Below are 216,414 nucleotides of genomic sequence, written 5' to 3'. Positions count from 1 at the left end.
CAAGTAACTGTTTTACCAACTCCATAATTATGATAGCTTAAAAGGAAAGGTGTATGTAAATCCATTGTTACCCTCTATCTCAACACCGTGCGCAAGAGATAGCGCATGACAGATGAAATCTTGTAATAGCTTTGAGTGAGCAGAAGCAAACCCCTCACCCGTAGCATCTTCAATTCTTTGAACAGTGACCTGCGCAAAGCGGTTATCTTTGGCTCTGTGCGCCTCTGTAATATGTATGCAAATTCGCTTCATGTCCAATTCAAGTCTGCGCTACCAGAACGAAACACGCCTGGAGCAAGTTCATTTACATTACGTGATCTTATCCATTCAGGGTATACATAGACATACTTACATGTAACACCTCCTTCAAGGCGGTACATACCACCAATATCATTAACATAGATTGATTGCTTATTATTCCCATTTATCACAGTCCATTCCTTACCAGCTTCAAGGTTACTAAAACTATAAGAATAATTTCCATCGCAATTAAAGACAACAACATCTATTGCAACTATAGTATTCTCTACTTCTTTTGGGGCTGGAAAATCTATGGTACCCCAACATAAAGGGATTAAATATGTATCCCTACCATATGCGAGAGGTGATTTTTCCAATTCGATTGGTTCTGTACTACTCCCTCTTGAATAATATACAACCATAGTTCTATTTGTGACAACAGCGACTATTTTTTTGAAATGACTAAAACACCCGAGTGTAACTATATCGTCTGCATATAGGGTGTTTTTAAATCTTCTCGATAATCTTGTTCTTGGTAATTTAAGAAAGATATCACCCTCTATCGATAAGCCGACCTTATCTTTAGCAAAAGTAATTCTACCAGAGGATAACCCATTCTTATTGAAACAGGTCAGAGTTCGGAATGATCCACTTACACCATCAAGGTTACCCTTAAAAACACTATCTCCTTCTACTACGAGATTCCTTATCTTAGCACTTTTAGCGTCAATATCTCCTGCACGTAAGGCATCTGTTAATATTTGCTTAGCATCTATAAAATCAGCATTCAGTTTGCCGTCAGTAGTAAAGAAAGCAACCTTGCCAGTTGTGCTAACAACCTTAAATCGGTCAGCCAAGATATCAAAGGTACTATTTTCTCCATCTATATGAAAACCGACAGTCTCCAATCCTGTACGTAGGTCACGTACTATTGCGGAGATACTCTTACCGCCCACATTAAATTCTGCTTCAAACTGCTTCGTAGTATAGTGTTGCGATGCAGCCCAATCGTCAATGTCAAATTCTTCACCTGTTGCCTTTGAACGTACACAAACAAGTAAATCGTTCTTGTATTTATCTTCATATGTAGCATTCGACCACTGATCACCTTTGTCATAAGGTGGCACAGGCTGCTCATGTACGAACATTCTACGCTTTCCGTCGGCTGTGTCCTGTGCTCTCTGTGCAGCTTCGAGAGACTTCAACACGTCAGCGTCGGTTATTTCTTTCCAAGAATATGTGTTGCTAGGATTCTTCTCAAATGAATACGCTCGACCGCCACCTGTCTCTGCGTAACTTCTATTATAATAGATGTCATGCAAGTGCATCTCCTTTGTCGCTTCGTCCTTCCACTCACTGGCAGGCTCTGTTGAGGCTGTCGGCACAGCATCACCGAACCATATTACGATTTGCTTGTCTGCCTGATCCTGCACAGCGTTAAGTTGTGATTTCAAAGAGGCTATGTACTCCTCCATCGGCATATCGTTGCCGTGTTCGTCAGTAACCATCCACCAAGAGCCTTCAGTCGGACTCATCTGAATCTTTGGTTTAGGCATTGAGAAAGAGTTGATGCCGATATACATACGATAGTAAGGTGAGCCTGTCCCTGCAGCCGCCTGAATAATTGCGTGCTGACGTGCTGGATTAGTCTTATTACCGAGAGTCGATACTTCATCGCCTACCTTAGGCTCATCGCTACCACTTGCGTAATCGTCAGCGTTTGTATTACCACAGATGTCCACATAATCAGTACCGAGCCCGAAGACACGTCGATGCCAATAGTGATTTGACAACTTACCTTGCTGATTAACTAAGTTGAACGTCTCACAATAAGCGTAATCGTCCATTCCCATGGTATTGCTGACCATCCGTCCGTCACCATCCTGCTGGGTGAAGTAACACCTCCAGCCACCGTCTATCTTCTCAATCTTGGAAATGGTGAAGCTGCCAGGAGAGTTGATTACCTTACCATTGATATGTGTCGACTTCATCAGCTGTACCTCTTCTGCCGTCAACTGCTTACGCACATGTAGGTAATCACCTTCAATATGGTAGTTACCTTGCTCATCTGCGTAGATACCTGCGCCTGAAGAACCTTTAACAAAATTACCAATTAGAATCTTAGAGAGTAAAGCAACTCCATTCTCATCAATATGGAACTGTCCGTTGCTTCCAAGACCTATACCCTCAAGGAAGGTTATAAGTTTTGTTGCGACATCTTCAGCTGTCTTAGAAAGAAACTCTTTATGAGTACGACGAGCACTGTAGATATTCGTATCTGCAGGTTTAGTTGTATCTCCACTCTGTATTAAGTCTGGAACATTCAATGCACCAACTAAGGCTCCAGTGTAGTTCCTCACCTCAGTTATAGATTCACTTACCTTTGTCATCACACCTGTAGAGAGTGCATCACTGATTTCAATATTCATCTTTCCTGGCAGATTCAGTTCTCGACTGATACGAGTAATACGACTTTTCCGATAACCAGTCTTAGGAAAATATTCAGAACTCTCTAAGCGGATACGACGTCCAACAAATAAGTCAACATGATTGTCTTCTATCCATACATGATCTGTCGGTGCTTTATAGCGAGATACATCAAGGGCATTCCTCTGATTATACTTCTCTACAGCCTCACGCAACTCCTGCTCTGCCAATGAGTAATACTCGTCTGGCATTCTTAGGTTCCATAGGATATACTTATCACCGATTTTTGGCACCAGCACTCCTCCAGGTAATTGTGTTCCATCATTATATGGCCATATCGTGATAATTTCAAACTCTTTGGTCTCACTATTGAAATTTACCTCAAAATAATGGTCTGCATCAGTTCCTAAGCCTGCAAGTTCACTTCCTTCTTGAAATGAAACACGCTTTACCAAGTTTGCAATTTCATACTTATTAGGGTCGAAATTCAGCTCTGAGTCTTTGAAATAGTAGATGGTAAATGGTTTGCCATCATTGTCTTTTACTTCTTTCTGACGTACACTACTCACTACGCCAACACGACGAGGATAAATATTTGCAAAAGCAGTTTGCTCATAATGATGAATAATACCGTATTTCTCAACATTCACATCGACATACTTTTCACCATTAGGTAACATTAGACGACTATGTCCATACTTTGTACTGTCAATATTGCGTGAACTTCCTATAGGGAATAGTCTTGTATAGAACTTAGCACCATCTGCTATATCACGCTCAAGAGACACAAGTCCTTTATCATAACCTAAGGTAAGTTCCTCACCATGTTCACATCGACATAAGTTCACAGTCTGCCCATCAAACCACCATTCAGTATGTACTGCATCAGCAAGTTCCTTCAGTCCATCATTACAATACTTACCAGTGTATTCTATCGTAATGTTCTCCGTTCCCTCAACAATACCAACCTTAAAATTTGTGAGCCCATCCATACCCTCGTTGATATTCTTAACTATGAGACGCATATGGTCAATCGGTCGAGCCGTCAGGGAGAACACAGCTTCATTCTCGCCATCGGTATTATTGAGGACCAGAAAACGAGTAATAAGGCTCTCTATGCCTTTCATCTGAAAACTATATTCCCACTCCATAGTACTCTTCTGGGATGGGACATATTTTTCAGTAGCCCAATAACGTTCACCTTCATAGTCGAGATAATCATTTACGTCTATGGAGATACACTCATATAATGTAAAGGAAAGTTTCAAAAGATTGTCACCTTGAATTTCCTTATCCTGTGTGCTACTTTCTGATGGTTCGAATGTAGCTTTTACTTGTCTGTTACTATCAAACAGTGTTAGAAGCATATTTAAATAGTGTTAGAATCTTGTTATAAAATTGGATTTGGTTCTCTGAACTTCACCTTGAAACTACTTGCCTGAACACCCTCCTGCCAAAGGTAGGTAAGAGAACGATAGGACGTGCTATCAAGATAGAATACTTTAAGGGTAAGGTTGAGTTCTCGAAATACTATTGTTAGCCAACCATTCTCGCCTGCTTTTAGGAAACAAATGAATGCCATATACTTCTGCAGCCATACCTCACGTGTAGGAGCATATAGTGCAAAATTTAGTGTTATATCACGCTCTGCATTAGCAGGTGTAAGTACTTGAGAATATTTTTTTCCATTATGCTCACGAATATCTACTCCCACATGATCCTTTGCCTTACTTGGGGTAAGAATAGCATTGAGATTCTCTCTGCCACCTCTTTTTTCTTCGGTGAGGAACACGCCATATTCTTTCCATATGTCGGTACCATTAATAAGCACCTGCCCTTCTAATATCTTTGTCATGTTACTTTACTTTTACACCGTCACGAATTATCTTTTTAATATCATCGCCTATTACCTTCAAGGAGGCTGCACTACTGCCAGTATTCTCTTCTATCTTTCGGAGATGTTCCTGTGCTGCATTCATTTTTGCTGCTACATCTTCAACATGATCATCAATGTTTGCCCAATGTATCTGACCACTAACGAATAAGCCTTCAAGCTTTGTTGCCTGATCTTGACTCATAGCCATGAATGCACCATTCTGCCCCTGCTGTGTTGTACCGCCTTTTTCTGTTTCCTTGATTACACCAACTTGTCTGAGTTGTTCAATATCGCTCTGTGCGCTTTTAACATACTCGTCATACTCATGCTTCAAGGTCTCAAGGCGTTGACGATACTCAGCATCTGTCACTTCACCTGTTACACGTGACTTGTTGATTTTAGCAAGGTTCTCATACCACGTTTCAAGATTCTTTTGAAACTTAGAACCAACAATGTTGTTGACAGCCATCTTGTTTACCATGATTTGCCAGTTATCAGCAATCTCATCAAAAACCTTTTCCGAACCGTCGGCAAGAGAGTATAGAGAGTTGAGGAAGTCATCAAAGACTTTGTCCTTGGTCGTGGTGGTCAAGTTTTCATAGAGGGCATCCGTAATCTCCTTCAGCTTGCCTGCCTGCTCGATATACTTGTCCAGTTTCTCGGCCACCCGACCGCCGTAGCCGCCCTTACCGGTATCCTGCAACATCTTCCACATATCCACATTGGAGCGCAGCATCTTCATTTCCTCTGGGCTGAGGTTCCAGATGTCCCCGTTCCACTTCCTGCCCATCTGGGCACTCAGGCGGTCTATCTGTTCCTGACTGTAACCGCGCCAGTAGTAGTTGAAACTGTGGTGCGCGGAATGGTAACCAGCCTGTTCCTGGGCAATGCCCTTGTAGTTGTCGATTGTCTCGCGTTGCAGTTTCTCCGCATCATCAGATATGCGGATGGCGATGGCTCCCCGAGCAGTCTTCATCTCATCGGTCAGGTCTTCGATGGCCTGCTCGAGCAACTCGTTCCGCTTGGTCAGCCGGTCGATGGCCTCCGCGACTTCCTTCTCGTTGGAATTGGTGAACCAGTCGCTCGGTCCCTTGGAACTCAAGATCCCGAAGGACAGGATATTGCCGATACGCCCCAGTACAGTGTCAAGCAGACCGCCTATGCCGTTCACGATAATGCTTTCCAATACCTTGAACAGATTCTCCGGCAGGTCGAAAATGGCATCTATCAGGTTGCCGATGGCGTCCAATATGCCCACCACGAGGTCATCAATCCATCTGAGGGAGATGAATTCCGTAATGGCATCAAGGATGCCCGTCACGAAGTTCTTGATGCCGTGTACCATGTCGAGTATCAGTTTGGGTATCTGGGCCACGATACCGATGATACCGCCAAGCCCGCTTGACAACACGTCCGACAGGCTTCCGCCGATACTCCCCAGCGCACTGCCCATCGTTTCTGACAGCGTGGTGCCTATCGTCTTCGCCATGCCTTCCCCCATCTGCGGAAGTATGGAATCCAGCGTTCCTTTCAGCTGGTCTATCTGCCCCACGGACTGCTGAATGCCGCCAAAACCCTCCACGCCCTGCCAGGCCTTGGCATTGCTTAATGCTGTTGTCAGTCCGCTCGTGAAATTCGCCACCTCATCGGAGGTCTGGTTCAGTGCCGCACCGAAGTCCTCCATACTCTCATGTGCCTGGGCTGTGGCATCGCCCAGTTCCTGCGCCTTGGTCTCAAGTTCCCTGTACTGCTCTTCCGTAATCTCTCCTGAGGCGAGTTTCTTCTTGCCGTCATCCCTTGTCTTCACGGCGGCTTCCTCTGCCTTCACGGCGCGGTCGTAGGCGGCTACGCTGTCCGTGAACTGCTTGATAGCCTCGTCCAGCTTCTGCCATGTCACACTCTGGTCGGTACCGACATACTGGCGCATCTCCTGTATCAGATCCGTTACCTTCTGCTGTGTCTGGGCATCGGCGTTCCTGTATTCCTCCGTCTCGACGTATGCGCGCAGCTGTTCCATCATCGGTGTTATCATCTCCTTGGTCAGGTTGCCCACGCCGCTGAAGAGCGCATTCCAGTCGATACCACGGCTGATTTCCTCGAACGATATGCTAGCCTCGCGTTGCTGCTGTTCCTTGCGGAGTTGGGCTTTCTTCCACTTCTTCGTACTGTCGCTCACTTCGGAAGCGTCCACCTCGGCTATCTTCTGCGCTGTCTCCTTGGCGATAGCCAGCTTCTTCTGCTGGAACGAACCGTATTCCCTCAGATATTCGCTCATCGCCTGCATCTCCTCCCTGCGCTGTTCCAGCTGCTTCTTCGCCTCTTCCCTGGCAATCTCTTTCTCGCCGTCCTTTTTCTTCATAGAGGCAAGGGTACGGGCTGAGGCAAGTGCTTCGGTCTGTTCCCCAGAGAGATGCCCCTTTTGTGCATCGCGCCATTTCTTTTCCTGGGCGGCGAGTTCCTCCATTTCCTTCTTGTAGTTTTCCTGGATTTGTCGGCGTTTCTTTTCCGAGCCTTCCTTGAGCAGGTCTATCTCTGCCTGGCGGTTCTTCTGCTGGAGGGCGAGCAACTCGGAAGCTATGCGTTCTTCCTCTTTCTTGGTGTCTTTTTTCGTTTTTTCTTTTTTAGGCTTGCCTGGTGCAGCATGACCACCGATATTCGCACTCTTGCCAATGGATGCAGCCTGTTTTTCCAAATCGGCAGCCTGTTTGAGATAGCTGTCGCGTTCTGCCTCCAGTTCCTTGGTTCGCTTGTTGTATGCTTCCTTGTTATACCGCTCTACGGCCGCATGACCATCGTACATACCATTGCTCTCTGACTGCATCCAGTAATGTCCCATACGGGCAAACCAGCCCATATCGCTTTCCGCATTGCCTGGTTTGGTCGCCTTGTGCTTGTTTACTTTCTCATCGGCTTCCACGGCCTTGTTCACGAGCGCCTGCGCCTTGGCCTGGAGGAAAAGCATCTGTATGTACTGCTCGGCTTTCTGGGTAAGTACATCGTACCATTGGGCCACGGTGTCATAATAGCCGAAAGCCTCGCCGTACTTGCGGTTCATCTCCTCACACTTCTTCTTCTCCTCTTCCTTGGAACCGGTGAAGTTCTTTAGGCTCTCCCGGGTGGTGTCTATCTCAAAGCGGGTCTTGATCATCTCTGCCCGTCCTTGTGATTCAATCTCGATACGCTCCTGGGTTTTCCGTGCAGCCTCTTCCTGTGCGTCGGACAGCTTGTTCCACGCCACGATAAGTCCGGTAATGACAACGGACAGACCGAGCGTCAGCGTGGCCATAAGTGCCGTTGCCGCGGCATTGGAAATACCCAGTGAAGTGGCAAGGCGGTAGTTGGCAGCCGTCAGCAGGTTTTTGACTTTTGTTACCGTTACAAGCCGAAAAGCGCTGTCCTTGTTCAGGGCATTGAACAGCTGCTGCAGCCCCATGGTGATGGCCATGACGCTCTGTACCCGTGCCTGCACCTTCATCAGGTCTTCATTCTCGGAAGCGAAAAGGGACATCACGCCCGTGGCGGTGGTGAATGCGCCCGACAGACCGTTCACGCCGGAGATGAAGCCCTGAAGGTTCGCATCGTCATTGGCGAGGATACTGGTCTGGGCACGCAGGTCTCCCAGTGTGTCCGAGAGCTGCGCAGCCTTTTCGGCCATCTGCCGGTACTCCTCGGTGTTCTGCTCACCGTTCAGACGCATGCGCGCCATATCGTTCTGCAGTTCGCGCAGCTGGCGCGACAGGCGCTTGTTGCTTTCCTTGTTCTTTTCCTGCTCTGCCGTCAGCTCGGCAAGGATGGTCTTGTCTTCCTCAAGAGCTTTCTTGGCAGCGTTCAGTTCTGCCAGAGCCGCGGACTGCGCATTGCCAGGAGCGGCTTTCTCGTAAGCCTTCTGCAAGGCGCGCACGTCTGTCTCCACCTGCTTCACGACGGCTTTCTGCTCCGTTATCTTATCGGTAAGGCTCTTGTTCGCCGCTGCCGCTTGTTCCTCAGAAATGGTTATCTTGCGGTATTCCTGCTCCAGCTGGGCGACACCCTGTTTGGCCTGCTGGTGTTCCTTCTCTAGTTGCTGCAGTGCGCCTATTTCCTCGGCAAGGACTTTCTTGCATGCACTGATTTCTGCGAGCAGTTCCTGCTGACCAGTTCCCGGCTTCATAGTCTGAAGCTTACGCTGCATCTTGTCCAGGTCGGAGTTCACGCCGTCAATGACCTTGCGCTGGTCATCAATCTTGGTATTGATGACCAGGGAGGCACGGCGGGCTGCGCCCAGCAGCTGCTCGACGCTCAACTTGCTCTTTTCAAGTCCCGCCGTCAGGTTGTCCCGCATCAAAAACTCTATCTCTACTGGTTTCATTCGCTAGTGTTTTAAGTTGCTTTGAAAAAATGCCACTATATCGCTGGCTTCACCTTCAGGACTTTGTGTGCTACCGTTGGCTTGCTTGTCATCTACATAGCGGGGAGCATCGCTCAGCATCATGATTAGTGTCTGGAAGTTCACACCGTTCAGGATATAGTCCACGCTCCATCCTGTAGCACTCGCTATCTGCCATATAAACCCAAAGGGGCTATGGGAGCCTTCCCAACGGCTCTTTAACTCCCCCTCTTTCCTTGGCTCAGTCTCAGCTTCATCGGATTCGTCATCTCTGCTGATCTGATAATAGGTATAAAAGACTGCGTGCCCATCAGCAATACGAATTGGCTGAAGGCTGCCTTCTGGTACTCCCACTTCATCGAGTGCAGCACGAGCCATGACAGCAGCCATACCGGCAGCCACCAGCGTTCCATCGTCAGGGCGATGATACGGCTCAAGGTCTTGCCATGCCGGGCAAGGAACAGCATCTGTTCCTTATAATCCATCGCTTCTAGTTCGGCCGTCGTCGTGTCCATAGACAGGTAAGCATGCGCAATCTTTATCTGTCGGGCCAGCGTCGGGCGCTTCATCGTCAGCCGAAATCGCAGCGGCTCTTTCTTGAAAGGTATCCTTAAATCCTTGAGAGGGAGGGAAACACCCGCATCAAGCAAGGCTTCCGCTCCCTCTCTCTGGATTTTCCTGATTACTTGCTCGTCCATCAGCCTTCACCCAGAGTGTCATTGATTTCGTAAGGAGCACCGCCATTCTCGGGCTTGTTCACCTTCAGCTGGCATTCTACCTTCGAAACTTCGGTCAGCGTCAGCTTGCCGCCGAGGTTGGCCAGAATGGTTCCGTTGGGAATGGTCATCGTCTGACCGCTCACGAAGTCGATGGTCCACTTGTCCCTCAATTCCACAAGGGAGGAAGGAGCCTTCCAGCCTGTAACTTTCTCATTTCCGCTGCCACCAGTCTTCACCAGCTCACCGCCGAGAATGTTCTTCAGATTCTCGTAATCCAACTGGATGAGGTTGAAAGTCGGACTGACCTGTCCGTTCTTTTGGAGCAGGGTCAGCACAGGCGCATCGGGAACCTGTTCGGCTTCCACGTCCACACTCTCCGGCTTAGCGCCGCCCCAGTCCCAGCTACCTTTTTCGATGTAACCTATCAGAGTAGCCCCTTTCTTCACGGCTGCAATGCCGTAGATGAATTTCTTGTTCTTGCTCATTTTCTAAGTTTTATAAAAGTGAATTGTCGTGCAAACGAGGGCAATCAAGCTCGCTTGTTTTGCCGAGTATAGCCGACAAAAAACTTGGTTAATACTATTCCGATTATCCCGGACAGAAGCCCGGCACAAAAATACTTGAGCCGCATGAGGAAGCCGTTACCGGTACTTTCCTTCGCCTCCTCCTTATGCTCAGCCTTGCTGTCGCTCGCAATTTTGAGTTGCCGTTTCAGCGTGCTGATGGTCTTGGCATATCTGGCGCACACCAGTTCCAGGCTGTCGCATCCGGCTTCAATCACTATCCGTTCCGGCTCATCAGCCGTCGGCGCCTTGTGGCTCACCTTCACGCTCGCCTGACCTTTCCTCGCCGTGTAGCCCGCCCCTTGGGGCAACAGGCGAAGACTGTCCAGGTTCAGTGTCAGGCTTACCGTCGACATCGGCACCTTCACGGGCATCTGGCTCGTTTCGGTGATGCTCACCGCCTCGCTGTCCCTTGCCTCGAGAGTGCTTTGCACGACTTGGCTTTCCCTCGTCAGCCTCTTCGTCGAGCGACAGCTCGCCATTGACAGGACAATTAGCGCGATGAGGGCAAACCTGAATAGCCTCGATAGCGCGGGAGAGGCGGTTGAGCGCACGCCGTGTCCGGCTGTTCTCGACTCCCAGAGCCTCAATCTGTTCTTTGGTCTCTTCATATTTCTTCTGTGTTTCAACCAGCAGCGTCGAGATGTCCTCGTACATCGTCTTGTAGGTGTCGTGCACCTCCTTGGCGGTCTTGGCCTCCCGCGCCTTGCGGTTCGCAATCCACGCAATGGCGGCACCGATACCGCCAGACGGGATTGCCCATTGCAGAATCTGTAATATCGTGTCTGCCATTGCTTGTATATTGTGAATTGTAAATTATGAATTATGAACTCCTATCTCGCGCAGCCACTTGCTAACGTCAAACGAAGGGCACGCCTTGCCCGGGTTCAACTCATGGTGTCCCACGATGCGTATCTGGGGGAAGCGGCGGTGAAAGTCCTGCACATAGCGTTTCAAAGCCTCTCGCTGCGCTGCCGTCCGGGTATCCTTCGGCTTTATGGCCTTGTCGCAGCCACCTACATATACGATGTGCCGGCTTATGCTGTTGAAGCCTGCGGCACCGTTGGTAACCTCCCAGGGATCGACGCAGGCGTCTTCGTTGTTGTCCACCAACCGTTCCACGCGACCGTCGAGGTGCACCATATCCGTGTAACCCACCTGCTTCCAGCCACGCCCTCCCTTGCTTACCGGGTTGGTGTGCCAGTGGCGTATCTCCTTGGAACTTACCTCACGGCCTTCAGGCGTGGCGGTGCAGTGGATTACAAGATACTTCATCGGCTTACTCATCGCCTTCCGTTTTGGTGGATACCTCTGGCTCAGTTTCGGGTTCCGGAGTCTGCTTCACCTCCTCCTGTGCCTCTCCGAGGATATAGGCAGGTTCTGTATTGCCCTTGAATTCCTTGCACAGCCCGCGCTCAATGAGCGACTTGGCACGTTCCTTGTCCTTCACTTCCAGAATAATCTCTGGCTCATACACCGTAACATGGTCGTCACGGTCACGAAATACGCTTGTTACTTTCAGCTTCATTTGTATTGCTTTTTTTGGTTATACTTATCCCTCAGGAATGCTTGGATCCTTGTAACCGCTCATCATCACTGCACCGGCATCTGTCTTTTTCGGCATGCAGATGAAGTAGTGGCGGAAGTTGATGAGTGAACGCTGGTTCTGTGGGTCCGTCGATGCCTCACTGTAGTACATCTTCGTAGAACCCGTAGCCTTGAAGACACGAGGTACATAGAAGGCGAAAGAGCACTGGAACTCACCGGTCGCAGCACTGGCACCGACATCCTTTTTCTTGCCGGCAGTGGTGTACAGCGGATTGTTCGCAAACTCATAGATGTCAAAGCCGTACAGCCTGCCTACCGTGCCGTCATTGCGGTTGATGTTGTACTGCTCCTTGAACACCTGGGATACTTCCAGCAGGTCGTTCGCATGATCGCTGCAAAGCACGAGGCGACGTCCCTGGGCAGGATGGAAAAGCCACACTAATTTGACCCACGCTGGCAAGTATTTTAGACCCAGTAAGGTTAAAATAACCAGCCCCACCTTGCCAAAATAAGAATGACCCTTTGAAACGCTAGTTTTTTAGGGTCATTTTGTAGTTTTGTGTTACTGTCCTGGTCGGCATTAAAAACATAAAACTATTATTTATATGACAAAATTAAAGAATTTATTGCGCTGTTACGCATCTGGTATGGGAATAAGAAGTATTTCTAGTACTTTCCATATATCTCGTAACACCCTCCGCAAGTATGTCCGTAAATTCCAAGAAAGTGGCTTGTCTATGGAGCAAATTCTGTCGCTTTCAGATGATAAGCTAGCGGACTTGTTTTCAGATGGGCATTCTCGTAACCGTCCGCCTTCTGCTCGTAAGTTGGAGTTAGAGGCACTTGTTCCTGATTATGTGAAACGGCTTAGCAAGAAGGGTGTTTCTATCTTATCTCTTCACACGGAGTATCTCAAAACTCATCCTAATGGTTACCAGTATTCTACTTTCAAACACGCAATCCATGCCTACAGATGTCAAACACGAGCCGTAGGACATGTAGAGCACCTTGCTGGCGATCAGATGTATATTGATTATGCGGGTGATAAACTAGAGATAGTCGAAGAACAGACGGGTGAGGTGCGGAAGGTAGAGGTTTTTGTGGCTACCCTTCCATGCAGTCATTACACCTATTGCGAGGCAGTGTGGTCGCAGAAGAAGGAAGACCTTATCGTTGCTTGCGAGAATGCTCTTCATTTCTTTGGTGGTGTACCCAAGGCTGTTGTGCCTGACAACTTAAAATCAGCCGTTATCCGCAGTGATCGTAATGAGCCTGTTATCAATGACGACTTCGCTGCTATGGCTGAATTTTATGACATGGCTGTTTATCCAGCTAGGGTGCGCCGTCCCAAGGACAAGGCACTGGTTGAGAATGCTGTAAAGCTAATGTATCGGTCGGTATATGTAGATATTGAAGGGCAAATTTTCCATAATCTAGAATCACTTAATATTGCTATACGCACATCTTTAGAAGCATTTAATAGCCGTAGATTGAGTGGACGTAAGGAATCCCGCCAAGAACTATTTGAGGAAATGGAAAAAGATTTTCTTCGTCCTCTTCCTACCGCTCGCTATCAGATGAAGTCTAGAAAGTCTGCTACTGTCATGGCTAATAGCTTCGTTATGCTAAGAAAGCATAGTTATAGTGTTCCAACAGAGTATATCGGCAAACGTATGGAGCTTATTTACGATAATGACAATGTTCAAATCTACTATGGGTTAAAGTTAGTTACCATCCATCAGCGAGATGATACTCCCTATACCTACTCACAGAAAGATGCACATAATCTTCCTGGTCATCATGGTAGCTTTGAAAAGGATTTGGAGGAAATATATCAACGGGCAGGGCAAATAGACAACATCCTTCTGCTTTATCTCAAGGAAGTCGCTACGCAGATGAAATATCCACCAAAAGCCTTCCGCTCTTGCCGTGGTATCATGTCGCTGGAGAAGAAGTATGGCATGGCTCGTCTAGTAGCAGCTTGTAACTGTGCTTCGGAAGGACGACGCTATGGCTATAATGAGATAAAGGATATACTACAGAAGGGTGATGATGCTTCCTATATATCTATGGATGAAGATAATATGGAGCTATCTCCTGAATATAAATCAAAAACGCATAAGAACATACGAGGCAAGGATTATTTCTCAAAGCAATTATCCAATAATAACAATAATAGCAAACAATTAAAGTAAACAACTATGGAACTAAATAATAATAAGACAGCACCTATTGTGCAAGAAATGGATAAGAATCAGTTATCTCTTGATTTAATGCATAGAATGAGGCTTACGGGTATGGCAACTGCCTTTGAAGAAAGTCTAACAACTACAATTGCAGATACGATGACACCAGATGCCTTTTTATCATGGCTCTTATCTCGAGAATGGGACTATCGTTCCGCAGCTGCTATTGAAAGACTCATAAAATCAGCAGGGTTTAGATATAAAGCCTATCCTGAGCAAATAGATTATAATATCAATCGCAACCCTAGCCAAAACAAAATGGAGAGAATACTCTCACTTGATTTTATCAAGCAAGGACGCAATATATTTATTACTGGTTCATCAGGAACTGGTAAAAGTTTTATCGCTACAGCTATAGGCTATCATGCTTGTAAAAATGGTATTAGAACGATGTATGCTAATATGTCAAAATTACTAGGGATACTTAAAGTCGCCAAGAATAAAGGAACGTTAGAAACAGAGCTAAAGAAGATAGAGCGATGTCGCTTGTTAATCCTCGACGATGCCTTCCTTGTACCTGTAGATGCAAAAGAGCGTCCTATATTACTTGATATTATAGAAGATAGGCATGAAAGGAAGTCGATTATCATATCTTCTCAACTTCCTGTGGACAACTGGTACGATGCAATAGGCGACCCTACCGTGGCAGATGCTGTACTAGATAGAATCGTGCATAGCTCATATCAAATAGAACTAACTGGAGAGAGTCTTAGAAAGATAAAAGCAAAGAATATTGGTAGGTAATAGCGAAATAAAATGACCCACCCGACCAGGGCATTTAGTGGGTCAATAATAAATCGTTTTACTGGGTCTAAAATACTTTGCCAGCGTGGGTCAAATTAGTGTGGCTTTTCCATTGCGCTTGTAGTCGTTTACTTTCTTCCTGAAGCGCAGCGTACTGGCAGGGAGTGTATGCCCCAGTTCCTCGCGCAGGATTTCGATGGTCTTCGCCATCATATCCCAGTTGTATCTGCCACCGAACAGACGTTGGCTGTCCCTTGCACGCTCATAGAGCTTGATACAGCAGTTCAGTACCGAGGCATTGATGATGTACTCGCGTTTCTTTTTCTCGTCAAGGTCGATACCTGTTTTGCTGCGGTCATGGAAAAAGGCGATGGCTGCCTGATCCATTTCGTAATTGGAAAGTACCCACGTCTTGATGCGAACCTCGTCGCCGCCTGGATACTTCTTCTCTACAGCCTCCTTGTATTTTGTCGGTAAACTGTCTATGGCAATCAGAGCACAACAGCCATTCACACCACCTCCATGCCGAACCACCTTTACCTTCTTTCGATAGGTAAGGCTATTGTAGTTCGAGGCAGTCATAATGCCACCATCTACAAGTTCGCCGTATGATATGCAAAGCCTATTGTCGTAATACTCCATATCGCCTCCTTATAAAGCCTTTGCGTATTCCTGCATAGAAGGAATCTCGCTCAGATAAACCTTGCTGTAATCCTTTCTTTTGGAACCCTTGAACAAGATGATCCCCGTGCCAGTTGTCATGTTGGCTTCCAAGACGGCACCATTGCTAAAATACTGGCGCATCAGCCTCATTCCATTTTCGGTAACATCATAGAAGATTTCCTCCTCAGGTACAGAAGCCTCTATCCAACCACCTTTCATTCTGGCCGTATGGCGGATTTTTCGGGCAAGCTCACTGTCGCTGTCAAAGCTCAGTGCCCTGTTAACCATACGTTCTGTTACTCCGAACGCTTTCATAAGCGTCCTTTTCACGTCCATTGTCGTTTGAATCTTACGTGCCATAATCTCACTTACTTTTAAGACTTAATATTTGCTAATCTCGGCTATTTTTCGTATTTTTGACCGCACGTTCCATTGGAACACGTTGCAAAGGTACAGAAATTCTGTAATATACCAAACTTTTATCCAGAAAATTACAAAATAAATTTCAGAAATTATGGAAATATGGGAAAGGATACTATCTAAGGATGAGATTAACACAAGGTTTCATTGGGCTGTTAATGCGATATTATCCAATAATTTAATGCCAAATAAAACAGCGTTGGCAGAATCTTTGGGTGTAAAGCCTTCGAAGTTTTCAGAAATTCTGAATGGGAGAATGAAAGTAGGTATTGATATGGTTGCAATAATGTGTGACTTTTACAATATCTCCCCAGATTGGATATTGATGAGCCGAGGAAATAACATTTTCCGAGCCTCTGAACTCCCTGACTATTGTGTAGATGATGAGAAGTGGATTAAGAAAGTATCTTCAGATGGGCAAAAAAAGAAACTCGAAGACCCAAATGCTTCTATTGCACCTTTTCTGAAACTACTCCATGAGAAAGATACCACGATAAGAGAGCAAGCAGAGGAAATTGGACAACTCAAGGAACAAGTCCGCCAACTAACTATTGAAAAAGAAAGGCTTGCCGCCAATGCCCAATCTTCAGGCACTGCGAACGTCGGATAGACGTCTTTAGAGTTATCAAGGGAGGACGTTGGCACGAGAAAGAATAATGAGAAGATACACCATAACCCTCCAGTCCCATCCCTTTCTCCCCCTTTTCTCTATTCTCCCCCTCTTTAACACCCTTGAAAATAGGAAAGTGCTTGATATAGCGTTATTTAATAAGGTATAGTTTCAAAAACAGGTGGCATTTAGGGGGGGGCTATCGGTGGCATAAATGCGAATATCATTAAAAAAGTAGTATTTTCCACCCCTTGTATCATACCCCATCAAAACCTATTTTTGCATAACCACTTTTACAAAAATGCATAACCACTTTGCATAACCACGTGCATAACCAGCCCTGAAAATTGCCCTCAAATACATGTAAAAAGGGTGATAAAACCACTCCGATTTTACCACCCTCTTAAACGGCGTTTTAATGCCGTTCTAAGTCCCTTTTTCCTCAGTTTTTATACGTTGCTCCAGAACCGCCAGAAATGAGCGTAGATTGCTTTATTATAGCCTGTTTCGTTATGATTGTTCCATTTCCAGAAAGCCCTGCATGGAGCAAATAATTACGTGTAGCACCCACCTGTTCAGGCGTAAATACCGTGTAAACGGCAGAAATGCTGCTGAAATACCAGTCTTTCCGTTTCGTATCCTTTAATCCGTGTATCAAATGTACGTGTATAACCTTTGCCATAATCTATTATTTTACGTTGCAAATATACTAAATAATAATTATATGGAGTAAAATAGCACTTTATTTTTCCTAAGACCGCAATAAAAAGAGCAGATTTACTGCCCTCTTTATTCTCCTCATTGTTCTATGTAAGCCTTCTGTAAAGCAATGTGAGTCTTTCGTCAACTTAATAAGCCTCATCAAGCCTCAAATGTAAACCGAAATTAAAGCAATGCAAACGTTTCGTTTTACAGGCTCATATTCTATCAATACGCATAACTCTTTGAAACATAAAGCAATAAGCCGTTTTTATCTTCAACTCATTTTATACGCTTCGTTCTGTGCCCCATAGATATGTGGCTTTCATATCTTAGGTGAAACTTTTTATCAATTTGATAAAACGAATAAAGCTGCAAACTCTTTCGAGCTTGCAGCTTTATTTGTTGTTTGCGAAAAGCTAAACTTATGCTTCAGCCTCAGCAGCTGATTCCTCTGCAGGAGCAGCCTCTTCTGTTGCAGTTTCTGCAGCCTGAGCTTCAGCAGCAGCTTGTGCAGCCTGTGCTTTCTTCTCAGCTACCTTCTTAGCGATAGCTTCGTTTACCTTCTTCTCTTCTTCTAGGTTCTTTGCAGCAGCAGCCTTCTTTTCATCTGCAGTCTTCTTTTCTACAGCCTCTATAGCAGCAGTCTTAGCTTGCTTCCAAGCATCAAACTTCTTCTCAGCAGTAGCTTCGTCAAAAGCACCCTTCTTAACACCACCGCGCAAGTGTTTCATCATGTAAACACCTTCTCCCTTTAGGATGTTACGTACGGTATCAGTTGGCTGTGCGCCAGTTTCTACCCAATAAAGAGCACGTTCGAAATTCAAATCTACAGTAGCAGGATTGGTGTTAGGATTGTAAGTACCAATCTTTTCAGTAAATTTACCATCACGTGGTGCGCGAACATCAGCGATAACGATGCTGTAGAAAGCATAGCTCTTACGACCGCCGCGTTGCAATCTGATCTTTGTTGCCATTTAATTTTTATTTTTAAAGGTTTGAATTTAATGCCATTATCTCGTAATAGCGACTGCAAAAGTACAACTATTTAGTTGAACTAACAAACTATCAGCGTATTATATTTCTCTGTTTTTGAAATTTGGTATGTTTAGATGTAGCTAAAATCCGGCGTAATTCAAAAAAATATATAGTAGAATAATAAAAACAAGTAGTTGGGGTAGTACATAAGTACTTTAAAATATATATCTTTGCATAAGATAGGCTGCATTCAGCAATATTCAAACAAGTTTGTATTGCATTCATTTGCACTATCTTTGCAACGATAGGCAATCTTCATACACTCTTTTTAAAAAGCCAACCCCTTTAAAACTAACTAAATGGATGATTACGCACGACTAATAAAAAAGGCAGATGCTATAGCAGAACGATTTCATGCAGGGCAAAAAGATAAGGCGGGTGCTGATTATATTTCTCACCCACGCAGAGTAGCTGCGAGGTGCAAGACTAATGCTGCTAAGATTGTAGCTCTTTTGCATGACACGTTAGAGGATACGGAAGTAACTTTATCTTACTTAGAAGAACAAGGCTTTTCTAAGGAAATTACAGATGGTGTTTTATCTGTTACTCGACAAGAAGGAGAAACGTACGATGATTTCATAACCCGTGCTAGTAAAAATGTAATAGGTAAGGAAGTAAAAATTGCAGATTTACAAGACAATATGGATATAACTCGGCTAAGCCATCCATTAAAGGAGCGTGATTTTGAAAGGCTTAATAAATATCTTTTGGCTTATAAGCGGTTAACTTTAGAAATCTAAAAAATATGGCAACATCTTCTAGTAACGTTTTACAACTAGCTATTACTAATATTGGTGATCTTTTGCTACAACATAAGATCACAAACAAAGGTGATAATAAGCCTATTGATAACATAAAGTTATCAATCCCTATCTATCAGCGACCTTATAAGTGGACAGCAAAGAATATAATACAATTGCTTGATGACATAATTAATGCTAAAAATGAAAATAAAGAAGTGTATCGTGTAGGTACTCTGATCTTACATCTTGATAAAGAAGGCAATTATAATATAGTTGATGGGCAGCAAAGAACCATTAGTTTTTCTTTATTGCTTACAGCTCTAGGAGCGCAAAAGATAGATTTTTTATATGAGAAATTGCCTGATAATTATGATACAAGACGTAATATCGTCAATAACTTTAGTGCTTTGGAAAAACGGTTTAGGGCAGTAAAGGAGGATAAAGATAGTAAAGTTATAGATAACAGACAGTTGGTTGATTTAGATTCTTCTCAGAAAATACCAAAAATAAGTGTAGCGTCATTAAAACTTATGATCATGATGCAGGTATGTAAGGATAATATCGCAGATGAGGTTCGGGAAGAAGGTAAAGAATGGTCAGCAGATGATATTGAAAAGCATCAGCAGAAGATGTTGACTATATTGGGTTGCAAATAGTTCTTTACTGCTGCTATTTTAGTATGTCTTTTACCTTGATAGGTGATTGACATCCGAGGGGTTGCATAGCATTGATGAAGTGGAGGTATTGATAGTTGGGTAACTGTTCTATACTTATATCTTTAGCTTGGATTGCGTTTTTGTTTAATAAGCTTTGTCGCATCGTTCCTTTAAGAAGAGGACGAGCAGGAGTGAACAATCCTTTGTCGTTTTCGAGTATGATGTTGGCATAGGCACTATCCGATAGCAAACCATTCTTAACGATGACAATATCATCTGTATTGGCTTTGTGCCACAATTTATTAAGGAGCGTGCGGTCGGCGTATTTATATTGATAATCTATATCATTAGCATACACAAGTTTTACACATTTACGAGGCTTGAGCGTATAAGGTTGGAACGCTACTTCTTGTATCTTTTCATCATAAACGACACGACATTTGTAGATACCTTCACGGTAAGCTGCGGGTATTTCAATGCTGGAAAGCAAAATATTAGTTTTATAATGTGTGGCAAGTGTGCCATTAACACGCTGCTGATGGAGGTCGAGTTGTTGTAAAACACCATCAACAAGGCGAATACTTTCTAGGAATTGTATCATGTTGTTGGAAGATAAATCTTTTCTATTATTTCGTTATATTCTGAAAGACAATTGCTGTTTACGGTAATACCTCCGCCACTGCGAAAGAAGTTTTTGCCATCTATCTCTTCTATATAGCGAATGAGCACACCACTATCCAATGCCTCCCCATCGTAATAACCAAACACACCCGTATAAAAACCGCGTTTCTCGCCTTGCTCTGCCTCGCGAATGAGATTGAGCGTGGCAGCCTTTGGCGCTCCTGACACAGAACCTGCGGGAAGCATTTTAAGAAGAATATCACCAATGTTTGCTTGCCAATTATCACCAAGAGTACCTCTTATCTCACTACTTACTTGAAGGATAGAACGTTGTGGAGTAGCTATTTTTTCAATGTATCTAAACCTTGCAACCTCTACATTATTTGCGTTTAAGCCCAAATCGTTGCGAAGCAAGTCCACCACTGTTACATGTTCTGCTGTTTCTTTGGGATCATTAAGAATAATTTCTTCGGCATTTGACAATGAGGCATCTATTGTTCCTTTCATAGGATAGGTAGAAATGGTGTTGCCTTCGATACGCACGAAGATTTCGGGCGAGAAGCAAACAAAGTGGTTAGGAACAAAGATACAATAAGGGGCTTTCGACATTTCGAATATATCTAGCATCGAAGCATTACAGGATATGGGTGTTTGAACAGTAAGATTAGTGAGAAAGGAATTGCCTCGATGTAAACCTCGGCTTACAATGTCGAAACGTTGTTGGTAGGCTTCAAAGGTTATCGGAGTAGCCGTCAGTTGGGTGTCAATCTGCTTGTTCGTAACTGTCTTATTTCCTCCGAGTGGTGTTCGGAAAAGAATATTGCTCTGTGCAAGTGGATTTTCGATGAAAAGCGCATGTTCAAGTTCAAAGTCGAAGGCAAAAAGGAATGGAGTGTGGCTAGCTCCACACTTATTCATCTGTATAGCTGCATCACGTGGTGAGATTGTTTTCATATAGTATAGAAGTTTTGAAGCATTTGTAATCCGTTGGGTGTCATAAACGACTCAGGATGAAATTGTACGCCAAAGAGGGGATATTTCTTGTGTTGTAGAGCCATGATCATACCGTCATTAGTAGCTGAAACCATCTCAAGTTCGTGGGGTAAGTTCTCTTTCTCCACTGCCCACGAATGATAACGCGCCACTGTTATCTCGCTCTTCATTTGTTTAAAAAGCGGAGAATGCGTATTGATATTTACCTTGGTTGTGCCACCATGAATAGGATGAGACAACTGATAAAGCTTTGCACCGTAAGCTTCGGCAAAAGCTTGGTGTCCAAGACATATACCAAAATATGGCACTTTATTTTCTATCGTATGAAAAATATGGAGCAAGTTACCAGCTTCTGCTGGCACTCCGGGACCCGGAGAAGCCACTATTCGGTGGTATTTTAATAAGGTAGAAGGCGTTATTTCATCGTTCTTCAACACATCAAAACGCTCGTTTTTGGGTGCTGCGGATAGTAAAAGATGATAGAGATTGTAAGTAAACGAATCGTAATTATCAATGATGAGTGTACACATACTTATATATATGCGTGTTAAAAGGTTAATAAAAAGGTTCGCATTGGGATTCCTACTGTAGGCAGGATATTGAGCGGTAAACAGCATTTACCACACTACATAATGCAATATTTATGCTACAAAAGTAATAAAAAAGAAAAAACTCCCCTAGTATATAAGGGAGTTTTTAGTGTTGTTTATAATAATTTTGCTAAGAATTTCTGTGTGTGTCCTTGCTTACTCTTGACAACTTCTTCGGGCGTGCCTTTGGCAAGAATGCGACCACCACCGCGTCCACCTTCTGGGCCCATATCAATAAGATAGTCGGCTAACTTGATCACATCAAGGTTGTGTTCAATGATCAGCACCGTGTTTCCTTTGTCAATAAGCTTTTGTAGCACATTCATCAAAATACGAATATCTTCAAAATGGAGACCTGTTGTTGGCTCGTCAAGGATATAAAGCGTTTTCCCTGTATCACGTTTCGATAGTTCTGTAGCAAGTTTCACGCGCTGACTCTCACCACCTGAAAGAGTAGTAGAACTCTGTCCAAGCTTGATATAACCTAGCCCGACATCTTGTAGTGCCTTTACCTTTGGTAATATCTGTGGTACATTCTCGAAAAACTCTACCGCAGTGTTTACCGTCATATCCAATACATCGGCAATCGACTTACCCTTAAAGCGTACTTCTAACGTCTCACGGTTATAACGTTTGCCGTGGCAAGTCTCGCAAGGAACCATCACATCGGGCAAGAAATTCATCTCAATGGTCTTATACCCATTACCACCACAAGTCTCACAACGTCCACCTTTCACATTAAAAGAGAAGCGTCCTGGTTTGTATCCACGAATTTTAGCCTCAGGAAGTCCAACGAATAGTTGGCGAATATCTGAGAACACTCCCGTGTAAGTGGCAGGGTTTGAGCGTGGAGTTCTGCCTATAGGACTTTGATCAACATCTACCACCTTATCTATATTATCAATGCCCTCTATGCTTTTATAAGCCATTGGCTTCTTCAGCGAACGGTAAAAGTGATGCGAGAGGATAGGTTGAAGGGTTTCGTTGATCAGCGTACTCTTACCCGATCCTGACACTCCGCTCACAACAACAAGTTTGCCTAGTGGTAATTCGAGATCTACATTTTTTAGATTGTTGCCTGTGCAGCCAATAAGTTTGATGGTTTTACCATTTCCTTTTCGGCGTTCTTTTGGTAAAGCAATGCTTTTTTCGCCATTGAGATATTGAGCCGTAAGCGTGTGAGTATTGAGCATTTCTTTAGGTGTGCCTTGGAAAACCACTTCTCCACCTTTGCGCCCAGCCTTTGGACCAATGTCAATAATCCAATCGGCTGCTCGCATCATATCCTCATCATGCTCCACAACAATGACCGTATTACCGAGGTTTCTCAACTCCTTTAGAGAGTTGATCAATCGCTCATTATCGCGCTGGTGCAGACCAATAGAGGGTTCGTCAAGGATGTAAAGAACATTGACAAGTTGTGAGCCTATCTGCGTTGCTAAGCGAATACGCTGACTTTCACCACCCGAAAGCGAACCACTCTGACGATTAAGCGACAAGTAATCGAGTCCCACATCTAAAAGGAAGTTAATGCGTTTGCGTATTTCCTTAATGATTTCTGTGGCAATGCGTTTTTGTTTTTCGTTAAGATGCTCCTCAAGGTGATCAATCCAATCCTTTAAATCGGTAATATCTTTATGTGCTAATTCGGCAATATTATTATCCCAAAGCTTATACGATAAGGCCTCACGGTTCAGTCGTTGTCCATGACATTCAGGACATTCTACCTCAGCAATAAACTGGTCTGCCCATTTCTTGCCAGCCGAAGAATCATCGGCTTCGATCACAGAGCGAAGGTATTTGATAACACCATTAAACTCAATGAAATAGTCGGACGAGGTATGCACCACTTCTTTGGCAATCTTCACCTTTTCGATAGCACCGTTCAAAATCTCATCTAAACATTCTTCAGGCACATCTTTTATAGCTGTTTTTAGCGTACAATCGAATTTCTTCAGAATGGCTTCTATCTGCCAAAATATTATTTGGTTTTTATGTTTGCCAAGCGGGGTGATAGCACCTTCGTAAATACTTAGTTTGCGATCAGGGATAACCTTATTAATATCAATCTCATTGATTATTCCCAGACCCTTACAATGTGGGCATGCCCCTTCAGGCGAATTGAATGAGAATATATTTGGAGCAGGATCTTTATAGGCAATGCCTGTAATCGGATCCATGAGTTTCTTTGAAAAATACTTAGCCTCATTGGTTTCTTTATCAAGGATCATTGTTAAGCCATCGCCTTGCTTCATAGCAACGGAAACGGTCTTAGCTAAGCGTTCGCGAAGCAAGTCGGTAGCCATACTCGTGAGACTCATCTTGTCGATTACTACCTCTATATTATGGTTTTTATATCGATCCACTTTCATACCACGAGTTATTTCAAGCACTTCTCCGTCTACACGGATGTAAAGATACCCCTTGCGACGCATTTGTTCAAACAATTCGCGATAATGACCTTTACGATTGCGAACGAGTGGAGCAAGAATGAAAATCTTTTTATCAGCATAGTGTTGGATAATCATATCCACCACCTTTTCCTCTGTATATTTCACCATCTTCTCACCACTCATATACGAATAAGCCTCACCAGCACGTGCAAAGAGCAATCGAAGATAATCGTATATTTCGGTGGTAGTACCCACTGTGGAGCGTGGATTTTTATTGGTAGTTTTTTGTTCAATAGAGATAACGGGTGATAATCCGCTAATCTTGTCTACATCTGGACGCTCAAGATTGCCAAGAAAATTGCGTGCGTATGCCGAGAATGTCTCGATATAGCGGCGCTGACCTTCTGCAAAAATGGTATCGAAGGCAAGCGAACTCTTGCCCGACCCTGATAATCCTGTAAAAACAGTGAGGGAGTTTCTTGGTATCGTTACATCTACATTCTTCAAGTTATGTACACGAGCACCTAATACTTCTATCTTTTCATTCATTGTTATTCCTAATCTCCTCCTTTAATAATGGCTAAAATACACCATAAATAGCTATAATTAGCACCCTAGCATTTGTATAATTGTGCAAAATTACAAAAAATAGTTCTTCTATAATGTAGGAGCTAAAGAGTTTTTCTTATCTTTGCAAATAGATAATCTAAGAGTTAAGTTTGATTATGAAACATAAAATAAAATATTTATTAGTCGCATTGTTGATGATTGTTTGTACACAAAGTTGGGGACAAACAACAAAATGGTGCGATGTGCATCAGGTGGCTAAACGTGAAACGATCTTTGGTATAGCAAAATCATATAATGTTAGTATTCAGGATTTACTCAATGCCAATCCTGAGATGAAAGTTCCGGGATATGAATTGAAAAAAGGTACATGGATATTTGTTCCTTTTGCTAAAGCTGGTGATCAAAAGGCGGAAATAGCTTATGTAAACAACAGTTCTGCAGTTACTCCTACTGCTTCTCAAGTGGCTAGCAATGTGATCAAAGTAGGCGTGATGTTGCCTTTACATAATAATGATGGTGATGGTAAACGCATGATAGAGTTCTATCGTGGTATGTTGCTTGCCTTTAATGAGCTAAAAAAAGAAGGTTTTACCACTGATGTTCATGCTTGGAATGTGCCTATTGATGGTGATATTAATAAGACTTTACAAGATAGGAATGCTGCTAGTATGAATATGATTTTTGGTCCGTTGTATTCTAATCAAGTAAAAACGTTGTCCGATTTTTGTAAAAATCACGGTATTAAAATGATCGTTCCTTTCTCTATTAATGGTAATGAAATAGCTGAAAATACCAATTTCTTCCAAGTGTATGAAAATAATGACATTCAGTCTACTAAGGCTATTGCAGCTTTCTTGGAGCGTTTTAAGAAGTCTCATCATCCTGTATTCATTGATTGTAACGACGATAAGAGTAAAGTCGGAGCTTTCACAAGTACTTTGAGACGACAGCTTGAACTAGATAAAGTGGCTTACGACTTGACTAATCTAAACTCATCAGATGTCGATTTTGCAAAACATTTCAGCAAGACCGTACCTAATGTAGTTATTCTTAATTCAGAGAAAAGCCCTCAGCTCAATGCTGTTATCACTAAGTTGAACACGCTCACCAAGGCTAACTCTGGTTTGGCTATTTCTTTGTATGGCTATAACCAATGGTTTATGTATCAAGATTATGTCTTAGCATCGTTCTTCAAATATAATGTTTATATCCCTTCTACCTATTATTATAATAAAAATTCGGATAAGACACGAGCTTTTGAAAAGCTTTATACCACTACTTATGGTGAAGCGATGAATAATACTTATATTCCACGTATTGCCATTAATGGTTATGATCAGGTGCAATTCTTTGTGCGTGGCTATAAGAAGCAAGGTGCAAAATTTAAGGGAGTTGCATCGGATGTTGCCTATAAATCGTTACAGAACCGCTTCAATTTTGAGAAGATTGGGCAGGGTGGTTATCGCAATAAGTTTTTCCAATTGATCCATTTTAAGCTTGATCAAACGTTAGAAAGCTTAGTTTACTAAAATCATTCATTAACAACGCGCAAATTGTTTATATGGAGTTTCCAAAAAAAGTATTAATACTTTCCATATTTTCTATGCTTACTTTTGTTGCTGTTCATGCGCAAGTAGGAGAGCATCGTAACGACCTTTCTGTAGGTGTGAATGGTGGTTATGTGCTTTCTAATGTTGGTTTCGAACCAAAAGTAAGTCAGAAAATGCACGGAGGTGTTACGGGTGGACTAAGTGTTAGGTATGTTTGCGAAAAATATTTTAAGACTATCTGCTCTATTTATGGTGAAATCAATTATGCTTCACTAGGTTGGAAAGAAAATATTCAGACTACTACCAATCAGCCTGTTATAAATAGTAACGGTGAGGCAGAGGCATATTCACGCACCATTAATTACATTCAAATCCCTATTATGGCACACTTGGCATGGGGTAAGGAACAGAATGGTATCAACTTTTTCTTTAATGCTGGTCCGCAATTAGGCTTTTATTTGAACGAAGCAACAAAGCAAAACTATACCTCTCCTAACGTAACTACAGATGGAACGGGGCGGTCGAACGCGATTATAGCACAAGAGACTATGCCTGTAGAGAAAAAGTTCGACTATGGTATTGTTGCAGGCATAGGTTTAGAATACAGTAACCGCAAAGTGGGGCACTTCCTACTTGAAGCACGTTATTACTATGGACTTGGCAATATCTATGCTAACTCGAAGAAAGATTATTTCGGAAAATCTAATTTCAGTAATATTGTTATCAAAGCAACTTATTTGTTTGACATAACTAAAACCAAAAAATAAAATTTATGTTTCAAAATCATCCAAAGGGATTAATTCCCGCAGCTTTAAGCAATTTAGGCGAACGTTTTGGCTATTACATTATGAACGCCGTATTATTACTCTTTTTATGTTCTAAGTTTGGCTTGAGCGATGAAACGAGTGGTATTATTTATTCTGTATTCTATGCACTAATTTACGTGCTAAGTTTAGTAGGTGGAGTAATAGCTGACCGTACCCAAAACTATAAAGGTACCATTATGGCTGGTATTTCTATTATGGCAGTGGGCTATATTTTGCTTTCTTTCCCTATTATGTCAACGGCATCGAACATCTCTTGGTTGTTGCCATTTACTTGTGTTGCGCTATTGTTGATTGCATTTGGTAATGGTCTGTTTAAAGGTAACTTGCAGGCTATAGTAGGTCAGATGTACGATAATATGGAAGCTGAGGCTGCAGCAAAAGGACCTGAAGCAATGAAAGCCGTTGAGGGACGACGCGACTCTGGTTTCCAAATTTTCTATGTGTTCATTAATATTGGTGGACTTATAGCTCCATTTATTGCTCCTTATTTACGTGAATGGTGGTTGGGTACTAAAGGTTTGTTGTATAATGCTGAGTTGCCTGCTTTATGTCATAAGTTCCTTGGAAGTGTTAACATGACAGGGGAAGAAACTTCTAACTTGAATAAACTTATGCGTGAAGTAGGTGGTAATGTTAGCGATATGACAGCTGCTTGTAACACTTACCTAGATACTTTTAATACTGGTGTTCACTATTCGTTTATAGCTTCAGTAGCTGCTATGCTATTGTCGTTGGTTATTTTTATCGCTTTTAAAAAGATTTTCCCAACCCCTTCTAAAAAGGTAGCACAAGCTGCAGTAGAATATACCGCAGAAGAGAAACTTGCTATGGGTAAGGAAATAAAGCAGCGTATGTATGCTTTGTTTGCAGTATTGGGTATCGCCATCTTTTTTTGGTTCTCATTCCATCAAAATGGTCAGTCGCTGTCTGTTTTTGCGCGCGACTTTGTTAAGACCGAATCTATTGCTCCTGAAATATGGCAAGCTGTAAATCCATTCTTTGTGATTGTACTTACACCTGTTATCATGTGGGTTTTTGGAATGTTAAATAAAGCAGGAAAAAGTATTTCTACTCCTCGCAAGATAGCTTATGGTATGCTTATCGCAGGTCTTGCTTACCTATTCCTTGCGTTCTACTCTTGGTCGGTAAATTATCCTTCAGGCGAAGAATTTAAGGCTATGGCAGTAAGTTCTAAGGAGGCTATGAAGGCTGGTCCTTGGGTGCTTATTGTTACTTATTTCTTCTTGACTGTTGCCGAGCTGTTTATTTCTCCATTGGGTTTGTCATTTGTATCTAAGGTAGCACCTAAGCACTTGCAAGGTGTATGCCAGGGTTTATGGTTAGGAGCGACAGCAGTTGGTAACCTTCTTATTTGGATAGGTCCTCTTATGTATAACAAGATGCCTTTGTGGCAGTGTTGGAGTGTGTTCCTCATAGTATGTCTCATTTCTATGGGTGTTATGCTTGGTATGGTGAAGTGGCTTGAAAGAGTTACTAAGGCATAAATTAGAAAATTTAAATACAACAAGCGGATGTATCTCTTTGCGAGGTACATCCGTTTTTTCGTTTATCTACCTTGGTATTTTTAATATACTTTGAATACATAATAGCCGACTTTTTATGAAGATCATCTTTATCCTACCAATCTGTATAGGCGATTTAAGGGGATAATTTACTGCACGAATTGATTAGCCTACTTATTTTTGATGCATCTATAACGATTTTTGGAAAAATACGAAATAGCATAATTTTATAAATTTTGGTGAAACTTATGCTATTAAGAAATGCAATAAAGCCGCTATCCAATGCTAGGATAGCGGCTTTATTAATATCTGTTTTCTTGTGTAAAAGCCTACTTCTCGATAGCAGCAACACCAGGAAGTACCTTACCTTCGATAGCTTCTAGCATAGCACCACCACCTGTTGAAACGTAAGATACCTTGTCAGCCAAGCCAAATTTGTTGACAGCAGCAACAGAGTCGCCACCACCTACAAGTGAAAATGCACCATTCTTTTGGGTCGCTTCTGCTACATACTTAGCAATTTCGCCAGTACCATGTGCGAAGTTTTCTAGTTCAAACACACCTACAGGACCGTTCCAAAGGATAGTTTTTGAGTCAAGAATAATATTCTTCCATTCCTCAAGGCTCTGCTCAGCAGCATCCATACCTTCCCATTCATCAGGAATTTCATTGATAGGGAAAGTTTTACGTTCGGTATCGTTAGAAAAATCTTTTCCACAAACAGTATGTGTAGAAAGAGAAAGATTAACACCCTTTTCCTTAGCAGCCTTCATTACTGCTAGTGCTTCAGGCATTAAATCGTCTTCGTGAAGCGACTTTCCTATTTTTCCGCCTTGTGCCTTGATGAAAGTATAACCCATACCGCCACCAATGATTAAGTTGTCCACCTTGTCAAGTAGGTTCTGAATAACAGCAAGCTTAGAGCTAACCTTAGAGCCACCAATGATCGCTGTGAAAGGATGTTGTGCATTTTTCAACACATTATCAATAGCTGTTACTTCCTTCTCCATCAAGAAGCCAAGCATTTTGTGATCAGCATCAAAGTAGTCAGCAATAACAGCAGTAGAAGCGTGCTTGCGGTGAGCTGTACCAAATGCGTCGTTAACATATACATCAGCATAAGAAGCTAGCTTCTTAGCGAAGTCTGCTTGACGAGTCTTCATTTCAGCCTTAGCAGCATCAAACTCAGGAGTACCCTTTTCTACACCTACAGGCTTACCTTCTTCTTCAGCGTAGTAGCGTAGGTTCTCAAGCAACAAAGCCTCACCAGCCTTTAGTGCAGCAGCCTCTGCCTCTGCGTTTCCAGCATCTTTAGCAAATTTTACTTCAACTCCTAGCGTATCGCTTACATTCTTTACGATCTGGCTTAGAGAAAGCTCAGGTTTTACCTTGCCCTTTGGCTTACCCATGTGGCTCATCATAATCAACGCACCACCATCAGCTAGTACTTTCTTCAATGTTGGAAGTGCACCACGGATACGAGTTTCGTCTGTTACATGTCCATTTTCATCCAAAGGCACATTAAAATCTACGCGAACAATCGCCTTGTGTCCGCCGAAGTTGAAATCATTAATCTTCATCTTTGTTTGAATTATATTACTATTATACTTTATAATCTAGCACAAAAATACAAAAATACATCGGATTGATGAAATCATATCTCTCCTTTTTTGTATTTTTGCATAATAAAGCATAAGTATGAAAGATTCAGTTATTATAGTAAGTGGAGGGTTAGATTCTGTAACCCTATTGTATGAAAAAGCAGACGAGATAGCATTAGCTATTTCTTTTGATTATGGTCAGAACCATTCTAAGAACGAATTGCCTTTAGCGGCTTATCATTGCGAGAAGTTGGGTATTCGGCATATTGTTATTCCTTTGAAGTTTATAAATGAGTACTTCAAAAGTTCGTTGTTAGATGGTGGTGAAGCGATACCAGAAGGGCATTATGAAGAAAACAATATGAAGTCGACAGTGGTACCATTTCGTAATGGCATTATGCTTTCTATAGCAACGGGTATTGCGGAAAGTCATGCACTAAAGCGTGTGATGATCGCTAATCATGGTGGCGACCACACGATCTATCCTGATTGCCGTCCAGCATTTATCCAAGCCATGAACGGTGCAACGGCAACTGGTACATATATTAATGTGCAGGTAGAGGCTCCTTACACGAATATAACCAAAGCAGAAATTGTGCATCGTGGAGCTGCTTTAGGTATTGATTATAGCAAGACATGGAGTTGCTATAAGGGGGGAGAGAAGCACTGTGGTAAGTGTGGCACTTGTGTTGAACGTAAAGAGGCTTTTCGAGATGCTGGTGTAGTTGATCCTACTATATATATAGAATAAGTTTTTATTGAAAGTATTTTTAGAGTGAAGATTAGCTACATAGGTTTAAATAAGTCAGTACTGTAAAGTGGATTTTGAAAGTTGTCATACGCTGCTTTTTTGAAGGGTGCTTTATAACAAGTATATTCTTGTCGTTTGTAGAAAACTCTGCTAACTCTTAGAAAATATTTAATAATAAGCTAATACATCATCTTTTCAATTGCAAAAGATGATGTATTGGGGAACAAAAGTTCATCTTCTGCACCCTAAAAGGTGATATTTTGCGATGTAAACGCTTATATATTGTGAAGCGAGTTTGAATATTTTTTATATTATAATATGTTTATGTCGTACATTTGCATTATTTCAACTATGCTTTCACCACTATTTCAGTACCTAAAACGAATGACATTTTTATCAGACACCAATAATTTTGTTTAAATAGATATAAAAGCTTGCTTTCCTAATATTTGAGTTTTGGCTTTGTATAGATTTTTTCTTAATTTTGCATAATTGTAGGAGATAGCCTTACTAGATAATGTATGAATTATAATAAAAAGTAAGACGATTTCAATGGTAAATAGATAATTTTCAATGCTCAATTTTATATCTTTCGGGAGTGGTAGTAGTGGTAATTGTTATCTGCTTTATTCAGATACTGATTGCCTAATGATAGATTGTGGAGTAGGCGTACGTCTTATTAAAAAATATTTCCACATGTATGATCTTCCTTTAAAGATGGTAAGGCATATTATTTTGACCCATGATCATGCTGATCATGTAAAAGCAGTAGGTTCTATTAGTAAAGATTTAGGCATTCCTGTTTATGCCACTAGTTTAGTACATAAAGGAGTAAGTGTAAATTGGGCTGTACATAGAAAGATAGATCAAAGTCTTGCTGTTAATATAGAGAAACAGGAAACGCTACAAATAGGAGAATTTACCGTAACTCCTTTTAATGTTCCACACGATAGTACTGACTGTGTAGGCTATAGCATAGAGTATGGTAATATAACTTTTGTGCTAGTAACTGATTGTGGAGAGACTACTGATGAAATTCGATCCTACATAAGTAAGGCAAACTATCTAGTGTTAGAAGCCAATCATGAACCAGAGAAATTGCTGGCTGGACCTTATCCTCTACATCTAAAGGAACGTATTCTAGGTGCTACTGGGCATCTTAGTAATGAGGACTGTGCTAAAGCTATTGTTAGTGCTGCATCCCCCAATCTTAAACATGTTTGGCTTTGCCATTTAAGTGATGAGAATAATCACCCAGAACTTGCTCGCAAAACGATAGAAAATATTTTGCGTTCTAATGGAATAGTACCGAATGTTGATTTTGCTTTGGATATATTAAAAAGAAAAACTCCTAGCGAAATTCAAAAACTTATGTAATCAACCGAGCTATAGGTAAAAAATAAAGCCTTAATTCCGCCAACGGGTGTTCTCTAGTAAAGTTTTAATAGCTTTTTATTATTTCGTCATGTTTCAAGCGTTCTTTCTTATTGAGTCCTTTGGACTTATTAAAAAGAGAAAATAAGTCAAAGCTAAAACCAGCTTTAGGTGTGTAATAATACTTATTGTCTTGCATAGCCCGTTGTATGTTTAATATAATTCGCTTTCTTTTACCCCAAATAATAACTTCGTCTAGGCTATTAAGTTTCGGTAAAAGTTCTGTTGTATCGTTTATTTCATAGTTGTTGAGTGTAAGACTTACAAAATTGCCTTTTACAAAGGTGGCACTCTTAAAGGTTTGCTTTATTTCGTAATGTCCAGTATAATCGGTTACAGCTACTTGACCATTGTTGGTATATACTTTTACTTCTCTTATAGGCATACCCGTTTCCATAGAGAGGACAATACCTCTTCGTTGTGAAAAAATGGGCAATGCTATAGAGCATAATATTAGTGTGATAAAAAAGTCCTTTACCATATAAATTTATCTAATTTATCAAGCAAAGGTAATAGAATAGCCCAACTAACGCAAAAAGATTATTACGAGTTAAGCGGAATTAAACTTTTTTTTGTAGGACTCTTTCTTTTGAGAATTAAAACGTTAGAGGGAGGGAGAAAGGTACTAATAAAGCTACTTTATAGACCCAGCCTTAATTCTCATTTTTTTCAGGTGCTTGCAAAATAATGCTTGTTGCGCCCAAAGTGAAAAGCGTACCATATTCTATTACGCGCTTTTCTCTATCACCAAGAATGTCGTTGCCTACAAAGGTTCCTGTATAAGAGGGACCATCTTGAAGCACATATTTTAATTTGCCTTTTTTGTCGCGGGAAATAGTGAGCGAGCAATGGGTGAGGTCTACACTAGGATCTACTGTTTCTATAGGACAATTAATAGGGTTTCCCTTTTGGTAACGTCCCAATACGTTTTTACCCATGTGTAGAGGAATAATCTGCTTGTAGTGGAAGTCGTTTTCAATCACTAGGAGCGAACCGTATTTGCTGGTATCTTCGTCAATGTTTGGTGTTTCAGCCTCTTCTTTTTGTGTCTTTCTTAATTTAGAAACACCAATGCGAATGCCAAATTCCTTTCCACATTCAGGGCATTGGAATACTAGTCGTTGTCCCGACGTATATTTAGTTTCATTAAAAGTAATAAAATTATCGCATTTGGGGCATCTAACGCGCTTCATAAAATAAGGGGTATTGTTAAGGATTTTTCCTTAGTTATTTGTTAATTTCAATTACCCAAGCATCCTTAAAATACTTATTGGTCTTTAATGTATTCAAGTGCTTGAATGCTTCTTCTTGACTTTTAAAATTGCCATAAAGCACTTTAATGCTTCCTGTTCCTTCATATACTCTTGCTCCCTCAAAGCCTGCCTCATTAATATCTTTAGCAAAGGCAATGGCATTATTTTCTGTAATATGGCTTGCAAGTACTAACGACCAATAGTGATTGGTGGTAGTTTTGTTAGGAATGGGACTTGCTACTGGCTTAGTTTGTGGTGTGGGTAATGATTTGTTGGAATCGAAAAAATTATAAAGAACCCCACTTTTAACAGGTTCTTCTGTTATCCCCGACTTGTTGTGTAACGGCAAAGCTACTACTAAAGCCGCAGTAAATAGTACAGCAGCAACAGCTACATTGCGGATAGCTTTTAAGCTTACACTCACACGTTTGTTATTAGGATCGTTAACATCCAAATAGATTATTTTACGTGTTTCTAGTGCTTCTGAAACTTTTTCCTTTTCTTCCTGTTTTTCAGATTTTGCTTTGAGCGTAAAATCGAAACTATTAAGTGCATAATAGCGTGGGGTAAGAATACCACTTTCAAGTGGTTCAAACTCAAGTTTATGTTCAGATGTTAGGCGGAGCTTACCAAGATCGTTTAGCTCTATAATGCCTTCATTGTTTAGCGTACGGTGTATAGCTTCAACTTCCTCTTCAATTTGACGCATAGCCTCAGGGAAAGCTATGTCGTAAGCCTCTACAAATGATTGGGCTAAGAGAGAATCGTTCACCTTTAACTGTGGGTTAAAGCCAAGCGTTCTGTATGGAGGTAGAAACAAACATTCTGTCTCATCATATTTTGCTGTAATATGATGAGCTACGAAGCCACCAAGTCCTGGAACAATTACACAATCATTCTCTAGGAGGAGGATCTCTATATGTCTGTCAATTCTGCTCACGTTTGCAAAATTATATAAATTCTTTTGAAGTAGCAAACCGTAAATACTAAATTCTTGTAGATTGTTATTAATTCTTTTCTTTCGTTTATTTTATCATTATTTATTTTTATCTTTGTAGAAGATAGGCTGCACTCGGCAAATAGTAAGCAAGCTTCCTTTGCTCTCGTTTGCGCTATCTTTGTAGAAGATAGGCTGCACTCGGCAAATAGTAAGCAAGCTTTCTTTGCTCTCGTTTGCGCTATCTTTGTAGAAGATAGGCTGCACTCGGCAAATAGTAAGCAAGCTTCCTTTGCTCTCGTTTGCGCTATCTCTGTAGAGGGACATAAAATTAAAAAACTAATATGGAATTTAAAGAAAGTACTATTAAAGGTGTTTGGGTGATTGAACCAAAGATTTTTAAAGATGATAGAGGTTATTTCTTCGAGTCGTTCAGACAGGATGAGTTTGATAGAAATGTGGGTTACCACGTTGAGTTTATCCAAGATAACGAGTCGAAGTCTAGCTATGGAGTACTCCGCGGTTTGCATTATCAGCAAGGTGAGTTCTCACAAGCTAAGCTTGTACGTGTCATCAAGGGCAAAGTAATTGATGTTGCTGTTGACCTTCGTCGATCATCGCTTACCTATGGAAAATATGTTGCTGTAGAGCTATCTGATGAGAATAAACGCCAATTTTTTATTCCACGTGGCTTTGCTCATGGCTTCCTCGTTTTGTCGGATGAAGCCATTTTTACCTATAAGGTTGATAATATTTATGCGCCACAGAGCGAGGCTAGTGTGCGTTGGAACGATGAAACGATAGGTATTGATTGGCCTATTGATCCTAAAGATGTAGTGCTTTCGGAAAAAGATCTTACCAAAGGCTTGAGCCTTGCCGAGGCTTATAGCTTTGAATAAAGAAAAAACTAGTCTAAGCTATACATTGGTAGTGAGCGACTAACAAATTTGAGTGAAGTGGATTTTCTTCTTATTCTCTTTAGCTAAGTATGTGTAAATATTTTCTTTTAATTGTTTTTGTGGTATTAGGCTTTACGGCTTGTCATCGTAATGTGTCTTCTCTTGATGAGCAAGACGTGCAGGCTAAACAGTTATTGCAAGGTGTTTGGGTTGATGATGAAGGAACTAATCCTGTTATATTGGTGTGTGGGGATAGTATCTTCTTTCCCGATTCGGCTAGTATGCCTGTAAAGTTTTGGATAACACGAGATAGTCTTTATTTGCAAGGAAAACATCTTAATAGTTATAAGATTGTTAAACAAACTCCTCATTTCTTTGCTTTCCAAAATCAGAATGGCGATGAACTTTCTGTTTCAAAAAGTGGGGATAAGTCGCTGAAAAAGGCTTTTTCTTATCATGTTTTTGCGATGAATACCTTTGATGAGCAAAATATAGATACGATAGCCAATACTGATTTAGGGTATTACCGTAGTTTGATACATGTAGAAACGACTTCTGATAAGATAATAAAATCGGTATACAATGATAGTGGACTAGAAGTGGATAACCTTTATTTAGATAATGTGGCTTCACTAGTTATAAAATCTAGAGATGTGCCTGTGTATGTTCATGATTTTCGTAAAGCAGAATTTGCCGCTTTCATTCCGAAAACTTTTATAAACGATTGTATTCTCCGAAAATTCTATTTCACCCATGCTGATAAGCATGCACTCTATTACGAAGCTGTAATTGGAGTTCCAGATGCTTATACTACCTATGTGGTAGAGGTGCGAATAATGCCCGATGGAACTGTTACTAAGCGTCTTAAATAGGGGAGGGAGATATTTGTAAGTAGAAGAAAAACAAAGGGTTAAATAATAATAGGTCATCTTTTTTATTGTAAAAGATGACCTATTTTGTTGAAAAAGCTTATGTTTCGTTTATATTTTTAATTTATTTTTTGGATAAAAATAAATTAAACTTGATATAAAAATAAATTATTTTTGTCTTTAATCGTTGATGTTTTGTTGCGTGAAAGATAATCTTTTACCAATAGAAAGGTGATATATAGCAATGTAAAGCAATGTTGTATTCAACTATATCTAAGGATACAGTCTGAAAAAACACTTTTAGAAGCTATATTGAAACCCTACTGAAGCATACTCTTTTATTTGCCAGAAACCGTAATGGTCATCGTGTGCTACACCATCGTCAAAGCGTGGATAAATAAAAAGTTGGGTAGAGATGTATTTATTAAATTTGAAAGAGAAGATATTTTCCCATTCTAATTCTGCACGTGAGTAGGTGGTGTAACCGTATAGACGGGTGCGCCATGACAGCATCTCTAAAAGTTTCCATTCTAGTTGTAAGGTAAATTCTGAACCAAAATCGTGTAAGCTATGCTTTCCTTCTTTGATGCCAAGGCGTGAAGAAAGGTCGAGTAGGCGTGTATACTTCAAATTATATGCTAGCGGAGCAAGATGTATATTGCCTTTTAGCTTATGGTTGAGCCAATCGACAGAGTAGTTCATACCGACCGATAAGTTTAGATTGAATGGTGCTAGGAAGTCGGCATATATCTTTGGATCATTAGCTTTATAAGAGCGAGAAAATTGTGTGTTGGCAATAAGCTGAACCGAATAGTACCAATGCTTGGTTGCTTGCAATCCAAATTTTGAAGTAAGACGGATGAGATCATCTGTCGATTTAAAGCTATGTAAAGAGTCAGAGCGTGAACTTTGAATGCCAAAGCGCATCTCTAGCATATTATCCCACTTTATTTTTTGCTTATTATTATAGTTGGCTTGCATAATAACCGATCCAAGTGCAGCATAATTGCTTTCGCCCCCTTGAAACCAATTGCCTGAGACAAAATTCTGCATCATCTGTAAAGAATAATCGCCTTTAAAAGTCCAAAAGTTTGGCTTTGTTATCATTACTTTTACAGGAGCTGTTGCAGGTTCGGGAGTTTTCTCTTTCACCTTTTTTACTAAGTCAGCATCGTGATGAATAGGAACTTTAATATCTTCTATTTCTGTTATGTCGTTGGCTAGGTCTTTAGAGGAATAGCCTACAAGAGAAGGGTGCTGTAAATAAATATTTAGTAGTGTTTTGTCAAAGCTAGATAGGGTCGTATTTGGTGCGAAAGCATTATGAATAATGTCGTGATAATATGTTGTTGGCATAAAGAGTCGCACTTCCTTATTCTTCTTAGTGTTAGGAGAAAGGGTGAAGCTACTAGTATTGAAGATACTATCTTTTGTTATTCGAAGCGAGTCGAGATAATACTGATAAACATCTTTTGGTGCGCTCTTAGTAGAAATAGGGTGGACTGTTTGCGCAAAACCATTGGCAAACAATAGAATAGAAAATATTAATGCTGTGAGAAAACGCTTCATGAATGCTAGAATTGTTTGATAGAAGTAAGGCTTTAAATAAGCCTTTGTTTGCAAAATTACAATACTTTTTTGAGGTAAACGATAGAAATAGGCGAATAAATTGCAGTTGTTTTTATTTGTGGGCGAATGGAGATAAGTTGGTTTTAAAGATAGCATTACAAAAAATCTCTCTAAATTATCGTTTTTATGGTGTTTTATCCTGCTTTTAATTAAGAAAAATAACGATAGAAAACAATTAATACATAGATTTTTGTATCTTTGCACTTTAGTTTAGGATTATTGTGTCCTTATACTTATAAAACTATAAAAAAAATATCTATCGTGGCTGATACAAAGTACATTTTCGTGACAGGTGGCGTTGTTTCTTCATTAGGAAAAGGAATTATCTCGTCGTCAATTGGTAAGCTTCTTCAAGCAAGAGGTTATAACATTACCATTCAAAAGTTTGATCCATATATTAACATTGACCCAGGAACCCTAAATCCTTACGAGCATGGAGAGTGTTACGTAACTGTTGATGGTATGGAGACCGATCTCGACCTAGGTCACTATGAAAGATTTACTGATATAAAGACTACCAAGGCTAACTCTATGACTACGGGACGTATTTATAAAAGCGTCATAGATAAAGAGCGTCGTGGAGACTATCTAGGTAAGACTATTCAGGTAGTGCCTCACATCACAGATGAAATTAAACGTAATATCAAGATGTTAGGGCAGAAAAATCACTATGACTTTGTTATCACAGAAATAGGTGGTACTATTGGTGATATTGAGTCGGCTCCTTTCTTAGAGGCTATTCGCCAAATGAAATGGGATCTTGGTAAGCGTGCTATTAATCTGCATTTAACATATATTCCTTATCTTAAAGCTGCAGGAGAATTAAAGACTAAACCTACCCAGCATAGTGTGAAAGAATTGCAAAGTGTCGGTATTCAGCCAGACATTCTCATTCTTCGTACAGAGCAACATCTTGAAGACTCACTTCGTAAGAAAGTAGCAGCTTTCTGTAACGTTGACTTTGATTGCGTAGTGCAGAGCGAAGATCTTCCAAGTATTTATGATGTACCTTTGAATATGTTGCAACAGGGGCTTGATGTGGCAATATTGCGTAAGTGTGGTGAGCCTATTGGAGAAACACCAGAACTAGGTCCTTGGAGAGCTTTTGTAGATCGTCGTCGTAAAGCAACGGAAGAGGTACATATAGGCTTAGTAGGTAAATATGATTTACAAGATGCTTATAAGAGTATTCGTGAGGGCTTGTTGCAGGCAGGTACTTATAATGATCATAAAACAGTGCTTACCTTTATCAACTCGGAGGAACTTACGGAAGCTAATGTCGCAGAAAAAATGAAGGGACAAGATGGTATTATTATTTGTCCTGGATTTGGTCAGCGAGGAATAGAAGGTAAGCTCGTAGCAGCCCACTATACACGTACACATGATATTCCAACCTTTGGTATTTGCCTAGGTATGCAAATGATGGTTATAGAGTTTGCTCGCAATGTGTTAGGCTATAAAGATGCCAATTCACGTGAAATGGATGAGAAGACTCCACACAATGTTATTGATATTATGGAGGAACAAAAAACCATTACTAGTATGGGTGGTACAATGCGTCTTGGTGCCTACGAATGTGTTTTGAAACAAGGCTCTCACACCTTTAATATATATAAGCAAGAATACATTCAAGAACGCCACCGCCATCGTTATGAGTTTAATAGCGATTATATCAAGGAATATGAACGTAACGGTATGGCTTGTGTGGGTAAAAACCCTGAAAGTGAATTGATAGAAATCGTGGAAATACCTGGATTGAAATGGTATATAGGAACACAGTTCCACCCAGAATACCAATCAACAGTATTAAATCCACACCCACTATTCGTTGATTTTGTTAAAACTGCAATTGAAAATAAGAAATAAAAATAATGGATAAAAATACGATTACTGGCTTCGTCCTAATGGCATTAGTGCTATTTGGATTTGCTTGGTGGCAACAGCCTTCAAAAGAACAGCTTGCTCAACAAAGAAAACAATTCGTTGCCGATTCTATCGCTGCTGCCAAAAAAGTACAGAATGAGAAAATGGCAAGTTTGAAAGCAGAGCAAGCTAAACAGGCTGCTATTGCAGATACTACTACTCTTTTCTATACAGCTCTTAATGGTCAGGCGCAAGATATTGTATTAAAGAACGACAAGGTAGCTCTTACTCTAAATACAAAGGGTGGTGTAGTAAGAAAAGCTATTATCAATAACTATGTAGGGCATAATATTGCTGTTAAGGATGGATCGAAAGATCAGAAATATGTTACTCTTTTTGATGGCAAGGATCAAAGCCTTAACTTTGCTTTGGCAGCAAAACAGAGTAATATAGAGACAAAGGATCTTTATTTTACTCCTAGCAATCAAACAGATTCTACTGTTACACTTACAGCAAATGCTGGTCAAGGTAAAGCATTAATACTTACTTATACATTGGGTAAGGATTACTTGCTACACCTTAGTGTGCAAGCACAAGGTATGGAAGGTTTGTTTAATCCTACTAACAATCAGTTAGAAGTGGAGTGGGCTGATAAGGTGCGTCAACAGGAGCGTGGCTTTTCTTTTGAAAACCGATATGCTACGCTTACTTATAAAAAGACGGAAGGAAGCACTGATTACCTAAATGAGAGTTCGGAGAAAGAGCAAATTACAGAAGAAGCAACAGATTGGGTTGCTTTCAAAAATCAGTTTTTCTCGGCTGTAATGATCTCAAAGGATAACTTTTCCACAGGTGCAAAGCTAAAGAGTGTACCTCAAGATAAAAATTCTGGTTACTTAAAGCAGTATGAGGCAAATCTAAAGACTAACTTCGATCCTAGTGGTAAGAAGCCTTCTGAATTTGAATTCTTTTTTGGACCTAATGACTTCCGACTTCTCCAAGCTATAGAAAGTCAAAGTACTTTTGGTAAAGACCTTGAGATGCAGCGTTTGGTTTATTTAGGTTGGCCATTGTTCCGCATTATTAACCGTTGGTTTACTATTTATGTATTCGATTGGTTGAGCAAGTTGTTCCCAATGGGTATTGTGCTTATATTGATTACACTATTGCTAAAGGCACTTACTTACCCAATGGTGAAGAAGAGCTATATGAGCTCGGCTAAGATGCGTGTTTTGAAACCAAAACTTGATGAGGCAACTAAGCAATATAATAAGCCTGAGGATCAGATGAAGAAGCAACAGGCTATGATGCAAATGTATTCAGAGTATGGCGTAAGTCCGTTGTCGGGTTGCTTGCCTATGTTAATACAAATGCCTATTTGGATTGCTATGTTCAACTTTGTGCCAAATGCTATACAGTTGCGTGGCGAAAGTTTCTTATGGATGAAGGATTTGAGTACATTCGACCCAATCTTTGAGTGGAATCATAGTCTATGGATGATAGGTGACCATATTTCATTAACATGTATCCTCTTCTGTGCAGCTAACTTGTTGTATTCTTGGTTTACTATGCAGCAGCAAAAAGATCAGATGGTAGGATCACAAGGCGATCAGATGAAGATGATGCAATATATGATGTTAGGTATGCCATTGTTCTTCTTCTTTGTGTTCAATGATTACTCTTCAGGTTTGAACTTCTACTATTTCGTTTCATTGTTCTTCTCGGCTGCCATTATGTGGGGACTCCGTAAAACAACAAATGAAGAGAAATTACTTGCTTACCTAGAGGAAAGAAGAAAAGAAAACAAAAATAATCCTAAGAAAAAAACGAGTGGATTGGCTGCGCGTATGCAAGCTTTACAAGAGCTTCAGGCACAAAAGCAAGAAGAGATAAAGCGCCACCAAGAAGAGCTCAATAGAAAAAAAAGAAACTAATCTAACACTTTTCTATATTATGAACAAAGGACTTGTAATCGCTATGACTGCAGCTTTATTAACAGGAAGCACTGCAGTTGATGCACAAGATGTAAACATTGGAAAGAGTAACATTGTTCTTTCTAGTGACGTTATGACGCCTGAAGCCTTGTGGGCAATGGGCAGAATAGCTAGTGTTAAACCTTCGCCAGATGGCAAGAATATTGTCTATCAGGTGGGATACTATAGCGTTAAGGAGAATAAGGGACACCAAGTTCTTCGAGTTATGGATGCTACAGGTAAGAACGATCGCTTACTTACTACCTCAGCAAAGAGTGAAAGCGATCCTATTTGGTTGGATAATAATACAATAGCTTATCTTAGTGGTGGTCAGTTGTGGACAATGAATGCTAATGGAGGCAATCGTAAGCAACTGACTCATTCTGATTTGGACATCGAAGGTTTCAAATTTTCACCTAATAAAAAGCAGGTGGTGCTAATTAAGAGTATTCCTTATTATGGCACAATTGCAAAAAATCCAGACGATCTTGATAAGACTACGGGGTTGTTAATTAATGATATGAACTATCGCCATTGGGATCATTACGTACAAACGAATACACATCCATTCCTTGCAGAGGTAACTGCTGCTGGTGTAAGCGAAGGGGTTGATATAATGGAAGGTGAACCATTTGAAAGTCCTGTAGCACCATTTGGTGGTATTGAGCAGATTGATTGGAGCAAGGATTCTAAGAAAATCGCCTATACTTCGCGAAAGAAGGAAGGAGTTCAGTATGCTATATCTACAGATACAGACATCTATCTATATGACATAGCTAGTAAAACAACTATCAACCTTTGCAAGCCTGCTGGCTATCAAGAGCCAAAGATAGATGCAACAAAGAGTATGCGTAACCAAGAAGTAAATCATCAAGCTGGTGATATGCAAGTGGGATATGATGTTAATCCTCAATTTTCGCCAGACGGCAAGTATATTGCTTGGCAGAGCATGAAGAACAACGGCTATGAGAGCGATCGTAATCGTCTGTGTGTAATGGATATTGCTACTGGTAAAAAGACTTACGTTACAGAAAAGTTCGACTCTAATGTAGATGGTTTTATATGGGCAGCAAACTCTAAGGATCTATACTTTATAGGTTGTTGGCACGCATGTATTAACATTTATCAGACTAATTTGAAGGGTGATATTAAGCAGTTAACAGAAGGTCAACACGACTATGCAAGCATCGACCTCTTAGGGAGTACAGGAAAGCAATTAGTGGCTCTACGTCATAGCATGTCGGCTCCTAATGATATCTTTATTGTAACCCCTTCAAAGAAAGAGAAGGCTAGCACACAAACACAGATTAGCTTTGAGAATAAACAAATCTTTGATCAGCTCGCACTTGCTAATGTAACCGATCGTTGGGTGAAAACAACCGATGGTAAAGATATGCAAGTTTGGATTATCACTCCTCCTCATTTTGATCCTAATAAGAAGTATCCTACCTTATTATATTGTGAAGGTGGGCCACAGAGTCCTGTTTCACAGTTCTGGAGTTTCCGATGGAATTTCCAAATGATGGCTGCTAACGGCTATGTTATTGTAGCTCCAAACCGTCGTGGTTTACCAGGATATGGTAGTCAATGGAATGAACAAATTAGTAGTGATTGGACGGGTCAATGTATGAATGACTATCTTTCTGCTATTGATGATGCTGTAGCTAATCTGCCATACGTTGATAAAGATCGTCTTGGTGCTGTAGGAGCTTCGTTCGGAGGGTTTTCTGTATATTATCTTGCTGGTCATCACAACAAGCGCTTTAAGTGTTTTATCTCGCATGATGGTGCTTTCAATTTGGAGAGTATGTACACGGATACAGAAGAAGCTTGGTTCAGTAATTGGGAATATGATGACGCATACTGGAATAAGGATCGTACTGCTGCAGCACGAAAAACTTACGAGAATAGTCCTCACCTAAATGTTGATAAATGGGATACTCCTATCCTTTGTATTCATGGTGAGAAGGATTACCGTATTAATGCAACACAAGGTATGGGTGCCTTTAATGCTGCTCGTCTTCGTGGTATTCCTGCTCAGTTGTTACTATTCCCAGATGAAAACCACTGGGTATTGAAGCCACAGAATGGTATTCTATGGCAGCGTACTTTCAAAAACTGGCTTGATCAGTGGCTGAAAAAATAAAAATGGGCATTTAATAATTTAATTCTGAAATTAAAATATAAAAATATGTCAGATCAAATCCAAAAAACAACACTTAGAGATTCTGCTGGTGTACGTTGGACAGCTTTGCTTCTCTTGGCACTTGCTATGTTCTGCGCTTACATTTTTGTCGATATCTTGTCGCCTATTAAAGACCTTATGGAGAGCCAACGTGGTTGGAGTTCTAAGGCTTTTGGAACTATGCAAGGTTCGGAAACCTTCCTAAATGTGTTTGTGTTCTTCCTAATCTTTGCCGGTATTATTCTTGATAAAATGGGTGTACGCTTTACTGCATTGCTCTCTGGTTTAGTAATGCTTTGTGGCGCATGTATTAAGTATTATGCTATTAGCGAAAGTTTTAAAGGTACAGGGCTAGATATTTGGTTTACAAATAATTTGAACCATATTCCCATTTTTGAGCAACTTGGTGTTTCTCCATTCTATGATGGTATGCCATCTTCTGCTAAAGTAGCTTCTATAGGCTTTATGCTTTTTGGTTGTGGTACAGAAATGGCAGGTATTACAGTCTCTCGTGGTATCGTAAAGTGGTTTAAAGGTCGTGAGATGGCATTGGCTATGGGTTCTGAAATGGCACTTGCTCGTCTAGGTGTTGCAACTTGTATGATCTTTTCTCCTTTCTTTGCTAAGTTTGGTGGAAGTATTGATGTTTCTCGCTCGGTTGCATTTGGTGTAGTGCTTATTTGTATTGCTGTAATGATGTTTGTTGTCTATTTCTTTATGGATAAGAAACTAGATAGCCAAACAGGAGAAGCAGAAGAGCAGGACGATCCATTTAAGCTTAGTGATCTTGGTAAGATTTTAAGTTCAATGGGCTTTTGGTTGGTATCATTACTTTGTGTGCTTTATTACTCTGCTATCTTCCCATTCCAAAAGTATGCTGTAAACATGTTGCAGTGTAACTTGACTTTCGAGCCTGTGCCAAGTACTTCTTTTTGGGCTTCGAGTACGGTTACATTTGTGCAATATGGTTTGATGTTGGTAATAGCTGCAACTGCTTTCATGTTCAATTTCATGAAAAATAAGGGCGTTAAGTATGGTGTTTTATGTATTTCTATTTGCTCTTTGTTAGCTTATTGTTACATGGGTTATATGCGCCAGTCTGCTGAAACTATTTTTGCTGTATTCCCACTGCTTGCAGTAGGTATTACTCCTATTCTCGGTAGCTATGTGGATCATAAGGGTAAGGCTGCTTCTATGCTTGTTTTAGGTTCTATTCTTTTGATAGCATGTCATCTCACATTTGCTTTTGTTCTTCCAATGCTCAAAGGTAATGATGTTGGTGGTGTGATGGTTGCTTACCTCACAATCCTTGTTCTAGGCGCATCATTCTCTCTAGTACCAGCATCACTATGGCCATCAGTACCAAAGCTTGTAGATGCTAAGATTATTGGATCAGCATACGCTTTGATCTTTTGGATTCAAAATATCGGCTTATGGTTGTTCCCATTGTTAATTGGTAATGTTCTTGATGCAACCAACCGTGGTATTACTGATCCTACAAAACTCAATTACACAGCACCTCTATTGATGTTAGCAGGTCTTGGTGTGGCAGCTTTGGTTATAGGGTTATTCTTAAAGGTAGTAGATAAGAAAAAGCATCTTGGTCTTGAAGAACCAAATATCAAAGAATAGGGTACATTTCTTATACATTATATAATAAAGGGTATTTCCAAGATAGGAAATACCCTTTATTCATTAATATGTGATAGGTGCATTTTTGCCTGATACTAGATGGGATCTATAGCATATTTCTTAATTCAATATAGTGCTTAAATACCCATGAATGTCCTTCTGCAAATAACTTTGTTAACTCGGCAAAAGCCAATAAGCATACAATAGTTAGAGCAATGAAAGCAAAACTAGCGCCAAAGAATATCCAGAGATCGCCATCTTTATACTTTTCTTGAAATTTAATTAACCGAGAAGACGATTTGGCTACAAATTTACTAGTATAGTTTGTTGCATTCTTTAGGATTGATCCTGTATGTACTGATGTAGAAGGGATATGTTGAGGTGCCTCTAATAGCTTACTACGCATCTCTAAAAGAGCTTCTTTAGATGGTGTATGAAGTAGTTTGCTTTCTACTTGTGGCATATCTTTTATCTGTCGCTTAGTAATGGGCGAAGCCACAGATAAGGGAATGACCTCCCTTGCTGTTGTGTGAAGAGGGGTTGGTTCTTCAAAATTACATAACAAGATAGTGCCACAATATGGACATCGAAACTTGTTCTTGCCATATTTATCGGTTTCTGCAGCAAATGTTTTACCGCAATTTGAACATTTTATTTTATACTTCATTGCAAACACAAAAGTATAAAAAAATATGCAAATCAAGATAAATCAAGAATAAAATATATATTTAGCTAGCGTAGTGTAACCCACACATAGCAATCATATAGATCAAGTTTTAAATTATAAATATGATGAAAAAAGCATTTTATTTCTTTCTTTAAATTATCTTTTAATGTGTAACTTTGTACCACTTTAATATACAATTATGGACTGGTTAATAAATTTATTTACTAATGAAGAAAGCATAGCGCATATCGTATTGCTCTATTCAATTGTTATTGCCGCTGGTATTTATCTCGGAAAGATAAAGGTTGGTGGTATTTCTTTGGGAGTAACCTTTGTATTGTTTGCTGGCATTGTTGCGGGGCATGTTGGTTTTACAGGACCACTTTCCACACTAACATTCCTTCAAGATTTTGGGCTTATCCTCTTTGTCTTTATGATTGGTTTGCAAGTAGGACCAGGTTTTTTTGAGAGTTTTGGTAAAGGTGGTATCAAGTTGAATGCTTTATCAGCAGTAGCTATCTTATTGAACATTCTTGTTATGTTTGGCTGCTACTACATCTTCTTCGATACTAGCAACCCCAATAACCTGCCAATGATGGTGGGTACGCTCTATGGTGCTGTTACTAATACGCCTGGTCTTGGTGCTGCAAAAGAAGCTTTAAGCAGTGTGTTTACCACTACTCACAATTTTGATATTGCCTCAGGTTATGCTTGTGCATATCCTCTTGGTGTAGTAGGTATCATCAGTGCAACCTTGGCAATTAAGTATATATGTAGGGTTGACTTAGATGATGAGAATAAAAAGCTTTTAGCTGAAGAAGGTGAGAGCCCTGATGCAAAGCCTCGTATTATGTATTTGAAGGTATCGAATGCTTATATAGCAGGACGTACTATGGAGGAAATTACCCAATTCCTTAATCGAGATATGGTGTGTACGCGTATTATGCACAATGGTGAAATCACAGTTCCTACACGTAATACTAACTTTGAAGAAGGTGATGAAATTCTTGTTGTTTGTGCCGAAATGGATGCTTCTGCTATTCAAGCCTTTATAGGACCAGAAATAGAAGTAAACTGGCATGAGGAAAAGCAGCAGCAACGTCTCATTAGTAAGCAAATTCTCGTTACTCGTGGGGCTATGAATGGTAAGATGCTAGGTAAAATACCTTTTAATGCAGTTTATGGTGTTAATATTACACGAATTACTCGTCAAGGAATGGAATTATTTGCGTCAAGTAGCCATATCTTTAATGTAGGCGATCGGATTACTGTGGTTGGTACAGAAGAAAATGTAGCACGTGTAGCTGAAATGGTCGGTAATTCTGAAAAAGTACTAAATCATCCAAACCTTGCTACTATCTTCATTGGTATTATGGTGGGCTTGCTTTTTGGTAGTCTTCCACTTGCAATTCCAGGAATGCCTGTACCTTTGAAGCTTGGATTGGCTGGCGGCCCATTGATTATTGCTATTTTTATTGGTCGTTTTGGCTATCGTATGCATTTGGTTACTTATACAACAACATCTGCTAATATGATGCTTCGTGAATTTGGCTTGGCTCTGTTTCTTGCTTCTGTGGGCATTAAAGCTGGTCATGGCTTTTGGGATACAGTAGTACAAGGTGATGGCTTGAAGTATGTTTATACAGGCTTCTTAATCACAATTATTCCAATATTGATTATAGGAACTATTGCACGAAAGAAATACAAGTTCAACTACTTTACCATTATGGGTATGCTAGCAGGTACTTATACAGACCCACCAGCACTTGCTTATGCCAATTCTGTATGTACAGGAGAAGCTCCAGCAATTGGTTATTCTACAGTATATCCTTTGAGTATGTTCCTGCGTATTCTTACAGCACAGTTAGTTGTTTTGTTCTTCTGTGGAGCCTAGCTACTAAGATAAATAAATATTTAATATCATATTTTAGCCCAGTTACATAAAGTAGCTGGGCTTTTTAATAGACTTAATCCAATATTTATTCTATGTATTAAAGCGGTAATACTAAAAAAATATTCATAAATAATAAAATAGTTATGTATTAACATTTTATATTAGTAACTTTGCGGTAACTTTGATTTATAAAACTAATTTGTAGTATGGTTAAAATCACATTTCCTGACGGATCTGTTCGCGAATACGAACAGGGAGTCACTGGTTATCAAATCGCCGAGAGCATATCACCGGCTCTCGCTCGCAACGTTGTATCTTGCGGTGTAAATGGTGTTACAACAGAGTTGAATCGTCCTATTAATGAAGATGCTACAATAGCTCTTTATCGTTTTGAGGACGAAGAAGGTAAGCATAGTTTCTGGCATTCATCTGCTCACTTATTAGCAGAGGCTTTGAAAGAGCTTTATCCTGGCATTCAGTTTGGTTTCGGTCCAGCTATAGAAAATGGATTCTTTTATGATGTTCAGACAGCCGATGGAACTCCAATTTCAGAAAACGATTTTCCAAAGATTGAGGCAAAAATGCTAGAACTAGCAAAGAAAGATAGTCCTATTATTCGCCGAGAGGTGCCAAAAGCTGAAGCTATAAAGGAATTTACTGCTGATGGTCAGACATATAAGGTGGAACATATAGACCAAGACTTGGAAGATGGTACTATCTCTACCTATTCTCAAGGCAACTTCACTGACCTTTGTCGCGGTCCTCACTTGGTTTCAACAGGTATAATTAAAGCTGTAAAATTGACTAGTGTAGCAGGTGCTTTTTGGCGCGGTGATGCTAAGAATGATCAGCTAACACGTATTTATGGTATTACTTTCCCAAAGAAAAAGATGCTTGATGAATACCTCGTTATGTTGGAGGAGGCTAAGAAGCGCGATCACCGTAAAATTGGTAAGGAGATGGAATTGTTTATGTTCTCTGATCGTGTGGGTAAAGGTTTGCCTATTTGGTTACCAAAGGGCACCCAGCTCCGTCTACGTCTTCAAGACTTGTTGCGTAAGCTTTTGAAGCCATATAACTACCAAGAAGTTATTACTCCAGGTATTGGTAGTAAGAACCTTTATGTAACTTCTGGACACTATGCCCACTATGGTAAGGATGCTTTCCAACCTATACAGACTCCTGAGGAAGATGAAGAATATATGTTGAAGCCTATGAACTGTCCTCACCACTGTGAAATTTATGCACACAAACCACGTTCTTACAAGGATCTTCCTTTGCGTATAGCTGAGTTTGGAACAGTATACCGTTATGAAAAGAGCGGTGAGTTGCATGGATTAACACGTGTTCGTAACTTTACTCAGGACGATGCACATATCTTCGTTCGCCCAGATCAGGTAAAAGCAGAATTCGAAAATAATATTGATATCATCTTAAAGGTATTCAAGACTTTTGGTTTCGAAAACTATGAAGCACAGATTTCTTTGCGTGACCCTGAGGATAAGGAGAAATATATTGGTGAGGACGATGTTTGGAATGAAAGTGAGCAAGCTATTAAGGAAGCATGTGCAGAGAAGGGCTTAAAGGCAACTGTTGAGCTTGGCGAAGCTGCATTCTATGGTCCTAAGCTTGATTTCATGGTAAAAGATGCTATCGGACGTCGTTGGCAGTTGGGTACTATACAGGTAGATTACAATCTTCCACAGCGTTTCCACTTAGAATATACAGCAGAAGATAATACCAAGAAAACTCCAGTGATGGTTCATCGTGCACCTTTCGGTTCTATGGAGCGTTTTACAGCTGTATTGATAGAGCATACTGCTGGTCATTTCCCATTGTGGTTGACCCCAGATCAGGTGGCTATTCTTCCTATTTCTGAGAAGTATAACGACTATGCACGTGAAGTAATGCAGAAACTTGACACTGCTGGTGTTCGCGCCTTAATTGATGATCGTAATGAAAAAATTGGGCGTAAGATCCGTGATAACGAGTTAAAGCGTATTCCTTATATGGTTGTTGTAGGTGAGAAAGAAGCTGCTGAAGGTCTTGTTGCTATGCGTAAGCAGGGTGGTGGCGAACAGTCTACTATGACTATTCAGCAATTTATTGATCGTGTCAATGCAGAAGTTGCAGAGCAGTTGAAAGAAATCAATTAATTTTAAACAGGTAGTTGAAACTTGAATGTTTTCAACTTGTTTATATCAAAGAAAGGATTAAGACTAGCGCCTATTAGTCTTAATCCTTTTTTTAGATAAAGGGTAACTTGGCTACCACTCCACTCGTACCCATTTGTTGAACTTTATACAAAGGAAGTATAAGATTTCTGATTTGACATTTTCACAGCTTACTGAGCAATTCATCACTGACTTCCAATAAAATACTTTATAGGTATTTACTTTAAGTTTCGATGTAACTTACGTAGCGCAGTATTGCGAATTTGGCGAATACGCTCTCGTTTTAAACCTAATGTTTCAGCAACTTCTGCCATTGTGAAGTGAACACCATCAAGTCCATATAGTTGGGTAATAACCGCTGTTTCTCGCTCATTTAGGAATTTCATACTTTGTTTGAGCGCAGTATTGAGCATATTGGTAGTTACGTCATCATCAGTGTTTGCAGTATCACCATTTACTATGACATTTTGCAAGGTAAAGTTGTTGTTACTTCCTACAGGTACTGGTTGATCAAGCGAGATTGCTTTTGCACGTTTCTGTTCAAATCTGTTTTTCTCGTTTTTGGGAACCTTATACAAAGCTGTTTGTTCCTTTATAGCATCTTCCATTGCTTTCCGAATGTAAGAAGCAGCAAAGTTGACAAAGCGCACTCCTTTTGTTCCATCAAACTTTTGTGCAGCATACATCATGCCGATGTTACCTTCGCTTATGAGGTCGTTTTCATCTAAGCCTTGCTCTTTATATTGATGCGCAATAGAGACTACAAAGGTAAGATTTGCCTTTGTCAACTTTTCTAAAGCTTTAGCATCGCCTACCTTTATGCGGTCGGCAAGTTGGCGTTCTTCCTCATTGGTAAGTATGGTTTCGCCAATAATATTTTCTATATATTTTTTGTTTACTGCCATTTTTTCTATTGCTTATTTATAGTTTCTGTTTAGAGCTTTCAATAATGATTTACTTAGACTTATTACGCTTGATAAACCATTTTACGGTAACATATAGGATGGCAATGATAGCTAAAGCAAGTATTGCTATCTTGATATATTCTCCATATTCATTGATTTCATCATTCAACTGGTTTTCTGGTACAAAGCTATGAAGATAGTACCCTAATCCTGCCAAGATACTATGCCATGCGGTAGCTCCAATTATTGTGTAGAGCAAAAACTTCCAATAGGACATCTTAGCCAATCCTGCAGGAATAGAAATAAGGTGGCGTATGCCAGGAATCAGTCTGCCAGTGATTGTAGCAACCATACCATGATCGTCGAAATATTTTTCACTCTTTTCTACTTTAGCTTGGTTTAAGAGACAAGCGTGCCCCCATTTACTATTAGCAAACTTATAGATAATAGGTCGACCTAAATAGTACCCTGCAATGTAATTGATGCTAGCTCCAACGGCTGCTCCTAATGTTGAGAACAAGATAACAAGCCAAACGTTAAGGTTGCCACCTGCGGCATGATAGGCTGCCGGTGTTACAACAAGTTCTGACGGCACAGGAATAACGGTACTCTCTAATAACATCAGCAGAAAGATGTACCCATAGTTAAGTTGTGAAAGTAATGAAGATATAAAACCCATAATAATGTTCTGATATTTGTTATTTGATTAAATAAACTCTAAGAGAGGGGTAGTGGGATAATCCTTAGGCTCTGTTCCTTCGGGGAAGAGATCACCTAGCAAATCAGTACTTTCCTCTGGATTACGCTCCACAGCAATGGCAAGATATTTCTTAAATTCATCTTCTTTCATCAGCTCATAGCAGCAGCGTGCCAAATAGCCATAGCCTAGCTTCCATTTTTCTTCGCAATTGCCAATGATCGTTTTGAGAATATCATAAGCATAGCTTGTATATCCATTTTCGAATGTTGAAATAGCAATGTGTATCAGAGTTGTAGGCTTATCCTCTGAAATCATATAGCCATGTTCAAAGTATTCCTTAGCTTTCTCGTCGTCTTCCATTGATAGAAGAATATGTCCAATAGTAATATCTACCGAACTCGTGTCGCCAAAGGGAACGAGTTCCTTATAGCGAAGATAATATTTCAACGCTTCTTCATAATTATTCAGAGCGAAGAGAGCTGTAGCTTTATTGAGAATAGCATCATCATCTTCAGGATTAATGGCGATGGCATATTCGCTAGAAGTTACTGCACCATTATAATCTTTGTGAAGTATTTGACTTTGTGCAAGCTCATTCCAATATTCGCTAGCGTAGGGATTGTTATCAAGCAAGTGATTATATATATCCTCGCTTTCCTCGTATTTGCCCTCCTCTTTTAGTAGTCTTGCATTGGTCTCTTTATAGTAATCGGTGTCTTTTTTCATAACCTTATCTAGCCATCTTTTTGCAAGTTCTGGCTTAGAATAGTCAAGAAAGAAGCTAGCAACCTCTGTGGCATACTCGTCCCTTTCAGCGTTGTCGGAGAGCTGGCTGTAATGTTCGTTGATAAAAGCATTAGCCTCACTAGCTTTGTCTTGATATAAAAGAGTCTCTGCCATGAGGTATATATACTCCATATCGTTAGTATCTTCTACTTCTTCTGCCAAGTTTTGGGCAGCTTTAAGATTGTGATTATGAAAGAGTTCCACCCTTGCTTTTAAAACAATAGGTGCTACAGCACCAGGGAAGATGTTGATAGTATAGTTGAGGGTATCCATCATTTCCTTCATCATCCCTTTGTAATGATAATATTCCGCAATATCGGTAAGCTCCTCTGCATCGAGGAACCCACCGATATTACCTTGTTGCAATTCTTCGTATGTATTCAGAATTGCTTTGAACTTTTCTGTTTGATAGTATTTGTTCAAACTATCTCCTTATTTATTTTAAATCGAAATTGTTATTTATCCTTTAGCTTGCTTAGCCCAAGTATCTTTCAAACCTACGGTCTTATTGAATATAAGATGGTCGGAAGTGGTGTCAGGATCGAGCATAAAGTAGCCAATACGTTGGAACTGTAGGTAATCGCCTGGCTTTTTTTCTGCCAAGTATTTCTCTACATATACCTCGTTGTTTATCTTTAAACTTTCTGGATTTAGCAACTCTAAGAAGTCGCGTTCATCAGCAGAAGGATTTTCTACATTGAATAAACGATCATATTCTCTTACCTCTGCCTTTAAGCAGTGGTCAGCACTTACCCAGTGAAGTGTACCTTTTACCTTACGGTTAGCACCCTCCATACCACTCTTACTGTTGGCATCATATTCAGCTTGTATCTCTATAATATTACCTTCAGCATCCTTGGTGCATCCTGTACACATCACGATATAGGCATTCTTTAAGCGCACTTCCTTTCCTGGAGCCATACGGAAAAACTTCTTAGGAGCATCTTCCATAAAGTCATCGCGCTCTATCCATAGGTTCTTTGAGAAGGTAATAGTGTGCTTTGCGCTATTCTCATCTTCAGGATTATCAATAGCTTCCATTTCTTCTGTTTGACCTTCTGGGTAGTTAGTGATAACAAGTTTGACAGGGTTGACTACAGCGCTTACACGTGTTGCACGCTTATTAAGGTCTTCACGAACAGATGCTTCGAGCAATGCTACATCGTTCAACGCATCAAATTTTGTGTAACCAATAGCGTCGATGAAGCCACGAACACTCTCTGGAGAGTAACCTCTACGGCGCATACCACAGATAGTAGGCATACGAGGATCGTCCCAGCCATTTACGAAATGTTCATCAACTAGCTGATGCAACTTACGCTTTGACATCACGGTGTAGGTAAGGTTTAAGCGGTTAAACTCTATTTGTCGTGGGCGGTTATCATCTAATGGGGTATCGCTTCCATCCATTTCCTTCAAGAAGTCTACAAACTTATCGTAGAGTGGGCGGTGAGGAACAAACTCAAGTGTACAGATAGAGTGGGTTACTCCTTCAAAATAGTCGCTTTGTCCATGGGCAAAGTCATACATAGGATAAGCGTTCCACTTGGTTCCCGTTCTGTGATGAGGTATGTGAATGATGCGATACATAATAGGATCGCGGAAGTGCATGTTAGGGTTTGCCATATCTAGCTTTGCACGTAAGACCATACTTCCTTCAACAGCTTCAGGAGTATTCATTTGTTCAAACAAAGCCAAACTTTCTTCAATAGGGCGATCACGGTAAGGTGATGGAGTTCCAGCAGTAGTAGGAGTACCCTTTTGAGCTGCTATTTCTTCAGCACTTTGTTCGTCAATGTAAGCTAGTCCCTTCTTAATCATCCATACGGCAAAGTCCCATAGCTTCTCAAAATAGTCGGAAGCATAGTAAATATTGCCCCATTTAAAGCCCAACCAGCTAATATCATTCAAGATATTCTCTACGTATTCATTATTTTCCTTGCTAGGATTTGTGTCGTCAAAACGAAGATTACAAATACCATTATAGTGTTCAGCTACACCGAAGTCCATACAGATAGCTTTCGCATGACCGATGTGTAGATAGCCATTTGGTTCTGGTGGAAAACGTGTTTGAATGCGTCCTCCGTTCTTACCTTTTGCCAAATCCTCTTCTACGAGCTGTTCAACGAAGCTCAAGCTGCGCTTCTCTTCATTAGTGTTGCTTTCTGTTGTTGTCATCTTATTTATTCAATCTTTATTTTCTTTATGATGCAAAGATACTTAAAAAACTTGTTATGTTCTACCATTTATATGATTTTTGTGTATATTTGTACTATCAAATTATAGAGAGTTTACTAACACTTTTAAAATTTTATGCTAATGAAAAAATATTTTTTTATAGTGCTATTATCATTCTTTAGTATATGTGTCTTTGCTCAAAAGCCTAAAATGAAGAATGTAGACAAGTTAGAAGTAGGTATGGATATGAGCGAAGTGAAGGCTTTAATAGGAAATCCTTCAGAGCGAAGTGCTGACCATGAAGTGGAAGTTTGGATCTATTATTATATGCGATCACTTATATATCGTGTAACAACCATTACTTTTAATCAAAGAAAAGTTGTAGCTTTTGAAACGACAACTAATGATGATATGTATAAAGATGCTAATCTCAGCACTCGCACTAACTCACAGCCTATTCCTCCACCAATATCCCAATCAGGTACAATCATCTTTCCACCGATGCAAGATCCATATTTCGGATATTTACCACCAATGTCTGATGCAGCCTTCCAACAACTAAAACAGTATTATAATAGCGAAACATGGGATGAAGGAAAAATAAAGATATTAAAGGTAGCTGCTTTGGGAGGTCTCTTTACTTGTAAGCAGTGTGCCTACTTTATGAGTTCTAAAACATGGGATGAGGAGAAACTTGCTGTTGCACGTATACTATTACCACGCGTAATAGATTTGCAGAATGCCTCTTCGTTACATACCTTGCTAAACTTTCAAGACTCACATACCAAGTTGGATAATATTATTAAAGATGTGTCTTTACAAAGAGGAATGATGAGATAGGGCGGAAAAGATTTTTTTGTAAAAAATCTATAATTTATCGTGCTTTCTCTTGTAAGAACTACATTTTAGATATATCTTTGCGGTACGAAAAGATAAGTATAATTTTTAAAATAATAAACATTATGAAGAAGTATGAATGCGAGCCATGTGGCTATATTTATGATCCAGAAGTAGGCGACCCAGAAGGTGGTATCGCTCCAGGTACAGCTTTTGAAGATATTCCAGAAGATTGGGTTTGCCCTATTTGTGGTGTAGGTAAGGACGAATTTATTGTTGTAGAAGAATAATTTCTGACTATATAAAACTATTGAAGGCTATTCACGTTGTCGTGGGTAGCTTTTTTTGTTTCTCAATATTGTATATTTTCCCGCAATAGTTTAGGGAATTTCCTATCTAGGTATAGAGAAAACTCTCTTGCGATATGCTCATCTTAGGTATAACTTTGCAACATAAACAAAAAATAAAGAAATTTTTAAAAGCTTACGAATATGAAACGATTTACTAAACTATTTTTAGCGCTTGCGCTATTAAGTACTCCCGTTACATTTACGAGTTGCGACAGTAGCTATTATGAAGAGTATGGCGTTAGTCTTGTGGATAATGCAATAAACGATTTTATAGCTAGTCGTTTAAGCCGCGACTATCGTACTGCATACAATTGGTTTTGGTATCATTATCCAGAAGCTACTAATTATGAGTTCGATCAATTTATGAGTGCCATTTTGGTAGGTTTCCCAAATGATGCTTATTGGGATGATTATAACTCAAATAACTATAGGTGGAATAACTATTATAACAATGAAATCAATGCACAAAATAATGATTTACTAGCTGAAGCTCAAGCTTTGACAGGAGAGTGGATAGGTAGAATTCAATACGAATATACAGATGAGCAAACAAATTTGCGAAAAGTAGATCAATTTACTGCCAATATGAAGTTCTTCCAATACAACTCGGCGGTAAACTCTGTAAGTGGTAATGGCGTTGAGATTGATATGAATGATAAGGGAGAAACAAATACGTTAGAGTTTGCATGGTATGTTAATACAGATGGTAGCATCTACATCAAATATAAGCGAACAGGTACGATATTCATTCTTGATGCTAGCAAACAAAAATTCCACTTAGGTACAGAAGTAGGTAAGTCGGTAGATACTTTCTTTGGCGATGCTTATAGTTCTAATACAACCGACTATATGAAGATAGATCTAGAACGAGCTAGCTCACGTGCTTCTGTTGGTAAGAAGACTACTAGAAGTTTTGGTGGTGCAACAAAGAACACCTTTTCAGATACTTCTGTAGGTGTAACAAATCAGCTTCATATCAGATAAGTAGAATTCTTTTCAAAATATAATATAAAGTAGTTATAATCCTATTTGCAGAGATGCAAGTAGGATTTTTAATGTATATACAACTGTTTTTAGCTGTTTATTTGTACTTTTGCACAACTGTAACAATAAAAGAATGAATAAGTTTCTAGCTTTTTTAAAGGCGTGGACCTTGCCTATAGCTATTACAATTGGTATTATAGTTTATTTGCTTTTTGCTAATATTCCTATGCTTGGACATATTGGTTCAAGCCTTGAACCAATGGTAAAGCTATCAATGCCTGTGCTCATGTTCTTGGTATTATATATCACCTTTTGCAAGGTTGATTACCGCAAGTTGCGCATTATGCGTTGGCATATCTATATTATTTTCATGCAAATGGCTTTTATGGTTTTGCTTTTAGGGGCTATTTATATTTTCCATGCTAAGGGAACTTTCTTTGTCTTGCTCGAGGCCACTTTTATTTGTGCTATATGTCCATGTGCTACGGCTGCTGCTGTGGTTACTAATAAGCTTGGAGGAAGTTTAGAGGAAATGACCACTTTTACCTTTTTATCCAACTTCCTAAGTGCTATTTTTATCCCAACCACATTCCCTTTACTAGAGCCTAGTGCACACATCTACTTTTGGGCATCGTTTATCTCTATTTGTTATAAGGTAAGCTTAGTGCTTGTTGTTCCTATGCTTTTAGGTTATATTACTAAGCATACCTCCTTACTTCAGCCTCTTTATCGGTGGATTCTCTTACAAAAAAATATCGGCTTCTACCTTTGGTGTACGGTGTTGATGGTTGTTTCAGGTGTAACGATGCGCAATATTCTGCATGCAAATACTACAGGTATGGTGCTTTTGCTTATTGCCCTCTTTTCACTCTTTATTTGTATATTACAGTTTGGTTTAGGTAGGTTTGTAGGAAAACATTTCTATCATACTGTTGAGGCTGGACAAGCCACAGGACAGAAAAATACTACCTTTGCTATATGGATAGCAAGTACTTATCTTAACCCTCTATCCTCTGTAGGTCCCGGTTGCTATGTTTTATGGCAAAACATCATTAATAGCTTACAGCTTTGGCAATATGATCGGGTGAATAAGCGTAAAAACTAACAATGATGTGATGAATAAGCGATTTCTTTTTAATACCTTTTTATTATTTGCTGCAATGGCAAGTTATGCGCAATCGAACTATCGAGTGCTAAATACGCAGACACAAACCTACGAGCAGATAGATCGCAAAATAGCTGTAAATCCTTTTTCACCATCGTCTGGTAATTATGTTCCTACTGAGAAGAAGGTAGTAGGCTCTAGCAAGCAAATAGTCCTTTTAATTGGCGACTCAATGGTAGGTAAGCTAGCACCACGTTTCAACGATTACGCCATTAAGAATAATTTTGAGTTCCATTCAGAAGTATGGATAGGGAGTACTATTCGTGATTGGGCTTTGGCTACTGATCTGCAATACCAAATAGACCGATTTCGCCCTACCTATGTCATTATTAGTTTAGGTATCAATGATCTTGGTTATCATGATTATACACGCCGTGAAGAGGCTGTAAAAACAATTCTTCAAACCATTGGCGATATTCCTTATACATGGATAGGGCCGTTGCATTATAGCCGTTTTCCTAACCGTACTATTGTGGATATTATCAAAGGGCAAACGGGCAAAGGATGTTTCTTCGATAGTTCGTCTATCCAAGCCAAGCGAGTGGATGGGCTTCATCCTACACAGATCGCAGCCAACTTTTGGGTGGATAAGGTTGTTGATTGGATGGCAGAACCCTCATTAGCTTCTCATCCTTTATCGCTTGAAGATCCTGATTTTACTTCTGCATATATTCCAGATGAGCATCACGGTATGGGGTATCATGGGAGGCGATAATAAGAGGCTACCTTTTAAGTGGTAAGAGGTGTGGTTTAAACTTATGAAAACGTATTTTTCTAGTGATAAAAGATAGTTTTTTGTGAGTAAAAATAATTTATTTTTCAATCAAAAATAAATTAAAAACAGATTAAAAATAAATTATTTTTATTAGTAAAGCATCATCTTTTATTATATGAAAGCTTACCGATTACTCTTTAAAAGGTGGTATTTTACTAAATAAAAGAACCTATATAAAAAAGAGATGCCTATTAGGCATCTCTTTTTTAATATATTGTATTACAGAGTTTTATGCTTTTTTCTTATCTGTTTTTGTAGCGATAACGAAATAGCTAAGAAGGGTTACATAAGCAACAATAGAGCAAAGCTCTGATAAATGGTTAGTCCACCAGTTTTCATAATCGAACTCTATTCCTCCAAATTTGAGTAGGGCAGATACTACTCCCATTAATGCACCTCCTGCAATAAAGCCTGACGCAATGAGCGTACCCTTTTCACCACGTGCAGTATTTACAGCTTCATTCTTAGTACGAGAGGTAACAAACCAATGAAGCGTTCCACCAATAAGTAGTGGTACATTTAATTCTAATGGGATAAACATACCCAAAGCGAAAGCGAGGGCTGGTATCTTACAGCGATCTAATACGAAAGCGATCACTGCTCCGATGCCATAAAGTATCCATGGCGCACCTTGACCACTCATTAAAGGCTTAATAACTGCCGCCATAGCATTGGCTTGTGGTGCAGCAAGTTTGCCAGAGTTAAAGCCGTAAGTTTTGTCCAAAACCATCATTACGCCTGCCACTGTAGCTGCCGAAATAATAGTGCCGAGAAACTTCCATGTTTCTTGCTTCTTTGGAGTAGTACCTAGCCAATAACCAATTTTGAGATCGGTAATAAACGATCCCGCCATAGACAATGCTGTACAAACGACACCACCCATTAAAAGAGCTGCCAACATACCAGCATTACCCTTTAATCCTACGGCTACCATTACCACAGAGGCAAGGATTAGTGTCATTAGTGTCATGCCTGAAACTGGGTTCGATCCTACAATAGCAATGGCGTTAGCAGCTACAGTAGTAAATAAGAAAGCAATAACAGTAACAAGGAGGATAGCTACAACTGCATGTAGTAAGTTGAAGTTCATCACACCAAAGTAGAAGAAAACGAAAGTGATAAGTAGGGTACCAATACTACCAAACGCAATGATTTTAAAAGAAATATCGCGTTGTGTACGAATGATTTCTGCATCGCCAGCACCCTTACCTTTCATTTCACGAGCAGCCAATCCTACTGCGCTCTTAATGATACCCCACGACTTGATGATACCTATAATACCACTCATAGCAATACCGCCAATACCAATAGAACGTGCATAGCTCTTGAATATCATTTCTGGAGCCATTTGTCCGATGGTTTGTGTAATGCTAGGATCCCACTGATTAAGCACAGTATCGTGGAAAAGAAGGTTCATACCTGGTACTACAAGCCACCAAATGGTGAGCGAGCCACAAAAAATAATGAAAGCATACTTCAAGCCAATGATATAGCCTAAGCCAACCACTGCAGCACCTGTATTTACCTTGAATACAAGTTTAGCCTTGTCAGCTATGGTTTCGCCAAAACCAACGATACGGCTTGTTATGGTCTCATTCCACCAGCCAAAAGTGGCTACACAGAAGTCGTACAAGCCACCCACTAAGCCAGCTATCAATAAAGGCTTAGCCTGACTACCGCCTTTCTCTCCACTCACGAGTACCTGTGTTGTAGCAGTAGCTTCTGGGAAAGGGTATTTACCATGCTGATCTTTTACAAAATATTTGCGAAAAGGAATGAGGAATAAGATGCCTAGCACTCCACCCAACGCAGCAGCTATGAATATTTTAAAGAAGTCGGCTTCAAGGTTTAACATATAAATGGCAGGCATCACGAAGATACCACCAGCCACAACAGCACCCGAACAAGCACCGATACTCTGAATAATTACGTTTTCTCCTAGTGCATTCTTTCGTTTAGTAGCTGATGATACCCCAATAGCGATAATGGCAATAGGGATTGCTGCTTCAAAGACTTGCCCTACTTTTAAGCCTAGGTAAGCTGCTGCTGCCGAAAAGAGTACTGCCATAAGGATACCCCAAGTTACTGACCATAGGCTTACTTCAGGGTAAACCCTATCTTTCTTCATAATCGGCTCATATTCTTCGCCGTCTTTGAGTTCTCGGAAAGCATTCTCTGGCAACTCAATGTTTGTTTTTTCTTGATTTTCCATTGAATAGGAGTTAAGTTTTAATTGTATCTGATAGTTTCGATTGATGCAAGTGTAATGATTTTATCTTTTGCAAAGATAGTGCAAATGAGTGGAATGAAAGTTTACTTTCAAATTGCCGAGTGCAGCCTATCTTCTGCAAAGATAGTGCCAGCGAGCGCAATACAAGCTTGCTTGAATATTGTCGAGTGCAGCCTATCTTCTGCAAAGATAGTGCCAGCGAGCGCAATACAAGCTTGCTTGAATATTGCCGAGTGCAGCCTATCTTCTGCAAAGATAAGTAAAAAAGCTAGGAACTACCAAGTATTGAATGTAAAAATACTATCTTTGCAAATATGAAAGAAATTGAACCTATAGCTGTTTTTCATTCCCCATTAACATCAAAGTTTGGCATTCCACGTCAAAGTGGCATTGCTGAAAATCTTGTTGGTACTATAGAATTATTACCACCTTATAATAGAGAAGAAGCTATTAGAGGAATAGAAAAGTTTGATTATTTGTGGCTTATTTGGGGTTTTTCTGCAAATAAAGATCAGAGCAAAAATAACACAGAAGGTATTAAGCTCACGGTTCGACCACCGCGTCTTGGAGGGAATGAGCGCCTAGGAGTGTTTGCTACGCGTTCGCCTTTCCGTCCAAATGGGCTTGGCTTGTCTTCGGTAAAAATTGTGAAGATAGATAATAATAAAATAGACGTGGCGGGGGCAGATTTGATGGATGGCACTCCTATCTATGATATAAAGCCCTATATTTCTTATGTTGATAGCCATTCAAAGGCGTTAGGAGGATTTACAGATGAGCATGAGTGGAAAGTATTAACAGTAAAGATAGGAGAAAAGTGGGGTGCTTACTTTGATAAAAATAAGTTAGCAGCTTTAAAAGAACTCTTAGCACAAGATCCTCGCCCACAATATCATAATGACGAAAATCGTGTTTACGGTATGCCTTATGATGGAAAAGATGTAAGATTTAAAGTTGTGGGCGATGTCCTTACCGTGTGTAATATCGAAAAGTTGTAAGTATTATTTTTGTCTAAGATACTTTATCCATGCGTAAGGTTTGCGTTGCTTTAAATAATTAGAATTAGCCATTTCAGCGTAGGCTTCACGCTCAAAAGAAATATTTTTATAGGCTCGTCCTTTCATCGGAATACGGATAAGCCACTCTATAACATACCAAAGGTAGAAGAAGAAAAAGCCCATTTCTTTCATTTGGTAGGTATGTATGCGTTCATGATTAATGAGGTCGGCTGAAAGATAAACACCATGATGCACAAATAATAGTCCAAAGAAGTTCATAGCATCATACTTCTTTAGAGGTAAAATATTTGTACGAATAATTATCATTAATTTTATTCAGCTATTGGCTCAATATTAGGTTTAGGAGTGGTTTCTTTATGTGTAGGCGCTTCTTTTGTTTGCGTTTCGGTTGGAGGAGTGTTAAGATCTACACTTCCATCAGGCGATGTTGATATACCATCTTCTTGTACCTTAACATGAAGATGGCGAGGTTGTTTTCTAATACTGTTAAAAACCTTTTGTGCTGCAGCTTCTTCCTCTTTGGCTTCGGTAGTGTCTTGTGCAGTAGTATCCTTTTGCTCTGTAGTGAAATTAGCAGGATGATTGTCTGCTAAATTCGAGTCAGGCTCAATAGCTGTTTGTGTATATTCAGGGTCATTTTTATGATTATTATAGTACAAAGCACCAAAAACAAGTAAGAAAATAGTACCTATAACGATGAAAACCACCAAGCCTTTGCTTAGTTGTGGATCGTCGTCATTATAGTTATCCGAATGGGGTATTGGGGTTCCACAGTTAGGACAATACTGCTCGTCGTCATTAATTTCTGTATTACATTCTGGGCATCTCATATTTGTCTCCTTGTTAGTTTTGTATTGGCAAAAGTAAAGTAAAATATAGAAAAGACAAAGTAAATACTAGTTTTTTTGTATCTTTGTGCAGAATTCTTATAGTGGTTTGAAAGCTTTACGAGCATGAAAGGCATTTAAAAGGATTGTTTAAAAACGAAAGAATTATACATCATTAATGAAGACGTTATTTATAGCATTTATGCTTACAATGGGTTGTAGCTTTGTGTCAGCTCAGTCAATGCGCGATATATGGATTAATATGCCAGATAAGTTGCTACCTTATCTTAATAAGAGTTTACGCACAGAACTCGCCGATTATGTAGCGATAAAAGCTAATCCAAGTATTCAAAACCTATTGGGTGATACTACTAGTATAGAGAAACTTACAGACGACTATCTAAAGGTAAACTTAAATGAATGTACAACGCTTCAGGTAAAGAAACTTGATAATAATACTATTGCTGTGGTTAAGTCGTGGAATAACGCTTCATCTGATAGCGATTTGAAATTATATTCAATAGACTGGAGTACACGAAAAGAAAACAATGCCGACGTGGCTTTAGAAATAGAGAAACCTGATACTATGTTGGCAAGCACTTATAGCGACTTAAAATGGTTAATATCGCCTTACTTTATTATTCTTACCTTATCAGAAAAAGAAAATAGTATGAAGGTGGATTATGCTTTTCCTCTTCTTGGTAGAAAAGACGATGAGCGTGTTAGACCAATTGTAAAAACAAAATTTTTACGTTGGGTGGATAATAAATTTCAATGATAAACCTATTAAAATAAACAATAGTTTGGGTAATTGTAAATAATTATTTACTTTTGTCAACCTATATAAAACAACATAATAATCATGAATCTGAAAATACGTTTAGCGCTAATGAACTTTTTAGAGTTCGCTGTGTGGGGAGCTTATCTAACATCTATGGGTAGGTATCTTGGTAATTTAGGTATAGCTTCAGAAATTGGTTGGTTTTATTCTATGCAGGGTGTTGTTTCTATTTTTATGCCTGCAATTATGGGTATTATTGCCGATAGATGGATACCAGCACAACGCTTATTGGGTTTTTGCCATCTGTTAGCAGGTTTGTTTATGTTTGGAACAGCAGCCTATGGTTTGAGTGTAGGTAGTCATGCCCAATTTTTAATTATCTTTAGTTTATACTCTTTATCGGTGGCTTTCTATATGCCAACCTTGGCATTGACCAACTCGGTAGCTTATTCTGCTCTCAGCAATGCAGGGATGGACACGGTAAAGGCTTTTCCTCCTATCCGAGTTTTTGGTACAATAGGTTTTATTCTGACTATGTGGTTGGTGGATATTCTTGGTTTCCAAAGCAATCAAAACCAATTTGTAACCTCAGGAGTTTTTAGTATCATTCTTTTCTTCTATACTTTTACATTACCTCCATGTAAGACTAATAAGGGTGGTGCTCAGAAGAGCTTTGTTGATGCTTTTGGACTACGCGCTTTCACCTTATTTAAACAAAAGGAGATGGCTATTTTCTTTATATTCTCTATGTTATTGGGTGTTAGTTTGCAGATCACGAATAGCTTTGCTAATCCTTTCTTATTTAGCTTTGGTGCAGAACCACAATATGCTCATGCCTTTGGTGTACAGCATGCTAATATATTGATTAGTCTATCTCAAATTAGCGAAACTTGTTGTATCTTGTTGATACCTTTATTTATGAAGCGTTATGGCATTAAGAATGTAATGCTTATTGCTATGTTTGCTTGGGTTTTGCGTTTTGGCTTATTTGGCTTAGGCAATCCAGGTATTCCCGGTGTATTCCTCTTTGTTCTCTCTATGCTCGTTTACGGTGTAGCTTTCGACTTCTTTAATATTTCGGGCTCGTTATTTGTAGATAATAGCACAGAACCATCTATGCGTTCATCGGCTCAAGGATTATTTATGCTAATGACCAATGGAGTAGGTGCAACAATCGGAACTCTTTCTGCTCAGGCTATTATCAATGCTTACACACACACACAAGTAATAGGAGATAACGTTCTTACTGTAGGCGATTGGGCTGTATGTTGGTTTATATTCGCTGGCTATGCCCTTGTCGTTGGTATATCATTTGCAATTATCTTCCGTCCAAAGAAAGTTTAATGGAAAAAGTAAAGCTTCTATATTCAGGTATAACTCAACTAGTCGATTCTAGTGACCTTTACTTAATAGTATTGGAAAATATGGAAAAGACAAGGCAAATTGCCATTGTTTGCAATGAAGATATTGAACGTGAGCTGGCTAAGCGATTGGTAGAGCATGCTGATACTAGTACATGCTTACCTGAAGTGATGTGTCTTATTCATCCGATGATGAATAGTTTGCATTATGAGATATTAATAAGTGGAATAACAGATGGAAATTATAAAGCCTTTCTCATTAATAAAGACGATTTAAGCTATACTCCAATACGTGTTACTGATGCTATTCTTATAGCTTTAGTAGCTCGATTAGAAATATATATTGATGAGCAACTTTTTAGACATCAGAGTTGTGCCATAAATATTAATACTGAACGTGTAGCTTTACCCATCAATGCTTTAAATACGGATATGCTGAAGAGTGCGCTTGATAAGGCTATTGCTTCTGAAGATTATGAATCGGCGTCTTATATACGAGATGAGCTAAACAGACGCAATAATAGAGATAAAGCATAACCTTATTTTTCCAATTAAGATAAATAAATGAAAGAAGCTAGATATTTCTACGTACCTAATGCTAAAGCCCAAACAGAGTTGCCTACAGAAGAGGCATTACATGCTGTTAGAGTATTGCGAATGAAAGAAGGAGATGAGCTATTTCTTATGGATGGGGTAGGATGTTTCTATCGTGCAGAGGTGGTACTGACTTCAGCTAAACGTTGCGCTTATGCTATTAAAGAAACTCTTCCCCAAACAAAGACATGGGAAGGGCGTATTCATCTTGCTATAGCTCCAACAAAAGATATGGGGCGTATAGAGTGGATGGTAGAGAAAGCTACGGAGCTGGGGATTGATGAGATAACTTTCTTAGACTGTAGGTTTTCAGAACGCAAGCAAATACGTATTGATCGTATAGAGAAAATTGTTATTTCGGCTATGAAGCAGAGCCGTAAAGGATGGAAGCCTATAGTGAACGAGATGGTTTCTTTTAAAGAATTTATTCAGACAATGGAGACTAATGCTTCTCAACAAGAGTATTCTTTGGCAAGTTTCATCTGCCATTGCTATAATGAGATTGATAAAAATGATTTCTTCTCGGTTATCACAGAACAAGAAAATTTAAAAGATGATGTTTTGATACTTGTAGGACCAGAAGGCGATTTCTCTATAGATGAAGTCCAACTTGCACTAGCGGCTGGTTTTCAAAGCGTAACACTTGGAGAGAGCCGTTTACGAACAGAGACTGCTGGACTTAACGCAATAGCAATGACACAGTTAGCTCACAGAAAGCGCGATAATATTTTCAATAACACACATACACGAATGGTATAGGGTAATCCTATACCTCTTTTTGTTTTATAATGTTTATAAACCCTAATAATTTAATATTACTGTCCGCTGAACATAGAAATCCTCATTCCAACTCATTGAGACACAATAGTTCGGATGACAGCATATTAGTGACAAGCCCCCTTATTCATTTTCTGTTACCTCCGGTGGCGATTCCGCCGCTGCTTCAAGTATGAGTTTCATATCGGCATCCGGTATGTTGAAGAAATTATTCATGTTAAGGTATTCCATAAGTACAATGCGCACCATAGTAGCCAGCCCTGAGAAACTCCACCGCCTCTGCAATGAGCTTTGCAGCAGTGACAGTAATAAATTGGCAATGAGTGTGCCCCAAATCTGTATCTTGATGGCGTTGGCACTCTCCCCGTAGAAGTATCTAAGCGGGAAGTTCTGTTTTATCTGCTTGAAAAGAGACTCTCGAGAGATTTTATTAGCTGACCATATACCGGCTGTCCGAAAAAATGTGTACTTTTGCCCATGTTATCTGAGTTTGGGAACAAAAGTAAAGATAACAAAAAGGGCTGATACCTCGTGAGAAGTGTCAGCCCTAAATTTGTATTTTAACCAAAAGTTTAGCGGACTGTAATAATAATTTAATAGGAAGAACGACGGGAAATTAAAACTAATTCATTACATTTGCAAAAAATATTTAAATCATTTTCAAACAACTTCTTATTAATTTTTCAAACTATGCAGAAACGATTATTCTTTCTGATTACAATGTTCTTTGTAATGACAAGTACAGCCTTTGCACAGATTACAACATCAGGAATTAGTGGTAAGGTAACTTCTCAAGGGGAGGACGTGATTGGTGCCACCGTAACAGCTACGCATCAACCATCTGGAACTATTTACAGAGCAGTTACAAACATTGATGGTAGATACACTATCGATGGAATGCGTGTAGGTGGTCCCTATAAAGTGGAGATTGCCTATATCGGACAAAAAACTAAAACCTTTCAAAACGTACATCTACAGCTAGGAGAAACAGAAGATTTGTCTTGCAAGCTAGAAGATGACTCTAAGCAACTTCAAGAAGTAGTCGTAACAGGTAATGCTGGTATCAATGGTACGAAGACGGGGGCTGCGCAAGCCATTTCGTCTAAACAAATTGCTGAAATGCCAAGTATTACTCATAGTATTGCTGATGTAGCTCGTCTTAATCCACAGTTGACAACCTCCTCAAATGGTGCTATGTCGTTTGCAGGTACTAGCAATCGTTACAATTCTTTTATGATAGACGGTGCAATGAATAATGATGTGTTTGGTCTAGCGGCAAATGGATCAAATGGTGGTCAGGCTGGTGGGCAACCAGTTTCTATGGAAACAATTGAACAAATTCAAGTAAATATTGCTCCTTTCGATGTTCGTCAGAGTGGTTTTACGGGTGGTGCTATTAATGCCATTACTAAGAGTGGTACTAATCAGTTTCATGGTAGTGTGTATGGTTTTGGTAATAATCAAAACCTTATTGGTCATTCTTACCCTTACTCTGATGGTACAGGTTATGCTCCTAAGTACACCAAACAAGATGAATACCAAGCAGGCTTCACATTAGGTGGTCCAATCATTAAGAATAAACTTTTCTTCTTTGTAAATTATGAGCATGCTAATAAAACTTATCCTAACCTCAACGGATATGGTCAAGAAGGTTCTCGTGTAAATGTAGAAGAAGCTGATGGTATTCTTGCTAAGATTAAAGAAATGGCAGCAAAACAAGGTATAGAATACACTGGCGGCTTTGGAAATCCTGATATCTATACAAAGAGCGATAAGATTGGGGCAAAGATTGACTGGAATATTAATGAGGCAAATAAGTTCTCTTTCCGTTGGAGCAATGTTACTGCTAATCAGCTTAACAATACAAGTTCGGCTTCTACGGTAAATGATAATATTTACACTTATCCATTTAAGAGTGTAACTAACTCATTTACTGCCGAGCTACAAAGCCGTATATCTCCATCTATAAGTAATGAGGCACGTGCTACCTACGTTCGTGTTCGCGATAAACGTAATGTTACTTCTTACTTCCCAGGTATCTCTGTTCAGGTAACTGGTGGAACTGTAAATATTGGTAATGAGCGTAGCTCTGCTGCTAACTCTTTGGATCAAGATATCTATACTTTCGAGGATAACTTGACATGGTATAAAGGCAGTCATACGTTTACCTTTGGTACACATAATGAATACTATAAATTTGCTAACTTGTACATTCAAGATTTTACGGGTACTTACCAATTTAAAGATCTAACAGCCTTTAATAAATATTATACCGATTATAATGCAGGTACCATAGATCCTACTTATCAGTATTTCAATAGCTATATGTATGGTCAGGCAAATATAGATGTAACGGGTGATCCTCGTTGGAAAACACCTTTTGCTGCAGGTCAGTTAGGTTTCTATGCACAAGACAAGTGGAATGTTACTCCTTCTTTCCAGCTCACTTATGGTTTGCGTGTAGATATTCCATTATTCTTTGATACTCCTACTGCAAATATTCCATTCAATGAATATGCTGCAGCTCAAAAGTGGGGCGTTCGTACCGATCATAAGCTTTCAAGCACGCCATTGTGGAGTCCTCGTGTAGGCTTCCGTTGGGATATAAACAAGGATCGTCGTTTTATTCTTCGTGGTGGTGTAGGTGTGTTTACTGGTCGTATTCCATACGTTTGGGTAAGCAACAATTTTGCTAACACAGGTATTCAGTTGACAACTTATAATGTTAATAGACCTAAGGGTATTAACCTTATTTTAAATCCTAATGATCAATCAGGCAACTTCTCTACTTTAAAGTCTTCAGGCAACCAAACAGTTAATGTTTTTGATGATAATTTTAAATTAGCTCAAACATTAAAATTCAATTTGGGTCTTGATGCAAAATTGCTTGGAATTGATTGGACAGCAGAAGCCATCTACTCTAAGACCTTGAATGATATTTATTACAAGGATTTGGCTTATGAGTTAACAGGACAGACTTTTGGAAATGTATATGGTTATGAATGGGATAATCGCCCTATGCTAACCAAAACTACAAGAAAGACAGCATTTAATCATGTTTATGGACTTTATAATACTAATAAAGGCTATACCCTAAGTCTTTCTCTTAAAGCTGAAAAGCATTTCAACTTTGGTCTTGATCTTATGGCTAGCTATACTTATACACGCTCTAAGAGTGTTAATAGTGGAACTTCATCAGTTGCAGCTAGTAACTTTGGTTATAATACCACTTATCGCAATCCTAATGATCCTGAGCTTTCATTCAGTGCATACAACGTACCTCATCGTATTCAGGCAAGTGCTTATTACCATGTTCAGTATGGTGCTAAACAAGCATGGCAAACCACTGTAGGCTTGATTTATCAAGGTCGTAGTGGCTCACCTTATTCAATTGAGATGTATGGTGATATGAATGAAGACGGACACAGAGGCAACGATGCATTCTTTATCCCAACAGATGCTCAAATCGACAAGATGAAGTTTGCTTCAGGCGTTAAGGTTAACAATAGTAAGGATACTTATGCATTTGTTACTAAGGTTTTAGGTCCTGGTTTTAATGGAACACTAACAGAAGATCAGCAGCGTGCATTAATGAAGCAATATCTAGCAGATGATTCTTATATGAAGCACCATCGTGGTGAATTTTTTGAGCGTTTTGCAGATAATTTGGCTTTCGAGCATCACTTTGATGTTCACCTCGCACAAAAGTACAGCTTCAAGGTAGGTTCTAACATTAATTCCCTAGAGTTGAGTATGGATATTATTAACGTTGGTAACCTCTTGAATAAAGATTGGGGGCATACCTATGGTGATGGTTTCAATCGTTACTTTAGCCCATTCAACTATGAGGGAAAAGGTGTATTCAAGTTTGATGGTACACACGTTGCTCGTAACTACGTTGATTACAACAGCCGTTGGAGAGGTCAGCTAGGTTTGAGATATACATTCTAGTTTAATTAAAAATTGAAGATAGAGAATTTTGAAAATTGATTTTGAAAAGATCCCCGAGGAGCATATAGAAGGCTTTAAGGGAGGAAAAGGAAAGCTAGATACTCGCAACTATATTGATGATAAAGCCCGTATTATGTATTCCACTTTACGTCCAGGCGCATGTAGTGGTAAGCATGAACACAAGGGGTCATTCGAAGCAATGTTTGTTGTTAGCGGTGAATTGACAGTACATTATGATGATGTTATCGAAATCATTAAGATGGGGCAGGTACATTATTGTCCAAATGGGCATAGCCATTGGTTTGAAAACTGTACCGATCATGATGTTATCTATTATGCTATTGTTCCTACTTTAGGATAAGGTTAATACTACAAAAAGTAAAGAGGTGTTTCTCCATAATGGAAGAACACCTCTTTTTGTTTTATGTTCTAATCTTCATTCGCTCCCAAATAAAACTTGGAGTGAGTTTCCAAAAGAAGCAGAGTAGGCGATAACGCCAATCTATTGTAACACGTCGCCGATGCTGAAAGATCCCTTGAACTATTTTCTTTGCCACATATTTCTTTTGCATCAACATAGGATAGTGATCATTTCCTAAGAAGTCAGTGGCTACAAAGCCCGGTCTGAAATCAGTAAAAGTGATGGCTAACTTCCTCATTCGTGCTTGTTGTGCGAGTGCTTCAAGATAAGTCCACTGAAGCCTTTTAGTAGCCGAATAAGCGGGAGCAGCACCTAATCCCTTTGTGCCAGCAATGCTTGTGATAGCAGTGATATGTCCTTCCTCTCCAGTATTAGCAAAATAATTATACACCGTATCTATCATCGTTGTAAAGCCTACACCATTTGTCAATAGTGTTTGCTTTTCTATAGCTGTATCAAGGTTTATGTTCTGTTTGCCATATCCAGAGGAGTGTACATAAAGATCTATACCTCCCATTTCATCAATCAACTCCAGAAGTAATATGGGAGCATCGTCTTTACAAACATTAATTGCCTTAAAATGAATAAGATCTGGTGCTTTTTGCTGAAACTTAATAAGTTCTTCCTTTCTTCGTCCAGTAATACCAATCTCCCAACCTTTGTTTAAGAGCAATTTTGCCACTTCTCTCCCTATACCCGATGTGGCTCCCATTATAATTGCTTTTCTCTTCATAGTGCTTGTTAGTTTTGATTGCAAAAATAAGCAATAACTGAGGTTTAACAGAGAAAAAGCTTAGAAAAATGAAAGGCGGTGTATAATTTTATTTTAATGCGTTACGAGTTTTATAACGTGTTTTTCAAAGTCTGTCGTACCTACTTTTTCCCATATATCTCCTAAAATGGCAGCACCACCAAAACCATAATTATACAGCTTGTGGATATTTTTTAAGGTTACACCACCTAATGCATAAACATTAGTTTCAATGATTTGCTGCTTATGGGCTAAGGTTAGGCTTTCATGTGTAAAGGCTGATAAATATCCTTGCTTAGAAATGCTATTGAATATGGGACTAAGGAATAAGTAATTATGTGTTTCTTTGTTCTCTATAACTTCTTGAAAGCTATGGCATGACTTCGAGATAATACCTTTAAAGCCTTTTGGAATAGTTGGATTTCGGTGGTTTAAATGTATTCCACCAATTTCAAATTCTCTTGTTAATGCGAAGTTATCATGTAGTGATAATTTAGCGTGAAAGCATGCAGGGATATCTTTTATTAGTTGTCTACAGCTCTCGATACACATATTAGGTTTTCTTATATGTACTCTGGCAACACCTAAAGACAATAATTGCTGTATAATAGCGGCTTCGTTACTAATAAATGTAGGTTGAGTTATAACGATAATCTCCATATACCTTCTATATAATAATGTATAGAAAAGAGTACTAAACCAAAACGTATATAGCTTTTGGCTATCACTCATGGTTTAGCACTCAAAATTACTTTTATGCTTGAATACGCTTAATAATCATTTCGGCAACCTTCTTACCTGACATCAGCATACCTCCAAAGATAGGTCCCATACGTGGTGTTCCTCCAACAGCAGACGAAGCCATACCACAAACATAAAGTCCGGGATAAATTTCCTTTGTGCCTTCCACCACTTGCTGTTCGCCTTCAGCTACATCAAGCGAGCGTTCGCCTATCACATCCCCCGTTGAAGTATTTAGCTTAATGCCGTTTTTGCGTGCCACAACCTTACACATTTCGCTATCATGTCCTGTGCCATCAATCACAAATTTCGCCATAATATTCAGTGGATCAACATGTAAACCCTCGCGAAGCACTGGTGTCCAATTTACAACCACACCACTAACAATGTTATTTTTAAACACCACATCTTCTACTGAATAGCAATTAAAGATCGTTGCACCTGCATGTACAGCCTTGTAAAGCAATGCAGAAGTGCTTTCTATTGAGTCAGCAGTAAACAAGTCATCATTGTATTGCTCATAGTTAATATCAAAGTCTTTAATAATTGCTAGTGCTTCTTTTTGGATAACAAGTTGGTTGAACATCATAGCACCTCCCCACATACCACCACCAGGTGATAGTTTACGATCGAACAATGCCACTTTTAATCCTGCTTTAGCCATGTAATAAGCAGCTACTATGCCTGAAGGACCGCCACCAACGATGGCAACATCCAAGTCTAGGCACTTCTCCATTTTCTCAAAATAGGTACTAATGATACCTTTTGAAACTTCTTTTTCTATCATAATTATATAATTTGGTTTATGTTATTTATCGCAATCTTCTAATGTTTGACTAATGCGCATTGCACAAAAGTTAGGTCCGCACATCGTGCAATATTTCCCGCCTACTTTATTAGATGCCTCCCAATACTCACGTGCTTTCTCTGGATCGAGTGAAAGATTAAACTGGTCTTTCCAGCGAAACTCATATCGCGCCTTGCTTAGTGCGTTATCTCTTACTGATGCTCCGGGATGTCCCTTTGCTAAGTCGGCTGCATGAGCAGCAATTTTGTAAGTAATAACACCTACTCGCACATCTTCTTTATTAGGAAGCGAAAGGTGTTCCTTTGGCGTAACATAGCAAATCATGGCAGTGCCATACCAACTTATCATAGAAGCTCCAATGGCACTAGTTATATGGTCGTAAGCTGGAGCTATGTCGGTTACTAGCGGGCCTAAAGTATAGAAAGGTGCGCCATGGCACTTCTCTATCTGACGATCCATATTCTCACGTATCTTGTGCATAGGTACATGACCAGGACCTTCTATAAATGCCTGCACATTTTTAGCCCAAGCACGCTCCACGAGTTCTCCCATCGTATCAAGCTCGGCAAATTGTGCCGCATCGTTAGCATCGTAGGTAGAACCGGGGCGTAAACCATCGCCTAGCGAGATTGCTACATCGTATTTGGCACAGATGTCGCAAATATCATCGAAGTGGCTATAAAGGAAACTTTCCTCATTGTGTACTTGACACCATTTAGAAATAATACTACCACCTCTACTTACCATACCCGTAAGGCGATTTTTAGCAAGATGGACATTCTTTAGGCGGATACCACAATGAATGGTAAAGTAGTCAACACCTTGTTCACACTGTTCTATTAGTGTGTCTCGGAAAATTTCCCATGTTAGATCTTCTGCCTTTCCGTTTACCTTTTCAAAGGCTTGATACATAGGTACTGTGCCAACAGGAACAGGACAGTTGCGCAAAATCCATTCTCTCGTTTCGTGGATATTGTCGCCAGTGGATAGATCCATCAGGGTGTCGCCTCCCCATTTACAACTCCATACAGCCTTTTCTACTTCCTCATCAATACTAGAGTTTTCATGCGAATTGCCAATATTTGTATTGATCTTTACTAAGAAGTTAGTGCCAATAATCATTGGCTCACTTTCAGGGTGATTGATATTGGAAGGAATTACAGCCCTACCTGCTGCTACTTCTTTGCAGACAAACTCTGGGGTAATATGACTTTCTATGCCAAGTGCTTTACAATTCATATTCTCTCGGATAGCCACATACTCCATTTCTTCCGTAATAATGCCTTGTTTAGCATAATACATTAGTGTTCCCTTACGGTTAGCAATCCATGCTTTGCGCAATTTAGGAAGACCTTTTTGTAAATCAATTTCTATGTTTGGATCACTGTAAGGTCCACTTGTGTCGTAGACAATTATAGGATCATTATTCCTAATCACTTTCTTACCATCCACCATTTCCACTGTAGGCGTGAGATTGATCTGTCGCATTCCTACTTTTAGTTTGGGAAAGCGTTCACCTCTCATATAAATCTTTTCAGATGAAGGATACTCTATTTTAATATCGTTTCTCATAATGTTATGTTAATTTCATTAATAATTTCATTTTTTCTATAGGGTTGTCGGCGTTTAGAACACCTCCGCTAATTGCAATACCATCAATGCCAATAGATAATAAGGCTTTCACATCATCATATAATATACCCCCAATAGCAAATATGGGTAATGTTATTCCCTCACTTTTCATTTTTTCAACAAGGCTTTTATATCCTTGAAATCCTAGTGTAGGAGCTAGTTTCTTCTTTGTTTCTGTATAGCGAAACGGTCCACACCCAATATAGTTTGCTCCTTGCTTGTGTAGTCTTTTAATATCGTCGAAGGTATTTGCTGTTCCACCTATTATCACCTTATCCGATTGTAGACAACGGCGAGCCTCATCTATAGGCATATCATTTTTTCCTAAATGTACTCCATCTGCACCTAATGGTTTGACAAGATGCACACGATCGTCTAATATAAAAGTGGCACTATATGTTTTACATAGCTCCCTAAGTTGGCTCCCTACAACTAGAAACTCCTCGTCGGAAGCTTCTTTCATGCGAAGTTGCACCCATTTACACCCTCCCATTAATGCTAATATTGCACCATCAAGATAGCTCAGTCTTTGGTTCTCGTGCGTTATATATTGTATGCTTGTCATTGTTTGATTATTTTTTTAGGATTATAAAAATGATTAACCGCTCCATGTCCTTGTCCTATTGTAATACCAGCTCCAGCCTTTAGGGCTTGGGTAAGATATTCCTTTGCTCGTTGTATAGCCTTTTCAATAGTAAGTCCTCTTGCCATAAACGCAGTAATAGCCGATGAAAGCGTGCATCCTGTACCGTGCGTATTATGGGTTTCTACTGTTGGTGAAGAAAAGGAAATAGGAGGGTGTTGTTTTCTGAAAAGATAATCCACCTTGTTGCTTTCTTCTCTGTGTCCTCCTTTTATTAAAACAGCATTGCAGTTAAGGTTTAGTAAACGTTGAGCAGCAAGTTCAAAATCGGTTAAGCTTATCGGCTTTGTATTCGCTAAAACTTCTATTTCGGGGATGTTAGGGGTAAGTAAAGTAGTTATAGGTACTAATCGTTTAAGGAATATCGCTATGGCATTCTCTTCTATAAGTTTACTTCCTGACGAGGATACCATAACGGGGTCAACAATGAGTGGAATATGCTTATATTGCTGTAGTATATCCGTGATTACCTCTATCGTTTCTCCATCAACAATCATTCCTACCTTAATAGCATCAGGGCGAATATCCTCCATAACAGCCCGAAGTTGTGCTGCTATTATGCTAGGCTTAACATGTTGTATAGCATAAACCCCCAGCGTATTTTGAGCCGTAATTGCCGTAACTACTGAAGAAGCATAACATCCTAGGGCTGACATCGTTTTAATATCAGCCTGAATACCTGCTCCTCCACTACAATCAGAGCCAGCAATTGTCAAAGTTGTACAATAGCGCATAGCCTTTACCTTATTCTAAGGCAACCTACAATGGGGGATATGAAAATGTTCTGTATATGATAAACCTAATTATTACTCGTTAGCACTTCCTACGGCAGCATTACCTGCATCAGGTTATACGGGTCTAATCTCAGCTCATTCAACGGAATGGCACCCCACGTTTGGTTACCCAAAGTTTATCTGTGTGCGAAGATACAATTTTAAAAAGAAACTTGCAAGAAAAATATAAATTTCCTCCTTGTATAAGCCAAAATATCGTTAATTTTGTAGCTTTAAAAGGGAGACCATCTCAATAACACATTTATATAAATGGAACAGATAACAAAAGATAGTATAGAACAAGCCTACTGCTTCTTTCATCAAAAATATTGCGTGTATGCCTATTCCGATAATTTACAGCAGAAGGATGATATAGAATATGCCATTAGCTTATTTATAGAAGGTATGAATCAAACGCTCTACAAAACTTTATCTGCTGGTAAGGACGACTTTTTACTTTGCCATGCTTCCTTTTCAGACGATATAAAGAAGGCTGTGGCGATGTTGGAAAATATGCTGTAAGAAGAGTTTGATAAACAAGACTAGACTAAAAACCTTAATAAAAGACAGAAGTGTGTATCTTATTGTTAAAAAATATACTTTTTGCAAGAGTTGTTTGGTTAAACGAAATATTCTTTATACCTTTGCACTCGCAATTAAGAAATGGCATAACAATTGCTACTTAATTTATGGTTAATATCGCGGAGTGGAGCAGTTGGTAGCTCGCCAGGCTCATAACCTGGAGGTCGCATGTTCGAGTCCTGCCTCCGCAACTATAAAGTGCTTAAAGTTGAAAAGCTTTAAGCACTTTTTTTGTTTCTTTATTTGTGGTATTGAAAATAAAGTTGAGACTAAACGGAATGAGGGGTCAGTAGAAATTTCGGCTCAGTAGAAATTTAGTGGGGGATATTTTCATAATTGTTTTATTTTTCTTTCCTTTGTATTATGGAAGAGAAATATCGTAAGCATCCAATATTAGCCGACTTTCACACCAACAAATAACCCTTATACGTCTGGCAGCATATAAGGGTTATTTGTTATTTGAAGTTTGAAGGTAGCATTTTCGTGAGTTCCTCCTCCGTCATATCGGGCAGGGGCTTTGAAAGGATTTCCTTCATCCATTTGTATGGCTCTATGTCTGCTTCCCTGCAACATGCCATGAAGGTATAGAAGATGGCGTTGTTCTCCGCTCCCTCATTGTTACCACAGAACAGGTAGTTCTTTCTTCCAAGCGTGATGGGCCTAATGGCCTGTTCCATAAGGTTGTTGTCTATGTTGAAGCGTCCGTCCTGCACATACCTACCTATGCGTATCCATACGGCGAAGGCATAACGCAGCGCCTTCTCCATAGCTTCGCCTGGGGTGTACTGTTTGTGTACATCCAACATATAGGTCTCCAAATACTTAAGAATGGGGTAAGCTTTAGCCTTTCGTTCTGTCTCCACTTCCTCGGGTGGTGCTTTCTTGTGTTTGAGGTTTTCCTCCAACTCATAAAGCGTGGCTATCGTTTCGATGATATGGGCGGCGTTCTTATCGTCAGTCGCCAGATGTTCGAACTTACGTCTCACATGTGCCATACATCCTAACAGCACGATGCCCTGAACGTTCTCAAACCTGCTGTAGACCTCATACCCATCAGACTGTATGGCACCCTGGTAGCCCTTGAAGAGTTCATTTGCCACAGCGCCCGACCGCGCCCCGTCCTTCCAATGGAAGAACACACCCTGGGAGTGCATGGCGTCACGCACGCCCCACAGGTATCCCTTGCGCGTCTTTCCCTTGCGGTCGGCAACCTGCACGCTGGTCTCGTCAACCTGAAGGTAAGAACTTTGCAGGATCTGTCTTACTTGAAGTTTGTAAAGTGGATAAAGTGCATCGGCGGCATTGTGAACCCAGCTGTTGACGGTTGAGGTGGGGATGTTCACGCCCAGTTCCTTCCATCTTTCACATTGCCTATACTCGGGCTGGTGATAGGCGAACTTGGCGGTGATGATTTCGGCGAGCAGGGAAGCGTCGGCAAAACAATCCACTGCTTGCTTTTTCAAGGGGGCGTTCAGGATGTCGACCTTCGCATCCGTTGGCCGGGCTTCCTTTAGGCGGCAGATGACACGATCTTCTACCCTGACATAAAAGGATGAGGGACGCAGACACAGATGCTCACTTCTGTCATGTCCGATGATAGCCATGCGCTCAGCATCATAATCCTCTGGGTATATCTCCGTCACCTGTCGCTCTATGTTCTCGGGAACATAGGAGGCGTAGGCCGTACCCTTTCTGGAAGGGCGGCTCACACGGCGTGATGACCTGCGTTGTCCGGACTGCTGTTTTATCTCCTTGATGATGGGAAGGGCTTCTACCCGAGCCAGAGAACCCTCTTTGGCCCACTGCTCGTCAAAAAGCGTACCCGTCCAGTCGCTTGCACTCTCAGGCAGGCGTTTCTCGCTGCGCCTGCCAAATACCATGCGCTCAAGTTCAAGAATACGACGGGACTTTTGTTCCAGCTCAGCATCCTTAACCTTAAGCTCAGCATCCCTTTGCTCAAGAAGTTTAACAACAGCTTCCCGAGTGAGAGAATGGTAGTCAGATGTCATTGTGCAATAAGGCATATCCATTACATTATCAGTTCTTTATACAATGTAAAGGTGCGAAAAATATCTGACACTGGCAAGAAAATACTAAGATTTGTTGTATCTTTTTCTTCGGTAGCAATTAGGATTTATACCTTCAATATAGAGTACCAGTTCGTCCCAGCGAAGTTCATAAAATCCAGTTCTCGCCCGTATGATTTTAGGACTCAGGCAACCCTGTACCATCTGTTTATGATAGACGACAAAACCACAGCGTTCCCAGTGCAGCAATTTGATTCGGTTACGGGATCGATTGTAGAAAACGTAGACAACACCATCAGAAGGATTGAAGTCATTGCTACGTACCAATTGGGACAGGCGAAGAATACCCTGACGCATATCCACAGGAGTGCAACAAACCCGAAAAACATTTGTTTCGTTGAGTACAAACATAAGTTTTTCGGGCAAAGGTAGTAAAGCAAGAATGCTACACAAAGGCGGCTAATATTGGATGCTTACGAAATATCTTTATCAGTTAGCCGAGTTAGTTCTTCCCAGCGAAGTCCTTCGGTATTTTTCAATAGTTAGGATAGAAAAGGATTCTACCTTGTTTCGTATTTATTTAGATGAGAAGATGGAAACGGAACTTCTCGATGACCTCCACTTTGAATCAAAAGGTTTTATGGCAGTAGTTGATATAACGGACTTTCCTATTCGTGATCACAAAGTAATCCTTTCCTTTCGCCGTCGTCGCTGGGTTGATACTCGTACAGGTAAAAGCTTCTCCTTGCCCTTACCCATAGATCTTACTTCCTCTGGAACTCGTTATAGTAAAGAGTTCGGAGCTTTTTTAAAAGAAACGTATGGAGACATCCCCCGTGACCTGCCGTACGCTTGAGAAATTTTATCATATAAATGGACATACTTTTGAGAAGCAATACAAGGAAACTTTAAGTGGTTATAGGGATTGGGAGCAGTTGTCCTATGCTGATAAATGGGTATTGTTTTCCGAGAATATAGGTAAGTTTCTTGCCATTGACGAGGTAGCTCTCTCAAATGGTGAATTATATACCCTCGTTACTAATCGTGATAAACACGGTAAAGAAGGCTGTTTGGTAGCTATTGTAGCAGGTACAAAATCAGATGAAGTCTGTAAGATATTAGATAAAATAGATGAACAACAAAGAGAACAAGTAGAAGAAGTTACTTTAGATTTATCTGATACAATGCGTAAAATTGTACATCATTGTTTTCCTAAAGCTCAAAGAGTTATTGATAGATTTCATATCCAAAAGTTAGCCTGTGATGCAGTACAACAGATAAGAATAGATTATAGATGGGATGCAATACAGGAAGCCACTGATGATATGGAAAATGCTAAATTAGAGGGAAAAAAATACGAACCATTTATTTATGAAAATGGAGATACGCGTAAAGAGTTATTGGCAAGGAGTAGGTATTTACTATTTAAGTCTGCTGATAAATGGACTACAACACAAAAGCAGAGAGCTAAAATATTATTTAGAGAATACCCCAAACTCAAGATAGCGTATGGACTATGTCATTCGTTAAGGATGATTTTTGCTAAAAACACTATTAAAGATGCTGCAAGACTAAGCATGGCTAAGTGGTATAATAAGGTAGAAGAAGCTGGATTTCATTCCTTTAATGTGATTGCTGCAACATTCTATGAACATTATAATGATATACTCAATTTCTATAATAACAGAGCTTCAAATGCGGCAGCAGAATCGTTTAACTCAAAAATAAAATTATTCAGAGCCAATCTAAGAGGAGTTACGGATAAAAAATTCTTTATTTTTAGATTAAGTAAACTATATGGATATCCCCACTAAATTTCTACTGAGCCCGAATGGGTTATGTTCATAATCTTTGCTATTTAGAAAATAAGTTATAAATTTGCAAATGGGGTACGAAGACCGTAATCTAAATCAAAACCTCGGCGTGGTGGGGAAATGGAGTCGCCTAATAATATGGACAGTTTTCGTATTCAAACGCAAAGGGGTATGCAGACACCACTATCCAACCGTATGACGAAGCTTAACCACGAGTTGGGAAGAGCCTAGAATTAAGACGGCGGACGTAAGGACTGCATACCTCTGACCTTTTACCTCTGAAAGATTAATAAACCCGTATAATGAAGAAAGAATAAAGTTGCGACTAAACGGAATGAGCCCGGTAAAATACCGAGCTCACTATAGAGAATTAAATAATTAATGTTCAATAGAAAGTCCAACTTTTGAGGTTCACTACAAATATTATAAAGTTTAGAAGCTAGCAGAATTGCTGGTAGCAATAAGTCCAGCTTCATGTAAAATCTCAGAAAGCGTAGGATGAATATGGATTACATTATTAAAATCACTAATGCTTAGTTGAGGATCATTCATGACTGTAGTCATTTCTTGAACTAAATCGGCAGCATGAGCTCCTAGAACGTGGCAACCGATAACGTATGATTTACCATCTACTTCTTTTGTAATCAACTTAGCCAATCCATCAACAGCATTCATACTCACAGCCTTACCATTTGCGCGATAGAGCGACTTAAAGCATTTATAGTTAAGCCCTTGTTCCTTGCATTGATCTTCCGTTAAGCCAACACCTGCTATTTCTGGATTAGTGAAAACAGCAGAAGGCATAATTTGGAAATTGATATGATCAGAGTGTCCAAGAATTTGATTAAGTACATGATAACCTTGGAACTCAGCCGCATGTGCAAGCATTTGCTTTCCGTTAACATCACCTATCGCATAAATATTCTTCACATTTGTGCAGAAATGCTCATCTACAACGATGCCTTTACGATCAACTTCAATGCCAGCAGCTTCTAGTCCTAAACCTTCAATATTGGCAGCACGACCTGTTGCTATGAGGACAGTATCAGCGAGTATCGTTTCTTCTTTTCCTTTACGCTCGAAAGTAACATTACCGTTTTCAATACGCTTAACACCAGCTTGCAAATAAAACTTAACGCCTTTCTTTTCTAATTGCTTGCGTAGGCGTTTAGCTATATCACTATCAATAGGAGGTAAACATTCCTTCAAGAATTCAATAACAGTAACTTCTGAACCAAAAGTACTGAACGCAGCTGCAAACTCCATACCAATAACACCAGCACCGACGATGCAGAGCTTAGTAGGAACATGATCAATGTCGAGCAATTCTGTAGAAGTAACTACCGATGGATCATTAATACCTTCTATTGGTGGCATCTTTGCGTGTGAGCCTGTAGCAATGATTATATGTTTTGCTTGGTACTCTTCGTTATTACAAATAATGGTTTGAGTATCTTTAAAGCTAGCCTTGCCCTTTACAAAAGTAATGCCAGGAGCCTGCATAAGCATATCAATACCGCTTCGTAGTTGAGAAACTACCTCATTCTTGCGATTGTGGATTTTGCTAAAGTTGATGTCGAATTTTAAATTGTCTAACCCAAACTCTGCACATTCGCGCGAGCTATCTACAACTTCAGCAAAGTGGCAGTAAGTCTTTGTTGGGATACATCCACTGTTAAGACAAGTTCCGCCAACTTCTCGATCTTCGAAGATTGCAACTGTTAGTCCTTCCTTGGTGGCATGGTAGGCGGTATGATAACCGCCTGGACCAGCACCAATTATTATGAGATCAGTTTTTATCATTGACCAATTGTTTGTAAGTTAAGATAGGGTGAGTAGCTGCTAACACATCGTCTATGCGAGAGATAGGTGTATTATGTGGTGCGCTCTTTACTATTTCTGGATTTTCGCGAGCTTCCTTAGCAATAGTATGCATTACCTCAATGAACCCATCTATAGTATCCTTGCTTTCCGTTTCTGTAGGCTCAATCATCATAGCCTCATGGAAAAGGAGAGGGAAGTAGATCGTAGGAGCATGATAGCCATAGTCAAGTAAGCGTTTTGCTACGTCCATAGTGGTAACACCTGTACTCTTATCCTTTAAACCATCAAAAACAAACTCATGCTTGCAGAGGGTATCAATAGGCAATTCATAATCATCCTTTAGGCTCTCCTTAATATAGTTTGCATTAAGAGTTGCAAGAGGACCTACCATGCGGAAATTCTCCTTACCTAGTGATAGAACATAGGTTAGTGCACGGAGGTTGACAGAATAATTACCTAAGAATGCACTTACAGCTGTAGGAGTGTCCATTCCAGGAACTGCAATGTTATTAGTTGTAGTAAACTTACCATCAGCAGTCTTGATAACATGTGGCTGTGGAAGGAATTCTGTTAGAATTTTACCTACACCAACGGCACCTGAACCAGGACCACCTCCACCGTGAGGGGTAGAGAAAGTCTTGTGTAGGTTTAAGTGGATAACATCGAAGCCCATATCTCCGGGGCGGCAAGCACCCAACAATGGGTTCAAGTTAGCTCCGTCATAATACATCAAACCTCCACAATCGTGTACCAGCTTGGTTATTTCAAGAATTTCTTTCTCGAACAATCCAAGTGTGTTAGGATTAGTCATCATCATACCTGCAATGTCATCGCCTAGTAATGGTTTCAAATCCTCAACATCAACAAGCCCCTCAGGAGTACTTTTTACCTCAACGACCTCTAGTCCGCAAACAGCAGCAGATGCAGGATTTGTACCATGTGCAGAGTCAGGAACAATTACTTTAGTGCGTTTTGCATCACCACGTTTTTCGTGATAACTTCTAATGATCATTAATCCTGTTAGCTCACCATGAGCACCAGCAAATGGGTTTAACGTAAATTCTTCAAGACCAGTTATCTGTGCTAAATTCTTTTGCAATTCGTACTCTACCTCCAAAGCCCCTTGAACAGTATGCTCTGGTTGTAATGGGTGAAGATTAATGAAGGCAGGATGATTAGCAATTTCTTCATTGATGGGTGGATTATACTTCATAGTACAAGACCCCAATGGATAGAAGCCATTATGTACTCCAAAGTTATTTTCGCTCAAGTTAGTATAATGTCTAACCACAGTCATCTCATCACACTCTGGTAACTCAGCATCCTTAGCGCGCTTAGCATCAGCTGGTACTTCGTGATGTCCAAAAGAATTTTTAGGAAGGCTATAGCCTTGGCGTCCTTCGTGAGATAACTCAAAAATCAGATTTCCATATAATTTGTTATTCATGACATAAAGCAATTAAATGGTCAACTTCTTCTTTTGTACGCTTCTCTGTTACAGCCATCATGATTGTATCATCAGCAACTTTGATGCCACCAAGAATACCATTAGCTTCTAGTTTAGCTAACAGAGCATCTACATTACCATCGTAACGTACACAGAACTCGTTAAAGAAAGGTTTATCAAAAGCTTTCTTAAAGTGTTCCGATTTCAATAATTCCTCATAGAGATAGTGTGCACCATCATAAGACATTTGTGCTGCTTCCTTCAAACCTTGTTTACCCATTAAGCTCATGTAGATAGTTACCCATAATGCCATTAAGCTTTGGTTTGAGCAAATATTAGAAGTAGCCTTTTGCCGACGTATGTGCTGCTCGCGAGCTTGTAGTGTTAAGCAGAATGCACGACGTCCATCGTGGTCAAGAGTTTTACCAACAATGCGTCCGGGCATCTTTCTCATCATCTTGTCTGTACAGCAAAGATAGCCTATATATGCACCTCCAAAACACATTGGAACGCCTAGGCTCTGACCGTCTCCAACCGCAATATCTGCCTTCCATTCACCAGGGGTCTTTAGCAAAGCTAAGTCGGCTGCCACACTATTGATAATGAAGAGTGCCTTCTTATCATGGCAAGCATCAGCATAGCCTGTAAAGTCTTCTATGTTACCAAAGCGGTTTGGTTGCTGCACAATAACACCAGCGATTTCGCCTGTAGACAATTGTTGCTCCATGTCGGCCTTATCTGTAACGCCTTCTGTTGCTTTTATAATACCTATTTCAACACCGTGAAAGTGAGCGTATGTCTTTACAACATTCAAAACTTTCTTATCTACGGTTTCAGAAACAAGTACCTTGTTTGCTTTCTTACTGTTAGCATTAGCCATAAGCATAGCTTCTGCTGTTGCACTTGGACCGTCGTACATACAAGCATTTGAAATATCCATGCCAGTAAGTTCTGCCATCATACTTTGATATTCAAAGATATAATGCAACGTTCCTTGTGATATTTCAGCTTGATATGGGGTATAGCTAGTTAAAAACTCTGATCTCTCTACTAAAAAAGGTATAGATGACGGTGTATAGTGATCATAAGCACCTCCACCTGCAAAACAAACAAGCTGCTTGTTCTTGCTGCCTAAATTGTTAAAATATTGACGAATTTCTAATTCACTCTTTGCTTCAGGAATTTGATAGTAATCCTTCAATAATACCTCTTTAGGAACCTCAGCGTAAAGATCTTCAAGAGAAGTCATACCCGACTTGGCTAACATCTCTTGAATGTCTTTATCTGTATGTGGAAAAAATTTATATGTCATAAATATTATTTCTTACAAAATTCCTCGTAAGCCTTAGCGTCCATAAGGTTCTCTAGTTCTGCCTTGTTTGATAATTGAACCTTAATAATCCAATTTTCAAAGGCATCTTTGTTGATCAATTCAGGGCTATCTTCAAGTGCTTCGTTAGTTTCGACAATTGTACCGCTAACAGGGCTACTCAAGTCTGATGCTGCTTTTACGCTTTCAACTGCACCAAAATCTTCACCTGCTTCAATCTCTTCTTCTGTGTCAGGTAAATCAACATAAACGATGTTACCTAGTTCAGACTGAGCAAAATCAGTAATACCAATATAGCCAAAGTCGCCTTCAACCTTTACAAACTCGTGTGACTCTGCATAGTAGAGTCCTTCAATAACTTTACTCATAGTAAGAATATGTTTAGTGTTATGTAATTATATATTTAATTTCTTATTTCTTATAGTGCTTGTCGTAGAATTTCTTCTTTACAACAGTGCCAGGGAAAGTTTTCTTGCGGATCTGTACCTCAACAGTATCACCCATTTTAACAGCATCGTCAACCAAGGCTACAGCGCAACTCTTGTCAACGCTCAACAAGCGATAACCTGTTGTTATTTCGCCTACTTCAACACCATCTTTCAAAACTTTGTAACCATGACGAGGAATAGCATTGCCTTCTAGCTCAATACCGCGTAAGCGTTTAGCAACACCATTTGCCTTCTGATCGACAAGGGCTGTCTTGCCAATAAAGTCAGGCTTATCTTCACCTAGCTTGCAGAACATAGACAAACCTGCCATTACAGGGCTGATTTCATCGGTCAATTCATCACCGTATAGAGGTAAACCAACTTCAAAACGCAAAGTATCGCGGCAACCTAGACCGCATGGTTTGCACTTACCGCTAGCCAAAAGCTTATCCCATGCGGCAAGAATGTAAGCGTGAGGACCATAAATCTCAAAACCATCCTCTCCAGTATAGCCTGTTCTACTTAATACTAGTTCTGCACCATCTACATTTACAAACATTGCAGTGTAGAACTTTAGCTCTTTGCATGGTAAGCCAAGAACCTCATCTACTACAGCTTCAGCCTCTGGACCTTGTACTGCTAACTGACCATAACGGCTAGAAGCATGCTCTATTTTTATATCGAAACCTTCCTTATGAGCATCAATCCATGCCACATCTTTGTCGATATTACCAGCATTGTAAACGAGGAAGAACTTCTCTTCGCCCATCTTATATACAAGCAGATCGTCTACTGTACCACCATTTGGATGGCACATCATGCCATAATATACCTGACCAAGAGGTGCGTTGGTAACATCATTGGTGAAGATGTTATTTACAAAGCGCTCTGCGTCTGGACCTTCTACGTAAGATTCGCCCATGTGAGAAACATCGAACACACCGCAATGTTCACGGACAGCATTGTGCTCTTCTGTAATAGAAGAGTACTGAATAGGCATATCAAAACCAGCGAATGGCGACATCAAAGCTCCTAGAGCAATATGTTTGTCATAAAGACAAGTTCTCTTATTTTCCATTTTATTTAAGACTTTAGTAATAGTTCTGTTTGTGCTACTTTATAAAAAGAAGCAGTTGGTGTTTAAGTTATGCTGCAAATATAATAATTATTTGACGATGCTTCAATCTTTTTGGCAAAAATATTTGAGGAAAGCCGAATATTTTTTAGTTAAAAATTCCTTAAAGGTTAGATTTTATATAATAAGGTAATATGATAAAATGAAATATCATTTTGATAGTTTTTTTTGATAAGTTTCAGGTGAATATGTCTCTAAAATATTTTTGTAACGTGTATTATTTTATTATTTTTGCACTAGAACATTGGTTACTAATGATGACAACTTTCTAATAGTTGAATACTCAGCAGTATGCCTACCTAAAAAGATAAATCTATTTGAACGCTTAAATTTGTATCACCTAAATAATGAAATATTTGATCATTCCTGAAAGGTCTAAGGCAAAGCTCTTACCTTTCTATTTTGCTGTTGAAGAATATGTAGCACATACTTACACCGATGATGATTATTATATGGTGTGGAGTGTTGAGCCTACGGTTATGCTTGGGCGCAACCAGCTTATACATAACGAAGTAGATGTAGATTACTGTAAGGCAAATAATATCCATATCTTCCGCCGTAAGAGTGGAGGAGGCTGTATCTATGCCGATCGTGGTTGCCTTCAGTTTTCTTACATTTCTAACGATTCTAATGTAAATGAAGCCTTTTATACCCACATGAAAAACGTAGCACTTGTGTTGCAAAGTCTTAATGTTGATGCTCAACTTTCTGGGCGTAATGATATTCTTGTAGATGGGCAGAAAGTGGCTGGTTGTGCGTTCTATAAACTAAAGGGTAGGAGTGTGTTACACAATTCTTTGCTTTATAATACACAGTTAGAGCATCTAGCTAGTGCCTTAACACCAGCTAAAGAGAAATTGCAAAGTAAGGGGGTAGAGTCGGTTCGCCAGCGTGTCAAGAATGTAGGCGATTATCTTGATATGCCTATCTCCGATTTCATTGATTATGTACAGCATTTCACATGTGGTGATGAGGTAAGAGAGCTAACTTCTGAGGATATGAAGCAAATAGAGATAATAGAGGCAGAACTTGCCTCTGATGAATTTGTATATGGTCAAAATCCCAAATACACAGAGAAACGCACAAAGCGATTTAAAGACGTAGGTACGATAGATGCTGTTATCGAGCTAAAGAATGGAGTGATTAAGAAAATCAATCTTATGGGCGATTATTTCTTAATTGGTGATCTTGACCGTGATTTGCTAGATCTTCTAAAAAATGTTCCTTTTACGCGCGAGGCTGTAGAGGAGAAACTTGCGAATATTAACTTAGGAACAGTAATCCGTAATTTTACGCTGCCCCAGTTCTTACGCCTACTTTTTGGACGCACTCCCCATGTAATGAAGCCAGAATGGTTGAAGATAGATCTTACTTCCAAGAAAACTTCGGGCGAAACTGCGGGTATCCTCTCACGTCATCGTATGAATACGATTTGTACTAGTGGGCTTTGTCCTAACCGCACAGAGTGTTGGGCTGCTCGTACTGCTACATTGATGATAGGCGGAGAAATATGTACACGTAAGTGTAAATTTTGTAATACACTAAGTGGTAAGCCACATGCGCTCGATCCTAATGAACCTCAACACGTAGCCGAAACGATTAAAGAGCTTAATCTTCGTTATGCTGTCATCACATCAGTAGATAGAGACGATCTTCCTGATTATGGAGCTGATCATTGGGTAAAAACAGTGAAAGCTATCCAACAAACCTGCCCTAACACAAAGATAGAGTTGCTTATTCCCGACTTTATGGGTAGGAAAGAACTCCTGCAAAAGGTTCTTGCCACAAAACCTCATGTATGTGGACATAACATGGAGACCGTGCGTAGCCTTACACCAACCGTGAGAAGTGTGGCAAAGTATGATCAGAGTTTGAGTGTATTACAAGAGATAACCAATTGGGGGGTAGAGGCTAAGACAGGCTTTATGTTAGGACTAGGTGAAACTCACGAAGAAATCCTTGAAACGATGGACGATATTCTTGCTACTGGTTGTAAGCGTTTAACACTTGGGCAATACCTTCAACCAACATCAAAACATCTTCCTGTTATGGCTTATATTACGCCAGAACAGTTTAACGAATACAAAAAAATAGCCCTAGAGAAAGGCTTTAAGCATGTAGTGAGTGGTCCCTTAGTTCGCTCATCTTATCATGCAGCCGAAGGGTAGATGAGCTGCTAAGTAGTAAGTGATAATGTTTTAAAAAGTAAAGGATTATTGTTGGCTTATTAAAAGCTTATTTTTTAAGAACAAAAATAATTTATTTTTGTTTTGATTTTAATTTATTTTTCAAGCAAAAATAAATTAAAAATACTTTTCAAACATAACCTTTTGCAAGTTGAAAGGTCATGTATTACAGCAGAAAAGCTTATCTTTCTTTACGTGAAAGGTGAGCTTTTCTTTTTTAGTTGCTTTATGTATACAAAGAAAAAGGAGATGGGCTTATCACAAGTCCATCTCCTTTATCAATCTAATACTATATCAAAACAATACTTTTTACCTTAATACCATCTGTTTATTATGTTTTTAATTTCTAAATACAAGCTCTGTGCCAAAGTTGTCAATAATGATTGGTTTATCACGATTTACAGTGCCATTCAAGATTGATTTACTCAAATTATTCAAAACATAGCGTTGTATAGCACGCTTTACAGGTCGAGCACCAAATTCAGGATCGTAGCCCATCTCGGCTAGATAGTTTACAGCAGGATCTGTCCATTCTAAGGTTAAGCCTTGAGGCTGGAGCATTGCTTTTACACGTTCAAGCTGTAGTTTTACTACGCCTGCTATTTCCTTCTGTGTCAATGGTAAAAACATAATCGTTTCATCTATACGATTTAAAAACTCAGGACGAATGGTTTGCTTTAGCATATCCATTACAGTAACCTTTGTTTTATTGATAACTTCCTCACGATTGTCCTCCCTTAGTTCTTGGAATTGTTGCTGAATATACTGCGAACCAAGGTTAGAGGTCATAATGATAATCGTATTCTTGAAGTTGACGGTGCGACCTTTATTATCAGTCAGTCTACCATCGTCCAACACTTGTAATAAGATGTTGAATACATCAGGGTGAGCTTTTTCTATCTCATCGAAGAGTACAACAGAGTAAGGTTTGCGTCTTACAGCCTCCGTGAGCTGTCCACCCTCATCGTAACCCACATATCCTGGAGGTGCTCCGATGAGTCGTGATACGCTAAACTTCTCTTGATACTCGCTCATATCAATACGTGTCATCATTGTTTCGTCGTTAAACAGATAGTCGGCTAGTGCTTTTGCAAGTTCTGTTTTACCTGTACCTGTCGTGCCTAGGAAGATGAAAGAAGCGATAGGTTTCTTAGGATCTTGTAGTCCTGCACGCGATCTGCGTACGGCATCAGCCACCGCTGTAATGGCTTCCTCTTGCCCGATGACACGTTGGTGAAGTTCATCTTCTAAGTGGAGCAGTTTTTCACGCTCGCTCTGCATCATACGTGTTACAGGAATACCTGTCCAGCGGCTTACCACTTCGGCAATGTCGTCTGCTGTTACTTCCTCTCTTACCATCGCTTCAGCACCTTGAGCCGATTGCAGTTGTTCTTGTATTTTGCGAATATCGTCTTCCAAAGCCTTGAGTTTGGAGTATCTTATCTCTGCCACACGCTCGTAATTACCCTCACGCTCCGCACGTTCAGCCTCATATTTTAGCTGTTCTATGCTTTGTTTGTCTTGCTGAATTTTGTTTACAAGTTCACGTTCTCCTTCCCATTTAGCACGGAAGCTATGTTCTTGTTCTCTCAGTTCAGCAATATCTTTGTCAAGAACCGCTATCTTTTCGGTATCGTTTTCACGTTTGATAGCCTCACGCTCTATCTCTAATTGTTTTAGACGGCGTGTGATTTCGTCTAACTCTTCAGGTACAGAGTCGCGCTCCATACGAAGTTTTGCAGCAGCTTCGTCCATCAAGTCGATAGCTTTGTCGGGTAGGAACCTATCTGAAATATAACGTTCAGAAAGCGTTACGGCAGCTATACAAGCATCGTCTTGAATACGCACTTTGTGGTGGTTTTCGTAGCGTTCTTTTAAACCACGGAGGATAGAGATAGCATCAAGTTCGCTAGGTTCATCTACCATCACCGTTTGGAAACGGCGTTCCAATGCTTTGTCCTTCTCGAAATACTTCTGATATTCGTTCAATGTTGTAGCACCAATAGCGCGCAATTCACCACGAGCAAGAGCAGGTTTTAGGATGTTTGCAGCATCCATAGCTCCTTCACCGCCACCACCTGCACCCACAAGTGTGTGGATTTCGTCGATGAAAAGGATAATGTTGCCTTCCGCATTGGTAACCTCTTTAATCACACTCTTTAAGCGTTCCTCAAATTCTCCTTTGTATTTTGCACCAGCAACAAGCGCTCCCATATCCAAAGAATAAAGCTTTTTATCCTTTAAGTTTTCAGGGACATCGCCACGCACAATACGTTCAGCCAAGCCTTCTACAATAGCTGTCTTACCCGTACCTGGTTCACCAATAAGTATTGGGTTATTTTTGGTTCGACGCGAGAGAATCTGAAGCACACGTCTTATCTCTTCATCACGCCCAATCACAGGGTCGAGCTTACCGTTGCGCGCATCTTCTACCAAGTTGCGCGCATACTTTTCAAGTGCTTGATAGTTTTCATCACCACTCTGTGATTGCACTTTCTGACCTTGGCGCAGTTCGTTAATAGCTGCTTTCATTTCTTTTTCAGTACAACCTGCATCCTTCATAATGCGTGAAGCAGTACTTTTCACAGTGAGTAGTGCAAGGAGTAGGGGTTCGATACTTACAAACTCATCGCCCAACTGCTGTGAAATTTCAACAGTTTTTTGTAGCACCTGATTAGTTTCTGACGAGAAATACGGTTCGCCACCCTGCACTTTTGGTAAATGAGCAAGCTCGCTTTGCACTGCATTTTCTACGTTTTGAGTGTTGATGCCCAACTTTTGAAAAACATAGTTGGTTACTTCTTTGCCTTTGTCTAAAGCACCTGCCAAAAGGTGTATAGCTTCAATCGTTTGCTGACCTTTTTGCTGTGCAATCATAACGGCACTCTGAATGATTTCTTGTGCTTTAATAGTAAATTTGTCGAATGTCATATTTTAATCTCCTTTCTTTGTTATTTCGTGAATTATATCTTAGTTATCTTCACGGATATTTATTTGCTTTGTTTGTTCTGTTTATCATAAACTCAAATAATATGCCTACAGACGTAATGTGTCATAATGGCGCTACGATCGTCAAAATGGCAGGTTTTGTTGTTTTGTTATGTTGTAAAATCTAAATAGCCTATAATTTAAGGAGTATCGTTAGGGATCAATCATAAAAATGTATATCTTTGCATCATAACAAAAATAAGATATGTATGAAACGAATCATTTATATTTTAGTGTTCATATTAGGTTTGTCATCTATGGTAAATGCACAAAATTATAAAGCTCTTTGGAAGCAGTTGGACATTGCTGCCCAAAAGGATTTACCTAAAACGCAAATCGAAGTGCTAAATAAAATTATTAGAAAGGCACAGAAAGAGAAGAGTTATGGTAATCTTCTTTCGGCTGAATTGATGTCAAGTGGCTTGAAAACAAGCATTACGCCTGATTCGATGGAAAATGAACTCCAGCGACTAAAACATAAAGCTACAGTAGCAGAGCAATCGGATAAGGTGTTGGCTGCTATTTATAATTGTGCTTTGGGTAAGATATTCCTTGAAACTTGTGCTGCTAACGTGAAAGATAAGGAGAAAGTGGCTAAGGACTACTTTACCAAGGCGATGGCAAACCCAGAGCTGTTGGCAAAGGAAAAAATCAACGATTATGTGCCTCTGATAGAGAAAGGTAAAGATGACGATCTTTTTGGTTATGATCTTTTACATGTTATTGGTTTTGAGGCGGAGGCTTACGATGTGTTAGAGCAATATTATTTAGCACATAATAATCGTACTGCTGCTTGCCTTACTGCTTATGCCAAAGCAGAAGATGATGGCGCGTATAAAATGAGTAAGCTAGATGCCTTGATAGAGAAGTATGGCGATATGCCTGCATGTTGTGAGATAGCATGGCTGAAATATGATCAGCTAGGTGAGGAGGTATCTAACAAGCAAAAGTTTGAATACGTACAGAATGCTCTAAAACGTTGGGGAACTTGGCGTCGTGCAAATCTGTTTAAGGAAGAGGAGACTAATCTGCAAGTATCAAGAATTTCGGCTTATGATATACTTGAGCGCATTTATGCTCAAAAAGAAGGACAGGTGTTAAGGCTTAGCTTACGCAATATTCAGAACCTAAAGGTGAAGTTGATAAAAACAACTTTAAAAGGTGATTTTGATGATAGTAATATAAAAGTTAGTGATATAAAGAAGCTCTCAAATAAGTTGGTAAAAGGAAGTGAGATTGTAATCAATCGCTCTTATCCTGCTTCACGTGCCCCTTACGAGGAGTTTGAAGACTCTGTTGAATTGCCTAAGTTGTCGTCTGGCGTTTATATTTTAAGTATCAATTCACCAACTGTCCAAACGAATACCGACGATCAATTTCTATATGTGAGCAATCTCTTTGTTATGGGTGAACGATTAGGGAAAAATAAAGTTCGTTATGTTGTTGTTGATGCGCTTAGTGGACAACCTGTTGCTAATGCAAAAATTAAGGTTTCTTTTTATGGTAAAGGGAAATCAAACGTTAGTGAACTTGTTGCAAACAGGCAAGGAGAAGTAGTTTGTAGCATAACGTACGATAACCAACCTAAAGAAATTTATGTTTATACAGATGCTGATAAGGGATACCCCGCTAAGTATTTATCCCCTTATTTTTACTATTATGATTCAGATAAGCAAGGACTAGCAGCTAAACTATTTACTGATCGTGCACTTTATCGACCAGGACAAACAGTGCATGTTGCAACTGTTATATATAAAGATTCTCTTAGTGGTATCAAGCGCACGGCGATGGCTAACTATAAAGGCGAACTTCAACTCTTTGATGCTAATCATCAAGAAGTTGCAAAGAAGGAGATTATAACAGATGAGTTTGGTACGGCATCAACTGATTTTACCCTTCCTTCAAGTGGATTAACTGGCAATTTCTCTATTCGTCTTATAGGGTATGTTGGTGAGCAGACTTACTTCCGTGTGGAAGAATATAAGCGTCCTAGTTTTGAAGTAAAGTTTGATGACTATAAAGAGAAGTATAAAGTAGGTGAGACGATAAAAGTAAAGGGGCATGCTAAAACCTATTCAGGTATTCCTGTTCAAGGTGCTAAGGTGAGCTATACTGTAACTCGTGCTGCAATGCAATGGTGGTATTATTGGTATGATAATAATTCTACAACAGAAAAAGTCTTTGAAGGTGAGGCAACGACCGATGATAAGGGCAATTTTGAGGCTCATGTTCCATTTATCTTGTCTGATGATGAAATGGAGGCTTTAAAAGCAGGAGAAAAGATCAACGATTACTATTACAACTTTAAGCTAAATGCTACTGTTACCGATCAGGCTGGCGAGTCTCATGAAGGATATACTTCATTGCCATTCTCTTCAAAGGCAACAATACTTACTTGTGATATTCCTGCAAAGACACTAGATACTAATAACCTAACCTTTAGGTTGAACTATCTTAACGCAGGTGGTAAGGAGATTGTTGACACAGCAAGATACATCATTATACGCAAGAATGATAAGGTAAAAGAACTTTCTTATAAGGGCAAATATACGGAAGTAAAGGCAAATGAGATGATAGAAATAAGCAATCTTTCTTCAGGTAGCTATCGTCTGCATGCCATTTGTGGAGAAGATACTGTCAATGCTGACTTTGTCGTTTTCTCACTAAAGGACAAGCGACCTGTGATAAAAACGCACGATTGGTTTTATATTAGCAATAGTCAATTCCCTAGCGATGGTAAGCCTATCTATGTGCAAGTAGGTTCTACTGATGCCAATCAACATGTGGTTTATACGTTTATGGCTGGTGAGAAGATTATTGAACAAGGTGCATTCGATCAATCAAATGCCAATACTACTCGCGCCTTTACATATAAATCTGAATATGGTAATGGTTTAACTGTGAGCTATGCATGGGTGAAAGAAGGCGAGCTTTATACACACACCGAGTTTATCTCTCGACCATTGCCAGATACTCGTTTGAGTATGAAATGGAAAACTTTCAGAAACAAACTCATTCCCGGGCAACAAGAGGAATGGACGATGAGTATTACCGATGCTAATGGCAAGCCAGTTAAAGCCCAATTAATGGCAACGTTATATGATAAGAGTCTTGATCAGATTTATAATCATTCATGGGGAAAATTCCCATCTATTAATCTTTCAAAACCAAACTTTAACTGGACAGGATCAACTTACGGAACATTGTTTTTCAATGCCAATGGAGTTTATCCGAATAATAAAATTGGCGAATTGAACTTTTCATTCTTTAATGAGGATTATTTTACCGCCTTCACTCAGCCATACGGAATTGTGTATACTATGGCGACAAGAGTAGGAGGTGTTATGCCAGAATCTAAAGCAGCTGTTAAGTTCACTGCACCAGTTGTTAAAGAAGATAACGAGCAGAAAGCCTTTTCTATAGTTGGACAGAATAACAAACTAGAGGAAGTGGTTACTATTGGTTATGGTGGTGCGAAGAAGAAAGCCCCCATAGCCTTACGAGAAAACCTTAACGAAACGGCTTTCTTCTATCCACAGTTGCTTACCGATGCAGAAGGCAATGTAAGTATAAAATTTACTTTACCAGAAAGTCTAACAACATGGCGTTTCATGGGCTTAGCGCACGATAAGCAGATGAACAACTGGCTGATGACCGATGAAGTGGAGGCTAAGAAAACGTTAATGGTTCAACCTAATCTTCCTCGCTTTATTCGTTTAGGCGATGAGGCTTCGGTTTCTACTCGTATTATCAATACTTCTAGCCAACCATTAAATACCAAAGTAAAGCTAGAACTCGTTGATCCAGCAACAGAGATGGTATTGCTTACACAAAAGAAGCACGTAACAGTAGAGGCAAACGGCACTTCTTCTGCAATGTTCTCTATTAATGAAGAGGTTATAAAGAATTTCTCGAAGAGCAATTTGAGTGATTTCTCTTTGCTCGTAGCCCGTATCTCTGCCATTGGTGGTAATTTCTCAGATGGTGAACAGCAATATTTACCGATCCTTCCTAATCAAGAGTATGTGGTGAATACTTATCCTATTACAATGGATGGCATTAGTACAGAGCAGGTTGATCTTGAAAAACTATTGCCAAGTATGGGTATTAATAATGCTAAGTTGACGATAGAATATACCAATAACCCATCATGGCTCATGATCCAAGCTCTACCTTATATGGCAAAAGCACGCGAAAATGATGCTATTAGTTTGATGACAGCTTATTATGCTAATGCTCTTGGTACTCATATTATTGGGCAATCACCAAAGATTAAGCGGATTATAGAACAGTGGAAGCGTGAGATAGGCACTGAGACAAGCTTACAATCGAATTTGGCAAAGAACCAAGATTTGAAGGCAATGGTGCTTAATGAAACTCCATGGGTACTTGATGCTAATAGCGAGGGTGAACGGAAGCTGCAACTTATCAACTTCTTTGATGAGAATACTTTGTTGGGTAATCAAATGGGTTATATCAATCAGCTCAAGAAACTTCAACAAGAAGATGGTTCTTTCGCATGGTTCTCAGGTATGGAAGGAAGTTTATATATGACGGTTTATATTGCAAAGACACTTGTTCGTTTGCAAACACTGCTGGGACAAGGTGCTTTTGATAACGATCAAACCTCACAACTTTTAAAGCATGCCTTTACATTCCTTGATACTCGTATCGCAAGAGAAGTGATAGAGATGAAGAAATATGAGAAGAAGAATAAAACAACGCTATTCCCTAGCGATGATCTTTGTGATTATCTCTACACAAATGCGTTGGCAAAGCGCCCGACAACGGCTGATATTACTTATCTCATCAATCGTTTAGCAAAGAAGCCAACGGATCTTACTATCTATGGAAAGGCGAATACAGCGGTTATTCTTGCTCAATATGGTAAAACAGATCTTGCTAAGGAGTATCTCAAAAGTTTGAAAGAATACACTGTAGCCACAAAGGAAATGGGAAGATATTTCGATTCTCGCAATGCTTATTACTCATGGAGAAATTATAAAATACCAACAGAGGTCGCAGCTATTGAAGCCTTGAAGGCACTTTCCCCAAGTGATAACTATATCAAGGAAATGCAAAAATGGTTGCTTCAAGAGAAACGCACACAAATGTGGAATACTCCTATCAATACCACGAATGCCATTTGGGCTTTTATGAATAATGGTAAATGGGATATGGAAGAAAAGACACCCGCTGTGTTTAAGTTGAATGGAAATGTATTAGAACAACCAAAGGCTACTGCAGGATTGGGCTATGTTAAGGTTACTACTCTAATTACAAAGCAGCCAAAATCTTTGAGCATAGAGAAGCAAAGTGAAGGAACAAGTTTTGGAGGTGTTTATGCGCAGTTCTTCCAAAAGGCAACAGATATTAAGGAGGCTACTTCAGGTATTTCTGTTGTTCGTGAAGTGCTAGATCAGAATGGTAATCCTATTAGTGGCAAAATACTAAAGGTAGGTGATAAGGTGAAAGTTAGATTAACAATCACAGCTTCTCGCGACTTCGATTTTGTGCAAGTTATTGATAAGCGTGCAGCTTGCTTAGAACCAACTAACCAGTTAAGTGGCTACCATTGGGGATGCTATATTGCACCAAAGGATAATAGTACCAACTATTACTTCGATATGCTGGCAAAGGGTAAACATATTGTAGACGCAGAATATTTCATTGACCGAGAAGGTAACTATCAGACAGGTACTTGTACTGCTCAAAGTGCATACGCACCAGAGTTTAGTGGTAGGGCATCGGCAATAGAATTTAAAATCAGTAAATAAATTTATTCAGGATTAATTTAAATGCTACAAATAGAAATAGATAGTGGTAGTGGCTTCTGCTTTGGCGTAACCACTGCCATTAAGAAAGCTGAGGAAGAATTGGCTAAGGGAACGAAACTATATTGTTTGGGCGACATCGTACATAATTCTATGGAGGTGGAACGATTAGAAACGAATGGACTTGTTACGATCGATCATGAGCAGATGAAGAAGCTTCATAATGTGAAAGTATTGCTTCGTGCTCATGGCGAACCACCTGAAACTTACGAACTAGCTAAGCGAAATAACATAGAGATTATAGATGCCACTTGTCCTGTGGTGTTAGCTCTTCAACGCCGTATTAAGAAGCAATATGAAAGTAAATTAGATGATAAGCTAGAAGATAAACAAATGGAGTTTGTCCCAGAGAGTACCTCTGTTGGTTCGCAAATAGTAATCTTTGGTAAGAATGGGCATGCTGAAGTATTGGGACTAGTGGGACAAACTAAGAGCGAAGCACTGATTATTGAGAAGTTTGAAGATGTTAAGAAGCTCAACTTTACAAAGGACATCTACCTTTATTCGCAGACAACGAAGAGTCTTAACGAATTTCATCAGATTATAGAGTATATCCAATCGCATATAGATCCATCGGCTAAGTTTCAAAGTTTCGATACGATTTGCCGTCAAGTGGCTAATCGTATGCCGAATATCTCTACCTTTGCTACTCGGCATGATGTAATCATCTTTGTAGCTGGTAAGAAGAGTTCTAATGGTAAGGTACTCTTTCATGAGTGCTTAGATGTTAACCCTCGTTCATATCAAGTAGAATGTGCTGACGAAATTGATATGAGTTGGTTTGAAGGAGTTAATACCGTTGGCATTTGTGGTGCTACTAGTACTCCAAAATGGTTGATGGAAGAGTGTCGTGATGAAATTTTAAGAAAGACTAATTAGTTATAGAAAAAGAATGATAATAGTTATAACTATTGTAGCTTATTTCCTTGTGTTGTTAGGTCTTAGTTGGCTAACAAGCAAGGGTGCTAGCAATGAAAAATTTTTTAAAGCCAACCGAAAGTCACCATGGTATATGGTGGCTTTTGGTATGATAGGGGCTAGTATTTCAGGAGTTACCTTTGTGAGTGTACCTGGTATGGTGCTTAATAATAATATGTCGTACCTACAGATGTGCTTGGGCTTTGTGTTAGGATATGTTGTTATAGCTTATGTTCTATTGCCTATTTATTATAAACTCAATCTGACGAGTATATATACTTATCTTGAAGACCGATTGGGAAAATATAGCTATAAAACGAGTGCTAGCTTTTTTATCCTATCAAAGATGTCTAGTGCTGCTGTAAAATTTTATGTTGTTTGTATGATTTTACAGCGTTTTGTCTTAGATCAGTATCATATTCCATTCTTTGTTACGGTATCGGTGCTTGTTCTTCTGATATGGTTATATACAAGAAAAGGAGGCATTTGCACACTTGTTTATACCGACTCCTTTCAAACCCTTTGTATGTTTATAGCCTTACTCCTTATTATATATAAGGTAATGGGGGCTTTAGATCTTTCTTTTATTGATACAATCCATAGGATTACCAATGATTATCATTCGCAAATATTTGTATTTGATGATTGGTTGTCTGGGCAAAACTTTTGGAAACAGTTCTTGAGTGGTGTGTTTATTGTTATTGTTATGACGGGGTTAGATCAAGATATGATGCAGAAAAATCTCACATGTAAGGATCTCCGTTCTGCCCAAAAAGATATGTGTAGTTATGGGTTGGCTTTTGTTCCAGCTAACCTCCTTTTTCTATCATTGGGCATTTTGTTAATGTTCTTTTATGCCCAATTACATCTGATTATTCCTACAGCAACATCCGATGAATTGATGCTAAAAGCTACTGCAGGTGGATTGTTAGGCACTCCTGTTGTGGTATTTTTTACTATCGGTATTGTTGCTGCTTGCTTCTCTAGTGCCGATTCTGCTTTGACATCGCTCACAACAAGCTATTGTGTAGATATAAAGAACCGGGCAGATGATGAAAAACTAAGAAAGTGGGTACACTTCATAATGGCACTTTGCTTCATAGTCTTTATTTTACTTTTCCGTTGGGCAAATTCCACCAATTTGCTTGATGCTATCTACACACTAGTTTCTTATACCTATGGTCCATTATTAGGCTTTTTTGCTTTTGGATTGTTTACCAAACGTGTAGTGAATGATAAGTTTTCCCCTTTTATAGCCATAGCCTCACCTCTCTTATGCTTCTTCTTAGATGTTTCTATTACCAATTTTACAAGTTACAAATTTGGTTATGAATTACTGATGCTAAATGGAATATTAACCTTTTTAGGCTTGTTGAGTTTCAGTAAAAACACACGTAAGTAGTATTAAGATAACAAGGTATTTTCATCAAATCTTTCTTTATAAAATCATGTATTGTTGTATATTATTATGATAATCATACAGAGAAAAAAGATTAACAAAGCAAAATACGGTCGCTTTTTTGATGAATAATAGTTAATAAAATGCTTTTTTCAAAGAAAATATTTGATGCTAATTGTTATATAGAATACCTTTGCTCCTGCATTTAAGAGATTAGTTCTAAATTAGAAAACAGTATAAATTAGAACTTTTTCTTATAGCAAAATAGAGAGTAAAAATATTCTAGTTTTAAGGATGACTTTAATTTATTAAATACAACAATGAAGAAAGTTTTATTAGCAGCAGCCTTGATGATTACATCAGCTGCAGCATTTGCACAGCACGAAGTAGGTTCATTCAATCTTCAACCAAAGGTAGGTATGAATGTAGCAATGTTAACAAACTATGAGAAAGATGGTACCTCTGATCCACGTATCGGTTTTGCTGGTGGTTTGGAAGGTGAATACCAAGCAACAGACATTTTCTCTGTGAGTGCTGGCGTTCTTTACTCTATGCAAGGTGCAAAGAAAGAAGTAAAAGCTTTAAACACTACTTATACTGCTACAACAAAGGTTGATTATATTAACATTCCAGTCATGGCAAATGTTTATGTAGTTAAGGGTCTTGCTGTAAAGGCTGGTATCCAACCTGGTTTCAAAGTAAGTAGTAGTGTTAAACAATCGCTTGATACTCCTATAGGTGGTGCATCTGGTAGCACGGATCTAAAGGCTAAGTCTTTCGATTTCTCTATCCCAGTAGGTATCTCTTATGAGTATGCTAACGTTCAGCTTGACGCTCGTTACAACTTTGGTGTAACAAAGGTATTCGAGAATAGTGATATTAAGAACAGCGTATTCCAGTTGACACTAGGTTACAAGTTCGATTTGTAATTCTTAGCGACATCAATTCAAACTTTATATTGTGCCATCAAGGAGCAAAAGCTGCTTGATGGCTTTTTTGTGTTTATATTAATGTGAATGCAATAGAAGGTAATGCAAATGTGCTGCATTAATCTCTATAATGTAAAAAATATTCATATTCGCTATACAATATATAAGCGTTTACATTGCAATACATCACCTTTTACTCACCAAAAGGTGATGTATTACTCATAAAAAGGTCATCTTTTTTAAGGTAAAAGATGACCTTTTTGTAACGAAATGAATATCAAATAGTTACAAGGTATAAAAGAAAGTAGTGAAGAGATCTTGTTTGTCCTATTTTTTCTAGTATTCCTTACAAGTAGAGCCATCGTTTAGCTAATAAGAAGGGGTTCCTAAATGCGAGCTCTTTAAAAACATATCGTAATTTTGTACTTGCTGGGTAACGCTAAGGTTCAACTAGGGAAAAAACAGAATATTTGCACTCTTTTTTGTACCTTTGCACCGAAATTTAATATATACCAAATAAAAAATAATGAATAAGTATATTGCAAAGGCTTTTATCCTTATGTTTGCTAGCATTTCTTTGTTTACAAGTTGTATCAAGGACGAAGCTCCAAACGCAGAAGCTGATATTATATCTGTGAAAGTAGATGGAATTACTTTGTTGCGTCAACCAGAAGTTTCTAATAATGAAATAAAGGTGTATAACGGATGGGATGATGTAACTAAGCTTGCCCCCACTTTTACTATCACTGATGGTGCAACAATTGAGCCAGCTAGTGGTACGGTTCGTGATTTTACCACTCCTCAAACTTATACTGTTACTTCTCAAGATGGGCAGTGGAAGAAAGTGTATACAGTATCGTTTATTTCAAATGATATAGCTACACATTATAGCTTTGATGCTATTAAGCCAACAACTGCTGAGCTTCCTTATCATGTTTTTATAGATAAAGGTGTGGATGGTGGAGAGTTAGAATGGGGAAGTGGTAATAAGGGATTTAAAATTGTAGCAAGGGGTAAACCTGCAACAGATTATCCAACTAGCCAAGCAGTTGAAGGATTGAAAGGTGCTTGTGCAAAACTTACTACGGTAAGTACTGGTAAAAATCCATCTAGTTTTTTTGGAATTTATATACCAGGAATTGCTGCAGGGAATCTTTTTATTGGGAAATTTGTAGCGAAAGTTGGTGGAAAGACTTCTTATTTGAAAGCAACTAGTTTTGGCATACCTTTTAGAAAGAAGCCTGAAATTCTTGTGGGGTATTATAAGTATAAAGCAGGAGATAAATTGGTTGATAGTGACGGTAAAGAAATTATGGGCAAGAAAGACGACTTTGCCATTTATGCCGTTTTATTTGAAAATACAGTAGATAATAAGGGATACCTTGATGGTGGCAATTCGTTGTCAAGTAAAGATATTGTATTGAAAGCTGAACTCACTGATAGGAAAGAAACAAGCGAGTGGACTAAGTTTACTTTGCCTTTTGAGGCTATGAATGGTAAGACTATAGATCCTAAGAAGTTGGCAGAAGGTGGTTATAGCTTTGCTATCATTATGTCGTCAAGCAAAGATGGAGCTAAGTTTGAAGGAGCAATAGGTAGTACACTATATGTGGACGAATTACAACTGTTCTGTGAATAATAATTTGGCAACCATCTACGGTATAATTTACATTGATATAGAAAATTAAATAGAAACATAATGTCATTAAAAGCATTAATATTAGCATCGGTACTTGTAGCAAGTGCAACTACTTTGCAAGCACAAGAAGAAAAAACAACGAGAGCAGCTATACTTTCAGCAGAAGGGTGGGAAGCAGAATTGAAGCTAGGTGTAAACATAGGTGGTGCTGCCCCTATTCCTATGCCTGTAGAAATTAGAAAAATAAAAGATTATAACCCTAAGTTTAATGGATCTATTGAAGGAGTTATTACTCGTTGGATAGGCGACCGTAAGCGTTGGGGAGCTTCTCTAGGGATAAAGCTTGAGAAGAAAGGAATGGAAACTGGTGCTATGGTTAAGAATTATAGTACCGAGATTGTGCAGGGGAATACCTTGATTGCAGGTTATTACACAGGCTTTGTGAATACCAATTATGGTGCTATCTTACTAACGCTTCCTGTTATGGCTAATTATCGTATTTCTGATCGTTGGAAAGTGCGTGCAGGATTATTTGGGTCTATAGCCCTTGATGGACGTTTTGATGGTTATGTATCTGAGGGTTATTTGCGTCAGAATACTCCTACAGGTGAAAAGATTAGCTTTGAAGGTGAAACACAGGCAGGTTATGACTTTACTTCTGACCTTCGTAAACAGCAATGGGGCGCACAACTGGGTGGTACGTGGCAAGCCGATAAGCACATTTCGCTTAATGCCGACCTTACTTGGACTTTCTCGGATATTTTTAATAAGAACTTTAATACTATTAGCTTTGCCTTACATCCCATTTATTTGAATCTTGGTGTAGGTTATCGCTTGTAAACTATTCGGATACACTTATGTCGCAATCTTCTACCGTTTTTACTGACACAAAGCCACATTATTTAATATTAGATGGTATGCGTGGTGTGGCAGCTTTGATGGTATTGATTTATCATCTCTTTGAAGGCTTTGCAACGAGTCCTTCCAATCAGATATGCAATCATGGATATTTAGCAGTACCACTTTTCTTTGTTCTTTCGGGGTTTGTAATCGGTTATGCCTATGATGATCGATGGAAGAAGATGAGTACAGCGGACTTCTTCAAACGTCGCTTGATACGTTTGCATCCAATGGTTGTGCTAGGGGCAATATTAGGTTTCATAGCATTTATAGCTCAAGGGAGTGTTACTTGGAAGGGTGAACATATTCCTACTTTGTATGTTGTTTTTGCTTGCCTTTTCACCTTATTTATGATCCCTGTAGCTCCTTCAGCTCGTTTAGAAGTTAGAGGGTATGGGGAGTTATTTCCTTTAAACGGTCCGTATTGGTCGTTGTTAATGGAATATATTGGTAATATTCTTTATGCGTTGTTGCTAAGAAAGTTGTCGAATAAGATGTTAGCAACTGTTGTGATACTCTCTGGGTTAGGAGTAGCAGTATATGCTGTTGGAAATGGTTCTGGAGTTTATAACTTAGGTGTTGGCTGGACAATGGCAAATGGTTTCCATTATGCAGGCTTCTTAGTGATGCTCTATAGTTACAGTGTTGGGATGTTAATGGCACGAACCTATCGTTACATTCAAGTGCGTCGCTCTTTTTGGAGTTTTGCTTTTATCATCGTTATTCTTACAGCAATGCCATACGTAGTATATGGTGGTAGTGCTATATGGAATGGTGTGTATGATGCTATTTGTGTACTAGTATTCTTCCCATTGATAGTATATGGAGGTGCTTCTGCTAGTGTAAATGGTAAGATAACAACTAAAATTTGTCAGACAATAGGAGATATCTCATACCCTGTTTATGCTATCCATTATCCCTCTATGTATTTATTCTATGCTTGGGTATGGGGTAGCAATGTTTCTCTTGCAAAAGCCTTACCAGTAGGTGTTAGTATTATCATTGCTAATATTGTTTTAGCTTATGTATTCTTGCGTATTTATGATTTACCAGTGAGACGCTTTCTAGCAAGCAAGCTTTTGAAAAAGTAGTAATAAGATAAACCATATACCAAAACAGCGAACTAATATGCTCTCTTTGTTGAGAGTTATTAGTTCGCTGTTTTGGTGTATAGCCATATATATCGCTTACTCTTCTTGGCTTTCAGCAGTAACTTCTGTTGTTTTTACTTCGAAGGTAAGTTTCTCTTCATTCTCTTTCTTATCAATGAGGATAGTATTTTCTAGCTTTATGTTGTCAGAGAGAATGAGTTCGCTAATACCATCTTCTATATATGTTTGTATTGCACGTTTAAGCGGGCGAGCTCCAAATTGAACATCGTAGCCCTTTGTAGCAACAAACTCCTTTGCGGCATCAGAGAGCTCAATGGTATATCCAATGTTACTAACACGCTGGTAAAGCCCAACCAACTCTATATCAATAATCTTCTTTATCGCTTCAAGATCTAATTGATCGAATGTAATGATTTCATCTAAACGGTTGAGGAACTCTGGAGCAAACTGTTTGCTCAAGCTCTTCTGAACAATAGCACGAGCGCGTTCCTTATCGCCTTCACTTTGTGATAAACCATTGAGGTTTGCAGCCTTGAAACCAACACCTTGTCCAAATTCTTTCAACTGGCGTGTACCAGCATTTGAAGTCATAATAATGATAGTATTTCGGAAGTCTATCAATCGTCCATTACCATCGGTCAATCTTCCTTCATCTAGCACTTGCAACAGCATATTAAAGACATTACCATGTGCCTTTTCTATCTCATCAAGCAAGACAATAGAATAGGGATGACGGCGTACACGTTCGGTTAATTGTCCTCCCTCGTCATAGCCAACATATCCTGGAGGTGCACCTATCAAGCGTGAAGTGTTGAAACTTTCAGTATATTCACTCATATCAACACGGATAAGTGCGTCTTTTGAGCCAAACATCATTTCTGCCAATTTCTTTGCAAGATAAGTTTTACCAACACCAGTAGGACCAAGAAACATAAATGCACCTATAGGATGGTTAGGATCTTTCAAGCCTATGCGGTTGCGCTGAATGGCTTTTACCATCTTATCAATAGCATCATCTTGTGCTATGACAAGCTTCTTTAAGTCCTTATCCATATTCTTTAGCTGAATGCCTTCCGACTCTTTCATTTTCTGAACAGGCACACCACTCATCATTGCTACTACGTCTGCCACATCATCTTCGGTGATCTCTGCACGTTCTTCAGCATCACCACGTTGCCATTCTTCTTGCTTTTCTTTAAGCACACGTTCTAGTTCTGTTTGTTTATCGCGAAAACTAGCTGCAAGCTCAAAGTTTTGGTTCTTTACTGCTGCTTGTTTTTTTTGTTGGACAGCTTCAATTTCTTTTTGTAGGTCAATGATAACCTGTGGCACTTTCACATTGCGCATGTGTATGCGTGAACCTACTTCATCGAGCGCATCTATCGCTTTGTCAGGGAAGAAACGATCGGTGATATAGCGTTCTGTAAACTTTACGCATGCTAAGATAGCGTCGCGTGTATAGTTTACGTGGTGATGCTCTTCATAACGCTCCTTGATATTTTCAAGTATTTGTATAGTTTCTTCCTGTGTTGTAGGTTCTACTAATACTTTCTGGAAGCGACGTTCCAAAGCTCCATCCTTTTCTATTGATTTGCGATATTCTTCTAAGGTTGTAGCACCAATACATTGTATTGTACCACGTGCTAAAGCAGGTTTCAATATATTTGCTGCATCCATAGATCCTGGTGTAGAACCAGCACCTATAAGCGTATGTATCTCATCAATAAATACAATGATATTTGGATTTTGCTCTATTTCTTTGATTAAAGCGCGAATACGCTCCTCAAACTGTCCACGATATTTCGTTCCAGCCACAATAGCTGTCATATCTAGCGATACAACTCGCTTATTAAATAGGATAGGCGAGGTGAGACGTTTTACAATAAGTTGGGCTAATCCTTCAACGATAGCACTCTTACCAACTCCTGGTTCACCTATTAAAATAGGGTTATTCTTTTTACGTCTTCCAAGTATTTCGCTAACACGGAGTATTTCTTTTTCCCTACCAACAACAGGGTCAAGTTTTCCTTTGCTAGCTGCTAATGTAAGATCTGTGCCAAATCCATCTAATACAGGTGTTTTCGACTTTGTACGTGTATTCTGAGCTGTTTCGATATTGTTACTATGCGATGAGTTCGACATAGAAGCCTCTTCCTCATCTTCGTCTTCAGTCATACCCAATCCATTTTGTGGTGTATTTGCTTTCATTTGCATAGATGATAAGGCTGAGTTATAGCTAATGTTATTTTCCTCTAATACTTTTCTTGCTCCATTTACTGTTACATCATGTAGAATAGCTAAGAATAGATGTGGAATATCTACTGTTTGCGCATGCTGCAATCTTGCTTCTAGCACAGCTAAACGCAAGATATTATTAGCTTGTTCATTCAAATTTATGTCTGTAGTGATAGCAATACGGTTTTTACTATCTTTGCGTAAGCGTTCTTCAAGAGCTAATTTTATTTCATTGATATTTAAATTTTGCTCTTGTAGTAAGTCCCACACAGGACCAGATTGCTCGCGTAATATAGCTAATAATATATGTTCGGGAGCGATATTCATATTTGACAATCGCTCAGCTTCCTCTCTACTAAATGAAAGAACTTCCGATACTTTGGGTGAAAACTGGTTCATCATATCCTTTTAGTTCCCTTTCTTTTTTATTTACCTGAAATATGTTTATATTGTTGCCTTTGCAAATGATATGCCAAACTCATATTTCACGCTTTTATAATATATACTTATGTAAGAAAAATAGTCACCATACTTCCCAAAGTAGGCGACTATTAAATTATTTATAGAGCTTCATCATCAGGTCGATTAATAGTTGATATTTTTTTTGTAACCTTTAGATTTTTCTTTTTTTTAAGCCATGCGGCTTTGCGTTGTTCGTAGTCTTCACGATGACGCTCCAAAAAGTTATCAGCCATTGATACAAAATGCTCTGCTTTAGTTGTTATTAAACTTGCTATAAACAACTGTTATTCTTAAACCGTTACCTGCCGATGTGTTGCCAAGAAGTTTGGTGCTTGATAAGCCCATTTGGTTTGAAATCATATTAACAGTCGTTTTTTGACTAGCTCCACTTCCTGTTGATGTAGTTTGTAGCTCTACAGGAACAAGGACAACTTTACCCCAATTCTCACTTCTAGGAGATTTTGCCTGCTTAAAGAAACTTATAAGCCCTGATATGTTGTTGAATATGTATGAATTCTTCGTTGTATTATAAGAAGCTAAGAACGATGTTTTATTATCATTCAAGCGTGTTTTTGCAAAGAAAGTTTCAACGCTATCAGCAGGAAGCATTAGTACGTTTTGCGGAATGCCAAAGTTATATGTTGAAGAAGCATTATTGTTTACACGTTTTACCTCTATTTTAGCTGAATTGATTGTATCATTCTCATGCCCTGCCAGAATGTCAGTGATGGGCAATGTTAGTTGGGTAAATAATCCAGCAGGTGTCTTCAAATACGTATGTCCAGTTTCTTTTATCAAATCTTGGAGCTTTGCTTGGTCATTGCTGAAGTTGGTAAGTTGAAGTACTTCTTCTGTACCAACTAATTTTGTGAATGTTTCTTTTTCTGAAGTCCCTTTCTTTGCTCTATAGTAAATATTTATTTGAGCTTGCTCTATCTTTGCCATAGAACCTTCACCATCTGTAATCTTAAAATAGAATCCTGGGCAAATCTCATGCAAGAAATGATAAGAATTGCGGAAAGCTGTTGGATTACTTTGATATTTACGCATTAAGTAAGTACCAAAATTGTTATATACAACACCATCCTTGTCTGTATATTGATCGTTAAGTTTGATATTAATGTTCTTAACATAATTTGAAGTCTTTCTTACACTATCAGGCTCTGTTAAGTCGGTCAATGTATAGCTTCTGTTGACTGCAATGCCACCATTAGTTCGGACATAATTGTTAGCGATAGGATCGAAATTCGATCTATAGGTAATACCTTCTTCTACAGGCTTATTTAGTTCGTAAGCAGTAAGTTTCATTTGTGCTAATGAGTCGCCGTATGAACCTTTATAGAATAAGCGAATTTCGCAAGAGTCAGCTATGATATTTTTGCTTGCATCACGACTAGTAATACTGTCGGCAACAGTCATTTGGTAGTTGTCAAGTACGTGAAACTGTGTCATAAAGTTGGCTGTTACCTGAGTGTTTGTTTCGGCATCGGTCATCTTTCCAAGGTAGCCTGTAGAAGTACGAGGTATAACATTACCTGCAGGAATAGTTTTTGATGATACATCGAAGCTATCTGTTGATACAACTAATTTGTCATTATCAGGAATTAGTGATCCTCCTATAGTGTCTGTAGTATCATCGCATGATGTTATAAGTGCCATTGATACAGCTAAGGCAAGGAAAACAAATATCTTTTTCATTTTTTGCAGTCTCTCTAAATTTATATATTATCCGATGATCTTATTATAGAAGTTGGCATATTTTGTCTTTAGTTCTTCATCATATTTATTGTCATGCAACAATAATTCTTTTGAGGCAACTTTTGCGTAATCAACTAAAGTGTCGTTTAGCTTATTTCCAACCCCTATGATTCCATCAGAATAGTCTATAGCCAATTTGCCTAGTTCTACAAAGTCAAAATTATCCTTGTACTTAGCTAATTTCTCTGTATCAGCATCACGAAACTCAAGGCATTTTTTGAAGTTGTCGCCAAGATTTGAAGGCTGGCTACCAAACAACGATGTTACAATTTTTGAATTAGCAAACTGTGGTTCATCTTTATAAGCAGTCTTAACATAGAGTGGTACAACTGAAGCCATCCAGCCTTGACAGTGAATGATATCAGGTGTCCATCTTAGCTTCTTTACAGTTTCAAGTACACCACGTGCAAAGAATATAGCACGTTCGCCATTATCTGAAAAATCTTCACCATTTTCGTCAGTGGTCATTGTAGAGCGCTTCTGGAAATAGTCTTCATTATCAATAAAATAAACTTGTATGCGTGTTTGTGGAATACTAGCTACTTTAATTATCAATGGGTGATCTGTATCATCAATGATTAAATTCATACCAGAAAGGCGAATTACTTCGTGCAATTGTCCACGGCGTTCGTTGATACTGCTCCATTTTGGCATGAAAGTTCTAATCTCAAATCCGCTCTCTTGCATCAAATTAGGCATATCAGAGCCATAAGTTGATAATTCTGTTTCTGGAACATAAGGAGCGATTTCCTGATTGATAAATAATATTCTTTTTCCCATTCTCTGTTGATTAAATATTTTTGCAAAGGTACGAATTTATATTTATAAAGAGGTGTGTTTTACATAAATTGATAGTAAATAAGCACCAAGGGGGGATATTTCTGTATTTTCTTTGTTGTTTTAAGTATTTTGTTGTTACTTTGCATAGCTAAAAGATGCAGTTTTTGCAGAAAAACAATTGTTTGATGAAAGTACTTAACAAAATAGTAGAACTTCAAAACGAACTTTTTCAGCTCCGTAAAGAAGGCAATTCTATAGGTTTAGTCCCTACGATGGGAGCTTTGCATGAAGGTCATGCTTCATTGGTAAAACGCAGTGTAAAAGATAACAATGTTACTGTTGTTTCTATATTCTTAAATCCCACTCAGTTTAATGATCAAGGAGATTTAGATCGCTATCCAAGAACATTAGAAGCTGATTGTAAGCTTTTGGAAGCGAGTGGAGCAACTATTGTATTTGCACCTACTGTAGAAGAAATATACCCAATTAAGGATGAGCGTACTTTTGAGTTTTCACCACAATCAACAGTGATGGAAGGTGCTAAACGTCCCGGGCATTTCAATGGTGTGTGCCAAATTGTTAGTAAATTATTCTTTATAGTGAAGCCTAATAGGGCTTATTTTGGTGAGAAAGATTGGCAGCAGATAGCTGTTATAAAACGTCTCGTCGATTATGTCGGAATGAATATTCAAATCGTAGAATGTGAAATTGTACGTGATGAAGATGGGCTTGCAAAAAGTTCACGTAACACATTGTTAACTAAGGAAGAACGTGCTATTGCTCCAAGTATTTATAGAGCTTTGAGTGAAAGTATTGCTTATAGTAAAACACATAGTCTTAAAGATACTCATAACTATGTAATAAGTCAGATCAATGGCATTGAAGGATTAGAGGTAGAGTATTTTCAAATAGTAGATGGTAATACTTTACTCGATGTGGAAACATGGGATGATAGTGCATATATTGTGGGATGTATTACTGTATATTGTGGGAATACTCCAATTCGTTTGATTGATCATATTAAATATAAAGGATAAAGATATGCTGATAGAAGTATTAAAGAGTAAGCTTCATTGTGTTACCATTACAGAGGCTAACTTACACTATATGGGTAGTATTACCATTGATGAGGATTTAATGGACGCTGCCAACCTTATTGCGGGCGAGAAGGTTCAGATCGTTAATAATAATAATGGAGAGCGTATAGAAACTTATATTATTAAGGGCGAACGCGGTAGTGGTTGTATTTGTTTGAATGGTGCTGCAGCCCGCCGTGCTGTGGTAGGCGATGTTGTTATCATTATTTCTTATGCTCAAATGGACTTTGAGGAGGCAAAGACTTTTACGCCTACAGTAGTATTTCCTAAGGAGGGAAACAAGTTATAATTGAGAGTTGAGAATTGAGAGTTGAGAGTTGAGAATAAGATAGATTGTTTATAGTTATTTGCATAGTTCCTAGTAATTACAACTTTCAAGAAAATACATAAAAAGAGCTGCATCTGTATTGGGTGCAGCTCTTTTTTATAATTGATAAGATCTTATTCAATGACCACCAAGGGATCATCTTCAAGTACAGCTTGCCCAACCTTTACGGCAATAGCTGTTACTTTACCATCTTTTTCAGCTTCAATAGCATTTTGCATCTTCATAGCTTCTAGGACAACAACAGTATCACCAGCTTTTATTTCCTGTCCAACTGTTACTTCTATAGAAGTAATTGTACCTGGTAGTGGAGCTTTAACAGCATTAGCAGCGTTAACAGGTGCTGTATTTGTGGTTTCCTCTTCTGTGTTAGTAGCAGGCTTACCTAGTTCTATCTTCTTCTTCTCTGGAGCAACTTCTTTCTCCATCTGAACCTTGTATTGTTCACCATTTACAGTAATGTCTGCAACGTTCTCGCCGTCGATCTCACCGATCTCTACTTTATATTCTTTACCAGCGATAGTATATTTAAACTCTTTCATGTAAGTTTCTCTTGTTTATGGTTTTTTGGTCATAATCTCAAACTTAGCATCCCACATTGTCTGTTTTGGACGAATAGTGATTTTGCTAGGTTCGTTATCGTGAATATTATTTCCTGCGTACTCATAGAGTGCCATTGCTATGGCTGCGAATACATTTTTATCCATGTTTTCTTCCTCCATTATTACATTGGCATACAACCGTGCTTCTTAGCTGGTAATTCTTGCTTTTTATGAGCAAGCTGAGCCAAGCCTCGGCAAATACGGAAACGTGTGTTGCGTGGCTCGATAACATCGTCGATGTAACCATATTGAGCTGCTTGATAGGGATTTGCAAACATTTCTGCATACTCTTCTTCTTTCTCTGCTAAGAACTGTTTAGCATCGCCACCTTCTTCTTTCACTTTCTTTGCCTCACGACCGTATAACACTGCAACAGCACCAGAACCACCCATTACAGCGATTTCTGAACTTGGCCAAGCAAAGTTCAGGTCAGAACGTAATTGTTTGCATCCCATAACGATGTGTGAGCCACCATAGCTTTTACGCAAAGTAATGGTAATCTTTGGTACGGTAGCTTCACCATAAGCGTAAAGTAATTGGGCTCCATGAAGAATTACGGCATTGTATTCCTGACCAGTACCTGGCAAGAAACCTGGAACATCAACCAGCGACACGATAGGGATATTAAAAGCATCACAGAAGCGAACGAAGCGAGCACCCTTACGGCTAGCATTTACATCTAATACACCAGCATAAGCATTTGGCTGGTTAGCAACGATACCTACACTCTGACCGTTGAAACGAGCAAAGCCTGTGATGATATTCTTGGCAAATTTAGGTTGCACTTCAAAGAATTCGCCATTATCAGTAACAGCTTGAATTACTTTGTACATATCATAAGCCTGATTAGGATCGTCTGGGATTATCTCATTCAAAAGATCCTCTTTGCGATCAATAGGATCAGAACACTCAACACGTGGAGCTTCTTCACGATTGTTAGAAGGAATATAAGAGAGAAGCTTCTTGATAATTTCAAGCGCATCTTCCTCAGTCTTAGCTGTGAAGCTAGTAACACCACTCTTGGTGGCATGAACACTAGCTCCGCCAAGGTGTTCGGCATCAATATCCTCACCTGTTACTGTCTTAACAACCTTTGGACCCGTTAAGAACATATAGCTAGTTTCCTCTTTCATTACGATGAAATCAGTCAAAGCTGGAGAGTAAACTGCACCACCAGCACAAGGACCAAGGATACTTGAAATTTGAGGAATTACACCTGAAGCCAAAATGTTACGCTCGAAAATCTCGCCATAACCAGCTAACGCAGAGATGCCTTCTTGAATGCGAGCACCACCAGAGTCGTTCATGCAGATAACAGGTGCGCCATTTGTCATAGCCATATCCATTACCTTACAAATCTTCTGTGCCATTGTTTCTGAAAGCGAGCCACCGTTTACAGTAAAGTCTTGTGCATAAAGATAAACTAAACGACCATCAATTGTAGCCGAACCAGCTACAACTCCATCGCCTAGATATTGTTTTTTCTCCATACCAAAATTGTGGCAACGGTGAAGTTTGAACATATCATATTCCTCAAAGCTACCTTCGTCAACAAGCATATCAATACGTTCACGAGCGGTGTACTTTCCGCGTTCATGCTGCTTGTCTATGGCCTTTTGACCACCACCGAGGCGAGCTTGCTCACGTTTTTCAACGAGTGCCTTGATCTTTTCTATTTGCTTACTCATAAAAATGAATGATTATTTATAATGATTATTGTTCTTTTTTACTCAGTCGATAAATTCGGCTTATACAATGCAAATTTACAAAAAAATAGTGGTTTATACCTTATATATTGCTAATAATTATTGTTAAGTGATAGGCGAGCTTTTGTTGTTTATAGCAAGTATTGTTGTCAATTGGAGGGGGGAAAGATCGCCTATGGATATGCTTTTATATAGCGTAACAATGGTAATGAAATATCGTTCTAAGTGTAAAAGAGAAGTGATTGTTGTGTAAAAGGTTATGTATATGGTGATAAAAGCTAAACTATTTGCCTGAAAAATAATTTATTTTTCAGATAAAAATAAATTAAAAAAGGATCAAAAATAATTTGTTTTTCTTTTGGAAAGATAAGCTTTTGCTACTTTAAAGGTGATAGTTTGCTTTTTAAAAGGTTATCATTTGTAATCAAATAGGTTATTTCTGCTCAAAAGAGCAAGGTAAGTTGTTAAGAACTAAGCTTGTTATGGAGAAGGGTGTATAAAAAGAAAGAAGCAGTGACCTTCACAGGTGACCGCTTCAATTTCAAATAGGTATTAGTCTTTGTAAGGTAAAAAGATTGTTTTCAGGATAACGCTGCAAAGTTAGGTATTATACTTTAACCTTGCAAAACTTTTTTCTGTTTTTTTAGCATAGGTGCTAATTGTTATCGCAGTAAAATTGAAAATTAGTCGCAAATTATACAAAAAGATACAGAATACCATACTTTTTGTTAGTATAGGATTCTGTTTAATTTAGAGAGAAGTTGCAATTAGAGATGGAGTAAAACAATGTTTTAGTATATTTATTTTGTTATGCGCGTTTTATTTTTTTGCACAAAATCTTTCCACGAACCATAGTGTTTAGCATCAGTTTCTGGTCGATTAATTTGTAGAAAATGGCAATAAGCAGCGGCGATGGCATCAGTGGCGTCCATAAAATGAGGCATTTGGTCGTCTCTTAAATGTAATAGCTTCTGTAGCATTTTTGCTACTTGTTCTTTTGAAGCAGCACCATTTCCTGTAATTGCCATTTTTATTTTTAGTGGGGCATATTCATGAATAGGTACGTCATGATGGATTGCTGCAGCAATAGCCACTCCTTGCGCCCGACCAAGTTTTAGCATTGATTGTACATTTTTTCCGAAGAAAGGAGCTTCTATAGCAAGTTCATCGGGTAAGTATTCGTCAATAATGCCAGTTACACGATCGAATATTTTACCTAGGCGTAGATATACATCTTTCTCTTTGCGCATATCAATAACTCCCATCACGATGAGTTCTGCTTTATTGCCTACTATGTGCAATAAGCCGTAGCCCATCACGTTTGTACCTGGGTCGATGCCTAAGATTATCTTTTCCGTTTTTGATGTGGGAGCTATCATCTGTTTATCTGTCCATATAAAGGTTGTGTGCTACCTCGTATCCTATAGTAGAGTTCTCGCCGTGTCCAGCATAAACTACGGTTTCATCGGGTAATTGTGCTAATAAACGTAAGGAGCTAACCATCTGAAACATACTACCTCCGGGGAGGTCGGTTCTGCCAATACTTCTTCTGAAAAGCGTATCACCCGTAAAAAGTAAATGCTCGTTTTCACAATAATAGCACACTGATCCGCCAGAATGTCCTGGAGTGGCAATTACTTTGAGGGTGTGGGAGCCAAAATTGATAATACTTGTGTTTTCTATGCAGAAGTTAGCTTCTGGTAGTTCATAATCTAATGTTATACCAAATAAGGTTGTTGCTGCATTATATGGGTTTTCCATAAACACACGATCACCCTCATGTACTTCTGGTTTTAGTCCATATTCTGTAAAAATGGTGTTATCTCCAAAATGATGATCAAGGTGTCCATGAGTTGCCAGTAAATGAACAGGTTTTAAATCTTCTTTCTTTATATAATTTACGATAGCTTTTCGCTCTTCTTCGCGAAAAGCACCACAGTCTATGATGACACATTCTTTAGTTTCATCACTAAGTATAAAGCAATTCTCTGCCAGCATGTTGCATGCAAAACGTTCAATCTTTACCATAATATATTATCCTATTGTAGATTTGTCCTAAGATGTTGATCAATTCAAGGGATATTATCCCGGAAGATAAATAAGATACTTCTCTTTAAACCATTCTTCTTCAAACCATTGTGTGAGTTCTATCTGCTCAGCAATTTTTTGGAAAGGCTTAATCTCTTCTTTTAGATTACCACCTTTTAATACAATCACACCATTGGGAAGGGCGTTGTGTTGATCCTTTGCAATATTTTTTTTCACGATCTTCATTAAATCGGGTAAAGGCATTACAGCACGAGATACGATGAAATCGAACTTTCCCTTTTCTTCTTCGCCACGTAAGTGCATAGGGAGAATGTTGTCTAGTCCGATGGAATTGCCTATTTCTGAGGCTACCTTAATTTTTTTCCCTGTGCCGTCTATCATCTTAAAATTGGCTTCGGGGAACATGATGGCTAGAGGAATACCCGGAAAACCGCCACCAGTACCAAAGTCGAGAATATTTGTTCCTTCTTTGAAATGGAGCATCTTGGCAATGGCTAAAGAATGTAGTACGTGATGTTCGTATAAGTTATCAATGTCTTTACGAGAAATAACATTTATCTTAGCATTCCAATCTTGATATAGTTCGTATAACATACCAAACTGTTTGGTTTGTTTTTCGCTAAGACTTTTAAAATACTTGGAAATAATATCTGCTTGCATAATGATCGTTTTATTTTCTCTGCTGTTTTTCTATGAGTGTAAATTGGTTGTTTTATCTAATAAATACACAAAAGTATATTACTTTCATTGTACGTAATTATTATAATTGGTATTCTTTGCGTTGTTGCATGTAAAGGAAGCCTTTCCTAATATGAATAACGTGCTGAATATAAATGATTTCTTTGTCATAGGTGGCAACAAAGTTACAAAAAGAATTTCGTAACTTTGCACTACATTTATAACAAACGTATTTGAATAATGATAAAAGCCTGTTTATTCGATTTGGATGGAGTAGTATTCGATACAGAACCTCTTTATACAAAGTTTTGGAGTAACGTAGGGGAAAAGTATCTTCCTAGTATAGCCAACTTTGCTATAAGTATTAAGGGACAAACTTTGGTTCAAATTTACGATAAATATTTTTATGGTAAAGATGAAGAACAAAAGGAAATAAATAAAGAGCTGAATGCGTTTGAGCGTAATATGTCTTTTGATTATGTCGATGGATTCGAAGATTTTGTTCTCAAATTAAAAGCAAAAAGCATTAAAACGGCAGTAGTTACTAGTTCTAATCTTGAGAAAATGCAGAGTGTGTATCAACAACACCATGAGCTTCTTACCTATTTTGATAAGATCCTTACTTCAGAGGATTTTTCTGAAAGTAAACCTTCTCCTGATTGCTATTTAAAAGCAGCAGCTAACTTTGATCTTGCTCCTCAAGAATGTTTTGTGTTTGAAGATAGCTTTAATGGGTTAAAATCAGGTAGGGCTTCAGGAGCAAGGGTTATAGGGGTGGCAACTACAAATGATGAAAAAGCTATTGTGCAAGTTCCAAAACGAAGTGCAATAAAAGAGTAGTCCTCGCCGAGAGATGCAGACGTTCTCGAAGCGTAGCGAGAGGTTGTCTGCATCTCTCGGCGAGGAAAAAGAAACAACTAGCAATACAAATAAAAAAAGGGAGACCTCTGTCTCCCAAAGATTAACTAACTTTGTATTGTTTATGTATCATCAATTAATCTCGGAGCAAAGGTCGCAAATTTTCGCCTTACTCCAAAAGAAAATAGGGAGAAAAGAGATTGCCGCAATCGTCGGCATCAGTCAGTCAACACTCTCACGTGAAATCAAACGCAACAGTACGTCATCGGGAAAGTATATTTGGACAAAGGCGCACGATATGGCTATGCAGCGCAGAAAGAGAACGGTAAAGAACGCCAGGCTCTCCGATGAATTAGTCTGGAGGATTAAGGAATATATCACTAATGATCAGTGGTCTCCACGACAAATATCAGGTTATCTGCGCAAGAGTGAGGGGATAAAGGTATCCCACCAATCCATTTATAATATCATCCATAATGATACAACAGGGGAACTTGCCAAACACACAAGACATAAGATGAAATACAGGCATCGTCCCAAGGGCAGACATCTTCCAATTAAAGACAGGTTGAGTATCCATGAAAGAAGTAAGGAAGTTGACGGGAAGAGATTCGGAGATTTTGAGATGGACTTAATCGTAGACCCTGACCAGCATGCCATACTCACACTGGTGGAGAAATCCACCAATATGCTACTTATGCAGAAACTGCCATTTGGAAAGCAGTCAAAGCCTCTGGCAAAGGTAGTTAGGAAACTACTGCTACCATACAAAGACTGTCTGAAGACCATTACAACAGACAACGGACCTGAATTTGCAGCACATAAGGACATTACCAAGTTCTTAGGCGTACCCGTGTACTTCGCTGATCCATATTGCTCATGGCAAAAGGGAGCTATTGAGAATACAAATAAACTAATCAGACAATATATACCGAAAAAGGATTCGTTTGAACATTACACAGACAAGAGAATAATGTCGATACAAAAGAAATTGAACGAAAGACCGAGAGAAAAATTAAACTTTTCTACACCAAAACGCGAGTTCTTCAAACACGTTTTATAATTTTGCACTTGCTGGTTGACTCTACGTTGCTTCTTATTGTGAACTAGTTATTCGTAATTATATAGGGTTCACTTTGCCAAACGATTAATTTAGCGTAACTTTGCAAAAATATAAATAAACGAAAAATAAAGTTTAACTTTGGAACGATTATATTCAGGTACGCAATGGGCTATTTAACAACAGATAAAAAGAAAGTTACGGTAAAAACAATTCTTGCCATGAAAACAGCTAGCGAGAAAATAGCTCAGCTTACGGCGTATGATTATACCACAGCACGAATACTCGATGAAGCTGGTGTAGATAGTATATTGATAGGCGATTCGGCATCTAATGTGATGAATGGCAATTTTGATACCTTGCCTATAACAGTAGATGAAATGATATATCATGCTCGTGCTGTAGCAAAAGCTTGTAGCCATGCTCTTGTGGTATGTGATATGCCTTTTGGTAGTTACCAAATAAGTAAGGAAGAAGCCATACGCAATGCCATTCGTATTATGAAAGAAACGGGTGTTGATGCGGTAAAATTAGAGGGGGGAATAGAAATCGTAGATACTGTTAAGGGTATTGTAGACGCTGGTATTCCTGTGGAAGGTCATCTAGGACTAACCCCACAAAGTGTTCATAAGTTAGGGGGGTATGGTGTTAGAGCAACAGAAGAAGCCGAAGCCGAGAAACTTATTGCAGATGCTAAAGCACTCGATGAAGTGGGTGTTTTTGCAATAACACTAGAAAAAGTGCCAGCATCATTAGCTGCAAGGGTTACTAAAGAGGTGAAGGCTGCAACTATAGGTATTGGTGCTGGTAATGGTACCGATGGGCAGGTATTAGTATATGCTGATGCTTTGGGTATGACAGAAAGTTTTAAGCCGAAGTTTTTGCGCCAGTTTGCTGATGTAAAGCAATGTATGATGGATGGTGTTCATAAATATATTAGATGTGTAAAAAATGAGTCTTTTCCTTCAAAAGAAGAGTCTTATTAGGCGATTGTATATATTTTAGTTTTATTCAAACTCTGAAGTATAATATAAAAAGTAAGTTTAAGGTTGTAAGTTATGGATACTCAAAATACTCCTATTCACATTCGTTTGTGGAATAGGCATTTTTGGCGTTTAGCATTAGCTAATCTGTTTTTAGTAATGTCGGTTTATATGCTTATTCCCACGTTACCTTTACATTTATACACTCATGGCTATACCAATAGTCAGTTAGGCTGGGTGATGTTATGCTTTTCGCTTGGAATGTTTATATTCGGTGGTTTTTCAGGCTATTTGGTTCAACGCTTTCGACGTAATGTAGTATGTATTCTGTCTATACTGTGTATGACGGCATGTACAGGTTTTCTTTATTATTTAGGCAGTTTGAAAGATAATAATATAGACTTCAACCTATTACTTGTATTGCGTTTGGTGCAAGGAGCTTTTTATGGTTTGGCGCAAATGGTTTTACTAGGAACATTGATAATAGACACTGTAGAAGCTAGCCATCGTACGGAGGCTAATTATAGTGTAACATGGTTTGGACGTTTTGCATTGGCTTTAGGATCTTTGGTAGCATTAATAATCTATCATCAACTCAATGATGGAATTGTTTTATTAGGGTCTTGTTTTTGCAGTATAGCAGCTATGTTACTCGTGAAATCGGTCAATTTTCCTTTTCGTGCTCCTGAAGAAACAATACGTGTATTTTCTTTAGATCGCTTTATTTTAAAGCAAGGCGGATGGTTATCTGTTACATTGGTAAGTAGTACTGCTTTAATAGGTTTAATGCTATCAATCTCCTTTAGTGCTAATTTCTTTTATCTCTTGATGTTTGGCTTTGTTCTTGCGTTGTTAGCAGAGCGTTTTGCTTTTGCAAATGCTGATCTTAAAAGTGAAGGAGTAACGGGATTATTATTGATAGGTGTGGCTATGTTATTGATGCTTACACGCACTCAAAATATCGTAAATCTTATTACACCAACGTTTATGGGGCTAGGTATTGGTTTGATAGGTAGTAGATTTCTATTGTTCTTTATTAAGTTATCTAAACATTGTCAACGAGGTACTAGCCAAACTACGTTTCTTCTATCTTGGGAATTTGGTCTTGGTTTGGGCTTGTTTATAGGGTATAGTTTGCTTAATCAAAATAAAGATTTAATTTTAGAGGTAGGTATAGTACTTACCGTTTTCACTTTATTGATCTATCATTTTTATGTGCATTCTTGGTATGTTAAGCACAGAAATAGATAATAAAAAAAACGTCTTTAGTTCGCAAGCGAACTAAAGACGACATGTATATACAAAACTCCCTTCAAATTTTTCTTCTATCTCTTTGGGCTTTCTTCCAAAGATTGCAAAGATCGTACTACCACTTCCCGACATCTGAGCATAAAGTGCGCCTTCCTTGTATAGCTTTTCTTTAATGGCTTTAAGTTCAGGGTGATGTGTAAAGACAGATGCCTCAAAATCGTTTTTTAATTCATCTTTCCAAGTGTCAATAGATTGGGAGATAATATCGCGGCAACACTTTTTGGGTTGTTGAGGCTTAATGTTAGCATAAGCTTCGGCTGTAGATACAGCAATGTCTGGTTTGACAAGAGTAAGATAATAACCCTCAAGCGAGCTGATGCCTCTACTAAGCGGGCTTAGTTCGTTGCCAATTCCTGTAGCAAAGGCTGTTTCTGCTTTTATGAAAAAGGCACAATCAGCTCCTATTTTAGTAGCATAATGTATCATGTCTTTATCATTTAACCCTAAATGAAAGCGCTTATTGAGCAAAGTAATCATATAAGCGGCATCTGCTGATCCTCCTCCTAATCCTGCTTGTGAAGGTATTCGCTTATAAAGGTGTATATGTATGCGAGGTAAATTGTAATCTTTTGCTAATAAGTTGTATGCTTTAACGACAAGATTATCTTTTTCATCACAGTTGGATAAGCTGTTACCTGTAACCTTAATATCACAGTTAGTTGGAGAAGGAAAATCTTCATCCATTGTTTTTATTTCGAGGGCATCACACAAAAGCACGGGGTAGAATATGGTTTCAAGATTGTGATAGCCATCTTCTCGCTTGCTAACAACGTTCAACCCAAGATTAATTTTGCAACAAGGAAATGTAATCATAACATTATTATTATTTTTGATGAATACGAAATACGGATAATAATCTTAACTCATAGTATTCTTAACTATCTTGTGCAAAGATAAAAAAACTTAGATTAGTAGCGAGTCGTTTTCATAGTTTTTTTGTAATTTTGTTGCTTATATATGGCAGAGAACAAAACTAGCAAAACAGCAAGACGGCGCCAATCGGCACCTATTGATAATTCCTACGGTCATCTACAACCGCAGGCAATGGAAATAGAGCGTGTAGTAATAGGTGCATTGTTGATAGATAAAGACGCATTTACTGTTGTTTCTGAAATTATCCGTCCAGAAACATTCTATGATCCTCGACATCAAAAAATGTATGAGGCTATTCAGAGCTTAAATCTCCATGAACGTCCAGTAGATATCGTTACTGTTCAAGAAGAACTACGCCATCTAGGAGCCTTAGACGAAGTAGGTGGCTTGGATTATTTAGTAGAAATAAGCTCACAAGTAGCTTCTTCTGCTCATATAGAATACCATGCACGTATTTTGGCACAAAAGTTTTTGGCACGACAGTTGATTAAATTTGCATCAATGATAGAAACCGATGCTTTTGATGAGACGGTAGATGTTGATGACTTGATGCAAAAAGCAGAGCGTGAGCTTTTTGATCTTTCTCAAAAGAATATGACTCAAGATTTCGTGCAAATAGATCCTATTATCGATGAAGCGCATAGAATATTGATGCGTGCTGCCGAAAATAAGGGTGGATTAACAGGAGTTCCAACAGGGTACACTAAGTTAGATGAAATAACTTCTGGATGGCAACAGTCCGATCTTGTTATTATCGCAGGACGTCCAGCCATGGGTAAAACCTCTTTTGCTTTGAGTATTGCTAAAAACATTGCAGTGGATCATCGTCTGCCCATAGCTTTTTTCTCTCTTGAAATGAATAAAGTACAGTTGGTGGATCGTTTGATGTCTAATGTTTGCTCTATTCCTGGCAGTAAAATATTGAGTGGTCAACTTGATGAGGCTGAATGGAAGCGCTTTGACGATAGAATCCGTTATTTGCAAGGAGCACCAATCTATATGGATGATACTCCGGGATTGTCTATTTTTGAATTACGTACTAAGGCTCGTCGCTTAGTGCGTGAGCATGATATCAAGGTGATTATGATTGACTATTTGCAGTTGATGAATGCCAATGGAGCTAGATTTGGTAGTCGTCAAGAAGAAGTATCTACCATTAGCCGTTCTCTGAAAGGATTAGCCAAAGAATTAAATATACCCATCTTAGCACTTTCGCAGTTGAACCGTTCTACAGAACAACGTGAAGGATTAGAGGGAAAGCGTCCGCAGTTATCCGATTTGCGCGAATCTGGTGCTATTGAGCAAGATGCTGACATGGTTCTCTTTGTGCATCGTCCAGAGTATTATCATATTTATGCTGATGAGAAGGGACAAGATCTTCATGGTATGGCTCAAATCATTATTGCTAAGCATCGTAAAGGTGCTACAGGAGATGTATTATTAAGTTTCCGTGGAGAATTTACTCGTTTTGCTAATCCTGAAGATAACGATTATTCATTACCATTGCCAATAGATGGGCAAGGAGGAGAAGTTATGGGTAGTCGTGTGAATGAAGATCCGTCTAATGTGTTCTCACCTATTGATGGTAATGTACCGTATTAGTAGTAGTTAGAAGAATGATTGATAGGTGTCGTTATTTGCATAAGAGTAATACTGTTTTATTGTAAACTATCCTATATTCACGAGAGATTGGTTGTTGGGAGCTAATCTCTCGTGAATATAGGATAGTATGTTATCCCATTTTTTCTTTGTCAGTAAGTTCTATAATAGGAATGCTGTTCATTGCTTTTATGTAAGTCTCGTAGTATTTATCTAGGATAGAGTCTTCATAATCATCAATGCGTAGACTTGCTTCTCCCTCGCGATGAGGTGCTTTTGCTCCTAAAAGTGTATGGATAACAAATCCCATCGTGAGCTGAGAGGTATCGTAATTGAGTGTAAAAACTTCAATATTATCTTCGCGAAGGGTTTTAGTAATAAGGCGAGTCTCTATGAGAAGATCGAGGGATCGCATGATTCGTGCATAGCTATAGCTGGTCTGAAGTTGTAGCTTTCTAGCATCAATAGGTCCATCAGCACGTACCTGTCCACGCCCCATCACACTCAAAATAACACAGCATTTGCGAAGTTTTTCTCTCAAACTATCATTGCGCAATTCCCCTAGGTGTCCGTCGGTTAGTTCTTGATTAGCTCTTCCTAACTCGGCAAAGCCAATACAGATATACCAAGAAAGTTGTAACCAAAGCATCAGTAAAGGTAAGGCTGCAAGCGAACCATAAATAAGATTGTAGCTTGCAAAAAGTATTTGGAAGTGAATATAAACATTTTGTATTACTATTATGCCAATGGCTGCTAATAAAGCAGGAAGCCATACCATAGATATACGCACTTTTGTATTTGGTAAAAGTGTGTACATTAAAATGAAAATGATAGTAAGGATGGCTAAAGGAAGTATAAAGCCAATGAGTCCTTGAAGAAGAGGTGTGAGTACTTTAAAATTAGGTAAATTGACTAGAATGGACTGAAAGAAGATGCTGAGACCTGATAATAAAATTAAGGTGAGGGGAAGAAATATCAAAATAGAAACATAATCGGTAATAGCTCGTCCCACACTGCGTTCTTTCTTAACGCCCCAGATACCATTAAAAACAACTTCTATATTATTAAAAAGTGATATAACAGAATATAGCATCCATACCAAACTTATACCCAATACAACTCCAGTGTGTGTATAATCTATGTATGATTTAGCAAGATTTACCACAACTTTAGCTGTATTAGGCTGATTGGCAAAGATATGTTTACACCATTCAACGATATAGTCTTCAAAGCCAAAACCACGTGCTATTGCTATGATGGCTGCAAACATAGGAATGAGCGCCATCATAGTATTATAGGTTAATTGGGCAGCGTATCCCCAATGTTTATCTACAAATAAGCCAGTAAATACTAAATAGAGGCGCTGGGCAATATAAACTAAAGGATTATCCTTAAAGCGTACATCAGAATGCCTCCATATTTGGCGTTTGAAGTAGAATATAAGTCGATTAATAGTGAATCTTGTCTTTGTCATTTTAGAATACTAAATTAAAGCCGAAGCGAATGCCATTTTTATGAACACCAGGCATCCCCGTGTAGGTAAGTCGGCGTACATAATTGACTTGTAAAACTTTGAAGATATTATAGACTCCAACTACTAGTTCCATGTAAGGGTCATGTGTCATAATATATGTTCCTTCAGGGAAACGGTAAAGTGCAGGATTATTTGCATTCTCAAGAAGGAGCGGATTATTCTTATTGGAAAGATGTCCCCACATCCCTTTGATGCCTATGTACTCGCGCCATTTTAATTTCTTTATTAGAGGAATACGATTTAATATCTTTCCTTGAAGATTCCAAGCTACAGAGAACATAGCATAACGGTCGTTGAGAAATTCCATATTATTCATCATAGAGAATGTCCATTGATTCTCAAAATATGATGTGTTAATAGGTGGCATAATAAGAAGAGGGAATGGAACTTTATTCCATTGTACACCAGCTATCAACCTAGCATCAATATTACCCCAACTACCTAGCCATAAACGTTTGTAAGCAGTAAACTCAGTAAGATTTGAAGTAAAGTTACCTCCAAGAAAGTTTTTTACTCCTATGGTATGCTTTAATGTAAATTGGGGCGCGTCAAGATTTACTTCCAAACGATTTTGTTTAGTATTGATATAGCTTTGTCCTGGGCGATAATCAAAACCTAAAGTAAACTCTGTACGGCGAATGTTATTAACGATTGATCCGTCCATTAGTTGATAAACCAGGTCTCCTGTTGGTCTGTTGCTTTCTGTTCGAGCTTCAATAGATGATGCTAATCCATAATCAGTTTCCCACTTAAAATTGATTTTTTGACGATTAAAGAAGTACATCTTTTCAACTTTTACAGGGCGGAAAGCCATGAAAAAGTTATCCTTATTATGGATAAGAAACTTGTCAGAAGGTGATTCTACATCCTTATTTGACTCAAAAGATAAGGTTTGAATAGGGAATTCTATTGGTAAGTATTCGGGCTTGTTGAAAGAATAAGTTACCTTAGCATCATAGTAATGGTTATGGCTCTTCGTGCCATAAGCATAATATCCTTCAAAGAACCAATGTGGATTGAAGTGAGCTGTAGTACGAGCAGAAGCACGGAAACGATAACCATCAGCATAATTCTTAGATATGATGGTATTTATAGGACCTATATCAATTTTTGAGGGTGTATTGTGTGAGCCTGTTTCTATAAAGTTTTCTATCAGTGCTTTTGTTGCAAAGATAATCCATTTGAAACTCTTCATTTGGGTAACATTGTGGACAAAGTTATCAATGTCTGCTTCTCCCTTTGAAAGTTGTTCTTTACGATGCTTTGCCCAATAATCTTTACTTCGCATTTTAGCGTTTGGATCATATTTAAGAGCTGCTTTACCCTTAAACTCTGCTTTATCTATAGGATCAAAGCTATAGTTGTCTAGCCTTGTAGAGCGGATTGCAATAGCACGCTCTAAAAGTTTCGTAAGCCGTAGTTCTGCAACAAGGTTATCAACAGTCATTACCCATTCATTATTAGGCAATTTTTTAAACTCCTGTTCAAACTTCATAGACTGCACAAAGTTTACACCTGTATTAGCAGGCAATTGCATTACACATTTGCGTACATGCAAAGAACTGTCGGCAAGTATATAAAGTTCACCACGGAAGCCAAAGTCTTGTTGATTAGCAGGCATAAACTGTAAGCGAATGCACTTATCCTGATCAACGTATGTGGTATCATCAATATAATAATGATAGAATGATATAGCAGCACTTCCTATTGGAGAAGGAAAGCGCTGATGTAATAATTCTATATTATCGTCATAGAGATCAATATCTTTAAAAATATCTTTCGCCATAACATTAAGCGTAGCACCAGTTTGTAGTAACTTTGATATACCACGTGTATCTTGTGCTTTTATTATATCCTTTTCATTGTTTGGATTTTTCCGATATATATGTTTAGTAAGTGTTTCGTCTACAGAAATAGGAAGTATCATCTGAAGGTTATATGGACATACTTCTACTTGGTTTATCAAAAATGGATGTTTCTTAAAAATACCTTTTTCTAGTTCTTCAGGAGTAATATTATTAATACCCATAGTGAGCTTTTGGTATTTTTCAAATTGGTAATAATCATAGTTGCTAAGATTTGTGTGTTTCTTAGCTGCAATAACACGCCGCATTAGTTCTACAGCAGGGTTGTTTTTTCTAGTGTATTTACGTTTCCTCTTTGCCTTAACGACTACACCCTCTAATCTTTTTACTTGTGATATTAGTTTTATAGTTAGTTCATCTCCTATATTTGAAGTAATTTTAATACGACGGGCGTTATAACCTACGGCTGTCACAGTTAGGGTTTGCCCTATTTGTTTTCCAATAACTAAAATTCCCGCAGAGTCACTGGATGCTCTTAATTTGGTTGTTACATATACTGCACTTGCAAAAGGAATACTATCTCCCGTTTGTGCATCAATAATGTAGCAACGCAAATTTTGGGCACTAGCAGTTAAGCCTAGTGTCCAAAATAATGTGAAAATTGATAATATTTTAATCGATTTCTTCATCTGCTTCATGGCCACCCATTTTTCGGATAGCGTTTTTGAGTATTGTATATTGCTCAAATGGGTTATTTATAACTTTTTTTACTTTGTGAGTGGTGCTTCATTTGCTATTTCTTCTTTGCTTATCGAATACGATTTAGTAAATGCAAAGATACATAAATAAAATGCAAAAACCAATATATTCCTATTTTATTGTATTTATATAACACGTTCAATTTCTCTGCATAGTAACCATTTCTTTACTTTTTGCATCATTTATTTGTAATGATAAATTGCTCACTAAATTAAGAATATTGGTTATGATGATCTCTTCTATAATATTTGTTAATGACTTTTCCTTTTCTTTGAAATAAACCAAAAAGATTTCTATTATCTATTATGTATCGTAATTTATTCTTAATTTTACAATCAATAATAACCAGAGAACTTAAACTTAACGTCTAAATCAATGACAGATTTAAAGAAATTACTTCCTTGGGAAGATCGTCCTACAAACTGTAAGGATATAATGTGGAGATATAGCAAGAACCCTATTATTGATCGTTATCACATTCCTTCTTCGAATAGTATTTTTAATAGTGCGGTTGTACCATTTGAGGATGGCTTTGCAGGTGTTTTTCGATGTGATAATAAGGCTGTACAAATGAATATTTTTGCGGGCTTTAGTAAGGATGGTATCAATTGGGATATTAATCCTGATCCTATCACTTTTGAGGCAGGAAATACGCAGATGATAGAGTCTGAATACAAGTATGATCCACGTGTAACATGGATAGAAGATCGTTATTGGATAACATGGTGTAATGGGTATAATGGTCCAACAATCGGCATAGGTTACACTTTCGATTTTAAAACCTTCTACCAGTGTGAAAATGCTTTTCTACCATTCAATAGAAATGGTGTACTCTTCCCTCAAAAGATTAATGGCAAATATGCTATGTTGAGTCGTCCTAGCGACAATGGTCATACTCCTTTTGGCGATATTTATGTTAGCTTTTCGCCTGATATGAAGTACTGGGGCGAACACCGTTGTGTGATGAAGGTTACTCCTTTCCCAGAGAGTGCATGGCAGTGTACTAAAATAGGTGCAGGCTCAGTGCCTTTCTTAACAAAAGAAGGCTGGTTGCTTTTCTATCATGGTGTCATCAATACTTGCAATGGTTTCCGTTATTCTATGGGTGCAGCTATTCTTGATAAGGACGATCCTACCAAAGTGCTTTACCGCACGCAGCCTTACTTGTTAGCTCCTGCAGCCCCTTATGAATTGGCTGGCGATGTGCCTAATGTTGTATTCCCATGTGCAGCATTACAAGACGGCGATCGTGTAGCTGTTTATTATGGTGCTGCTGATACTGTTGTAGGTATGGCATTTGGGTACATTGACGAAATAATAGAGTTTACAAAGCGCAATTCTATTGTTTAATATATAATAATCGGCATTGATTGTTTTACAGCACTTTTGTGTGTAAACTGTAAAACGTCAATTGCCGATTTTATTTTTTCTTATCTAAAATAATTCTTTGATATGACGAATAATTGGTGGAAATGGGTTTGTGTTTTATTTGTGTTCTTTTCGTTTACAGCAAAGGCTGAAAGTCAAAAGGATGTGGTAGATTATGTAAACCCTTTCATCGGAACATCCAATTTTGGTACTACTAACCCTGGTGCTGTATGCCCTAATGGGCTTATGTCGGTAGTTCCCTTTAATGTAATGGGAAGTCCTGATAACAAATACGATAAAGATGCACGTTGGTGGTCAACTCCCTACGAATTTTATAATGTCTTTTTTACAGGTTATTCTCATGTCAATTTGAGTGGAGTGGGTTGCCCAGAAATGGGCTCGCTCTTACTTATGCCTACTACTGGTGAGCTGAAAGTGGACTACAAAGAATATGGCAGTAGATATAAAAACGAAGTGGCTAAACCTGGCTATTATGCTAATATTCTTACCGATTATAATATAAAGACAGAGGTAACTGCCACTTTACGTTCTTCTGTAGCACGTTTTACTTTTCCTAAAGGCAAAAGTCATATCTTGCTCAATCTTGGTGAAGGCTTAACCAATGAGAGTGGAGCGTTTATAAAGAAAGTAAACGATTGTGAGTTTGAGGGAATGAAAGTATTAGGCACATTTTGTTATAATCCACAAGCCATTTTCCCTATTTATTTTGTGATGCGTGTTAATAAGAAACCGCTTTCTTCTGGTTATTGGAAGAAACAACGCCCTATGACAGGTGTAGAAGCCGAGTGGGATAAGGACAATGGCAAGTTTAAACTCTACACCAATTATAAGAAAGACATAGCTGGCGATGATATTGGTGTTTTTATGAATTACGATACAAAGACAAATGAGCAATTAGAAGTGCAAATGGGGGTGTCGTTTGTAAGTATTGAGAATGCACGTCAGAACTTAGAGGAAGAACAAAAAGGTAAAACTTTCGATCAAATTCATGCAGAGGCTCGTCAGGCTTGGAAGGATAATTTGTCAAGAATTATGGTAGAAGGTGGAACTGAAGATCAGAAAACTATATTCTACACAGCGCTTTATCATACACTTATTCATCCTAATATACTGCAAGATGTAAACGGACAGTATCCTGCACTTGAAAGTGATAAGATAAAAACTATCACAGAGGGCAATCGCTATACGGTTTATTCTCTTTGGGATACTTACCGTAATGTACATCAGTTGCTCACGTTAGTTTATCCAGAAAAGCAGCGTGATATGATCCGTACTATGATTAATATGTATGAGGAGCATGGATGGATGCCAAAATGGGAACTCTTTGGAAGAGAAACTTATACAATGGAAGGCGACCCTGCTATTCCTGTTATCACCGACTCGTATCTTAAAGGCTTGCGTGGTTATGATATTAATAAGGCATACGAAGCTTTTTATAAATCGGCTACTATTGCAGGAAAGGGCAATCTTCTTCGCCCAGATAATGACGATTATTTACAAAAAGGCTATGTCGCTCTTCGCGAACAGTATGATAACTCTGTTTCTCATGCTTTAGAATATTACGTGGCAGACAATGCTTTATCTCGTTTAGCTAAAGCTTTAGGAAAAACAAAAGATGCCAAATTATTCTATGATCGCTCGCTCAATTATCGTAGCTATTACGATAAACAGTATGGTACGATGCGCCCATTGCTTCCCAATGGTAAGTTTCTTACACCTTTCGATCCTAAACAAGGTGAGAACTTTGAACCTTCACCCGGCTTCCACGAGGGAAATGCTTGGAACTATACGTTCTTTGTTCCTCACGATGTACAGGGATATGCTAAGCTAATGGGAGGACAGAAAGCGTTTGTAAATAAGCTTCAAATGGTTTTCGATAAAGGTTATTATGATCCTGCTAACGAGCCAGATATTGCGTATGCCCATCTCTTTTCTTACTTTAAAGGCGAGGCTTGGCGTACGCAAAAGGAAGTTCGTCGATTGTTAAAGGAAAACTTTAAAAATCTGCCAGAAGGTATCCCCGGCAATGATGATACAGGAGCTATGTCAGCGTGGGCTGTATTTAATATGATGGGTTTTTATCCTGATTGCCCAGGTAATCCATCTTACACCTTTACTTCGCCAGTATTTAATAAAATTATAATCAAACTAGATAAACAACAATGGGGACGTGAACAACTCGTGATAGAGACTGTAAGCCCTAGCGATAAGGCTGAAATAATAAAGAAGGTAGAGCTTGGAGGTAAACCCTATAATAGCTTCCGCCTTACCCATGACCAGCTTATAAAAGCAGGAAATGTAAAATTTTATCTTCAGTAAATAATAAAAGAGTGCAGAAAAGCTAAGCTTTGACTTTCTAAAAGGTAACGTTTTACACCACAAAAGCTTACCTTTTACTTATTAAAAGGTCATCTTTTATGGGGTAAAAGCTTACCTTTTAAATAGTAATCTTTTAAGTAGTTTATGTTGATAATTTTAATTAAAAGCTTTTGTTTGAGATTTAATAAAAGAAAGTGGCTTGAAAATATTTTAATTTGAAACTAGTTTAAAAAATGAAATTTAATAAATCTATATTATTAATTCTTATGTTGTTGTTGTGTTTTTTCAACACCTCAATAGCGCAGAATATGATCCCTAAGCCTAATAGCTATATTACCTCTAACGATAATTTCGAATGGAACAACGATATTGCGGTGTATGTAAAAGCTAGTAGGAATGATGCACGCCAATTAAAAAACTATATAAAAGATGTTTTTGGGCTTAACAAATTCTTAGTAGGACTCCCCAAACCTTTATTTAGTTCAAATAAGCATACGAGCTTTACTAATCCGGGTAAGTTGCTTTCCTTAGTGTGTACTAGTAAGACAAAGCCCATAAGAGGCGAATTGCTGACCCAGTATCAGCAAGGGTATAATATAAAAATATCAACCACTCGTATTGATGTTACAGCCCCTACGGCTTGTGGCTTGTTTTATGCTTTACAAACGCTTCGTCAGCTTATTGTAAATGGTAAACTGAAATGTGCTACTATAGCTGACAGTCCTCGTTTTATGTATCGTGGCTATCATCTTGATTGTTCGCGTCATTTTTGGACAAAAGATTTTATAAAAAAGCAGCTAGATGCAATGGCTTACTTTAAGATGAATGTTTTCCATTGGCATTTAGTAGATGGTGGAGGCTGGCGAATGGAGGTAAAGAAATATCCTCTTTTAGTACAGGAAACAGCCTATAGGACACAATCATCATGGGATCGTTGGTGGATGGATAAAGACCGTCATTATGCCCATAAGGAAGACAAAGGTGCCTACGGAGGTTATTATACACAAGAAGATATAAAAGAAGTGGTGCGCTATGCTGCAGAACGCCATATTGAAGTTCTTCCGGAAATAGAGTTGCCTGGTCATAGTGATGAGGTTTGTTTTGCTTATCCTGAACTCTCGTGTGCAAAGAAGCCTTACGTTAATTCTGATTTATGTGTTGGTAATGAAGCTACTTATGCTTTTGCCGAGAATGTATTAAAAGAGGTAATGGACTTATTCCCTTCTAAGTTTATCCATATTGGTGGCGATGAGGCTGACCGCTCGGCTTGGGAGAAATGTCCATTATGTCAGCAGAAGATGCAGGAACATAAGTTAAAGAATACAGCGGAATTGCAAAGCTATTTTACCCATCGCATAGAGTTATTTCTTAATAAACATGGCAGAACTTTGATGGGGTGGGACGAAATTGTTGAAGGCAAGTTAGCTCCAAATGCAGGTGTTATGTCGTGGCGTGGTGAACAAAATGGTATTGAAGCTGCTAAATTGGTACATCCAGTGGTGATGACCCCTGTAAGCTATTGCTATATAGATATGTATCAAGATGCACCAATGAAAGAGCCTAAGGCGCAAGGCGGAATTATTCCTTTGCGTAAAATTTATAGTTATGATCCGCTTCCTATTACATTGCGTGGTACAGAAAGCGAGAAAAGTATTCTTGGGTTGCAGGCATGCTTATGGACAGAGAATATAGAAACTCCTGCCCATGTGGAATATATGACTTATCCTCGTCTCTTGGCTATCGCTGAGACAGGCTGGGTAAAGCAAAAAGAAACATACGATAACTTCCGTATTCGCGCCATTACAGCTATCGATACATTACAGCAATGGGGATATAATACTTTTAATCTAAGAAAAGAGTCAGGAGTAAGAGTTGAGTCTTTGAAAGGTGTTAAGCATAAAGCTTTGGGAGCAAAAGTAACTTATATAGCACCTTTTGCAGAAAAATATCGTGCCGATGATAGTGTTACGCTTACCGATGGTAAGCGTGGCGATTGGGGATATTTAGAAGGTAGATGGCAAGGGTTTATAAAGGATGGTGTAGATGTTGTTATTGACTTAGGAGATGAACAAGATATAACGACAGTGAAAGCCGATTTTCTTCAAATAGACCCTGTGTGGATCTACACACCTAGCGCGATACAATTATCCGTGTCATCAGATAATAAACAATTTACTGTATTAGATAAAGTAGACCCTCAAATACCTCGAAAAAAAGATTATACTATTTATACTTATCAATGGAAAGGTGGGGTAAAAGGACGTTATTTACGTTTGAGAGCCACTACAAATATTGATGGAGGCTGGATTTTTACAGATGAGATACGTGTAAATGAATATTAATAATTTAAATAAACCTTTGTAAATTATGAACTTATCTATAAAATATATATTACTATCTATAGGCTTAATGCTAGGTAGCAGGACATTAGCGCAAGATACCTTGTTTGTTAAACAAGCTATTGTCCCTCTCCTCATAGAACGCCAAGATAATGCACTCTTATATATAAAGATAGATGCTAAAGAAGCAAAACGATTGGACAAAGTAGCACTTCGCTTTAGTGAAGCTACTAACTTATCGGATATAAAATCTGTAAAGCTATATTATGGTGGTACAGAAGCACGTCAGAACGTAAGTAAGGAGCGTTTCTACCCTATGGAATATATCACAAATTTTGCTCCTAACAAAACGCTTTGTGCCTTGCCTTCTTATTCTATAAAGAAAGATGAGCAAGAAGTACATAGCAATATTCTTTACTTGAATGCTAGTCAAAAGCTTTTCCCGGGTATTAATTACTTTTGGGTAAGTATTGAAATGAAGTCTGTAGCAAGCCTAAACGCACAGATTAAGGTAGGGGTTACGGAAGCTATAGCAGATGGCAAGAAACTAGTATTATCGGGAGATATTCAGCCTAATAAGATTTTCCGCACAGCTATTGGTGTGCGCCATGCAGGCGATGACGGTGTAGCTGCTTATCGCATTCCGGGCTTGGTAACTACTAATAAGGGAACATTGCTAGGCGTTTATGATGTAAGACATAATAATAGTGTTGATCTTCAAGAGTATGTAGATATAGGTTTGAGCCGTAGTACCGATGGAGGTAAGAGCTGGGAAAAGATGCGCTTACCAATGTCGTTTGGCGAATATGATGGACTTCCTGCTGCACAAAATGGTGTGGGAGATCCTTCCATATTGGTAGATACTAAGACGGGAGTTATCTGGATCGTTGCAGCATGGACACACGGTATGGGTAACCAGCGTGCATGGTTTAGTTCGCAACCTGGAATGGATTGTTATTACACGGCTCAACTTATGATGGTTAAGAGTGAGGACGATGGACGAACATGGTCGGAACCAATAAATATTACCCAGCAAGTGAAAGATCCTTCATGGTATTTCCTCTTACAAGGTCCTGGTCGTGGTATCACAATGAAGGATGGTACACTTGTATTCCCGATGCAATTTATAGATAAGGATCGTATGCCACATGCTGGTATTCTCTATAGTAAGGATCATGGTACGACATGGGATATTAGCAATCCTGCACGTGAAAACACAACAGAAGCGCAAGTAGTGGAGGTAAAGAAGGGCGAATTAATGCTCAATATGCGTGATAATCGTGGAGGAAGTAGAGCGGTGATGACCACCACAGATATGGGTAAGACATGGAAAGACCATGCTTCTACACGTTCGGCACTGATAGAACCAGTGTGTATGGCTAGTTTAATAAAGGTTAATGCTAAAGACAATTGTTTAGGAAAGGATATTCTTCTTTTCTCTAATCCTAATTCTGCCAAGGTGCGTAACAACATAACAATCAAAGCTAGTCTTGACGGTGGACTTACGTGGAAAATTCAAAATCAGGTGCTTCTCGATGAAGGCTATGGGTGGGGATATACTTGTTTGACAATGGTAGATAAGAACACTGTAGGCATTTTGTATGAGAGTAGTGCTGCACACATGACTTTCCAAGCTATCAAGCTAACAGATATTATCAAAGAGAAATAAACTAATAGAAATAACTAACAACGATAAAAAATATGAAGAAAACATTATTACTCATGGCTGTTGCTATCTGCTCTATAGGAAGTAGTATAGCACAGAACTACACGCAATATGTCGATCCTTTCATAGGGACGGGTGGACATGGACATGTATTTCTAGGAGCCAATGTTCCCTTTGGCTTTGTGCAGGCTGGTCCTACACAGAAGAAGCAAGGTTGGGATTGGTGTTCTGGTTATCATTATAGCGACTCTACAGTTATAGGGTTTGGGCAGATGCACTTGAGTGGTACAGGTATTGGCGATCTCGGTGATATATCTCTCTTACCTGCAACAGCACAAGATGAGCGTGAAATTAAGTTTTCTCATCGTGCTGAATACGTTACTCCTGGCTACTACTCTGTGATGCTTGCAAATGGTGTGCGTGTGGAGCTAACCGCTACCAAGCGTGCGGCTTACCACCGTTACAGCTTCCCTGCTGATATTCAGAAGGGATATGTTGTGCTAAATCTCTGGCAAGGTATTGGTTGGGATGAGATGACTAGTTGTAAAATGAAGCAAGAAACTGATAATGTAATCTCTGGTGTGCGTAATTCAAAGGGGTGGGCTAAGGATCAAAATGTTTACTTTGTAGCAGAGTTTAGCCAACCTATTCAGCAAGTAAAGAATGAGAAAGACACAATCTGGGTGTTTGAAACAGCTAACAAGGGAGTACCTGTTGAGGTGAAAGTGGGACTTTCTGCTGTAAGTGTTGAGAATGCACGTGAGAATTTGAAAGCAGAAATTCCTAGTTGGAACTTTACTTCTGTTGTGGCAAATGCCCAAAATGAGTGGAATAAAGAACTAGGTAAAGTTGCTATTTCAACAAATGACGAACGTGCTCGTAAGATCTTTTATACAGCTATGTATCATACAATGATAGCTCCTTCTGTATTTTCTGATGTAAATGGAGAGTATCGAGGTGCAGATGCAAAGACCCATAAGGGTAACTTTACAAACTATACTACTTTTTCTCTTTGGGATACCTATCGTGCTGCTTTCCCACTTATGACAATCATACACCCTGAGATGCAGAAAGATATGGCACAAACTTTCCTACATATTTGCAATGAGCAGGGAAAGTTACCTGTATGGCATTTGATGGGCAATGAAACCGACTGTATGGTAGGTAATCCCGGTATTCCTGTGCTTTGCGATATTGCTTTGAAAGGGTTTGATGTAGATATGAACAAGGTTTTTGAAGCTGCTAAAAAGTCGGCTTTGTGCGATGATCGTGGGTTGGATAACTTAAAGAAGTATGGCTACGATCCTGTAGATAAAGACAAGGATAGAGAAACAGTAGCAAAAGGTTTGGAATATGCCTTGGCTGATTGGTGTGTAGCACAGGTTGCAAAGAAACTTGGTAAGACAGCCGATTATAAATATTTCTATGATAGAAGTCAGAGCTATCGTAAATATTACTTTGATAAGAACACGGGCTTTATGCGTGGACGCTTATCGGATGGTACTTTCCGTGAGCCATTCGATCCGTTTAGCACCGTTCATCGTCAAGACGATTACACAGAGGGCAATGCGTGGCAGTATGCTTGGTTAGTGCCTCACGATGTACATGGCTTAGTAAAGGCTTTTGGTGGTGAAAAGAAATTCGTAGAGAAGTTCGATTCCCTCTTTGTGGTTACGGGTGAAATGGGTAAGGATGCGTCTCCTGATATTACAGGTTTGATAGGACAATATGCACATGGTAACGAGCCAAGCCACCATATTATTTATATGTATAACTATATAGGTCAACCTTATAAGGCTGCTCCTTTATTGCGTAAAGTTATGAAGGAGATGTATCATGATAACTTTGAAGGCTTGATAGGTAATGAGGATGTTGGACAGATGAGCGCATGGTATATTCTTTCCTCTTTAGGTTTGTATCAGGTAGAGCCTGCTGGAGGAAAATTTATCTTCGGTTCACCAATATTTGATGAGGCAAAGGTGAATGTGGGTAATGGCAAAACACTATCTATCATCACTAAAAATAACAGTGATGAGAATAAGTTTATTCAGAGTGTTAGGTTAAATGGTAAGCCATATACACGCTCATATATTATGTTTAGTGATATTAAAAAGGGTGGAACCTTAGAGTTTACTATGGGTAATCAACCTTCTAAGTTTGGTACAAGTGTGAAGGCTAGACCATAATATAAAAAACAGAATATGGAGGAGAATATGTTGCGCGAGATAGTAGCGCATTTTAATATTTATGAGGAAGTTTCATTAATCAAGCCATTGGGTAATGGCTTGATTAATGAAACTTTTATCATTGAGACAAATAATCAGCAAAAGAAATATGTATTGCAGCGTATTAACAATGCTGTTTTTCAGGATGTTGATTTGCTTCAACACAATATAGAAATAGTAACAAGTCATATCCGATCAAAACTTATTTCACTTGGCGAAGCAGATATAGAACGTAAGAGTTTAGAGTTTATTAAAGCCGATAATGGAAAGACTTACTTTAAAGATGCGCAGAAGAAGTATTGGAGAATAAGTGTTTTTATTAACGATTCGATTACTAAGGAAGAGGTAAATACTTCTACATCGTATGAATGTGGGCGTATGTTTGGCAATTTTCAGTGGATGCTTTCTGATGTAAAAGAGCAGCTTGGTGAGACCATTCCTAATTTTCATAATATCGAACTGCGTGTACGCCAGTTGCAAGATGCTGTTAAAGCAGATGTAAAGGGTAGGGTGAAAGAGGTTGCTGATATTGTGAATGCTCTTCTAAACGATGCAGATAAGATGTGCCTATCAGAGCAATTGTATAGACAAGGAGCTTTGCCCAAACGTTTATGCCACTGTGATACAAAGGTGAGTAATATGCTTTTTGATAAATATGATAATCCTTTGTGCGTAATCGACTTAGATACCGTAATGCCTAGCTTTATCTTTTCTGATTATGGAGATTTCCTACGTACGAGTGCAAACTATGTAGCAGAGGACTCTCCTAAGATTAATGAAGTGGGATTGAAAGAAGATATTTTTGAGAGTTTTACGGGAGGATATATTGAAACAGCCTCTCGTTTCTTGACGGAGGTGGAGATTAAACATCTTCCATACGCTGCTGCACTTTTTCCATATATGCAGTGTGTACGTTTCTTAGCCGATTATATTAATGGTGATACCTACTATAAAATAATGTATCCAGAGCATAACTTGATTAGAAGTCAAAACCAATTGGCTTTATACAATGATATGATTGCTCACGAAAAAATGATGAACGAATTTATTAAGAAGTTTATTTAAATGGCAAATACATTACAAATAAAGAAGTTGCAGCATGCTGAAGGTAAGGCTGTTACTATACCTTATCTGTTTAAGGATGAAAATATAGAATATCAAGCAATAAGTGTTGGTAATTGGAGTGATACTTTTCCATATCATCCTACTGTGATCTTTGCTTTGGCGCACGATGGTAAGAATATATATATTCATTATAAAGTGGAAGAGAACTGTGTGAGAGGTGTAGAAGATGCAGATCTTGGATATGTTTGGGAAGACTCATGTTGTGAGTTCTTTATGATGCCTGATGAAGATGGGGGGTACTATAATTTAGAGGTAAACTGTATAGGCTCGGTGTTGCTATGTAATGGGAAAGGACGTGAAAGCCGTCAGCAAGCTAGTGCAAGTAAGTTAGCTCGTATTGATCGTTGGGCATCACTTGGTACTAGAGCGTTAGGTTTGCTGCGTGGTGATACTTCGTGGGAATTAGCCTTAGTCGTTCCTGTGTCTTCTTTCTTTAATCATAAGATAACCGAACTTAGTGGGTTAACGATGAAAGCAAACTTTTATAAGTGTGGTGATAAAACAGACCAGCCACACTTCCTTTCGTGGCAAAAAGTGGACCTTCCGAAGCCTGACTTTCATCGTCCTGAGTTCTTTGGAACAATAATTTTTGAATAACAGATAAAGGTAAAAATACTTGCTTATTAAAAAGCTATTATCATTTATTTATGTTCATATATAGCTTAAAGGGGTTAGAAGCGTTTAGCGCTCTATCCCCCTTAAGTATAGAAAGATGTTTGTTTCTTTAGTTTCGTGATTTCAAAAACTCCTCTGCTTTTTGCAAATCTTCAGGTGTATCAATACCAATAGTTTCGGATGCTGTTAGTCCAACTTTTATTTTATAGCCATTCTGAAGCCAGCGCAATTGTTCAAGACTTTCGGCTAATTCAAGTGATGATTGTGGTAGCCGACTTATTTCTTTCAATACTTCTGTACGATAAGCGTACAGTCCTATATGTTTAAGGAATGGATAGCTATCGAGCCATTTGGTTTGTTCTTTTCCACGAATGAATGGGATTACAGATCGTGAGAAGTACATGGCATAGTTATTATTGTCCAAAACAATCTTAGGGGAATTAGGGTTTTGTATCGCTTCAATGCTTTCAAAGCGTTTACCTAGTGTAGCTATCTGTGTTTGTGGGTCAGAGAAACAATTCATAACAGTTTCTATTTGACTAGTTTGAATAAAAGGTTCGTCACCTTGTATATTAATAGCTACATCGAAATTTCCTCCAATTTTAGAAATAGCTTCGCAAATGCGATCGGTTCCGCTCTTATGTTCGGTACTCGTCATAAGAGCTTTACCACCAAAGCTTTCTACAGCTTTGTAAATTCTTTCATCATCAGTAGCTACATATACAGCATCAAGTACTTGTTCTACTTGACGATAAACGCGCTCTATCACCATCTTTCCACCTAAAATAGCCAAAGGTTTTCCCGGAAAGCGAGACGAAGCATAGCGTGCAGGTATAATTCCAATAAACTTCATTGCTTATTTAATTTTAATTATTCTATGAAACAAAGGTAGAGTTTATTTGCGATATTACAATATAAATCGTAATTTTGTTTTGTATGAATATTGTAATAATCGGAGCAGGAAATCTAGCTACACAATTAGGATTAGCGTTAAAAGATGCTGGACAAGAAGTTGTGCAGGTATATAGTAGAACAAAAGAGTCGGCTAAACTATTAGCTGATAGGCTCTCTTGTGCTTGGACTATTAGTACAAATGATATATTAGAAGATGCTGATTACTATATTTTTTCTGTAAAGGATAGTGTGTTAGAGCTATTAATCAATGAAGTTTGTAAAAAAAAATCTAAAGGAACTTTTTTGCATACAGCAGGTTCTATGCCTTATGATATTTTTAAAGCAAAAGTAAAATGTTATGGTGTGTTATATCCATTGCAAACCTTTTCTAAAGAAAGAAAAGTAGATTTTAAAGAAATCCCTATTTTCATTGAAGGTAGTACTGTAGAAGCATACCGTAGATTACAAATATTGGCAGAACTTCTTTCGCCTAAGATATATCCGCTTACGAGCGAAGCACGCAGATATTTACACTTAGCAGCAGTATGGGCATGCAATTTTACTAATCATTGTTATACTATAGCTCAAGATGTTTTAGAACGAGAGCAAATATCTTTTGAGGTATTGCTTCCTTTGATCAATGAAACGGCTAGAAAAGTAAACGAGGTAAAACCGAATAAGGCACAAACAGGTCCTGCTGTTCGTTATGATAGGAATGTGATAGAAAAACAAATAAACTTAATGGAAAGCAGTCCTTTACAACAAGAACTTTACAAACTACTTTCTAAGAGTATTCATAAAATGAATTCAAACAAAAATACATAAATCGCAATGATCAATTACGACTTGAAGAAAATAAAAGCCATTGTCTTTGATGTGGACGGTGTATTATCTGCATCTACTGTTCCTATGGATAATGAAGGAGATCCTATTCGTACTTTAAATATCAAAGATGGATATGTTATTCAGCTTGCAGTGAAGTTAGGATTAAAGATAGCCATTATGACGGGAGGGCGTAATGAACATATACATAAACGTTATAGCTACTTGGGAGTGGAAGATATATATATTAACTGTTCTATGAAGATAAAGATATGGGAAGAGTTTGAAGCTAAATATAATCTGATGGATGAAGAAATTATCTATGTTGGTGATGATATTCCTGATCATGAGGTTATGCTACGTGCAGGATGTCCTTGTTGTCCCAAAGACGCATGCTCAGAAATTAAGAGTATAGCTACTTATATAAGTGATGTTAATGGAGGCGAAGGAGTAGCTCGTGATATTATAGAGCAAGTGCTGAAAGCGCAGGGAAAATGGATGATGAAGGCTAAAGCTTTTGGATGGTAATATAGAGAATTTTAAGAAAAAGTATGAACATTGTTTTAGCAAGTAATTCTCCTCGCCGTCGTGAATTATTGGCAGGGTTAGGAATAGAATTTGAAGTAAGAGTGTTGCCTGATATTGACGAAAGTTACCCTGCAGACCTGCCAGTGATGCAAATAGCTGAATATATAGCACATGAAAAAGCAAGTGCTTATCTATTGACGATGAAAGATAATGACCTTGTCATAACAGCAGACACTGTAGTAATAATAGGAAACGAAGTACTCGGAAAACCAAAAGACGAGGAAGATGCCAAGCGTATGTTGAGGTTGATAAGTGGTAAAACTCACCAAGTGGTTACGGGAGTATGTCTAACAACAACAAAACAGCAACGCCATTTTAGCGTTTCTACTAATGTTACTTTTAAAAATCTTCCCGAAAACGAGATAAATTATTATATAACGAAATATAAGCCATTTGATAAGGCTGGTGCCTATGGCATACAGGAATGGATAGGTTATGTGGGTGTTACATCGCTTAATGGTAGCTACTTTAATGTAATGGGATTGCCAGTACAAAAACTTTGGGAAGAGTTAAAAAAGTATTTTATTCATGATGATATGGTTCACCTTTGATAATAGTACAAGCCCTATAGAGTTGTTCGGTAAAGATGAGGCGCACCATTTGATGAGAGAAAGTCATCTTTGAAAGGGAAATCTTTTCATTAGCACGATCGTAAACATCTTTTGAGAAGCCGTAAGGACCACCAATTACAAAAACAAGTCTGCGAGCTGTGGCTTGCCTTTGTCTAAGCCACTCTGCATACTCTATAGACCGAAAGTCCTTACCACGCTCGTCAAGAAGCACAACTGTATCGGACGACAGAATTTCTTTTAGAATCAGTTCACCTTCTTTTTGTTTTTGCTGCTCTTCTGATAAGCTCTTTGTATTCTTCAGTTCAGGAATGGTAGTGATATTGAAAGGTATGTAATGACCAATTCTTTCTGTATAGTCATTGATGCCTGTTTGAAAAATCTTATTAGTAGTTTTGCCAACTAATATGAGAATTGTTTTCATCTTATAGCTTTACTTTGTATAATCTTTCTTGTTATTGACAAGATTATATTGATCTTTACGTTTAGGATTCATAGGAAACCATCCCTTTTCAACGCGTTTTTTTTGATCAAAAAGTTCACCAATGCCCCATAGTAGGGAAGCGCCTGTTACGCCTAAGAGTGCTGACCAAAAAATGGAGACAACAAAGAGAGCTGCTATACAACAGCCTAACCCACTTACTAACCACAACCACCAATATTTGGTTCCAAAATAATATTCAGTCTTAATCACGATAGGGTGTAGCAAACCTATAATAAAAAAGGTGCAAATTGCTAGAAGGATTCCTTCAAAATTCATGCTATAAAAATAATTTTTGTATTAATAAAAAATACCCATGCAAAGATACTAAAAATACTATTCAATTTACCAATTCTTGTAATGATTATAATTTTTAAAAGGAAAACAAAATATATCCTTGATTTTGGTTATTTATTTGTATATTTGCAAATAAAAAATCAAAAATATTACAACGATTAAGAACTATGGCAAATGATTTAAAGCTCGTAGAGCAATGCGAGAATAAAGCTAAACAATGGATGTCTCCATCTTTTGATGAAGAAACACGCTTAGCAGTAAAAAATATGCTTGAGGCAAATGATAAGAGTAATCTTATTGATAGCTTCTATAAGGATCTTGAGTTTGGTACTGGAGGTTTACGCGGTATTATGGGAGCTGGATCTAACCGTATGAATATTTACACTGTTGGTATGGCTACTCAAGGTTTTGCTAATTACTTGAAGAAGAACTTTAAGGATAAAGAGCAAATTAGTGTTGTGGTATGTCATGACTGTCGTAATAACTCACGTCTATTTGCAGAAACTACTGCTAATATTTTCTCTGCAAACAATATCAAAGTATATTTATTTGAAGATCTTCGTCCTACACCAGAGTGTTCGTATGCTATTCGTCATCTTGGAACACAAGCAGGTGTTAACCTTACCGCAAGCCATAACCCTCGTGAATACAATGGTTACAAGGCTTATTGGGAAGATGGTGCACAAGTATTAGCTCCACACGATAAGGGTATTATAGAAGAGGTAAATAAGGTTACTGTTGAGGATATTAAATTTGACGGTAATAAAGATCTTATTCAGATTATTGGTGAAGACATTGATCAACCATACTTGGAAGCTGTAAAAACAGTTAGCATTGATCCTACTGTTATTAAAAATCAGCATGACTTGAAGATTGTTTATACGCCTTTGCATGGAGCTGGTCGTGTGATGATACCACGTGCTTTGCGTTCATGGGGTTTCGATAATATTCATTGTGTAGAGGAGCAGATGGTTAAGGATGGTAACTTCCCTACTGTAGATCGCCCGAATCCAGAAATAGCAGAAGCATTGACACTTGGTTTACGTGATGCTAAAAAGCTAGATGCTGACATCTTAATGGCTTCAGACCCTGATGCCGACCGTGTTGGTATGGCTTGTAAGGATAGCAATGGTGAATGGGTTTTGATCAATGGTAACCAAACTTGCTTAATTTTCTTATGGTATATCCTAACAAATCGTAAAGCAAAAGGCTTATTAAAACCAACTGATTTTATTGTTAAGACCATCGTAACTACAGAGGTTATTCGCAAAATCGCAGATAAGCAGAATGTAGAAATGCGCGATTGCTATACTGGTTTTAAATGGATTGCTCGTGAAGTTGCTATTTCTGAAGGTAAGCAAGATTATATCGGTGGTGGCGAAGAGAGCTACGGATTTATGGCAGAAAGCTTCTGTCGTGATAAGGATGCTGTTAGTGCTTGTTGCTTGTTAGCAGAGATTTGTGCTTACGCAAAAGATCATGGTAAGACTCTATACGATATTGTAATGGATATCTATATGGAGTATGGCTTTAGTTATGAATTTACGATTAATGTTGAGCGTCCAGGCAAAACTGGTGCTGATGAAATTCTACAAATGATGAAGGATTTCCGTGCTAATGCTCCAAAGGAACTAGGTGGTAGTAAGGTTTGTCTATGGAAAGATTATTTAAGCTTAGAAACAACTAAGCTTGATGGAACAAAAGAGAAACTTGAGATGCCTGCAACAAGTAATGTACTTCAGTGGTTCTGTGAAGATGGCAATAAGGTTAGTGTTCGTCCTTCAGGAACAGAGCCTAAGATTAAGTTCTACCTTGAAATTAAGGACAATATGATTTCATCTGCTGATTACAAAACTTGTGTAAAGCGTGCTGAAGAAAAAATCGAAGCTATTAAGAAGAGCTTAAAGCTCAACTAAAAGTATAATGAAAAAAGAAAGATTAGGTCGCTTGGGTTAAACCGAGCGACCTTTTTATTAATAATTGTAATGTATGCGGTGAGATCATTCTCAGGTTTCTATCTTCTTTTTATAGCAGTACAAGATAAATATTGTTTATTCTACGTTTTTTTGCTTGTATTCTTTACAAAAAAGTTTGCTTTACATTAATCATTTTCATATCTTTGTAGATAGATATTATAAACGATTATAACAATTAAAAATATAGAGTATGGATATTAGTAAGAAAATGCAGAAAGCATTTAGTGAGCAAATTGTAGCAGAACTTTGGTCATCTAACCTTTATTTACAGATGGCATTTTGGTTTCAAAAAGAAGGTTGGAAAGGCTTTTCAAACTATATGTATAAGCAGTCTGAGGAAGAAAGAAGTCATGCCACAGATATGGCTCGCTATGTATTTGAACGTGGTGGAGAAGTAGTGATTGCTGCTATTGATGCTGTTCCTACAACTTGGAAAGATGCGAAGGAGGTATTTGAAAATGTTTATAAGCATGAGCAGAAGGTAACAGAGTTGATTTATGAACTTGCAGAGATTGCTGATGAAGAAAAAGATCGTGCTTCACAAAACTTTATTGCTAAGTATATTGACGAGCAAGTAGAGGAGGAAAAGACCGTACGTGATATTTTGACTGATTGGGAACATCAAGCTAATCATACTGTAACTCACATGGACAAGAAGTTTATTTCTTTTGAATAATAGAATATGTTCTTTATAAACAAAAACTCACTAACTTAATTCCGTTAGTGAGTTTTTTATGCATTAAATTTTTCTTTTACTCTTGTTTTTTTTTCATTTTTAACGTGAGTTCGATGAATTATAAGTGTCTATAAATTTGGTGATTAGCGAAATTTGTTGTAACTTTAAGGTATTGATTTACAAACAATTACAAACAAAAATCGCTATGATCACCGAGGACAAAGTTACTGAAATATTTTGTATGGCAGATGATTTCTGCAAGTTTTTTGATGCAATGGTGGCAAAATATACGCTAAAGCCTACTGGAAAAAGAAAGTATCATCGAGATTCCACGATGTCAAAGGCAGAAGTCATACTAATAATGATTCTTTTTCACGACTCTGGTTATCGCTGCTTTAAACATTTCTATCTTGAAAAAGTATGTAAGCATCTTCGCCATCTATTTCCAAAAGTTGTTTCTTATAACCGTATAGTAGAATTGGAAAGGGAGGTAGCCGTCCCCTTAACCTTGTTTATCAAGAAGGTTCTGCTGGGCAAATGCACGGGCATAAGTTTTGTTGACAGCACACCACTGCGTGTCTGCAAGAACCAAAGAATACATATTCACAAGGTTTTCAAAGGTATAGCCCAAAAAGGAAAATGCTCTATGGGTTGGTTCTTCGGTTTCAAATTGCATTTGATTTGCAATGAGAAAGGAGAGCTTCTCAATTTTATGATAACACCGGGAGATATTGATGACCGTAAGCCTTTGGAATACAAAGCTTTTGTAGATTTCATATATGGCAAGCTGGTCGGCGACAAGGGGTACATCAGCAAAAATCTCTTCCAAAGGTTGTTTGTGGATGGAATACAACTTATTACCAAGCTGAAAAGCAACATGAAAGGAGCTTTGATGAGTGTTGCTGACAGACTCTTACTCAGAAAAAGAGCCATTATAGAAACTGTGAATGATGAGCTTAAGAATATTGCGCAGGCGGAACACTCCAGACATAGATGCTTTGACAATTTCATTGTCAATTTATTGGGTGCTATTGCTGCCTATTGTCTGTTCCCAAAGAAGCCGTGTATCAATGTACAAAGGACTATTGACACACAGCTTGCTCTGTTCTAAATTCGTCGAACTCACGTATTTTTAGTACTTTTGTATCCATTACTAACAACCTAAGTCAATTTACTAATATTGACCAATCTAAACAGATGACTGATGAATAAGATAGAAATAATATCATGCCCTCATTGTAAAGTAGAGATACCTACTAATATAGATGTTTGTCCTCATTGCCATAAAGCAATAGGCATAAAAGCAGATATTTCTAGTAATCATTCATATCTGCAAAAAGAGTTATTAAGCAATAAACAACTGCAGAAGCAAGATCCCAATATGTTTTATATGTTTTTAGCGGCAGTGATAGTTATCATTGTAGGCTTATGTGCTTTTTTCTTGTTACATCAAAACTATAGTCATAAAGATCCTTCAGATATTTTTCTTCGCTCTATGATTAAGCATAATATAACATAAAATATACAATCGCTTCATATTTAGCTGTTTATCTCAACAAATCAAAAATGCCCTATCTTTCTCTAGTGGAGGGACAAGATAGGGCTTAATTATATCTATTAAATATATTGTGATTTATTTGATCATACTAACTGATCGTTTTACAAATTTATCTAGTGCCTCACCTTGAAGCATACCATTTTGTAGTAAAGCAAGATCAATGAGCTGATGAATAATAGAGTTGTCTTTTGCAGCATTAGCAATTACGGATTTTTGCTTTTCTTGCAATTCTGTAATGCTCTTGCGTGTATTTTGCAAATCATCTTTCTCCTCTTGAGAAATCTCTTCAGGTTTCTTATCATTCTGTTTCTGTTGCAATGCAGCTTCGCGAGCTTCTTGCCCCTTAATCTCACTTGTAATAGGTTTTAGCTCTTCATTTGTAAGAGAACTAACATCTGCCAATACCTGTTTTATCAAAGGATGGTCAGCATTTAAAACAAGGTTATAAGTATCTGGCATCTGACCATAGAAAGACATACCTTGTTGGAATTGGCTCATTTCCTTCATTCTACGCATATACTCATTTTGGGTTATCAATACTGGCTGAAAACTTTCGCCAAGTGCTTGTATATCTACAGAGAAGCTACGCTTTTCGTTTGAAGGAATCTGAGAGCGGAAAGCCTCTGACAACTTGTCATTATCTTCTTTAGGAAGAACTTCCTTATCCTCGTCTTCTTTAAGGATAATTCGATCAATAACATCAGAATCGACACGAACGAAGCGACTTTTTTCTATCTTTTGTTCGAACATAGATAGGGTAGGAACATCGAGTTGTCCATCAGCAACAACGACACTATAGCCTTTCTGTTTTGCAGCTTCTATATATGTAAACTGCTCATCTTTATTATTGGTATATAGATAAACTAATTGTCCTTCCCTATCTGTTTGATTATCCTTAATTAAAGTTTGATATTCCTTTAAGGTGAAATATTTCCCTTCAGCATCTTTTAGTAAGGTAAAGTCCTTAGCGCGATCATAGAAATCGGGCTGTGATAACATACCATAGTTGATGAATAGCTTTAGGTCATCCCATTTTTGCTCATATTCCTTTCTATCGTCTTTGAAGATGCTGTTCAAACGATCTGCAACCTTCTTTGTGATATAGGTTGAAATCTTTTTCACATTTGCATCGCTTTGTAAGTAAGAGCGACTCACATTGAGTGGAATATCTGGAGAATCAATGACCCCATGTAGCAAGGTAAGGAATTCAGGAACAATGCCTTCTACTTGGTCGGTTACAAAAACTTGATTGCAATATAATTGAATCTTATTACGCTGTAACTCTATGTTATTCTTAATCTTAGGGAAATAAAGAATACCAGTTAAGTTGAAAGGATAATCTACATTCAAGTGTATCCAAAATAAAGGCTCATCATTCATAGGGAACAATGTGCGATAAAATTTTTGGTAATCTTCATCTTTCAATGATGAAGGAGCTTTTACCCATAAAGGCTCTATATTATTTATAATATTATCCTCGTCTGTATCTACGCTCTTGCCATCTTTCCATTCAGTCTTTTTTCCAAATGCAATAGGCACAGCCATGAATTTGCAATACTTGTTGAGTAATTCTTCTATTTTATTTTTCTGCAAAAATTCCTTGCAGTCATCATCAATATAAAGAACAATATCACTACCGCGATCTTCTTTTTCTATTTCTTCAAGTGTAAACTCTGGACTACCATCACAACTCCATTTTACAGCCTTACTATCTTCTTTATAACTTTTAGTAATGATTTCTACTTTCTTTGAAACCATAAAAGTAGAGTAGAAACCTAATCCGAAGTGTCCAATAATAGCTTCTGCTTTATCTTTATATTGCTCTAAGAAATCGCTAACACCAGAAAAAGCTATTTGGTTGATATATTTATCAATTTCTTCAGCAGTCATACCAATACCACGATCACTAATGGTTAATGTTCCTGCAGTTTCATCTAGCTTTATGCGGACTGTAAGATCGCCTTGTTCGCCTTTAAAATCGCCTATTGTCGCTAAAGTTTTTAATTTTTGAGTAGCATCAACTGCATTTGACACTATTTCGCGAAGAAAGATTTCATGATCTGAATATAAGAACTTTTTGATAACGGGGAAGATGTTCTCTGTCGTAACCCCTATGTTTCCTTTCTGCATAATGTTTATATTTTATGTACTTTCTATATTTTATTTCTGACGATAAAAATACAAACATCGTGCCAATTACTGAATTTAAAAGCCCACTTAGGGAATTATCTAAGCAGATAATTAAAACTAAGTGGGCTAAAAGTGTTAAGGTTCTAATTGTCTCCGAAAAGAAAATAACAAACCTTTAGTATAGAGTGTGAGTCTTATTTAGTCAATATTTTGTAGCACTGCTAGCAAGTGATCCCAAACCATTTGTACGGTAGGAATGAGCAAGCGCTCTTCTGGGGTGTGAACATAACGTAGTGTTGGACCAAAACTTACCATATCCAAATTAGGATACTTTTCAGAGAACAAACCACATTCCAAGCCTGCGTGAATACCTTTAACTAAAGGCTTCTTTCCAAATAGTTTTTGGTATTGTTCTACAGCTACCTTTGTTAGTTTAGAGTTAGGGTTCATCTTCCATGCTGGATAGCCTTCGTTCTGAATGATTTCTGCACCAGCTAGTTCAAAACAAGCTTTCACACAGTTTGCCATATTGGTAAGATTACTCATAACGCTAGAACGTTGTGAAGAAACTATCACAATCTGATTTTCTTCAGACTGGACTGAAGCAACATTACTAGAAGTTTCTACCAATTCTTTCAATTCTTCGTCTTGACAATTAGTTAAAGGTCCATTGTCAACTGCTTGTAAAGAAAGAATAACACTGCGAGAAACGTTCTTAGGCATTACCTTCTGAGCATCTGTACTGCTCATATTCCACTCCATAGCTGTATCTGTTACGTGGAACTCATCTTCAACCTCAGCAGTGAAGGTGTTCCAATCAGCCTTTACCTCATCTTTTTTATCTGCAGGAACAGCAAAGATAATCTTACCATCACGAGGAATAGCATTGTGCATCTTGCCAGAGTACCATTGTGCTAGGTGAAGATCCATCTTGTCTTGTTGCATATACAAGAAGCGAGAAAGTATCTTAATAGCGTTAGCACGCTTCTTATTAATATCATCGCCAGAGTGTCCACCTGTTAATCCTTTAAGGCTAGCTTCAAGGAAGAAATAGCCAGTAGGTGCCTCTTCACGAGTAAACTTGAAAGATGCTTGTGTATTAATACCACCAGCGCAACTTACAAACATTTCCCCTTCATCTTCTGAATCGAGGTTGATCAAATATTTGCCTGTCATAAAACCTTTTTGTAAGCCAAAAGCACCAGTCAAACCTGTCTCTTCGTCTACAGTGAACAAACACTCTATAGGACCATGCTTAACATCGTTAGCATCAAGCAAAGCAAGCTCCATCGCACAACCGATGCCATCATCAGCACCAAGAGTAGTACCTTTTGCTGTTAGCCATTCGCCATCAACATAAGTTTGAATAGGATCTGTGTCAAAATTGAAGTCAACGTCGACAAGTTTATCACAAACCATATCCATATGACTTTGAAGTATTACTGTGGGAACATCTTCCATGCCTGAAGTAGCAGGCTTACAGATGAGAATATTGCCAGTTTCGTCTTCTTTGAAAGGTAGGTTGTGTTCCTTAGCGAAATCTTTAAGATAAGTTCTAATTTTCTCCTCATGCTTTGAAGGACGAGGAATTTGATTAATCTTTGCAAACTGTTCAAAAACGTTTGCAGGTTTTAATTCTACATTTGCCATATTTTATTATGCTTTATTTTGTTGTGTTACTGATTTATATTAACTTTGCGGATAATTACAATGCAAAGATAAATAAAATGTTAGTAACATTATTATATACTCTGTTAATAATTGCTATAGCTATGGTACTCTTGAGTATCCGTGTTTTAGTAAAAAAGAATGGTTCTTTTAAATCACAACATATTCATGATAACGAGTACCTTAGAAAAAAAGGAATACATTGTGTGCTTGATCAAGATAAAAAAGCACGTATGCGAGATATGGCATATTAATAAGGAGAAGTTTTTATTACAAAAACAAAAATAAAAATATAGACAACAATGAAGAAAGTATTTAAAAACATTGCTCTTTGCTCACTTGCAGCATTAGCATTTACTGCTTGTAACAATCAGCCAAAACAGAACGATACTGCAGATAACTCATCTGCTAATACATCAGCAGCAGCTCCAACTGGAGGACAAAAAATTGCTTATGTAGAAATTGACTCTATTATGAGTCAATATACCTATTGGAAAGATGTTGAGAAAATTATCAAGACCAAAGAAGCTAATATTCAAAAAACACTAGCAGGTAAGCAAAAGGCTTTGCAAGCTGCTGCTGCTAATTTTCAGCAGAATGTTCAAGCTAATAAGTACACACAAGTACAAGCACAACAAATTCAAGCTAGTATTCAGAAACAAGCTCAAGATGCTGATGCTTTACAACAGCGTTTGGGGGCAGAATATCAGAGCGAGATTGCTAAGTATAACAAAGCTTTATCTGATAGCGTACACAACTATTTAAAGCAGTTCAATAAGGATCGTAAATATTCTATCGTTCTTGCTAAGAGTGGTGATAATCTTCTTTATGCAGATCCAGCTTACAATATTACTAATGATGTAGTAAAAGGTTTGAATCAAGAATATAAAGGCTTAGGAAAGTAATATTTGAAGATAAAATCATATATGAATTTTAGTAAAATGAGGGTGTGTCAAAACTGACACCCCCTCTTTTTTTGCACAAAGCTCCGACTTTCTCAAGCCAGAGCTTTGCTATTTCCTAAAGTTTTTGTACTTTTAGGTATACAAATTTAAGGTTCATCAGGGATTTGGAGTGATAGATACAATCAACATTGTCGTAGAAGAAAACAAGTCTCCATTACAACACTTTTATATAGAAGGGTTTAACGATGTCGCACAGCAGTTCGGCGACGCCGACTTTAGAAAATCCTGAATTATGATTTTTTGTTTTTGTAAAATGGCTTTTTATAAGCTTTTAGTGGAGGCTATTACTTCGTAACTATATGAATATAAGGGATTATGGGCTCAGTAGAAATTTAGTGGGGGATATTTTCATAATTGTTTTATTTTTCTTTCCTTTGTATTATGGAAGAGAAATATCTTTATCAGTTAGCCGAGTTAGTTCTTCCCAGCGAAGTCCTTCGGTATTTTTCAATAGTTAGGATAGAAAAGGATTCTACCTTGTTTCGTATTTATTTAGATGAGAAGATGGAAACGGAACTTCTCCATGACCTCCACTTTGAATCAAAAGGTTTTATGGCAGTAGTTGATATAACGGACTTTCCTATTCGTGATCATAAAGTAATTCTTTCCTTTCGCCGTCGTCGCTGGGTTGATACCCGTACAGGTAAAAGCTTCTCCTTGCCCTTACCCATAGATCTTACTTCCTCTGGAACTCGTTATAGTAAAGAGTTCGGAGCTTTTTAAAAAGAAACGTATGGAGACATCCCCCGTGACCTGCCGTACGCTTGAGGAATTTTATCATATAAATGGACATACTTTTGAGAAGCAATACAAGGAAACTTTAAGTGGTTATAGGGATTGGGAGCAGTTGTCCCATGCTGATAAATGGGTATGTTTTCCGAGAATATAGGTAAGTTTCTTGCTATTGACGAGGTGGCTCTCTCGAATGGTGAATTATATACCCTCGTTACTAATCGTGATAAACACGGTAAAGAAGGCTGTTTGATAGCTATTGTGGCAGGTACAAAATCAGAGGAAGTCTGTAAGATATTAGATAAAATAGATGAACAACAAAGAGAACAAGTAGAAGAAGTTACTTTAGATTTATCTGATACAATGCGTAAAATTGTACATCATTGTTTTCCTAAAGCTCAAAGAGTTATTGATAGATTTCATATCCAAAAGTTAGCCTGTGATGCAGTACAACAGATAAGAATAGATTATAGATGGGATGCAATACAGGAAGCCACTGATGATATGGAAAATGCTAAATTAGAGGGTAAAAAATACGAACCATTTATTTATGAAAATGGAGATACGCGTAAAGAGTTATTGGCAAGGAGTAGGTATTTACTATTTAAGTCTGCTGATAAATGGACTACAACACAAAAACAGAGAGCTAGAATATTATTTAGAGAATACCCCAAACTCAAGATAGCATATGGACTATGTCATTCGTTAAGGATGATTTTTGCTAAAAATACTATTAAAGATGCTGCAAGACTAAGTATGGCTAAGTGGTATAATAAGGTAGAAGAAGCTGGATTTCATTCCTTTAATGTGATTGCTGCAACATTCTATGAACATTATAATGATATACTCAATTTCTATAACAACAGAGCTTCAAATGCGGCAGCAGAATCGTTTAACTCAAAAATAAAATTATTCAGAGCCAATCTAAGAGGAGTTACGGATAAAAAATTCTTTATTTTTAGATTAAGTAAACTATATGGATATCCCCACTAAATTTCTACTGACCCGGATTATGGTTCATCACTCCAAATTTCGGAAGAACCAAATTTAATTATGGCTCAGTAGAAATTTAGTTATATACAAAAAAGGAACTACAAAACGTAGCTCCTAGTAGTCGATAGGGGAATCGAACCCCTATGCCAAGATTGAGAATCTTGTATCCTAACCGTTAGATGAATCGACCAAAGTGCAATTAGAAATTTGCCAATAATGCGGAAGGAGGGGGATTCGAACCCCCGGTACGGTAACCCGCACGTCAGTTTAGCAAACTGGTGGTTTCAGCCACTCACCCATCCTTCCTTGAAAGGTATTGTAAACCGAATTACCAAACATCTTTCTAAATGCGGTGCAAAGGTAGTGTTTTATTTTTAACTACCAAAACTTTCAACTAAAAATATTCAAATAAAAATCAATACTTCTCGGCATTATTCAAGATGGAATGAACAACAAACAAGAAGAGCATATATACTTTTTGATAAGTTTTCTGACTTACAAAAGGCATATAATGTATATCTTGAACTAATTAATTTGTATAACAAAAAATCAAAACCTGAAGAAGCAAAACTTAATTTAGCAAGATGGTATAATAAAGTAGAAAAATTAGGTAACAACCAATTTAATAAGGTGATAGATACATTTAAAAATCATTATCAAACCATTATAAACTACTTTCAGGATAGATTGACAAATGCTTCTGCGGGGTCATTTAATGCGAAGATAAAAGCATTTAGAACACAATTTAGAGGAGTCGGATATATAAAGTTTTTATGTATAGACTGGCAAAACTTTATGCTTAGTACTTTGCTTTACCAACTGGAAAAATCCGCTGACCCACTATTTCTACTGATCCAGAGTATATTATAAAAAAGAGCATCATTCGAAAGAATGATACTCTTTTGTGGGTAGTGATGGATTCGAACCACCGAAGCTAGAAGCAGCAGATTTACAGTCTGCCCCATTTGGCCACTCTGGAAACTACCCTTAAAAGTGGGCGTTGACGGATTCGAACCGCCGACCCTCTGCTTGTAAGGCAGATGCTCTAAACCAACTGAGCTAAACGCCCGAGATGTTGTTTCTCTTTTGCGGGTGCAAAGGTAATAAAAAATTATTGTTTACCAAAGCTTTTGAAGAAAAAAGTGCATCTATAGGGTAGATGCACTTTTCTTTAAGTTATAGAATGTGTAAATTTTGCTACTTTGTGATAAACTAACTTCCTAATTATTAACGAAATAAAGTACAAATAGAATAGAAAGTATAAAAAGAGTCCAATTGAGATCTTTCCATTTCTTAGTGCAAGCTTTCATAATAACAAAAGCTAGGATACCGAGGCAAACACCATCTGCTATAGAATAGCTAAGCACCATAGTTATCATTGTGATGAAAGCAGGGAATGATTCTGAAATATCATCTAAGTTAATCTTCTTAACAGAATCAAGCATCAACACACCTACCATTACTAAAGCACCACTAGTAGCAGCACTTGGAATAATCATAAATATAGGAGAGAGGAACAATGCTAGGATAAATAAAATACCTACTACAAAAGAAGTCATTCCTGATCGACCACCTTCTGCTACACCACTAGCACTTTCTACATAGGTAGAGATAGTAGAACTACCTAGTGCTGCACCAATAGTAGTACCGATAGCATCGCTCATCATTGCTTCTTTCACGTGAGGAATGCTTCCATCTTCTTGTACAATACCTGTTTTATCAGCTAATCCCATTAGTGTACCTAGCGTATCAAAGATATTCACTAATAGCAAAGAGAATACCACAAGGATTGTCTTCAAACTAAATAAGCCAGTGAAATCGAATTTACAGAAGATAGGTGAGATATCTTGTGGCATTGAAACAGGGAGCCACCCTTCGTTGAATGTAGTAACCCCCATCGGAATACCAATCACTGTTGTGATAATAATACTCCAGAATAGTGATCCTTTAACATTATTTGCCATGAGTGCACCGCTTAACAAAATGGCAATGATACCTAAGATACAAGTTGGCGTAAAAGCTCCTAACCCTACAAAAGTAGCTTCTTTTGCTACGATAATACCAGCATTTTTAAGTCCGATAAAGGCGATAAACATACCGATGCCTGCAGAAATAGCAAAACGCAGATTGTTAGGGATAGAATCGAGGATCTTCTCTCTTACATTAAAGAAAGTTATAAGAATGAAAGCCAAACCCTCAATGACCATGATAGCAAGGGTATTCTGCCACGAGTATCCCATCGTTTGGCAAAGGGTGTATGCAAAGAACGCATTCAATCCCATAGATGGTGCTTGGGCGAATGGTAGTTTAGCCATAAAGGCAAGTAAGAGAGTTGCTATTGCCGAAGCTAAAGCTGTAGCTGTGAAAAGAGCACCTTTATCCATACCCGTAGAGGATAAGATTGCGGGGTTAACAGCTAAGATATAGCTCATAGTTAAAAACGTTGTAGCTCCCGCAATAATCTCTGTGCGGAGTTTCATCTGCTTAGGATTAAATCCTAATGCTTTAGATAAAAAAGTCATACTCTTAAAAGATTTTATTTATTTGATTATTGATTTTCTAACCAGTGATCAAGCATCATACGAGCTATAGAGAGAGGTTCGGGAATCGTTGGTAAGCTATCTTTATGAAACCAATTGCCCTTTGATAGCTCACTTCTTTGTAATTGAAGGCTTCCTCCGTCATATTCTGCAAAGAATCCTACCATTAATCCACAAGGGTATGGCCATGGTTGTGAACCAAAATATTGTAAATTCTTTATTTCTATCCCCGTTTCTTCCAATACTTCTCTGTGTGTAGCCTCTTCTAAAGTTTCTCCTGTCTCTACAAAACCTGCAACAAGTCCATAAAAATTGGTTTTGAAGTTGCGAGCATGTACTAATAGAACTTCATTGCCACGATGGACAAGCACGATAATGGCGGTTGCTAATTGAGGCCAAACCTCTTTACCACAGTTAGTACATCGTTTGGATATTTCTGTGTGCATTTTCATCGGACTACCACATACACCACAAAATATTGTATTTTGATCCCAATAAAGTAGCTCTTGGCACTTTCCTGCTTTCAAGTAAAGTTCTGTGGAAAGTTTGTAAAAGGAAGCACGTAGTCCACACATTTCATATCTTGGATCATTCGTGATTGCTTCATCAATCTTGAAAGCCTTTACCTCTGTACCGTCTTCAGTTGGTGTAATATCCATTATATGTGTCCATGGGCGAGTAGGTACAGGCGGTTCTTCTGCGTATGGGATGGTATAAGTATCACCTCTCTTCTCGAGTATAATGTCGGTTTTACAAAATATGAACCAATACTTCATGGCGTATACCTTATATATTAATGTGTAGTCCTGCTAATAAACACTCTGTGAGAATTTATTTTCCAAAGAGTAGTTGCTTATCTCTTGCTGCAGCAGGTATTGTCCAACTTTCAGGTATAAATTTCCAATTAGAATTTGCTTTAGGATTCATAGTTCCTGCCTTTTCTATCTCTTGCATCAGATAGAAACGCTGATCGCGTTCGCTTTCCCAGATGATACGTTTCGTGAGTTGGTCGTGAGGAATGCCTGCTCCTTTGGTCAATAGTTCGCCACCACCATTGGCGCGATAGCTATTTACCGCTACTGTATACCATTTGTTTTCGTCGAACTTCTCACCATTGCTCATCTGTAGGATAGCAACTTTCTGTCCATTTGGTTTGGTAACATCAACGGTATAATCGATACCTGCAGCAGAGTCAAAATTAAATGAAAAGTTCTTAAAACCTAATCGCTGTGCATCGTTTTTGGTATCGGCTAGCAACAAAAGGTGATCGTCAGGACTCTTCATGGTGTTCACCCATAGGTCATAACTCATCTCTAGATAGTTGCGAATTTCCTTACCAGTGAGTTTCATTGTACATAGTTGGTTTTCAAACTTATAAAGGTTGAACATATCCGCCACTGTTATAGGACCAGCTTTGATAGAAGCATCGAAGAGTAGGGGCGCATTGAACGCTATATCAGCTTTAGTAATTTCTAATTCAAGATTTAAGATTAAATCATTAAATGCAGAGTTGCCAAAGTAGGAATCTTTAGTATATATGGTGTTTTGGAAATTTCCAATAACCTTATCGCTCCATTGTTTTACCTCCTCTATATTCTTTTCAAAGTAGTTAGTATATGTCGTGTCAATTGCTAAATTCCTAATATCTATAAGTTCCCCACTGATATTTTTTACATAGAAAGTTTTCTTTTTGCCTTTGCCTTTACTAGAAAGTGTGATAGTAGCTACTGCTACCTTTTGAGCATTATTGGCAGGATCTAAGCATATTACTTGCTTACCTGTAACAGATGTTTCCATTGAATTGTGAGGCGTGTGGTCGTGTCCGAAGAAAACAATATCAAATCCAGGTACTTGTTTAGCCACTTCTTTAGAAGCGTCTTCTGCATATTCTGATGTTACAATACCACCATCCCAGCCAGAGTGAAATAGCCCAATGATCACGTCAGGGTGTTCTTCTGCTTTCATCTTTTGTATCGTTTCTTTGGCGCAACTTACCATTTCCTTGAATTCAAGTCCACTCCATATACTCTCTTTCAACCAGTTTGGAATAGCAGGTGTTATCATTCCTATTACACCGACCTTAACTCCATTCTCTTTTTTGATAATATAATATTCCGAAAGATAGGGTTTGTTAGTTTTCTTATTAATAACATTTGCACCTAAAATAGGCATTTTTAGCTCTTTAAACCACTTGTCATAAACATTATGCCCTGTCTCTATATCATGGTTGCCTACGGTTGCCGCATCATACTTTAAGTAGTTTAGCACCGAAGCTGCAATATTTTCTTTATCCTTAGCTACATAATTATAGTAGTAAGAAATAGGTTGCCCTTGAAGGATATCCCCATTATCAAGCAAATAAACGTTCTGTTTCCCATTCTCTTTTCTTAATTGGTTAACATACGTGCTCACTCTTGCCATTGAGCCACTCTTGGGCGATCGGGTGATAAAATCGTATGGGAAAAAAGCTCCATGTACATCAGAAGTTTCGACAATCTTTAAAGTTACATCATGTGTTTGTGCCATTGTAGGGCTACAAAGTCCTATCATCATTGAGCATATAAGGGTATGAATTTTCATTTATATAATTATTATATTGTTTCTAACGATAGTACAGTACAAGCTTGCTTGATTATTGCTGAATGCAGCCTATCTTATGCAAAGGTAACTATTCATTATTATATTTTGAAGTAGATAGACTATTTTTTATACCTCATTCTGCACTTTTCCTATATGCTTTAGCACAAAGAATGATAGTCAATCTTAATATATAATTGTTGCATAACAAACATTTCTCTCTTTAAATAGAAATGTTGTAGGGCGCATTATGAGAAATATTAAAGTTGTAAACAAAATGCTTGATTTCTTGTTATTTTGCTTGATTTATGTCAATAAATAAGCGTTTTGATAAAAAATATTATTCAAACGCTTGCGAGGTATTATAAAAGATCGTACCTTTGCATTGCAATTAAGAAATAAGCCAAATCAATTGGCACTAGAAAATATTCTAATAGATATTAGTTCTAGGTAATCAAGATTGCTCAGGATTATAGAAAAATTGTTTAGGTTAGTAATAGATTTAGGTTTTTAGTTATATTTTAGGTAAAGATTGTAGAAAATTGACGTCGCGAGACGGATGTTTTTCGGAGATAACGGTAGAGCGGTTGCTCAGCCGTTTTTTCTTTTATAGGGGGGATGATCCCTTTTTTTTATGCCTAAATATTTTCTTATACTATAAGAATAGGATTTTATTCCTATATAGATAGCATTTTATTGTAGAACAAAAAATAAAATATAAGATGATAAAAGATTTTTTTATAGTAGGAATGGGTAGTTTCTTTGGTGGCGGTTTGCGTTATCTTATTTCGCAACTGCTAAAACTCTCTGTGTTTGGAGCTTTTCCGTTGGGAACTTTTGCTGTAAATGTTTTAGGGTGTTTTCTTATCGGTGTGTTCTCTACACTTCCAGAAAATCATAGTATTAATCCTTCTACACGACTTCTTCTTACAACAGGTCTTTGTGGTGGATTTACAACTTTTTCTACCTTTATGAATGAGAATGTTTCACTTATAAAGAATGATAACTTCACAATGTCGCTGCTCTATGTGTTTGCTAGCCTTGCTTTAGGCTTTATTGCTGTATTGGCAGGTAGACAATTGGTATTTGCTTTTAGATAAAGGTGAAAGCAAACGAGGATATAAAACTCGGTACAGTAGTTGCTTATTGAATATTGAAATGCGAGTTCGATGATAATGCTATCACCGAACTCGCGTTTTTTATTGATTGTTACGTGCTACAACATAACTATTTGCTTGGTGTGTAGCAGTTACAAGCACTTCTGCTATTTGTACATGTTCAGGGACGTTTGCTGCATAGAATACAACATCGGCAATATCATCTCCAGACAGAGGAGTAATGCCTTTATAAACATTACCAGCCTTCGCTTTGTCGCCATGGAAGCGAACATTCGAGAAGTTGGTTTCTACTAAGCCAGGTTTAACATCTGTTACACGTATCTTAGTATCGGCAACATCAATGCGTAAACCATCGCTTAATATTTTAACAGCAGCTTTTGTTGCACAGTAAACACTTCCTCCAGCGTAAGCACCATCGCCAGCTAATGAGCCTATGTTAATGACATGTCCCTTGTTACGACGTACCATACCCGGTACTATTAGTTTCGTCATGAAGAATAAGCCCTTGATATTTGTGTCCACCATTGTTTCCATTTCCTCAATGCTTAACTCGTATTCTTTGTCCAAGCTAAGTGCCAAACCTGCATTGTTTACTAGTACATCAATGTCTTTCCATTCTTCAGGCATACTGTTAATAGCCTTTTCTGCAGCAATATGGTCGCGAACATCAAACTCTAAGCCAAGTACTTCCACACCATCTTCCATTAATTTTTTACCAAGATCGGTCAGCTTATTGCGATTTCTTCCAGCAATAATTACTCTATAACCTTCTTTTGCAAAGCGCCTGACACATGCTTCACCAATGCCACTAGTGGCTCCTGTTACTAAAACTGTCTTTGTCATATTTTATTCTTTTATTGTTTAGTTGTTTTATTTTTTACCTAAATCACGATTGTTATATTCCCTTAGCCTTATTGGCAATGCTTACTCCAAGCAAGATAAAGGCAGAACCCAAGAACGACATGATCGTTATAGGTTCATCTAGGAAGATGGCACTCGTTACGAAGGTAGATACTGGGTTTAAATAAATCAGGTTGGAAGCCTTCATAGCTCCTATCTTTGCAATTACCCATGCCCAAAGCAAAAAGCATACAAATGAGGCTATAACACCTAAAAATACGAGATTAATCCATATTTTAGGTTCACAGAGCATACTCCATGATGTTGTCCATGGTTCAAAAAGATATATGGGAAGTACGGTTACAAGACCGTAGAAGAATACTTTACGAGTGATAAATATGGCGGAATATTGATTGGATATTTTCTTCATTAGTAATGAATAAATAGCCCATGCAAAGGAGGCTACAAGGGCTAAAAAGTCGCCTAAAGGATTAAGATGTAATACGAAGTGTCCATTAAAAATGACTAATCCCACGCCTATCACAGCAACTAGTGAACCTAATATCAATTTCCAGCTTGCTTTTATGCTCTTTACGAAAGCTAAGCCTAAAATCACCGTAACAAGTGGAGCCGTGCATACTAAGAAGCTAACATTTGTTACGAGCGATAAACCTACAGCATAGTTCTCGGCTAAGAAGTAGAGCGATCCTCCTGTAATGCCTAGCCAAACCATATTCAACTCATCGCGCCACGAGTTTGCCCATAGTGTTCTTGGTGATATTGTCCATATACAAAGATAAGCTATAACGAAGCGAATAATAAATATGTCAAGTGGATGAAGTCCCGCATTGTATAACACTTTGGTGTTCACAAAGGTAGCACCCCAAAGAAATACAATAGAAATAGCTAGGATATACAACCAAATCTTATGTTTCATTTCGTTTTGTATGTCGTTTATGGAAGATGAGACTACTTAGTTTATAATACGACAAAAACTTGTTGCCATGAATGATTAAACTGCTTACAGCGGCAATGATAAGCACGATGCCTATGCTTATGGATAGCGTAAGAGGTTCACCCAGTAGGAATATACCTATTATTATTGCTGTTAGCGGTTCGAAAGCACCCAAAATAGCTACGTTAGCCGAAGATGTAAAGCGCATAGCTTTGACCAACGCCAAGTTGCTGATGGTGGTAGGGATAAGCCCTAGTAAGATAAGTGATAGGCAAGCTTCCCAATTATCTAATCTTTGAATACCCCCTGTTGTAATGCCCGAATAAATAAGCAGATAGAGCATAGCTGCAATGAATATATAAAAATTTACTTTTAGTGCAGGTACTCGGCAAATTTTCATACGAGGAAAAATTACCATATAAACAGCATAGCATAATCCTGAACCCAGCTCAAAAAGTACACCCTGTATGGGGTAAGCTCCTGTAGAGTTGGCTATTCCTCCTAAAAAAGCTACTCCCAAAACTGCAAAAATGATAGCAAAGCTAATGCGTAAGGTGAGTTTCTCATGCACAAAAATGATAAGCAAAAGTTCTGTCCATACGGGGTAAGAAAAGAGCAAAGTTGTTGCTACACCACTTGGCATATAGTTGTATCCCTCAAACAAGCAGATGGAAGAGGCGGTGTATAGTAGGGAGCAGAAAGCTATTTCTAGTGCTTCTTTTTTATCAATGCGCATATTCTTCTTTAGCAATAGCAATACTGCAAGCATAAAGATGCAACCAAAAGCATATCTATATATTAAAACAGAGGGTAAGGCAAATCCTGCCTTCATGAGCGGAACAGAAAACAAGGGGATTGTTCCAAACGTGGAGGCTGATAATATTGCGTATAGATTTCCTTTTAAAGTTTCACTTTTCATATTTGCAAATGTACTTATAAAATATCGTCTATCCACATTTTTAAGATTGTTTTCTTTAGAGCAAAATCAATTTCAAGCAAAAGTAAGAGGTAAGCTTCTTAGTGATAAGGTGTTACCTCTTTTTATGTAAAAGTTCATCTCTTATGATGAAATAGATGAACTTTTGAACTCAAAAATAATTTATTTTTCTATAAATTTTAGCTTATTTTAAAATCAAAAATAAATTAAAAATCAAAGTAAAAGATGCTCATTTATTAGTTGATAGGTAACCTTTTACTATAAGACAGATAATCCTTTGCTATTTAATAGATGCTTTAATCTGTAATTGTTACTCCTTCGGCTTCATTCTTTGGGTTGATGGCTTGCCAAAGATTGTCCATAGGTAGGGGAGAAACTACTTTTATTTTCTTTTTAGAAACAGGATGAACAAATTCCACTTTATGACTTAACAGACAGATACTTCCATCGGGATTGGAGCGTGCAGCACCATATTTCAAATCACCTTTAATGGGGCATCCTATGTTTGCAAGTTGGCACCGAATTTGGTGATGGCGACCCGTCATAAGGTTAACCTCTAATAACGTATATCTTTCTGTGCTACTAATGGTCTTGTAGTGCAATATCGATTTTTTTGCCATTGGTGCTGGCATATTGTAAGCATAACTCTTGTTTTGCTGTGTGTTGCGTACTAACCAATCGGTCAGCGTGTTCTCTGATTCTATTGGTGGCTGTTGTACAATAGCCCAATAAGTTTTATGAATATCGCCATTACGAAACATCTCGTTAAGGCGTGTAAGTGCTTTTGATGTGCGTGCGAAGATAACTAGTCCTGCTACGGGGCGATCAAGGCGATGTACCACACCAAGAAAAACATTGCCTGGTTTCTGATATTTCTCCTTAATCCACCGTTTTACCATTTCTGATAGTGGCTCATCTCCACTTTTATCCCCTTGTACAATCTCACCTGCTTCTTTATATACGATGATGAGATGGTTATCTTCGTAAACAACGTTCATAGCTTTTTAATTATTAGATCCTCAATGTGTGTTTGCTGAAGTGATGACCACTTCAAAATGAAAAAAGGCGGTTATTAGGGAAGAATTTATTTTTAAAGTACCCTAAAACCACCTTATGTGATAGTTATAAATTACATATTCATACCGCCATCAACCTGCAATACCTGTCCAGAAACATAACTAGATAGGTCAGAAGCTAGGTAAACAGCAGTGTTAGCTATATCGTCTACAGTACCGCCACGGCGCAATGGAATCTTAGAAGCCCATTCTTTGCGCACTTCATCAGGCAATGCTTGAGTCATAGCAGTGTCGATAAAGCCGGGAGCAATAGCATTTGCACGGATACCCTTAGGTCCCATTTCCTGAGCTACGCTCTTAGCAAGGGCAATCAAGCCAGCTTTTGAAGCTGCATAGTTGGCTTGTCCAGCATTACCGTGAACACCTACTACACTTGCCATATTAATGATAGAACCACCACGTTGACGCATCATTACTGGTACGCAAGCATGGATAAAGTTGAATGCACTCTTTAAGTTTACAGCGATAACTGCGTCCCACTGTTGTTCTGTCATACGAAGCATCAAACCGTCTTTGGTAATACCTGCGTTGTTAACAAGAATATCTACAGAACCGAACTCTTCCTTTACTTTAGCCACAACTTCAGCACTTTCATCAAAGTTAGCTGCATTGCTAGCATAGCCTTTTGCTTTAACACCTAGTGCTTGAATTTCTCTCTCGGTTTCAAGACCACCGTGTTCTTCATCGATAAATAGGTCGGTGAATGCTACGTTTGCACCTTCTTGTGCATATTTTAATGCAATAGCTTTACCAATACCACGTGCAGCACCTGTAATAAGGGCTGTTTTTCCTGTTAATAATCCCATTTTCTGTTTGTTATTTTATTTGTTTATTATTAATGATCCTTTTTTTTTCATACCTGCTTTGCCTAGCGCACCATATACTACTTTTGCAACAACAGGCTTACTAGTTTCCTCTGTTAACCCATGTCCTATTCGTCCATAAATAAATGGAACTTCAAGTCCTTTAATGCAGTAGTGGGTAATTTCTGCAACTAGCTCCACATTATCTATATCAAACTCGTCATCATTTTTAGCCTCTGTATAAACTTTTTTGAAGAGTTCTATTTCGTCTTCATCAAACTTTTTACGCACTCGCTCCACCATCCAAATATTTCGGAAAAACTCTGCACGTAAGTTACCGTTACGAATTACAGTTTCCTTAATCATAGAAAGGTGGGTATAAATAAGCTCAATGATTTTGTCTTGTGGGCTACTATGCTTAGCGGCTACCTCGTCAAGTTTGTCAGATAGTCGTTCTAGTTCGGCTTCTATCACAGCATAATATACATCGTCTTTACTCTTAAAATAGGTGTAAAGTGTGCGTCGTCCTTTACCAGAAGCCTTGGCTATGTCGTTCATAGTGGTGTTAGCAATGCCATTCTTAGCAAATAATTGGCGTGCTACATCCACTAAGGTTTGTCTTGTTTTTGATATAGACATTGTCCTTTATATCCTAAAATTATTCTTTGCACAATAAGTTTGTGATGTGCAAATATAAAAAATATATGTGTAAATGACAAGTATAGTGTATGAAACTTATCATAAATAACAATAAAAAAGATCCTAAACAGTAATTGTGTAATTATTGTTTAGGATCTTTTTGCGAGTTATTGGCTGTATTTATCTAGTATCAGTACCACAGTGTTGTATAAGTTTTCTGCAGCCACAGAGGTTTTCATTAGCTCTGTAATAGGTACGTTTGGATTGTAAAGCGCATTGATACTTTGTACATCTTTAAATCCTGCTGTAAGCAATTTGTCTTTGTTTTCTACGCATCCAGCTAACGCTATGACAGGTTTTTGGATATGCTTTGCCATCTGAAGAACTGCAAAAGGCAGTTTGCCACAAAGCGTTTGTTCGTCTATCTTTCCCTCACCCGTGAAAATTAGGTCGGCATCTTGTATATGATGGGCTAGTTGAGCCGTTTCGAGAACGATCTCTGCACCATTTTTTAGGTTTGCATTGAGTGATAGAAGCGCATATCCTAATCCTCCAGCAGCACCAGCTCCGCTTGTGTTAGGATTAGTTGTGCATAATGTGGCAAAGTGGCGTAGTCCATTGTCTAGTTCTATAATTTCGGTGCTGTTTGCTCCTTTTTGCTTTGCATATATATGGGCAGCGCCATTTGGTCCGTATAAGGGATTGGTTACATCACAAATTACATCTATAGTAATTGTTTTTAAGTTGATTATCTTACTCAAGTCAACCGAGCTAATAAGCTTGAGATTTTTCCCAATAGGGGTTACCTCACGCTTGTGATTATCATAGAACTTTACTCCCAAAGCGGCTAACATTCCTATACCAGCATCATTAGTGGCACTGCCACCTATGCCTAAAAGAATGTGTTTACAGCCTTTGGATATAGCATCTTTTAGCATTTCTCCAACACCAAACGTGGTAGTAAGCATAGGGTTGCGTTCTTCAGAGGATAGGAGGGTTAGCCCAGCAGCAGATGCCATGTCCATAATAGCAGTAGTGCCATTGCTGCTAATAGCATATTTCGTGGTGATAGGGCGCATAAGTGCATCGTGAGCATTACATATTTGCCATGAAGCATTTAGATAATGTGCCAAAGCTTCAGTAGTGCCTTCACCACCATCGGCAAGAGGTAGTTCTGTGATTGTGGCATTAGGAAGAGTTGTTCTTACAGCCTTTCCCACAATCGTAACAATATCTTGGGCTGATAACGATCCTTTAAAAGAATCGAATGCAGCAACGATTTTCATAGCGGTGTATACTTAATGAGGGTGAAAGAAAAACTTGTAATATAGTTATAAATGTAGTATTTGCCCATCGTATGCAAAGTGTACATTCTCAGGCAAACGCTTTTGTGATTCGGCATGAAGCCCTGCACGATCAGTCATGTGGATAAGGTAGGTTTGTTCGGCTTTAATCTGCTTACTAAAGGTAATGGCTTCTGGGATAAGTTGGTGAGAATGATGAGGACGATCCCAACGTAAACCATTTATAATAAGAGTTTTTATTCCTTTAAGTGAAAGTAATTCTTTATCTTCAATAGACTTCATATCGGTGATGTAAGCTAATGATCCTATGCGATAACCTAAGATGGGGAGTTTACCGTGGATAACCTCAAAGGGTTCCACTTCAAAATCGCCTATATGCAGTTTTTGATGAGGTTCGACACTATGTAGATTGAGTTTTGGTACACCGGGATAAAGATGGTCTGTAAAGCAGTAAGGGATATTGTGATGGAGTCCCTCGCAGGTGTGTTTATTGGCATAAACATCAATATCGCCTAGGGCGCAAAAGGCACGTAGGTCATCAATACCACCTACATGATCATAATGAATATGCGTGAGTAGCACACCATCTATCTTTCGGAAAGGTTGTGGGAGTATCTGTTGGCGGAAGTCGGGGCCACAGTCGATGAGCAATCGTGTGTTTTCTGTCTCTATCAGTGCTGATGATCTGAGGCGTTTGTCATGAGGGTCGGTACTTGTACAGACCTCACACTTACAGCCAATAAAGGGTACTCCATTTGAAGTTCCTGTGCCTAGAAATGTAACCTTAATATTGTTTTTCATCAGTTCTCCTTTCTTTCTATAAGATGAATTGTATTACTTGATATTAACTTCTGGATAAATATTAATATCAAATTTCTGCTTTACATCGTGTTGAATAGTTTGGTATAATTTTACAATTTCAGATCCTGTAGCTCCGCCAAGATTAACGAGTACGAGGGCTTGCTTATCATAAACCCCTGCTTTTCCTAAATTCTTTCCTTTCCATCCACATTGATCAATCAACCAACCTGCTGGGATCTTCTCATGAGTATCATCTATCGTATAATGTGGAAGATCGCCAAACTGCTCAACAAGGGTAAGGTATTTTTCTGTAGAAACTATAGGATTCATAAAGAAGCTACCAGCATTACCAACTATTTTAGTATCAGGAAGTTTAGCGTTTCGTATTTCAGTAATAGTTTGGCGAAGCTCATGTACAGATGGGGTGGTGATATTCTTGTCGGCTAAAGCGCGTCGGATGTTGCCATAGTCGAGCTTAGGTTCGTAAGTTTTGCTAAGCTTATAAGTAACCGAGGTTACTAAAAACTTATCACGCCATTCATTCTTGAACTTGCTTTGACGATAGCTATAGGCACACTCTGCATTGGTAAAAGTTTTCACTTCACCAGTAGCAATCTCTACAACTTCTACCGTATCAATGAGATCTTTTGCTTCTGCACCGTATGCTCCAATATTTTGAACAGCACTAGCACCCACTTCACCTGGGATAATCGACAAGTTTTCTGCACCATAGAGCTGGTGATTACAGCAGAAATCTACAAAGTCGTCCCACCCAAAGCCTGACCCACACTGCACGTGTTCATCATCAAGTTGTTTGAGAAACTTAATACCAGAGTGGATTACCGTGCCTTTATAGTCCTTTGTAAGCAGTAAGTTGCTACCACCACCAAGGATGAGGATAGGTTCATCGGCTGGTGTGAGTAATCGTACTAGAGCTTGCGCTTCTTCGATGGAGTTATACTCCACAAACCTTTGACATTGCACATCAATGCCAAAGGTGTTATGCTTCTGTAAATTATAGTTGGCGTAATCTTTCATTGGTAATGTGAGGTGAAACACTTATAATTGTTTTTAGAAAGCAACTATCTTTACTAATTGCCACTTCTTTCCATTATTTTGGAAAATAAGTTCAGTCTCTAACCCATTGGCAAGCCCACGAAAAGTAAGTATCTTTTCTTTTCCTGGCTTATACTTTTGTCCATAGAGAATGTTAAAAATAACATTGTTAGGAATTTCTGGCAGGAATGTACTCCATTCCTCTGCAGGAATTGTTGTGTTGATAATGTTTGTTTCTTCACCATTAGGATCAGATCCTTTATATGGTAAAGGGTTCTTTACCATACCCTCCCCGTTCTTCTTAAAAAACACTTTTACGAAGTTTAGAAAATCAGCATTGTAGCTTTCTTTAAAGTTTAGTTCGCGAATTTGGCTCATCATCCATTTTCCTTCTTGATGATCGAACCAATATTGTTTTACAGTATTCTCTTTTAAGAAAATCTTTTCTACAACAACAGAGTCAATATCTGTTGAGTGGGCATATTTAGCTTGTTCTTCATTATCGAAAATTAGGGTATAATATCCTTGTGGACGGAAGAAACGGTCAAAGCTCCATTTGCTACGAGGGAGATTGCTAATTTTACCAAACTTGTTCTGATATAAAGGGAATTTTATACGTGCGCGTTGGAGCTTGTTATTAGCGATGAAGTTGAAAAAGAAGTCGTCAAATAGCTGATCGGCTGTTTTAGGCATCGGCGTTTCTGCAATAACTTTTGAAGCAGAGTCTTCCTCCTCGGTAGAATTTAAGATTGTTGAGTCGGTTTGTGAACTGTCATTAGTCGTTTCTGTTTTCTTACTAGTACAACCTGTTGTAAAACAAATCATTGTGGCAAAGAGTGTTACAACGACGAGAGTTAATTTTTTCATATCTTTTCTTTTATATCTCCAAATATTGATGAGTCGTGGAAAAGCAACGCTTAATCCAATTGCTTATGATAAAGACAAGGCTCAATATGAAATAATGAAGCCTTATTGTGAAATTATCAAGCGTACAAATTTACTTATTTAAGCACAAATAAACAAAGAATAATCAAAGTAATAAGTTAAGATAAAACATAAAGTGTAAATCGCCACAGTATACATAATGTAAGTAATATGGTAGATCTTGCTAGGTAATTTTCTTCATTTTCATATAAACTTATTAACTTTGCAAGAAAGAATAACAAATAAAACATATATAGATTATGTATCGTACAAAAACTTGTGGTGAGCTTCGTCTTGCCGATACAGGTAAAGAAGTAACGCTTTCTGGATGGGTTCAGCGTTCAAGAAAGATGGGCGGTATGACCTTCGTTGATTTACGTGATCGCTATGGTATCACACAATTAGTATTTAACGAGGCAGAGGATGCTGCTCTTTGCGGTGAGGCTAATAAGCTTGGTCGTGAATTTTGTATTCAAGCAAAGGGTATTGTAAATGAACGTCAGAGTAAAAATGACAAAATTGAAACAGGTGATGTTGAGATTATTGTAAAAGAACTTAATGTTTTAAGTCCTGCATTAACACCTCCTTTTACTATTGAAGATAACACAGATGGTGGCGATGAGCTTCGTATGAAGTATCGTTATTTGGATCTTCGCCGTGCTACTGTTCGTAAGAATATGGAATTGCGCCACAAGATGACGATTATGATTCGTAATTTCTTGGACGCTCAAAATTTTATGGAAGTAGAGACACCGATCCTTATTGGCTCTACACCAGAGGGTGCACGCGACTTTATTGTGCCTTCTCGTATGAACCCTGGTCAGTTCTATGCTTTGCCACAGAGTCCACAAACTTTGAAGCAGCTATTAATGATAGCAGGTTTTGATCGTTACTTCCAAATAGCTAAATGTTTCCGCGATGAAGACTTGCGAGCAGATCGTCAGCCTGAATTTACGCAGGTTGACTGTGAGATGTCGTTCGTAGATCAGGACGATGTTATCAATATGTTTGAGGAAATGTGTCGCGTTTTGTTCCGTGAAATTCGTGGTGTAGAGCTTCCAAAACTAGAGCAGATGCCTTGGCAAGAGGCAATGAAGCGTTTCGGATCTGACAAACCAGACTTGCGTTTCGGTATGGAATTTGTTGAATTGATGGACGATTTAAAAGGAACAGGTGAGTTCTCCGTATTCAATGAAGCAAATTATATAGGTGGTATTGTTGTTCCTAATTGTGCAGAATATAGTCGAAAGCAATTAAATGAGCTTACTGACTTTGTTAAACGACCACAGGTGGGGGCTCACGGACTTGTATTTATTAAGTATGGTGCTGATGGATCGGTGAAAAGTTCTATAGATAAGTTCTATTCCCCAGAGCAGCTTCAAAAGGTGAAAGAAACAACAGGTGCTAAGGATGGAGATCTTGTTTTAATTTTGTCTGGTGAAAAACCTAATAAAGTTCGTACTCAACTTTGTAGTTTACGCCTTGAAATGGGCGATCGCCTAGGTTTGCGCGATAAGAATGTGTTTAAGTGCTTATGGATCGTTGATTTCCCATTGTTCGAATGGAGTGATGAAGAACAGCGCCTTATGGCTACTCACCATCCATTTACTATGCCAAACCCTGCTGACCTTTCATTGCTTGATGAACACCCAGATCAAGTACGTGCGTTAGCTTATGATTTTGTGTGCAATGGTATAGAAGTGGGTGGAGGATCTATCCGTATTCATGATACTAAGCTACAAGAGCGTATGTTCAAAGAGTTAGGCTTTACTAAAGAACGTGCAGAAGAACAGTTCGGATTCTTGATGAATGCTTTCAAATATGGTGCACCTCCTCATGCAGGGCTTGCCTTTGGTTTAGATCGTTTTGTTAGTATCATGGCAGGCTTAGATAGTATTCGCGACTGTATTGCTTTTCCAAAAAATAATAGCGGTCGTGATGTAATGCTTGATGCACCATCTGCACTTGACCCAAAACAACTTGATGAACTCCAAATTAAGCTAGACTTAAAAGCTTAGTATTCTTTGATTTATATCAAAAAATAACTTTTTTCATGCTGAACAATATAAGAAGTGTTTATATTTCTTTGAAAATTATTTCACTTTTTCGCATCTAAAGCGTATCTTTGCTCTCAGTATAAGATTGTTATTTTAATAAGGTTTTTCCAAAGAATATGGCAGAAAAGAAAGTTTCAGCAACTTCTAAGGCAGCAGCTAAGAAGTCTACAGCTAAAAAAGCAACAGTAGAAGTAGTTATTAATGCCGAGAGTATAGGCTTTAAAGCAGGTGATGTATACCAAGCTTTGGCTTCAACAGAAAAAGGTCTTAATGTTAAAGAAATAGCTTCTATTGCAAAGATTAGTATTGAAGAGACCTACCTAGGCTTAGGTTGGTTATTCAAAGAAGGAAAGATTATTGGCGATGGTAAGCTAGTTTCGCTAGCTTAATAAGTTAGATTATCTAATTAGGAGGGAGTTCATATAATAAAAGTTGTATGAACTCTCTTTATTTTTATGCTATACGATAAAGAAATAATATATGTATTACTAGAGGCAGGGAGCGAAGGACTTTCGGCAAAGAAGATTTCACGCCATGTTCATAACTCTAGGAACACTTTGTTTAATCCTATCTCCTTTAATGACGTTTATAGAGAGGTGAAAAGTTATCTTAGGACTAATTCGCGTACTGAATTATCTATTATAAAAAAGATAGGGAAAGGGCTTTATTGTATTAATAATAATGTTAACGATTCTCGACAGTTACTTTTTGAATTTAAGGATGCTATCACCTCAGAGAGCAAATCTAATGGAGATGAGCTACTTTTAAAGCTTTTCTAACTATCTTTTTGTAAGTATTCTTTGTGTTGTAATGATTTATAGCCGATAAATTCGTAAATATTTGCTATAAATCTTTTATTTTCTTATATTATTTGTATATTTGCATTTATAATTATAAATATTAATTTAGCTATGAGTCGAACAGACAATCATTTGGTAATAATGGCTGGTGGTGTGGGGAGTAGGTTTTGGCCTATGAGTACATCCGATCATCCCAAACAGTTTATAGATGTTTTGGGTGTAGGAAAATCGTTGCTTCAGCTTACACTTGATCGTTTTAGAGATGTAGTACCTTCAGAAAATGTTTGGGTGGTAACTAATGAAAAGTATGTAAGTATTGTTCGTGAACAGTTGCCGAATATACCATCTAATCATGTTTTGAGCGAGCCTTGTCGCCGTAATACTGCGCCTTGTATAGCCTATGTTAGTTGGAGAATAAAGAAAGAAAATCCTAAGGCAAACATTGTTGTGACTCCTAGCGACCATATTGTTACTAATCCTATTGAGTTTAAACGTGTTATCAATAACTGCTTAAAGTTTACTGCACAGTCGGATGCTATCGTTACTTTAGGTATGAAACCAACGCGACCTGAAACTGGCTATGGTTATATAAAGGCTGATCTTAGTTCGTTTTCAGCTCGTAACAAAGAGGTGTTCCGAGTGGATCAGTTTAAAGAAAAACCAAATCTTGAAACAGCAGAGAAGTATATTAAGCAAAACAATTTCTTTTGGAATGCTGGTATCTTTATTTGGAGTGCCTCTACCATTATCAATGCTTTTCGTATCTATCAACCAAGTACCGCACGCTTGTTTGAACGTATTATGAATGTTTTAGGTACAGAAGCAGAGCAAGAAACGATCAATGAGGTTTATCCAGAATGTGAAAATATTTCTGTTGACTATGCCATTATGGAAAAAGCTGAAGAGATATTTGTACACCCAGCAGACTTTGGTTGGAGTGATTTAGGAACATGGGGATCACTGCTTGCACAAACGCCTCACGATCTTTATGGTAACACACTAGTTGGTTCTAATATACAAGTTTTTGATACTAAAAACACCATAGTGCATGCCTCTGATGAGAAAAAGGTGATCGTGCAAGGTTTAGATGGCTATATTGTTGCCGAAAAGAATGATACTTTACTTGTTTGTAAACTTTCAGAAGAGCAGCGTATAAGACAGTTCTCTGGTGAAGACTAGGCAGAAAGAATAAAGAAGCATAGTTTAATAACAGTCTATCTGTTAAATTTTTGGCGTAATGGACATTTGGTAGGCTAAAACTTCTCAAATGTCCATTATGCTACAATTATAATGACTACATGGAAAGAATGCAACAAAGACCTCTATGTTGTGTATCTCACCCGTCTGTTCTTCGATAATCTCACGTTTATCACTGACATAATCTATATACAGCTAATCGCCAGCAAGATATTCTACATATCCTACGCCTCGCGGGGCTGGCACTTATAGCTATTATTTTACTATTTTCTTAACTTGTTCCAATAGCCAAGCTTGTTGTTCTTTAATGGTAAGATAACTATTATCAAGTTCAAGCGCATCGTTGGCACGACGTAGAGGTGAAATTTCTCTATGCGAATCAATATAATCGCGTTCCTCCACATTTTTCAAGATTTCATCGAAGTTTGCAGGTATTCCTTTTGCCTTTAGCTCGTTATAGCGACGCTGAGCACGCACCCTTGATGATGCAGTAACAAAAATTTTTAACTCTGCATTAGGAAATACAACTGTGCCTATATCGCGTCCATCCATAACAATACCTTTTTCTTTTCCCATTGCTTGTTGTTGTACTACGAGGGCTTCACGAACAAATGGTAGGGTAGCAATAGGGCTAACATGGGAGGAAACCTCCATTGTCCGTATGTCTTGCTCTACATTCTCACCATTTAGATATGTGTCAGGACGACCTGTTTGGGTATTGATCTTGAAAGCTATATTGATATTTGGCATTGACATGCGTAAGGCTTCTTCTTGAATGCTCCCATCGGTATTAAAGAAGCCGTTTCTAAGCGCATAAAGTGTAACCGAGCGATACATCGCGCCTGTATCCACGTATATATAACCTATTTCCTTTGCTAAATCTTTCGCCATTGTACTCTTTCCACAAGATGAATAACCGTCAATAGCTATTGTAATCTTTTTCATATTTTTGTTGTTTTATAATTTTAGATCCAACTATCTTTATTAAGAATGATTACAAGAAACATTTTTTTTCTTATAATCAATTTTAAATTCTCCACAAAGTTACATCTTTTTCCGAATATCTTCTTAATTTTGTGGTTTGAAAAACGGTCGTCTGATGACTTTCACTAGTAATGCTAGCAGAATAAAGCCGTTGATCATTTCTCTATAGAACAGGAGATCTCAAAAAAAATATTTTAAACTTTGGAAATAAAGAAATCAAAGCAAGCAGATTTAGAAAATAAGCGATGGGTGGGTTTTATGCTAGGACTTATCATTGCTTTGTCGGCTTTCTTTGTAGCAATGGAATATACCTCTAATGGTGGAAGCGATAATAATGAGGATGCAAAGAAAATAACCTCTGTTCGGCTTCACAGCTTAGATATGCTTCCTGCCATAGATCAGACCAATGTGGCAAAACAAAAGAATGATGAGAAGCCTACAGTGGAAGATATGTTGAACATAAAACGAAGCGATACACCAGTTAAGGTAACACCACATAGTAATGGTAGTATGCTGTCGAATGACAAGGTAACAGCCGCTCCGCAAGTGAGCAATGATATTATACTTTCTAGCAATCCCATCGTGCTTCCTCCTGTTCCAAAGGTAGAGCAAGAGGCAAAGAAGCCAACGACAAAGATGTCGGACGATGATGCTGTAAAAGATATAGAACGTTATGATGATAAAGTTAGCAAACGTATTTTATCAGAGACCCCTACTCCTCCAGGAGGATGGGTAGAGTTTATGAAATGGCTTACCAAGTCGCTACAATACCCTGTTGCATCAAAAGAAGCAGGTGTAGAGGGAATTGTCAATGTTTCGTTTATCATCTCTGAAAATGGTATCGTAAGTGCCATTAAAATAAAAAATAGCAAGGATAAGAATATGGAAGCTGAAGTTCTAAGAGTAGTAAACAGTATGGGAAAATGGAAACCAGGTTTATCGAAAAATAAGCCATGCAAATCAATGGTGGAAATACCTGTAGTCTTTAAATTATAAACTGATCAATTAGGATGAATAGCTAATATTCAAGTAAAACTTTAATTTAAAAATGTAATAAAGTTATGTATAACTCAGAAGAAATACTTGACAAAGTAAATCAATATATAGCGAATTTAGCTTATGAGCGTGAGCCAAAGAGTTTGTATGAACCTATAAAATATGTGCTTTCTTTAGGAGGAAAACGCATTCGCCCCGTGTTAATGCTCTTGGCATATAATCTTTATAAGGATAATCCTGAAGATATTTTGGCACAAGCATGTGGTTTGGAAACATACCATAACTATACCTTACTACACGACGATTTGATGGACAATGCTCCTTTACGCCGAGGGCATCAAACTGTGCATGAAAAATGGAATGCTAATGCAGCTATCCTCTCTGGCGATACTATGCTTGTACTAGCCTTTGAACGTATAGCAAGTGGCGATCCTGCACAATTGAAAGCCTTGCTCAACTTATTTACAGTAACAGCACTAGAGATAGGTGAAGGGCAACAACTCGATATGGAATTTGAACATCGTAATGATGTTACAGAAGCTGAATATATTGAAATGATACGTTTAAAAACAAGTGTACTATTGGCTTGTGCTTTGAAAATGGGTGCAATCTTAGCAGAGGCTTCTGAAGAAGATGCACGCAATTTGTATATCTTTGGCGAGAAGATAGGTTTAGCTTTTCAATTGCAAGACGATTATCTTGATGTATATGGAGATCCTTCCGTATTCGGTAAGCAGATAGGTGGCGATATTATCTCGAACAAGAAGACATATATGTTAATTAATGCCTTTAATAAAGCTACAAAAGAGCAGAGAAACGAGCTAGTTAGCTGGATTAATAAAGAATCATTTAAGGCGGAAGAAAAGGTAAAAGCAGTAACTAGATTATATTCGGAAATAGGCATAGACAAAATGGCATTAGATAAAATAGACTGCTATTTTGAAGAAAGCAAAAAATACCTAACAAAGGTATCTGTGAGTGATGAACGCAAGCAAGAATTGATAAATTTTGTACAAGGATTAATGCGTCGCAAAAAGTAAGCCAAGGAGGGTTATTATGATTATAGATACACATGCCCACCTTGACGTGGAGGATTATAGCGAAGACTTACCTGAAGTAATTGCAAGGGCAAAGGAGACTGGAGTAAAAAAAATCTTCATTCCCTCAATAGATTTAGCCACCGTTGACTCGGTTATTGATATTTGCAATCAGTATCCAGGATATTGCTACCCTATGATAGGGTTGCACCCTGAAGAGGTAAAAGGTGATTATACAGAAGTATTGCGAAAGATGAAACTCCGATTAAATGGGGCAATTGAAGCAAGAAAGCGCGATGAAATGAGAATTATTGCAGTAGGAGAAGTTGGCTTAGATTTCTATTGGTCGCGTGAGTTTGAAAAGGAGCAAATACTTGTTTTCGAAGAGATGATGCAATGGAGTATGGAGAAAGGACTCCCGTTAATGATTCATTGCAGAAAGGCACAAAACGAAATGATACATCAAATGAAACCTTACATGAAAGAGCTACCAGGAGGAGTATTTCATTGTTTTACTGGGAATATTAAGGAAGCAGAAGACTTCTTACAATTCGATAAGTTTAGTCTTGGTGTGGGTGGTGTAGCTACATTTAAATCAAGCCATTTACGTGAAGATTTACCTAAGGCTGTGCCACTCAATCGTCTTGTATTGGAAACCGATAGTCCCTACATGGCACCAGCACCTTTCCGTGGTAATCGCAATGAAAGTGCATACGTAGCAAGGGTTTGGGAAGTCTTAGCCGATGCGTATAAAGTGAGCAAAGAAGAGCTAGCTGACATAACGAATAATAACGTGAAGCGGATATTTCCCTTAGCATTTGTCTAACATGCATTGAATATTAGATGTTTTAATATAAGGAAAGATGCTCGAGTGGTTGAAGAGGCACGCCTGGAAAGCGTGTAAACGCCAAAAGCGTTTCGGGGGTTCGAATCCCCCTCTTTCCGCAAATAAAAATATAGAATTAAGATGAAAAGAAATTTTATTCGCTTTCTTATAGCAGGACTGATTACACTAAGTAATTTTACTGTAGTTTCTGCACAGGTTAGTACACCTTCTAATGGTAAAGCCTCTGTCGCAACAGCGATAGGAGACTCTCTATCTGACGAGGCTTTGGATAATACAGGAGTGGTGGACACTGCTTCTACTACTACAAAAACAACAGCAGCTACACTAAATAGCGGTGGTTATCACCAAAAACTTAAAACAAAGTTCATAGAAGGTAATGCTGGTTTTATGTCGCTTGTAGCCATCGCTCTAGTTTTAGGTTTAGCGTTTTGTATTGAACGCATTATCTATCTTAGTTTATCGGAGATTGATGCTAAAAAGTTTATGGCAAGAATCAGCAATAAGATAGAAGCTGGTGATATAGAAGGGGCAAAAGACTTGAGCAGAAATACAAAAGGACCTGTTGCGTCTATTTGCTATCAAGGCTTGTTACGTATTAACGACTCTATTGAGAATATTGAGCGCAGTGTTACCTCTTACGGTAGTGTGCAAAGTTCTAATTTGGAAAAAGGATGCTCTTGGATAACGTTGTTTATTGCTATGGCTCCTTCGCTAGGTTTCCTAGGTACTGTTATAGGTATGGTAATGGCATTTGATCAAATTCAGCAAGTAGGAGATATTAATCCAACTATTGTTGCTGCAGGAATGAAGGTTGCCCTAATTACAACAATCTTTGGTATTATAGTAGCTTTGGTGTTGATGATTTTTTACAACTATATCTTATCAAAGATAGAGCATATAACAGCGCAAATGGAGGAGTCGGTTATCACTTTGCTAGATGCTATTATGGAATACAAAACAAAGTAAATTATTATGGAAGGTAAAGTGTTGAAAAATAAATCAATAGAAGCTATATCTCAACGAGTACTTTATGCTATTTTAGGAATTACAGTCCTTATCTTTGCTGCTTTCTACTTGATAGGTTATGATACACCATTTGTAAACGATGCATCATTCAATGCACCTTTGTTAACAGATGGTGTACTCTTTTGGATGTATGTATTAGTATTTATCACTATTGCCTTTATGTTTTATTCTCTCTACCAATCAATTAGAACGATAAAAGTTGAGGGGAAAATTATTAATGGGATTCCAGCTAGAAAGATCACCTACATTGTTTTTGCAGGCACATTTGTTTTAATGATCTTAACTTTCTTGTTTGGTTCTACCTCATCTATGCAAATTAATGGCATCGTTTTTTCAGATAAGTTTTGGTTACAAGTAACTGATATGTTTGTAAATACTATTTTACTTATGTTATCATTATCGGTTGTGGTTGTTATCTTTGGTGCAACACGCTATCGTAGATCAAGAAGAATGCAAAAATAATGTTTTTCAAGAAAAAGAAAAGGGAAGTTTCTGGGCTTAATACTTCATCAACAGCTGATATTTCATTTATGCTGTTGATATTCTTTCTCGTTACCACATCAATAGAAACAAACAACGGAATTTACCGTAAGTTACCTCCCATAGATAAGAAGCAGCAAAAAGAAATTCCTACTGTTATAAATACCAATCGTATTATGACGGTGCAGATAAAAAAGGGTAGAGAAATAATGGTAGATGGAAAAGTAACACCTATAAACATTATAAAAATGCGTGTACTTAGTTTTGTAGAGCGTAATGGAACACAGCATTTTATACAAATTCGGACAGAGCGCGATGCCACATACAACGAATATTTCCAAGTGCAGAATGCCATCCTTTCTGCATATAACACCATTCGCGATAAACGAGGATTAGCTCAGTTTGGAAGAGTATATGAATTATGCAGTAGAGAGCAACAAGCTCTACTAGAAGAAGAGGTGCCTGAACGCATATCAGAAGTTTATGTAGTAAACAATATTACAACAAGTCAAGAGAAATAGTTATGGGGATCTATAGACACAATAATCACGAAATTCCAGTACTAAACACTGCGTCATTGCCAGATTTGATTTTCACGATACTATTTTTCTTTATGCTAGTTACACACATAAGAAACGCTAATGTAAAGGTAAAATATCAAGAGCCAGCAGGCAAAGAATTGACAAAAATGGAAAAAAAATCAACGATAAATTACATCTATATTGGTAAGGCTGTTGATGATAAAGGGCATGTTATTAGTAATGAAAACAAAATTCAGCTTAATGATGAACTCGCTTCATTACCTGAAATAAAAAAATACTTCTTACAAGAATATCAATCAATGTCTTCTGCGCAACGTAAAAATATGATAGTGAACATTAAAGCCGATAAAGATGTGGACATGGGAACTATTATTGATTTAAAACAAAGTCTTCGTGAATGCAATGCTTTAAATATATTTTATGCTGCAGATATTGATAAGAAGTAATATTTTGCACCTACTTAAAGTTTTAATTTATTATAAATATCAATATAAATTTGGATAATTAGTTTTTAGTTTATAACTTTGTACAAAAATATTATAAACTTATGGCACATAGAAGCTTAGATCAGCTTGATAAAAAAATTCTTCGTCTCATTGCTGAAGATGCGCGCATTCCATTTTTGGAAGTAGCTCGTGAGTGTAATGTTAGTGGAGCGGCTATTCACCAACGAATACAAAAGCTTACTAATCTTGGTGTAATTCGTGGCTCACAATTTTTAATTGAACCAGAAAAGGTAGGTTATGAAACTTGCGCATTCATTGGTTTGAATTTGAAGAACCCAGAGGCTTTTGAAGATGTTGTTGCTGCATTAGAGAAAATCCCTGAAGTTGTAGAATGTCATTATACAACAGGTGAATATGATTTATTCTTGAAGATTTATGCTTATAACAATAATCATCTTATGACGATTATACATGATAAGCTCCAACCTCTAGGGTTATCACGTAGCGAAAGTACCATTTCATATCATGCTGTTATTGATCGTTCACTCCCAATTGCTGACATTGCTTTCTCTAACAAGTCTGGTATTGACGATGATTACGACGATGACAACGAACAAGAATAAAAATATTTTTCTTGTTTTAAAATAAAAAAGAAGCTCGCTAATAAATCGTGGGCTTCTTTTTTGTTATCTTTGCAAATCAGTTATGGTTAAGAAAATATTGAAGATATTCCGATGGGTAGTAGCCCTACTATTTGTGTCGTCGATACTTTGTGTCGTCGTATATCGTTTTATTCCTGTTTATTTTACCCCTCTTATGCTTTCACGCTGTTTTGAACAGATAGGAAATGGTGAGCATGTGAAACTATATCACTCGTGGAAACCACTTAAAGAAATGTCGCCCTCTATGCCTGTTGCAGTAATAGCTAGCGAAGATCAGCGTTTCCTTACTCATCATGGCTTCGATTACCAAGCTATAGAACAAGCTGCCAAAGAGCATATAAATGGTAATAAGCGCTTACGTGGTGGTTCTACTATTTCACAGCAAACAGCTAAAAATGTATTCTTATGGCAAGGACGCTCATGGCTGCGCAAAGGACTTGAAGCTTATTTTACCTTTCTCATAGAAACAATGTGGAGCAAACAGCGCATTATGGAAGTTTACCTAAACTCTATAGAAATGGGAGATGGTATCTATGGAGTACAAGCTGTTGCAGAACAACACTTTGGTCTTGATGCCAAAGATTTAAGTAGATCCGACTGTGCACTCATAGCAGGTACGCTTCCTAATCCACGTCGTTTTTCTTCAAAAGCACCAGGTCTTTATATGCGTAAACGTCAGAAGCAAATTGAAAAGCAGATGACGTTTATTCCTGCTTTTTCTGAAGAATATTAATCAATGTTTCTTACCCCATACTCTTTTTTCTAAAGAAAATCAGATAACGATGATATTAGACGATTTGAACTCCTATCAGCGCGAAGCTGTTGAATATTGTAATGGACCATCACTTGTTGTAGCTGGTGCAGGTTCAGGTAAAACACGTGTCCTCACCTATAAAATAGCCTATCTTTTAGAGAAAGGATTAAAGCCATGGAATATACTTGCGTTAACTTTTACCAATAAGGCAGCACGTGAAATGAAAGAACGTATTGCAAAGATCACCCATTCTCATGATACTAATCGTCTTTATATGGGTACGTTCCATTCTATCTTTGCTCGTATTCTTCGTGCAGAAGCTCATCATATTGGCTATAATTCAAACTTTACTATTTATGATGAAAGCGATTCACGCTCACTGCTAAAGAATATAATCAAGGCAATGGGGTATGATGAAAAGGTATATAGGCCTAATTCAGTGCATCATTTTATATCAATGGCAAAAAATCACTTAATTACTGCTGAAGAATATGCACATGATAAGTTGGCTATTGACCGCGATAAACAAGCACGTATGCCCTATATTTATTCCATTTATCAAGCATATGAAGCTCGTTGTAAGCAAGCTAATGCTATGGATTTCGATGATATTCTCGTAAATACCTACGTTTTATTGCGAGATAATCAGGAGGTAAGGCAGAAATATGCTACACTATTTGAATATATCCTTGTGGATGAGTACCAAGATACCAACTTCGCACAGGTGTCCATCATTCAACAACTGGCAGAACTCCATCAACGTGTCTGCGTAGTGGGCGATGATTATCAAAGTATTTACTCTTTTCGTGGTGCTAATATTGATAATATACTAGACTTTAAGCAAAAATTTATTGGGGCTAAAACTTTTAAGTTAGAGCGTAACTATCGTTCAACTCAGCTAATAGTACAAGCTGCTAACTCCCTAATGAAGCATAATGAACGACAAATACCAAAAGAGGTTTATTCTCAAGAAGATGAAGGAGATAAGTTGCAATATAAGCCTTGCTATAGTGACAAAGAAGAGGCTTTAATAGTAGCTAAAGAAATACAGAGGATAAAACGTGCAGACAATGCTACTTATTCCGACTTTGCCATTCTTTATAGGACTAATGCCCAAAGTAGAACTTTTGAAGATGAATTGCGTAAGCAGACTGTTCCCTACAAGATTATAGGTGGATTGTCGTTTTACCAGCGTAAAGAAATAAAAGACATTATTGCTTACTTCAGACTTGTTGCGAATAATGACGATGAAGAAGCCTTTAGACGTATTATTAATTATCCTGCACGTGGCATTGGCAATACTACTATTCAGAAGATAGTTGATTGTGCCTCAAAAAATAATGTGAGTCTTTGGCAGATTATTACGAATCCATCGTTATACGATCTAAATGTTAACAAAGGTACGCTAGCAAAAATTAACGGTTTCATCGAGCTTATTTCTAACTTTATTGACCGCCTTTCAACTACAGATGCCTATCTATTAGGAAAAGATATCATTCAACTAAGTGGTATTTCTGCAGATATTTACTCAAGTACTGACCCGGAGGCGTTATCTCGCCAAGAAAATCTCGAAGAGTTTCTTTCAGCAATGCAAGATTTTGTAGAAACTGGGAGAGAAGAGGGTAGAGAGGACTATCTCTATCTAACAGATTATCTACAAGAGGTGGCGCTCTATTCAGATGCCGATAAAGCAGATGATAATTCTCCGAAAGTAACACTTATGACAGTCCATGCTGCAAAAGGACTTGAGTTTCCCACTGTTTTTATTGTAGGATTGGAAGAAAATATATTTCCTAGTCCTATGTCAGCAAGCTCAAAGCGAGAAATAGAAGAGGAACGAAGACTGCTATATGTGGCCATTACTCGTGCAGAACGTCATTGTATAATTACAAATGCTAAAAATCGCTTTCGTTACGGTACAATGCAGTTTGATAATCCCAGCCGTTTTATCAAAGATATTGACCCTGCATTCATATCAGAAGATAGCAGCACTAGCTTTTCTAATACTGGATATGGTGGACGTCGAATGGCATGGGATGAAAAAAGAAGTTATACTTCATCAGACTCTGATAACTATCGTGATTATGAACCTAATCGACCTTACACAGGTAGTCGTCCATGGGGAAGTGAATATAAACAACTAGGAAGTCGTTTCCAAAATAATAATCCTGTTGCTAGTCAGTTTCGTGCCGATCCACAACCTAAGCTTACACAGCGTAAGCGTCCAGAAGTAGCAATCGATCCTCTATCCGATCGCACAAAACGCCGTATTCTTTCAGAAGGTGGTAACTTGTGTCGGTTAACAACAGCCATAAAAAATGGAGGTAGAGTTATTCAAAACACCCCATCTAACTCAAAAAATTTTTCACATTCAACGTCTAGCACTAATTCGCTAACAGAAGGTGCGATAATAGAACATCAACGCTTTGGTATAGGAAAAGTTATAAAGGTGGAAGGGGTTGGAGAAAATGTTAAAGCCACAGTTGACTTCCAAAATATAGGGCAGAAACAATTATTGTTGAAGTTTGCTAAATATAAGATACTATAAAGAGATAAGAGGGTGATATCTATAATGATAGCATCCTCTTATTATATATGTATAAAACCTTTTACTTTAAAAGGTCAGGTCTTAATCTTTTGGTGCGCTCCATCGCTTGGTCAAATTCCCACTGTTTAATTTTAGCTTCATTACCACTGAGAAGAATTTCGGGCACATCCCAACCATTATAACTACGAGGACGTGTATATATGGGAGCAGAGAGCATATCGTCTTGAAAACAATCGGATAGTGCACTTTGTTCATCACTAATAGTTCCAGGAATAAGTCTTACTACAGCATCCACAATAATAGCAGCAGGAAGTTCTCCACCTGTTAGAACAAAATCGCCAATAGAGATTTCACGAGTAATAAGATGGTCGCGTACACGTTGGTCTATTCCTTTATAATGTCCAGCAAGGATAATAAGGTTGCCACCAAGTGAGAGATCATTGGCTATTTTTTGGTTAAACTGTTCTCCATCTGGAGAAGTAAAAATAACCTCATCATAATCGCGTTCAGCTTTCAGAGCTGATATACAGCGATCTATTGGCTCTATTTGCATTACCATACCAGCTTGACCTCCAAACGGATAGTCGTCAATACGTTTCCATTTGTCTTGACTATAGTCGCGCAAATTATGCAAACGAATTTCTGCTAACCCTTTTTTCTCCGCTCTAGCAAGAATGCTCTCATGTACAAAGCCTTCAAGCATTTCAGGTAATACTGTTATAATATCTATTCTCATTTATTGTTATTTTTTACTTATATATTAGCTATGCTCATGATATTGGCAAATATACCTGCAGCTGTAACAGAAGCTCCTGCACCATAGCCCTGAATAAGCATTGGGTATTGTTTATAACGTTCAGTGGTGAGAAGGATAATATTATTACTCCCCTCTAACCTATAAAAAGGATGTTGAGCATCAACCTCTTTAAGCGATACATTTGTTGCTCCATGATCCATTGTTGCTACAAAACGCCAACGCTTTCCTTCTGCATCAAGTTTTGCTCGATGCGCTTCAAAGTCTGCATCAAGCTCTGGTAGATGACTCCAAAAGTCAGCAAGCGACCCTTTTAAAAAGCTATCAGGAATAAATAATTCTTTCTTAACATCAGCTTGTTCCACCTTATAGCCAGCCTCACGAGTTAGGATAACAAGTTTACGGATAACATCAGTTCCACTAAGATCAATACGTGGATCAGGTTCGCTATATCCCTCTTCCTTTGCAGATAGAACTGTAGCTGAGAGAGGTTTGGTTGCAGAAATAGCATTAAATATATAGTTTAATGTACCTGATAGTACTGCTTCAATTTTTAATATTTTATCACCAGAATTTTTAAGATCGTTGATAGTACCAATAATTGGCAAGCCTGCTCCCACATTTGTTTCATAGAGAAACTTAATGCCACGTTGTAATGCTGTCTGTTTAAGTTTCAAATAGCTTTCATACGGGCCAGAAGCTGCTATTTTATTAGCAGTTACTACTGACACACTGTGATCTAGCAAAGTTTGATAAAGGTTAGCAACCTCTGGTGATGCTGTACAATCTACAAAGACCGAATTGAATATATTCATCTCCACAATATGTTGACAAAGAAGTGCTGGCGATGAGCTTTCACTCTGTTTTAGTAAAGAGTGATAACTATTGAGATCTATTCCATCACGATTGTAAATAGCATTTTTCGATGAGGCTATACCTACCACATTTAGCTTGAGATGAGAATAATTAGCTAGCTCATCATGTTGGCTTTTTATTTGTTCAATAAGTTTACTACCTACAGTGCCTATACCACAAATGAAAAGGTTCAGAACCTTATATTCAGATAGGAAGAAGGAATCGTGTATAACATTAAGTGTTTTGCGTAGTTCAGAACCTTCTACCACAAACGAAATATTAGTTTCTGCTGCACCTTGCGCACAAGCTATAACACTAATTCCTGATCGACCAAGTGTTCCAAATAGTTTGCCTGCAATACCTACTGCGTGTTTCATATTCTCGCCTACAATAGCTACTGTCGCTAATCCACTTTCAGCATGCATAGGAAACATTCTACCATCTTCTATCTCTAGTTTAAACTCTTCGTTAAGTACTTTTATAGCTTTCTCTGCATCTTCGTCTTTCACACCGATAGATGTATTATTTTCTGAAGCTGCTTGTGAAACAAGAAATACGCTAATACCGTTATTTGCTAAAGTTGTAAAAATTCTTCTGTTTACACCTACAACTCCAACCATAGACAGACCTGTAACTGTAATAAGTGTAGTGTCTTTTATAGAAGAAATTCCACGAATAAGTTTTGGACTCTTTGTAACAAACTGCTTTATAACAGTACCTTCATTAGAAGGGCTGAAGGTATTCTTTACCTTGATCGGGATATTCTTAACACAAACGGGGTAAATAGTAGGAGGGTAGACCACTTTTGCTCCAAAGTTGCATAACTCCATTGCTTCCGTGTATGATAGTTCGTTGATCGTATAAGCCGATTTAATAACTTTAGGGTCTGCAGTCATAAAACCATCTACATCCGTCCAAATCTCAAGAGCCTCAGCATCAAGAGCGGCAGCAAGAATAGAAGCAGTATAATCACTTCCTCCACGACCAAGGTTAGTAGTATCACCACTCACTTTGTCTTGGGCTATAAACCCTGGCACAACAGCTATACGAGGAATGGTTTGAAAAGCGAGCCTTACCAAGTCATAAGTAAGTTCTGAATCAAGGCTTCGCTTACTATTTTTTCCCTCTGTTTTAATGAATGAACGTGCATCATACCATTTTGAGCCTTTAATGAGCGTAGCTACGATGTTGGAGCTTAGTCGTTCACCATAGCTTACAATAGTATTTTTGGTTTTTTCTCCAAGATCGTGAATAAGATATACACCATAATAGATAGAATGGAGTTGCTCAAGTAATGTATCAACGGTATAGAAAAGTTTTTCACGATCGTATGTGTTAGTAATAATTGTATCTATCATTTTATGGTGACGCTGCACTATTTTTTCATACTCTTGTTTCCAATTATCATCACCTTTAAGAGCTAATTGTGAGGTTTTTATAAGTTGATCGGTGATGCCTCCTAAGGCACTAACCACTACTATTACCTTTTGATGTTTAGCTTCTTTTTCAACAATCCGCTTTAAGCTTAAAATGCTTTTAACGGAACCTACGGATGTTCCTCCAAACTTCAATACTTTCATAACAAATCTTTTAAAGTTATTATTATGTATTCCTCTTAACAATAGAGCAAACACAAAACTTAAAGGCAAAAATAGTAAGAAAAAGCCCAATATACAACTAAATGAAGATATATTTGTGTAATTTTGTAGCAATTACATTGCAAATATATATTACAGGATGATTCAAGAATATCAACTACGTGTTTTACCACAAATAGGTTATAACGAGACTAATTTAAAGGCATATCTTGCAGAGGAGAAAGGTTTAGATTTGGCTGAGATCTACCGCGTACGTGTTTTAAAACGGTCAGTTGACGCTCGTCATAGAGATATATACATCAACCTGAATGTTCGCGTATACATTAATGAATTTCCACAAGATGATGTTTTTCAACACACCGAATATAAAGATGTGAGCAAAGCACCTGCTGTTATTGTTGTAGGAGAAGGTCCTGCAGGACTCTTTGCCTCATTACGATTAATAGAGCTTGGCTTGCGTCCTATCGTTTTAGAACGTGGAAAAGATGTTCGTGAACGAAAGAATGATTTAGCCCTCATTACCAAAACACAAAAAGTAAATAACGAATCAAATTATTGTTATGGCGAAGGTGGGGCAGGAGCTTATTCGGATGGTAAACTCTATACACGTAGCAAGAAGCGTGGGTCAGTAGATAAAATTCTAAATGTTTTCTGCCAGCATGGAGCTAGCTCTTCTATTCTTGCTGATGTTCATCCCCATATCGGTACAGACAAGCTACCTCGAGTTATTGAGAATATGCGTAACACCATATTAAAATATGGTGGTGAGGTGCATTTTCAAACAAAGATGATTAGCTTTATTACAGATGAAAACATTCTAAAAGGAGTACGAGCAATCAACTTAAAGAGTACAGTTGATCATCCTACAGAAGTAGAATTTTTTGGACCAGTTATATTGGCTACAGGTCATTCTGCACGCGATGTTTATCGCTATATGGCAAATGTGAAAGGAGACCTTGAGGCTAAAGGCTTAGCCATTGGAGTACGTTTAGAGCATCCATCACATTTGATAAACCAAATACAATATCATAATAAAGAAGGTAAGGGTAAGTTTCTACCTACTGCTGAATATTCGTTTGTTACGCAAGTAGACGGAAGAGGAGTTTACTCTTTCTGTATGTGTCCGGGTGGCTTTGTCATTCCTTCTGCAACAGGAGCAGAACAAGTGGTTACTAACGGAATGAGTCCAGCTAATCGCGGTACGCAATGGTCAAATTCAGGAATGGTGGTTCAAATTAATCCTGACGATGTTGAAGGTGATGATGTCTTACGACTGCTAAAATATCAGGAAGAATTAGAACAAAACACATGGCAACAAGGTGGACGCTCACAAGTAGCACCAGCCCAACGTATGGCAGACTTTGTTAATAATCGGTTGTCATACGATCTGCCTAAGTCAAGCTATGCTCCAGGCTTGCTTTCTAGTCCTCTTCATTTTTGGATGCCCGAATATATTTCTAAACGCCTTCAAACTGCTTTTCGCAAGTTTGGTAAGACCTCGCATGGATTCTTAACAAACGAAGCTGTCCTTATTGCTTCAGAAACAAGAACAAGCTCTCCTGTGCGAATTTTACGCGATCGTGAGTCTCTTATGCATGTGCGTTTGCAAGGACTTTTTCCATGTGGTGAAGGTGCTGGTTATGCTGGAGGTATTGTTAGTGCAGGCATTGATGGTGAAAGATGTGCAGAAATGGTAGCAGAGTACTTAGGAAGAATAGAGTATTAAAAAAAACAGTGCAAAGCAGGAAAGTTATTTTTATAAATCGTTGTATACCAAAACTTTATATGCCTTAAAATAAAAGGTAACCTTTTTGCTAGTAAAAGGTAACCTTTTGTAGCGTAAAAGGTCATCTTTTGATGAGTAAAAGGTCATCTTTTACTGAGTAAATTTTTATAGAGCGATTTTACTTGGACTACTCACACTTATTTTTGCTCTAAACAAAAAAAATAGTATTCTGTATTAGGAGAAACTCCACAACCATAAAAAATCTATTCATAAATATTTTTTTATTTTACTTTTCTGAAATTTTCATGAATAGAAAAAGAATGAGTAACTTTGCAATTGGTTTTCAAACAGAAAACTAAGGGGTGCTAGCCTGTGTGGGCTTGCTGAGATTATACCCATGAACCTGATGCGGGTAATGCCGTCGTAGGAACATTCCCCCTTTATTTATATTTTAATACAAGTTATATACCTTCATGAAAAGAATGGTGATTTTTGCTAGCGCACTTACTTGCGTTAGTGGAATAATGGCACAAAACGTTGCTGATACTTTGCGTAGCCAGCAACTAAACGAAGTAATAGTGGCTGGTGTGCGAGCAACAAAGAATGCTCCATACGCTGTTGCCAATATTAATAAAAGTGAGTTGCAAACATTTAGCAAACAGGGTAGGGAGTTGCCTTTCCTTTTTGCTCGTACTCCAGGCATTATAGCATGGGGTGAGAATGGTTTAGGCACTGGTACTGCTGCTATGCGTGTGCGTGGTACGGGTGCTAGTAGAATAAATGTAACCCTTGATGGTGTTTCGCTCAATTCTCCAGAGGATCAAGCTGTATTTTGGGCTAATATGAATTCGTATGCAGCATTATTAGGGAGTATCCAAATACAGCGTGGTATCGGTACTTCTACCAATGGCGATGGTGCTTTTGGTGGTTCTATTTCGTTGGCAACAGCTTCTCCACAGTTTACCCCTTCGGTAGAAGTAACAGCATCTTATGGTTCTTATAATACCTATAATGTGGGTACTAACTTTTCTACGGGGTTGATAGGCAATCATTTTATCTTTGATGGTGCTTATCATGAGACTGCAACCAACGGTTTTATTCATGGTACACAAGGGCGTTCAGGTTCTTACTATGGTGGTTTAACGTGGCTTGCCAACGATAAATTCCGCATAAGCTATAAGAATATTGGAAATTTTGAGAAGACAGGACAAGCATGGAATGGTGTAGTAACGGGTAATAATGGCAATAGTTTGATAAATGGCACTTATGGTACTTCAACAGGTATTACTACTTATAAGGATCTTTACGATCATGGTTTGGGAAAGTATAATCTGCTTTATGAGAATATTTTAACCGACAAGGATGACGCCTTTGTGAAAGATGCTAATGGCAACTATACTACCTATCGCTATAAGATGCGCGATGGATCTTATTGGGATAAGACCACCGATAATTTCTATCAAAACCACAATATTCTTTCGGCTGCTTATACACCTAATGTACATTGGAGCCACAGCTTTGCTTTACATTACACTTATGGCTATGGTTATTATAGTGAATTTAAGGAGAATACTAAGCTCAAGAAGTTTGGTTTAACCTTTACCGATGCTGCTGGTAAGGAGGTAAAGAAATCAGACTTTGTGCGTATGAAGGGCTTGAGACAGCATACATACGGCTTAGTTTATACTACTAAGTATAAGAACGAGCCGTGGAATGTTATTGGAGGACTCAACCTTCAGCAATTCCGTGGAAGCCATTTCGGTTATCTTACTTATATCAGTAATGCAGAGTTAGATGCAAAGTTTCGTCCAAATGGTGTTGATTATCAATACTATGACTCAAAAGCTTTTAAGCAAGACTATAGTGCCTATGTAAAGGCTAGTTATAGTTTTGCCGATTATTGGAGTGCTTTTGCCGATCTGCAATATCGTTATGTGGATTACTCTTCTGATGGTATTAACGATAAATTCTATGAGAAGGATAATGGCTATATCAATCAATTAGTAAATATTGATAGCAAGTTCCATTTCTTTAATCCAAAGGTGGGTGTAAGTTATTATCGTGATAATCATAAGGCTTATGCTTCTTTAGCTTTAGCAAATCGTGAGCCTGAGCGCAATAACTATACAGATAACGGTGGTAATCCTGCTCCTTCTGCAGAGCGATTGCTCGATCTTGAGGTAGGTTATCAATATCAAGCCCCAAACTGGCATGCTGGAGCCAACTTCTATGGTATGTGGTATCATAACCAACTAGTGCAAACAGGTGCGCATAGCGATATTGGTGAACCATTGACTACAAACGTGAAACGTAGTTATCGTATTGGCGTAGAATTAGAGGTAGGTTGGAGTCCTTTATCATGGTTGTCAGTTGAGGGTAATGCAGCTTTGAGTAGTAATAAGGTAAAAGACTTTGATGAAGGTGCTAGTGTGAATTGGGAAAAGAGTTTCCGCACCATTCATTATGACAACTCTACCCTTGCTTTCTCTCCATCGGCTATTCTTAATGGCTTTATTGATGTTCATTATAAGGGCTTTAAAGCTACTTGGCATACTAACTTTGTAAGCAGTCAGTATCTTGATAATACAGAAAACGCTACTCGCTCATTGCCTTGCTATAGTCAAACGAATATCAACTTGGGCTACACCTTACATCCTGAGAAACGTTTCTTAGGTGTTAAGGAAATAAGCTTTGGTGCCGACTTTAATAACATTTTCAGTCGTCGTTATGCACCAACAGGTTGGGTTTATAGCAGTATTGTAGAGAAGTCTGGTCACCCTAATGAAAATCGCTATACGCAAATTGGTTTCATGCCAATGGCTGGTTTCAACTTTATGGGTAACATTACACTGAAATTCTAGGTCATTGAGTATCTTTATAAGGTGCAAATATGAACGTTTGCACCTTTATTTATTAATATATGACAGACATTATAAATACCCTCCACAGTTTCTTTACCGACTATCAAAAGCTTGAGATACTCGGTGCTGTAGTGGGATTAATCTATATTTATCAAGAGTATAAAGCTAGCATTTGGCTTTGGGTTACGGGTATTGTCATGCCTGCAATTTACCTCTTTGTGTATTATGAAGCGCAACTTTATGCCGACTTTGGTATGCAAATTTACTACATTATAGCTGGCATTTATGGCTTCCTTTACTGGAAACTATTCCGTAAAGAAACAAAGGAAGAATTACCAATTACCCACATGCCTCGTCGTTATCTCTTGCCAATTATCGTTGTGTTTGCTGCACTATGGTTTGCTCTTTATGAGGTGTTAGCTCATTTTACTAATTCCAATGTACCGCTCTATGATAGTTTTGGCAACACCGTGAGCATTGTTGGCTTATGGGCTTTATCGAAGAAATACATTGAACAATGGCTCTTTTGGATGGTTGCCGACATAGAATTAGCTGCGCTTTATGCTTATAAGGAAATCCCTTTCACTGCAGGTTTGTATGCCCTCTATGTGGTATTAGCGGTGGTTGGTTATCAAAAGTGGAGAGCGGAATATTTGAGAAATAAAGCAAAAGGAGGACTAGTATGAACAATATAATCAACAATTTCCCACTAGAATATGACGCTGTAATCCTTGCTGCTGGCGATTTTCCACATCATCTTTTGCCTATCAAAATCTTAAAACAAGCCAAAAATCTCTTTGTTTGTGATGGGGCTTTACAAAATCTGCTTGATCTCGAGATCATTCCTACTGCTATTATTGGTGATGGCGACTCGCTCAACGATACCTTAAAACAACAATTTAAAGACATCTATCATCAAGTGAATGAGCAAGAAGAGAATGATCTTACGAAAGCCACCCGTTATGCTATTGCGCATATTGACAAGCAGATAAATAATAGTAAGCGCCCTCGCTTTTGTTATATTGGTGCTACTGGTAAGCGCGAAGATCATACCTTGGGTAATATATCTCTCATGGTTCACTATTATGAATCACTTGGCATTGTTCCCACAATGGTAACAGATTATGGGTGGTTCACGGTGGGCAATGGTAGAAAGACTTTTATTTCAATGCCTCGTCAGCAAGTAAGCATATTCAATTTTGGTTGCGAGAGTTTGACTTCAGAAGCTCTCCGTTATCCACTTTATCCTGTTAAGGAGTGGTGGCAAGGCACATTGAATGAAGCTCTAGCTGACTACTTTACGATAGAAGGTAATGGTAGATACCTTGTTTATCAAACTTTTGATGTAAAAGAATAGAATAAAAGGGTAACAATTGTTGCCCTTTTTTCTTTTGCTTACGCTTCCTTAATATCTAATGTGAAATATCCCACTTAGTACTTTTTTATTATAGAAGTAATGAGTTTGTTATTCCTTTTTGGCTGCAATATTACGTTTCAATCCCTCAAATTTCACACGTTTTACGGCAGATCCTTTGAAGAGTTTGCGGTAATCGTCTACAGAAAGGTTGTGCCAATCTTCCTTAGTCATAGCTAATAACTCAGGCTTGGCTTGTAGGGAAGGTTCTGTTGTGGGGATAGAAAAGCGGTTCCAAGGACAAGCCGCAAGACAACGATCACAACCATAAATGGTGTTGCCCATAGCAGCTTTAGCTTCAGAAGATAGTTCTCCACGATTTTCTATGAGTTGGTAAGATAGGCATTTGTCCGACTCAAACTCTGCTTTTTCTGTAATAGCATGTGTAGGACAAGCATCTAAACAGCGATGACAATTGCCACAACGGCTTGTCATAGGCTTGTCGTACACATCTACTTCAAAAGGTAAAAACACCTCACCGAGGAAAAACATTGATCCTGCATGTGGGATAATGAGTTGATGATTTTTACCTATCCACCCCAATCCTGCTTTCATTGCCCAATAGCGTTCTAATACTGGTGCTGTATCACAGAAGCAACGCACAAGATTATCGCCCTCTGTTTGCCCATGTGGGGGGAGAGGAATAGGCGATATACTTTCTGCAAAAGTGCGCAATCGCTCTTTCATTAACTCGTGGTAATCGAGTCCTAAAGCGTAAGCTGCTAACTGATACTCACTAGCAGGGAGTGTTTTTCTAGGGGCATAGTTGAGAGCAACAGACACTATAGTCTTTACTCCGGGTACTAGCAAACGAGGATCGAGACGTTTATCCATATTGTTTGCCATGTATTGCATGCCTGCTTCATAGCCTTTAGCTATCCACCTTTGATAGCCTCTTGCTACTTCTTCATCTACGGGTAATGCCTTTGCCATACCACATGCAAAGAACCCTAGCCGTTTGGCTTCTTCTTTTATGAAAGATGAATTTATCAAGTCTGCTTTTTATTTAAGAGGAGTTAAAAGCGTGATTACTCCTTTAACTCCTCCTTACTTCTAAATTTTAATATGTCTCCTTAGGATCTTCTGGGAAAGATTTAAATTCATATCCCTGCTCCTTTAGCCATTGTAGTGATTGTGGCAGTGCTGTTTTTAGCTTTTCAATGCTCTTCAACGAGTCGTGGAAAGTAATGATAGAGCCATTGCGTACATAGCGCTTTACATTGTTGACAACATCTTCTGCGGTGAGATACTTAGAGTAATCGCGTGTAACAAGATCCCACATTACCACACGATAATGCTGTTTGATCCACCAATACACCGTATGTCGCAATATACCATGTGGTGGACGGAAGTAGGGCGACTTCACGATAGCGTCAGCCTTTGTTACATCTACCGCATAGCTCAGTGTCCAATGCTTAAATGATCCAAAATGGTGGTAAGTGTGATTGCCTACCATGTGTCCACGTCGCTTTATCTCTTCAAATAGTTCTGGGTATTTTACTGCGTTGTCGGCCACTACAAAGAACATTGCCTTTACATCAAACTCGTCTAAGATGTCAAGGATAATGGGTGTCGCTTCTGGTATTGGACCATCATCGAAAGTAATATACACAGCATGTTCGTTCTTGTTCATGCGCCAAAGAGCATGAGGGTAAAAGAGGCGAAGCCATCTTGCTGGTTGTTCTATAAGCATTTGCTTTCTTATTTCTTGATAAAGAGCCGAGACTTAGCCAAACTGTATGACTTAGCCTCGGCTGCATTGTTTTTATTTACGGCATATCTAATACATTCCTATTATTAGAACTCCTCGCTTTCCCCAATATTTAGTTATCGTGCAGATTACCTCCTAAAGATTGGAAGTTGCGCATCATTTGGTCTAGTTCTGCGGCATGCTTATTAGCCCATGCACGATTAGTGCGATCATTAGCACGAACTAGATTGATCATGATTTGGAAGTGCATCTTGCATGAGCCTTGCGACATATCAAAGTAACGACTACCAAGGTTCATGTAGTAGTTAGCATATTGCTTTGAATACTTCCATAGCTGATCATAAATCTGCTGCGCCTTAGCCTTCTTACCAAGTAAAGTGTATGCTTGAGCAATATCGGCAGCACCACTCATATATACACAAGGCACCACTGTATAAGGTATTTCTTTTTCTACCTTTTGCAATACCTTCAATGCCTTATCATATTTACTTTCAGCAATAAGCTCCAATGCTAATTGAGCAATCTCACGACGATGGGTATATGCCATGCGAGCAATGGTTTCGTCAAGATAGAAATTAGGATTGTTTAATCCACCCCACTTAAACTTATTCATCACTGCATCGTAGGTTTTTTCTGTATCATAGTTGTGTGTATTCAACTGATCACCCACCTTTGTACTCTTGGTAACAAAGGGTGTAATACGATTAGCCAAACCCTCTTGCACAAAGTTGTCGCCAAGGTTCATAAAGTTTTCACCTCCAACGGTGATAGCGACATATAGCGGGCGTTTCCAATTGGTGTTAGCTATCATCTCAAGCATCATAAGATCGCTCTTATAAAGTGCATCCTTACCTGTGAGCGAGATAACCATCTTGTCAGGAATAGAGTCGCCTGGTATCATCATACCACTCTTCTTTACAGCCTCTTTGTCGATGGTCATATAGATAGTATCTGTAGGGATAACGTGGGTTTCTGCATCCTTAGAACGTACCCAATATTTCAAAATATTCTTCAACTCGAATGGATCGTCGCCAAATGCCTGCTTAGCCCTAGTAGGGTCTTGGCGATAAAACTCCTTAACCTGTTCTTTAAGATTTGGCTGAATTGGTACCATTTCGTTAGTGCCACTTACATAATCCAAACGACTCCAATTAATTGGTACACTAGGCGAGTTGTAAGCAGGGCGACGCATTTGGTCGATATACCAGTCGGTTTGCAAATAACTAAGGTTGCATACACGAGCATCTGTGCGTACACCTTCTACCTCTTGGTTATACCACAAAGGGAAAGTATCGTTATCACCATTGGTAAAGATGATAGGATTGCCCTTTGCTTGTAGAGAGTTTAAGTAGTTCTGACCAAAGTCGTGACAAGCATATCTACCCGAGCGATCGTGATCATCCCATGTCTGCGATACCATTTGGATAGGCACTAGCAAACAAGCTGCACTGATAATGGTAGCCGATGCCACTGCAGGTACTTTCAACTTCTTTGACCAGTCGTACAAGGCTGCCACACCTAGTCCGCACCAAATGGAGAAAGCATAAAACGATCCTGCATACGCATAGTCGCGTTCACGAGGCTGACCTGGGTACTGATTAATATATAATACGATAGCCAAACCTGTCATAAAGAACAAGAAGAATACCACCCAAAATTGCTGAATACCACGTTTTCCGCGCCATGATTGCCAAAAAAGCCCTAGCAAACCTAGCAATAATGGCAAACAGTAAAATACGTTATGACCCTTATTTGCTTTCAAATCGTCAGGCATTAGGCTCTGATCGCCATATAACGCATTATCGATAAATGATATTCCTGTAACCCAGTTGCCATGCTCGGGCTCACCATTACCTTGTATATCATTCTGACGTCCAGCAAAGTTCCACATAAAGTAACGCCAATACATAAAGTTGCACTGATAAGACAAGAAGTAGCGTATATTCTCCATCTGTGTAGGCATCTTCACACCATCTACATCATAACCTGTTACGCCTCCTAGCCATTGTTCATATTGCCCAGCATGAGCATTGTCCCACATACGAGGGAAGAACATATTCTGCTCATACTGTATTTTATCTTTTGTGCGCACCACAAAGTACGAGTCTTTCTCATCGGAAGAAGCTTTTTCCTTACGTTCATACACAGGAGCTCCTTTAGAAAATTTGTAGTGTTGCCCATCTTCGTCTATTGCAGGCTGACTACTGTAAGCCTGACCATAGAGTAGCGGACTATCGCCATACTGATCACGACTCAAATAGCTACCCAATGTGAAGATGTCCTCTGGAGAGTTCTGATCCATCGGTGTGTTGGCTGTAGATCGAATTACGATCAATGCGTATGAAGAATAGCCAATGATAAGCATCAACATACTTAGCAAGGCTGTGTTCTTTATACGAGCCGAAACTAGTGGCAACACGCTCTTTTTACCGTCTACATTGCTCTTACGCTTCATTTGTAGCACAAAGAAAGTAACAGCAAGGATAACAACACCTGTAAAGAAAGCCTTCCAACCGAAACCAACAAAAGGAATACCTATCAAGCCAAAGGCTACTATAAAAGCGATGTTTTGACGCTTCTGACTGCCGTCTTGATAAGTTTCGTAAATAGCCCAAACAAAGGAGCCTATCAATAATAAAATATATAGGATAGTACCTGTGTTGAAAGGCATACCAAGAGTATTGGTAAAGAACAATTCAAACCAACCGCCCACAGTGATAATGCCTGGCACAACACCATAAAGCACAGCTGCCACTAGTACTACCGAGATAAGGAGGGCTATGAGCGAACCTTTTAAGTTGGCATCAGGGAATTTCTTATAATAGAATACCAATACAATGGCTGGAATACAAAGCAAGTTCAAGAGGTGAACACCGATTGACAAACCAGTCATATATGTAATGAGTACCAACCACTTGTCCGAGTGAGGTTTGTCGGCATTATCCTCCCACTTTAATATGAGCCAGAATACCACTGCCGTGAAAGCCGATGAATAAGCATATACTTCGCCCTCTACTGCCGAAAACCAAAATGTGTCGCTCCATGTATAAATGAGTGCACCCACTAAGCCTGAACCTTCGATAGCAATGAGCTTTGCTAGTGAGATTTCCTCGCCATCGCGCACAATAAGACGACGTGTGAGGTGGGTAATCGTCCAAAACAAAAACATAATGCAGGCTGCTGAAAGCAGTGCACTCATCGTGTTTACCATTTTAGCTACCTGTGTAGCATCGCTAGCAAAGTGGGAAAAAATGTTAGCAGTAAGTGCAAAGAAAGGTGCCCCGGGAGGATGCCCTACCTCTAGTTTGAAACCTGTTGTGATAAATTCTGGGCAATCCCAGAAGCTAGCCGATGGCTCAATCGTAGAAACGTAAGTAAAGGCAGCAATCAGAAATGCTACCCAACCTAGTACGTTATCCACTAGTCTAAACTTTTTCATTTATATAGTTTAAATTTAGAGAGAGCTACTACCCCAATAGCAATAGCTTCGTTATTTATTTCGAAATAGTAGCTGCAAAGATACCAATATAAATTATATTATAAGGTGAAAGGAATTAGAAATTATTTTAAAAAAGAACGAAAGACATTATTTTTTAGTCTTTCAAAAGCAAGAGCTGTGCTTTTAAAAAGTAAAAGATGACCTTTTGAATGGTAGAAGATGATAGATTGATATAATGTTAAATATTTTCAAATAAGCAAGTTGTAATTTATGCTTTATTTTTTGTGCTAGCAATGGCTTCTGCTACATCAATAGCTTGCTTTATTCTGTCGCCCATTCCTATACCATCTCTTAGATTTCCTGCTATGTACAAACCCAGATGCTGTTGCTGGAGGGTATCTATAGTGCTAAGACGAGCATCAGTAGAAAGAGTATATTGAGGAATAGCATGTTTGTGGCGATAAATGCGAATAACATCGGCACATGTACCTTGAGGATAACCCAGCATAAGGTGCAAAGATTGATTTACTAGTTGTTCTAATTCTGCATCTGTTTTGTTGAGATGTTCAGGATGTTTAGCCCCACCTATAAAGTAAGCATAAGTAGCACCTCCCTCTGGGGAACGATTAGTAAAGCAAGCAGAAGGCATAAGGATACCCAAAATGTCTTTCTTTTCACGCGAGGGTACTAAACCACCGAAAGCATTCCATTTTACATTACCCGTGTGTTTTATTCCTACACCTATTTCGATGACTGGCGCATAATAAAGGTTATTGAGTGTATCTAATTGCGCTTGTGGAATGAATTGAAGCAAAGACGGAAGCGCATACGAAGGGCATGTGGTAATAAGATAATTTGCTATGATTTGTTCATCACCACAAGTAATAACATACTTGCCATTATCTAGGTTTATGGTTATATTATCACATTCCAATGAAATATTATCTAGTCCAACTGCTGTGCCTAATGCGTTTATCAAAGAGCGAAAACCTCCTACAGTTGAGAAAACTTCTTTTGTAGCACGTTTGTCGCGAATGCTTTTTTTCTTTTTTGCTAGTGCCATACTTCCACGTACAAAACCACCATACTGCTGTTCAAGATGATAGAGTTTAGGAAGAGCTAGGCGGGTGGGAAGCGAATAAGGATCACCAGCATAAACGCCAGAGAGGAAGGGATCGACCGCATAATCAACGAACGACTTACCCAATCGGCGTTCGGCAAGACTACCAACACTTTCGTTGGGATCAGTGCCTTTATTCCTCCAAGGTTCGCCTAAGATACGCAATTTATCTTTCAGCGTAAAAAGTGGTGTAGTGATGGCACTCAATAAGCCTGAAGGAAGTGCGTAAAAACGATTGCCTTTCCATATCAATCGGCATTCGGCAGAAACAGAGGCTGGTTCAAAAGTGCATTGTTCTCCTAATCTGTCGAAAAGTTCTGCTACCTCTGGGTGTTTTACTGTGCCCGTGCTTGGACCTTGTTCGAAGATGAAGCTATCCACCTCTTCGGTCTGCATTAATCCACCTATGCGGTTCTCCTTTTCTAAAATTTCAACATCAATGCCTAATTCTTTTAGGTGCATAGCGCAAGTTAAACCTGTTAATCCTGCACCTATTACTACAGCTTCTCGTTCTCTTGTGCTCATGTTTATAGGAAATTATGCGATAAATGAGTAATTAATGTTTAAGAATTTTGAATATATATGTAACGCTTGCTATAGCAATGCCTGCTTCGACAGCAAACAATCCGCTATAATCCAATTTATGTGCAACAAAGCCAGCAATAGCTGCTATGATAATTCCCGATAGGTGAGTAATAACAACTTGGAGGGTAAAGTCGGTGCCTTCACAGCCAGGTCGAACCGCTTGCATTGCCGATGTATATACTACCACTGTTGCTAGTCCATAGCATGCTTGAATATATATAATACCTATCATAAGGGCTGTATGGCTAAATGGAAGCGAGTTGATGATAAGGAAATAAATAGGAGCAAGACAAATGAGTAGAGCTATGATAATACGAGCACGTGAAACACCAATGCGCTTGATAACTACTCCAGATAACCAAGCCATGAGAAAGGAGCAGAAAGTACCCAAAATACCTATATAGAAACCTATCTGCTTTATATCGTATCCATGATCTACCATATACGGCTTTAACATGGATATGATGCCAATAATACCCATATAATAGAGCATAAGAAACCCCACTTGTCGCCATGTGTCGTGATGGGGAAAAAAGTAAAGTATATCTTTGAAGTTCGCTTTCTGTGTGGGTTTAGGGGTTATTGCTTTTAAGTTCTTATTGAATAAAAGCGGGATAAGCATAATAAGAACAAAAAATGCTAAACAAAGAACTACTGCTTGCCATCCATAAGTTTTTAAGACAATAAGTAAAACACCAGAACCTAGTAAAGCTCCGCCAAAACTACCCATTGATTGCATACTATTAAGCATACTTCTTTCACTTTTTTTAGAGGTAATAATAGCTAGAGCATCGGTGGCTATATCTTGTGTTGCTGAGGCTAGTAAGGAAATAAATACAAGTACAAGTGCTAGTAGCATATTGCTTTGTACATTGACAAGACTAGTTGCAATGAGTGCTAAAGCATAGATAGATTCGGTTATAATAATGGTGCGTTTATAGTGGGCTACAGTAAGACAATGCCTGTCTACAAGTGGAGACCAAAATAGTTTTAGAAGCCATGGTAATCGAACTAGATTGAGTAAACCAATAGTGGTAAGACTATAATGTCCCTCACGCATCATGACTTGTAGTGCTGTCATCAAAAAAGATGAAGGTACCATTTGTGCAATATATAAGCAAAAAAAAGTACTTAGCGAGAGGGTGCTATTTGCTTTACTACTATTAGTTTTCTCAATCATTGTCCTTTATATAAAATCAGAAATCAATACTTAGCGAAGTACCAAAAGTAATCGACTTACCAGACTGTGCATAATTGCCTTTAGAAGCCTTAAATCCGTAGGCAATATAATTGGTATTGGTAAGGTTTTTGCCCCAAATATCCCAAGTGAAGATACCCTTAGTAAAGCTTGCCTTTGCATTAAGGGTAGCATAGAAGTTTTGGTAAACGGCATTATCATCTGCCCAATAAATACGACCTAAACCTGTCATACCTACATTAAGCATAATTTTGTCAAACCAGCCCGCATGGCGAACGGTATAGTTTCCGTTAATAGATAAAGTATGACCTGGTACCAGTGGTAGATATTTATTTGAATAATCTACCTTTTCACTCTTCTGGTAGGTTAGATACTTAGCATGGGTATAACCATAATTTAACGTAAAGTTAAGCTCTTGTACAGGATGATAGCCAAGACCGAGTTCAAAACCTTTACTATTTGTATGACCTGCATTAAGTATAATATTACCTACTCCCGTTACGGTATAAGCGGTTTGCATGTGGCGCCAATCAATGGAGAAAAGTGACGCTTCTACGGTCAACTTGTCATTAAGGAAGTTAAGTCGTGTACCTACTTCATAATTCCAACTGTATTCTGGACCATAAGTATGTTCGGTGTCTTTTGTCAAACTCACATTAAATCCCCCTGGTTTGTAACCGCGAGTAATGCTAGCATAATATAAATTATGTGCTGTAGTAAGGTACTGTAAGGTGAATTTAGGGGTAAATTGCGTAAAGCTAGTTTTATCAACATAGTCAGGCAACATCTTAACAGCATTAGTGTTCAAGTTTAAGACACCTTTCTTATAATTTATTTTTGAGTGCTCATAATCGAAGCGCAAACCTACTGTTGCCGATAAGCCTTTCCAAATATTGTATGAACTTTGATGATAAATAGCAAACGATTTTGTAGGTGTTTTATAAGCTATTGGAAAGGCTGTGTTTTTTTTAAACGCACTATTTTGCACAAACTGGTTGGTATTATCTATCATACCAAACAAGCCCACAATCCATTGGTAACGACTTTTGTTATTTGACTTCAACGTAAACTCTTGTGATACCATATTTTGATGAAAATCGTTTACGGTAAAAAACTTATCTTCAGGGGTAAAGTCCTGATCAATACCTAAATGGGTTTTGATAAATTGATAAGAAGTTTGGCTATTAAAGCTGATGTTATTATTGCTGTATTGCGCGTTAAAACCTGTTGATGAAATCAAGCGGCGGAAGCTACTATAGCGATTGTAGTTAATAGGAGCAACTTGTTTTGTTTCAACATTATAAGTTGAATATGGATAACCTCCCTGATCGCTGTAGTCGAGTGTAGAATTAAGATGGAGTAGCCAGTTCTTAGCAGGACGCCAATAGAAGCCTATCCTGCCTTCTACTTCATTCATTTTATCTATTTTTTCTTTCAAAGTTTCATTCTTAAACATACCATCGTTATGATGATAAGAAACAGCAGCAGAGACACCAAAGTTATTAGTAAGTTTTTGATAAGTAGAGCCTTGTGCTATAAAATCATTATATCTACCATAGCCCACTTTCAATCGCGTGTGTTGATAATCTATAGGATTATGTGTATATACATTAATAATACCTCCAATGGCATTGCGTCCATAAAGCGTGCCTTGCGGTCCACGATATACATCTACAGCAGCAAGGTCGTTCATATCAATATTGAAAGCAGATGTTTCAAAATGTGGAATGCCATCTACATAGAAGCCTACTGCTGCCCCTTTTGCTTTAACTCCGATACCACGTACATAAATTGGGGTATTTGCACGTGAACCATAGTCTGGCATAAAGAAGTTTGGCATTACAGCAGAAAGATCTTTTAGACCAGTAATATTTTGGTCGTTAATCTGTTGAGTACGGATAGTTGAAACTGAAGTAGGAGTAAGATTACGCTTATTGCGTTTAAAATCAGATACTAAAACTTCATCCATTCTGTATGAATTAGTAAGAGAGTCTTTGTCTATACTTTGCGCATTTCCAAGTGCCAAAGATAGCAACAATAACGAATTGAACATAATGTTTTTATATTATTTTTACTTTCGGATGCAAAGTTACTGCTAATAGGAAATTTACGCAATCATAATTTATAAGGATATTTTCTTAGATTGATACAAATATCGGCAAGAAACACCTTATATTTAATACTTTTTCTACATTCATTCTTTACCATTTCTAATTACTTTTCTTACCTTTGCAAGGATATATAAAGAAATAACAACGAATGAAGAAATTATTTTTTCTATGCGCATTAGCAGCGAGTGTGATGACCATTGCTTCGTGCAGTAAAAACGAAACCTATTCCGACCAACTAGATCGTGAGAATGATGCCATTAATGCTTATATAGTAAAAAATGGTATTAATATCATTAGTGAAGAGCAGTTTGCTAAGCAAAATAACACCACCGATACAACTAAAAATCAATATGTATTCTTTAATAATAGTGGCGTTTATTTGCAAATTTTGGAAAAAGGGACAGGGGCTACCATAAAAAGCGGTGAAACAGCAACCGTGCTTACTCGATTTTCAGAATATAACATTCTAAAAGAAGCTGTTCAACTGACAAATAAAAGTTTGTATTGGAGCAATATCGTTGATAAAATGTCAGTAACCAATACAAGAGGAACTTATACAGCTTCTTTTAATAGCGAGTCTAGCATTATGGCTAACGCATATAAGAGTACATCAGTACCAAGTGGTTGGTTGGTTTCTATACCCTATGTAAATATTGGTAGATTGATCGATGCTAAATCTAAGTTAGCTCATGTTAAGCTTATTGTACCATCACAGCAAGGTCAAGTTTCTGCAAGTAGAGGCGTTTATCCTTGTATGTATGATATTACCTTTCAGCGAGGATTATAAAAAGAGATATACTAAACGATAATAGATTATGACTTTAATAAAATCAATTTCTGGCATTCGTGGTACGATCGGAGGTCATGTGGGCAATACGTTAAATCCACTTGATATTGTAAAGTTTACCACAGCTTACACTACATTTATCGGACGTAAGCATCCAGGGAAAAAACTCAAGATAGTAGTAGGACGCGATGCGCGTATCTCTGGTAAGATGGTGAAAAATATAGTCTGTGGTACACTCATGGGTATGGGGGCTGATGTTATTAACATAGGTTTAGCTACAACCCCTACTACAGAATTAGCAGTTCGTATGGCAGGTGCTGATGGTGGTATTATTATTACTGCTTCTCATAATCCTCGCCAATGGAATGCTTTAAAACTATTGAATGAGGAAGGTGAGTTTCTTACAGCTACAGATGGTGCAGAGGTGTTAGATATTGCTGAACGTGAAGATTTCGATTATGCTGATGTAGATAGTTTGGGATCTTATCGTGATGATGATACCTTCGATCAGCGTCATATTGAAGCTGTACTGGATCTTAATTTGTTAGATCTTAATGCTATAAAGAAAGCTCATTTCCGTGTAGTAGTTGACGCTATTAATTCGGTAGGTGGAGTTATTCTTCCTCCATTACTCGACAAACTAGGTGTTAACTATACCTTTATAAATGGAGAAGCAACAGGTGATTTTGCTCATAATCCTGAACCTATAGAGAAAAATCTTTCGGGTATAATGGGTGAACTAGCAAAGGGAGGATATGATCTTGGTATTGTAGTTGATCCTGATGTTGATCGTTTGGCTTTCATACAAGAAGATGGCAAGATGTTTGGTGAGGAATATACCCTCGTAGCAGTAGCCGATTATATCTTAGATCATATTAAGGGTAACACTGTGAGCAATCTAAGTTCAACACGTGCTTTACGCGATGTTACAGAAAAGCATGGTGGCAAGTATTATGCTTCGGCTGTAGGCGAAGTAAACGTAACTACTAAGATGAAGGAAGTAGGTGCTGTTATAGGTGGAGAGGGCAATGGCGGAGTTATTTATCCTGAAAGCCATTATGGTCGTGATGCCCTTGTTGGTATAGCACTTTTCTTGAGTTTGTTAGCACAAAAAGGTATGAAGGCTAGCGAACTTCGCAAGACTTATCCTGAATATTTCATTGCAAAGAACCGTATTGATCTTACTCCAGAGACAGATGTTGATGCTATCCTTGTTAAGGTGAAGGAACTTTATGGTAATGAAGCTAATGTTCAAGTTACTGACATTGATGGTGTAAAACTAGATTTTCCAAAGGCTTGGGTGCATCTTCGCAAGTCAAACACTGAACCTATTATCCGTGTATATAGCGAAGCAAGTACGATGGAAGAAGCTGATGCTCTAGGTAAGAAGCTGATGCAAGTTGTATACGATATGCAGAAATAAGATTTATAACTAATAGGGGAGAAACAACTATTAGTGATACCAAAGAAAAAGGCTTATGTAGCAAAACTTCTTTAAGTTGTCGCTACATAAGCCTTTTTTATAAATGCTTTTTTCAATCTTAGTTTAAGATAGCTTTAACTAAGTCGTCAGCAGAAATAAGTGCTTGCTCACCAGTAGTCATATTCTTTAATGTGATTTTTCCTGCTTCCATTTCTGTTTCGCCAGCTAATGCCACATACTGAATATTCTTTGCGTTAGCATAACTCATTTGTTTTTTCATCTTCGCACTATCAGGGTAAATCTCAGTGCGAATACCTGCATTACGTGCTTGTGCTATAATGGGTAAGCAATAAGCTGTTTCTTTTTCACCAAAGTTAATGAATAAGAGTTGAGTTCCTAGCACACTCTCTTTAGGATATAGATCAAGCGTATTAAGTACATCATAAATACGATCAGCTCCAAAACTTATACCTACTCCTGAAAGTCCTGACATACCAAAGATACCCGTAAGGTTATCATAACGACCACCACCAGTAATAGATCCTATTTGTGTATCCAAAGCCTTAACTTCAAATATAGCTCCTGTGTAATAGTTTAAGCCACGAGCTAATGTAAGGTCTAATTGAATTTCGTTATTAAGACCTGATTGCTTTAAGCAATCTAAGATAAAACGAAGTTCTTCTACTCCCTTCTGTCCTATTTCGCTATCTTTAAGAACTTCTGCAATGACATCTAGCTTCTCATCATTAGTCCCTTCTAGCTTGATGATAGGTTGAAGTTTTTCGATTGCTTCCTCTGAAATACCGTCAGCATGAAGTTCTTCATTGACTTTATCTAAACCTATTTTATCAAGCTTATCAATAGCAACAGTAATATCAATAATCTTTTCTCTTTCGCCAATAACCTCAGCAATACCAGTTAAAATCTTTCTGTTGTTAATCTTAATTTGTACTCTAACACCAAATTGAGTGAAAACAGTATCAATAATTTGCATAAGTTCCACCTCGTTTAGCAAAGAATCAGAACCTACAACATCTGCATCGCATTGGTAGAACTCACGATAACGTCCCTTTTGCGGACGGTCGGCACGCCAAACTGGTTGTATTTGATAACGCTTGAATGGTAACTGTAACTCCTCACGATGCATAACGACATAACGTGCAAAAGGTACTGTAAGGTCGTAACGTAATCCCTTTTCACAAAGTTTGGTTTGCAGTTTTAATACGTTGCGCTCTTTTAGTTCATCATCGCTAATCGACTTTAAATAATCTCCTGAATTTAATATTTTGAAAAGAAGCTTATCTCCCTCTTCTCCATATTTACCCATCAAGGTTTGTAGCGTTTCCATTGCAGGTGTTTCTATCTGTTGGAAACCATATAATGCATAAACTTGCTTGATGGTATCGAATATATAATTTCGCTTTGCCATCTCCTCTGGACCGAAGTCTCTCGTTCCCTTTGGAATAGAAGGTTTATTTGCCATACCTATATTATATGTCTGATCTTTTTAAAACTTGTGCTCTAATGTTTATTTTAATAATTAAAATATCGCTGTATCGGTAGTTTATTGATACAACGATATTTTTTCCTATTTTCAATTATTCATTATCTTATAATGGTCTGAGCTCTATCAGGACCCAAAGATATAATGCCTATTTTAGTTTCAAGATAATCCTCAATAAAAGCAACATATTCACTAAATTCTTTAGAAAATTCTGCTTCCGCCTTGCATTGTGTCATATCTTTCTTCCAACCCTTAAATTCTTTATAGATAGGTTTGACATTGTCTATCTCATATGGGAAATCTTTGGTAGTTGTACCATCTGGAAGCTCATAACCAACACAAGCCTTTATAGTATCAAAGCTATCAAGCACATCGCTTTTCATCATTATAAGCTCTGTAACACCATCTATCATAATGGAATACTTTAGTTGAACAAGGTCAACCCAGCCACAACGACGTTCTCTTCCTGTAACAGCACCGTATTCATGCCCAAGATCGCGAAGCATCTTGCCTGTTTCGTCAAAAAGCTCTGTTGGGAAAGGACCTGATCCTACGCGAGTGCAATAGGCTTTCATTATACCATATACGTTTCCAATGCGATTTGGTCCAATACCTAATCCCGTACATGCACCAGCTGTAACAGTATTAGAAGAGGTAACAAATGGGTAAGAACCAAAGTCTACATCAAGCATTGTACCTTGAGCTCCTTCGCAGAGAATTGATTTGTTATCCTTTAGCAAATGATTGATTTCATGCTCTGAGTCAACAAACTTAAATTCTTTTAGGTACTCTATACCTTCCATCCATACTTTCTCAGTTTCTTCTAAGTCAGAAAGATCAGTCCAATTAAGTGCCTTTAACATTTCTATATGGCGCGCTTTATGAGCTGCATATTTTGCTTTAAAGTTTTCTAAGATATCACCAACTCGTAAGCCGTTTCGGCTAATTTTATCGGTATAAGTAGGACCAATACCTTTACCAGTAGTTCCTACTTTAGCTTTACCTTTAGCAGCCTCATTAGCTTTATCTAACAAGCGGTGGGTAGGTAAAATAAGATGTGCTTTCTTTGAAATGAGTAAACGTTCTTTTAAAGGGTGTCCACTCTTCTCAAGATCCTTAGCTTCATTCATAAAAAGGTCTGGAGCTAAAACGACACCATTACCAATGATATTGACTTTGCCTCCTTGGAAAATACCAGAAGGGATAGAGCGTAATACATACTTTTGGTTTTCAAATTCCAAAGTATGACCAGCGTTAGGACCACCTTGAAATCTTGCTACCACATCATACTTCGGTGTAAGTACATCTACAACTTTACCTTTACCTTCATCGCCCCATTGTAGACCTAATAGGACATCCACTTTACCTGTATTCATTTGCTTATTTTTGTGATGATTTATCTTGTTTCTTACTTAGCGCTTTATTTCTCTGTCGTGAAAGTGCAATCTGGCACCGAGAACAAATGCCATATATATATAACGAAAAACCATCTTTTCTAAAACGTGAGTATTTCGTTTCTTTGATTGCTGCTACTATTTTAGGCGCTTCTATCTCTGTTACCGTTCCACACATAGTGCAAATCTGATGAATGTGATCTTCGTTATTGAATGATCCCTCATACTTTGTTTGTCCTATAAAACGGTGTCTTATCACTAAGCGTAGTTCTATAAAGAGTCGCATCGTATTATATAATGTTGCACGAGAAACTCTAAAACTGCGCTTTTCTAATTCCTTACCTAACTCATCTAACGTAAAATGCCCTGACATATCATAGACGGCATCTAAGATAGCAAAGCGTTCTGACGTCTTTCGTTGGTTATTTACTTCGAGATAACTAGTTAGAATATCTCGAACTCTATCTTTGACTATGTTCTTAGCCACGTGTTTACTGTTTAAATTCGTACAAAGATAACTATTTTTAAGCACATAAGAATTGTAGGCTGATTGAAAAAAAGTTAATATAATATCAAGATAGAAGATAGGGTAAAGAGGAAATCAGCAAAGCTAATATTTTTTTTATCAAAGCGTATATTCTCTTTAATTTCATTCTATTGTTTTTTGTTGAGGTCAAATATAAGCAAAGCTGATTATTTTATATCTCTATATTAAGCTTCTACAGCTTTTATTAATAAGCCAAAATAGGCATAAAAAATATTCAGTAATTCGTTTTTAATGTATAGCGAATTACTGAATATTGTAGAATAAAAAAAATGATATTTTCTAATCATTTAGAAAGCTAACTGCTTTCTTTGCAATTGTTTCGAACGCTTCACTTATATCGCAGAATTTGAGCAAGCTATTATAAGCAGCATGCTTTACTTGGATATTATTACTTTGTAAAGCGGAGTTGGCTTGATCAAGATATTCATTAATATCTCTAAAATCAGGTTCTGTACCTCTACTAAATAGTCTTGCCAAGAGATTATAGCCACATAATTCATACATTTGGCGTCCAGACGCTATCCATCTAAAGGCTAAAGCAGAAGCAAAATTTAAGTGTTGAAGCAAGTTAAAAGCGAGTATTTCAGCCATCTCTTGCGTTTTAACACGCTCCATCCATACTTCAACAAGTTCTTCATCCATTTTTTCATAGGGCATGGTAAGCGTTGCTAAGATCATACATTCACGTATGTCTTCTTTCCAAAGTTCAATAGCTAGAGCATAATCTTTACCATATTCCTTTGCCATTTCTTTTAATTCAGGCACTGGTATTCCCCAATTTAGTTTATATAAAATACCTTTTTCGCGCATAGACTGCGATGCCACTCCATTCATTCTAAAGCGAAATGACTGTTTTATTTGTTTTATTTTTTCGTGTATCTCTACATTCATAGTGTTGAATATTCTCGTGAATAACGTAGCATTTGCTCAGAATAACTTTCAGTATAGTCAATAGCAATGTCCACAATCTTTTTGTTATTATCAAATATCGGTTTTAAAACAGGGTTTATAAAGCCTTTATACGGAGCTATATTTAGCTGTTTATAGCGTGCTAATACTTCTTCGTGTTGGTCTTTGTTGAGATGAATAGCATATTTCTCTACTAAAGTACGTGCAGCGTTAAAATCGCCCTCGCTCTTTATTCTCTGAATTTCTGCTAATTCTGTTGCAAAGATAGAGCGAAGAGCAGTGTAGTCATTAATTTTAATGTATGTTTTTGAATTTCTTGTAACAAATTCTATAATGTTCTTTTCTTTTCCAAGATCCATAGCCCACCACGCTATTAAAGCTCTGTTTTGCATGTGTGATTCTTCTATTTTCATGTTAGGTTTTATCCTTACTTGCTGGGTAAGGAGCCCATTCATTAAATAGCTATAATACTGAGCTTTGTATGCTTCTTTACTATCAAGAAGTCCTAATTCGAGCAGTTTTGCATCGGCTATATAGTATAAACCGAACAAGTCGGCACGTGCTTCCTCTATTGTATTGCCATAGTTTTTTAGTGCATCAGGATCTGTGCCTTGTAATAGTTTACCACTTCCATGTCCAAGACACTCATGTAAATCGGTATGTAGGTCATCCGTTTTATCACCAAATGTTGTTATTATTTCAAGCGTTTCGTTGTCAATAACAAATTCCTCAAGAAATCCATTTCCATGTGAAGCCATATTGTAGGCGTGAGTTAAATTTCCAATAGTAACGCTTTTTGATCCATGCTCGGCTCTAATCCAATCGGCATTTGGTAAATTAATACCAATAGCTGTCGAAGGGTATTCGTCTCCACCAAGCATAGCTGCATTAATAACATTTGCAGTAACACCTTTCACTCTTTCTTTACGAAAACGTGGATCAACGGGAGAATGATCTTCAAACCATTGTGCATTTGTGGATATAGTTTGGGTACGCTGAGTGGCTTCTAAATCTTTATATTCAACGATACCTTCCCACGAAGCTTTTAAGCCTAGTGGATCGCCATATACTTCTATAAAACCATTGATAAAATCAACCCTGCCTTCTTGCTCTTTTAACCATTCAATAGAATATTCATCAAATATTGATAAGTTACCAGTTTGATAGTATTTTATCAGTAATTCTATAACTTTTTTTTGTTGACTGTTCTCTGAATATTTTGAAGCCTCATTTAACCAATAAACGATCTTTTCTAAGGCTACTCCATACTTACCATTAATGCGCCAAACATCCTCTACTACTTGCCCTTCTACTTTGCGTAATGTAGAATTTAATCCGTATGAAAGTGGATGATTTTTTGATCCTTTCCTTTTTTTCTCTGCATAAAAATTTTCAACTTCTCTTTGAGTAACATTCTCATAATAGTTGCATGCTGATGTTTTTACTAAGTCCTCACCATCAGCTTTATTTACACGCTTAGGCAGAATGGTAGGATCGAAAATGATTGGCAATAATTCCTCTAAAAGGGAATCTACAGTTTCATTTTCTTTGCATGGTAATACTTCTACAGGGAGAGAGTATATTATAGTTTTAAATGCCTCCTTGGAAAAATTTGGTTTAAACTTCTCGCAGCCATAATGATGATAAATACCATTAGAAAACCAAACCTTTTTGAGATATTCTTCTATCTTTATAAAGTTCTCATCATTTTTTTTACCGTTATAATAGAGCAGAATAGCCTCCAATAATTTTCTGATACGCAAATTATATTTACCAAACTGATCGAAAAGAATATCTCGCCCATATAATGTAGCCTGCGATAAGCAGAATATGTATTGCTTTTGGCGTAGAGCCAATTTATCAAAGCCAGACAATTCATAACGAAGCATCTGGATATCGGCAAAGCACTCGTCTAAATAACTAAAGTTACTATTGCTTTTATTTTTATTATCTTTCACTTACTTTTTATCCCTTCTTTGCTTTAGCTGACTTTTTAGGTTTAGCTTCTTCTGCAGGATGTTGACTTAAATGGCGCATTTTGTAATCACGAGGAGTAATGCCATTAAGTTTGTAGAAAGATGCGTAAAACGACTGACGATTTGCAAATCCCACCATATCGCTAATATCTTCCATATTTAAATCCTGATAACGCTTATCCACCAATAAGGTCATAGCTTCCTCAATTCTAAATTTATTAACAAAGGACGTGTAGTTCATGTGAAACCTCACATTAACTACAGCAGAAATATAACGGGTATTAGTACCCAAATCTTCTGCTAATTTCTTTGCAGAATAGTTCTTATCCTTGTATCGCTTCTGTATCAGAATGATTTCAAGGATCTTTTCTTTAAGTTCGTCCATTAAGTGTGGACTCACAAGGCTGCGATATGCAGCAAGCTTTTCTTTCTTTTCTGTAAGGTTGTACTTTGCCATAATCAGGTTAATTGACGTTACATATTCATTCCCTATCTTGTGCAAATATAACTCTTATTATTGATATAATCAAGTCTTTTTAAAACTTTTTTTTTATAATTAATGTCCACTAGAGGGTAAATAACATATAAAGTTAGTTCGTAAAGCTGATATTTAGGTTTTGCGAACTTTTTTATTTTGAAGGATAAGCCTCTTCTTTCGCCCCAAAATAATGCTAGACACATAAGTCTAGCCTCTGTAAATACAGCTTAGTTGACTAGCAAACAAATATCTATTGAGAACAGATAAAGTCAACTAATTTTACTTATAATAATATGGTCTATTAGTAAAAGAGTGTACAAGCTATCTAATTGATTAGCAACGACTTAAAAATATAAAACAAAAAGGTTACCTTTTGAAGCGTAAAAGGTAACCTTTTATATGACAAAAGATGACCTTTAGCTCTGCTATACATCACCTTTTACAATAAAAAAGATGATGTATTTGTTTGCTGTTAAATATTTTCTAAGAGTTAGCAGGATATTATTGGACTTAAAAGCGAGTTTTTTAGTCAGACTGTCGTCTTATCTAGTTTGTACTATTATTTATGGTTATATTTTTTTATGTGATAGTTCAGCGATGACCAAAAGAACTAATACTTAGGGAGAAGTTCGGAGAGAATACGACTTATTTTTAAAAAAAAACTGTGGTTATATAAAACTTTTCAAATGGGGATATAAATCTATTCACTTATAAATACAAGTGAAAATATATTACAGCCAAAAGATGTTTTCCACAAACAGGTTATCTTATGGCTAAGATAAATAAAAGTTTTAAAGTTTAAAAAAATACAAAACAAAAAAAAACACCAACATTATTTTGCAAAAACAAATAATAATGCAGAACTTTGTAGGAAATAATCTTACAAGCTTTTAGTGATAAAAACTTGCTTAACTATATAATTACTATGCGCTTAAAAAATATTTTTCGTTTACTACTATTGTTGTTGTTCTTGATAGTACCTAGCTTTGTTTATGCTGATAATATCAAGGGTAGAGTGCTTGATGCTGAAACCAAAGAACCGTTGCCTATGGCTTCGGTAGAAGCAAGAGTGGCGCAAGCAAATTGTGTTTATATGGCAACAGCAGTAGCCGACTCACTAGGCAACTTTACCATCACTACTGGTGGTGAAGGTAGGATAACACTAGTCATAAGTATGATAGGATACAATAGTACCACAAAGCGTGGGTATTCAATGGGAGGTGGCACTAGTAACACTATAAAGCTCGGTGATATTTTATTAAAACCTACAGAACTGATGATGAAAGATGTTGTGATAACAGCTCGTGCAAAGAGGTTTAGTATGAAAGGGGATACCATTGTATTCCATCCTGAAGCTTTTAAACTAAGAGAGGGAGCTAGACTAGACGAGTTGATCAAACGATTGCCTGGTGTTGTGGAAAAAGATGGTAAACTTTATTGGAATAATAAGCCGCTTCGTATGATGATGAATGGTAAAGATATTTTAGGAGGTGGCAGTATGTTAGCACAATTGCCAGCAGAAGCCGTGCAAAACATAAAATCATACAATAAGAAAAGTGATGAAGCTATGCAAACAGGATCGGACAATGGTAAGGACGATCAGGTATTAGATGTTAAGATAAAGCCGGGTTTTATGGACAAATGGTATGGCGATGTTACTACACGCTGGCAGCCATCGAAATATTATTGGGGAACTTTTGAAACAGAGCGATTAAGTGATAAAGATCCTATCTTGGTAAGTCTTGATGCAAACAATCTTTGCCGCTATCAAGAAAGAGGCTTAGGCTGGGGCAGTTGGGGCAACTATGACGCCTTTGGTAAGGCACAGAGCGCAGCTGTTGGATGGCAGCATAACTGGAAACAAGGAAATCATCAATTTTCAGACAAAAATAATTATAACATTGCTATCAACTTTAATCATAAAGATGGCTGGGGTACTACCTTTACTACAGAACAAATTACCCATCCTGAGACTGCAGAAAAGACATGGGGACTTGTCCGAGAAAGTCATTATGAGCATGCGATTACACCTAAACTACAGGCTAGACTTTTCACATATACTGATTCGCTCAATTCTATAAGTGGAGAAGCAACTTTTGAATACAATTATTTGATGCACAATGGAGAAGAGAGTTCTGCACAAATGAATAATGACCCAAAACTATTTGGTGATTTTCCTATTGATCAAGCCTTATTAGCAACAACAGGGGCTGACATTTACCACCATCTTATCAATAGACAACAAGTATATACACAACAAATAGAGGAAGGGGCAAAAGGAAGCCTTTATTTTGGATGGAATCATTTTCTTGGAAAGAAAGGAATGTTTGCCATTGCTGCAAATGCAGAATTAACAGGAGGAACAAATCGCTATAATACCCATCGCCAATTAGATTATATTACAGAAAGTATCTCTTCTCCGCTATATCAGCAATATCGCTTGCCTTCACATGGACTAGATACCTATATCTATTCAAAGTTTGATTACAATATAACAAAGATTATAAAGCTAGCTGCTGATTATACTTTCCGTGTTGGTCATAAAAAAGAAATGCAAGATTTTTATAGTTCCTCTTCAAAAGAAATACAAGATACTAATCTTGCATCAACAAAAGATAATGCAAATAGCTATGATAGCAAGTTACACTCTACTACACATACGCTAAATTTAGGTTTCATTTATAAGAACGATAAATGGCAAGTAATACCTAACATAAGGTTAGACTGGATACACAGTAAGCTTGATTATCAGCGTGGAACCTTAGATACTTTAGCGGTAAGAAATAACTTTTTTGTTAGCCCTAACTTGAAAGTAAAATGGAATATCAGTGATAAAAATGGCTTAGAGTATAATTTTAGCTATACCTCAAAACAACCAACTATACTTTCAACATTGGGCTATTATAATACCACTAATCCCTTGTTGATAGAAGAAGGTAACCCATTACTACATCAATACCACACATATAGCAATGTGCTTACTTACCAACAAACATGGGCAAAACAGCAAGCAATGTTGATGTTAAAAGCTGGTTATACGAAGAATATCAATCCCTTAACAACGGTTTACTATTATAACCCAACTACAGGTGTCTATCGTAGCCACCAAGAGAATGTTAGAGGAGGAGACGATTGGATGGCAAATATGGTGTTTGATAAGGGGATTGGCGATGATTTTCATTTTTCAGCAAAGGTGGAAAGTCATCTAATGAAATCGTATGGTTATTTCTCTGCTTTAGATGAAACGCAAGAAAGAGCTTTGAATAGGCTTAACCAGTTTACTTTTAAGATTGACCCTGAGTTTGTTTTTGAACGCGAAAGGTTGGTCGCAAAGCTCTTTGGAGCAATAAATCTACAGAAGAATAAATACCAATTTACTCCAGATTATAATAGTACCCCTATGGATTACACTTATGGTATGAGTATATTATGGAAACCAAGACATTGGGAGGTGGGTACAGATATTAAAAACGAAGCTCGTAAGGGATACTTGATGTCTGAATTTAATCGCAATAACTGGTTATGGGATGCTAGTGCGAAATGGTTATTCTGGAAAAACAAAGGCTCTCTGATGGTAGAGTTTGATGACATACTAAATCAGAGAGCATGGCGCTGGAGTATGCTAACAGCCAACAAGCGATCAGAATCATGGGAAGAATCTATCCATCACTATGTTCGCTTTACTTTCGCTTATCATTTTGATGCAAAAGGGAAAAAGTAGGATTTCAATTGGCAACAATTCTCAATTCTCAATACTCAATTCTCAATTATATTAATTACCTTTGCATTTGATATGATAGAAGTTAAGGTAAAAGAAGCTGATATAAAAAAAGCTGTTAGCGAAGGTATGGATGCTTTCGTTGCTGTGTTTGTGAATGGCATTAAAGATGCTATTGGAGGAGAACTGACTGCTGAAACAATGGCGCAATTAACTCCCGATCAGATTACATTACTAGCATGGGACTACCTACACAATGAAGTTTCTTTTGGTGGCTATGTGCAATTGATCCATAATGGCTTCGGTGCTTTTATCTTCCGCAATCCTTTTGCTGTAGCTATGCGCAATTGGGGAATAAGAGATTTATACACCCATGTGAAGCATGCAAAAAAGTACTACGACAAGTATCATGAGCAGATAGAGCAGGATATGAGCGATGAAGATTTTATGGCTTTATTTGAACAAATGCCAGAATTTGATGATTTCGATGATGAGTTTGTTGTAAACGAAGAGCATTGGACAGAATGTGTGGCGGCTTACATTGACGATCATATCGAAGATTTTGCAATTATTGAGTAAATGAGTAACGAGAAACAAAATAAAAAACGCAAAGCATTGGTACAAATCCGCAATAAGAAAGCCTCTTTTGAATATTTCTTTGTGGATACCTATACTGCAGGCATTGTTCTTACAGGTACAGAAATAAAATCTATTCGTGCAGGTAAAGCATCGCTTGTAGATGCCTTTTGTGTTATTAACAATGGTGAGATATGGGTGCAAGGCATGAATATCTCGCCTTATTTCTATGGGTCGTATGCTAATCATGAGGCACGTCGATCAAGGAAATTATTGTTGAATAAGAAGGAAATAAGGATTTTAGAAGCTGATTCGCAATCACCGGGATATACAATCATTCCCACACTTGTGTTTATTGATGACAATGGACGCGCTAAAGTAAACATTGCTTTGGCTAAGGGTAAAAAGGAATATGA

182 protein-coding genes, 6 tRNA genes, 3 pseudogenes and 1 riboswitch (1 of these 192 cut by a window edge) are annotated in these 216,414 nt (G+C 38.3%); of the genes and pseudogenes, 93 read left to right on the top strand and 98 right to left on the bottom strand.

The genetic code is table 11. The features are described from left to right. Positions 1-27: 27 nt before the first annotated feature. From PREBIDRAFT_RS02355 to PREBIDRAFT_RS02305, 12 genes and pseudogenes are all read right to left on the bottom strand, one after another. Positions 28-252 carry a hypothetical protein gene (locus tag PREBIDRAFT_RS02355; RefSeq protein ID WP_004335984.1) on the bottom strand — a complete coding sequence of 75 codons (225 nt, stop codon included), beginning with the start codon at positions 250-252 and terminating at the stop codon, positions 28-30. Beyond that, complete coding sequence (locus PREBIDRAFT_RS11665) at positions 249-4,034, bottom strand: hypothetical protein (RefSeq protein WP_004339089.1); 3,786 nt, start codon at positions 4,032-4,034, stop codon at positions 249-251. Before PREBIDRAFT_RS11665 ends, PREBIDRAFT_RS02355 begins: the two co-directional genes overlap by 4 nt. Before the next feature lie 23 nt (positions 4,035-4,057). Further along, complete coding sequence (locus tag PREBIDRAFT_RS02345) at positions 4,058-4,522, bottom strand: hypothetical protein (RefSeq protein ID WP_004336477.1); 465 nt, start codon at positions 4,520-4,522, stop codon at positions 4,058-4,060. 1 nt (position 4,523) lies between these two features. Beyond that, positions 4,524-8,891, bottom strand: coding sequence for a hypothetical protein (locus tag PREBIDRAFT_RS02340; RefSeq protein ID WP_004339088.1), 4,368 nt, complete (start codon positions 8,889-8,891; stop codon positions 4,524-4,526). A gap of 3 nt (positions 8,892-8,894) precedes the next feature. Continuing rightward, entirely contained in the window at positions 8,895-9,089 is a 195-nt protein-coding gene (locus tag PREBIDRAFT_RS02335) for a hypothetical protein (RefSeq protein WP_004339087.1), read from the bottom strand. A gap of 38 nt (positions 9,090-9,127) precedes the next feature. Continuing rightward, complete coding sequence (locus PREBIDRAFT_RS02330; protein WP_004339086.1) at positions 9,128-9,607, bottom strand: hypothetical protein; 480 nt, start codon at positions 9,605-9,607, stop codon at positions 9,128-9,130. Continuing rightward, a complete protein-coding gene (locus PREBIDRAFT_RS02325; RefSeq protein WP_004336164.1) occupies positions 9,607-10,113 on the bottom strand; it encodes a hypothetical protein in 507 nt (168 codons plus the stop codon). Before PREBIDRAFT_RS02325 ends, PREBIDRAFT_RS02330 begins: the two co-directional genes overlap by 1 nt. Positions 10,114-10,157: 44 nt before the next feature. Continuing rightward, positions 10,158-10,409, bottom strand: a complete 252-nt coding sequence (locus PREBIDRAFT_RS10910; protein ID WP_230583412.1) for a hypothetical protein — start codon at positions 10,407-10,409, stop codon at positions 10,158-10,160. Positions 10,410-10,425: 16 nt separating this feature from the next. After that, positions 10,426-10,983: a hypothetical protein gene (locus tag PREBIDRAFT_RS02320; RefSeq protein ID WP_004336166.1), complete on the bottom strand. Its 558-nt coding sequence runs from the start codon at positions 10,981-10,983 to the stop codon at positions 10,426-10,428. 24 nt (positions 10,984-11,007) lie between these two features. After that, positions 11,008-11,478 carry an N-acetylmuramoyl-L-alanine amidase gene (locus PREBIDRAFT_RS02315; protein ID WP_004339085.1) on the bottom strand — a complete coding sequence of 157 codons (471 nt, stop codon included), beginning with the start codon at positions 11,476-11,478 and terminating at the stop codon, positions 11,008-11,010. After that, on the bottom strand, positions 11,471-11,719 hold the full coding sequence (locus PREBIDRAFT_RS02310) for a hypothetical protein (protein WP_004339084.1): 249 nt from the start codon (positions 11,717-11,719) through the stop codon (positions 11,471-11,473). The genes PREBIDRAFT_RS02315 and PREBIDRAFT_RS02310 overlap by 8 nt, the downstream gene beginning before the upstream one ends. Before the next feature lie 24 nt (positions 11,720-11,743). Further along, a pseudogene (locus PREBIDRAFT_RS02305) lies at positions 11,744-12,163 on the bottom strand (hypothetical protein); the annotation flags it as partial. Between the two features lie 181 nt (positions 12,164-12,344). On the opposite strand from PREBIDRAFT_RS02305, the gene istA reads away from it, so the two are divergent. Continuing rightward, positions 12,345-13,934, top strand: coding sequence for an IS21 family transposase (istA, locus tag PREBIDRAFT_RS02300; protein WP_004337046.1), 1,590 nt, complete (start codon positions 12,345-12,347; stop codon positions 13,932-13,934). 6 nt (positions 13,935-13,940) lie between these two features. Then, on the top strand, positions 13,941-14,729 hold the full coding sequence (gene istB, locus PREBIDRAFT_RS02295) for an IS21-like element helper ATPase IstB (protein ID WP_004339083.1): 789 nt from the start codon (positions 13,941-13,943) through the stop codon (positions 14,727-14,729). A 90-nt stretch (positions 14,730-14,819) separates the two neighbouring features. On the opposite strand, the gene PREBIDRAFT_RS02290 is transcribed toward istB, so the two are convergent. Together PREBIDRAFT_RS02290 and PREBIDRAFT_RS02285 are read right to left on the bottom strand one after the other, a co-directional pair. Next, the gene (locus tag PREBIDRAFT_RS02290; protein WP_004339082.1) at positions 14,820-15,371 is read right to left on the bottom strand and encodes a hypothetical protein; all 552 of its coding nucleotides are present in this window, start codon (positions 15,369-15,371) and stop codon (positions 14,820-14,822) included. A 9-nt stretch (positions 15,372-15,380) separates the two neighbouring features. Continuing rightward, a complete protein-coding gene (locus tag PREBIDRAFT_RS02285; protein WP_004339081.1) occupies positions 15,381-15,752 on the bottom strand; it encodes a hypothetical protein in 372 nt (123 codons plus the stop codon). Positions 15,753-15,993: 241 nt separating this feature from the next. Here PREBIDRAFT_RS02285 and PREBIDRAFT_RS02280 point away from each other — a divergent pair, with 241 nt between their 5' ends. Next, complete coding sequence (locus PREBIDRAFT_RS02280) at positions 15,994-16,422, top strand: helix-turn-helix domain-containing protein (RefSeq protein ID WP_238295900.1); 429 nt, start codon at positions 15,994-15,996, stop codon at positions 16,420-16,422. Between the two features lie 442 nt (positions 16,423-16,864). On the opposite strand, the gene PREBIDRAFT_RS02275 is transcribed toward PREBIDRAFT_RS02280, so the two are convergent. Both PREBIDRAFT_RS02275 and PREBIDRAFT_RS02270 read right to left on the bottom strand, forming a co-directional pair. Further along, positions 16,865-17,104 (bottom strand): hypothetical protein, encoded by a 240-nt coding sequence (locus PREBIDRAFT_RS02275; RefSeq protein WP_004337010.1) that lies wholly within the window; start codon positions 17,102-17,104, stop codon positions 16,865-16,867. A gap of 442 nt (positions 17,105-17,546) precedes the next feature. After that, complete coding sequence (locus tag PREBIDRAFT_RS02270; RefSeq protein WP_004337008.1) at positions 17,547-18,098, bottom strand: 30S ribosomal protein S16; 552 nt, start codon at positions 18,096-18,098, stop codon at positions 17,547-17,549. Positions 18,099-18,458: 360 nt separating this feature from the next. On the opposite strand from PREBIDRAFT_RS02270, the gene PREBIDRAFT_RS02265 reads away from it, so the two are divergent. Together PREBIDRAFT_RS02265 and PREBIDRAFT_RS02260 are read left to right on the top strand one after the other, a co-directional pair. Next, positions 18,459-18,899: an HD domain-containing protein gene (locus PREBIDRAFT_RS02265; RefSeq protein ID WP_004337006.1), complete on the top strand. Its 441-nt coding sequence runs from the start codon at positions 18,459-18,461 to the stop codon at positions 18,897-18,899. Between the two features lie 5 nt (positions 18,900-18,904). After that, positions 18,905-19,558, top strand: a complete 654-nt coding sequence (locus PREBIDRAFT_RS02260; RefSeq protein WP_004337004.1) for a DUF262 domain-containing protein — start codon at positions 18,905-18,907, stop codon at positions 19,556-19,558. A gap of 13 nt (positions 19,559-19,571) precedes the next feature. Here the strand turns inward: PREBIDRAFT_RS02260 and PREBIDRAFT_RS02255 are convergent, their stop codons facing one another. The 4 genes from PREBIDRAFT_RS02255 to uvrA form a co-directional block, all read right to left on the bottom strand. Then, on the bottom strand, positions 19,572-20,159 hold the full coding sequence (locus PREBIDRAFT_RS02255; RefSeq protein ID WP_004337003.1) for an aminotransferase class IV: 588 nt from the start codon (positions 20,157-20,159) through the stop codon (positions 19,572-19,574). Continuing rightward, positions 20,156-21,133, bottom strand: a complete 978-nt coding sequence (locus PREBIDRAFT_RS02250) for an aminodeoxychorismate synthase component I (protein WP_004337002.1) — start codon at positions 21,131-21,133, stop codon at positions 20,156-20,158. The genes PREBIDRAFT_RS02255 and PREBIDRAFT_RS02250 overlap by 4 nt, the downstream gene beginning before the upstream one ends. Further along, positions 21,130-21,702, bottom strand: a complete 573-nt coding sequence (locus PREBIDRAFT_RS02245) for an anthranilate synthase component II (protein WP_004337001.1) — start codon at positions 21,700-21,702, stop codon at positions 21,130-21,132. Before PREBIDRAFT_RS02245 ends, PREBIDRAFT_RS02250 begins: the two co-directional genes overlap by 4 nt. A gap of 176 nt (positions 21,703-21,878) precedes the next feature. Continuing rightward, positions 21,879-24,704, bottom strand: coding sequence for an excinuclease ABC subunit UvrA (gene uvrA, locus PREBIDRAFT_RS02240; RefSeq protein WP_004337000.1), 2,826 nt, complete (start codon positions 24,702-24,704; stop codon positions 21,879-21,881). A gap of 176 nt (positions 24,705-24,880) precedes the next feature. On the opposite strand from uvrA, the gene PREBIDRAFT_RS02235 reads away from it, so the two are divergent. Genes PREBIDRAFT_RS02235 through PREBIDRAFT_RS02225 form a run of 3 tightly spaced genes read left to right on the top strand, consistent with a single transcriptional unit; the run spans position 24,881 to position 28,607 of the window. After that, positions 24,881-26,254 (top strand): PBP1 and LysM peptidoglycan-binding domain-containing protein, encoded by a 1,374-nt coding sequence (locus PREBIDRAFT_RS02235; protein WP_004336999.1) that lies wholly within the window; start codon positions 24,881-24,883, stop codon positions 26,252-26,254. A gap of 32 nt (positions 26,255-26,286) precedes the next feature. Further along, the gene (locus PREBIDRAFT_RS02230) at positions 26,287-27,042 is read left to right on the top strand and encodes a porin family protein (RefSeq protein WP_004336998.1); all 756 of its coding nucleotides are present in this window, start codon (positions 26,287-26,289) and stop codon (positions 27,040-27,042) included. A 5-nt stretch (positions 27,043-27,047) separates the two neighbouring features. Then, positions 27,048-28,607, top strand: coding sequence for a peptide MFS transporter (locus tag PREBIDRAFT_RS02225; protein ID WP_004336997.1), 1,560 nt, complete (start codon positions 27,048-27,050; stop codon positions 28,605-28,607). Between the two features lie 347 nt (positions 28,608-28,954). Here PREBIDRAFT_RS02225 and PREBIDRAFT_RS02220 read toward each other — a convergent pair whose 3' ends face one another. Next, entirely contained in the window at positions 28,955-30,205 is a 1,251-nt protein-coding gene (locus PREBIDRAFT_RS02220) for a phosphoglycerate kinase (RefSeq protein ID WP_004336996.1), read from the bottom strand. Positions 30,206-30,323: 118 nt separating this feature from the next. Between PREBIDRAFT_RS02220 and queC the strand changes: the two genes are divergently transcribed. Next, a complete protein-coding gene (gene queC, locus PREBIDRAFT_RS02215; protein WP_004336995.1) occupies positions 30,324-30,977 on the top strand; it encodes a 7-cyano-7-deazaguanine synthase QueC in 654 nt (217 codons plus the stop codon). A 573-nt stretch (positions 30,978-31,550) separates the two neighbouring features. Beyond that, complete coding sequence (locus tag PREBIDRAFT_RS02210) at positions 31,551-32,354, top strand: MBL fold metallo-hydrolase (protein ID WP_004336994.1); 804 nt, start codon at positions 31,551-31,553, stop codon at positions 32,352-32,354. Between the two features lie 64 nt (positions 32,355-32,418). On the opposite strand, the gene PREBIDRAFT_RS02205 is transcribed toward PREBIDRAFT_RS02210, so the two are convergent. From PREBIDRAFT_RS02205 to PREBIDRAFT_RS02195, 3 genes are all read right to left on the bottom strand, one after another. After that, positions 32,419-32,892 carry a hypothetical protein gene (locus tag PREBIDRAFT_RS02205; RefSeq protein WP_004339079.1) on the bottom strand — a complete coding sequence of 158 codons (474 nt, stop codon included), beginning with the start codon at positions 32,890-32,892 and terminating at the stop codon, positions 32,419-32,421. 172 nt (positions 32,893-33,064) lie between these two features. Next, positions 33,065-33,604 (bottom strand): FHA domain-containing protein, encoded by a 540-nt coding sequence (locus tag PREBIDRAFT_RS02200; protein WP_004336993.1) that lies wholly within the window; start codon positions 33,602-33,604, stop codon positions 33,065-33,067. Between the two features lie 34 nt (positions 33,605-33,638). Beyond that, positions 33,639-34,604, bottom strand: a complete 966-nt coding sequence (locus PREBIDRAFT_RS02195) for an HU domain-containing protein (RefSeq protein WP_004339078.1) — start codon at positions 34,602-34,604, stop codon at positions 33,639-33,641. Positions 34,605-34,945: 341 nt separating this feature from the next. Here PREBIDRAFT_RS02195 and rfbC point away from each other — a divergent pair, with 341 nt between their 5' ends. Both rfbC and PREBIDRAFT_RS02180 read left to right on the top strand, forming a co-directional pair. Continuing rightward, positions 34,946-35,500, top strand: coding sequence for a dTDP-4-dehydrorhamnose 3,5-epimerase (gene rfbC, locus PREBIDRAFT_RS02185; RefSeq protein WP_004336396.1), 555 nt, complete (start codon positions 34,946-34,948; stop codon positions 35,498-35,500). 89 nt (positions 35,501-35,589) lie between these two features. Next, entirely contained in the window at positions 35,590-36,372 is a 783-nt protein-coding gene (locus tag PREBIDRAFT_RS02180; protein WP_004336398.1) for a DUF4738 domain-containing protein, read from the top strand. Between the two features lie 297 nt (positions 36,373-36,669). Here PREBIDRAFT_RS02180 and PREBIDRAFT_RS02175 read toward each other — a convergent pair whose 3' ends face one another. Then, positions 36,670-37,938: a DUF3078 domain-containing protein gene (locus PREBIDRAFT_RS02175; RefSeq protein ID WP_036875433.1), complete on the bottom strand. Its 1,269-nt coding sequence runs from the start codon at positions 37,936-37,938 to the stop codon at positions 36,670-36,672. A gap of 321 nt (positions 37,939-38,259) precedes the next feature. Here PREBIDRAFT_RS02175 and PREBIDRAFT_RS02170 point away from each other — a divergent pair, with 321 nt between their 5' ends. The 4 genes from PREBIDRAFT_RS02170 to PREBIDRAFT_RS02155 are packed head-to-tail and all read left to right on the top strand — an operon-like array spanning position 38,260 to position 45,651. Then, positions 38,260-39,864, top strand: a complete 1,605-nt coding sequence (locus PREBIDRAFT_RS02170) for a CTP synthase (RefSeq protein WP_004339076.1) — start codon at positions 38,260-38,262, stop codon at positions 39,862-39,864. Between the two features lie 5 nt (positions 39,865-39,869). Then, entirely contained in the window at positions 39,870-41,795 is a 1,926-nt protein-coding gene (gene yidC, locus PREBIDRAFT_RS02165) for a membrane protein insertase YidC (protein ID WP_004336404.1), read from the top strand. A 19-nt stretch (positions 41,796-41,814) separates the two neighbouring features. Beyond that, entirely contained in the window at positions 41,815-43,980 is a 2,166-nt protein-coding gene (locus tag PREBIDRAFT_RS02160) for a S9 family peptidase (protein ID WP_004336405.1), read from the top strand. A gap of 45 nt (positions 43,981-44,025) precedes the next feature. Further along, positions 44,026-45,651 (top strand): MFS transporter, encoded by a 1,626-nt coding sequence (locus PREBIDRAFT_RS02155; protein WP_004336408.1) that lies wholly within the window; start codon positions 44,026-44,028, stop codon positions 45,649-45,651. A gap of 106 nt (positions 45,652-45,757) precedes the next feature. Here the strand turns inward: PREBIDRAFT_RS02155 and PREBIDRAFT_RS02150 are convergent, their stop codons facing one another. After that, complete coding sequence (locus PREBIDRAFT_RS02150) at positions 45,758-46,318, bottom strand: TFIIB-type zinc ribbon-containing protein (RefSeq protein ID WP_004336410.1); 561 nt, start codon at positions 46,316-46,318, stop codon at positions 45,758-45,760. A 199-nt stretch (positions 46,319-46,517) separates the two neighbouring features. On the opposite strand from PREBIDRAFT_RS02150, the gene PREBIDRAFT_RS02145 reads away from it, so the two are divergent. Both PREBIDRAFT_RS02145 and thrS read left to right on the top strand, forming a co-directional pair. Continuing rightward, positions 46,518-48,212, top strand: coding sequence for a putative transporter (locus PREBIDRAFT_RS02145; RefSeq protein ID WP_004336412.1), 1,695 nt, complete (start codon positions 46,518-46,520; stop codon positions 48,210-48,212). Positions 48,213-48,418: 206 nt separating this feature from the next. Then, entirely contained in the window at positions 48,419-50,368 is a 1,950-nt protein-coding gene (gene thrS / locus PREBIDRAFT_RS02140) for a threonine--tRNA ligase (RefSeq protein ID WP_004336414.1), read from the top strand. Positions 50,369-50,604: 236 nt separating this feature from the next. Here the strand turns inward: thrS and PREBIDRAFT_RS02135 are convergent, their stop codons facing one another. Genes PREBIDRAFT_RS02135 through PREBIDRAFT_RS02120 form a run of 4 tightly spaced genes read right to left on the bottom strand, consistent with a single transcriptional unit; the run spans position 50,605 to position 54,955 of the window. After that, positions 50,605-51,291: a sigma-70 family RNA polymerase sigma factor gene (locus PREBIDRAFT_RS02135; RefSeq protein WP_004336416.1), complete on the bottom strand. Its 687-nt coding sequence runs from the start codon at positions 51,289-51,291 to the stop codon at positions 50,605-50,607. A 49-nt stretch (positions 51,292-51,340) separates the two neighbouring features. After that, on the bottom strand, positions 51,341-51,970 hold the full coding sequence (locus PREBIDRAFT_RS02130) for a DedA family protein (RefSeq protein WP_004336417.1): 630 nt from the start codon (positions 51,968-51,970) through the stop codon (positions 51,341-51,343). A 27-nt stretch (positions 51,971-51,997) separates the two neighbouring features. Then, on the bottom strand, positions 51,998-53,200 hold the full coding sequence (locus PREBIDRAFT_RS02125) for a tetratricopeptide repeat protein (protein ID WP_004336418.1): 1,203 nt from the start codon (positions 53,198-53,200) through the stop codon (positions 51,998-52,000). A 36-nt stretch (positions 53,201-53,236) separates the two neighbouring features. Then, complete coding sequence (locus PREBIDRAFT_RS02120; RefSeq protein ID WP_004336419.1) at positions 53,237-54,955, bottom strand: glutamine--tRNA ligase/YqeY domain fusion protein; 1,719 nt, start codon at positions 54,953-54,955, stop codon at positions 53,237-53,239. 210 nt (positions 54,956-55,165) lie between these two features. Here PREBIDRAFT_RS02120 and PREBIDRAFT_RS02115 point away from each other — a divergent pair, with 210 nt between their 5' ends. The 5 genes from PREBIDRAFT_RS02115 to PREBIDRAFT_RS02100 all read left to right on the top strand — a co-directional run bounded on the left by PREBIDRAFT_RS02115 (position 55,166) and on the right by PREBIDRAFT_RS02100 (position 59,006). Beyond that, positions 55,166-55,795 (top strand): DUF4476 domain-containing protein, encoded by a 630-nt coding sequence (locus tag PREBIDRAFT_RS02115; protein ID WP_004336420.1) that lies wholly within the window; start codon positions 55,166-55,168, stop codon positions 55,793-55,795. A 122-nt stretch (positions 55,796-55,917) separates the two neighbouring features. After that, entirely contained in the window at positions 55,918-56,082 is a 165-nt protein-coding gene (gene rd, locus PREBIDRAFT_RS10905; RefSeq protein WP_004336421.1) for a rubredoxin, read from the top strand. Positions 56,083-56,283: 201 nt separating this feature from the next. Beyond that, entirely contained in the window at positions 56,284-57,126 is an 843-nt protein-coding gene (locus PREBIDRAFT_RS02110) for a hypothetical protein (RefSeq protein ID WP_004336422.1), read from the top strand. A 133-nt stretch (positions 57,127-57,259) separates the two neighbouring features. Then, positions 57,260-58,231 (top strand): bile acid:sodium symporter family protein, encoded by a 972-nt coding sequence (locus tag PREBIDRAFT_RS02105; RefSeq protein ID WP_004336423.1) that lies wholly within the window; start codon positions 57,260-57,262, stop codon positions 58,229-58,231. A 10-nt stretch (positions 58,232-58,241) separates the two neighbouring features. Continuing rightward, on the top strand, positions 58,242-59,006 hold the full coding sequence (locus tag PREBIDRAFT_RS02100; RefSeq protein ID WP_004336424.1) for an SGNH/GDSL hydrolase family protein: 765 nt from the start codon (positions 58,242-58,244) through the stop codon (positions 59,004-59,006). 289 nt (positions 59,007-59,295) lie between these two features. Here PREBIDRAFT_RS02100 and PREBIDRAFT_RS02095 read toward each other — a convergent pair whose 3' ends face one another. Beyond that, entirely contained in the window at positions 59,296-61,278 is a 1,983-nt protein-coding gene (locus PREBIDRAFT_RS02095; protein WP_004336425.1) for an OPT family oligopeptide transporter, read from the bottom strand. Positions 61,279-61,610: 332 nt separating this feature from the next. On the opposite strand from PREBIDRAFT_RS02095, the gene tsaA reads away from it, so the two are divergent. After that, the gene (gene tsaA / locus PREBIDRAFT_RS02085; protein WP_004337042.1) at positions 61,611-62,294 is read left to right on the top strand and encodes a tRNA (N6-threonylcarbamoyladenosine(37)-N6)-methyltransferase TrmO; all 684 of its coding nucleotides are present in this window, start codon (positions 61,611-61,613) and stop codon (positions 62,292-62,294) included. Between the two features lie 3 nt (positions 62,295-62,297). On the opposite strand, the gene PREBIDRAFT_RS02080 is transcribed toward tsaA, so the two are convergent. Both PREBIDRAFT_RS02080 and PREBIDRAFT_RS02075 read right to left on the bottom strand, forming a co-directional pair. Further along, the gene (locus tag PREBIDRAFT_RS02080) at positions 62,298-62,621 is read right to left on the bottom strand and encodes a hypothetical protein (RefSeq protein ID WP_004337041.1); all 324 of its coding nucleotides are present in this window, start codon (positions 62,619-62,621) and stop codon (positions 62,298-62,300) included. A 5-nt stretch (positions 62,622-62,626) separates the two neighbouring features. Further along, on the bottom strand, positions 62,627-63,145 hold the full coding sequence (locus PREBIDRAFT_RS02075) for a zinc-ribbon domain-containing protein (protein ID WP_004337040.1): 519 nt from the start codon (positions 63,143-63,145) through the stop codon (positions 62,627-62,629). Between the two features lie 175 nt (positions 63,146-63,320). Between PREBIDRAFT_RS02075 and PREBIDRAFT_RS02070 the strand changes: the two genes are divergently transcribed. From PREBIDRAFT_RS02070 to PREBIDRAFT_RS02055, 4 genes are all read left to right on the top strand, one after another. Then, entirely contained in the window at positions 63,321-63,920 is a 600-nt protein-coding gene (locus PREBIDRAFT_RS02070; protein WP_004339073.1) for a DUF3256 family protein, read from the top strand. A gap of 84 nt (positions 63,921-64,004) precedes the next feature. Beyond that, the gene (locus PREBIDRAFT_RS02065) at positions 64,005-65,267 is read left to right on the top strand and encodes an MFS transporter (protein ID WP_004337037.1); all 1,263 of its coding nucleotides are present in this window, start codon (positions 64,005-64,007) and stop codon (positions 65,265-65,267) included. Further along, positions 65,267-65,821 (top strand): UvrB/UvrC motif-containing protein, encoded by a 555-nt coding sequence (locus PREBIDRAFT_RS02060; RefSeq protein WP_004339072.1) that lies wholly within the window; start codon positions 65,267-65,269, stop codon positions 65,819-65,821. The genes PREBIDRAFT_RS02065 and PREBIDRAFT_RS02060 overlap by 1 nt, the downstream gene beginning before the upstream one ends. Positions 65,822-65,848: 27 nt before the next feature. Further along, positions 65,849-66,637 carry an RsmE family RNA methyltransferase gene (locus tag PREBIDRAFT_RS02055; RefSeq protein ID WP_004337033.1) on the top strand — a complete coding sequence of 263 codons (789 nt, stop codon included), beginning with the start codon at positions 65,849-65,851 and terminating at the stop codon, positions 66,635-66,637. Positions 66,638-66,778: 141 nt separating this feature from the next. Here the strand turns inward: PREBIDRAFT_RS02055 and PREBIDRAFT_RS11660 are convergent. Beyond that, a pseudogene (locus PREBIDRAFT_RS11660) lies at positions 66,779-67,072 on the bottom strand (IS4 family transposase); the annotation flags it as partial. Positions 67,073-67,345: 273 nt separating this feature from the next. Between PREBIDRAFT_RS11660 and PREBIDRAFT_RS02050 the strand changes: the two are divergent. Together PREBIDRAFT_RS02050 and PREBIDRAFT_RS02045 are read left to right on the top strand one after the other, a co-directional pair. Further along, positions 67,346-70,606, top strand: a complete 3,261-nt coding sequence (locus PREBIDRAFT_RS02050; protein ID WP_004337031.1) for a TonB-dependent receptor — start codon at positions 67,346-67,348, stop codon at positions 70,604-70,606. A gap of 28 nt (positions 70,607-70,634) precedes the next feature. Beyond that, positions 70,635-70,967, top strand: a complete 333-nt coding sequence (locus PREBIDRAFT_RS02045; RefSeq protein WP_004337030.1) for a cupin domain-containing protein — start codon at positions 70,635-70,637, stop codon at positions 70,965-70,967. Positions 70,968-71,028: 61 nt separating this feature from the next. Here PREBIDRAFT_RS02045 and PREBIDRAFT_RS02040 read toward each other — a convergent pair whose 3' ends face one another. The 6 genes from PREBIDRAFT_RS02040 to thiD form a co-directional block, all read right to left on the bottom strand. Further along, positions 71,029-71,760, bottom strand: coding sequence for an SDR family NAD(P)-dependent oxidoreductase (locus PREBIDRAFT_RS02040; protein ID WP_004339071.1), 732 nt, complete (start codon positions 71,758-71,760; stop codon positions 71,029-71,031). Positions 71,761-71,853: 93 nt separating this feature from the next. Next, the gene (locus PREBIDRAFT_RS02035) at positions 71,854-72,438 is read right to left on the bottom strand and encodes a thiamine phosphate synthase (protein WP_004337027.1); all 585 of its coding nucleotides are present in this window, start codon (positions 72,436-72,438) and stop codon (positions 71,854-71,856) included. A gap of 94 nt (positions 72,439-72,532) precedes the next feature. Then, the gene (locus PREBIDRAFT_RS02030) at positions 72,533-73,306 is read right to left on the bottom strand and encodes a sulfide-dependent adenosine diphosphate thiazole synthase (protein ID WP_004337025.1); all 774 of its coding nucleotides are present in this window, start codon (positions 73,304-73,306) and stop codon (positions 72,533-72,535) included. Between the two features lie 21 nt (positions 73,307-73,327). Beyond that, the gene (thiC, locus tag PREBIDRAFT_RS02025; protein WP_004337024.1) at positions 73,328-74,899 is read right to left on the bottom strand and encodes a phosphomethylpyrimidine synthase ThiC; all 1,572 of its coding nucleotides are present in this window, start codon (positions 74,897-74,899) and stop codon (positions 73,328-73,330) included. A 4-nt stretch (positions 74,900-74,903) separates the two neighbouring features. Then, positions 74,904-75,524, bottom strand: a complete 621-nt coding sequence (locus PREBIDRAFT_RS02020) for a thiamine phosphate synthase (RefSeq protein ID WP_004337023.1) — start codon at positions 75,522-75,524, stop codon at positions 74,904-74,906. Further along, positions 75,521-76,336 carry a bifunctional hydroxymethylpyrimidine kinase/phosphomethylpyrimidine kinase gene (thiD, locus tag PREBIDRAFT_RS02015; RefSeq protein WP_004337022.1) on the bottom strand — a complete coding sequence of 272 codons (816 nt, stop codon included), beginning with the start codon at positions 76,334-76,336 and terminating at the stop codon, positions 75,521-75,523. Before thiD ends, PREBIDRAFT_RS02020 begins: the two co-directional genes overlap by 4 nt. A 68-nt stretch (positions 76,337-76,404) precedes the next feature. Then, positions 76,405-76,504, bottom strand: a riboswitch (TPP riboswitch). A 141-nt stretch (positions 76,505-76,645) separates the two neighbouring features. Between thiD and PREBIDRAFT_RS02010 the strand changes: the two genes are divergently transcribed. Together PREBIDRAFT_RS02010 and PREBIDRAFT_RS02005 are read left to right on the top strand one after the other, a co-directional pair. After that, positions 76,646-76,897, top strand: a complete 252-nt coding sequence (locus PREBIDRAFT_RS02010; protein ID WP_004337021.1) for a hypothetical protein — start codon at positions 76,646-76,648, stop codon at positions 76,895-76,897. 178 nt (positions 76,898-77,075) lie between these two features. Continuing rightward, positions 77,076-77,148: transfer RNA gene (locus PREBIDRAFT_RS02005), tRNA-Met, on the top strand. Positions 77,149-77,412: 264 nt separating this feature from the next. Here PREBIDRAFT_RS02005 and tnpC read toward each other — a convergent pair. After that, positions 77,413-78,837 carry an IS66 family transposase gene (gene tnpC, locus PREBIDRAFT_RS02000; protein WP_244864321.1) on the bottom strand — a complete coding sequence of 475 codons (1,425 nt, stop codon included), beginning with the start codon at positions 78,835-78,837 and terminating at the stop codon, positions 77,413-77,415. 213 nt (positions 78,838-79,050) lie between these two features. Then, positions 79,051-79,395 (bottom strand): IS66 family insertion sequence element accessory protein TnpB, encoded by a 345-nt coding sequence (tnpB, locus tag PREBIDRAFT_RS10895; protein WP_004339067.1) that lies wholly within the window; start codon positions 79,393-79,395, stop codon positions 79,051-79,053. Between the two features lie 58 nt (positions 79,396-79,453). Between tnpB and PREBIDRAFT_RS01990 the strand changes: the two genes are divergently transcribed. The 3 genes from PREBIDRAFT_RS01990 (at position 79,454) to PREBIDRAFT_RS11860 (ending at position 81,180) form a co-directional block, all read left to right on the top strand. Then, a complete protein-coding gene (locus PREBIDRAFT_RS01990; protein ID WP_004339065.1) occupies positions 79,454-79,840 on the top strand; it encodes an ISAon1 family transposase N-terminal region protein in 387 nt (128 codons plus the stop codon). Then, complete coding sequence (locus PREBIDRAFT_RS01985) at positions 79,806-80,798, top strand: ISAon1 family transposase (RefSeq protein WP_004339063.1); 993 nt, start codon at positions 79,806-79,808, stop codon at positions 80,796-80,798. Before PREBIDRAFT_RS01990 ends, PREBIDRAFT_RS01985 begins: the two co-directional genes overlap by 35 nt. Before the next feature lie 289 nt (positions 80,799-81,087). Next, a complete protein-coding gene (locus tag PREBIDRAFT_RS11860; protein ID WP_155122322.1) occupies positions 81,088-81,180 on the top strand; it encodes an IS3 family transposase in 93 nt (30 codons plus the stop codon). A 50-nt stretch (positions 81,181-81,230) separates the two neighbouring features. On the opposite strand, the gene lpdA is transcribed toward PREBIDRAFT_RS11860, so the two are convergent. The 5 genes from lpdA to gcvT are packed head-to-tail and all read right to left on the bottom strand — an operon-like array spanning position 81,231 to position 86,905. After that, the gene (lpdA, locus tag PREBIDRAFT_RS01980) at positions 81,231-82,601 is read right to left on the bottom strand and encodes a dihydrolipoyl dehydrogenase (RefSeq protein WP_004338648.1); all 1,371 of its coding nucleotides are present in this window, start codon (positions 82,599-82,601) and stop codon (positions 81,231-81,233) included. Next, positions 82,588-84,069, bottom strand: coding sequence for an aminomethyl-transferring glycine dehydrogenase subunit GcvPB (gene gcvPB / locus PREBIDRAFT_RS01975; RefSeq protein ID WP_004338649.1), 1,482 nt, complete (start codon positions 84,067-84,069; stop codon positions 82,588-82,590). Before gcvPB ends, lpdA begins: the two co-directional genes overlap by 14 nt. After that, positions 84,062-85,381: an aminomethyl-transferring glycine dehydrogenase subunit GcvPA gene (gcvPA, locus tag PREBIDRAFT_RS01970; protein WP_004338650.1), complete on the bottom strand. Its 1,320-nt coding sequence runs from the start codon at positions 85,379-85,381 to the stop codon at positions 84,062-84,064. The genes gcvPB and gcvPA overlap by 8 nt, the downstream gene beginning before the upstream one ends. Positions 85,382-85,386: 5 nt before the next feature. Beyond that, positions 85,387-85,767: a glycine cleavage system protein GcvH gene (gene gcvH / locus PREBIDRAFT_RS01965; RefSeq protein WP_004338651.1), complete on the bottom strand. Its 381-nt coding sequence runs from the start codon at positions 85,765-85,767 to the stop codon at positions 85,387-85,389. 43 nt (positions 85,768-85,810) lie between these two features. Beyond that, a complete protein-coding gene (gene gcvT / locus PREBIDRAFT_RS01960; RefSeq protein ID WP_004338652.1) occupies positions 85,811-86,905 on the bottom strand; it encodes a glycine cleavage system aminomethyltransferase GcvT in 1,095 nt (364 codons plus the stop codon). A gap of 404 nt (positions 86,906-87,309) precedes the next feature. Between gcvT and lipA the strand changes: the two genes are divergently transcribed. Next, positions 87,310-89,130 (top strand): lipoyl synthase, encoded by a 1,821-nt coding sequence (gene lipA, locus PREBIDRAFT_RS10890; RefSeq protein ID WP_004338653.1) that lies wholly within the window; start codon positions 87,310-87,312, stop codon positions 89,128-89,130. 357 nt (positions 89,131-89,487) lie between these two features. On the opposite strand, the gene clpB is transcribed toward lipA, so the two are convergent. Beyond that, complete coding sequence (gene clpB, locus PREBIDRAFT_RS01950; RefSeq protein WP_004338655.1) at positions 89,488-92,079, bottom strand: ATP-dependent chaperone ClpB; 2,592 nt, start codon at positions 92,077-92,079, stop codon at positions 89,488-89,490. Between the two features lie 266 nt (positions 92,080-92,345). Here clpB and PREBIDRAFT_RS01945 point away from each other — a divergent pair, with 266 nt between their 5' ends. From PREBIDRAFT_RS01945 to PREBIDRAFT_RS01915, 7 genes are all read left to right on the top strand, one after another. After that, positions 92,346-97,913, top strand: coding sequence for an alpha-2-macroglobulin family protein (locus tag PREBIDRAFT_RS01945; protein ID WP_004338656.1), 5,568 nt, complete (start codon positions 92,346-92,348; stop codon positions 97,911-97,913). Positions 97,914-97,934: 21 nt separating this feature from the next. Next, positions 97,935-98,849 (top strand): 4-hydroxy-3-methylbut-2-enyl diphosphate reductase, encoded by a 915-nt coding sequence (locus tag PREBIDRAFT_RS01940; protein ID WP_004338657.1) that lies wholly within the window; start codon positions 97,935-97,937, stop codon positions 98,847-98,849. 13 nt (positions 98,850-98,862) lie between these two features. Further along, entirely contained in the window at positions 98,863-100,290 is a 1,428-nt protein-coding gene (locus tag PREBIDRAFT_RS01935) for a sodium:solute symporter (RefSeq protein ID WP_004338658.1), read from the top strand. Positions 100,291-100,607: 317 nt separating this feature from the next. Then, positions 100,608-101,216, top strand: a complete 609-nt coding sequence (locus PREBIDRAFT_RS01930; RefSeq protein ID WP_004338659.1) for a porin family protein — start codon at positions 100,608-100,610, stop codon at positions 101,214-101,216. Between the two features lie 526 nt (positions 101,217-101,742). Continuing rightward, complete coding sequence (locus PREBIDRAFT_RS01925; protein ID WP_004338660.1) at positions 101,743-102,855, top strand: PCMD domain-containing protein; 1,113 nt, start codon at positions 101,743-101,745, stop codon at positions 102,853-102,855. A 60-nt stretch (positions 102,856-102,915) separates the two neighbouring features. Next, on the top strand, positions 102,916-103,695 hold the full coding sequence (locus PREBIDRAFT_RS01920; RefSeq protein ID WP_004338661.1) for a porin family protein: 780 nt from the start codon (positions 102,916-102,918) through the stop codon (positions 103,693-103,695). Positions 103,696-103,712: 17 nt separating this feature from the next. Next, positions 103,713-104,846 carry an acyltransferase family protein gene (locus PREBIDRAFT_RS01915; RefSeq protein WP_004338662.1) on the top strand — a complete coding sequence of 378 codons (1,134 nt, stop codon included), beginning with the start codon at positions 103,713-103,715 and terminating at the stop codon, positions 104,844-104,846. Positions 104,847-104,942: 96 nt separating this feature from the next. On the opposite strand, the gene PREBIDRAFT_RS01910 is transcribed toward PREBIDRAFT_RS01915, so the two are convergent. The 4 genes from PREBIDRAFT_RS01910 to PREBIDRAFT_RS01895 form a co-directional block, all read right to left on the bottom strand. Next, a complete protein-coding gene (locus PREBIDRAFT_RS01910; RefSeq protein ID WP_004338663.1) occupies positions 104,943-107,504 on the bottom strand; it encodes an ATP-dependent Clp protease ATP-binding subunit in 2,562 nt (853 codons plus the stop codon). Between the two features lie 158 nt (positions 107,505-107,662). Beyond that, entirely contained in the window at positions 107,663-107,797 is a 135-nt protein-coding gene (locus PREBIDRAFT_RS01905; RefSeq protein WP_004338664.1) for a hypothetical protein, read from the bottom strand. A gap of 19 nt (positions 107,798-107,816) precedes the next feature. Next, on the bottom strand, positions 107,817-109,262 hold the full coding sequence (locus PREBIDRAFT_RS01900) for a DUF4270 domain-containing protein (RefSeq protein ID WP_004338665.1): 1,446 nt from the start codon (positions 109,260-109,262) through the stop codon (positions 107,817-107,819). Between the two features lie 27 nt (positions 109,263-109,289). Then, the gene (locus tag PREBIDRAFT_RS01895) at positions 109,290-110,102 is read right to left on the bottom strand and encodes a glycogen/starch synthase (RefSeq protein WP_004338666.1); all 813 of its coding nucleotides are present in this window, start codon (positions 110,100-110,102) and stop codon (positions 109,290-109,292) included. A gap of 185 nt (positions 110,103-110,287) precedes the next feature. Here PREBIDRAFT_RS01895 and panC point away from each other — a divergent pair, with 185 nt between their 5' ends. Then, positions 110,288-111,139, top strand: coding sequence for a pantoate--beta-alanine ligase (gene panC, locus PREBIDRAFT_RS01890; protein WP_004338667.1), 852 nt, complete (start codon positions 110,288-110,290; stop codon positions 111,137-111,139). A gap of 4 nt (positions 111,140-111,143) precedes the next feature. Beyond that, on the top strand, positions 111,144-111,488 hold the full coding sequence (gene panD, locus PREBIDRAFT_RS01885; RefSeq protein WP_004338668.1) for an aspartate 1-decarboxylase: 345 nt from the start codon (positions 111,144-111,146) through the stop codon (positions 111,486-111,488). Positions 111,489-111,640: 152 nt separating this feature from the next. Here the strand turns inward: panD and PREBIDRAFT_RS01880 are convergent, their stop codons facing one another. The 6 genes from PREBIDRAFT_RS01880 to rsmG form a co-directional block, all read right to left on the bottom strand. After that, positions 111,641-112,066 (bottom strand): biotin/lipoyl-containing protein, encoded by a 426-nt coding sequence (locus tag PREBIDRAFT_RS01880; protein WP_004338669.1) that lies wholly within the window; start codon positions 112,064-112,066, stop codon positions 111,641-111,643. A gap of 15 nt (positions 112,067-112,081) precedes the next feature. Next, positions 112,082-112,231, bottom strand: coding sequence for a hypothetical protein (locus PREBIDRAFT_RS11555; RefSeq protein ID WP_004338670.1), 150 nt, complete (start codon positions 112,229-112,231; stop codon positions 112,082-112,084). A 17-nt stretch (positions 112,232-112,248) separates the two neighbouring features. After that, positions 112,249-113,814, bottom strand: coding sequence for an acyl-CoA carboxylase subunit beta (locus tag PREBIDRAFT_RS01875; RefSeq protein WP_004338671.1), 1,566 nt, complete (start codon positions 113,812-113,814; stop codon positions 112,249-112,251). An 818-nt stretch (positions 113,815-114,632) separates the two neighbouring features. After that, entirely contained in the window at positions 114,633-115,211 is a 579-nt protein-coding gene (gene ruvC, locus PREBIDRAFT_RS01870; protein ID WP_004338673.1) for a crossover junction endodeoxyribonuclease RuvC, read from the bottom strand. 4 nt (positions 115,212-115,215) lie between these two features. Next, positions 115,216-115,860 carry an MBL fold metallo-hydrolase gene (locus tag PREBIDRAFT_RS01865; RefSeq protein ID WP_004338675.1) on the bottom strand — a complete coding sequence of 215 codons (645 nt, stop codon included), beginning with the start codon at positions 115,858-115,860 and terminating at the stop codon, positions 115,216-115,218. Between the two features lie 54 nt (positions 115,861-115,914). Continuing rightward, positions 115,915-116,541: a 16S rRNA (guanine(527)-N(7))-methyltransferase RsmG gene (rsmG, locus tag PREBIDRAFT_RS01860; protein ID WP_004338677.1), complete on the bottom strand. Its 627-nt coding sequence runs from the start codon at positions 116,539-116,541 to the stop codon at positions 115,915-115,917. Positions 116,542-116,799: 258 nt separating this feature from the next. Between rsmG and PREBIDRAFT_RS01855 the strand changes: the two genes are divergently transcribed. From PREBIDRAFT_RS01855 to PREBIDRAFT_RS01840, 4 genes are all read left to right on the top strand, one after another. Further along, positions 116,800-117,399 carry an HAD family hydrolase gene (locus PREBIDRAFT_RS01855; RefSeq protein WP_004338678.1) on the top strand — a complete coding sequence of 200 codons (600 nt, stop codon included), beginning with the start codon at positions 116,800-116,802 and terminating at the stop codon, positions 117,397-117,399. A 142-nt stretch (positions 117,400-117,541) separates the two neighbouring features. Further along, positions 117,542-118,480: an IS30 family transposase gene (locus PREBIDRAFT_RS01850; protein WP_036875424.1), complete on the top strand. Its 939-nt coding sequence runs from the start codon at positions 117,542-117,544 to the stop codon at positions 118,478-118,480. Between the two features lie 164 nt (positions 118,481-118,644). Further along, positions 118,645-119,463 (top strand): 3-methyl-2-oxobutanoate hydroxymethyltransferase, encoded by an 819-nt coding sequence (gene panB / locus PREBIDRAFT_RS01845; protein ID WP_004336692.1) that lies wholly within the window; start codon positions 118,645-118,647, stop codon positions 119,461-119,463. A 72-nt stretch (positions 119,464-119,535) separates the two neighbouring features. Continuing rightward, positions 119,536-120,711 carry an MFS transporter gene (locus PREBIDRAFT_RS01840; protein ID WP_004336691.1) on the top strand — a complete coding sequence of 392 codons (1,176 nt, stop codon included), beginning with the start codon at positions 119,536-119,538 and terminating at the stop codon, positions 120,709-120,711. A 30-nt stretch (positions 120,712-120,741) separates the two neighbouring features. Here the strand turns inward: PREBIDRAFT_RS01840 and ispE are convergent, their stop codons facing one another. Further along, positions 120,742-121,584: a 4-(cytidine 5'-diphospho)-2-C-methyl-D-erythritol kinase gene (ispE, locus tag PREBIDRAFT_RS01835; protein WP_004336690.1), complete on the bottom strand. Its 843-nt coding sequence runs from the start codon at positions 121,582-121,584 to the stop codon at positions 120,742-120,744. Positions 121,585-121,728: 144 nt separating this feature from the next. Here ispE and dnaB point away from each other — a divergent pair, with 144 nt between their 5' ends. Next, on the top strand, positions 121,729-123,246 hold the full coding sequence (dnaB, locus tag PREBIDRAFT_RS01830; RefSeq protein ID WP_004336689.1) for a replicative DNA helicase: 1,518 nt from the start codon (positions 121,729-121,731) through the stop codon (positions 123,244-123,246). Between the two features lie 130 nt (positions 123,247-123,376). Here the strand turns inward: dnaB and PREBIDRAFT_RS01825 are convergent, their stop codons facing one another. Further along, complete coding sequence (locus PREBIDRAFT_RS01825; protein WP_004336688.1) at positions 123,377-124,717, bottom strand: YihY/virulence factor BrkB family protein; 1,341 nt, start codon at positions 124,715-124,717, stop codon at positions 123,377-123,379. 1 nt (position 124,718) lies between these two features. After that, positions 124,719-127,280: a DUF5686 family protein gene (locus PREBIDRAFT_RS01820; protein WP_004336687.1), complete on the bottom strand. Its 2,562-nt coding sequence runs from the start codon at positions 127,278-127,280 to the stop codon at positions 124,719-124,721. Between the two features lie 436 nt (positions 127,281-127,716). Between PREBIDRAFT_RS01820 and PREBIDRAFT_RS01815 the strand changes: the two genes are divergently transcribed. The 7 genes from PREBIDRAFT_RS01815 to PREBIDRAFT_RS01785 all read left to right on the top strand — a co-directional run bounded on the left by PREBIDRAFT_RS01815 (position 127,717) and on the right by PREBIDRAFT_RS01785 (position 139,001). After that, entirely contained in the window at positions 127,717-128,691 is a 975-nt protein-coding gene (locus PREBIDRAFT_RS01815; RefSeq protein ID WP_004336686.1) for a glycoside hydrolase family 130 protein, read from the top strand. 102 nt (positions 128,692-128,793) lie between these two features. Beyond that, positions 128,794-131,049: a GH92 family glycosyl hydrolase gene (locus PREBIDRAFT_RS01810; protein WP_004336685.1), complete on the top strand. Its 2,256-nt coding sequence runs from the start codon at positions 128,794-128,796 to the stop codon at positions 131,047-131,049. 233 nt (positions 131,050-131,282) lie between these two features. Next, positions 131,283-133,391, top strand: coding sequence for a glycoside hydrolase family 20 protein (locus PREBIDRAFT_RS01805; protein ID WP_036875423.1), 2,109 nt, complete (start codon positions 131,283-131,285; stop codon positions 133,389-133,391). A 25-nt stretch (positions 133,392-133,416) separates the two neighbouring features. Then, positions 133,417-135,057 (top strand): sialidase family protein, encoded by a 1,641-nt coding sequence (locus PREBIDRAFT_RS01800; RefSeq protein WP_004336683.1) that lies wholly within the window; start codon positions 133,417-133,419, stop codon positions 135,055-135,057. A gap of 32 nt (positions 135,058-135,089) precedes the next feature. After that, positions 135,090-137,240, top strand: a complete 2,151-nt coding sequence (locus PREBIDRAFT_RS01795; RefSeq protein WP_004339042.1) for a GH92 family glycosyl hydrolase — start codon at positions 135,090-135,092, stop codon at positions 137,238-137,240. 15 nt (positions 137,241-137,255) lie between these two features. Further along, the gene (locus PREBIDRAFT_RS01790; protein WP_004336681.1) at positions 137,256-138,344 is read left to right on the top strand and encodes a phosphotransferase enzyme family protein; all 1,089 of its coding nucleotides are present in this window, start codon (positions 137,256-137,258) and stop codon (positions 138,342-138,344) included. Beyond that, a complete protein-coding gene (locus PREBIDRAFT_RS01785) occupies positions 138,345-139,001 on the top strand; it encodes a carbohydrate-binding family 9-like protein (RefSeq protein WP_004336680.1) in 657 nt (218 codons plus the stop codon). 127 nt (positions 139,002-139,128) lie between these two features. On the opposite strand, the gene kdsB is transcribed toward PREBIDRAFT_RS01785, so the two are convergent. Then, positions 139,129-139,872 carry a 3-deoxy-manno-octulosonate cytidylyltransferase gene (gene kdsB / locus PREBIDRAFT_RS01780; RefSeq protein WP_004336679.1) on the bottom strand — a complete coding sequence of 248 codons (744 nt, stop codon included), beginning with the start codon at positions 139,870-139,872 and terminating at the stop codon, positions 139,129-139,131. 83 nt (positions 139,873-139,955) lie between these two features. On the opposite strand from kdsB, the gene PREBIDRAFT_RS01775 reads away from it, so the two are divergent. Genes PREBIDRAFT_RS01775 through PREBIDRAFT_RS01765 form a run of 3 tightly spaced genes read left to right on the top strand, consistent with a single transcriptional unit; the run spans position 139,956 to position 141,874 of the window. Further along, positions 139,956-140,738 (top strand): Rossmann-like and DUF2520 domain-containing protein, encoded by a 783-nt coding sequence (locus PREBIDRAFT_RS01775; protein ID WP_004336678.1) that lies wholly within the window; start codon positions 139,956-139,958, stop codon positions 140,736-140,738. 6 nt (positions 140,739-140,744) lie between these two features. After that, entirely contained in the window at positions 140,745-141,263 is a 519-nt protein-coding gene (locus tag PREBIDRAFT_RS01770; protein WP_004336677.1) for a KdsC family phosphatase, read from the top strand. Positions 141,264-141,286: 23 nt separating this feature from the next. Next, entirely contained in the window at positions 141,287-141,874 is a 588-nt protein-coding gene (locus PREBIDRAFT_RS01765) for a Maf-like protein (RefSeq protein ID WP_004336676.1), read from the top strand. Here the strand turns inward: PREBIDRAFT_RS01765 and rlmH are convergent. Beyond that, positions 141,846-142,316, bottom strand: coding sequence for a 23S rRNA (pseudouridine(1915)-N(3))-methyltransferase RlmH (gene rlmH / locus PREBIDRAFT_RS01760; RefSeq protein WP_004336675.1), 471 nt, complete (start codon positions 142,314-142,316; stop codon positions 141,846-141,848). The genes PREBIDRAFT_RS01765 and rlmH overlap by 29 nt on opposite strands. Positions 142,317-142,325: 9 nt before the next feature. Beyond that, entirely contained in the window at positions 142,326-142,652 is a 327-nt protein-coding gene (locus PREBIDRAFT_RS01755) for a DUF4491 family protein (RefSeq protein ID WP_004336674.1), read from the bottom strand. 185 nt (positions 142,653-142,837) lie between these two features. Between PREBIDRAFT_RS01755 and PREBIDRAFT_RS01750 the strand changes: the two genes are divergently transcribed. The 4 genes from PREBIDRAFT_RS01750 to PREBIDRAFT_RS01735 all read left to right on the top strand — a co-directional run bounded on the left by PREBIDRAFT_RS01750 (position 142,838) and on the right by PREBIDRAFT_RS01735 (position 146,841). Then, complete coding sequence (locus PREBIDRAFT_RS01750) at positions 142,838-144,586, top strand: phospho-sugar mutase (RefSeq protein WP_004336673.1); 1,749 nt, start codon at positions 142,838-142,840, stop codon at positions 144,584-144,586. Positions 144,587-144,836: 250 nt separating this feature from the next. Further along, on the top strand, positions 144,837-145,322 hold the full coding sequence (locus tag PREBIDRAFT_RS01745; RefSeq protein ID WP_004336672.1) for a ferritin: 486 nt from the start codon (positions 144,837-144,839) through the stop codon (positions 145,320-145,322). A 205-nt stretch (positions 145,323-145,527) separates the two neighbouring features. Continuing rightward, positions 145,528-146,433: an IS982 family transposase gene (locus PREBIDRAFT_RS01740; RefSeq protein ID WP_004339036.1), complete on the top strand. Its 906-nt coding sequence runs from the start codon at positions 145,528-145,530 to the stop codon at positions 146,431-146,433. A 93-nt stretch (positions 146,434-146,526) separates the two neighbouring features. Beyond that, complete coding sequence (locus PREBIDRAFT_RS01735; protein WP_004336199.1) at positions 146,527-146,841, top strand: hypothetical protein; 315 nt, start codon at positions 146,527-146,529, stop codon at positions 146,839-146,841. A 114-nt stretch (positions 146,842-146,955) separates the two neighbouring features. Here PREBIDRAFT_RS01735 and htpG read toward each other — a convergent pair whose 3' ends face one another. Together htpG and PREBIDRAFT_RS01725 are read right to left on the bottom strand one after the other, a co-directional pair. Then, positions 146,956-149,010, bottom strand: a complete 2,055-nt coding sequence (htpG, locus tag PREBIDRAFT_RS01730; RefSeq protein WP_004336196.1) for a molecular chaperone HtpG — start codon at positions 149,008-149,010, stop codon at positions 146,956-146,958. Positions 149,011-149,208: 198 nt separating this feature from the next. Further along, on the bottom strand, positions 149,209-150,660 hold the full coding sequence (locus PREBIDRAFT_RS01725; RefSeq protein ID WP_004336194.1) for an aminoacyl-histidine dipeptidase: 1,452 nt from the start codon (positions 150,658-150,660) through the stop codon (positions 149,209-149,211). A 320-nt stretch (positions 150,661-150,980) separates the two neighbouring features. Between PREBIDRAFT_RS01725 and PREBIDRAFT_RS01715 the strand changes: the two genes are divergently transcribed. The 3 genes and pseudogenes from PREBIDRAFT_RS01715 to PREBIDRAFT_RS01705 all read left to right on the top strand — a co-directional run bounded on the left by PREBIDRAFT_RS01715 (position 150,981) and on the right by PREBIDRAFT_RS01705 (position 153,368). Continuing rightward, entirely contained in the window at positions 150,981-151,583 is a 603-nt protein-coding gene (locus PREBIDRAFT_RS01715; protein ID WP_004336191.1) for an OmpH/Skp family outer membrane protein, read from the top strand. A gap of 441 nt (positions 151,584-152,024) precedes the next feature. Further along, positions 152,025-152,366 carry an ISAon1 family transposase N-terminal region protein gene (locus PREBIDRAFT_RS01710; RefSeq protein WP_004339028.1) on the top strand — a complete coding sequence of 114 codons (342 nt, stop codon included), beginning with the start codon at positions 152,025-152,027 and terminating at the stop codon, positions 152,364-152,366. Between the two features lie 10 nt (positions 152,367-152,376). Continuing rightward, positions 152,377-153,368: pseudogene (locus tag PREBIDRAFT_RS01705) on the top strand (ISAon1 family transposase). Positions 153,369-153,486: 118 nt separating this feature from the next. On the opposite strand, the gene PREBIDRAFT_RS01700 reads toward PREBIDRAFT_RS01705, so the two are convergent. Continuing rightward, positions 153,487-153,558, bottom strand: a tRNA-Glu gene (locus tag PREBIDRAFT_RS01700). Between the two features lie 29 nt (positions 153,559-153,587). Continuing rightward, positions 153,588-153,674, bottom strand: a tRNA-Ser gene (locus PREBIDRAFT_RS01695). A gap of 96 nt (positions 153,675-153,770) precedes the next feature. Here PREBIDRAFT_RS01695 and PREBIDRAFT_RS01690 point away from each other — a divergent pair. Next, a complete protein-coding gene (locus PREBIDRAFT_RS01690) occupies positions 153,771-154,238 on the top strand; it encodes a transposase (RefSeq protein WP_316928423.1) in 468 nt (155 codons plus the stop codon). A gap of 35 nt (positions 154,239-154,273) precedes the next feature. Here the strand turns inward: PREBIDRAFT_RS01690 and PREBIDRAFT_RS01685 are convergent. The 5 genes from PREBIDRAFT_RS01685 to PREBIDRAFT_RS01665 form a co-directional block, all read right to left on the bottom strand. After that, a tRNA-Tyr gene (locus tag PREBIDRAFT_RS01685) sits at positions 154,274-154,355 on the bottom strand. Positions 154,356-154,362: 7 nt separating this feature from the next. Beyond that, positions 154,363-154,437 (bottom strand) — tRNA-Val (locus tag PREBIDRAFT_RS01680). A 151-nt stretch (positions 154,438-154,588) separates the two neighbouring features. Then, positions 154,589-155,890, bottom strand: coding sequence for an NCS2 family permease (locus PREBIDRAFT_RS01675; RefSeq protein WP_004337751.1), 1,302 nt, complete (start codon positions 155,888-155,890; stop codon positions 154,589-154,591). A gap of 26 nt (positions 155,891-155,916) precedes the next feature. After that, positions 155,917-156,684, bottom strand: a complete 768-nt coding sequence (nudC, locus tag PREBIDRAFT_RS01670; RefSeq protein WP_004337753.1) for an NAD(+) diphosphatase — start codon at positions 156,682-156,684, stop codon at positions 155,917-155,919. A gap of 55 nt (positions 156,685-156,739) precedes the next feature. After that, a complete protein-coding gene (locus PREBIDRAFT_RS01665; RefSeq protein ID WP_004337754.1) occupies positions 156,740-158,458 on the bottom strand; it encodes a bifunctional metallophosphatase/5'-nucleotidase in 1,719 nt (572 codons plus the stop codon). A 749-nt stretch (positions 158,459-159,207) separates the two neighbouring features. On the opposite strand from PREBIDRAFT_RS01665, the gene crcB reads away from it, so the two are divergent. Beyond that, positions 159,208-159,585 carry a fluoride efflux transporter CrcB gene (crcB, locus tag PREBIDRAFT_RS01660; RefSeq protein WP_004337755.1) on the top strand — a complete coding sequence of 126 codons (378 nt, stop codon included), beginning with the start codon at positions 159,208-159,210 and terminating at the stop codon, positions 159,583-159,585. A gap of 99 nt (positions 159,586-159,684) precedes the next feature. On the opposite strand, the gene PREBIDRAFT_RS01655 is transcribed toward crcB, so the two are convergent. The 10 genes from PREBIDRAFT_RS01655 to PREBIDRAFT_RS01610 form a co-directional block, all read right to left on the bottom strand. Then, entirely contained in the window at positions 159,685-160,446 is a 762-nt protein-coding gene (locus PREBIDRAFT_RS01655; RefSeq protein ID WP_004337757.1) for an SDR family NAD(P)-dependent oxidoreductase, read from the bottom strand. A 52-nt stretch (positions 160,447-160,498) separates the two neighbouring features. Further along, a complete protein-coding gene (locus tag PREBIDRAFT_RS01650; RefSeq protein WP_004339020.1) occupies positions 160,499-161,380 on the bottom strand; it encodes a DMT family transporter in 882 nt (293 codons plus the stop codon). Beyond that, positions 161,370-162,317: a DMT family transporter gene (locus PREBIDRAFT_RS01645; RefSeq protein WP_004339017.1), complete on the bottom strand. Its 948-nt coding sequence runs from the start codon at positions 162,315-162,317 to the stop codon at positions 161,370-161,372. Before PREBIDRAFT_RS01645 ends, PREBIDRAFT_RS01650 begins: the two co-directional genes overlap by 11 nt. A gap of 314 nt (positions 162,318-162,631) precedes the next feature. Then, complete coding sequence (locus tag PREBIDRAFT_RS01640; protein ID WP_004337763.1) at positions 162,632-163,333, bottom strand: RluA family pseudouridine synthase; 702 nt, start codon at positions 163,331-163,333, stop codon at positions 162,632-162,634. Positions 163,334-163,464: 131 nt separating this feature from the next. Further along, positions 163,465-164,217 carry a 3-oxoacyl-[acyl-carrier-protein] reductase gene (fabG, locus tag PREBIDRAFT_RS01635; RefSeq protein WP_004337764.1) on the bottom strand — a complete coding sequence of 251 codons (753 nt, stop codon included), beginning with the start codon at positions 164,215-164,217 and terminating at the stop codon, positions 163,465-163,467. A 15-nt stretch (positions 164,218-164,232) separates the two neighbouring features. Continuing rightward, on the bottom strand, positions 164,233-164,853 hold the full coding sequence (locus tag PREBIDRAFT_RS01630; protein WP_004337765.1) for a TetR/AcrR family transcriptional regulator: 621 nt from the start codon (positions 164,851-164,853) through the stop codon (positions 164,233-164,235). 167 nt (positions 164,854-165,020) lie between these two features. Continuing rightward, a complete protein-coding gene (locus PREBIDRAFT_RS01625) occupies positions 165,021-166,139 on the bottom strand; it encodes a glycerate kinase (protein WP_004337766.1) in 1,119 nt (372 codons plus the stop codon). Positions 166,140-166,184: 45 nt separating this feature from the next. Next, positions 166,185-166,958: an MBL fold metallo-hydrolase gene (locus PREBIDRAFT_RS01620; RefSeq protein WP_004337767.1), complete on the bottom strand. Its 774-nt coding sequence runs from the start codon at positions 166,956-166,958 to the stop codon at positions 166,185-166,187. Positions 166,959-166,991: 33 nt separating this feature from the next. Continuing rightward, on the bottom strand, positions 166,992-167,996 hold the full coding sequence (gene murB, locus PREBIDRAFT_RS01615; protein ID WP_036875422.1) for a UDP-N-acetylmuramate dehydrogenase: 1,005 nt from the start codon (positions 167,994-167,996) through the stop codon (positions 166,992-166,994). Between the two features lie 33 nt (positions 167,997-168,029). After that, positions 168,030-168,881 carry a DUF4348 domain-containing protein gene (locus PREBIDRAFT_RS01610; RefSeq protein WP_004337769.1) on the bottom strand — a complete coding sequence of 284 codons (852 nt, stop codon included), beginning with the start codon at positions 168,879-168,881 and terminating at the stop codon, positions 168,030-168,032. Between the two features lie 317 nt (positions 168,882-169,198). Here PREBIDRAFT_RS01610 and aspS point away from each other — a divergent pair, with 317 nt between their 5' ends. The 4 genes from aspS to PREBIDRAFT_RS01590 all read left to right on the top strand — a co-directional run bounded on the left by aspS (position 169,199) and on the right by PREBIDRAFT_RS01590 (position 172,974). After that, complete coding sequence (gene aspS / locus PREBIDRAFT_RS01605; protein ID WP_004337770.1) at positions 169,199-170,956, top strand: aspartate--tRNA ligase; 1,758 nt, start codon at positions 169,199-169,201, stop codon at positions 170,954-170,956. A gap of 155 nt (positions 170,957-171,111) precedes the next feature. Further along, entirely contained in the window at positions 171,112-171,384 is a 273-nt protein-coding gene (locus PREBIDRAFT_RS01600) for a winged helix-turn-helix domain-containing protein (protein ID WP_004337771.1), read from the top strand. A gap of 66 nt (positions 171,385-171,450) precedes the next feature. Continuing rightward, a complete protein-coding gene (locus PREBIDRAFT_RS01595) occupies positions 171,451-171,774 on the top strand; it encodes a hypothetical protein (RefSeq protein ID WP_004337772.1) in 324 nt (107 codons plus the stop codon). Between the two features lie 132 nt (positions 171,775-171,906). Further along, a complete protein-coding gene (locus tag PREBIDRAFT_RS01590) occupies positions 171,907-172,974 on the top strand; it encodes a mannose-1-phosphate guanylyltransferase (RefSeq protein ID WP_004337773.1) in 1,068 nt (355 codons plus the stop codon). Positions 172,975-173,247: 273 nt separating this feature from the next. On the opposite strand, the gene cmk is transcribed toward PREBIDRAFT_RS01590, so the two are convergent. Further along, on the bottom strand, positions 173,248-173,937 hold the full coding sequence (gene cmk / locus PREBIDRAFT_RS01585) for a (d)CMP kinase (protein ID WP_004337774.1): 690 nt from the start codon (positions 173,935-173,937) through the stop codon (positions 173,248-173,250). 240 nt (positions 173,938-174,177) lie between these two features. Between cmk and PREBIDRAFT_RS01580 the strand changes: the two genes are divergently transcribed. The 11 genes from PREBIDRAFT_RS01580 (at position 174,178) to PREBIDRAFT_RS01530 (ending at position 183,314) form a co-directional block, all read left to right on the top strand. Then, entirely contained in the window at positions 174,178-174,972 is a 795-nt protein-coding gene (locus PREBIDRAFT_RS01580; protein ID WP_004337775.1) for an energy transducer TonB, read from the top strand. Between the two features lie 65 nt (positions 174,973-175,037). Beyond that, positions 175,038-176,012, top strand: a complete 975-nt coding sequence (locus tag PREBIDRAFT_RS01575) for a polyprenyl synthetase family protein (protein WP_004337777.1) — start codon at positions 175,038-175,040, stop codon at positions 176,010-176,012. Positions 176,013-176,028: 16 nt separating this feature from the next. Next, positions 176,029-176,835, top strand: coding sequence for a TatD family hydrolase (locus PREBIDRAFT_RS01570; RefSeq protein WP_004337778.1), 807 nt, complete (start codon positions 176,029-176,031; stop codon positions 176,833-176,835). A 31-nt stretch (positions 176,836-176,866) separates the two neighbouring features. After that, a tRNA-Ser gene (locus PREBIDRAFT_RS01565) sits at positions 176,867-176,954 on the top strand. Between the two features lie 22 nt (positions 176,955-176,976). Further along, a complete protein-coding gene (locus PREBIDRAFT_RS01560) occupies positions 176,977-177,822 on the top strand; it encodes a MotA/TolQ/ExbB proton channel family protein (RefSeq protein WP_004337779.1) in 846 nt (281 codons plus the stop codon). A gap of 6 nt (positions 177,823-177,828) precedes the next feature. Further along, positions 177,829-178,344 (top strand): hypothetical protein, encoded by a 516-nt coding sequence (locus PREBIDRAFT_RS01555; protein WP_004337780.1) that lies wholly within the window; start codon positions 177,829-177,831, stop codon positions 178,342-178,344. Beyond that, positions 178,344-178,883 (top strand): ExbD/TolR family protein, encoded by a 540-nt coding sequence (locus PREBIDRAFT_RS01550; RefSeq protein ID WP_004337781.1) that lies wholly within the window; start codon positions 178,344-178,346, stop codon positions 178,881-178,883. Before PREBIDRAFT_RS01555 ends, PREBIDRAFT_RS01550 begins: the two co-directional genes overlap by 1 nt. A 2-nt stretch (positions 178,884-178,885) precedes the next feature. Beyond that, positions 178,886-179,350 (top strand): ExbD/TolR family protein, encoded by a 465-nt coding sequence (locus tag PREBIDRAFT_RS01545; protein ID WP_004337782.1) that lies wholly within the window; start codon positions 178,886-178,888, stop codon positions 179,348-179,350. A gap of 101 nt (positions 179,351-179,451) precedes the next feature. Continuing rightward, entirely contained in the window at positions 179,452-179,973 is a 522-nt protein-coding gene (locus tag PREBIDRAFT_RS01540; RefSeq protein WP_004337783.1) for an Lrp/AsnC family transcriptional regulator, read from the top strand. Positions 179,974-180,055: 82 nt separating this feature from the next. Next, positions 180,056-180,745 (top strand): monofunctional biosynthetic peptidoglycan transglycosylase, encoded by a 690-nt coding sequence (mtgA, locus tag PREBIDRAFT_RS01535; protein WP_004337784.1) that lies wholly within the window; start codon positions 180,056-180,058, stop codon positions 180,743-180,745. A gap of 49 nt (positions 180,746-180,794) precedes the next feature. After that, positions 180,795-183,314, top strand: a complete 2,520-nt coding sequence (locus PREBIDRAFT_RS01530) for an ATP-dependent helicase (RefSeq protein WP_004337785.1) — start codon at positions 180,795-180,797, stop codon at positions 183,312-183,314. Positions 183,315-183,375: 61 nt separating this feature from the next. Here the strand turns inward: PREBIDRAFT_RS01530 and trmD are convergent, their stop codons facing one another. Next, positions 183,376-184,050: a tRNA (guanosine(37)-N1)-methyltransferase TrmD gene (trmD, locus tag PREBIDRAFT_RS01525; protein WP_004337786.1), complete on the bottom strand. Its 675-nt coding sequence runs from the start codon at positions 184,048-184,050 to the stop codon at positions 183,376-183,378. A gap of 17 nt (positions 184,051-184,067) precedes the next feature. Beyond that, positions 184,068-186,503 carry a bifunctional aspartate kinase/homoserine dehydrogenase I gene (gene thrA / locus PREBIDRAFT_RS01520; protein ID WP_004337787.1) on the bottom strand — a complete coding sequence of 812 codons (2,436 nt, stop codon included), beginning with the start codon at positions 186,501-186,503 and terminating at the stop codon, positions 184,068-184,070. A gap of 157 nt (positions 186,504-186,660) precedes the next feature. Here thrA and PREBIDRAFT_RS01515 point away from each other — a divergent pair, with 157 nt between their 5' ends. The 4 genes from PREBIDRAFT_RS01515 (at position 186,661) to PREBIDRAFT_RS01500 (ending at position 192,465) form a co-directional block, all read left to right on the top strand. Continuing rightward, positions 186,661-188,247: an NAD(P)/FAD-dependent oxidoreductase gene (locus tag PREBIDRAFT_RS01515; protein ID WP_004337788.1), complete on the top strand. Its 1,587-nt coding sequence runs from the start codon at positions 186,661-186,663 to the stop codon at positions 188,245-188,247. A gap of 473 nt (positions 188,248-188,720) precedes the next feature. After that, entirely contained in the window at positions 188,721-191,108 is a 2,388-nt protein-coding gene (locus PREBIDRAFT_RS01510; RefSeq protein ID WP_004337789.1) for a TonB-dependent receptor, read from the top strand. 59 nt (positions 191,109-191,167) lie between these two features. Further along, positions 191,168-191,794 (top strand): nicotinamide riboside transporter PnuC, encoded by a 627-nt coding sequence (gene pnuC / locus PREBIDRAFT_RS01505; RefSeq protein ID WP_004337790.1) that lies wholly within the window; start codon positions 191,168-191,170, stop codon positions 191,792-191,794. Continuing rightward, positions 191,791-192,465: a thiamine diphosphokinase gene (locus PREBIDRAFT_RS01500; RefSeq protein ID WP_004337791.1), complete on the top strand. Its 675-nt coding sequence runs from the start codon at positions 191,791-191,793 to the stop codon at positions 192,463-192,465. Before pnuC ends, PREBIDRAFT_RS01500 begins: the two co-directional genes overlap by 4 nt. Positions 192,466-192,573: 108 nt before the next feature. Here PREBIDRAFT_RS01500 and queG read toward each other — a convergent pair whose 3' ends face one another. From queG to PREBIDRAFT_RS01470, 6 genes are all read right to left on the bottom strand, one after another. Next, positions 192,574-193,455 carry a tRNA epoxyqueuosine(34) reductase QueG gene (queG, locus tag PREBIDRAFT_RS01495; RefSeq protein ID WP_374042458.1) on the bottom strand — a complete coding sequence of 294 codons (882 nt, stop codon included), beginning with the start codon at positions 193,453-193,455 and terminating at the stop codon, positions 192,574-192,576. 127 nt (positions 193,456-193,582) lie between these two features. Further along, on the bottom strand, positions 193,583-194,215 hold the full coding sequence (locus PREBIDRAFT_RS01490; protein ID WP_004337793.1) for a polysaccharide deacetylase family protein: 633 nt from the start codon (positions 194,213-194,215) through the stop codon (positions 193,583-193,585). Between the two features lie 130 nt (positions 194,216-194,345). Beyond that, positions 194,346-197,672 (bottom strand): DUF2723 domain-containing protein, encoded by a 3,327-nt coding sequence (locus PREBIDRAFT_RS01485; RefSeq protein ID WP_004337794.1) that lies wholly within the window; start codon positions 197,670-197,672, stop codon positions 194,346-194,348. Positions 197,673-197,940: 268 nt separating this feature from the next. Further along, positions 197,941-199,317, bottom strand: coding sequence for a protoporphyrinogen oxidase (gene hemG, locus PREBIDRAFT_RS01480; protein ID WP_004337795.1), 1,377 nt, complete (start codon positions 199,315-199,317; stop codon positions 197,941-197,943). 31 nt (positions 199,318-199,348) lie between these two features. Further along, entirely contained in the window at positions 199,349-200,557 is a 1,209-nt protein-coding gene (locus PREBIDRAFT_RS01475) for an MFS transporter (protein ID WP_004337796.1), read from the bottom strand. A 16-nt stretch (positions 200,558-200,573) separates the two neighbouring features. Beyond that, the gene (locus PREBIDRAFT_RS01470) at positions 200,574-202,628 is read right to left on the bottom strand and encodes a TonB-dependent receptor (protein ID WP_004337798.1); all 2,055 of its coding nucleotides are present in this window, start codon (positions 202,626-202,628) and stop codon (positions 200,574-200,576) included. A gap of 206 nt (positions 202,629-202,834) precedes the next feature. Between PREBIDRAFT_RS01470 and PREBIDRAFT_RS01465 the strand changes: the two genes are divergently transcribed. Together PREBIDRAFT_RS01465 and glmM are read left to right on the top strand one after the other, a co-directional pair. Continuing rightward, complete coding sequence (locus PREBIDRAFT_RS01465; protein WP_004337799.1) at positions 202,835-203,473, top strand: DUF4827 domain-containing protein; 639 nt, start codon at positions 202,835-202,837, stop codon at positions 203,471-203,473. Positions 203,474-203,501: 28 nt separating this feature from the next. Continuing rightward, entirely contained in the window at positions 203,502-204,896 is a 1,395-nt protein-coding gene (glmM, locus tag PREBIDRAFT_RS01460; protein WP_004337801.1) for a phosphoglucosamine mutase, read from the top strand. Positions 204,897-205,014: 118 nt separating this feature from the next. Here the strand turns inward: glmM and hisS are convergent, their stop codons facing one another. From hisS to PREBIDRAFT_RS01430, 6 genes are all read right to left on the bottom strand, one after another. Next, a complete protein-coding gene (hisS, locus tag PREBIDRAFT_RS01455; RefSeq protein ID WP_004337804.1) occupies positions 205,015-206,379 on the bottom strand; it encodes a histidine--tRNA ligase in 1,365 nt (454 codons plus the stop codon). Positions 206,380-206,501: 122 nt separating this feature from the next. After that, entirely contained in the window at positions 206,502-207,776 is a 1,275-nt protein-coding gene (locus PREBIDRAFT_RS01450) for an adenylosuccinate synthase (protein ID WP_004337806.1), read from the bottom strand. Between the two features lie 4 nt (positions 207,777-207,780). Continuing rightward, entirely contained in the window at positions 207,781-208,281 is a 501-nt protein-coding gene (locus PREBIDRAFT_RS01445; RefSeq protein ID WP_004339000.1) for a Fur family transcriptional regulator, read from the bottom strand. A gap of 339 nt (positions 208,282-208,620) precedes the next feature. Beyond that, a complete protein-coding gene (locus PREBIDRAFT_RS01440; RefSeq protein WP_004337813.1) occupies positions 208,621-209,232 on the bottom strand; it encodes a DNA alkylation repair protein in 612 nt (203 codons plus the stop codon). Next, positions 209,229-211,208 carry a dipeptidyl-peptidase 3 family protein gene (locus tag PREBIDRAFT_RS01435; protein WP_004337815.1) on the bottom strand — a complete coding sequence of 660 codons (1,980 nt, stop codon included), beginning with the start codon at positions 211,206-211,208 and terminating at the stop codon, positions 209,229-209,231. The genes PREBIDRAFT_RS01440 and PREBIDRAFT_RS01435 overlap by 4 nt, the downstream gene beginning before the upstream one ends. 7 nt (positions 211,209-211,215) lie before the next feature. Further along, the gene (locus tag PREBIDRAFT_RS01430) at positions 211,216-211,683 is read right to left on the bottom strand and encodes a helix-turn-helix domain-containing protein (protein ID WP_004337816.1); all 468 of its coding nucleotides are present in this window, start codon (positions 211,681-211,683) and stop codon (positions 211,216-211,218) included. A 946-nt stretch (positions 211,684-212,629) separates the two neighbouring features. Between PREBIDRAFT_RS01430 and PREBIDRAFT_RS01425 the strand changes: the two genes are divergently transcribed. From PREBIDRAFT_RS01425 to smpB, 3 genes are all read left to right on the top strand, one after another. Beyond that, positions 212,630-215,425: a TonB-dependent receptor gene (locus PREBIDRAFT_RS01425; RefSeq protein ID WP_004337818.1), complete on the top strand. Its 2,796-nt coding sequence runs from the start codon at positions 212,630-212,632 to the stop codon at positions 215,423-215,425. Positions 215,426-215,497: 72 nt separating this feature from the next. Next, a complete protein-coding gene (locus tag PREBIDRAFT_RS01420; protein WP_004337820.1) occupies positions 215,498-216,001 on the top strand; it encodes a DMP19 family protein in 504 nt (167 codons plus the stop codon). After that, on the top strand, positions 216,002-216,414 hold the 5' portion of the coding sequence (smpB, locus tag PREBIDRAFT_RS01415; protein ID WP_004337821.1) for an SsrA-binding protein SmpB. Its footprint extends 67 nt past the window's final position; the window shows 413 of its 480 coding nt (coding positions 1-413); it begins with the start codon at positions 216,002-216,004; its stop codon lies beyond the right edge, outside the window.

The sequence above is a fragment of the Prevotella bivia DSM 20514 genome, from assembly GCF_000262545.1.
GTDB classification, from domain to species: Bacteria; Bacteroidota; Bacteroidia; order Bacteroidales; family Bacteroidaceae; genus Prevotella; species Prevotella bivia.
Note: the sequence above shows the minus strand (reverse complement) of the source record. Positions and strands in the feature narration are given on the sequence as shown.

Bases quoted from the DNA above. Each gene is read 5' to 3' on its own strand.
- PREBIDRAFT_RS02355 (WP_004335984.1), bottom strand. From the start codon at position 252: ATGAAGCGAATTTGCATACATATTACAGAGGCGCACAGAGCCAAAGAT.
- PREBIDRAFT_RS11665 (WP_004339089.1), bottom strand. From the start codon at position 4,034: ATGCTTCTAACACTGTTTGATAGTAACAGACAAGTAAAAGCTACATTC.
- PREBIDRAFT_RS02345 (WP_004336477.1), bottom strand. From the start codon at position 4,522: ATGACAAAGATATTAGAAGGGCAGGTGCTTATTAATGGTACCGACATA.
- PREBIDRAFT_RS02340 (WP_004339088.1), bottom strand. From the start codon at position 8,891: ATGAAACCAGTAGAGATAGAGTTTTTGATGCGGGACAACCTGACGGCG.
- PREBIDRAFT_RS02330 (WP_004339086.1), bottom strand. From the start codon at position 9,607: ATGGACGAGCAAGTAATCAGGAAAATCCAGAGAGAGGGAGCGGAAGCC.
- PREBIDRAFT_RS02325 (WP_004336164.1), bottom strand. From the start codon at position 10,113: ATGAGCAAGAACAAGAAATTCATCTACGGCATTGCAGCCGTGAAGAAA.
- PREBIDRAFT_RS02320 (WP_004336166.1), bottom strand. From the start codon at position 10,983: ATGGCAGACACGATATTACAGATTCTGCAATGGGCAATCCCGTCTGGC.
- PREBIDRAFT_RS02315 (WP_004339085.1), bottom strand. From the start codon at position 11,478: ATGAGTAAGCCGATGAAGTATCTTGTAATCCACTGCACCGCCACGCCT.
- PREBIDRAFT_RS02310 (WP_004339084.1), bottom strand. From the start codon at position 11,719: ATGAAGCTGAAAGTAACAAGCGTATTTCGTGACCGTGACGACCATGTT.
- istA (WP_004337046.1), top strand. From the start codon at position 12,345: ATGACAAAATTAAAGAATTTATTGCGCTGTTACGCATCTGGTATGGGA.
- istB (WP_004339083.1), top strand. From the start codon at position 13,941: ATGGAACTAAATAATAATAAGACAGCACCTATTGTGCAAGAAATGGAT.
- PREBIDRAFT_RS02290 (WP_004339082.1), bottom strand. From the start codon at position 15,371: ATGGAGTATTACGACAATAGGCTTTGCATATCATACGGCGAACTTGTA.
- PREBIDRAFT_RS02285 (WP_004339081.1), bottom strand. From the start codon at position 15,752: ATGGCACGTAAGATTCAAACGACAATGGACGTGAAAAGGACGCTTATG.
- PREBIDRAFT_RS02280 (WP_238295900.1), top strand. From the start codon at position 15,994: ATGCCAAATAAAACAGCGTTGGCAGAATCTTTGGGTGTAAAGCCTTCG.
- PREBIDRAFT_RS02275 (WP_004337010.1), bottom strand. From the start codon at position 17,104: ATGGCAAAGGTTATACACGTACATTTGATACACGGATTAAAGGATACG.
- PREBIDRAFT_RS02270 (WP_004337008.1), bottom strand. From the start codon at position 18,098: ATGGCAACAAAGATCAGATTGCAACGCGGCGGTCGTAAGAGCTATGCT.
- PREBIDRAFT_RS02265 (WP_004337006.1), top strand. From the start codon at position 18,459: ATGGATGATTACGCACGACTAATAAAAAAGGCAGATGCTATAGCAGAA.
- PREBIDRAFT_RS02260 (WP_004337004.1), top strand. From the start codon at position 18,905: ATGGCAACATCTTCTAGTAACGTTTTACAACTAGCTATTACTAATATT.
- PREBIDRAFT_RS02255 (WP_004337003.1), bottom strand. From the start codon at position 20,159: ATGATACAATTCCTAGAAAGTATTCGCCTTGTTGATGGTGTTTTACAA.
- PREBIDRAFT_RS02250 (WP_004337002.1), bottom strand. From the start codon at position 21,133: ATGAAAACAATCTCACCACGTGATGCAGCTATACAGATGAATAAGTGT.
- PREBIDRAFT_RS02245 (WP_004337001.1), bottom strand. From the start codon at position 21,702: ATGTGTACACTCATCATTGATAATTACGATTCGTTTACTTACAATCTC.
- uvrA (WP_004337000.1), bottom strand. From the start codon at position 24,704: ATGAATGAAAAGATAGAAGTATTAGGTGCTCGTGTACATAACTTGAAG.
- PREBIDRAFT_RS02235 (WP_004336999.1), top strand. From the start codon at position 24,881: ATGAAACATAAAATAAAATATTTATTAGTCGCATTGTTGATGATTGTT.
- PREBIDRAFT_RS02230 (WP_004336998.1), top strand. From the start codon at position 26,287: ATGGAGTTTCCAAAAAAAGTATTAATACTTTCCATATTTTCTATGCTT.
- PREBIDRAFT_RS02225 (WP_004336997.1), top strand. From the start codon at position 27,048: ATGTTTCAAAATCATCCAAAGGGATTAATTCCCGCAGCTTTAAGCAAT.
- PREBIDRAFT_RS02220 (WP_004336996.1), bottom strand. From the start codon at position 30,205: ATGAAGATTAATGATTTCAACTTCGGCGGACACAAGGCGATTGTTCGC.
- queC (WP_004336995.1), top strand. From the start codon at position 30,324: ATGAAAGATTCAGTTATTATAGTAAGTGGAGGGTTAGATTCTGTAACC.
- PREBIDRAFT_RS02210 (WP_004336994.1), top strand. From the start codon at position 31,551: ATGCTCAATTTTATATCTTTCGGGAGTGGTAGTAGTGGTAATTGTTAT.
- PREBIDRAFT_RS02205 (WP_004339079.1), bottom strand. From the start codon at position 32,892: ATGGTAAAGGACTTTTTTATCACACTAATATTATGCTCTATAGCATTG.
- PREBIDRAFT_RS02200 (WP_004336993.1), bottom strand. From the start codon at position 33,604: ATGAAGCGCGTTAGATGCCCCAAATGCGATAATTTTATTACTTTTAAT.
- rfbC (WP_004336396.1), top strand. From the start codon at position 34,946: ATGGAATTTAAAGAAAGTACTATTAAAGGTGTTTGGGTGATTGAACCA.
- PREBIDRAFT_RS02180 (WP_004336398.1), top strand. From the start codon at position 35,590: ATGTGTAAATATTTTCTTTTAATTGTTTTTGTGGTATTAGGCTTTACG.
- PREBIDRAFT_RS02175 (WP_036875433.1), bottom strand. From the start codon at position 37,938: ATGAAGCGTTTTCTCACAGCATTAATATTTTCTATTCTATTGTTTGCC.
- yidC (WP_004336404.1), top strand. From the start codon at position 39,870: ATGGATAAAAATACGATTACTGGCTTCGTCCTAATGGCATTAGTGCTA.
- PREBIDRAFT_RS02160 (WP_004336405.1), top strand. From the start codon at position 41,815: ATGAACAAAGGACTTGTAATCGCTATGACTGCAGCTTTATTAACAGGA.
- PREBIDRAFT_RS02155 (WP_004336408.1), top strand. From the start codon at position 44,026: ATGTCAGATCAAATCCAAAAAACAACACTTAGAGATTCTGCTGGTGTA.
- PREBIDRAFT_RS02150 (WP_004336410.1), bottom strand. From the start codon at position 46,318: ATGAAGTATAAAATAAAATGTTCAAATTGCGGTAAAACATTTGCTGCA.
- PREBIDRAFT_RS02145 (WP_004336412.1), top strand. From the start codon at position 46,518: ATGGACTGGTTAATAAATTTATTTACTAATGAAGAAAGCATAGCGCAT.
- thrS (WP_004336414.1), top strand. From the start codon at position 48,419: ATGGTTAAAATCACATTTCCTGACGGATCTGTTCGCGAATACGAACAG.
- PREBIDRAFT_RS02135 (WP_004336416.1), bottom strand. From the start codon at position 51,291: ATGGCAGTAAACAAAAAATATATAGAAAATATTATTGGCGAAACCATA.
- PREBIDRAFT_RS02130 (WP_004336417.1), bottom strand. From the start codon at position 51,970: ATGGGTTTTATATCTTCATTACTTTCACAACTTAACTATGGGTACATC.
- PREBIDRAFT_RS02120 (WP_004336419.1), bottom strand. From the start codon at position 54,955: ATGACAACAACAGAAAGCAACACTAATGAAGAGAAGCGCAGCTTGAGC.
- PREBIDRAFT_RS02115 (WP_004336420.1), top strand. From the start codon at position 55,166: ATGAAGAATGTAGACAAGTTAGAAGTAGGTATGGATATGAGCGAAGTG.
- rd (WP_004336421.1), top strand. From the start codon at position 55,918: ATGAAGAAGTATGAATGCGAGCCATGTGGCTATATTTATGATCCAGAA.
- PREBIDRAFT_RS02110 (WP_004336422.1), top strand. From the start codon at position 56,284: ATGAAACGATTTACTAAACTATTTTTAGCGCTTGCGCTATTAAGTACT.
- PREBIDRAFT_RS02105 (WP_004336423.1), top strand. From the start codon at position 57,260: ATGAATAAGTTTCTAGCTTTTTTAAAGGCGTGGACCTTGCCTATAGCT.
- PREBIDRAFT_RS02100 (WP_004336424.1), top strand. From the start codon at position 58,242: ATGAATAAGCGATTTCTTTTTAATACCTTTTTATTATTTGCTGCAATG.
- PREBIDRAFT_RS02095 (WP_004336425.1), bottom strand. From the start codon at position 61,278: ATGGAAAATCAAGAAAAAACAAACATTGAGTTGCCAGAGAATGCTTTC.
- tsaA (WP_004337042.1), top strand. From the start codon at position 61,611: ATGAAAGAAATTGAACCTATAGCTGTTTTTCATTCCCCATTAACATCA.
- PREBIDRAFT_RS02080 (WP_004337041.1), bottom strand. From the start codon at position 62,621: ATGATAATTATTCGTACAAATATTTTACCTCTAAAGAAGTATGATGCT.
- PREBIDRAFT_RS02075 (WP_004337040.1), bottom strand. From the start codon at position 63,145: ATGAGATGCCCAGAATGTAATACAGAAATTAATGACGACGAGCAGTAT.
- PREBIDRAFT_RS02070 (WP_004339073.1), top strand. From the start codon at position 63,321: ATGAAGACGTTATTTATAGCATTTATGCTTACAATGGGTTGTAGCTTT.
- PREBIDRAFT_RS02065 (WP_004337037.1), top strand. From the start codon at position 64,005: ATGAATCTGAAAATACGTTTAGCGCTAATGAACTTTTTAGAGTTCGCT.
- PREBIDRAFT_RS02060 (WP_004339072.1), top strand. From the start codon at position 65,267: ATGGAAAAAGTAAAGCTTCTATATTCAGGTATAACTCAACTAGTCGAT.
- PREBIDRAFT_RS02055 (WP_004337033.1), top strand. From the start codon at position 65,849: ATGAAAGAAGCTAGATATTTCTACGTACCTAATGCTAAAGCCCAAACA.
- PREBIDRAFT_RS02050 (WP_004337031.1), top strand. From the start codon at position 67,346: ATGCAGAAACGATTATTCTTTCTGATTACAATGTTCTTTGTAATGACA.
- PREBIDRAFT_RS02040 (WP_004339071.1), bottom strand. From the start codon at position 71,760: ATGAAGAGAAAAGCAATTATAATGGGAGCCACATCGGGTATAGGGAGA.
- PREBIDRAFT_RS02035 (WP_004337027.1), bottom strand. From the start codon at position 72,438: ATGGAGATTATCGTTATAACTCAACCTACATTTATTAGTAACGAAGCC.
- PREBIDRAFT_RS02030 (WP_004337025.1), bottom strand. From the start codon at position 73,306: ATGATAGAAAAAGAAGTTTCAAAAGGTATCATTAGTACCTATTTTGAG.
- thiC (WP_004337024.1), bottom strand. From the start codon at position 74,899: ATGAGAAACGATATTAAAATAGAGTATCCTTCATCTGAAAAGATTTAT.
- PREBIDRAFT_RS02020 (WP_004337023.1), bottom strand. From the start codon at position 75,524: ATGACAAGCATACAATATATAACGCACGAGAACCAAAGACTGAGCTAT.
- thiD (WP_004337022.1), bottom strand. From the start codon at position 76,336: ATGCGCTATTGTACAACTTTGACAATTGCTGGCTCTGATTGTAGTGGA.
- PREBIDRAFT_RS02010 (WP_004337021.1), top strand. From the start codon at position 76,646: ATGGAACAGATAACAAAAGATAGTATAGAACAAGCCTACTGCTTCTTT.
- tnpC (WP_244864321.1), bottom strand. From the start codon at position 78,837: ATGGTATTTGGCAGGCGCAGCGAGAAACGCCTGCCTGAGAGTGCAAGC.
- tnpB (WP_004339067.1), bottom strand. From the start codon at position 79,395: ATGTTTGTACTCAACGAAACAAATGTTTTTCGGGTTTGTTGCACTCCT.
- PREBIDRAFT_RS01990 (WP_004339065.1), top strand. From the start codon at position 79,454: ATGCTTACGAAATATCTTTATCAGTTAGCCGAGTTAGTTCTTCCCAGC.
- PREBIDRAFT_RS01985 (WP_004339063.1), top strand. From the start codon at position 79,806: ATGGAGACATCCCCCGTGACCTGCCGTACGCTTGAGAAATTTTATCAT.
- lpdA (WP_004338648.1), bottom strand. From the start codon at position 82,601: ATGATAAAAACTGATCTCATAATAATTGGTGCTGGTCCAGGCGGTTAT.
- gcvPB (WP_004338649.1), bottom strand. From the start codon at position 84,069: ATGAATAACAAATTATATGGAAATCTGATTTTTGAGTTATCTCACGAA.
- gcvPA (WP_004338650.1), bottom strand. From the start codon at position 85,381: ATGACATATAAATTTTTTCCACATACAGATAAAGACATTCAAGAGATG.
- gcvH (WP_004338651.1), bottom strand. From the start codon at position 85,767: ATGAGTAAAGTTATTGAAGGACTCTACTATGCAGAGTCACACGAGTTT.
- gcvT (WP_004338652.1), bottom strand. From the start codon at position 86,905: ATGGAAAATAAGAGAACTTGTCTTTATGACAAACATATTGCTCTAGGA.
- lipA (WP_004338653.1), top strand. From the start codon at position 87,310: ATGAAATATTTGATCATTCCTGAAAGGTCTAAGGCAAAGCTCTTACCT.
- clpB (WP_004338655.1), bottom strand. From the start codon at position 92,079: ATGACATTCGACAAATTTACTATTAAAGCACAAGAAATCATTCAGAGT.
- PREBIDRAFT_RS01945 (WP_004338656.1), top strand. From the start codon at position 92,346: ATGAAACGAATCATTTATATTTTAGTGTTCATATTAGGTTTGTCATCT.
- PREBIDRAFT_RS01940 (WP_004338657.1), top strand. From the start codon at position 97,935: ATGCTACAAATAGAAATAGATAGTGGTAGTGGCTTCTGCTTTGGCGTA.
- PREBIDRAFT_RS01935 (WP_004338658.1), top strand. From the start codon at position 98,863: ATGATAATAGTTATAACTATTGTAGCTTATTTCCTTGTGTTGTTAGGT.
- PREBIDRAFT_RS01930 (WP_004338659.1), top strand. From the start codon at position 100,608: ATGAAGAAAGTTTTATTAGCAGCAGCCTTGATGATTACATCAGCTGCA.
- PREBIDRAFT_RS01925 (WP_004338660.1), top strand. From the start codon at position 101,743: ATGAATAAGTATATTGCAAAGGCTTTTATCCTTATGTTTGCTAGCATT.
- PREBIDRAFT_RS01920 (WP_004338661.1), top strand. From the start codon at position 102,916: ATGTCATTAAAAGCATTAATATTAGCATCGGTACTTGTAGCAAGTGCA.
- PREBIDRAFT_RS01915 (WP_004338662.1), top strand. From the start codon at position 103,713: ATGTCGCAATCTTCTACCGTTTTTACTGACACAAAGCCACATTATTTA.
- PREBIDRAFT_RS01910 (WP_004338663.1), bottom strand. From the start codon at position 107,504: ATGATGAACCAGTTTTCACCCAAAGTATCGGAAGTTCTTTCATTTAGT.
- PREBIDRAFT_RS01905 (WP_004338664.1), bottom strand. From the start codon at position 107,797: ATGGCTGATAACTTTTTGGAGCGTCATCGTGAAGACTACGAACAACGC.
- PREBIDRAFT_RS01900 (WP_004338665.1), bottom strand. From the start codon at position 109,262: ATGAAAAAGATATTTGTTTTCCTTGCCTTAGCTGTATCAATGGCACTT.
- PREBIDRAFT_RS01895 (WP_004338666.1), bottom strand. From the start codon at position 110,102: ATGGGAAAAAGAATATTATTTATCAATCAGGAAATCGCTCCTTATGTT.
- panC (WP_004338667.1), top strand. From the start codon at position 110,288: ATGAAAGTACTTAACAAAATAGTAGAACTTCAAAACGAACTTTTTCAG.
- panD (WP_004338668.1), top strand. From the start codon at position 111,144: ATGCTGATAGAAGTATTAAAGAGTAAGCTTCATTGTGTTACCATTACA.
- PREBIDRAFT_RS01880 (WP_004338669.1), bottom strand. From the start codon at position 112,066: ATGAAAGAGTTTAAATATACTATCGCTGGTAAAGAATATAAAGTAGAG.
- PREBIDRAFT_RS11555 (WP_004338670.1), bottom strand. From the start codon at position 112,231: ATGGATAAAAATGTATTCGCAGCCATAGCAATGGCACTCTATGAGTAC.
- PREBIDRAFT_RS01875 (WP_004338671.1), bottom strand. From the start codon at position 113,814: ATGAGTAAGCAAATAGAAAAGATCAAGGCACTCGTTGAAAAACGTGAG.
- ruvC (WP_004338673.1), bottom strand. From the start codon at position 115,211: ATGATAGCTCCCACATCAAAAACGGAAAAGATAATCTTAGGCATCGAC.
- PREBIDRAFT_RS01865 (WP_004338675.1), bottom strand. From the start codon at position 115,860: ATGGTAAAGATTGAACGTTTTGCATGCAACATGCTGGCAGAGAATTGC.
- rsmG (WP_004338677.1), bottom strand. From the start codon at position 116,541: ATGCAAGCAGATATTATTTCCAAGTATTTTAAAAGTCTTAGCGAAAAA.
- PREBIDRAFT_RS01855 (WP_004338678.1), top strand. From the start codon at position 116,800: ATGATAAAAGCCTGTTTATTCGATTTGGATGGAGTAGTATTCGATACA.
- PREBIDRAFT_RS01850 (WP_036875424.1), top strand. From the start codon at position 117,542: ATGTATCATCAATTAATCTCGGAGCAAAGGTCGCAAATTTTCGCCTTA.
- panB (WP_004336692.1), top strand. From the start codon at position 118,645: ATGGGCTATTTAACAACAGATAAAAAGAAAGTTACGGTAAAAACAATT.
- PREBIDRAFT_RS01840 (WP_004336691.1), top strand. From the start codon at position 119,536: ATGGATACTCAAAATACTCCTATTCACATTCGTTTGTGGAATAGGCAT.
- ispE (WP_004336690.1), bottom strand. From the start codon at position 121,584: ATGATTACATTTCCTTGTTGCAAAATTAATCTTGGGTTGAACGTTGTT.
- dnaB (WP_004336689.1), top strand. From the start codon at position 121,729: ATGGCAGAGAACAAAACTAGCAAAACAGCAAGACGGCGCCAATCGGCA.
- PREBIDRAFT_RS01825 (WP_004336688.1), bottom strand. From the start codon at position 124,717: ATGACAAAGACAAGATTCACTATTAATCGACTTATATTCTACTTCAAA.
- PREBIDRAFT_RS01820 (WP_004336687.1), bottom strand. From the start codon at position 127,280: ATGAAGCAGATGAAGAAATCGATTAAAATATTATCAATTTTCACATTA.
- PREBIDRAFT_RS01815 (WP_004336686.1), top strand. From the start codon at position 127,717: ATGACAGATTTAAAGAAATTACTTCCTTGGGAAGATCGTCCTACAAAC.
- PREBIDRAFT_RS01810 (WP_004336685.1), top strand. From the start codon at position 128,794: ATGACGAATAATTGGTGGAAATGGGTTTGTGTTTTATTTGTGTTCTTT.
- PREBIDRAFT_RS01805 (WP_036875423.1), top strand. From the start codon at position 131,283: ATGAAATTTAATAAATCTATATTATTAATTCTTATGTTGTTGTTGTGT.
- PREBIDRAFT_RS01800 (WP_004336683.1), top strand. From the start codon at position 133,417: ATGAACTTATCTATAAAATATATATTACTATCTATAGGCTTAATGCTA.
- PREBIDRAFT_RS01795 (WP_004339042.1), top strand. From the start codon at position 135,090: ATGAAGAAAACATTATTACTCATGGCTGTTGCTATCTGCTCTATAGGA.
- PREBIDRAFT_RS01790 (WP_004336681.1), top strand. From the start codon at position 137,256: ATGGAGGAGAATATGTTGCGCGAGATAGTAGCGCATTTTAATATTTAT.
- PREBIDRAFT_RS01785 (WP_004336680.1), top strand. From the start codon at position 138,345: ATGGCAAATACATTACAAATAAAGAAGTTGCAGCATGCTGAAGGTAAG.
- kdsB (WP_004336679.1), bottom strand. From the start codon at position 139,872: ATGAAGTTTATTGGAATTATACCTGCACGCTATGCTTCGTCTCGCTTT.
- PREBIDRAFT_RS01775 (WP_004336678.1), top strand. From the start codon at position 139,956: ATGAATATTGTAATAATCGGAGCAGGAAATCTAGCTACACAATTAGGA.
- PREBIDRAFT_RS01770 (WP_004336677.1), top strand. From the start codon at position 140,745: ATGATCAATTACGACTTGAAGAAAATAAAAGCCATTGTCTTTGATGTG.
- PREBIDRAFT_RS01765 (WP_004336676.1), top strand. From the start codon at position 141,287: ATGAACATTGTTTTAGCAAGTAATTCTCCTCGCCGTCGTGAATTATTG.
- rlmH (WP_004336675.1), bottom strand. From the start codon at position 142,316: ATGAAAACAATTCTCATATTAGTTGGCAAAACTACTAATAAGATTTTT.
- PREBIDRAFT_RS01755 (WP_004336674.1), bottom strand. From the start codon at position 142,652: ATGAATTTTGAAGGAATCCTTCTAGCAATTTGCACCTTTTTTATTATA.
- PREBIDRAFT_RS01750 (WP_004336673.1), top strand. From the start codon at position 142,838: ATGGCAAATGATTTAAAGCTCGTAGAGCAATGCGAGAATAAAGCTAAA.
- PREBIDRAFT_RS01745 (WP_004336672.1), top strand. From the start codon at position 144,837: ATGGATATTAGTAAGAAAATGCAGAAAGCATTTAGTGAGCAAATTGTA.
- PREBIDRAFT_RS01740 (WP_004339036.1), top strand. From the start codon at position 145,528: ATGATCACCGAGGACAAAGTTACTGAAATATTTTGTATGGCAGATGAT.
- PREBIDRAFT_RS01735 (WP_004336199.1), top strand. From the start codon at position 146,527: ATGAATAAGATAGAAATAATATCATGCCCTCATTGTAAAGTAGAGATA.
- htpG (WP_004336196.1), bottom strand. From the start codon at position 149,010: ATGCAGAAAGGAAACATAGGGGTTACGACAGAGAACATCTTCCCCGTT.
- PREBIDRAFT_RS01725 (WP_004336194.1), bottom strand. From the start codon at position 150,660: ATGGCAAATGTAGAATTAAAACCTGCAAACGTTTTTGAACAGTTTGCA.
- PREBIDRAFT_RS01715 (WP_004336191.1), top strand. From the start codon at position 150,981: ATGAAGAAAGTATTTAAAAACATTGCTCTTTGCTCACTTGCAGCATTA.
- PREBIDRAFT_RS01710 (WP_004339028.1), top strand. From the start codon at position 152,025: ATGGAAGAGAAATATCTTTATCAGTTAGCCGAGTTAGTTCTTCCCAGC.
- PREBIDRAFT_RS01675 (WP_004337751.1), bottom strand. From the start codon at position 155,890: ATGACTTTTTTATCTAAAGCATTAGGATTTAATCCTAAGCAGATGAAA.
- nudC (WP_004337753.1), bottom strand. From the start codon at position 156,684: ATGAAGTATTGGTTCATATTTTGTAAAACCGACATTATACTCGAGAAG.
- PREBIDRAFT_RS01665 (WP_004337754.1), bottom strand. From the start codon at position 158,458: ATGATAGGACTTTGTAGCCCTACAATGGCACAAACACATGATGTAACT.
- crcB (WP_004337755.1), top strand. From the start codon at position 159,208: ATGATAAAAGATTTTTTTATAGTAGGAATGGGTAGTTTCTTTGGTGGC.
- PREBIDRAFT_RS01655 (WP_004337757.1), bottom strand. From the start codon at position 160,446: ATGACAAAGACAGTTTTAGTAACAGGAGCCACTAGTGGCATTGGTGAA.
- PREBIDRAFT_RS01650 (WP_004339020.1), bottom strand. From the start codon at position 161,380: ATGAAACATAAGATTTGGTTGTATATCCTAGCTATTTCTATTGTATTT.
- PREBIDRAFT_RS01645 (WP_004339017.1), bottom strand. From the start codon at position 162,317: ATGAAAAGTGAAACTTTAAAAGGAAATCTATACGCAATATTATCAGCC.
- PREBIDRAFT_RS01640 (WP_004337763.1), bottom strand. From the start codon at position 163,333: ATGAACGTTGTTTACGAAGATAACCATCTCATCATCGTATATAAAGAA.
- fabG (WP_004337764.1), bottom strand. From the start codon at position 164,217: ATGGGATTATTAACAGGAAAAACAGCCCTTATTACAGGTGCTGCACGT.
- PREBIDRAFT_RS01630 (WP_004337765.1), bottom strand. From the start codon at position 164,853: ATGTCTATATCAAAAACAAGACAAACCTTAGTGGATGTAGCACGCCAA.
- PREBIDRAFT_RS01625 (WP_004337766.1), bottom strand. From the start codon at position 166,139: ATGAAAATCGTTGCTGCATTCGATTCTTTTAAAGGATCGTTATCAGCC.
- PREBIDRAFT_RS01620 (WP_004337767.1), bottom strand. From the start codon at position 166,958: ATGAAAAACAATATTAAGGTTACATTTCTAGGCACAGGAACTTCAAAT.
- murB (WP_036875422.1), bottom strand. From the start codon at position 167,996: ATGAAAGATTACGCCAACTATAATTTACAGAAGCATAACACCTTTGGC.
- PREBIDRAFT_RS01610 (WP_004337769.1), bottom strand. From the start codon at position 168,881: ATGAAAAAATTAACTCTCGTCGTTGTAACACTCTTTGCCACAATGATT.
- aspS (WP_004337770.1), top strand. From the start codon at position 169,199: ATGTATCGTACAAAAACTTGTGGTGAGCTTCGTCTTGCCGATACAGGT.
- PREBIDRAFT_RS01600 (WP_004337771.1), top strand. From the start codon at position 171,112: ATGGCAGAAAAGAAAGTTTCAGCAACTTCTAAGGCAGCAGCTAAGAAG.
- PREBIDRAFT_RS01595 (WP_004337772.1), top strand. From the start codon at position 171,451: ATGCTATACGATAAAGAAATAATATATGTATTACTAGAGGCAGGGAGC.
- PREBIDRAFT_RS01590 (WP_004337773.1), top strand. From the start codon at position 171,907: ATGAGTCGAACAGACAATCATTTGGTAATAATGGCTGGTGGTGTGGGG.
- cmk (WP_004337774.1), bottom strand. From the start codon at position 173,937: ATGAAAAAGATTACAATAGCTATTGACGGTTATTCATCTTGTGGAAAG.
- PREBIDRAFT_RS01575 (WP_004337777.1), top strand. From the start codon at position 175,038: ATGTATAACTCAGAAGAAATACTTGACAAAGTAAATCAATATATAGCG.
- PREBIDRAFT_RS01570 (WP_004337778.1), top strand. From the start codon at position 176,029: ATGATTATAGATACACATGCCCACCTTGACGTGGAGGATTATAGCGAA.
- PREBIDRAFT_RS01560 (WP_004337779.1), top strand. From the start codon at position 176,977: ATGAAAAGAAATTTTATTCGCTTTCTTATAGCAGGACTGATTACACTA.
- PREBIDRAFT_RS01555 (WP_004337780.1), top strand. From the start codon at position 177,829: ATGGAAGGTAAAGTGTTGAAAAATAAATCAATAGAAGCTATATCTCAA.
- PREBIDRAFT_RS01550 (WP_004337781.1), top strand. From the start codon at position 178,344: ATGTTTTTCAAGAAAAAGAAAAGGGAAGTTTCTGGGCTTAATACTTCA.
- PREBIDRAFT_RS01545 (WP_004337782.1), top strand. From the start codon at position 178,886: ATGGGGATCTATAGACACAATAATCACGAAATTCCAGTACTAAACACT.
- PREBIDRAFT_RS01540 (WP_004337783.1), top strand. From the start codon at position 179,452: ATGGCACATAGAAGCTTAGATCAGCTTGATAAAAAAATTCTTCGTCTC.
- mtgA (WP_004337784.1), top strand. From the start codon at position 180,056: ATGGTTAAGAAAATATTGAAGATATTCCGATGGGTAGTAGCCCTACTA.
- PREBIDRAFT_RS01530 (WP_004337785.1), top strand. From the start codon at position 180,795: ATGATATTAGACGATTTGAACTCCTATCAGCGCGAAGCTGTTGAATAT.
- trmD (WP_004337786.1), bottom strand. From the start codon at position 184,050: ATGAGAATAGATATTATAACAGTATTACCTGAAATGCTTGAAGGCTTT.
- thrA (WP_004337787.1), bottom strand. From the start codon at position 186,503: ATGAAAGTATTGAAGTTTGGAGGAACATCCGTAGGTTCCGTTAAAAGC.
- PREBIDRAFT_RS01515 (WP_004337788.1), top strand. From the start codon at position 186,661: ATGATTCAAGAATATCAACTACGTGTTTTACCACAAATAGGTTATAAC.
- PREBIDRAFT_RS01510 (WP_004337789.1), top strand. From the start codon at position 188,721: ATGAAAAGAATGGTGATTTTTGCTAGCGCACTTACTTGCGTTAGTGGA.
- pnuC (WP_004337790.1), top strand. From the start codon at position 191,168: ATGACAGACATTATAAATACCCTCCACAGTTTCTTTACCGACTATCAA.
- PREBIDRAFT_RS01500 (WP_004337791.1), top strand. From the start codon at position 191,791: ATGAACAATATAATCAACAATTTCCCACTAGAATATGACGCTGTAATC.
- queG (WP_374042458.1), bottom strand. From the start codon at position 193,455: ATGGCAAAGGCATTACCCGTAGATGAAGAAGTAGCAAGAGGCTATCAA.
- PREBIDRAFT_RS01490 (WP_004337793.1), bottom strand. From the start codon at position 194,215: ATGCTTATAGAACAACCAGCAAGATGGCTTCGCCTCTTTTACCCTCAT.
- PREBIDRAFT_RS01485 (WP_004337794.1), bottom strand. From the start codon at position 197,672: ATGAAAAAGTTTAGACTAGTGGATAACGTACTAGGTTGGGTAGCATTT.
- hemG (WP_004337795.1), bottom strand. From the start codon at position 199,317: ATGAGCACAAGAGAACGAGAAGCTGTAGTAATAGGTGCAGGATTAACA.
- PREBIDRAFT_RS01475 (WP_004337796.1), bottom strand. From the start codon at position 200,557: ATGATTGAGAAAACTAATAGTAGTAAAGCAAATAGCACCCTCTCGCTA.
- PREBIDRAFT_RS01470 (WP_004337798.1), bottom strand. From the start codon at position 202,628: ATGTTCAATTCGTTATTGTTGCTATCTTTGGCACTTGGAAATGCGCAA.
- PREBIDRAFT_RS01465 (WP_004337799.1), top strand. From the start codon at position 202,835: ATGAAGAAATTATTTTTTCTATGCGCATTAGCAGCGAGTGTGATGACC.
- glmM (WP_004337801.1), top strand. From the start codon at position 203,502: ATGACTTTAATAAAATCAATTTCTGGCATTCGTGGTACGATCGGAGGT.
- hisS (WP_004337804.1), bottom strand. From the start codon at position 206,379: ATGGCAAATAAACCTTCTATTCCAAAGGGAACGAGAGACTTCGGTCCA.
- PREBIDRAFT_RS01450 (WP_004337806.1), bottom strand. From the start codon at position 207,776: ATGAATACAGGTAAAGTGGATGTCCTATTAGGTCTACAATGGGGCGAT.
- PREBIDRAFT_RS01440 (WP_004337813.1), bottom strand. From the start codon at position 209,232: ATGAATGTAGAGATACACGAAAAAATAAAACAAATAAAACAGTCATTT.
- PREBIDRAFT_RS01430 (WP_004337816.1), bottom strand. From the start codon at position 211,683: ATGGCAAAGTACAACCTTACAGAAAAGAAAGAAAAGCTTGCTGCATAT.
- PREBIDRAFT_RS01425 (WP_004337818.1), top strand. From the start codon at position 212,630: ATGCGCTTAAAAAATATTTTTCGTTTACTACTATTGTTGTTGTTCTTG.
- PREBIDRAFT_RS01420 (WP_004337820.1), top strand. From the start codon at position 215,498: ATGATAGAAGTTAAGGTAAAAGAAGCTGATATAAAAAAAGCTGTTAGC.